Consider the following 225,775-nt stretch of genomic DNA (forward strand, 5'->3'; position numbering starts at 1 on the left):
CGCCTGGGATGCCCCCCGCGCGCTGCCGCGTGTCGGGCTCTACCATCCGCACAAAAGTGACGTGCGCCTGGATGATTGGCGCGCCGAGTGGCAGCCTGACGCGCCGGTGGCGGCGCTATTCTTCTACCGCACCCATGTGCAGGCGGCGAACACCGCCTTCGTCGACACCTTCTGCCAGCGGCTGCAGGCCCAGGGCCTCAATCCATTGCCCATTGCCGTGGCCAGCCTCAAGGAGGCGGCCTGCCTGGCGCAAGTCGAGGATTGGCTGGACGAAGCCGGCGCGAGCATGATCCTCAACACCACCGGTTTCGCCCAATCCAACCCGGAGTCGCCCCAGGCAAGGCCGTTTCGCCGCGATGTGCCGGTGCTGCAGGCGCTTTGCGCGCTGGACAGCGAAGAGCAGTGGCAAGGCAACGCCCAGGGCCTCGGCCCCCGCGATCTGGCCATGCATATCGCGCTGCCGGAGCTGGACGGCCGACTGATCACCCGGCCGATCAGCTTCAAGGGCCTGGCCTGGCGCAGCGAGCGCAGCCAGAGCGATGTGGTCTGCTACCGCGCGCACCTGCCGGGCATGGATTTCGTCGCCGAACTGGCACGGCGCTGGTGCGAGCTGCAGTGCACGCCGGCTGCGGACAAACGCATTGCCCTGGTGTTGGCCAACTACCCGACCCGCGACGGCCGTATCGGCAACGGTGTCGGCCTGGACACCCCGGCGGCGGCGCTGAATATCCTCCAGGCCTTGCAACAGCAGGGTTATCCGGTCGAGGCGTTGCCGCACAGCGGCACCGCGCTGATCCACCAGTTGCTCGGTGGCGTGACCAACGATCTCGACAACCTCGATCTGCGGCCCTGCGCGCAAAGTTTGGCGCTGGACGCCTACCAGCGGTTCTTCGCAGCCCTGCCCGAGGCCAACCGCCAGGCGGTGCTGGCGCGTTGGGGTGCCCCAGAAAACGATCCGATGTTCCGCAGTGGCCGGCTGATGATCGCCGGTCTGCGTTTCGGCCTGACCTTCGTCGGCATCCAGCCGGCGCGGGGTTATCAGGTGGATGCGGCGGCGGTCTATCACGACCCCGACCTGGTGCCACCGCATGGCTACCTGGCCTTCTATTTCTGGATGCGCCATGTGTTCGCCGCCCAGGCGGTGATTCATGTCGGCAAGCACGGCAACCTGGAATGGCTGCCGGGTAAGAGCGTCGGCTTGTCCGAAAACTGCTGGCCAACGGCGATCCTCGGGGCGCTGCCGAACATCTACCCCTTCATCGTCAACGATCCCGGCGAAGGCGCCCAGGCCAAACGCCGTACCCAGGCGGTGATCATCGACCACCTGATGCCACCGCTGACCCGCGCCGAGAGCTACGGCCCGCTGCGGGATCTGGAGCGGCTGGCCGACGAGTACTACGACGCCAGCCAGCTCGACCTGCGCCGCGCCAGTGAGCTGCGCGGCGAGATCCTGCAGAAGGTCCGCGAGGCCAGCCTCGATCGTGAACTGGGTCTGCAGCTCAATGACGACCCCGCCAGCTGGTTGCCGCAACTCGACGCCTACCTGTGCGACCTCAAGGAATCGCAGATCCGCGATGGCCTGCATGTGTTCGGCGAATCGCCGGCCGGTACGTTGCGCCGTGACACTCTGCTGGCCCTGCTGCGCATTCCTCGTGGCGATGGCCAGGGCGGTAATGCCAGCCTGCTGCGTGCCCTGGCCCATGACCTGGCGCTCGACTTCGACCCCCTCGATTGCGACATGGCCGCGCCGTGGGTGGGGCCGCGCCCAGCGATGCTGATTGGCCTCAGCGATGAGCCCTGGCGCAGTGTCGGCGATACCCGTGAGCGCCTGGAGCTGTTGGGACTCAGGTTGATCGATGCACCGGACTGCAAATCCGGTGCATCGAGCGAGGCAGTGCTGCACAGCCTGCGCAGCCGAATTGCACCGTTGCTGGATGCTTGTGGCGATGCCGAGATGCATGGCCTGCTCGATGCCCTCGATGGCCGCTTCGTGCCCTCCGGCCCCAGTGGTGCGCCGAGCCGTGGGCGGCTCGACGTGCTGCCCACCGGGCGCAATTTCTATTCCGTGGACGTGCGCAACCTGCCAACACCCACCGCCTGGCGCCTCGGCGTGCAGGCTGCCGACCGCCTGCTCGAGCGTCACCTGCAGGATGAAGGCGACCATCTGCGTCAGCTGGGCCTGTCCGTGTGGGGCACCGCGACCATGCGCACCGGCGGCGACGATATCGCCCAGGCCATGGCCCTGATGGGGGTGCGCCCGGTGTGGCAGGCGGGTAGCCAGCGGGTCGAGCGCTTCGAGGTGCTCGCTCTCGAGCAGCTCGGCCGCCCACGGGTCGACGTGACCTTGCGGGTCTCCGGGTTCTTCCGTGATGCCTTCGCCAACCTGATCCGCCTGTTCGACGACGCCGTGCAGGCGGTCGCCGATTTGGACGAGTCGGCGGACATGAACCCGTTGTCCGCGCGCGTCTGGCAGGAAGCCTTGGCACTGCAGGATGGTGGGCTGGATGAACTCGAGGCACGGCGTCAGGCCGGCTGGCGGATCTTCGGCGCCAAGCCCGGCGCCTATGGTGCCGGCGTGCAAAACGCCATCGAGGAACGTCTCTGGGAAAGCCGCGCGGATCTTGCCGAGGTGTACCTGAACTGGGGCGGCTATGCCTACGGCAAAGGCAGCGAGGGGACGCCCGCACGGGGCCAGTTCGCCGAGCGCCTGGAGCAACTGCAGGCGGTGCTGCACAACCAGGACAACCGCGAGCACGACATCCTCGACTCCAACGACTATTACCAGTTTCAGGGTGGCATGCTGGCGGCGGTGGAAACCCTGCGTGGCGCCAAGGTGGCCAGCTACCACGGCGACAACAGCCAGCCGGACACCCCGCGTATCCGCAGCCTCAAACAGGAGCTGGCCCGCGTGGTGCGCGCTCGCGCAGCCAACCCCAAGTGGATCGAGGGCATGAAGCGCCACGGCTACAAGGGCGCCTTCGAACTGGCGGCGACCATCGACTACCTATTCGCTTTCGACGCCACCAGCGAGCTGGTCGACGACCACCAGTACGCGCTGCTCACCGACGCCTACCTGATGGACAGAGACACCCGTGACTTCATCCAGCAGCACAACCCCGGTGCCCTGCAGGACATCATCGAGCGCCTGCTCGAAGCCCAGCAGCGCGGCCTCTGGCAGGAGCCGGGCGAGTACCGCGAGGCGCTGGAGAACCTGCTGCTGGACAGCGAAGAGTCGTGACTGCCACGCGAGTCCTGTAGTTGCGCAGCCCGTCCGGTCGCTCTGATCGTTCCCACGCTCCGCGTGGGAATGCCGCTTGTGGCGCTCTGCGCCATGGAATGTCACGTAAGCCTGTATGTCTTGCGGGCGCGGAGCGCCCTCGGATGCATTCCCACGCGGAGCGTGGGAACGATCATTGGGGTCACGTTTGCGTAGGATGGGGCGGGCCGCGCAGGTGGCGCGCAGCGATACCTATCAATGGCCACAGGCATCCGGCGATCTACAGCAGAGTGCGCATCCGTTCAGCCGCATCGCGCAGCATGCGTTCGGTACCATCCCAGCCGATGCAGGCATCGGTGATCGATACGCCGTAGCGCAGCTCGCCGCCGAGGCTCTGAGCGCCGTCGAACAGGTGGCTTTCGATCATCACCGCGCGCAGGGCGCCGTCGCCGGCCAGGCGCTGGTCGAGCACGCTGCGCAGCACCTCGGGTTGGCGTTGCGGGTTCTTGCCGCTGTTGGCGTGGCTGCAGTCGACCATGATCCGCGGGGCAATGCCCTGGCGCTCCAGCTCAGCACGCGCCGTGGCAACGCTGGCGGCGTCGTAGTTCGGCGCGCCATGGCCGCCGCGCAGCACCAGGTGGGTGTCCGGGTTGCCCTGCGTCGCCACGATTGCCGGTCGGCCGTAGTCGTCGACGCCGAAATGCTGATGCGCATGCGCCGCCGAGCGCATGGCGTCGCAGGCGATGCCGAGGCTGCCGTCGGTGCCGTTCTTGAATCCCACCGGCATCTCCAGACCGCTGACCAGTTCGCGATGCACCTGAGATTCACTGGTGCGTGCGCCAATCGCCGCCCAGCCGAGCAGGTCGTCGAAGTAGCCGGCGAGCAGCGGCTGCAGCAACTCGCTGGCCAGTGGCAGGCCCATTTCCAGCAAGTCGAGCATCAGCTGGCGTGACAGGCGCAGGCCTTCGGCCATGTCGCTGCTGCCATCCAGGTGCGGGTCGTAGACCAGGCCTTTCCAGCCCACGGTGGTGCGTGGTTTTTCGACGTAGGCGCGCATCACCAGCAACAGGCTGTCGTCCACGCGGCGGGCCAGTTCGGCCAGGCGTGTGGCGTATTCCAGGACGGCGCGTGGCTCGTGCAGTGAGCACGGGCCGACCACCACCAGCAGGCGTGAGTCGTGACCATCGAGAACATCGCGAATGGCCTGGCGCTGTTGCTGAACCTGACGGGCGAGGGTGGCGGTAAGCGGCAGCTGCTCGCGCAACTGGTCGGCGCTGGGCAGGGCGGTGGTCTGGCGCTGCGGGCGGCTAGGCGCCGGTGGCAGATCGCCGATGAGGGTGACGGGGGCGAGGGCGGTAACGGCTACGGACATGATCGGTTCCTTGGCCGGCGCGAGGGCTGTCGCGCGCGGCGTGCTATCTGGGGCGATGGGGTGTTCGACTGAGCAAGCGGGTGACGGCACTAAATCGCCAGTCGTAGCGGTAATAGGCGTAAGCGGTGGTGTAAGCGTTCATGGTTGATCCTCTGTGCGAGTGGCCCCTGCGGGCCGGAAAAAAACAAAACCCCCGGTCGGGAGGCCGACCGGGGGTTTCGAGAAACTGTCTGGTGGCGACCCTGTGCTGCTAGGGCGCCTGTGGGGTATCAGGCGCGCCTGTGGCTAAACCAATACCCATAAAAATAATCGGCGGCCACGGCCAATACCGCCTGCGCACGCGCCGCGACGCGCAGGGCATCGAGGTGGGTGGTCAGCAGGTGAGGGGTATGGGGCATGGCACGCTCCGATCAGGTTTTGGCACGTTAATTCATCGGCTGCAGGGCTTCAACCGCTAATTTCCCGCGGGCTCAGGTCTCGTCGCGCTGGATCCACTTGGCCACGCTTGGTGGCGTATAGGCGTGGATGGCGGCGAGCAGGCCGTCGATGGTGTCTTCGACGATCAGCATGTCGCGGTACACCGGCTTGACGAAGCCTTCCTCGACCAAGTGATCGAGAAAGCCGATCAGGCGATCGTAATAGCCGTCGGTATTGAGCAGTGCGCAGGGCTTGTGGTGATAGCCCAGCTGGGCCCAGGTCCAGACCTCGAACAGTTCCTCCAGGGTGCCGACACCGCCGGGCAGGGCGATGAAACCGTCGGACAACTCGGCCATCAGCGCTTTGCGCTGGTGCATGGAGTCGACGATGCGCAGGTCGTCGAGGGCGGTGTGCGCCACTTCCTTTTCCCACAGCGAGCGCGGGATCACGCCGATCACTTCGCCTTGTGCCTGCAGCGCCGCATTGGCCACGGCGCCCATCAGACCGACCGATGCGCCGCCGTAGACCAGGCCTATGCCGGCGTTGGCCAGGGCGCGGCCGAGCTGACTGGCAGCCTCGCCGTAGACGGCCTGGCGGCCGGAGCTGGAACCACAGAAAACACACAGACGCATGACGAATCTCCTTTGCGCGCATCGAGGGCGGCGACCTTAGCAGACCCTTCCCGGGCAGGACACACCGCGGCCGTTGCACTTTCGTCGTGGCCGCTGTTCTACAATGCCGCCTTCGTTTTCCGCCGGATGTCGCCATGACCAGCACTGCGCATTTCCCCCTCGCCGCCGTCGTCGCCGCCGACGACCTCAAGCTGGCGCTGTGCCTGGTGGCGGTCGATCCGGCGATTGGCGGCATCCTCATCGAGGGCCCGCGCGGCATGGCCAAGTCGACCCTGGCGCGTGGCGTGGCAGAGCTGCTGCCGAGCGGGCAATTCGTCACCCTGCCGCTGGGCGCCAGCGAGGAGCGCATCGTTGGCACGCTGGATCTGGATGCGGCACTGGGCGAAGGTCGCGCGCAGTTCTCGCCCGGCCTGCTGAGCCGTGCCGATGGCGGGGTGCTCTATGTCGATGAGGTCAATCTGCTGCCCGACCACCTGGTCGACCTGTTGCTGGATGCGGCGGCCAGCGGGGTAAACCATGTCGAGCGCGACGGTATTTCCCATCGGCACAGCGCGCGCTTCGTGCTGATCGGCACCATGAACGGCGAGGAGGGCGAACTGCGCCCGCAACTGCTCGACCGCTTCGGCCTCAACCTGGCGCTCGATGGCCAGCCGCAACCGGCCCTGCGTGCCGAGATCGTGCGCCGCCGTCTGGCCTTCGACGCGGACCCGCAGGCGTTCCTGCAGCAATGGGCCGGTGCCCAGGACGAGCTGCGCAGCCGCTGCCAGGCCGCGCGTGATCTGCTGCCTAGCATCGCCCTGGATGACGCGACGCTGAACGCGATCAGCCAGCGCTGCTTCGACGCCGGCGTCGACGGCCTGCGCGCCGACCTGGTCTGGCTGCGCGCCGCGCGCGCCCATGCCGCCTGGCGCGGCTCGGCGCAGATTGAAAACCTCGACATCGAGGCGGTCGCCGATTTCGTCCTGCGCCATCGCCGCCGTCACGCTTCGCCACCTGCCGCGCAGCCACCTCAGTCGCAGCCGAACCAGGCCGCTCCTGGCGAAACCGTGCAATCGAATCCTGATGGTCAATGGGGCGAGCTGCCGGCGCAACCGCAGGCGGCAGGCGAGCGGCGCGAGCCGCCACGCTGGGCAAAAAAGCCCTGAGCATCCGCCCGCGCCAGCCCCAGGGCGCGGATGCCAGACCTCGACCGGGCAGCCTGATCGGCGGACGCAGTGGCGCCAGCCGCAGCGGCCGGCTGGGCGCCGTCGACTGGCCGGCGAGCCTGCTCAAGGGCCGCCCGCGCAGCGTGCGTGAGCTGCTGCGGCGCCCGCGCAGCGCACAAGCGGATGAACTCTGGCTGGTGATCGTCGACGCCTCGGCCTCGACCCGCCGGCAGGGTGCGCTGAGCCAGGCCAAGGGCCTACTGGCCAGCGTCTTCGACCAGGCCTATCGGCAACGCGTGCGACTGGCCGTGCTGGCGGCCAGCGGTCAGGACGCGACCTGGCGCTGGCAGGGGCAGAAGGCCTCCACTGCGCTGAACGACTGGCTGCAGGATCTGGGTGCCGGTGGCGGCACACCGCTGATCGAAGCGCTACAGCAGGCTTCCGACTGGCTGCTGCGCCGCCAGCGCCTGAAACCCGCCGAAAACCAGCGCCTGCTGGTGCTCACCGATGGCCGCTTGCATGACTGGCCGGCGCTGTTGCCGGCTGCCTGCCCGGCGCTGTTGGTGGACATCGAGTGCGCGCCGATCCGCCTGGGCCGTGCGCAACGCCTGGCTGCCGAGCTGGGGGCCGAATACCAGCATATCGAGGAGATGGCGCTGCAGTCCCGCTGAGCGGGTTCAGCCGCGACGCATGATCAGCTCGGGCACCTCGCGCCCGGCGACGAACTGCTCCTGCACCAGGCGCTGCACATCGGCTTCGCTGGCGATCTGATACCAGGCGCCCGGCGGGTAGACGCTTAGGGTCGGGCCCTGGTCGCAGGGGAATTGGCACTGGGTGCGGGTGATGTGCACGCCACCCGCGCACTCCAGCTTGCCCGCCGCTTTCAATTGTTCGCGTAGCGCCTTCCACAACGGCAGCGCGCCGCGACGGGTGCAGCGCGGGCCGTTGCACAGCAACACGCGGTACTGGTGCTCGGGGATGCAGGACCAGGCGTGGGCATCGGGGAGGACGGGCACGTCGACGCAGCCAAGGTGCTTGTCGCGCTGCTCGATCAGCGCACCGATCGCGTCGAGCGCCTCGCTGTTGCCGCGGGCCACGAACAGTCGATTCGCCTGTTCGCCACCGATGCTCTGCAGTTCGCTGCGCAGCCAGTCCAGGTACGGGCTGCTGCTGTTCGGATCGAGGTCGATCAGCAGCAGCGGCAACTCGCCAGCGGCGACACAGGCGCGTACCTGTTGCCAGAGATCGGCGAAGCCCTCGCTGGTATCGACGATATCCGCCAGGGCTTCGGGGCCACGCAGGGCAATCAGCTGGCGCTGGAACAGGTCGGCGTAGGAGCCACGCTGCAGGTCAGGGCCGACGAGCAGCGTGCGGGCGTAAGGTGAGGCGGGCATGGCGGTTCCGTGTACGGCAAGGAAAGCGGCCGGCAGTTTACCCGAGCCCGCCGGGCAAGGCTTGCAGTGCCTGCCACAGCGCCTCGCCGGTGCTGAATTCGCGCGCCACCGCAGGCAGTGTCGGGCGCGCCAGTATCAGCACCGGCAGGCCGCGCTCGCGAGCCACCTGCAGCTTGGCCTCGGTGGCGCTACCGCCGCTGTTCTTGCTGATCAGCACATCGAAATTTTCCGCGGCGAACAGCGCGCGTTCACGCTCCAGGCTGAATGGGCCGCGGTCGCCGATCACACGTGCTCGGACGTTGCCAGGATGCTCGTCGAGCATGCGTACGGTCCAGAACTGCCCGGCCGGGATCTCGTCGAGGTGCTGCAGCGGTTCGCGGCCGAGGGTGAAGAACGGCCGCTGAAAGAGGCCGAGCGCGGTGCTCAGTTCGGCCCAGTCGGCCACTTCGCGCCAGTCATCCCCGGCGCCAGCCTGCCAGCCGGGGCGGCGCAGCGCCCAGCAGGGGATGCCGGTTTGTTCGGCGGCGCGGGCGGCGTTGGCGCTGATCTGCGCGGCATAGGGATGGGTGACGTCAAGCAGCAGGTCGATGCCCTGTTCGCGGATGAAGGCGGCCAGGCCCGCAGCGCCGCCGAAGCCGCCAACACGCACCTGGCAGGTCAGGTCACTGGGCACTTTGCCCAGCCCGGCGAGGCTGTAGATATGCGGCGGGCCAAGGCGACGGGCGATGGCCAGGGCATCGCCGACGCCACCGAGCAGGAGGAGGCGTGTCATGCCGGCACGGCGCTCGCAGGCTTGTGCAGTTCCAGCAGGGTGATCGGCAGGGCGCTGCGCCAGGTGTCGAAGCCGCCCAGCGGCTGCGCCTGGGCCACGGCGATGCGGGTCAGTTCGCCACCGTGGGTTTCGCGCCAGGCGACCAGCACCGCTTCGCTCTGCAGGGTGACGGCGTTGGCGATCAGCCGGCCACCGGGCTTTAGCTGCTGCCAGCAGTGTTCGAGCACGCCGGCAATGGTCACGCCGCCGCCGATGAAGATCGCCTCGGGGCGTTCGAGGCCGTGCAGTGCCTCGGGTGCGGCGCCGCATACCAGGTGCAGGGCGGGCACGCCAAGGGCGTCGCGGTTGTGCTGGATCAGTTGCTGCCGACTGTTGTCGGCTTCGATGGCGATGGCGCGGCAGCTGGGGTGCGCACGCATCCACTCGATGCCGATGGAGCCGCAGCCGGCGCCGACATCCCACAGCAGCTCGCCGGGCCGAGGCGCCAGGCGGGCGAGGGTGATGGCGCGCACGTCACGCTTGGTCAGCTGGCCATCGTGGCGGTAGGCGTCGTCGGGCAGGCCGCAGGTCAGCGGCAGGTGAGTGGCATCGGCATCGGCCAGGCATTCCACCGCCAGCAGGTTGAGCGCCGCGGCTTCGTTGAGCGCCCAGTCCTGGGCCAGGCCATCGATGCGCCGCTCCAGCGGGCCGCCGAGGTGTTCGAGCACGGTCAGGCGGCTGGGGCCGAAACCGCGTTCGCGCAGCAGCGTGGCAATGGCGGCGGGGCTGCTGCCGTCGTTGCATAGAATCAGCAAGCGCTGGCCCGCGTGGATGTGTGCATGCAACGCTGCCAGCGGGCGGGCCACTACCGAGAGCAGGCTGACCTCCTGCAACGGCCAGCCGAGGCGCGCAGCCGCCAGCGAATAGGAGGAGGGTGCGGGCAGGACCAACAGCTCGTCCGTCGGTATCTGCCGCGCCAGGCTGGCGCCGACGCCGAACAGCATCGGATCGCCGCTGGCCAACACACAGACCGGCGTGCCGCGGTGCTCCAGCACGGGCGCCAGGCTGAACGGGCTGGGCCAGGCCTGGCGTGGTGCGCGAATACAGAGAGGCAACAGGTCGAGCTGGCGCGGTGCGCCGACGATCCTCGCGGCGCCCAGCAGCGCGCGCCGCGCGGCCTTGCCTAGCCCGGCATAGCCGTCTTCACCGATTCCCACCACCGTCAGCCACTGCGCCATGCGCCTTCCTCACTGTAAAACCCGTGCGACGAGCAGGCTTGTCGCTGCGCCGGACAAAGCGGGCATAATAGCGCCTTCGTCGGTGCCTGATGGGTTCGCCCGCAGGCCGAAGAGGGAATACGGAGGAGGCGTCGCTTCCAACCGTGGCTGCCCCCGCAACTGTAAGCAGCGAGTCGTTCCGCGCAGATACCACAGAGAACCCTGTTTCGGATTTCTTGAACTAGAGCCAGGCAAGGCGAAACCAGGCGAAGAAGCGCAATTTACGAGGTGTAAATGAGCATTCTGAGCCTGATTTCAACGCAGCCTGGCCGACGATCAAGGGATTCGAGACGGGTTCTGAGCAATCGGGAAGGTGGTGGAACGATCTTGACCTGCCAGCCAGGAGACCTGCCGACGACGCTGTCGCGAGTGCCAACATCGGGCGGGGTGTACCGATGCCGCAGTACCTGTCTGTTCGGGTGCTGCTGGTCCGGTCGCCGCGCCTTGCTTCTGGTGACCCTTTGAACGAATTGCCCGCCATCGCCGACCTGCCCGTGCCACGCCCTTCGGCGTGCCCCGGGCTGCTGCGCATCGTCGCGGCACTGGACGGCGGCGTCTGCCGGGTCAAGTTGCCCTGCGGCGTGCTCAGCAGCGCCCAGGCCCGCGCTATCGCCAGTGCCGCGCAGGCCTGCGCCAGCGGTGTGCTGGAACTGACCAACCGCAGCAACCTGCAGGTCCGTGGCGTGCGCAGCGACCAGGCGGATCGGCTGATCGCGGCCCTGCTCGACGCCGGCCTCGGCCCGCGCACCCTGGGTGCGGACGATGTGCGCAACCTGCTGGTCAGCCCGGCGGCCGGCCTTGATCCGGCTGCACACCTCGATGTGCGCCCTCTGGCCGAGCAGATCCTCGATCTGCTGCAGGACACGCCGGCGTTCCACGGCCTGTCGCCCAAATTCGCCCTGCAACTCGACGGTGGCGAAGCCCTGAACATGCTCGAACACCCGCATGACCTGTGGCTGAGCGCAGTGCCGGGTGATGACGCCGCACTGGCCTTCGGCCTGGCAGGCAGGCCGCTGGATGCACCATTGGCGCGGGTGCCGCGCGAGCATGCCGTGGCGCTGGTCGAGGCGGTGCTGCAGCTGTTCCTCGATATCGCGAGCGACGAGCAGGTGCGCATGCGTCAGCTGCTGGGCAGCCTCGCGGCCGAGGATTTTCTCGTGCAATTGCAGGCACGGCTGCCATTCGCCTTGCTGCCTGCACAGAGGGTTGCACGCGAGCCGGTGCTGACACGCCTACCGCTCGGCCTTCTCCCCCAGCGCCAAACCGGCCTGCAGATGCTGCTGGCCGCCAGCGACCTCGGGCGCATCGACGCCAGCCAACTGACGGCGCTGGCCGACATCGCCGAGCGTGATGGCGACGGCAGCCTGCGCCTGACGCCGTGGCAGGGCGTGCTGCTGCCGAACATTGCCAGTGACCGTGCGGCCGCCGTGCGTGCTGCCGTGGCCGCGCTGAGGTTGCGCGTGGATGCGGAAGAGCCGCTGACCCAGCTGGTCGCCTGCACGGGCTCCGCCGCCTGCATCAAGGGCCACGCCGATACCAAGGCCGACGCGCTGCGCCTGGCCGAACTGCTGCGCGCTGGTGGTGCACGGCCGCAGGTGCACCTGAGTGGCTGCGCTCGTTCGTGTTCCAGCGCACACACCGCCCCTTTCACCCTGCTGGCGCAGCCCGGTGGCCGCTACCAGCTGTACCAGCGCGCCCCCGGCGTGAGCGGCTTCGGCCGCCTGCTGGCTCCATCTCTCAGTATCGATGACGCTGGCGCCTGGTTCGCCGCGCAGTCCGAACCAGGAAAAACCGCATGATCGAGTACATCCGCGACGGCCAGGAAATCTACCGCCAGTCGTTCGCCACCATCCGCGCCGAGGCCGATCTGTCGGCCATCCCCACCGACCTGGAGAAGCTCGCCGTGCGCCTGATCCACGCCTGCGGCATGGTCGACGTGGTGCAGGACATCCGCTTCTCGCCCGGTGCCGGCGCGGCCGGGCGCAGCGCCCTGGCGGCCGGTGCAGCGATCCTCTGCGATGCGCGGATGGTCGCCGAGGGCATCACCCGCGCGCGCCTGCCGGCCAACAACCCGGTGATCTGCACCCTGCATGACGAACGCGTGCCGGCCCTGGCGCGCGAGCTGGGCAATACCCGTTCCGCCGCCGCGCTGGAGCATTGGCGCGAGCACCTGGAAGGCAGCGTGGTGGTGATCGGCAATGCGCCGACCGCGTTGTTCTACCTGCTGGAAATGCTCGATGCCGGCGCACCGAAGCCGGCATTGATCATCGGCATGCCGGTGGGCTTCATCGGCGCTGCCGAATCCAAGGACATGCTCGCCGCCGACAGCCGCGGCGTGCCCTACGTGATCGTGCGCGGCCGCCGCGGGGGCAGTGCCATGGCCGCCGCGGCAGTCAACGCCCTGGCCACGGAGGTCGAATGATGAGCAACGGCAAGGGGCGTCTGCTCGGCATTGGCGTCGGTCCCGGCGACCCGGAACTGATCACCCTCAAGGCACTGCGTCTGCTGCAAGGCGCGCCGGTGGTGGGCTATTTCGTGGCCAAGGCCAAGGCGAACAAGGGCCAGGGCGGCAACGCTTTCGGCATCATCGAACAGCACCTGACCCCGGCGCAGCAGCGCCTGCCGCTGGTGTATCCGGTGACCACCGAGAAGCTGGAGCCACCGCTGACCTATGAAACGGTGATCAGCGACTTCTACGACACCTGCGCCGTGCAGGTCGCCGCGCATCTGGACGCTGGTCGCGATGTGGCGGTGATCTGCGAGGGCGACCCGTTCTTCTACGGCTCGTACATGTACCTGCATGATCGCCTGTCCGGCGCCTATCACGCCGATGTGGTGCCGGGCGTCTGCTCGATGCTCGGCGGCGCGGCCGTGCTCGGCGTGCCGCTGGTGTACCGCAACCAGAGCCTGTCGGTGCTCTCCGGCGTGTTGCCGGAAGAGGAACTGAAGCAGCGCCTGGCAGTGGCCGACGCGGCGGTGGTGATGAAGCTGGGGCGCAACTTCGACAAGGTGCGTCGCGTACTTGGCGACCTCGGCCTGGCCGGGCGCGCGCTGTATGTGGAGCGCGCGACCATGGACAACCAGCGCATCGTGCCGCTGGACGAAGTCGAGCCGATGGCCTCGCCATATTTCTCGCTGGTGGTGATTCCCGGCGAGAAATGGAGCGGCTGAGTCCTCGAACGCCTGATTCACACGCCCCAGCCTCTTCATTCAAGGTTTTCCATGTCTTCGATTCCCGCCCTGATCATCCTCGGTAACAGTGCGCTGGCCACCGCGCGCCGGTTGCAGACGCTCTACCCGCAGGCGCAGATCCACGGCCTGCGCGGGCGCGTCGAGGGCGTCGAACAGCCCTACGACGATTTCGGCGATACCCTGCGCAGCCTGTATCGCGCCGGTACGCCGATCATCGCCCTGTGCGCGGCCGGTATTGTCATTCGCTGCCTGGCACCGCTGCTGGCCAGCAAAGGCGCCGAGCCGCCGGTGCTGGCTGTAGCCGAAGACGGTAGCGCGGTGGTGCCGTTGCTCGGTGGCCTGGGTGGCGTCAACGTCATGGCCCGTGAGATTGGCGTGCTGCTCGCGGTGCCGGCAGCGATCACCACCAGCGGCGAACTGCGCTTCGGCACCTGCGTGCTCAACCCGCCGCCGGGCTACGTGCTGGCTGATCTGGAGCAGGGCAAGCGCCTGGTCAGCGATTTGCTGGCGGGCGATTCGCTGCGCATCGAGGGCGAGGCGCCCTGGCTGGAACAGGCCAGCTTGCCGCTGGATGAGCAGGGCAGCCGCACGTTGCGTATCAGCCCCCATGTGGGCGGGCAGGGCGATGCGCTGCTGATTCATCCGCGCCTGGTGCTGGCGCGCATCGATGCCCAGGCCGACGCCTCGGCCGATGCCGTGCGCGAGCTGTTGCAGACGGCGGGCCTGGCTTCGGTGTCGCTGGCGGCCTTGCTGGCCGGGCGCGAGCGAATGAGCGATGCGCAGCTGGCAGCCGTGGCCGCTGAATTGGAGGTGCCGCTGCGTTTCATAGGCACTGACGTCGAGTTGCCCGCTGCGCTGATCGAGAGCGCCGGCGTGGCACTGCACCTGGCCGATTCGCCACAGCATGCCGAGACAAATGGCAAGCCACGCGGCCGCCTCAGTGTGGTCGGTCTCGGCCCCGGCGCTGCTGAGCTGATGGCGCCGGCAGTACGCCAGGCGCTGGACGAGGCCGAGGATGTGCTCGGCTACGAAACCTACGTGAACATGGCCGGGCCGTTCCATGCCGGCCAGGTGCTGCATTGCAGCGACAATCGCGAAGAATTGCAGCGCGCTGCCCACGCGTTCGAGTTGGCCACGCAAGGACGCCGTGTGGTGGTGGTGTCGTCCGGCGATCCGGGTGTGTTCGCCATGGCCGCGGCGGTGCTCGAAGCGCTGGAGGCGTCGAGCGAGCCCGCCTGGCGGCAGGTCGAGCTGCAGATGCTGCCGGGCGTGTCTGCCGCGCTGGCCACGGCCGCCAAAGCCGGTGCGCCGCTAGGCCATGACTTCTGCATGCTGTCGCTGTCGGACAACCTCAAGCCTTGGGCGATGATCGAGAAACGCCTGGATCACGCCGCGGCGGCCGACCTGGCGATGGCCTTCTACAACCCGATTTCCAAGTCGCGCCCCTGGCAGCTGGGCCGCGCACTGGAAATCGTCCGTCAGCACCGCACGCCGGACACTGTGGTGGTGCTGGGCCGTGACATCGGCCGCCCGGCCGAATGTTTACGCATCCTCAGCCTGGGTGAGCTGACGGCAGAGCTGGTCGATATGCGCACGCTGGTGATCATCGGCTCGTCGACCACCCGCCGTTTCGCCCGCGATGACGGCAGCGAGTGGGCCTACACGCCGCGCTGGTATCCGCACTAGATATTGCGCCGCATCGTTTTTGCTCAAGTGCTATGAATTAATTGAGCGACCGCTGGATACCTTCGTCACTCAAGAGTTCTTCGAGTTTCGCTTTGAATGCTGCAGGAACAGCTTTTTTTGCGTGCTTTGGTGGATTGAATGCACTGCCGCCAAGATTGTCACGGCCCGAAACTTCACTCTCGCCGATTAAGATCCAGCTAGAGTCGTATACAGAGGCTTTCATGTCATATATGAGAGCCGTATTGTTCATCGTATCGGCTTTCCACTCAGTAATTGTGAACAAAATAATTCGCTTTGCTTTCTCTTCTTTATAGCCCTCAGCTAGAACGCTCTTGTTTACAGATTGAGGGACCGATATTACTGATGCCTTTGCTCCTGCCTTAATAAATGTGCGGACAATAGACTCGGCCATATCATCGGACAATGCCGCACCGCTGAGAGTGTTTATATCGAACGGGTTGCCGAAGCCGCCGCGCTGTACGCCTACAAAGGTGGGCGTTTTACTTCCCGAAAGCACATATGGTCTCTGATCTTGTACGGCAACTGCCACGGCTAGGCCCTTGGTGACTTTTATGTCCGCGAGCGTTTCATGATAAGAGTGCTTATTTCCAACCGCGCAGCCCGAAATCAGGGCAAAGACGAACAAGCCTAAGCACATCTTTACACATCGACTCATTTTCACTCTCCTTTTAAAACGAAGGAGACTAGCAAAAGGTTCGTGTCGAAATCTAGAAAGAGTTTGAAGGCGCATTGGCGAGGGTACTTGGCGCATAGTGATGCCAAGGCTCGCCGTTGGCGATTGAACTTTCGGACGCTCAATTAGTTGGCGAAATACTTACGGCCTGCTGTCTATAATCGGTACGTCCAAGGAGCTGGCATGTCGATCGATCCTACCGTTGTCTCTCATCTGCTCGCTGTCATCTGGTTTGTCGGCTGCTGGTTCGGCTACACCCGTTACGCCAGCTGGAAGGCCCGCGACACGGCGTGCCTGTCCAGCGTGCTGCACCTGTACCGCGAGGACTGGATGCGCCGCCTGCTGCTGCGCGACAACCGCATTGCCGACGCCAGCGTGATTGGCAACCTGGAGCGTAACGCCTCGTTCTTCGCCTCCAGCACGCTGATCATCCTCGCCGGTATCTTCACCGTGCTCGGTGCTTCCGACCGGGCGCTGTCCCTGCTGGCCGATCTGCCGCTGGTGCAGCCGGTCAGCCGCGAGATGGCCGAGTTCAAGCTGTTGTGCCTGGCGCTGGTGTTCGTCTACGCGTTCTTCACCTTCAGCTGGTGCATGCGTCAATACAACTTCTCCGCGGTGCTGATCGGCTCGGCGCCGATGGTGGGCGAGCGCGATGTTTCCGAGCAGGAACGCAAGGCCTTCGCCGTGCGTGCGGCACGGGTGATCTCGATGGCTGCCAACCAGTTCAACCTGGGCCTGCGCGCCTATTATTTCGGCATGGCCACGCTGGCATGGTTCATCAATCCCTGGTTCTTCATGCTGGTCACGGTGGGGGTGGTCGTCGTGTTGTACCGCCGTGAGTTTCACTCCGATGTACTCGATGTGATGGTGTTTACCCCAACTCAGGCAGGCGAACTGCCGAAGGAGAAAAACGAATGAGCATTCCGTTCTGGTGTGTATTTATCGCCGCGCTGCTGATCTACCTCGCCAAGCTGCCCGTGGCCAAGGCCATGGCTGCCGAGTCGGGCGGCTACGACAACCATCATCCACGGGCTCAGCAGGGCCGCCTGACCGGGCTCGGCGCGCGGGCCTATGCGGCGCACCTGAATAGCATCGAGATCTTCCCGCTGTTCGCCGCTGGCGTGCTGATGGCGCACACCACCCAGGTGTTCGGCTGGTGGGTGGACCTGCTGGCGATTCTGTTCATCGTCACCCGCGTGCTCTACCTGGTCTTCTACTGGCGTGACATCGCCACGCCGCGCTCGGCGGTGTGGATCGTCGGCCTGCTCTGCTGCCTGTTGTTGATGCTGGCCCCGGCGATTCGCTGGCTGCTGGTCAGCGTCTGACCTGCTAGCGCACGCAGGCCCGGCCTGCTGCATATGCCACAAACGACAAGGCCCGCATGAGCGGGCCTTGTTGCGTGTGCGCGGTGGCGGTTACTTGCCGTCGACGGCGTCACCGATCTCATCGGCCGCGTCGTCCATGGCATCGCCAGCGTCATCCGCGGCGTCTTCGACCTTCTCGCCGGTGGTGGGTTCGCGGCCCAGGGCCTGGTTGGTCTTGTCACCGATGGCTTCGCCGGTTTCCTCGGTGGCATCGCCGAGCGACTCCATGGCTTCGGACGCGGACTCCTTGGCCGACTCCATCTTGTCTTCAGGGGTCTTTTCGCAGGCGGCCAGACCCAGGGTCACGGCCAGCAGCAGGGCATATGTCAGCGGTTTCTGCACGATTGAATCTCCATTGGCTGCGGATGCGATGAATCATCCGTGCGTCTTGGAGCCGGGGGCGTTGGCGAAGTTCCGGGATGAATTACGGCGACGGCGGGGCGGGGGTAGTGCGCAGGGCAGGGAGGAAAATTGCCTGCGGCAGGGCCGCAGGCAATCCGGGTATTACTGTTGCTGATTGGCCGGCGGCGTGGTTGGCGCCGGAGTGGCCGGAGCAGGCGGAGGCGTCATGGGAGCCGACTCTTCAGCATTCTCCTCGGCACGCTCCTGTGCGGCTTCAGCTTGCTTCTTGGCCGCTTCATTGCTGTGTTCGGCGGCGTCGTTAAGGGATTCCTGTGCTTCCGACTGCGCCTCGCGGGCGTCCTCGGCTTTGTCCTCGGAGGCTTTGTCGCACGCGGCGAGACCGAGGGTGGCAGCTAACATCATTGCGTAGGCGAGTGACTTCTGCATGGTTTGGTTCTCCTTGGAAAAATGGCCAGCACATTTTCGAGGCTGCCTGGGCGTCAGAAGTTCACTGTGTTTGCCGCTGCCGGAGGTGTGACGGCGCCGGGGCGCGGGTATCATGCGCAGCTTCATGCAGTCGCCACGAGGTCCTGACGATGAGCGATAACCCCATTCTAGAGCGCGCCGAGCGCTTTCTTTCGGCCCTGCGCCACTGCCAGGTGCTGGGCCTGCAGGTGCACGAGGCGGTCGCCTCCGGCCTGACCCTGCGCCTGCCGTACAGCACGCAGATCGTCGGCGATCCGCAGAGCGGGGTGATCCACGGTGGCGCGATCACCACTCTGATGGACACCACCTGTGGCATCTCCACCGTGTGCGTGCTGCCGGAATTCGAGATCTGCCCGACGCTCGACCTGCGCATCGACTACATGCGCCCGGCCCAGCCGAACAAGGACGTGTTCGGCTTCGCCGAGTGCTACCGGGTCACCGAGAACATCATCTTCACCCGCGGTTACGCCTACCAGGACAACCCGCAGGAGCCGATCGCCCACGTGGTCGGCGCGTTCATGCGCATGGGCAAGCCGACCGAACTCAAGCGCTCTGCCAAGGGAGTGGCCTGATGACCACGCTGAACCTCAACGAGCTGGTGCGCGAAGCCCACGAGAAGAACGACTACGACACGCTGCTGAGTCTGATTCCCTACGCCAAGCTGATCGGCATCGAATGCCTGCGCCTGGGCGATGACATGGTCTTCCGCCTGCCGGCGAACAAGGACAACATCGGCAACCCGACACTGCCGGCGCTGCACGGCGGAGTGATCGCCGGTTTCATGGAGCACGCCGCGATGCTCCACCTGCTGATGTTCATGGGCATCCCGCATTTGCCGAAAATCATCGACTTCTCGATAGATTACCTGCGCGCCGGCCATTATCGTGACACCTACGCGCAGTGCCAGGTCTGGCGCCAGGGGCGCCGGGTGGCCAATGTGGCGATCACCGCCTGGCAGACCAACCAGACCGAGCCGATTGCCACCGCACGGGCGCATTTCAAAGTCGATGAGCCCTAAGACCCTGTTTACGATCTCTTGCCCGTCGGCCATACCGCGTTAAAAACAGTCTCGGAATGCTCATTTACAGCCCGTAAACTCCGCTTCCTCGACTGTTTTTGCCTTGTCTGGCTCTAGTCCAAAAGTTCGTAAACAGACTCTGCGCCGTTCACGCTCGGGAAATAGAAGAATAAGGACACTCAATGGATGCGTTGCTGATCCTCGGCGGCCTGCTGCTGATTCTTGCCGGGCTGATCTGGCTGGTCATGCTGGCTTTCGGCACCAGCCTGCTGTGGGGCTGGGGCAGCCTGATCCCGCCGATCACCCTGGTCTACGTGCTGCGCCACTGGCGTACCGCGCGCAAGGCGGTGGCGCTGGCTGGGCTCGGCTTCATTCCGCTGGTGGTCGGCCTGACCCTGCTGGCCAGCCATGACCCGGTGCGGCTGGCGGCGATCCTCAGCCTGGACTGGGCGAAACCGGCCTACCAGGCACCGGCCGAACTGGATATCGATCTGCATGGCGAACTCAATGGCCAGGCCTTTGCCCCGCAGCACGCCGAGCTGATCGATGGCGTGCTGAGCCTGCGCGAGGGCCAGGATTTCTTCGCCCGCCGCGAGGTGAAGATCCGTCTGCCGCAGGGCGCGACGAAGGCGCCGATCCGCCTCGACGTGCTGCCCGAGGACAGCGGCAACCTGCCGGAAGTCGAAGTGAGCTGGCTGCTGCCCGAACAGGACCTGCCGGAGGCCCGGCGCCTGAGCAAGGGCTACACCCTGCACCTGGACCTGCAGGCGTTGCCGCCGAACAAGCTCAATGGCGACTTCCACCTGGTGCTGCCCGCGCAGTACGGCACTACCCTCAGCGGCCGCCTGGAGCTGTTCACCGATCGCCTGCGCTACCGCGACGGCCAGCTCGACACCGCGTTCGACTCCCAGGAAACCCTGGTGCATGTGGTCGAGGATCACCTGCAGCGTCGCTTCGCCAGCCGGCTTGTGCAGGTGCAGCCGATCCCGCTGGTGACTTTTCCGACCACCCGCGTACCGCTGACCGTCACGGCCAGGGTCAATGGCCAGGATCAACAGGTGGAACTGGTGCTGCGCAAAGGGCAGAGCGGCTGGCAGGTCGAGGGCGATCACTACCCGCAGCTGGCGCAGTCGACGAGTGCCCCGAGCAAACCGAGCAGCGCCCAGGTGCCGACGCCGCGTGAGCCAAGCCGGCCGACGGTCGACCGTCGCGTGCGCTTCTCGCTGCTGCGTCTGCTGAGCAATCCGCAGCAATACCAGAACCTCAGCATGCGCGTGTTCAAGGTCAGTGGCGGCGCTGCCGAAGGGCGTTTTGCCGGCCTCGACAGCGACGGCAGCATCCGCCTGAGCCAGCAGCACGGCGGTGCCGGGCAGGCCAGTTTCACCCTGCACCCGGACGAAATCAGCCGCGTCGAGCTGCTCGAACCCTGAACGGGTTTTTCGCCAAGCCCTTGAAATTCATTCCGAAGTCCCCATCTGCAGGACATCCCGCCGCGATTGCGGCCTGTCCTGCATGTGGAGTTAGACGACCATGAGTGTGGAAACTCAAAAAGAAACCCTGGGCTTCCAGACCGAGGTGAAGCAACTGCTTCACCTGATGATCCATTCGCTGTACTCGAACAAGGAAATCTTCCTGCGCGAGCTGATCTCCAACGCCTCCGACGCGGTGGACAAGCTGCGCTTCGAAGCGCTGGCCAAGCCCGAGCTGCTCGAGGGCGGCGGCGAGCTGAAGATTCGCCTGAGCTTCGACAAGGACGCCAAGACCGTCACCCTCGAGGACAACGGCATCGGCCTGAGCCGTGAAGAAGCGATCGCCCACCTGGGCACCATCGCCAAGTCCGGCACCGCCGACTTCATGAAGAACCTCACCGGCGACCAGAAGAAGGACTCGCACCTGATCGGTCAGTTCGGCGTGGGCTTCTACAGCGCCTTCATCGTCGCCGACAAGGTCGACGTGTACAGCCGCCGTGCCGGCCTCGCGGCCAGCGAAGGCGTGCACTGGTCGTCGAAGGGCGAGGGCGACTTCGAGGTCGCCACCATCGACAAGGCCGAGCGTGGCACGCGTATCGTCCTGCACCTCAAAAGCGGCGAAGACGAGTTCGCCGATGGCTGGCGCCTGCGCAACATCGTCAAGAAATACTCCGACCACATCGCCTTGCCGATCGAGCTGCCCAAGGACCCCATCTCTTCTCAAGAGCACGGCGAAGAGGCCGACAAGCCGGCTGAAGCCGAGTGGGAGACCGTCAACCGCGCCAGCGCGCTGTGGACCCGCTCGCGCAGCGAGGTGAAGGACGAGGAGTACCAGGAGTTCTACAAACACGTCGCCCACGACTACGAGAACCCGTTGGCCTGGAGCCACAACAAGGTCGAAGGCAAGCTGGAATACACCTCGCTGCTCTACGTACCAGGCCGCGCACCGTTCGACATGTACCAGCGTGAAGCGCCGAAAGGCCTCAAGCTTTACGTGCAGCGCGTGTTCATCATGGACCAGGCCGACGAGTTCCTGCCGCTGTACCTGCGCTTCATCAAGGGCGTGGTCGACTCCAATGACCTGTCGTTGAACATCTCCCGCGAGATCCTGCAGAAAGACCCGATCATCGAGTCGATGAAGTCGGCGCTGACCAAGCGTGTCCTCGACATGCTGGAGAAACTGGCGAAGAACGAGCCTGAGCAGTACAAGGCGTTCTGGAAGGCCTTCGGTCAGGTGCTCAAGGAAGGTCCGGCGGAAGACTTCGCCAACAAGGAGAAGATCGCCGGCCTGCTGCGCTTTGCCTCTACCGCCGGTAATGACGGCGAGCAGAACGTCTCGCTCACCGACTACCTGGCGCGGGTCAAGGAAGGTCAGGACAAGATCTACTACCTGACCGGCGAAACCTACGCGCAGGTGAAGAACAGCCCGCACCTGGAAGTCTTCCGCAAGAAAGGCATCGAAGTGCTGCTGCTCACCGACCGCATCGATGAGTGGCTGATGAGCTACCTGAGCGACTTCGACGGCAAGCAGTTCGTCGACGTGGCCCGTGGCGACCTCGACCTGGGCAAGCTGGACTCGGAAGAAGACAAGAAGGCCCAGGAAGAAATCGCCAAGACCAAGGAAGGCCTGGTCGAGCGCCTGAAAGGTGCGCTGGGTGAGCAGGTGGCCGAGGTGCGTGTCTCGCATCGCCTCACCGACTCGCCAGCCATCCTCGCCATCGGCGAGCAGGACCTGGGTCTGCAGATGCGCCAGATCCTCGAAGCCAGCGGGCAGAAAGTGCCGGATTCCAAGCCGATCTTCGAGATCAACCCGGCGCACCCGCTGATCGAGAAGCTCGATGCCGAGCCGGACGAGGATCGCTTCGTCGACCTCTCGCACATCCTCTTCGACCAGGCTGCCCTGGCCGCCGGCGACAGTCTGAAGGACCCGGCCGCTTATGTGCAGCGTCTGAACAAGCTGCTGGTCGAACTCTCCGCGTAAGCACCACCGCTCCAGGAAAAGGCCCGCTTGCTGCGGGCCTTTTCGTATCCGCTATTTTCTGCCGGACAGCGAATTTTTCGACCGTTTAGTCGAAAAATGATCTTTCTTCTGCCAATGAGCGGATTTTTCTGGCGGACCGGCATGGTGGCTAATTAATATCCAACTCCGTCACCCAGCCGATCTTTCCGCCGTCGGTTCCTGGTCATCAGCTTTTTCGTTGTGCAGTCGATGAGCCCGCCATGAATTACCTCTCCAGCCTGTTCATCGATGCCCGCGATCCGGGCCTGCTGCTGTATGGCAACCACAATCCCTGGCTGGTCGCCCTGTCGATCGGCATCGCCATCTTCGCCTCGGGCATGGCCCTGCAGGTGGCAGGCATGGCGCGCCTGAGCCGCAACACACTGTATCGGCAGATCGCCCTGATCACCGGCTCGCTGGCGCTCGGCGGCGGGGTCTGGGCCATGCACTTCATCGGTATGCTGGCGTTCGAGCTGTGCGCGCGGGTCGACTACCAGCCCGGCCTGACACTGCTGTCGCTGCTGCCGAGCCTCGGCGCGTCCTGGGTCGCCCTGCAGTTTCTCGCGCGTCGACAGATCAGCTGGCCGCAGCTCTGTATCGCCGGCGTGCTGGTCGGCGCCGGCATTGGCGCCATGCACTACACCGGCATGGCAGCCATGCAGATGGCGCCGCTGCTGCGCTACGACCCCTGGTGGTTCGCCCTGTCGATTCTAGTCGCGGTAGTACTGGCAATCCTTGCGCTGTGGGTGCGCTTCGGCCTGCGCGGGCGCCTGTCGTCCGGTCGGGCGATCATGGCCAGTGGCTGCGTCATGGGCCTGGCGATCGCCGGCATGCATTACACCGGCATGGCCGCCGCCCGTTTCATCGGTACGCCGGAGCTGTCCACCAACCAGGGCAACGCCGACAGTGTGTTCATCGCCCTGGCGGTGTCGCTGATCACCGTTTCCCTGACCATCTTCGTTGCGGGGGTCAATGGCCTGCTGCGTTATCGCCTGCTGTACCGGCAGATGCAGAACAACGAGCTGCGGATGCGCGCGATCCTCGATACCGCCGTCGACGGCGTGGTCATCATCGACGACAAGGGCATGATCGAGGGCCTCAATCCCGCTGCCGAGCGCCTGTATGGCTGGCAGAAGCATGAGCTGATCGGGAGGTCCGTCAATACGGTGATTCCGGCGAGCTACCACCTGGGCGACCCGAACTACCTGCCCAACCTGATGCGCCGAGGCGAGAGCGCCATCATCGGCGGCAGTCTTGAAGTGGAAGCGCAGCGCAAGAACGGCAGCCTGCTGCCGATCCGTCTGGCCATCGGTCTGGCTGACCTGCCGGGCAGGCAGTTGTATGTCGGCTTCATCAGCGATATCAGCGAAAACAAGGCGATGGAGCGGGCCTTGCGCGACAGCGAACAGCAGTACCGCTCGTTGATCCGCAACATCCCTGGCGTGTCGTTCCGCTGCCTGCTGGACGAAGACTGGACCATGCTGTTCATCAGCGAGGCGGTGGAACAGCTCACCGGCTGGGAGCCCGCAGCCTTCACCGAGCAACGCCTGGCTTTCAGCCGCCTGATCCACCCGGCTGACCGCGATGTGGTGGCCCAGCAGGTTCTCGATGCCTTCGACGCCGGGCGCAATTACGTGGTCGAGTACCGTCTGCAGCGCCGTGACGGCAGCGAGATCTGGGCTTGGGAAAGCGGCGGGGCGGTGGCCGATCAGTTCGGCCAGACCAAATGGATCGACGGGGTAATCCTCGACGTCACCGAAACCAAGCTGCGCAACGCCGAGTTCGAAGGCACGGTGACGGCCATCAGCCGCGCGCTGGCGGTGATCGAGTTCGACCTGTGCGGGCATATCCTCACCGCCAACCAGAACTTCCTCGATCTCATGGGCTACAGCCTGGAGGACATCCAGGGCCAGCATCACCGCATGTTCTGCGAGCAAACGTACATCGTCAGCCCGGAATACGAGGCGTTCTGGGCGCATTTGGGGCGCGGCGAGATCGACTCTGGCGAGTACCTGCGCCTGGGTAAGGACGGCAAGCAGGTATGGATCCAGGCTAGCTACAACCCGATCTTCAATGCCGAGGGCAAGCCGTTCAAGGTGGTCAAGTTCGCCACCGATATCAGCTTGCGCCGGGCGATGGAGAAAGAGCTGCGCGCCGAACGCGACCGCGCCGAGCAGGCGGCGGCGGCCAAGACCATTTTCCTGGCCAACATGAGCCATGAAATCCGCACGCCGATGAACGCCATCATCGGCTTCACCGATCTGCTTCTGGGCACTGCACTGGACGCCATGCAGCAGCGCCACCTCAACACTGTGCGCCACTCAGCACGCTCGTTACTCGGCCTGCTCAACGACATCCTCGACACCGCCAAGCTGGAAAAGGGCGCGCTGGAGCTGGAGCAGGTCGACTTCTCGCTGCACGAACTCTGCGAGCAGGTCTGTGCATCGCTGCGCCTCGGCGCGCAGAGCAAGGGCCTGAAGCTGAGCCTGGTGTACGACGACAGCCTCGGCGAGTTCTTCAAGGGCGATCCGCTGCGCATTCAGCAGGTGCTGACCAACCTGGTCGGTAACGCGGTCAAGTTCACCGAGCAGGGCTGGGTGCGTCTGGAAGTGACGGGGCACGATGGGCAGGTGGCACTGGCCGTGCGCGACAGCGGTATCGGTATTGCCGCCGACCGCCTGGAGCGTATCTTCGATCCCTTCGCCCAGGCGGATGCCTCCATGAGCCGGCGCTTCGGCGGCACCGGACTGGGCACCACCATTGCCCTGCAACTGGTCAAGCTGATGGGCGGCTCGCTGCAGGTGCAAAGTCAGCTGGGCGAGGGCAGCGTATTCACCGCGACACTGCCGTTGCAGGTCGGCCAGGCGGTTATCGCCGAACTGCAGGGCGTGGCCAGCGGTCTGCCGGCGTTGCGCATCCTGGCGGCGGACGATGTACCGCAGAACATCGAGTTGCTGGCGCTGACCCTCGGCCAGTTCGGCCATGAAGTCACCGTGGCGGCCGATGGCGAAGAAGCGGTGGCGGCTTTCCTCAAGGGCCGCTTCGATGTGGTGCTGATGGATGTGCAGATGCCGCGGGTCGACGGTCTGGAGGCGACCCGACGCATCCGCCGGCATGAGCAGGAGCTGGGCGTGGCGGCGACGCCGATCATCGCACTGACCGCCAGCGTGCTCGATCAGGACCGGCGCGCGGCCCGTGAGGCGGGCATGGATGGCTTTGCCTCCAAGCCGCTGGAAGTCGCCAAGTTGCTCGCCGAAATCGCCCGTGTCACCGGGGTCGCCCCGGAGTTCGTCGAGGCCTTGCAGGCCGAAGCGGCCAACGAGGTCGATGCGGTGATCGACTGGGCGCAAGGGGCGCGCCTGTGGGGCGATGCGCCGGCGCTGACCCTGGCGATCCGGCGCTTCTTGCAGGATAACGTCGGCGCCTTCGATCAGGTCGAACGTCTGCTGGTCCAGGCTGATGTGCCTGCAGCCGTCGAGCTCACGCACAAGGTCCGGGGCGCCGCCGGCAACCTTGCGCTGGTGCAGGTCAACCGGCTTGCCGGGCAACTGGAGCATGCGCTCAAGGCCGGCGCACTGGACGCGGCGGCGGATCTGCTGCCAGATTTATTGCATGCCGTGGCGCGGGTGCACGCCGAATTGCCGGAGAGCGCCGTTATCGCGCCGGCCCGCGACACAGCCGGGCTGGCCCTGGGGGCGCTGCAGCCGCTGGCCGAGCGGGCACGCGTCGCCCTGCAGCGCGGTGAACTGGATGAAGAGGCGTTGCACAGCCTGACCGGCAGCCTGGCGCTGCATGGGCAGGCAGTACGCGCCAGTGCCCTGGAAGGCGCGATCAATGATTTCGACTTCGACCACGCCGACGCGCTCCTCGCTGAGTTACTCGACTGGCTGGAGCAGCACGCCGGGGTTACACCGCAATGATCAAGCCCAACGATGCCCGTCCCACGCTCCTGCTGGTCGACGACGAAGCGACCAACCTGCAGGTGCTGCGGCATATCCTCCAGGACGACTACCGCCTGCTGTTCGCCAAGGATGGTGAGAAGGCACTGGAGCTGGCCTTTCGCGAGCAGCCGGATCTGGTGCTGCTCGACGTGATGATGCCGGGCATGACCGGCTACGAGGTTTGCACCACGCTCAAGCAAACGGCCAGCACGGCCGGTATTCCGGTGATCTTCGTCACCGCGCTGGCCGATACCGCCGACGAGGCCCGGGGCTTCGACGTTGGCGCCGTGGACTACATCACCAAGCCTGTGAGCCCGTTGATCGTCAAGGCCCGCGTGCGCACGCACCTGTCGCTGGTGCGGGTCGACGAGCTCAAGCAGACGCGCCTGCAGATCGTCCAGCGCCTCGGCCTGGCCGCCGAGTACAAGGACAACGAGACCGGCCTGCACGTCATCCGCATGAGCCACTATTCGCGCGTACTGGCCCTGGCCGCAGGCTTCAGTGAAACCGCGGCGGACGACCTGCTCAATGCCGCGCCGATGCACGATGTGGGCAAGATCGGCATTCCCGACGCCATTCTGCAGAAGAACGGCAAGCTCGATGACGCCGAGTGGGACGTGATGCGCAATCACGCCCAGATTGGCGCGGAGATCATTGGCGAGCACGAGTCCGGCCTGTTGCGCATGGCCCGCAGCATCGCCCTGACGCACCACGAGAAGTGGGACGGCAGCGGTTATCCCAACGGCCTGCGCGGTGAGGAAATCCCCCTGGAGGGACGCATCGTCGCGATCGCCGACGTGTTCGATGCGCTGACCAGCGTGCGCCCGTACAAGTCGGCCTGGACGGTGGAAGACACCCTGGCGCTGATCCAGCGCGAAAGCGGGCGGCATTTCGATCCGCAGCTGGTCGAGCTGTTCATCGAGCAGATGCCTGCGATTCTCGAGATCAAGGCGCGCTGGGCGGAGCATTGATAGCCCGCTGGCAGGCTTCCCGTCACTAGGCGCGCGCGCCTGAAGTGCTATCCCGCTCAGCGCGAGAGGTGCGATCGAAAGCCCATGTGCCAGACAGGTATCACAGACTTGTCAGGAACCTTTCCGCTGCGGCAGGGCCAACTACTCATCTTCCGCCGCAAACAGGGGCTTGCATGAGTCAGATCGTCAACCGCGCCGTGCGCTATGAGGTCGAAGGCCGTTCATTCGAGGGACGGCTGCTGTTCGATGGCTCCAGCCAGGGTGCGCGTCCAGGGCTGCTGATGGCGCCGAACTGGATGGGCGTTTCTGCACGCGCCATCGACATGGCCGAGCGCGTGGCCACGCGTGGTTACGTGGTGCTGGTAGCCGACCTGTATGGCGCCGATGTGCGCCCGCAGGATGCGCAGCAGGCGAGCGCCGCGATGATGGCGGTGAAAGACACACCGGCCCTGCGCCAGCGCATGCAGGCGGCGTTGATGACCTTGCGCGAGCAGCGCGATATCCCGCTGGACGCAGCGCGCCTGGCCACTTTCGGCTTCTGCTTTGGCGGTCACTGCACCCTGGAGCTGGCCCGTTCAGGCGCTGAGGTGCAGGCGTCGATATCCTTCCACGGCACATTGAGCACTGCCGACCCGGCCGATGCACTGAACATCAAGGGCGCGGTACTGGTGCTCGATGGCGCCGCCGACCCCCTGGTACCACGTGAGCAGTTGGGCGAGTTCGTCGCCGAGATGCTTCTGGCCGACGTTGACTGGCAGCTGAGCAGCTTCGCCGGGGCCGTGCATTCCTTCACCGACCCGCTCGCCAATACGCCCGGCCGCATGCAGTACGACGCCAGAGCTTCGCAGCGCGCCTTCGCCGCAATGTACGAGCTGCTCGACGAGGTTTTCGCCTAGCTGCGCGTCATGGCCGTCGCGGCAGCTCAATGCGTGCGTCTTCGCCCGGCACGCGTGGCCAGTCGCCATCCGCCCAGCGTTGCCGGGCCTGCTCCAGCACGAGCGGATCACTGGCGATGAAATTCCAGAACATCCGTAGCGGCCCCAGCGGCTCCCCGCCGATCAGTACCAGGTGGCATTCGCTGCAGGCGATCAGGGTCATGGCTTCGCCTTCCGGCAACACTGCCAGCCCGTGCAGGGGCAGGTCGCTGTCTTCCAGCTGGGCGTCACCGTCGATCAGGTACAGTGCCCGTTCGCGGTGTTCCGCCGGAATCAGCAGGCTGGCGCCGGCCTGCAGGTGCAGCTCGGCGTACAGCGTGGGCGAGCGCACGGCCACTGGCGACTGCAGGCAGAAACCGTTGCCGGCGATCAGGCGGATCGTCACGCCCAGGCTGTCGCTGACTGGCAGGCTCGCTGCCGGGTAGTGCGCATAGCTCGGATCGCCTTGTTCGTCGGCCTGGGGCAATGCCAGCCAGACCTGCAAACCATGCAGGGTCGAGCCGCTGGCGCGCAGCGCCGCCGGGGTTCGTTCGACATGCGCCACGGCACGGCCAGCGGTCATCCAGCTGACGTCACCGGGTTGCACCAACTGGTCCGAGCCGAGGCTGTCCTTGTGCTGCAGCGCGCCGTCGAACAGGTAGGTGAGGGTAGACAGGCCGATGTGTGGGTGCGCGTTGATGTTCATCCCACTGCCGGGCGCGTAGGTCTGCTCCAGCATGTGGTCGAAGAACACGAACGGGCCGATGCTGCGGCACTTGGCCGACGGCAGCGGACGCAGGATCGGTTGGCCGGCGATGTCCTCGGCGCGCGGCTGGATCAGCAGCAGGCCACTCATCTCAGGCATCGCTCAGGCGGGTGCTGACGACGACGTCGGTCTCGGTCATCAGCTTGTGCACCGGGCACTTGTCAGCGATGCGCAGCAGCTGTTCGCGCTGGGCGTCGTCGAGTGCGCCATGCAGCTGCAGCGCGACGTTGAGGCGGTAGGTGCCCTTGCGTTCCTCGCTGTCGTCGCGACTGACCTGCACGTCGACGTTGTCCAGGGCGATGCCTTTCTGCCGCGCGTACAGCGCCAGGGTCAGCGCCTTGCAGGCACCGAGGGCGGCGTCGAACAGGTCGTGGGGTTCCGGTGCCGAGGCGGCGCCGCCGAAGGCGACTGGCACGTCGCTGTGCAGAGTGTGTTCGCCGATGGTGATGCGCTGGCGCAGGCCGCTTTCCGTGGTGATCTCGATCATGACAACTCCTGGGCTGGTCGGGAGGCACCAGCCTAGCCCAGGAATCGTCCGCAGCCTACCGCCAACACGCGGGCAACGGCTCTAGACCAGCGCTGAGAGGCGCACGTCAGCACCCAACACACGTTGCAGGCGACCATCCGCCCCGCGGATCGGCACCGATACGGTGAAGCAGAAATCGTCGGTGGCCGAAGAGCGGTAGACCTGGGTGATGTGACTCTGCAGCGAGTCCGCCACGGCGCGGAACCACGGACGCTGGCTCCAGTTGCGGCCGCGGCAGGACGGGCCGTCCTGATGCGCCACGTCGCTGGCGAAGATGTTGTCGGAGAGCTGCACGCCGTTGCCGTCGACCAGGTAGAACAGCTCGAAGCGGGCATCGCGACGCAGGGTGTCGACGAGCAGGCGCTCGGCACCGGCGACATCACCGGCCAGTGGGGCCTGGCTGGCGAGTTGCTCGACGCTGGATTGCACCGCGCGGTGCAGTTCCAGGCGGAAGTCGCCGAGCCCCTGCAGCAGGCGGTCGCCATCTTCGCGCACCGCCTTGCTGTGACGCAGCACCTGACCGGCCTTGCCAAGCAGGTCGCCGGCAACCTGGGCAATTTGCTGTACATCGCCATTGATCGAGCGCACGGCCTGGCCGATCTGCTCGGTGCCGGTGGCGATGTGGCCGACGCGCTCGTCGAGACGGTCCATCACGTCGCGGGTGCTGTCCAGACCATTGCCGACCTGCAGCATACCCAGGCGACCGTCGTCGACGGCCTGGTGCATGCGTTCGCCGGCGCTGCTCAGTTGCTGCATGCCTTCGCGAAAGCGTTCGATGATGGTGCTGACCTGGCCGGTGGCCTCGGTGGTATGGCCGGCCAGGCGACGCACCTCTTCGGCGACCACGGCGAAGCCGCGGCCATGCTCGCCGGCGCGGGCGGCCTCGATGGCGGCGTTGAGCGCGAGCAGGTTGGTCTGCTGGGAAATGCTGGCGATCACGCCAATGACCTTGCTGACTTCCTCCAGCTGCGAGCTGAGGTTGCCGATCACCTGGCCCAGATCGCTTTCGCAGGCGCCAATCACGTCGACCTGGCGCAGTACATCCTGGCCGCTCTGCTGGCACTGGCGCAGGGTGCTGGAGACCTCGCCGGAGAGGCGGGCGACTTCGGCGGCGCCGGGCACCAGTTCGACATCGAGGGTGGTAGTGACCTGTTCGCTGGCGCTGGCGATCAGCTCCGAGGATTGCGCCAGGCTCTGCCCGCTTTCCTGGTTGGCGCTGGCGATGGTCGCCAGTTGCGGGGCGTGCGCGGCGATGCCCACGGCGGCGCCGAGGCTGGTGCGGATGCGCTGGTGCAGGCTGTCGCTGAAGCGGTTGAGGCGGCCCATCCAGGGCTGATTTTCCGGTAGGCGGGTGGTCAGATCATGGCTGTTGAACAGCGCGCTGAGGGCTTCTTCGTCCCGAGTACGCTGCGATGGTTTGCGCAGTAGCTGCAGCATGGCGAATCTCCTGAGGTCTGCAGTCCGCCGTGCAAGCACGGTGCCAGCATCTGTGATGGCTGTCACAAGGCTGGCGTCAGCCCAACGGCGCTTTCGTGCGCCATTTCAAGGCGATTCGCTGACGTGGTGCGCTATTTGGAGGCGGCGCCAACGCCCGATCTAGAGTTTGTGGGGTGGTACCAGAGCTGTTCGCGCAGGAGCGGGATGTTGTCGGGCAGGTCAGGGTTCTGCAATTCGATGATGCGGCGCTTGTCGAGCCCGGCCTGGCGGATGGCGTCGCCATGATGCTGCTGGAACAGGCGCTCGAAACTGCCGTCGGCGATCATCTTTTCCAGGCCGCTCTCGATGGCTTCGGCCAGGTCGGCGCGAGCGCGTGAGGTGAAGAAATAGAACGCGGTGGGGTAGTGCAGGACGATGTGCTCGTCGACCTCCAGGGCCAGGCCTTCCTTGTGCGCTTCGGCCTGTTCGCTCCAGGCCACCACCACCTCACGCGGAAAGACATCGAAGCGCCCGGCATCGAGCATGCGGAACAGGCTGGCGTAGCTCTGGCTGGTCACCACCTGCAGGCCGTTGCTGCGCAGGATCGCGGTGTCTGGCCAGTCGGCGCGCTGGCCGAAGCGCATCGGTCGCAGGTCGGCCAGGCTATCGACCGATTTCAGCCAGTGCTGGTCCTCGCGGCGAACCAGCGCCACGCGCCAGCCGATCAGGCCTTTATAAATCGGGATGCGGATCGGCAGCAGGGTGTTTTCCCGCTCGCGGGTGGTCATGGTCCACATCAGCTGCACGGCGCCGTCGTTGTGCTCCAGCGAGCGCTGCGCGCGACTTTGCGGCATGGCCTGGTCGGAGGCGCGCAGTTGATAGTCGCCGCCACTCTTGGTCAGCGCCTGACGCAGCAGCTCGACCACGTAGGCTTCCGGGTCGGTACCGGTAGAGTGCAGCGGATAGACCAGCGTCTCGCCGGCGAACAACGGCGGGGCGCAGAACAGCAGAAGACCGAGCAGGCGGGCGAATGACATGCAGCGACTCATCGAGGATGGCAACGCACCATGATGGCGCCTCGCGCGGCGTCTTGCCAGTGAACCAGCAGCGCGCTTCGCCGGTCTATCCTTGCCTTGCCCATTCACGGAGGATTGCCCTTGCGTATCTCGCGCCACCTGTTCGCCACGACCCTGGCCCTGCTCGCACTGGATTGCCTGGCGCGCGATTACCACTACAGCGATTCGCACCTGCACTACGTGGATTTCTTCCAGGAAACCGAGGGCATGAGCACGCTGCTGAAGGCGATGGATGCCGGCAAGATCGACCATGCGATGGTCTCCGGCATACCGGTGGCGAAGAAGTGGCACGAGGACGAACCCAAGCGCCCGCGCTACTACGCCGGTGACGACGCCGGTGCCTACTGGTACAGCGCCACCGACGTGTTTGTTGCGGCCGCCGTGAAGAAGCTCTCGCCGGAGCAGCGCAAGCGCGTGCACCCATTCCTCTCCGGCTTCAATCCCACCGACAAGAACGCCGATGCGCACATCCGTCGCATGCTCGAACTCGATCCGGGGCTGTGGCAGGGTCTGGGGGAAGTGTTCACCCGCCATGACGACCTCACCGCGCTGATCTATGGCGATACGCCGCGGGCCAACAACGAGGCGATGGCGCGGGTCTATCACCTTGCTGCCGAGTACGACCTGCCGGTGATGGTGCATTCCAACGTCACCTCCAAGCGCGAGCGCAACCCGTTGTACCTGGCGGAGATCGAAGACCCGCTGCGCAATCATCCGCACGTGCGGTTCATCTGGGCGCATGCCGGCACCAGCCTGGAAATCCACCGTCATCAGGAACACCTGGAGTTTCTCCACGGCACGCTCGAACGCATGCTTGGCGAATACCCGAACCTGTATATCGACCTGTCCTGGAGCGTGTTGCAGCCGTACCTGCTGGATGCCAAGGGCACGCCCGATCCGAAATGGCTGAAGCTGGTGGAGGCTTACCCAGACCGCTTCATGCTCGGCTCCGATGTCGTGGGGCGCTTCGAGGGTTTGGGCGACTACCTCCGGGCGTTCGATCCATTTCTCGACGCGTTGCCGGAGAAGGTCGCGCAGCAGGTCGCGCGGGACAACTTCCTCGCCGTGTTGCCGCGCAAGCGTCAGGCGCAGATCGCCGACTAACTGTCATCAGGCTGTAACGCAGTGGTCATAGCCTCGCGCCATCCCAATCAAGGAGCGCGATATGAAAGTCTTCAGCCTGACTGCCCTGGCGCTGAGCCTGGTCTCGACCATGACCCTGGCCGAGGTCCACGTCGACGGGCCGGTCGAGTACGGTGTGTTCGCCACCCAGTTCAAGGACCCGCAACCCGGCGAGCGCATTCTCAGTCGTTCCAACCAGAAGATCGAGCAGACCGACCAGGTGCCGGCGCGCCTCGGTAGCAAGTTCGGCATGCGTTACAACCTGCGCGGCAAGGTGGCCGGTGATCAGCCGCTGACCCTGTTGTACCTCACGCCGGGCCTGGTCAGTGTCGATGGCAAGCGCCAGGACAAGATCGAGCTGGTCCAGCAACTGGTGCCAGATGCCCCGCAGGACGTGATGGCCTTCGAATTCACCGAGCCGCATGAAGTGGTCGCCGGAGAGTGGACCTTCATGGTGTTCCAGGGAGATCGCCTGCTGGCGCAGCAGCGCTTCCAGGTTCGCTGACCCCGCCGTCGAGAAGAGCCCGGCGCAGCGATGCGCCGGGCTTTTTTGCGTTTGTCGCTAAAGCCGCGGGGTAGACAGGTCGATAGAGGGAGACGGGCAATCGGCTCGCAGAGCTGGCGCAAGACCAGCCACTGCCATTCGGATCTCTTGGAAAGGACGCTGTCATGTCGTTGAGAAATATCAAAGTCGCCACGCGAGCCGCTCTTGGCTTCGCCTTTATGGCCCTGCTGGTGCTGATTCTGGGTGGTTTCGCCCTGGTGCAGATGCAGCGCATGAATGCGCAGTCCAGCGAGGTCGACCAGGTCTGGTTGCCAAGCATCCTCGCCCTCAATGACGTCGGCCAGAACGCGCTGCGCGTGCGCGCCCTGACCCTGCGCCTGCTGGTGATCCGTGACGAGCAGGCCCTGCGTGACAACGAGCAGCGCCTGGAGGCCATCAAGCAGGACCTGCAGGCGGCCCAGAACCGCTACGAAGGCCTGATCAGCACGGACGAAGAACGCGCGCTGTACAACAGCTTCAACTCGGTCAAGGCGCAGTACATGCGCGAGCAGGAGCGAGTGGTCGACTACTCGCGCAAGGACATGATCGACGAGGCCATCGATGTCGCCAGCGGTGAGTTAAACCAGCACGCCGATGCCATGGTCAAGGCGCTCACGGACCTCACTGAACTCAACAAGCAGGGTGCCGGGCAGGCCGCGCAGAAAAACCGTGCGGTGTTCGACAGCGCCACTACTCTGGTCATCCTGCTGATGGTCACCGCCGTGGTGCTGACCATATTCCTGGCCCTGCTGCTGACTCGCAGCATCGTCCGGCCGCTGGCTCAGGCGGTAGGCGTGGCGCAGGTTGTCGCCTCCGGGGATCTGACCCAGGACATTTTTGTCGAGGGTGAGGACGAGCCTGCACAACTGCTGCAGGCTCTGAAAACCATGCAGCGCAGCCTGCGCGATACCATCCAGCGCATCGCCGACTCTTCCAGCCAACTGGCCTCGGCCTCCGAGGAGTTGCATGCGGTGACCGAGGATTCGACCCGCGGTCTGCATCAGCAGAACAACGAAATCGAACAGGCCGCCACCGCGGTCAACCAGATGACCGCGGCCGTCGAGGAAGTGGCACGTAACGCTGTGGACACCTCGGAAGCGTCACGCTCGACCGACCGCACGGCGAAGCAGGGGCAGGAACAGGTGCGCCAGACCGTGGAGTCGATCAGTCACCTGGCCCAGGATGTGACCAGCACCTCCAGCGAAGTCGGTGAGCTGGCCGGCAAGGTGCGCAATATCAGCCAGGTACTCGACGTGATTCGCGCAATCGCCGAACAGACCAACCTGCTGGCCCTCAACGCTGCCATCGAGGCGGCACGTGCCGGTGACGCGGGACGTGGGTTCGCGGTGGTAGCCGACGAGGTGCGCGCGCTGGCCCATCGCACGCAGCAGTCGACCCAGGAAATCGAGCAGATGATCGGCGGCATCCAGCAGGGCGCCGAGAAGGCGGTGAACGCGATGCAGGGCAGCAACTCGCGTGCACACTCGACCCTGGAGCTGGCGCAGGCGGCCGGCCGTGCGTTGGAAGAAATTACCCAGGCCATTGCCTCGATCAATGAGCGCAACCTGGTCATCGCCAGCGCCTCTGAAGAGCAGGCGCAGGTGGCGCGCGAGGTCGACCGAAACCTGGTGAACATCCGTGACCTGTCGCTGCAGTCGTCGGCCGGTGCCAACCAGACCAGTGCTGCCAGCCAGGAACTGTCGCGCCTGGCCGTGGACTTAAACAGCCTGGTGGCGCAGTTCCGTACCTGATCCATTTTCCCTGAGGAATAAAAAAACGGCGCCCTTGGGCGCCGTTTTCATTGCACGCTGATCAGCCTTTGTAGCGTTGCAGGATCAGCGTGGCGTTGGTACCGCCAAAGCCGAAGCTGTTGCTCATCACGGTGTTCAGCGTGGCGTTTTCACGCGTCTCACGCAGGATCGGCAGGTCGGCGACTTCCGGATCCAGCTCATCGATGTTGGCCGAGCCAGCGATGAAGTTGCCTTCCATCATCAACAGGCAGTAGATCGCTTCCTGCACGCCAGCGGCACCCAGGGAGTGACCGGAAAGGCTCTTGGTCGAGCTGATTGGCGGTGCCTTGTCGCCGAACACGGCGCGCACACCCTTGATTTCCGCGACGTCACCGACCGGGGTCGAGGTGCCGTGGGTGTTCAGGTAATCGATCGGTGCGTCGACGGTGGCCAGCGCCTGCTGCATGCAGCGGATCGCGCCTTCGCCGCTCGGGGCGACCATGTCGTAACCGTCGGAGGTGGCGCCGTAGCCGACGACTTCGGCGTAGATTTTCGCGCCACGCTTGAGTGCATGCTCCAGCTCCTCGACCACTACCATGCCGCCACCGCCAGCGATGACGAAACCGTCACGCTTGGCGTCGTAGGCGCGCGAGGCTTTTTCCGGGGTGTCGTTGTACTGGGTGGAGAGGGCGCCCATGGCGTCGAACAGGCAGCTCTGGCTCCAGTGTTCTTCCTCACCGCCGCCGGCGAAGACGATGTCCTGCTTGCCCAGCTGAATCTGCTCCATGGCCTGGCCGATGCAATGTGCGCTGGTGGCGCAGGCCGAGGAGATGGAGAAGTTCACACCCTTGATCTGGAACGGCGTGGCCAGACAGGCCGACACAGTACTGCCCATGGTGCGGGTGACGCGGTATGGGCCGATGCGTTTGACGCCTTTCTCGCGCAGGGTGTCGATGGCTTCCATCTGGTTCAGCGTGGAGGCGCCGCCAGAGCCGGCGATCAGGCCGGTGCGCGGGTTGGATACCTGCTCCGGAGTGAGGCCGGAATCGGCGATGGCTTTTTCCATCGACAGGTAGGCGTAGGCCGCGGCGTCGCCCATGAAGCGGAAGACCTTGCGGTCGATCAGCTCTTCAAGGTTGAGGTCGATTGAGCCGGACACGTGGCTGCGCAGCCCCATTTCAGCGTAAGCCGGGTTGAAACGGATGCCCGCCTTGCCTGTGCGCAGGCTGGCGGAAACGGTGTCTTTGTCATTGCCCAGGCACGAAACGATGCCCAGACCGGTGATCACGACGCGACGCATGCGGATAACCCTTAGAAATTGTCGGTGGAGGTGAACAGGCCGACGCGCAAGCCTTCGGCACTGTAGATTTCGCGGCCATCGACGCTGACGCTGCCATCGGCGATAGCCAGGATCAGCGAGCGGTTGATGGTGCGTTTGATATGGATGTTGTAGGTGACCTTCTTCGCGGTGGGCAGCACCTGGCCGAAGAACTTCACTTCGCCCGAACCCAGCGCACGGCCGCGGCCGGGGTTGCCCTGCCAGCCGAGGTAGAAGCCGACCAGCTGCCACATGGCGTCGAGGCCGAGGCAGCCGGGCATGACCGGGTCGCCTTCGAAGTGGCAGGCGAAGAACCACAGGTCCGGGGTGATATCGAGCTCGGCGACGATTTCGCCCTTGCCGTACTTGCCGCCGGTTTCGCTGATGTGAGCGATGCGGTCGATCATCAGCATGTTGGGGGCGGGCAGTTGCGCATTACCCGGGCCGAACAGCTCGCCGCGGCTACAGCGCAGCAGGTCTTCCCGGGTGAAGGCGTTTTGCTTGGTCATGCGAGCTCCTCAATGGCCCCGCCGCACGGGGCTAAGCGATACATCCTGGTCGCCGCAGGCTCTGGGCGTCTGTCGGCAGCGTAGTCATAGACTGTTGCGTGTTAGTGAAAGTCACAGTTCGTGTGAACACTCGTATACCGATATTGCTGCGGCGGGTGTTTCAGCAGTCCCGGTCTGACTCTAGCACTCCTGATTTACAACTAGTCGGGGCGGTTCAGCCAACGAAGCAACACCCGCTCCAGATCAGCACGTTTGAACGGTTTGGCCAGGTAATCGTTCATTCCTGCCTGCAAGCAGGCCTCCCGATCACCCTGTAGGGCGTTGGCGGTGAGGGCGATGATCGGTGTCGTACTGTAAGGCTTCTGCAGGCGGATTTGGCGCGTGGCTTCGTAACCGTCCATGACCGGCAGACGACAATCCATGAGAATCGCTGCGTAGGTGAACTGGCTGGCGCTGTGCACGGCCTGGACGCCATCGCCGACCAGGCTGACCTGATAACCGAGGCTGCGCAGCATGGCTTCGATCACCGTCTGGTTCACCGGGTTGTCCTCGACCAGCAGCACCTGCTGGCCATCGCCGGATGGTAGCGGCTGGTTGCTCGCCAGCTGCTGCGCGGCGGTGCGCAGGCTGAACGGCAGGGGAATCTCCAGGGTGAAGGTCGAGCCCTGTCCCTCGATACTCTGCGCGTGCAAGGTGCCGCCCATGCGTTCGGCCAGGGTGCGGGCGATCGACAGACCGAGGCCAGTGCCGCCATAGCGCCGGGAAATCGAGGTGTCGGCCTGCTGAAAGGCGTCGAACATGCGCTCAAGACGCTGCTGGGCAATGCCGATACCGCTGTCGTGGACCGCGCAGGTGAACCACAGCACTTCGTCGTCCAGCGATTGCCAGCGGGTCTCGATACGGATGCCGCCTTCCTCTGTGAACTTCAGTGCGTTGCCCAGCAGGTTGACCAGGATCTGGCGGATACGGGTCGGGTCCCCATGCACCTCGAAGGCCTCCAGGCCTGGCTGGTTTTCCAGGCGTAGATAAAGCCCATGCTGCTGTGCGCTGTGCTGGAACACCTGGATCGAGCCCTGCAGCAGTTCCAGCAAACTGAATGGAATGCGCTCCAGTTCCAGCGCGTCGCGTTCGATGCGAGAGAAGTCGAGGATGTCGTTGATCACCTTGAGCAGGTGTTCGGTGGACTCGGTGGCCAGCGCCGCGTACTCGGCCTGCTCCTGGGTCATTTCAGTGGTTTCCAGCAGTTGCAGCATGCCCAGTACGCCATTCATCGGGGTGCGCAACTCATGGCTCATCATCGCCAGAAAGTCGGACTTGGCGCGGTTGGCCTGTTCGGCTTCTTCCCGCGTCTTGATCAGCTGGGTCATGGATTGCTGCTGTTCGCTACTGGCCTTGGCCAGGCTGGCGGCGAGTGTATTGATATGCCGTGCCAAGTCACCGAGCTCGCCTTCGTCGGACTCGACCAGGCGTGTGTGGTAGTTGCCGGCCTGCAACGCATCCAGCGTACGCCCCATGTCGCTGAGCGGCTGAGACAGGCGCCTGGCCAACTGGCGAGCGAGCAGGAAGGTCAGAATCAGGGCGAACAGGCCGAGCACGGTCGCCTTGAGCAGAATCGCCTGCTGCCGGTCGGTAAAGGCTTCGCTGGACATGCCGACGACCACCCGGCCGAGGTAGCCGTCACTCTGCGGCGGGCCATCTGCCTGGCTGCTGAACTCGTCATCGAGGGTGATGCGCTGCAGGTTGATGGGCGCATGGAACACGTCCACGTTGAGATTGCCTGGATTGTCCGGCTGCTCGACGTAGACAAGGATGTTTTCCTCCTGATCGCGCACTTCGAGAAAGCGTACGTGGGGTGTCTTCAAGGTGGCCTGCAGCAGGCCGTCAAGCACATCGATATTGCCGGAGATCACCCCGTATTCGGTGGCAGGGGCCAGCTGGTTGGCGATCAACTGGCCATTGTGGTTGAGCTCCTGGCGCAGATCTTCCAGGCGCGCCTGGGTGAAGAAACCGGTCAGCAGCAAGGTCAACAACAAGGCTGGCCCGACACTGATCAACTGCGTTCGCGTATGAATATCCCATTTACGGCCTAGGATCATGGGCGTGACTCTCCTGCGGCCAGCCGGCGCGCCAGCTCGGCGTCGTCGGGTAGCGTAATGCCAAGTGCGCGGGCGACCTGTCGGTTGCTCTGCACGTTGAAACGGGCGGGATACTGTTCGCGTGGCCATTGCGCGGTCGGCTGGTCGAGCAGCTCGTCGAGGGTGTCCAGCCAGTTGCTCTGGTCGCTGTAAGTGCTGGCCAGGCTACCGGCGCGGACGAAGCTGACGGTGGGGCCGAACAGCGGACGCTGATGGGCATAGCTGCTCAGCAGCAGATTCTTGATGGTTTGGCGGTTATAGATAAGTGGGTCATCCAGGCCGAACAGCAGGTCGCTGTCTTCCAGGACTTGACGCAGTGCCTTGTTGTCGCGGTTGTCACGCCACTGGCGGGCGATCACCTCAAGGTTCAGCGACTGCGCGGTGCGACGCAGCTCATCGAGCAGGCCTGCGCTGGCCGGACTGTACAGGACGCCGATACGCGTGCTTTTCGGCAGCAGTGCGCGCGCGAGGCGCAGTTGCCGATCCAGTGGCGGATCGCTCCATAACAGACTGATGGTGTTGCTCGGCTTCCTCTGCAGCAGTACGTCAGCTTGCAGGCGGGACACCCGTAGCACCAACGCTGGCGTGGTGTTGGCCTGCTCCAGATAGTGCTTCAGTGCTTCGGTACCGAACAGAATCAACCGGGTATCGGCGCCTGGGGCAGTGCTCGGCAGTTCTTTGGAGAGGGCGAAGCGGATCTGGTCGTGCGGGCGGCGCTTTTGCAACGCCTCGGTGAATGCTTCCAGGGCTGGGCTTTGCTCGGGCGCACTCAGTAGCACCGACGCAGCCCAAGAGGGGCTGATCAATAGCGTGCAACAGAGCATCAGCAGCAGGCGCATCCTTGGCCCTCGAAGTGGCTGCATCCATGAGCGGGCTGTCAGCATCCTAGAATTCTAGCTCCGCACTGAGGTAGAGCAGGCGTCGCTCGTCGTAGAGATTTTCCTTCCAGGTCAGCGGTTCGTCATCCAGACGCTGCTGCATAACGCCGGCCAGCTGTAGATCCGTCGATCCCAAGCGAATCCGCTTGGCCAGGCGCAGGTCGAGGCGCTCGAAACGGTACTGGTTGAGCATGTCGGCGCCGTAGTAGAACACCGAACTTGACCAGCCGTGGCCCCAATCACGCAGCCAGCCGGCCGAGCCGCTGTTACGAGCAGTTAGGCGGTCATCCTGGCGGCTGGTGGCGACGAAGTCGACATAGGCATAGGTCAGACGCAAACGGTCAGCAGAGCCCAGGCGCCAGTCGAGCTGGGTTTCCGCGCCTTTGAAGCGGGTCATATCGTCGTTGCTGGGCTCGAAATTGTCCGCCTGCAGCGGTGCGCTGATCATGCGGTGAATTTCGTCGTAGAACAGCTTTACATCGACGGCCAGCCCGAGATCGGTAAACAGTCCGTTATAGCCAAGCTCGCGCGAGCGCATTATTTCCTGATCAAGATCGCCAGGACCGCGTGCGTGGGTGAAGAAGTAGGCGCTGCTGTTTCCATTGATAGTGGGAGTCAGGTTCGTGATTCGGTAGCGCCAATCGACATTGTTCTCATACATGTCCGCCGAGCGCACTGCTTCGGAGTACACCGCGCGCAAACCATGCTGCGGGGTAATCAAATAGTTGACTGCCAGGCGCGGGGTCAGCGAAGAGTCGGTCAATTCGTCGTCTTCGAACATTGCACCACCTTGCAGTACCCAATGCTCTCCCAGCGTCCATTCAACGTGGCCGAAGGCGCGCCAGAGCTGATTACTCAACTTGCCGTTGAAGAAAGTATCTGACGATGCCTGGTCATAGCGATAACTGAGGCCGCTGACCAGGCGCAGGTTGTCGGACAGGCTGTAGGTGTCTTGCAGCTCCAGGTCGTAACGGGTTTCACGCAAGTGCTTGTTGACGTTGCCGCAGGTAGGTTGATTGCCGCCACCGAGTATCTGGCCAAAGACCTGAGTGGCAAGGGCCTGCTGCTGGGGCGTGCCGCTGGAGATGCTTGCTGGGCGTTTGAGGACTTCATAGAAGTAGTCTGAGCCGAGTTGAAACAGCTCGGCCAACTGCGGGCTAAACGCGATAGCCCCCTCGCAGGCACGCCATTCCTGTTTGCGCTCCCAGTGCTGCACATTGCTTTGCACATAGAGGCTGTGCTGCGGGTTGAGGTCGAGGTTCCAGCGCAGCGAGCCGGCGTAGTCGCGGGCGACTACGTCGGAGTCGCTGTCTCCGGGCGGCAGGTCAAGGAAGATGCTTTCGTAATCGTAAGGCTCCTGATTGCTGCCTTCCTTGGCCGCCAGTTGCCAGTCGATCGACTGCTTCTCGTCCAGGGTATGGGTTGCCGACAGGTTGAAGCGGGTCAGGCGCCGACTGTCACGGTAATCGTCGCCACGGTGGTCGTGGTCGAAGCCGTCGTCTTCTTTACCTGAAAGCGACAGGCGCATGGCTCCCGAGCCCAGTTCAAAGCCCTGGCTCGCATAGAAGTCGCGGATGCCGCGCTGGCCCTGGGTGTATTTCAGGCGCGTGCCGCTGCTGTCCGCCGGATTGCGGGTGAGGATGTTGATCACCCCCATCAGGGCGTTGGCGCCATAGCTCACGCTGTTGGGGCCGCGGAACACTTCGATGCGCTCGATATCCTCGATGGCCACCGGAATGTCGGTCCAGTCCACGGTGGCGAGGCCGGGGCGATACACCGAGCGGCCGTCGATCAACACCTGCATGCGCCGCGCTTCGGTGACGTTGGTGCCGTGGTAGTTGACAGTGGACTCGTGGCCGCTGAGGTAGCCGACCATCATCCCCGGCACCAGGCGCATCAGCTCGGGGATGTCACGCGCGCCGGTGGCCTCGATCAGGGCCCGGTCGAGCACGGTCATACTGCCGGGTACGGCCGCTGGCGCCTGCTTCAGGCGAGTGGCGGTGAGTACCTCGGGCACGGCGTCATCGATGAACAGGTCGTCGGCCACGAGCGGTGTCGTGGTGACCAGAGCCAGCAGGGACAGCAGATGAGGTGTGCGCACGAAACGACCTTGGTTCGGGGGCAGAGTGCCAGCATGTTAACCGACATGCGAACGTTTGCCAGCGCATCGAATGCATCTATTGGTCGCAGGGCTGGCCGCCCGCTCGAGGCTCCGTAATAATGCCGCGACCCGCCATGTAGATGGCCTCGTATGGACGCATCATGACCGAGCAACAACCTGTCGCAGTGTTAGGGGGCGGCAGCTTCGGCACTGCCATTGCCAATCTGCTCGCCGAGAACGGCCAGCGCGTGCGCCAGTGGATGCGCGATCCGCAGCAGGCCGAGGCTATGCGCAGCAACCGCGAGAACCCGCGCTACCTCAAGGGTGTGAAGCTGCACGCGGGGGTCGAGCCGGTCACCGATCTGGCGCAGACCCTGCAGGATTGCGAGCTGGTGTTCGTCGCCTTGCCCTCATCGGCGCTGCGTCAGGCCTTGCAGCCGGTGGCCGAGCTGCTGCGCGGCAAGCTGCTGGTCAGCCTGACCAAGGGTATCGAGGCGCAGAGCTTCAAGCTGATGAGCGAAATTCTCGAGGAAGTTGCACCGGAGGCACGCATCGGGGTGATCTCCGGCCCCAACCTGGCCCGTGAGATCGCCGAGCAGGCACTGACCGCCACGGTCATCGCCAGCGACGACGAGGCGCTGTGCAAGCGCGTGCAGCAGGCACTGCACGGTCGCACCTTCCGCGTTTACGCCAGCAGCGACCGCTTCGGCGTCGAGTTGGGTGGCGCGTTGAAGAACGTCTACGCGATCATCGCCGGCATGGCGGTGGCCCTGGGCATGGGCGAGAACACCAAGAGCATGCTGATTACCCGGGCGCTGGCGGAGATGACCCGGTTCGCCGTCAAGCTCGGTGCCAACCCCATGACCTTCCTCGGCCTGGCCGGCGTGGGCGACCTGATCGTCACCTGCTCTTCGCCGAAAAGCCGCAACTATCAGGTCGGTTTCGCCCTCGGCGAAGGCCTCAGCCTGGAAGACGCAGTGGCACGCCTGGGTGAAGTGGCGGAAGGCGTGAATACCCTCAAGGTGCTGAAGAACAAAGCCGAAGAGCTGCAGGTCTACATGCCGTTGGTCGCGGGTTTGCATGCGATTCTTTTCGAGGGACGCACGCTGACCCAGGTCATCGAAGCGCTGATGCGCGGCGAGCCGAAGACCGACGTCGATTTCATCTCGATCAGCGGCTTCTGATTCCACCAGTCATTGATCCACCACCGCCGTAACGGAGAAACACATGAGCGAACCGAACAAGGAACTGGAGCGCGAGTCGATTGTGCTGCGCATTCTGTGGATGGTCATCTTCGCCATCGTCTGGCAGCTGGCGGAAATCGTCCTCGCCGGTGTGGTGCTGCTGCAGCTGGGCTACCGATTGATCTACGGTGCGCCGAATGCGGGTCTGCAGGGCCTGGGTGACAGCCTCAGCCAGTACCTGCGGCAGATCGGCCGTTTCGGCACCTTCAATACGGAAGAAAAGCCCTGGCCGTTCGCCGATTGGCCGACTCCAGTGGCGCCCGAGCACAATGATCCGCACGTGATCCCGCCTGCGCCACACCCCGTGCGCGATGAAGAACCCAAGTTGTGAGGCTGTGGCTGCTGCGCCACGGAGAAGCCGCGGCGTATGCGCGCAGTGATGCCGAACGCCCGCTGACCGCACGGGGCCGTGATGAAGTCCGTTGCAGCGCCGAACACCTGCGGGGCCAGGCGCTGCAGCGGATTCTGGTCAGCCCCTACCTGCGGGCGCAGCAGACCGCCGAACTGGTGCGCAGCACGCTGAACCTCGACTTGCCCCTGACCACGCTCGACTGGCTGACACCCGACGACGATCCCCGCGAGGTGGCCCGCCACCTCGACCCGTTCGAGGGCGGCGACGTACTGGTGGTCAGCCACAATCCGCTGCTTGGCGAACTGGTGGGATTCCTCGTTCATGGCCATCTGCAGCTGCCTGCGGCGATGCGCACGGCGAGCCTGGCGGCCCTCGATGGTGACCTGATCATGCCTGGCGCCATGCAGCTTTCTGCCCTGCATCACCCGTAATAGAGCCTGTCAGTCTTCGGATACATTTCTCTACTTGCGCCTCCTTGTTGCTCATGGAATATTCAACCAAGCAAGTGCTTGGTTGCTCCCTGTGAACAATAAAAACAACAAGGAGGCCCTGTGGCCAGTGCAGTCCTGTCACCCCTCGACGTGTTCTTCGAGCGAGAAGCGCGTCATCCGCGTAAGCGTTACCTGGTTCAGCCCCTGGGCGATGGCCAGCTGCTGGAGCTGAGTTGGGCCGATGTCGGCGAACAGGCACGCCGCGCCGCCAGCTGGCTGCGCAGCCTGGAACTGGCGCCGGGCAGCCGTATCGGTATCGTCTCGAAGAACTGTGCGCACTGGATCATCACCGACCTGGCGATCTGGATGGCCGGCCATGTGTCCGTGCCGCTGTACCCAAACCTGACGGCGGAAACCGTACGCCAGGTGCTGGAGCACGCCGAGGTCCGAGTGGTGTTCGTCGGCAAGCTGGACGACTGGCCTGGCATGGTCGGTGGCATACCCGAAGGCGTGCAGACCGTGGCCTTGCCGCTGCACCCGCAGGGCAGCTTCGACCGCCAGTGGGCGGACCTGCAGGCCTGCGCGCCGATCCAGGACACCCCGCGCCCGGCCCCCGACCAGCTCGCCACCATCGTCTACACCTCCGGGACCACCGGCATGCCCAAGGGCGTGATGCACAACTTCTCCAATTTCTCCTTCGCCGCCGGCAATGCCATCCAGCTGTTCGGCGTCGGTGAGAACGACCGCGTGCTGTCCTACCTGCCGCTGTGCCATGTGGCCGAGCGCATGTTCGTCGAGCTGTCGTCGCTGTACAGCGGGATGACGGTGTTCTTCGCCGAGAGCCTGGATACCTTCCTCGCCGACCTGCGCCGCGCGCGGCCTACGGTGTTCTTCGGCGTACCGCGGATCTGGACCAAATTCCAGATGGGGGTCTACGCCAAGATGCCCGCCAAGAAGCTGGATTTCCTCCTCGGCCTGCCGCTGCTCGGTCGCCTGTTTGGGCGCAAGGTGCTCAAGGGCCTGGGCCTGGACGCCGTGCGCTTCGGCCTGTCCGGCGCCGCACCGGTCCCGGAAACCCTGCTCAACTGGTACCGCCGCCTGGGCCTGGAGTTGCAGGAGGTCTACGGCATGACGGAGAACTGCGGTTACTCCCATGTCTGCCGTCCCGGCCTGTACAAGTCCGGCTGGATCGGCCAGCCGAACACCAACGTCGAGGTGCGCATCGCAGAGGATGGCGAAGTACAGGTGCGCAGCGGCGCGACCATGCAGGGTTACTACAAGGAGCCGGAGAAGACCGCCGAGACCATCACCGCCGACGGCTTCCTGCGCACCGGTGACAAGGGCGAGCAGGATGGCGACGGCAACCTGCGCCTGACCGGGCGGATCAAGGAAATCTTCAAGACCAGCAAGGGCAAGTACGTGGCCCCGGCGCCGATCGAGAATCGCCTGGCCGTGCACTCGCACATCGAGCAGGTGTGTGTGGTCGGTGATGGCCTGCCGCAGCCGCTGGCGCTGTGCGTACTATCGGAGGCGGGGCGCAAGGAGCCGCGCGAGCAGCTGGAAAGCAGCCTGCGCACCTTGCTGCAGGACATCAACCAGCAGCTCGACAAACCCGAGCGCCTCAGCGGCATGGTGCTGGTGGCCGAGATGTGGGCGGTCGACAACGGCTTCCTCACGCCGACCCTGAAGATCAAACGCAGCGTGGTCGAGAATGCCTACGGCAAGCACTTCCCGGCCTGGGGTGAAGCGGGCGAGGTGCTCTGGCAGGAATAGGGAGCCGGCGCTGTATCGTAGGGTGCGCCGTGCGCACCAGATGATTCCGCGGGGGCCGGTGCGCATGGCGCACCCTACGGGGAAACCTGGGCATCACGCGACACTGCGCATAAAAAAGCCCGGCCAAACGGCCGGGCCAAGGTTGCTCCGCAGGAGCGAAGGGGATCAGGCTGTCTCTGCCAGGGCATTGATCTGCTGTTGCGCGGCGACCTCGCCGATTACCAGGATCGCCGGGCTTTTCAGCTGGAAGTCGTGGGCCGCCTGCTGCATGGCGGCCAGGGTGCTGCGGCACTCGCGTTGATGGGGCAGGGAGGCGTTCTCGATCATCGCCACCGGCATGTCGTCGCGCATGCCACCGGCGAGCAGACTTTCGCGAATCTCCGGCAATTTGGCCACGCCCATGTACACCACCAGGGTGGTGCCGCTCTGCGCCAGTGCTGGCCAGTTCAGGCTGCTGTCGTCCTGGGTGTGGGCGGTGACCAGGGTCACGCCACGGGCCACGCCGCGCAGGGTCAGGGGAATCCCGCAGTTGGTGGCACCGGCGAGACCTGCGGTAATGCCGTTGACCATTTCCACCTCGATGCCGTGCTCGGCCAGCCAGTCGGCTTCCTCGCTGCCACGGCCGAAGATGCACGGGTCGCCGCCTTTCAGGCGCACCACGCATTTGCCCTGGCGGGCGTAACGCAGCATCAGCCGATGGATGAAGGCCTGCGGGGTGGAACGGCAGCCGCCGCGCTTGCCGACCGGCACGATGCGGGCCGAGGGGCAGTGCTCCAGCACGGCCGGGTTGACCAGGTCATCGATCATCACGATCTCGGCCTGATTCAGGGCTTTGACTGCCTTGAGGGTCAGCAACTCCGGGTCACCGGGGCCGGCACCGACCAGCCAGACTTTTGCGCTCATGTTCGAATCCTCATTCAGTTCCTACGGTTCCCATGCATCAGCGTGGAAAACCGAAATCAGGTGGCGCTGCGCATCCCTTGAGACGCGGAGCGTCTCGGGCTGCGTACCCACGCAGAGCGTGGGCACGATCAATAATCAGGTCAGGCGGTTACTGCCACTGGCTGCGTGGCCAGCAGTCGTTTGATTTCCGGAACGCAAGAGCCGCAGCTTGTGCCGCACTTGAGCTCGCGTTTCAAGCCGTTCAGGTCAAGCCCGCGCAAGATTCCTGCACAAACAGCGTCTTCGCTGACGTTCAGGCAGTTGCACAGGGTCCTGGTTTTCTTCGTGCCGGCCGCGCCAGGAGGTGTCGACAACGGCGCGAGCAGCCAGCGGCGCAGGCTGGCGTCGGCCTTGCCGTCGCTCCACAGCGCCTTGAGCCAGTGGCGCGCGGCCGTTTCACCGGCCAGGCGGATGGCGGTGATGCGCCCGTCCTCGATGCGCACGCGCTTGCCCACGGCGCGGCGCGGGTCGTCATAGGCCAGCACCGGGCCCTGGTCGATGCCGAGCAGGGCGTCGATCTGGGCGAGCAGGGCGGAATCCGGGGCCTCCGGGCTGGCGGCGCGAATCTGCAGAGCCGGGCGCTCGCGACCGGTCAGCGTCAGGCTGGCGAAGGCGAAGGGCTCGAACAGGGGGCGCAGGGCGCTGAAACGCTGCTGCACATCGCCCTCGACCAGGGCGAAGAACTGCCAGGGCAGGCGCGCATCGCTGACTTCGATGGCCGCCTGCTTCAGCTCCGGCTGCTTGGACAGCGGGTCGAATGCCGGCTGGGTCAGCACGTTGGTGCCCAGGCCCTTGAGGAAGCGGTCGCCCCAGTGCATCGGCAGATAGGCCTGGCCAACGCGCACGGCCTCGTCAGCCTCCACCGGGACGACCAGGCTGCCGCGGCGGCTGTCGATCTTCACCAGGTCGCCGTTGAGCAGGTGGCGGGCGCGCAGCTCGTCCGGGTGCAGGCCGAGCACGGCTTCCTCGACATGGCCGAACAGGCGGGCAGCGGTACCGGTGCGACTCATGCCGTGCCACTGGTCGCGCAGGCGGCCGGTGTTGAGGGTCAGCGGGAAGTGCACCTCGCGCTGCTCCTGCGCCGCCATATACGGCTCGGCGAGAAACTTCGCACGGCCATTGGCGGTGGCGAAGTGGCCGTCGGCGTACAGGCGCGGTGTGCCCGGGCTGGTGCTGTGCGGGAACGGCCATTGCTGCGGGCCGCGTTCGTCGAGAATGGCGTAGCTCAGGCCGCTATAGTCGAGGTCGCGGCCACGGGTGAGCTGCTTGTACTCGTCGAACAGCTGCTGGTTATCGGTGAAGTCGAACAGGCTCGGCTGGCCCGGACGCAACAGGGTTTCCAGACGGCGGGCGAAGTCGCTGGTGATGGCCCAGTCCGGGCGCGCCTCGCCGGGGGCCGGCACGGCGCTACGCACATGACTGATGCGCCGTTCCGAGTTGGTCACCGTGCCCTGTTTCTCGCCCCAGCTGGCGGCGGGCAGCAGCAGGTCGGCGTAGGCGCAGGTTTCGGTGGTGAAGAAGGCTTCCTGCACTACCACGAACGGGCAGGCACGCAGCGCTTCATGCACCTTGCTCTGGTTCGGCAGCGACTGCGCCGGGTTGGTACAGGCGATCCACAGCGCCTTGATGGTACCGGCGTGCACCGCGTCGAACAGCTCGATGGCGGTCAGCCCGGTGGTCTGTGGCAAGGCCTCGACGCCCCAGTAGGCGGCGACATCGGCGCGGTGCTCGGCATTGCCCGCTTCGCGGTGGCCGGGCAACAGGTTGCTCAGGCTACCGGTCTCGCGGCCGCCCATGGCGTTGGGCTGACCAGTGAGGGAGAACGGCCCGGCGCCGACCTTGCCGATCTGCCCGGTGGCCAGGTGCAGATTGATCAGCGCGCTGTTCTTCGCGCTGCCGGCCGTGGACTGGTTGAGGCCCATGCACCACAACGAGAGAAAGCTGCGCGTGGTGCCGATCAGTTCGGCGGCTTGCTGCAGGTCCGCCACGCTGATGCCGCAGATATCGGCGACCAGCTCCGGACTGTAGTCGCGTACCAGGCTTTTCAGCGCATCGAAGCCTTCGGTGTGGGCGTCGATGTAGTCGCGGTCGATCCAGCCTTCCCACATGAGGATGTGCAGGATGCCGTGGAACAGTGCCACGTCGGTGCCCGGCAGGATCGCCAGGTGCAGGTCGGCCAGGTCGCAGGTGTCGGTACGGCGCGGGTCGACGACGATGATCTTCATCTCCGGCCGCGCGGCTTTTGCTGCTTCCAGGCGACGGAACAGGATCGGGTGGGCATAGGCCATGTTGCTGCCGGCGATCAGCAGGCAATCGCTCTGCTCGATGTCTTCATAGCTGCACGGCGGCGCGTCGGCGCCCAGGCTGCGCTTGTAGCCGACCACGGCCGAGGACATGCACAGGCGCGAATTGCTGTCGATGTTGTTGGTGCCGACCACCGCGCGGGCCAGCTTGTTGAAGGCGTAGTAGTCCTCGGTCAGCAACTGGCCGGAAATATAGAAAGCCACGCTGTCCGGGCCATGCTCGCGGATGGTTTCGGCGAACACGTGGGCGGCGTGGTCCAGCGCGCTGTCCCAGTCGCTGCGGCTGCGCGCCAAGCCCTTGCCCAGGCGTAGCTCGGGGTACAGGCCGCGGGCGTCGAGGTCGCCGGTCAGGTGCAGGGTCGAGCCCTTGCTGCACAATTTGCCGAAGTTCGCCGGGTGCGTCGGGTCGCCCTGCACGCCGAGGATCTTCTCGTCGTCGTGTTCGATCAGCACGCCGCAGCCCACGCCGCAGTAGCAGCAGGTCGAGGCGGTGGTGCGGATGGGGTTGGGCATGTGCGTGGTATCCGTCATCTGTGCTCGGCTCAGGCGCACTGCGCCGCATCGTCGAGACCGGCCGCGCCGACGCAGCTGGCGCCGAACATCAGGTGATCGCGGATCTCGCTGATGTTGGCGTGCTCGCGCACCTGGTTGAAGTACCAGCCGCCGTCGACGGTGTCGCCATACAGGCAGGCGCCGACCAGCACGTCGTCCTTGACCACCAGCTTCTTGTACACGCCGTCCAACGGGTCGGTGAGGGTGATGGTCTCGGTGCCGTCGGCGCCCATGAAGTCGCCGGCGGAGAACAGGTCGATGCCGGTCACCTTCAACTTGGTCGAGGTCACCGAACCCTGGTAACGGGCAAAGCCGAGCTGGGCCAGGTGGTTGGCGCAGACCTTGGCCTGCTCGAACAGCGGCGCGACCAGGCCATAGGCGATGCCGCGGTGGTTGGCACATTCGCCAACCGAGTAGATGCGCGGGTCGAAGGTCTGCAGCGTGTCGTTGACCAGGATGCCGCGGTTGCACGGCAGGCCGGCTTTTTCCGCCAGCTCGGTATTGGGGCGGATACCGGCGGCCATCACCACCAGGTCGGCGGGGATGGCGTCGCCGCTCTTGAAGGTCACCGCGCAGACGCGGTTATCGCCGTTGTCCATCAGCTCGGCGGTCTGTTCATTGAGGCGAAAATGAATGCCGCGGGCCTCCAGTGCGCGTTGCAACAGCACGCCGGCGGTCTTGTCGAGTTGGCGTTCGAGCAGCCATTCGGAGAGGTGCACCACGGTCACGTCCATGCCGCGCTGGCGCAGACCGTTGGCCGCTTCCAGGCCGAGCAGACCGCCGCCGATGACCACGGCATGGCTGTGGGTCTTGGCGGTGTCGATCATCGCCTGGGTGTCGGCGACGTCGCGGTAGGCGATCACTCCGCGCAGCTTGTTGCCGGGAATCGGCAGCATGAACGGGTTGGAGCCGGTGGCGATGACCAGGCGATCGTATTCGGCCTGGCTGCCGTCGTCGGCGATCACCAGACGCTTCTTGCGGTCGATTCGCACGACCTTGCGGTTGAGCATCAGGGTGATGCCGTTGGCGGCGTACCAATCGAGGTCGTTGAGCACGATGTCGGCGAAGCTCTGTTCGCCGGCCAGCACCGGCGACAGCAGGATGCGGTTGTAGTTGGGGTGCGGCTCGGCGCCGAACACGGTGATGTCGTAGAGGTCCGGGGCGAGCTTGAGCAGCTCCTCCAGCGTCCGCACGCCGGCCATACCGTTGCCAACCATTACCAGCTTGAGTTTTTTCATGCCGGTCATCTCCTGGGTAAAAATCGTGAGCAACAAAAAAGGCGTCCCGCTAGTTGCCTAGCGAGGACGCCTTTGTCCTGTCCCGATCTGCCGGGAAGCAGAGCCGCTCTACGTTGAGGGCCGTGCCTTATGTCTGTCGTTTTCTCTAAAGCAGGTGGCGTGCCAACTGTTTGGATACCGCGGTTTGCTGCAATGACGGCGCCATCGGATGGTTTTCGACGAGTTTTCTGCACCCGTTTAAGGCAAGACGCGCCGTGCTGGTGCGGTCAGCGCAGCAAAGCGATGAGCAGCACCAGGTTGAGCAGCAGAGAGCCCAATGCCACGCCGCGCCAGACCAGCAGAGGTTCGCGGTCCAGCAGCGGGCGCGGGCGTACGCTGAGTGCCTGGCGCTCGCCCTGTTCCAGGCTCAGCAGCCATTCCTCGGCGGTCTCGAAGCGTTCAGCGGGGTTGCTGGCGACGGCGCGTAGCAGGCAGTCGTCGAGCCAGGCCGGCAGGTCCGGGCGATAGCGGCTGGGCGCGGTCGGTTTGCCGAAACGCGGGTGTTGGAACGCCTCGATCTCGCCGTAGGGATAGTGCCCGGTGAGCAGGTGGTAGAGCGTCACGCCGGCGGCGTAGAGGTCTTGCTGCGGGCTGGGTTTGCCGCCAGAAAAGGCTTCCGGGGCAATGTAGCTGGGGGTGCCGGGCAATGAGTGGCTTTCGTCGCGGGACAGACCAGGGCAATAGGCCAGGCCGAAATCGAGCACGCGCAGCTCGCCGTCGTCGCACCAGAGCAGGTTTTCCGGCTTGATGTCGCGGTGCAGGATATTGCGCCGATGCAGCATGCCCAGGGCCTTGAGCAGGCGCGGCGCCAGTTCCAGCCATTCCGGCAGGGCCAGTTGCCCGGACAGGCGCAGGTGCTCGGCCAGGGTCTGCCCCGAATGCTCACGCTGCACGTAATAAAGATGCTGGCGCTGCGGCAGCGGATGCGCCTCGGCGAAGTGACGCCCGGCCACGCGGCGCAGGAACCATTCCTCGAGCAACAGCGCGGGGCCGGCCTGGGGTTCGTCATGGCGGCTGGCCGGTAGGGTTTTCAGCAGCCAGCGGCGCGACTGGTTGTCTCGCACGCGGTAGACCAGCGACTGACGCGACTCGGCGAGCAGACGTTCGACCTGCCAGCCCTCGAACGACTGGCCCTCACGCAGCACTGGCGGCAGCGGCCAGTGCTCGAGCTGGGCGAGGGTGTCGGCGAGGTCGTTCTCCGGCAGCTCCTGAACCTGTACCAGTACCGCGCTGGCGTTGTCCTGGCTGCCGGCCAGGTGTGCGGCGGCGACCAGCGCCTTGCACGCGGTGCCAGGGTCGGTTTCGTCGGCGAGCATGTTGTGGATGCCACGGTCGCCGAGGGTCGACCAGACGCCGTCGCTGACCAGCAGGAAGGCTTCGCCTTCGCGCAGTTCGCCTTCCAGGTAATCGACCACCAGGTGCTGGTCCAGGCCCATGGCGCGCTTGAGCACGTGCTGCATGCCCGGTTGTTCCCATACATGGTCTTCGCTGATCCGCTCTAGCGTGCCGTCATGCCAGCGGTAGGCGCGGCAATCGCCGACATGCGCGAGGGTGAAGCGCCGCCCGCGCAGGACCAGGGCGGTGAGCGTGGTGAGTAGTGGCTGGCCGCCACCATTGGCCTGCAGCCAGCGGTTGTGGGCGACTAGCAGACGATCCAGCGATTGCGTGACGGCCCAGGTTTCCGGCGTGGCGTAGTAGTCCAGGGCGAGGGCCTGCAAGGTGGCGCGGGCGGCCAGGCCGCCATCGGCGCATTGGCTCACGCCATCGGCGAGGGCGAACAGCAGGCCTTTGCTCGCGGCCAGGGCCGGCGCGGGGGTGACCACGCGGATGGCGTCCTGGTTTTCCGCACGCGGGCCGGTGGCGCTGGCTTCGCCGAATGTCAGTTGCAGGGCCATCTGCTGCTCTCGTGAGTGGGGGGACAGCAAGTCGGTTGCGGCAAAGGCGAAGCCTGTCCGGCTTCCTTGGAGCGCCGCCGTTGCCGGCGGTTTTCCACCTTTCCTGACCAGTGCGTGAAGGCTGAACGGGCTTCGCCTTTGTCGCAACCGACCTGAGTGATCAATCGGAAGAGTCTGTCTTGAGGATGGACCAAGGCAGGCTCTCAGAACCGGCTTACGATCTTTTGAGACCGTAGGGCGGGTTGAACGCAGCGATATCCATCAGTGCCGCGATGGGTATCGCTGCCCGCCCATCCTGCGCTTTAAACGCGGGCGACGGTCATTGCCGCGCTGCCCCAGGTGGTGCGCCAGCGCTGCTTGACGCCATACAGGCCGAACCAGGCCAGTACCCCGAGGCTGGCGAACAGCCAGAGGCCGAGCTGGTAGGAACCGGTGGACTGCTTGATCGCGCCGAGCCCGGCGGTCAGACAGAAGCCGCCGATACCGCCGGCCATGCCGATCAGGCCGGTCATCACGCCGATTTCCTTGCGAAAGCGCTGCGGCACCAACTGGAACACCGCGCCGTTGCCGGCACCGAGGCTGAGCATGGCGACCACGAACAGGGCCAGGGCGGCGAACGAGCTGGGCAGGTTGAAGCCGACCGCAACGATGCAGATCGAGGTGCAGGTGTACACCACCAGCAGCGTACGGATGCCGCCGATACGGTCGGCCAGGGCGCCGCCGAGCGGGCGCATCAGGCTGCCGGCGAACACGCAGGCGGCGGTGTAATAGCCGGCCTTGACCGGGTCGAAGCCGTACTGGTCGTGGAAGTAGCCGGGCAGGGTGCTGGCCAGGCCGAGGAAACCGCCGAAGGTCACGCTGTAGAACAGCATGAACCACCAGCTGTCGCGGTCACCGAGGGCCTTGAGGTAGTCGGCCATGGATTTCACCGGCGGCCGCTCCGGGGCGTTGCGCGCCACGCTGGCGAAGATGATCAGCACCAGGATCAGCGGGATCAGCGCCAGGCCGAACACGTTGCTCCAGCCGAACATCCCGGCCAGCAACGGGGCGAAGAGGGCGGCGAACACCGTGCCAGAGTTACCCGCGCCGGCGATGCCCATGGCCTTGCCCTGGTGTTGCGGCGGATACCACTGCGAGGCCAGCGGCAGGGCGACGGCGAAGGACGCACCGGCGAAGCCGAGGAACAGGCCGAGGAGCAGGGCCTGCTCGTAGGTTTTCACCCCGTGCACCCAGGCTACGGCCAAGGCGGCGATGACGATCACCTGGCCGACCAGACCGGCGCTTTTCGGTGAGGTGCGGTCGGCCAGCAGGCCCATGAGAAAACGCAGCACGGCACCGGCGAGGATCGGCGTGGCGACCATCATTGCCCGTTGCTGGGTGGTCAGGCCGAGGTCGGCGGCGATCTGCACACCGAGCGGGCCGAGCACGTACCAGACCATGAAACTCAGGTCGAAATAGAGAAAGGCGGCGAACAGGGTCGGAGCATGGCCGGCTTTCCAGAAACTTGTATTCATCCAACACCTCGTCAGCAGAATGGGGTCCCGGTTGGTGGCAACGCGCGATGATCGTGGGCATCGCGTGCCGCCACCGGCCGGGTCGGGCGGCTGCTTGTGGCATCCGCCCCTGAGGCCGAAGCCACAGCAGTTGGGAGAGCATTGCCGGCCGATGTCCGGATCGCGGTCCGTCGGCCCGCCCCATCGCTGGGGCCGAAACGCAAAAGGCGTCGCACCACCTGGCCGCTTGGGAGCGGGAGTGATGCGACGCCTTTGTCGTGATTCTGGGCAACCGCCGTTGGATGCCTGGTGATGTGCCTACAGCAAGAGCCGGGCCAAGGCCGCGAAGGCCCTGAAACGCCGCTTTACAGCCACGGCCATGAGCATTCCCCGGCTCAATACGGTGCGGTGAGGCGGTGCTCGCACCGTATTGAGGCGATGTTCAGGGCGCAGGAGGCGCGGGGAACTGCACCACCGGAGTCAGCGCGGCCTGGCCGGGCGGCAGCGCAGTCGGTGCAGGGTTGCCCGCCGGGCCAAGGGCGACGACGAAGCGGTAGATGCTGCGCAGGTCGTCTTCCTCCATCAGGTGCAGGGATTGGTTGGGCATCGGCGGGCGGTAGTTGGCCTTGCGCGCCAGTGCTAGCCACTGCGCTTCGCCGAGGCGTGGCAGCAGCAGGCGCAGGTTACTGGCGTAGGTGGTGCCCCAGGGGCCGCTCCAGCCCAGCGAGTCGCCCTGCAGCCAGGTGCGTTCCGGCACCTGGTAAGGCGCCATGGAGTAGCCAGCGGTGTGGCAGTCGTTGCAGCCGGATACCTGCACCAGGTAGCGGCCGCGCTCGATGGAGGGTTCGCCCTGGGCCAGGGCGCAGAACCCGGCCAGGCAGGTGGCGAGGGTGAGACGGAAGAGGGAGTGGGTGACGGTCATGCGGGTCGTTCCTGTGTGCCGCGTTGAAGTGACGGGCACCTTGTAACAACCGATCGTTCACCAATGGTTCACGGCCGCGGGTGAGGCCGAGCAAGGCTCAGTCCAGCCAGTTGACCTCGGGGAACAGCGCGCGGAAGGCGTCGGGCATGGTGGTGACCTTGCCGTGGCGGTAGTCGAAGAACACGAAGCCGGACTTCGCCAGGGCGATCAGCGTGCCGTCGGCCGGGCGGCTGATGCGGAATATGATATCGCCGCCGTAGCGGTTGAAGTCCATCACGCCGATCTCGAAGAGCAGTTGGTCGCGGGCGTGGGATTCGGCGCGGTACATGGTCGCCAGGTCGGTGACGATGATGCCGTCGGCCTCGGCCGCTTCCTTGATGCCGAAGTCGAAGAGAAAGCGGGCCCGCGCTTCGGAAATCATCGAGATCATCGAATCGTTGCCCAGGTGGTTGCTGGCGTTGATGTCGGTGCTGCGCACGGTCATGTGGGTGCTGTAGCAGAACTGCCGGGTGGAGAAATCGAGGGTGATGCGCGCCATGACAACTGCCTGAACGGGGGGAGAGGTGCGTAGTCTACCCGTGGCAGGCGTGTGCGGAAGCATTGCCGGAGTGAATGGGCCGCGGCTAGTCTGCGTGCAGAAAAGGGAGACGACATGGACAGTGCAACCATCCTGGCCGCCGGCCTGTGGGGCCTGCTGGCGGCGAGCAGCCTGCTGGTCGGCGCGGCCATCGGCGTGTTCTGCGCGCTGCCGCGCAAGGTGGTGGCGTCGATCATGGCCTACGGCAGTGGCGTGCTGATCGCCGCCATCTGCTTCGAGCAGATTCCCGAGGCGCGCCGTCTGGGCGGCGACCTGCCGACGCTGATCGGCATGTGTGCCGGTGGCGTGGTGTTCGTGCTCGCCAGTCAATGGCTGGAACACCTGCAGCAGCACCGGCGAAACACGGTGGGCAAGGGCTCGATCCTCGGCCTGCTGATCGCCGCCGGGGCTTTTCTCGACGGCATTCCGGAATCCCTCGGCCTGGGCCTCGGGCTGCTCGATGGTGGCTCGGTAAGCAGCATGCTGCTGGTGGCGATCTTCCTCTCCAACCTGCCCGAGGGCCTGGCCAGCGCCAGCGGGTTGCGTGAGGAAGGCCACAGCCGGCGCTGGATCTTCCTGTTGTGGGGCGCCATCGTGCTGCTCTCCGGGCTGGCGGCGATGTCCGGCCCGGCCCTGTTCGCCGACCTGCCGCCGCACTGGCTGGCAGTGGCGCTGGGGTTCTCCGCGGGGGCGGTGCTGTGCATGCTGGTCGATACGCTGATCCCCGAAGCCTTTGCCGAGACCCATGCGCTCACCGGTTTGATCACCCTGGCCGGGTTCATGACCGCACTGGCCATCGGCGGTTAGTCGGGCGAGCCGTCGCCGCTCTGACGGCGGCGGCGGGTTTCGCTACAATGCGCGGCGTTTTCGACCCGCCTGTGAGCCCGCCATGTCCTGCCAGACCCCGATCATCGTTGCCCTCGACTTTCCTTCCCGTGACGCAGCCCTGGCGCTGGCCGATCAGCTCGACCCGAAATTGTGCCGGGTCAAGGTGGGCAAGGAGCTGTTCACCAGCTGCGCGTCGGAGATCGTCGGTACCCTGCGCGAGCGCGGCTTCGAGGTGTTCCTCGATCTGAAATTCCATGACATCCCCAACACCACGGCGATGGCGGTCAAGGCTGCCGCCGAGATGGGCGTGTGGATGGTCAACGTGCACTGCTCCGGCGGCCTGCGCATGATGGCGGCCTGCCGCGAGACCCTCGATGCCTTCAACGGCCCGAAACCGCTGCTGATCGGCGTGACCGTGCTGACCAGCATGGAACGCGAGGACCTGGCCGGTATCGGTCTGGACATCGAACCGCAGGAGCAGGTGCTGCGCCTCGCCGCGCTGGCCCAGCGTGCCGGCATGGACGGCCTGGTCTGTTCTGCCCAGGAAGCACCGGCGCTGAAAGCCGCGCACCCGGCACTGCAACTGGTCACCCCCGGCATTCGCCCGGCCGGCAGCGCGCAGGACGACCAGCGCCGTATCCTTACCCCGGCACAGGCGCTGCAGGCCGGTTCGGATTACCTGGTTATCGGTCGCCCGATCAGCCAGGCAGCCGATCCCGCCAAGGCGCTGGCGGACATCGTCGCCGAGCTGGCTTGATACTTCTTTATAAGGGTTTTCCGGGCTGAGATGCCGGGGCCGGCATGTCGCTCGGCGTAGGGCGGGTTAGCTAAAGGCGTAGCCCGCGAGCGCAGTAGATACAGCTCGACGTTTGGCCGTGCAGGTGGGTTACGCCGCTACGCGGCTAACCCACCTGACGACAGCCTGCAGCTTTAGCCTCAGCGAACCTTGAGTACCAGCTTGCCGAAGTTCTCGCCGCTGAACAGCTTGCCCAGGGTTTCCGGGAAGGTTTCCAGCCCTTCGACGATGTCTTCCTTGCTCTTCAGCTTGCCGGCTGCCATCCAGCCGCCCATTTCCTTGGCGGCATCGGCGAACTGCGCGGCGTAGTCCATCACCACGAAGCCCTCCATGCGTGCGCGGTTGACCAGCAGCGACAGGTAGTTGGCCGGGCCTTTGACGTTTTCCTTGTTGTTGTACTGGCTGATCGCACCGCAGATGACGATGCGCGCCTTCGGCGCGATGCGGGTCAGTACGGCGTCGAGGATCTCGCCGCCGACGTTGTCGAAGTACACGTCCACGCCTTTCGGGCACTCGCGCTTGAGGCCGGCGTGCAGGTCTTCATTCTTGTAGTCGATCACGCCGTCGAAGCCGAGCTCGTCGGTCAGCAGCTTGCACTTCTCGGCCCCGCCGGCGATGCCGATCACGCGGCAGCCCTTGATCTTGGCGATCTGCCCGACCACGCTGCCGACCGCACCGGCGGCGCCGGAAATCACCACGGTGTCGCCTTCTTTCGGCTGGCCAACGTCGAGGAAGGCGAAGTAGGCGGTCATGCCGGTCATACCCAGCGCGGAGAGGTACAGCGGCAGCGGCGCGCGGTTCGGGTCGACCTTGTAGAAGCCGCGCGGCTCGCCGAGGAAATAGTCCTGCACGCCGAGCGCGCCGTTCACGTGGTCCCCCACGGCGAAGTCCGGGTGCTGCGAGGCGATCACCTTGCCGACGCCGAGTGCACGCATTACCTCGCCGATGCCGACCGGAGGAATGTACGACTTGGCGTCGTTCATCCAACCGCGCATGGCCGGGTCCAGCGACAGGTAGAGGTTTTCCACCAGAATCTGTTTCGGACCCGGTTCGCCGACCGGGTTTTCCACGTAGGAGAAGGTGTCGCGTGTGGCAGCGCCGACCGGGCGGTTGGCGAGCAGGAACTGGCGATTGATCTGGGACATGGCAGTGACTCCGAAAGAGAAGCAGTGGTGATAGCGCTCGAGGCATCAATGGGCAAGTTTTGTCGCTCTACCGAATGCCTGAGTATGATTTTTGATGATTGCTCACGCGGCTCTCTATCATTCGTTTGGATGAAGCGCTCACCGCAGCCCTGATAGTGCTGCCGCCGGCGTTTCGCGCTGGCTAGACTTCGCTCACTTCAACGCCCTGCGAGGACGCAGCAATGAGCATGAGTTTTTCCGGCAAAGTCGCCCAGGTCACTGGCGCCGCGGCAGGTATCGGTCGCGCTACCGCCCAGGCATTCGCTGCCCAGGGCCTGCAGGTCGTGGTCTCCGACGTGGACGTGGCTGGCGGTGAAGGCACCGTTCAACTGATCCGCGACGCCGGTGGCGATGCCGTGTTCGTGCGCTGCGACGTGACCCGCGAAGCCGAGGTCAAGGTGCTCATGGAGCGCACCCTGGCCGCCTATGGCCGCCTGGACTATGCCTTCAACAACGCCGGCATCGAGATCGAAAAGGGCAAAATCGCCGAAGGCAGCGAGGAAGAGTACGACGCGATCATGGGCGTCAACGTCAAGGGCGTGTGGCTGTGCATGAAGCACCAGATCCCGCTGATGCTGGCCCAGGGCGGCGGCGCCATCGTCAACACCGCATCGGTTGCCGGTGTGATGGCCGCGCCGAAGATGAGCATCTACGCCGCTTCCAAGCACGCAGTGATCGGCCTGACCAAGTCGGCCGCAGTGGAATACGCGAAGAAGAAAATCCGCGTCAACGCCGTGTGCCCGGCGGTGATCGATACCGACATGTTCCGCCGCGCCTACGAGGCCGATCCGCGCAAGGCCGAGTTCGCCGCTGCCATGCACCCGGTCGGACGTATCGGCAAGGTCGAGGAAATCGCCACTGGCGTGCTTTATCTCTGCTGCGACGGTGCCGGGTTCACCACTGGGCACTCGCTGCTCCTCGATGGCGGCGCAACCATCATCTGATTCAGCCGAAAGGGCGCCGCAAGGCGCCTTTTTTGCATTCTGTTACAGCGCTGGCCGCCCCTTGGCGCGTAAAGACAGTTACAAGAGGGGCCGTCTTCATAAAGAATCGGAACCCCGTTTCGATTTCGGAGAACAATAAGAATGACCGCTAGTCCCCTGCTGACCGCTTTCCTACCCATCGCTCTGGGCATCATCATGCTTGGGCTGGGTCTGTCGCTGACCCTGGCGGACTTTGCCCGGGTGGCGAAATTCCCCAAACCCGTGCTCATCGGTCTGGCCTGCCAGATCATCCTGTTACCGCTGCTGTGCTTCTTCATCGCCAAGGGCTTCGGTCTGGCGCCGGCCCTGGCGGTCGGCCTGATGCTGCTGGCGGCCTCGCCGGGCGGCACCTCGGCCAACCTCTACAGCCACCTGGCGCACGGTGACGTGGCGCTGAACATCACCCTGACCGCGGTCAACTCGGTGATCGCGGTGCTGACCATGCCCTTCATCGTCAACCTGTCGCTGCAGTACTTCATGACGGCCGATCAGGCGCTGCCGCTGCAGTTCACCAAGGTCATCCAGGTGTTCGCCATCGTGCTCGGCCCGGTGGTGATCGGCATGCTCATCCGCAGCCGCTTCCCCGGTTTTGCCGCGCGCATGGACAAGCCGGTGAAGATCGGTTCGGCGCTGTTCCTGGTGCTGGTAATCGTGCTGGCCTTCGTCAAGGACTGGCAGACCGTGGTCGAGTACGCCCCGGTGGTCGGTGCTGCGGCGCTGGTGTTCAACGTGGTCAGCCTCGGCGTCGGCTACTTCGTGCCACGCCTGCTCAAGCTGCCGCTGCGTCAGGCGGTGGCTATCGGCATGGAAATCGGCATTCACAACGGCACCCTGGCCATCGCCCTGGCGCTCAGCCCGATGCTGCTGAACAACCCGACCATGGGCATTCCGGCGGCGATCTACAGCTTCATCATGTTCTTCACCGCCGCGGCGTTCGGCTGGTGGGTCAACTTCGCCCACGGCAAGCAGCTGGCGGCAGAAGCGGCACGCGCGGAGTGAGTTTGCGCTAGAGACGAAAAAGCCCGGCAATGCCGGGCTTTTTTGTGGTCGTTTGCAGGCTGGTGCGCGGAACGCCCCTACGGTCGATACCGCATGGGCTCAGCGCTTGCGCGCATTGAGGATCAGCAGGGTCAGGCCGCCGGCGATCAGGCCCCAGAAGGCTGAACCGATACCCACCAGGGTCATGCCCGAAGCGGTGACCATGAAGGTGATCAGCGCGGCGTCGCGTTCGCCGGGTTCGTTCATCGCCTGGGCCAGGCCATTGCCGATCGAGCCCAGCAGCGCCAGGGCGGCGATGGACAGCACAAGAGCAGCGGGCAGGGCGGCGAAGAGTGCGGCCAGGGTGGCGGCGAATACGCCGGCGATGCAGTTGAACACGCCACACCAGACCGCGGCGGTGTAGCGCTTCTGCGGATTCTCATGGGCTTCCTTGCCGGTGCAGATCGCCGCGCTGATCGCCGCCAGGTTGATCCCGTGGGAGCCGAATGGCGCCAGCAGCACCGAGGCCAGACCGGTGGTGGCAATCAGCGGCGACGGTGGAATGTGGTAGCCATCGGCGCGTAGCACGGCAATGCCGGGTATGTTCTGCGAGGCCATGGCGACCACGAACAGCGGCAGGCCGATGCTGATCGCCGCGCTCAGGGAAAAACTCGGCGTGGTCCATACCGGCATCGCCACCTGCAGTTTGAAGTGGCTGAAATCGAGCAGGCCGAGGATGCCTGCCAACGCGCCGCCGACCAACAGCGCAGCGAGGATCGCATAGCGCGGCAGCAGGCGCTTGCCGAACAGGAAGGTGAAGAACATCGCCAGTACCAGCGCGGTGCTGTGCTGCGCGGCGACGAAGATCTCGCTGCCGATGCGAAACAGAATGCCGGCCAGCAGTGCCGCAGCCAGCGAGGCTGGCAGATGACGCATGACCCGCTCGAAGGCACCGGACAGGCCGAGCAGGGCGAGCAACACCGCGCAGACCACGAAGGCGCCGATGGCCTCGGGGTAGGTCACGCCCGGCAGGCTGGTGATCAGCAGCGCCGCGCCCGGCGTCGACCAGGCCACCACGATGGGTGAGCGATAGCGCAGCGACAGGCCGATGGTGCAAAGACCCATGCCGATCGACAGCGCCCACAGCCAGGAGGAAATCTGCTCGGTGCTCAGGCCCGCGGCCTGGCCAGCCTGGAACATCAGCACCAGCGAGCTGGTGTAGCCGGTGAGCATGGCGACGAAGCCGGCGACTACCGCCGACGGCGAGGAGTCGGCGAAGGGGCGAAGGCGAACGACTTCTGCGGATTTCATCAGTGCTTCCTAGACGTTGAACAGGATCGGGTAGAGCGAGGCGACCAGCAGGAAAGCCATGCCGTAATTGAACGCACGCAGTATCGCCGGGCGCTCCAGCCAATGCCGCAGCAGGCTGCCGGCAACCGTCCAGAGGCCGACGCTGGGGCAGTTGACCAGGGCGAAGAGCGCGGCGATCACCAGCACGTTGAACAGAAAGCCTTCTTGCGGCGTGTAGGTGGTGATTGCCCCAATGGCCATGATCCAGGCCTTTGGGTTGACCCACTGGAACGCAGCGGCCTGGAGGAAGGTGAACGGCTTGCCGCGTTCTTTGCCACTGGCGTCCGGCGCCCCGGAGCCGGCGATCTTCCACGCCAGGTAGATCAGATAGGCCGCACCGGCATAACGCAGGATCAGGTACAGCGGCGGAAACTGTTCGAACAGCTGACCGAGGCCGAAACCGACGGCCATCACCAGCACCATGAAACCCAGGCTGATACCGAGCATGTGCGGCACGCTGCGGCGCACGCCGAAGTTCACCCCGGAGGCGAGCAGCATCATGTTGTTCGGGCCGGGCGTCACCGACGTGACGAAGGCGAAGGCGACAAAGGCGAGCAGCAGTTCCAGCGTCATGGCAGTTCTCCGAAAGAGCTGGCAGCCTATGCCCAGACGTCGCCAGCGTCGCGGTACAGCCACGGCGGCAATCAGGGGTACAGTTTTGCTGATGCCGCAGTTAGGTTGTGACTGTTCTTGTTTCACTCACGCACAGGATGGCCCATGGAAGAACAACAAAACCCCTACGCAGCGCCGCAGGTGGCACTGGTCGACGAACCGGCACCGAACCTGCCGGGCTGGAGCGCAGAACAGTTGCGCCTGCTTGGCTGGCTGTCACTGGTATCGCTGCTCGGTACGGTGACCGGCTTGGTGCTGGCGTTTTTCGTTGGTGAAGACCGCACCTCGAGCCTGGCGCGCAGCACCGATGCCCTGGGGATCGCCACTATTCTGCTGGGCTGCTACCTGTCACTGCGCGTGAAAGCATTCGCCGAGCAGCGTTTCGGCTCCCAGGGGCTGACGATTCCGACCTGGCTGATCGTGGTGGTGAGCATTCTGCTGCAGGGGATCGACGTAATCTGGGGTGACAGCCTGTTCAGCAGCATCGGCCCAGCGACGATCGTTTATGGCGTGCTGATCGTGATCGTCGGCGCTGCCACTCTGTGGCTGGGTACTCGTCTGTTGAAGACGCAGAACGTCTATCCGGTATTCCGGGTGATGGCCTGGCTGCACATCGTCGGCGGTGCGCTGGTGGCATCGGTGATTCTGATGGTGATCGGCGTGTTGCCGTTGCTGGCTGCCGCGGCGGCGCTGGCGCTGGTGTTCTTCCGCGCCGCCCGGGAGCAGGCCAGGGGGGACTAGTCGTCGCTCGCCGGCTGGTGGGCGTTGCCCAGTGCCTGGTTGACCGCCAGCCAGTTGCGCACGGCCATCTCGCCGGACTCCTTGAACACGCGGTCGAGCAGCTTGACCTGCTCGCGCCGTAGCGCCTGTTCCAGCTTTGCGCCGTCGCCGGTCAGGCCGAGCAGGCGTTTGCGCTTGTCGTTGTCTGCCGCCACGCTTTCCACCAGGTGCATTTCCAGCAACTGCCGCAGTGGCGTGTTCAGCGCCTGCTTGCTGACGCCTAGGTAACCCAGCAACTGTTTCACGCTCAGGCCCGGGTAGCGGGCGATGAAGAACAGGATGCGGTGGTGCACCCGTGACAGACCGCGACGCGCGAGAATTTCATCGGGCTTGGCGGTAAAGGCCTGGTAGCCAAAGAAGAACGCTTCCATGGCGGCCTGCTGACTGGTGGTCTTTTTCAGGTCAAGCATATTGACGTATCTGTCCAAGGCGTCGTAGTTTCGGTCAATCAGTTTGACCCAGTTTGTTCTGCCTTTGCTACCGGTGATTGTTATGGCCTTCTCTGAACGTGTTGCCCGCCTGAAAAGCTCTCTGATCCGTGAAATCCTCGCTGCCGCGCAGCGTCCCGAGGTGATGTCGTTCGCCGGTGGCCTGCCTGCCGAACCGATGCTGCCCAAGGTCGACTGGAGCGAGATGCCGGCCAGCATCGGCCAGTACGGCATGAGCGAAGGCGAGCCGGCCCTGCGCGAAGCCATCGCCGCCGAAGCCCGCGCCCTCGGCGTGCCGTGCGACGCCAGCCAGGTGTTGATCGTCTCCGGTTCCCAGCAGACCCTCGACCTGGCGAGCAAGCTGTTCATTGATCCGGGTACCGAAATCCTCGTCGAGGCGCCGACCTACCTGGCCGCGCTGCAGTCGTTCCAGCTATTCGGTGCCGACTGCCTGAGCGTGCCGCAAGAAGCCGACGGCCCTGAGCTGGAAGCACTGCGCAGCCGTCTGCAGCAGAGCAAGCCGGCCTTCGCCTACCTGATCCCGACCTTCCAGAACCCGTCCGCAGTGCGCTACAGCGAGGCCAAGCGCGACGCCGTGGCCGCGCTGCTCGACGAGTTCGGCGTGACCCTGATCGAAGACGAGCCGTACCGCGAACTGGTGTTCGATGCCGGCAGCGCCAAGCCAATCGTCAGCCGCCTGCAGCGGGCCAGCTGGATCTACACCGGCACCGTGTCCAAGACCCTGCTGCCGGGCCTGCGCGTTGGCTACCTGATTGCCACTCCGGACCTGTTCCCGCACCTGCTGCGTCTGAAGCAGTCCGCCGATCTGCACACCAACCGCATCGGCCAGTGGCAGGCGTTGCAGTGGCTGGGTAGCGAGCGCTACCGTGAGCACCTCGCCGAGCTGCGTGACTTCTATCGCCAGCGCCGCGACGCGATGCAGGCGGTGCTGGAAGAGCACTTCAGCGACCTGGCCGACTGGCAGGTGCCGCAAGGCGGGCTGTTCTTCTGGCTGACCCTGAAGCAGCCGCTGGACACCCGCACCTTGCTGGCGCCGGCGCTGGCGCGCAATGTCGCGTTCATGCCGGGCGAGCCGTTCTTCATCGACCCGGAGCAGAACCCCGGTCATCTGCGCCTGAATTTCAGCCACGTCGCCCCCGAGCGCCTGGACGAAGGCCTCAAGCGCCTGGCCGAAGTGATTCGCGAAGCCCTGGCTGCCCAAGCCGCCTGAGGAGAACCCCATGTACAAGGTTTACGGTGATGTGATTTCCGGCAATTGCTACAAGGTCAAACTGGCCCTGCACTTGCTCGACAAACCCTACGAGTGGCTGCCGATCGACATCCTCAAGGGCGAGACCCAGAGCGAGGAATTCCTGGCCAAGAACCCGAATGGCAAGATCCCGGTGCTTGAGCTCGAAGACGGCACCACATTGTGGGAGTCCAATGCCATCCTCAATTACCTCGCCGACGGCAGCGACCTGCTGCTGAGCGAGCCACGCCTGCGCACCCAGGTGTTGCAGTGGCAGTTCTTCGAGCAGTACAGCCACGAGCCTTACGTCGCCGTGGCGCGCTTCATCAAGCTGTACCAGGGCATGCCTGCCGAGCGTCAGGAAGAGTTCGAGCTGTGCCAGGTGCGCGGCCACAAGGCGTTCAAGGTCATGGAGCAGCAGCTCAAGCGCACGCCGTACCTGGTCGGCGACCAGTACTCGATTGCCGACATCGCCCTGTATGCCTACACCCACGTGGCGGATGAAGGCGGTTTCGACATCAGCGGCTACCCCGCCATCAACGAGTGGTTGGCGCGGGTCGCCAGCCATCCGCGCCATGTGACCATGCGTGGCTGAGTGCTCCAGCGTTATCGAAAAAGCCGGCTGCGTGCCGGCTTTTTTGCGCCTGTGCCGAGGAACTTCGCGGGGCGCCGATCACTCCACAAGGCAGGCATTCTGATAACCCGTGAGGTTTGCAGTGAAGAAAGGATGGGTTCTGGCCGGCATGCTGCTGGTCGTTTCAGGTACCGCCCAGGCGTCGTCTTCGGCTGCCTGGAAGGCACATGACAAGCAGGTCACCAGCGCCTGTCTGAAGGCTAGCCAGCTGAAGCAGGCCAAGGCCTTGGGCGGATTGATCGAATACCCGGACCAGTTGGGCGTGAGCGCACTGCTGATCGAAGGGCGTTACCCGCAGCCGCACATGAAGAACCAGCATGGGCAGGAACTGTGCCTGTACGACAAGAAGACCGCCAAGGCCTTCGTCACCGAAGCGGATGCGCTCGGCAAGCGCTGAATGAACGTCATAAAAAAAACCGGCTCATGGCCGGTTTTTTTTGGCGAATCGCCTTAGCTGATCAGGCTGAGGAACTCGCTGCGGGTGGCGGCGTTGTCGCGGAACTCGCCGAGCATCACCGAGGTGACCATCGAGGAATTCTGCTTCTCCACGCCGCGCATCATCATGCACATGTGCTGGGCCTCGATGACCACGGCAACGCCCAGGGCGCCGGTGACCTGCTGGATGGCCTCGGCGATCTGCCGGCTGAGGTTTTCCTGGATCTGCAGGCGACGTGCGTACATGTCGACTATGCGGGCGACCTTGGACAGGCCAAGCACCTTGCCGCTGGGGATGTAGGCCACGTGGGCCTTGCCGATGAAAGGCAGCAGGTGGTGTTCGCACAGCGAGTACAGCTCGATGTTCTTCACCAGCACCATTTCGCTGTTGTCGGAACTGAACAGGGCGCCGTTGGTGACTTCCTCGAGCGTCTGCTGGTAGCCACGGCAGAGGTACTGCATGGCTTTGGCGGCACGTTTCGGGGTGTCGAGCAGGCCTTCGCGGGACACGTCCTCGCCGAGCTGGCCGAGGATCGCGGTGTATTGCTGTTCCAGGGACATGGGTCTTCCTGTGGGGATCGGAAATGCACAGGCGCGCAGGGTAGGGCGATGCGCCCTGGCTGGCAAGGGCGCCGTGCGCCAGCGGCAGTCACTTTTCCGGCGTGATCGGCAGGCCCGTCGCCCGGTGTTGTCCGCATGCGGCGGGCGCGGTCTGAGCCGATCGGCTTCGCCGCGCCGCATCCCTGCAACGCACGATCAGTCGTCGTCGCGCCCGTCGAGCATGGTCCGTTTGAGCAGCACGTAGAGCGCACCGGTACCGCCGTGGCGCGGCAGGCAGGAGGTGAAGCCGAGTACCTGTGGGTGCTGGCGCAGCCAGGTGTTGACGTGGCTCTTGATCAGCGGGCGCTTGCCGTCCGTGCGTGCGGCCTTGCCGTGGGTCACGCGCACGCAGCGGATCTCCAGCTTTGCGGCCTCGCCAAAGAATTCCCACAAGGTGTCGCGCGCCTTTTCCACGGACATGCCGTGCAGGTCGATGCTGCCTTCGAAGGGAATCTGCCCGGCCTTGAGCTTGCGCAGTTGGCCGTCCTGCACGCCGTCGCGGGCCCAGTACAGTTCTTCCTCGGCGGCCACGTCGATGACGAACTGGTCGGAGAGGCCGTCGACGCGGATGTCGTCGGTCTTGATCGTTGCGGCCTGGCGCAGGGTGCTGATGCGCTGCCGGTCGGCGCGCGGCTTGCCGGTGTCGGCGCGATCATGGCTGATCGGCTTGACGCCGTGCACGGCGGATTTGAACAGGGAAAAGTCGTCGTCTTGCATGAAGCCTCCGCGAAGCAGGCCGTGTGCTGCCGCTGCTGTTCGGTTGCGGCGCTGAGCACGCCTGGCAACCATCACCCGCGGGCTCACACGATCTGGAAGGCCGTCAGTTTACCGGGATCAGCCGCGTTTTTTCAGCAGGCCTGGCGACATGCTCAGGTCGTCCGGGCGACGCAGGCGTCGGCGGCAACGCCGCCAGATGTAGACCCCGGCCCAGAGCAGCAGGATGCCGGCGACCAGAATCGAGAGGGCCGCGCCGATGCTGTCGTTCAGCGGGCCCAGTGCGGAGGGCCGACCGAGCAGGGTGGCGGCACCGGCCATCAGCAACAGAATGCCCAGGCCGGCGAACACTGCGCCGCAGCCGGCGAAGAACCGCCAGCGCCAGGTGGCGGACCCACGAGGGCGTAGACGTCGTGCATCGAAACCTTCGGACTTCATCCCGATTTCCTCTGAGATATCGGCGGTATGACCGGCTGGGGGATCGAGGGTTCAGCCGGGTGGCCTGCGGATGTGAACGCCGTCCGCAGGAATCAGAGCAGGGCGCGAGCCTGGGGTACCAGGATCGCGTAGTTGTCCGCCAGCGCGGCCATCTCCGCATCGTGCAGCACGCGGGCGTCGATCAGACCGCTGGCGTGGGGCAGGCTGCGGGTGGCACAGGCCGTGTCGACCAGAGTGCAACGGTAGCCGTAATCCTTGGCGGCACGCACGGTGGTGCTGACGCTGGAGTGGGTCATGAAGCCGCAGACGATCAGGTCCAGGTGCCCCAGCTGCTGCAGACGTTCGTGCAGCTCGGTGCCGGCGAAGGCATTGGGCAGGCGCTTCTCCACCACCGGCTCTTCCGGCAGCGGTTCCAGGCCGCTGATGAAGTGGCCGCGCGGACCCTGCGGATCGAGCAGGCCGCCGGGAATACCCAGGTGACGCACATGCAGGATCGGCGTGCCGAGTTTGCGTGCGGCGGCGAGCAGTGTGGCGATTTCCTCGACGGCGGCATCCACGTCAGGCAGTTGCAGCGCCCCGCTGCGGTACTCCTCCTGCGCGTCGATGATCAGCAGCGTGGCCTTGCTCAGCGTGGCTGGCGCATAACCGCGGCCCGTCAGCTGGAACAGGGTTTTGGGATCGGACATGGTGCGGGCTCCAAATGCGGCGATGCGTCTATTCTCTGCCGCCTGGCCGCGTCTGTGAACCTTTTACGTGATTTGCGGCGTATCGCTTTGCATACACGGCCGGCAAAAGGCAACGGTTGCGGCTAGAATCGCGCACCCGTTCAGGAGGTTTGTCCCGTGTCCCAATCCCGCCTGCGCACCGTGCGCGACCATATTCGCTGGGCTGTCAGCCGCTTTCATGGCGAGCAGCTGTTCTTCGGCCATGGCACCGACAACGCCTGGGACGAGGCGCGACAATTGGTCCTGGGTGCGCTGCACCTGCCGTGGGAAATCGCCGACAGTTATCTCGACTGCCGCCTCGAGGACGACGAGCAGGCGCACCTGCAGGCACTGCTCAAACGCCGCATCGAAGAGCGCGTGCCGACGGCCTATCTGCTCGGTGAGGCTTGGTTCTGCGATCTGCCGTTCATCGTCGATGAGCGCGTGTTGGTGCCGCGCTCGCCCATCGCCGAGCTGATCGGCCAGCACTTCCAGCCCTGGCTGAGCGGCGAGCCGGCGCGAATCCTCGACCTGTGCACCGGCTCGGGCTGCATCGGCATCGCCTGCGCCTATGCCTTCGAGCAGGCGGAAGTGGTACTCGCCGACCTGTCCTTCGATGCCCTCGAAGTGGCCAACCAGAACATTGAGCGGCATGAACTGGATGCGCGGGTCTATACCGTGCAGGGCGACGGTTTCGCCGGGCTGCCGGGCCAGCGTTTCGACCTGATCGTGTCCAACCCACCCTACGTCGATGCCGAGGACTTCGCCGACATGCCGGCCGAGTACCAGCACGAGCCCGAGCTGGGCCTGGCCTGTGGCGACGATGGTCTGGATCTGGTGCGGCGCATGCTCGCCGAAGCCGCGGACCACCTCAACGAGCGCGGCGTGCTGATCGTCGAGGTCGGCAACAGCCAGGTGCATGTCGAGGCGTTGTACCCGGAGGTGGATTTCACCTGGCTGGAATTCAACCAGGGCGGCCATGGCGTGTTCCTGCTGACCGCTGCGCAGTGCCGTGCGCACCAGGCGCTGTTCCAGGCAAGAGTTAGCGCCTGAAGTCAGCGCGGGCTCAGTGCGTGGCGATCCAGATCAGCAGTCCGGCCTGGAACACGGCGAACGTCACCAGGCAGGCGATGGTGAAGCGCAGGCTGCTGTCCTCGCGCTTGAACTGATTGACGCGTTGCTCCAGCTTGGCCAGCTTCACGTCCTGTTCGCGCAGGCTCTGGTCGGCCTGTTGCAGCATCGCGGCGGCGTCCAGCAGCTCGATCACCTGCACCTTGTCGCCATTCCATTCCCCTTTCAGGGCGCTGACGCTGGCCGCGCTGTAGTTGGCCTTCAGCTGCAGCAGGTCCTGGTAGTCGACATCGAAGCCGTGGACGCGCAGGAAGTGATCACGGCGCAGGCGCGCCTCTTCGTTGACCACGTCCTTTACCGCCAGGGCGCCACCTTCGACCTGATAGTGGCTCCAGCGCTGGCGTGCCCAGATGATGCCCTGGGCCATCAGGTAGCGGCCGATGCCGCGGTTCGCCGGCTCGATCTGCAGGCCCTTGTCGGCACCGAAACGAACTTCCTGGCTGCGATGGTCGACCCACACCTCCAGCGCGTTCTGCTCCTGGCGCACGCGCTGGCCAGGCAGGTCGATGCTCAGGCGCAGCAGGCTCTGCTCGCTGCTGTGCCGCTCGACACGGCCCGCCTGGACAAAACGCAGCGGCCGCGCGCCGGTCGTGCGGTCGGTCGGCAGCGGCGCCAGGCGCAACAAACGGAACTGCTCGGCGGGAAGGTCCTGCCAAGGATGCGGTTTCGGCGCAGCCTCTTCGGTGTCCGGCTGGGGTTCGGCTTGAGTGTCCATGGGCGCTGTCCTCCTGAATGCAGCATGCCAGCGGCAGAGCCGTCGGCAAACCCTTATCGGCCGCTTTTCCCGGCGCTGGAGGCTGGCACTTTGCCAATGAATGCCAGCAGGGCCGGGGCCAGCTCGCTGGCCAGCGGCCGTTCGGGGTCGGCGTAGGAGGCCAGCTGCTGCTCGGTGTCGTCCGGGACGATACGCAGCACATGGTTCATGCCCTCGATCAGCAGCAGCTCGGCGTCGGGCTTGGCGGCCTTCAGGCGCTGCGCATCGACACGACTGATCTGGATGTCGGTGCTGCCCTGAACGATCAGAGCCGGCACCTGTACCCGTGCGATGGCCTTGGCCGGCTCCTGGCGGAACAGCGACATCATGTACGGCTGCACGCTGGGGCGGAACAGCACCTGCAGCGGGTCGCTGACCTGTGCCTGCGGCTGCTGCGCCTTGAGCGAGGCGGTCAGGGCCAGGGCTTCGAGTAACAGTTCGGCAGGCAGGCGGCTGTGCAGTTGCTCCTGCAGCACCTCGTCCACCGGACGGCCGCTGCCGGCGATGCTGATCAGTGCGTCGGCACCGGCTTCGGGGGCCGCGAGGCTGGCGATCAGCGCTCCCTCGCTGTGGCCGATGAGGATCAGACGGGAGAAACGCGGATCGGCCTTCAGCTGTTTGCCCCATGCCGCGGCATCCGCGGCGTAGCCTTCGACGCTGAGCAGGCGTTCGTCGGGGCCGGCCGCGTAGCTGGCGGCGATGCCGCGCTTGTCGTAGCGCACGCTGGCCACGCCACCTTGGGCCAACGCCTGGGCCAGGCGGCGCAGGCTGTCGTTGCGACCTTGCGGGTTGTTGCCGTTGCGGTCGGTGGGGCCCGAGCCGGCGATCAGCAGGGCGACCGGCACCGCGCCATCGCTCTCCGGCAACAGCAGGCTGCCATACAGGGTGCCGCTCGGGGTGTGCAGTTCGGCGGGGCGGTGCAAGGTGGTCTGGGCGTGGAGCAGGGGGGCCAGGGCGAGCAGGCAGAGCATCAACAATGGGCGCATCGGTGTGATTCTGGGGGAATGTCGCTGTTGGAGCCGCGAGTGGCCGGGAAGGTTTCGGCGATCATGACACGCTGAAGCTCAGGTATACTCGCCGCCTTTCGTTCGAGGCTGATTCGCGGAGCGCCCTGCATGTCCGGCAATACCTACGGCAAGCTGTTCACCGTCACCACTGCTGGCGAAAGCCACGGCCCGGCGCTGGTCGCCATCGTTGACGGGTGCCCGCCAGGCATCGAACTGTCCCTGGACGACCTGCAGCGCGACCTCGACCGCCGCAAACCGGGCACCAGCCGCCACACCACTCAGCGCCAGGAAGCCGACAAAGTCGAAATCCTCTCCGGCGTGTTCGAAGGCAAGACCACCGGTTGCGCCATCGGCCTGCTGATCCGCAACACCGACCAGAAGTCCAAGGACTACTCGGCGATCAAGGATCTGTTCCGCCCGGCCCACGCCGACTACACCTACCACCACAAGTACGGCATCCGCGACTACCGCGGCGGCGGCCGCAGCTCGGCGCGCGAGACCGCCATGCGCGTCGCCGCCGGCGCCATCGCCAAGAAGGTGCTGGCCGGCCTCGGTATCCAGGTGCGTGGCTACATGAGCCAGCTTGGGCCCATCGAGATTCCGTTCAAGACCTGGGACAGCGTCGAGCAGAACGCCTTCTTCAGCCCCGACCCGGACAAGGTGCCGGAGCTGGAGGCCTACATGGACCAGTTGCGTCGTGACCAGGACTCGGTTGGCGCGAAGATCACCGTGGTCGCCGAGGGCGTGATGCCGGGCCTCGGCGAGCCGATCTTCGACCGCCTGGACGCCGATCTGGCCCATGCGCTGATGAGCATCAACGCGGTCAAGGGCGTGGAGATCGGTGCCGGTTTCGCCAGCGTCGCCCAGCGCGGCACCGAGCACCGCGACGAGCTGACACCGGAAGGCTTCCTGTCCAACAACGCTGGCGGCATTCTCGGTGGTATTTCCTCGGGCCAGCCGATCGTGGCTCACCTGGCGCTCAAGCCGACCTCCAGCATCACCACGCCGGGGCGCTCGATCGATGTCGACGGCAACCCGGTCGAGCTGATCACCAAGGGCCGCCACGACCCGTGCGTGGGCATCCGCGCCACGCCGATCGCCGAGGCGATGATGGCCATCGTGCTGCTCGACCATCTGCTGCGTCATCGCGGGCAGAATGCCGGAGTGCGGGTCGCCACGCCGGTGCTCGGTCAGCTCTGATCGCCAGGCGGTCGTTCGTCATGCCGCCATGGATGTTGGGCCGCCAATGAACGCCACGTTCCCTTATTGGCGGCTGTCCGGCTTCTACCTGTTCTACTTCGCTCTGCTCGGCGCTACGGCGCCGTTTCTCGGCCTGTACTTCGCCCACCTGGGTTTTTCGCCGGCACGCATCGGCGAGCTGGTGGCCATACCCATGCTCATGCGCTGCCTGGCGCCGAGCCTGTGGGGCTGGCTCGGCGACTACACGGGTCGGCGCCTGCTGATCGTGCGTATCGGCGCCATCTGCACCTTGCTCAGCCTCAGCCTGATCTTCGTCAGCCAGAGTTATGCCTGGCTGGCGCTGGTGATGGCGCTGCACGCGTTCTTCTGGCACGCGGTGCTGCCGCAGTTCGAGGTGATCACCCTGGCGCACCTGCGCGAGCAGTCGGCGCGCTACGCGCAGATCCGCCTGTGGGGCTCGATCGGCTTCATCCTCGCGGTGGTCGGCCTGGGCAAGCTGTTCGAGTTGTTCAGCCTGGCCGCATACCCCTGGGCGCTGATCGTGATCATCGCCGGTATCGCCCTGAGCAGCTTCTGGGTGCCGGATGCGCAGCCGCTGGTGAGTGCCCGGCCGCAGCAGGCCGGCGGTTTTCTCGCCCAGCTTTGCCAACCGGGGGTGCTGGCGTTTTATGGTTGTGTCGGGCTGATGCAGCTGTCCCACGGGCCGTACTACACCTTTCTCAGCATTCACCTGGAAAACCTCGGCTATGCGCGCGGCGTGATCGGCATGCTCTGGGCCCTGGGCGTGGTCGCCGAGGTGCTGGTGTTCCTGGTCATGGTGCGCCTGCTGCAGCGTTTCAGCCTGCGCCAGGTGCTGGTGGCCAGCTTTCTCATTGCTGCCGTGCGCTGGTTGCTGCTGGGCTTTCAGGCCGAGCACCTGGGCGTGCTGCTGTTCGCCCAGGTGCTGCATGCGGCGACCTTCGGCAGCTTCCACGCCGCGGCGATCCATTTCGTCCAGCGTAGTTTCGGCGCCCAGCAGCAGGGCCAGGGCCAGGCGCTGTACGCCTCGCTTGCCGGTGTCGGCGGCGCGCTGGGTGCGCTGTATGCCGGCTACAGCTGGAAGACGCTGGGCCCGGAATGGACTTTTGCCCTGGCCAGCCTGGCAGCATTCGCCGCAGCCGTTATCATGGCCACCCACGCGCAACCCCAACCGCAACAGGAGCGGCCATGAACCGCGAACATCTGGCCCGGCAGATCGTCGACGCCGGCCGTTTTCTCTACGACCGCGGCTGGTCGCCCGCCACCAGCAGCAACTATTCGCTGCGCCTGGGCGCCGACCAGGCGCTGCTTACCGTGTCCGGCAAGCACAAGGGCCAGCTCGAACTGGACGACGTGTTGGCCACTGATCTCGATGGACACAGCCTGGAGCCAGGCAAGAAGCCCTCGGCGGAAACCCTGCTGCACACCCAGCTGTACCGCTGGAAACCCGAGATTGGCGCGGTGCTGCACACCCATTCGGTGAACGCCACGGTGCTCTCGCGCCTGAGCCTGAGCGATTCGCTGGTGTTCGCCGACTACGAGCTGCAGAAAGCCTTCACGGGTATCAGCAGCCACGAGTCGCAGGTCGAGGTGCCGATCTTCGACAATGACCAGGATATCGCCCGCCTGGCTGCACGCATCCAACCCTGGCTGGATACCCACCCCGATTGTGTCGGCTACCTGATTCGCGGCCATGGCCTGTACACCTGGGGCGCGCAGATGAGCGACGCCCTGCGCCAGATCGAGGCCTTCGAGTTTCTTTTCGAGTGCGAACTGAAGGTGCGTGCGTTGCAACGCTGAGGTGGAGCGCCCAGCAATCCGACTGCCACCAATCAATCCATAAGAATCCAGCTACAGCACGAGCTGAGCGACCCAACCGCGAGGACGCCGCCGATGAGCAGCCTGACCGTCTACCACCAGTCCAGCCCGGACGTACCGAACAAGATGCTGACCCATGTCGAGGACATTGCCTCGACCCTGGCCGAGGTCGGCGTGCGCTTCGAGCGCTGGCAGGCCGCTGCGCCGATCCAGCCCGGCGCCAGCGCGGAGGAGGTGATCGCCGCCTACCGCCCGCAGATCGACACGCTGATGAACGAGCGCGGCTACGTCACCGTCGACGTGGTCAGCTTGGACAAGAGCCATCCGCAAAAGGACGAGCTACGCGCCAAGTTCCTCGACGAACACCGCCACGCCGAGGACGAAGTGCGTTTCTTCGTCGCCGGCCGGGGGCTGTTCACCCTGCACATCGACGACTACGTGTATGCGGTGCTGTGCGAGAAGAACGACCTGATCTCGGTACCGGCCGGCATCCGCCACTGGTTCGACATGGGCGAGTTTCCGCACTTCGTGGCCATTCGCCTGTTCAACAACCCCGAGGGCTGGGTGGCCAACTTCACCGGTGACGATATCGCCGGGCGCTTCCCGCGCCTCGAAGACTGAATGTTCAATCCTTCTCCCACCGGGAGAAGGTGTCCCATAGGGGCGGATGAGGGCTGTCTCCCTCACCGGTACGCCGGTCGCCTCAGCCCTCTCCCGAAGAAAGAGGGGATGTGAATACCTGGAGTCTCTATGCCGATCAACGCCATCCTCACCGATATCGAAGGCACCACCAGCGCGGTGAGCTTCGTCTTCGACGTGCTGTTTCCCTATGCCGCCGAGCACCTGCCGCAGTTCGTCCGTGACCACGCCGAGCAGCCCGAGGTCGCGCAACAGCTGGCGGCGGTACGCGCGCAGAGTAGCGAGGCCGACGCCGACGTGGAGCGGGTGATCGAAATCCTGCTGGGCTGGATCGCCGAGGACCGCAAGGCCACGCCGCTGAAGGCGCTGCAGGGCATGGTCTGGGCGCAGGGCTACCGGGCTGGCCAGCTCAAGGGGCATGTCTACCCGGATGCCGTGGAGGCCTTGAAGCGCTGGAAGGACGAGGGCTACGCGCTGTACGTCTATTCATCCGGTTCGATCCAGGCGCAGCAGCTGATCTTCGGTTGTTCGCAGGCGGGCGACCTGTCAGCGCTGTTCTCCGGCTACTTCGATACCACCAGTGGCCCCAAGCGCGAGGTGCAGTCCTACCGCACCATCACCGAGGCCATCGGTGTGCCGGCGCAGGACATCCTGTTTCTGTCGGACATCGTCGAAGAGCTGGACGCCGCGCAGCAGGCTGGCCTGCAGACCGTGGGCCTGGCTCGCGAGGGCGGTGTGCTGGCCGGGCATGACACCGTGGCCAGCTTCGCGGTGATCGACCTGACGCGTTTCTGATTCGAGCCGTTCGCCACAGTGCGTGGCGCTGGCAGATAACTCCGCAGGGTGGATCGCTGAGAGGCCATCCACCCTGCGCCCTCAGTACTCCCAGCGCAGGGTCGCACTCAGGCTGCGCGGTTCGCCATACAGGTCGCTGTAGACGCTGGTACTGGCGTAGTACGCCTTGTCGAACAGGTTGTTGACGTTGACCGTGCCGGTGAAGTGCTCGTCGAAGCGGTAGCGCGCCAGCAGGTCGACGAGGGCGTAGCTGCCTTGCGTCGCTTCCAGCGTGGTGCCGGGGATGACCTCGCTGTTGCCGTAGCTGGTTGCGCTTTCCCAGCGCACACCACCGCCCAGGGTCAGGCGGTTCAGCTCGCCCTGCAGGTTGTAGGTGCTGAACAGCTTCACGCTGTTGCGCGGGAAACCGACGTTGACGTCCACACCCTGCGGGTAATAGGTGTTCACGTGGCTGTAACCGGCCTGCACCTGCCAGCCCGGCAGCAGTTCGCCGGCCACTTCCAGCTCGACGCCGCGCACCTTGAGGTCGGCGGCCTGTACCGCTTCCTCGCCATTGTCGAAGTAGAAACCGGTGCCGACCGGGTAGTTGCTGACCTTGGACTCGAACAGTGCGCCGGTGATGTTGAGGCGGCCGTCGTAGTACTCGCCCTTGGCGCCGACTTCATAGCTGTCGCCTTCGGTCGGGTCGAGGAAGGCACCCTCCGGGGTCTTGCTCGACTGCGGTTTGAAGATGCTGGTGTAGCTGGCGTAGACCGAGTGGTGCTGGTCGAGGTCGTAGACCAGACCGGCGTATGGCGTGAATTCGCCATTCTCCTGCTTCTTGCCGTCACCCGGCGCATAGTCAGTCGGGTCGCCGTAGTAGAGCTGCGACTGCTCGACCTTGTAGTAGCTGGCGCGCGCGCCGAGGATCAGCGACAGGTCGTCGGTCGGCTTGAAGCGGGCAGAGGTGTAGCCGGCGTACTGGCGCTGGGCGTATTCGATATCGCCCAAACGGTCCAGCGGCGGCTTCTCGATGTCGCCATGCCAGTCGTGAACGTTGGGAATCGCCGGGTCCCAGCTGCTGCCGCTGTAGTCGTACCACAGCGGGTAGGCGCCGGTGTTGCTGCGGTATTTGCTGGCGCTGACGCCGACCACCAGTTCGTGCTCGCGACCGAACAGGCTGAACGGGCCGGTGGCGTAGGCATCGATTGAATTCTGCTCGGGCTTGCTCGGCCACTTGGCCATGAACAGGTTGGTGCCTGCGCCGGTCTGCTGGTCGGGGTAGCCGTAGCTGCTGAACCAGCCGTATTCGACATCGTTGTCGTCGCGCATGTTGGTGTAGGCCACCTTGGCCAGCCAGTCGTTGTCGAAGCGGTGTTCGTAGGTGGCGAAGATCGAGGTGCGTTGACGGTCGGCATAGCTCCAGTCCGCCGCCGAGTTGAAGGAGCGCTTGAAGTCGGTGCGCTCACCGTTGCTATAGAAGGCCGGGAAGCCGAAGTAGGCGCAGGCATCGCAGTTGCGCACTTGGTAGTCGATGCCGAGGCTGACGGTGTCGCGCTCGGTCAGGTCGGCCTCGATCACCCCGTAGGCGACCTGGCGCTCGGTGCTGAGACGATCGATGAACGAGTTGGCGGTCTGGTATGCGCCGACCAGGCGGCCGCGCACATTGCCGGTTTCGGTCAGCGGGCCGGACACGTCGAACTCGGTGCGGTAGTTGTCCCACGAGCCCGCGGTGCCCTGGATCGAGGCCTGGAATTCGCGGGTCGGGCGCTTGCGCACCATGTTGATGGTGGCCGACGGGTTGCCTGTACCGCTGAGCAGGCCGGTGGAGCCGCGCACGATCTCGACCCGGTCGTAGACCGCCATGTCGTTGGACTGGTTGCTCATCGACGGCTCGAAGATGGTCGGGATGCCATCGACCTGGAACGTCTCGATCTTCATGCCGCGGGAGAAGATGCCGACTTCCTCGTCGGAGGAGGTGCTCTTTTTCTTGTAGAGGACGCCCGGCGCCTGGGCCAGTACGTCTTCGAGGCTGTTCATGTGCTGGTCGCGAATGCGCTGGCTGGTGATCACGCTGACCGACTGCGGGGTTTCGCGAATCGACAGCGGCAGCTTGGTAGCGGTCGCGGTCGCCGCCGTGGTGTAGGAGCCGGTACCTTCGGTGGTGCTGCCCAGGCCGCTACCAGTGACGGCGGTGGGGCCGAGTTCCACTGCGCTGGCATCCTTGGCCACCGGCAGCAGGACATAGCCATTACCGCTCTGCTGGGCGGTAAAGCCGCTGCCACGCAGCAGCACGGCGAAACCCTCTGCCACCGTGTAGCTGCCGTTCAGTCCGGTGCTGCTTTTACCGGCGAGACCCTGGGCTTCGAAGATGATCGCCACGCCCGACTGCTGGGCGAAACGGTTCAGGCTCGCGCCCAGCGGGCCGGCAGCGATGCTGTAGTGCTGGCTGCTGGCGGCGTTGTTCTCGGCCAGGGCCAGGCCGGGTACGGCAACCCCGAGCGCGGCGGTGCAGGCCAGGTGAACGGCGAGGGCGATGGGCGCCAGGGCAGGGCGCGGAGACTTCATGTGCATGGCGGGGACAGTTCCTGTTGTCGTATTGGCTTCTTCCTTGACGGGCAGCGTTGCCAAAGCGGAACCACAGATTCGAAATTAGTTGCTGGCGCCCATGCTCCAGCGTGGGAGCAGATCCGGGGACGCTCTGCGTCCCGCAGACGCAGAGCGTCTGTAAGCGCATTCCCACGCGGAGCGTGGGAACGATCAATATTTGACGCCTCGACGTGGGAACGATCAACGCGGACGGTTCGACACCTCGACGTGGGAGCGATCAACAATCATTTTGTGCGGTGCCTCAGCGCCGGCTGACTCGCACCAGCCAGGGGGTGATGCGCTGCACATCGACCGGCAGCGCATCGGCGATCAGCTGCAACGCACGGTCGCTGTCATCCAGCGGCAACACAGCCGACACGCGCAGTTCGGCAAGGGCCGCGCGGTCGAAGTGCACGTAGCCAGCGCGTTGCTGCGCCAGTTCATCGAGCACGGCGGTCAGCGGCTGGTCCTGCACCACCAACTGGCGCTGCTGCCAGGCATCGGCAACGCTGGCGGTGTCCACCGTACCAAGCGTCTGCACCTGGTCCGGCGAAATGCGGGCCTGCTCGCCTGCCGCCACTTCGGTCGTCGCGCTGGAGCGCACGCCATGTGCCGCGACTCGTGACTCGAGCATGGTCAGCAGGGTGCTGCCATCCTCGCGCTTGACCAGGAAGCGCGTGCCCAGCGCACGGATCTCACCCTGTTCGGTGGCGACGATGAACGGGCGCTGAGCGTCGTGGGCGACGTCGACGAGGATCTCGCCGCGCAGCAGTTCGACGCGCCGCTGCTGGTCGTCGAAGTGCAGGTCCACCGCGCTGTTGCCGGCAAGGCTGATCTGCGATTGATCGGCCAGCGTGCGGGTTTGCCACTGCGCCGGGGCGGTGCGCAGGTCCGCCAGCCAATAGACCGCAGCCTGGCTGCGTACCAGCAACCCGAGAGGCAGGGCCAGGGCAATTACCAGCAAAAGGGCGCTGATGCTGCGTTTGCCACGTGGCGTGCGTCGGCGCCCGACGCTCAATGCAGCGCGAACCGGGGCTTTCTGCAGGCGCAGTGCCTGCATCTGCGCGACGAAGTTCTGCATGCGCTCGAGGGCGGCAGTGTGTTGGCTATCGGCGTGCTTCCAGGCGTCGAAGCGCGCCAGTTCATCTGCCTCGAGGCTGCCTTCATGCAGGCGCAGCAGCCAGTCGGCCGCCTGTTCGTTGATGTCTGCGCTGCTGCTCATCTCAGATATCCAGCGCGTGGTTGCAGTGCAGCAGGGACTGGGTCAGATATTTGCGCACCATGCGCTCGGAAATGCCCTGCTGCTGAGCAATTTCGGCCTGGCTGCAGCCATCGAGGAAGTAGGCGAGGAAGACCTGATGGGCCTTCTCGCTCAGGCCGTCGAGGACGAAAGCGATCTGCTCCAGCGCTTCGAGCGTGGTGAGGATCTGCTCCGGCGACTGGAAACCGGCGGCGGACAGCGCATCGGCGGTCAGCGCCAGTTCACGCAGGTAGGCATCCTCGATCTGCTGACGGCGCCCGCGGTCGATGAGCAGGCGGCGGGCGGTGGTGGTCAGGTAGGCGCGTGGCTCACGCATGCCGGCCAGCGCATCACGCGAGGCGAGGATGCGCATGAAGGTGTCCTGCGCCAGATCCGCGGCGTTGTGCGAGCAGCCGAGTTTTTTTCGCAGCCAGCCGAACAGCCAGCCGTGGTGGTCGCTGTACAGGTCATGGATGGCTTGCTGGAACGGCGGCGCGTCTGCGGACATGGCGACTGCATCGGTCAGCAAGGGGGTGCTGACTGTAGATAAGAATTATTCGCAGATTAACCAAAGTGCCGCGGCAGACGCAAGCGGGCGGGTTGAACCTTGGCTGGCGGCCAGGCCCTAACAGGAAATACCTGCGGAGGTCCGTCATGCCTGCATCCAGCGTAATGAGCCTGCCCGACTGGCTGTTCTACGGCGTGCCGGCGGCGATCTACCTGCTGCTCACGCTGTGGGCGCTGTTCAACGTATTCGGCAGCGCCAGCCGGCCAGGGCAGAAGGTGCTGTGGACGGCACTGCTGGTGTTGTTTCCGCTGCTCGGCCTGTTCAACTGGCTGTGGATCGGCCCGCGCCGCGTCATCGCCAGTTCTCACTGAACCCGCTAGTTGCTGCCCTGGGGCACGCCGTTGCGCTGGTGCCGGTAGACGCTGACCGCCTCGTACACCGCCTTGCGCAGGCGGTTTATACCGCCGATGGGGCGGTGCGCGGGCAGGGCATGCCAGGGGTTGAAGGACAGGTTGTCGCAGAACAGGTTCTGCTCACGGCTATCGAAATCCTGTGCCGGCACCTTGATGCTGGCGACCGTCTCGAATGGCGCGATCTCCTCGTTCCACTCCACGCTGGTGTCCTCGATGGGCATGTAGTAGTCCGGGTTCTGCCGCTGCACCTGCAGGGCGAAGCAGGCCGGCGTGCGATCCAGCGACAGCTGCTGGTACAACGCACTGCGCAGGAAGTTCGGCAACGCCTGGTTCTGCTGCGGCAGCTCGTAGGGCGGGCAGCTCTGCGGGTCGGGGATCACCCGGTACTTGATGTTGTGCCGGCCGAACTTGAACGGCGCCACCGAGCTGTAGGTGGTGGCCACCGGGCTTTCCGGCGCCGGAGCGAGGGTCCTCAGCGCCGTCACCAGATGGCGGATTTCCCAGCGCCGCGGGTCCCAGCTGGGGAAGAAGGCCAGGACCTTCTGCCCGCTGGCCTGGGCGGCGAAGTTCTGCTTGTACTCGGCGACATCACGAACGAAGAACACCGGGTGGTTGAACATGACGAAGTCCTGGTCACCCGCGCCGGTCGGTGTGCTGAGCAGTTTGTCGCCGGGCACGTCGAGCAGCTTGATCGCCATGCCACGGGCATCTCGAGCGCGGTCGAACTGCGGGTAGGCGTTGCCGTTGGACAGGCGCATCCAGGCCTGCCAGGTCTTGCCCGGTTCGCTGAACACGCCCTGGCGCAGATCCGCGTCGAGATCGCCCAGCACGCTGACTTCGGCCTTCACGCAGCCGTGCGCCTTGGCGTGGGCATCGCGCATCACTCGGGTGTTATCGCGGTGTTGTTCGACAATACGAATGGCGTCTTCGATGATGCCCTGGGTCAGCGCGGCCTCATCGGCGGGGATGCTTTCCTCGGCGGCAACCGGGCCGGAGAACTTCCAGGCGTAGTACGCCTCGCCAATGCCCCAGCCAAGCAGACCGACGACCAGAAGAAACCCCAGCACCTTGCCGAGAAGACGGCCAAGCCACAGCCAGAAACGTTTGAGCATGGGACGAATCCTTGTTCGAGTTGTTGTAGGAGTCAGCCCTGGCAGTTCGGGCCAGGCGCCCAGGCCTTGGCCTCGACCGCTTGCAGCTGTTTTTCCAGGGCGGGATTGCCCATCACCTTGAGGTATTCGATCAGCGCCCAGCGCTCTTCCGGCGCCAGGGCGCGGCCGATCACGCCGTCCTGGCGGCAGCCCTCGCGAAACTCATGGCCACGGTTGCTGTTGCCGGTCACCGAGGTATTGAACAGGAAGCCGCCGTCGAACTTGTCGCTGACGAAGCCGGCGTGCTTCGGGTCGTACTCGAAGTTGCCGACCCAGAACTGCGTATCGCGCTCGGAAACCGGTGAGAGCAACTGGAACAGGTTGGGGATTGAGCCGTTGTGCAGGAATGGCGGCGTGGCCCAGATGCCGTTGAGCGGGCGCGCCTTGTAGCCGCGTTTTTCCTGCACGCCGATGGCCAGGCCGTAGCCGTCCATGCGTGCGCGTTCATCCGGCTGGATGCCGGCATCGCGGTAGGCCCGGTCTTCGACGAAGGCGGTGACGTAGGCCAGGCCCTTGGCGCTGGAGATACTGGCGAAGTCCACCTCGTCCAGGTCGCTGCCGAACAGGGTGACATCGAGCTTGGCCAGCTCGGCCTTGCTCCAGCCCAGCTTGCGGATATCGAAGCGGTGGTCGGCGATGTTGTTGGCAGTGGTCGGGTCGGTGCCGACGAGGCGGGTCGGCACGATGCGCATGCGCCACTCGGGATCGCGCGTCGGAGCCAGGCGTTCGTCACGCGGTTTCGGATCCGGTGCGTGGCAGTAGGCGCAGTTTTCGCTGAACAGTGCGCGGCCCTGGCTGGCCAGGGCGATGTCGACCTTGCCGAAGACGTCTTCGGGCCAGGTGGGTGGCTGCAGCTTTTTCAGGGTTTCTTCCAGCACGTACAGGTCGTGCAGGCGCACGCTGGACGGGTAACGCTCGGCGGCCGGCAGGGTCGCGCCGTGTTCGTCGAACAGCTGCAACGTGGCGCCGACGCCAAGGGCCTCGCCGATGTTGCGCGCCATCGGCTGCATGGCCGAGCCATTCCACTGTACCCAGTCGAATTTCCAGATATCCCACAATTGCGGATAACTCACCGGCGCATTGGCCACACGGTAGTTGCTGGCGTCGATGGCATCGCCGAACACGCTGTTGGCGATGCGGCCGAAGGCGTCGGTGCGGCCGAAACCTTCCTCGGTGGGGTAGAGGCCGCGGTGCCAGTCGTTGAAGGCGGTGCCGAGCAGGCGGTCGAGCACCGTTTTGAAGTCGTCGCGCAGCTGCGCGCGGTCACGCTCGTAGTTGTCGTCCAGTACCGCCTTGGCGAAACGCGTGAACTTGATCGGGTTGTAGTAGGTGAGGGCCATGCTCATGCCGAGCGCCTGGCCGAAGCTGCCGCCCTTGAGCGTCGGTACCGTGGACGCCAGCGAATGCAGGGCCGCGCCACCGTCGATGCGCACGGCCTGGCCCTGGTAACGCAGCTCGCCGGTGTGGCAGGCGGCGCAGCTGATATCGAGAAATGCTGCGCCGCTCTTGGCGTCCTCATGGCGGGCAAAACCGACCGGGAGGTTGCCGGGGTTCTGCGTGCTGGCGTGTTGTTGAGGATCGGTGAGGAAACCGAAACGCGCCAAGTGATCCGGCGCGGCGAACTTGTCTCGTGAGAACGGCAGCTCCAGGGCGGTGAACCAGTCGTAGCGCAGGCCTTTCACCTGGGTGCCCTGCGGGGTGTAGTAGTAGGTCTGCCGGGACTGCTCGTCCCATTGCTGCAGGTAGTGCAGCTGGGTGGGCCGGGTGAACGTAGGGAGGTTGGGATTGGCGATGTAGTAGAGCACCACGCCGAGCGCGATCAGTGCCAGCAATACGACCAGGAGCAAAGCACGGCGCAGGATCCGCATATGACATTAACATCCGTGTGGTGATTTATAGGTATGCGGTGGTTTATGCCAAGGCGCTGGGGCAATGGCAAGTGGGGCAGCGGATTCTTTACGGGCCGCGAAACGCGCGGGCAAAACCGCTACATATTCCGATTCGCTGGAACGGCTATAGAGAAATGATCCTAGCGGGCGTCAGGTTATTGCTACGGTTACAGCTGTTAGCGCCAACTCGTTGTTTTTATTGATTTTACAAAATATTGGCGCCAAGGATGGAGCATGTTGGAAGCAGTCTCCGCTTCACCCGGTCACCTGTTGTTCATCGCCCCCTGCGCGGAATGCCAGCACCTGATACCGCGTCTGCGCGCGAGCGGCTGGCAGGTCGACAGCTGCGACCTGGCCGATGCCGGCGATTACCGCGTGGACGTTGCCCTGGTCTGTGTCGGCAAGGAGGCCAGCGCCGAGCTGCTGCAGCTGCCACAGCGTATGCGCAGTAGCGCCAACCAGTGGCTGGCACTGGTGCAGGCAGGCGGCGCACCGCCGCTTTTCGAGGCGAGCGGATTTGCCGATGCCTGGTACTTCCAGCGCCTGCTGCAGCCGCTCGACCCGCAGGCGCTGCAACTCAGCCTGACTGCCGCCTGCCAGGCGGCGCGCAGCCAGGTCAGCAGCGCCGGTGCGCAGCTGCTCGGTCACAGCAAGAGCATTCGCGACCTGCGCAAGCGCCTCGATACGCTGTCCGGCAGCCTGCGACCGCTGTTGATCGAAGGGGAAATCGGTGCGGGCAAGGGTTTTCTGGTGAAACTGCTGCATCAGCGCACGCGCGGGACGGCCGCACTGCGTGCACTGACGCCTGAGCACCTGGCGGAAAACCCCTGCGAAGGGCTGCGCGGCGGCAGCCTCTGCCTGCAGCAGGCCGAGCGATTGGCGCCGGCCACCTTCGACCAGGTGCTCAAGGCCGCCGGCAGGGTCAATGTGCGTGTACTGGCGACCACCACCTCGACGGATTCGTTGGCGCACCTGCGAGAGGTGTGCGAGACGGTGCAATTGCTGCCCTTACGGCAGCGCCAGGGCGACATCGTGCTGCTTGCCGAACACTTCGCTCAGCTGTACAGCAGCCCACTGGGCGCCAGCCGTGCGTTCAGCGAATCGGCCCTGAGTGCCATGCTCCAGCACGACTGGCCGGGCAATGTGCGCGAGCTGGCGATGCGTGTGCGGCGGGCGTTGGCAATGGGCAGTGCCGCGCAGGTGGAGGCGAGCGACCTCGGCCTGCACGGCGGCTTCGATGCAGGTCCGGGCGCCACCCTGGAGGACTACAAGCGGCGCGCCGAATACCAGGCGCTCTGCGATGCCCTGGCCCGGCACAGCAGCAATCTGAGTCTGGCGGCGAAGACCCTGGGCATCTCCCGGCCGACCTTCTATCGCCTGCTGCACAAGCACCAGTTGCTGTGAACCTCAGCAGCCGAGGCTGTCGGCCTGGCGGTACAGGGTCATCAGCTTGCGCGTGATGGTCTGCTGGATATCGTCGCGCTCAAAGGTCGATAGACGCTCGAGCTTCTGCACCTGCAAACGGTGCAGGTGCAGGTAGGGCGTCTGCTGGTCGAACTCGCGCAGGTCACCCTTCATCAGGATCGGCAGGAACACGTCGCCGATCTTCTTCTGATTACTGATGATCTGCGCCAGCGCGGCCTTGAACGGCATGGTCTTCGGCGCGGGGCCGCCGTTCTTCATCTGCGTGGTCAGCAGTAGACCGGGCTTGCCCAGGACCACACCCGGCAGCACGCACAGGCCGGTCTGGCGCACAGCGAACACCTCGATGCCGTGCAGGGTGTCGTGGAAGGCGTAGGGGTTGGGCAGCACCACCATCTTGCGCCCCAGGTCGCTGGGGAAGTGCAGGTCATAGTTGGTATAGAGCTGGCGCGTCGACTCGGAGTACACGCACAGACGGTTCTCGAACAACTTGATGAAGCGCTCGGCGAGTTCGCGCCGGGCGATGCTGTCCAGGTCCCAGATCAGGTCCTGGTTCTGCGGGCGACTGAGGTCGACTTCCTGATGTTCCATGCTGCTCATGCGGTTCTCACACCCGGAATTGACCCAGTAGACGATTCAGTTGCCCGGCCAGCTGCCCCAGCTGCTGGCTGGCCTCACTGGATTGATCGGCGGCCAGGGCGTTTTCATGAGCCAGCGAGGCGGCCTGGGTGACGTTCTGGTTGATGTCGTCGACCACGTGCGACTGCTGCAGCGTGGCGCTGGCGATGGAGGCGTTGAGGCCGGTGAGGTTGCGCAGCGAACTGGTGATCTGATTCAGGCTCTCGCCGGCCTGGCGCGCCTGCTCGACGGTCTGCTGCGAGGCCACGCTGCTGGCGTTGATGACCTTGACCGCCGCCTCGGAATTACCCTGCAGGCGTTCGATCATGCCGTGGATTTCTGCGGTGGATTGCTGGGTGCGTTGGGCCAGCAGGCGCACCTCGTCGGCGACCACGGCGAAGCCGCGGCCCTGTTCACCGGCGCGGGCGGCTTCGATGGCGGCGTTGAGGGCGAGCAGGTTGGTCTGCTCGGCGATGGCGCGGATCACCTCCAGCACACTGCCGATCTGCGTGCTCTCCTCGGCCAGGGTGCGAATCACCTCCACGGCCTGGTCGATGGTGCCGGACAGCTGGCCGATCTGGCGCAGGCTGGCGTCGATGTTCTGCTGGCCCTGCAGCGCTTGTTCCTCGGCCTGGCGCACTTCGTTGGAGGCGTGCTCGGCGTTCTTCGCCACGTCCTGCACGGCGTAGGACACTTCGTTGATCGCCGTGGCGACCAGCTCCATCTGCTGCGACTGCTGCTGGCTGTGCTGTTGCCCGGCGCTGGCGATGCGCCCCAGCGAGGCCGAGGACTGGTCCAGCGTGCCGGCGACCTGCAGGGACTGGCCGATGACGCTGCGCAGCTTGTCGGTGAAGCCGTTGAAATGGCGGGCAAGGGCGGTCAGCTCGTCCTGGCCGGCGCTGTCCAGGCTGCGGGTGAGATCCGCTTCACCGCTGGCGATGTTGGCCATGGCGTTGACCGCCTCATCCAGCGGGCGGGAGATGCTGCGGGCGATGAGGATGATCAGCACGGCCAGGGCCAGGGAAATCAGCAGCAGGATGCCGGCGGCGCGCATGGCCTGGGTGCGGAACTCGGCCTGCATGTCTTCGATGTAGATGCCCGAGCCGATGATCCAGCCCCAGGGCTCGAACAGCTCGACATAGGACACCTTCGGCAGCGGCTCGGCAGCGCCCGGCTTCGGCCAGCGGTAGTCGACCAGGCCGGCGCCGTCCTTCTTGGCGATGGTCACCATTTCGTTGAACAGGAACTTGCCGTCCGGATCCTTGATACCCGACAGGTTCTGCCCTTCGAGCTTGGGGTTGGTCGGGTGCATGACCATCACCGGCGTCAGGTCGTTGATCCAGAAGTAGTCGTCGCGGTCGTAGCGCAAGTCGCGGACGATCTGCATGGCCTGTTTCTGCGCGTCTTCGCGGCTCAGGCTGCCGGCGCTTTCCAGGCTGTGGAAATGGCGCAGGATGCTCGCCGCGCTTTCCACCACGTGTTGCGTCTTCAGCGACTTGGCGGCGTACAGGTCGTTATGGATCTGCTTGAGCATGAGCCCGGCGAGGGCCAGCAGCATGAGGATGGAACACAGCAAAATCAGCCAGAGACGACGATTTATCGGCAAGCTGCGCAGACTGTTCATGCTCGGAATCTCCGAATTTTATTGTTGTAATGGCGTTGTGCTTTCACTGCTAGCCAGTCTAGATGCTTTGCGCCCGTCTGTAGCGCGGTCGGCGAGGGCGATGGCTTCTGCTAGCATGCGCTGGTTTTGCGCGTTTTGAACCCTGCTACGAGAGGTTTTTTATGGATATGTGGGCAGCTGTCCAGGCACTGATTCTGGGCATCGTGGAAGGGTTGACCGAGTTCCTGCCGATTTCCAGTACCGGCCACCAGATCATCGTCGCGGACCTAATCGGTTTCGGCGGAGACCGGGCGATGGCATTCAACATCATCATCCAGCTGGGCGCCATTCTCGCGGTGGTCTGGGAATTCCGGCGCAAGATCCTCGAAGTGGTATTCAACGTACCCAAACAGGCTGCCGCACAGCGTTTCACCCTCAACCTGCTGATCGCCTTCATCCCTGCGGTGATTCTCGGCGTCGCTTTCGCCGATCAGATCCATCATTACCTGTTCAACCCGATCACCGTGGCCACGGCGCTGGTGGTTGGCGGGGTGATCATCCTCTGGGCCGAGCAGCGCCCGCATGAGGTGACGGTGGAAGAGGTCGACGACATGACCTGGAAGGAAGCCCTGAAGATCGGTTGTGCGCAGTGCCTGGCGATGATTCCCGGCACCTCGCGCTCGGCCTCGACGATCATCGGCGGCCTGCTGTTCGGCCTGTCGCGCCGCGCGGCCACCGAATTCTCCTTCTACCTGGCGATGCCGACCATGGTCGGTGCGGCGGTGTACTCGGGCTACAAGTACCGTGACCTGTTCCAGCCCGGCGACCTGCCGGTGTTCGCCATCGGTTTTATCGTGTCGTTCATCTTCGCCATGATCGCGGTGCGTGCGCTGCTCAAGTTCATCGCCAACCACAGCTACGCGGTGTTTGCCTGGTATCGCATCGTCTTCGGCCTGCTGATCCTGGCTACCTGGCAGTTCAATCTGATCGACTGGAGCACAGCCCAGGGCTGATCGAGCGGAACCGACCGACATGGAACTACGCGGCACGTTGCGCAGCTGGAACGACGACAAGGGCTTCGGCTTCATCCGCCCGGAGCAGGGCGGTGGCGACGTGTTCGTGCACATCTCGGCGATGCGCGGCGACCAGCGCCCGGAGGTCGGCCAGACCGTGCTCTATCTGGCTGGCAAGGATGGGCAGGGCCGCCTGCGCGCCGAGCACATGCGCAGCGAAGGGCTGAGCCTGGATCGTCCGGCGATTCGCCGCAAGCCGCGGGCTAGCGAACCGCGCAAGGCCGTGCCGAGTGCGGCGCGTTCGGCACCGCACAAGCCTGCGCGGCGCCAGCCCGGCCCGTCGATCCAGTCTTTGCCGCTCAAGCTGGTGATCTTCGTCGGTCTCTGTGCCTTGCCGTTCGCCGGTTCGCTGCATGCTCTGATGGTGTTGCAGATGCCCTGGCTGCTGCTGGCGTATCCGCTGCTCAGCGCGGTCAGCTTCCTGCAGTACTGGGCGGACAAGAACAGCGCCCAGAGCGGTCGCTGGCGCACCCCGGAAAACACCCTGCACATCACCGAACTGCTCGGCGGCTGGCCGGGCGCGCTGCTGGCGCAACAGGTGTTCCGCCACAAGACGCGCAAAGTGTCGTTCCAGGCTGTGTTCTGGCTGATCGTCCTGCTGCACCAGGCGTTCTGGGTCGATCAGTTGCTGCTGGCCGGGCGCTTCCTCGGCCATCTGTTGCCCTATTGATCGAGCAGCAGGCCAACCTGGCGAATCTTCGGCAGGCGCTGTACCACCAGTTGATGAGAGCGCTGCAGGCATTCGCGCATTTCGGTCTCACCGAGCGGGAAGGGCGGCGTCATGCTGATCCAGTGCGCACGGGCCAGATAGGGCGCGGGGTGAATGCCCGGCCGGTCGACATAGCCGAGGAACAGCTCCGGCTCGACCTTGAACGCCAATCGCGCGCCCATGAAGTCGAGGATGGCGAACATTTTGTTGCCGGCTATTGAGAACACCCGGTTGCTGCCCCATTTAAGGTCTTCGCGGGTGCCGGGCAGGCTCAGGCAAAACGCCGCGATCTGTTCGTTGGTCATCAGGCTCCATCTCCCAGGCTGGTCGGCGGCTACCCTAGCAGAGTCGTACCGCCTCTTTCTCAACAGGAATCACGTCGATGTCGCTTTCCCTGTACCAGGCTTCCATCCCGGTTTTCGTGCGCATGTTCGGCAACCTTTCGACCATCCTCGACAAGGCTGCGGCCCACGCCGAGGCGAAGAAGATCGACCCAGCCGTGCTGGTCAACGCGCGCCTGGCGCCGGACATGCACCCGCTGGTGCGACAGATCCAGATCGCCAGCGACGCGGTGAAAGGCTGCGCCGCGCGGCTGGCCGGTGCCGATGTGCCGAGCTTTGCCGACACTGAAACCAGCATCCCTGAACTGCAGGCGCGCATTCGCAAGACGCTGGCGTTCATCCAGGGGTTCTCCGCCGAGCAGATCGAGGCGGGTGCCGAGCGCGAAATCGTCCTGCGCTTTCCGGGCGCCGAGCTGAAGTTCAGCGGTCAGGATTACCTGCTGCACTTCGTGCTGCCCAACTTCTACTTCCACGTCACCACGGCTTACGCGATCCTGCGTCACAACGGCCTGGAGATCGGCAAGATGGATTATCTCGGTCGGCCCTGAGATCCACGCCCATGAAAAAGCCCCGCAATTGCGGGGCTTTTTCATGGCAGGTCAGGCGATCAGACGATCACGCCCTGGCTGCGCAGGTAGTCGTCGTAGGTGCCGCTGAAGTCGGTCACGCCGTTGTCCGACAGCTCGATGATGCGCGTGGCCAGGGAGCCGACAAACTCGCGGTCATGGCTGACGAAGATCAGCGTGCCTGGGTAGTTCTCCAGCGCCAGGTTGAGCGCCTCGATGGATTCCATGTCCAGGTGGTTGGTCGGTTCGTCCATCACCAGCACGTTGGGCTTTTGCAGGATCAGCTTGCCGAACAGCATGCGGCCCTGTTCACCACCGGAGATGACCTTGACCGACTTCTGGATCTCGTCATTGGAGAACAGCATACGGCCGAGGGTGCCGCGAATCGCCTGCTCGCCCTGGGTCCACTGGCCCATCCAGTCGAACAGGGTCACGTCGTCTTCGAAGTCATGGGCGTGGTCCTGGGCGTAGTAACCCAGCTCGGCGCTCTCGGTCCATTTCACCGCACCGGCATCCGGGGCCAGCTCGCCGACCAGGGTACGCAGCAGGGTGGTCTTGCCGATGCCGTTGGGGCCGATGATGGCCACGCGCTCGCCGGCTTCGACAACGAAGCTGAAGTTCTTGAACAGCACCTTGTCGTCGAAGGCCTTGGACACTTTCTCGATGGTCACGGCCTGGCGGTGCAGCTTCTTGGTCTGCTCGAAGCGGATGAACGGGCTGACGCGGCTGGACGGCTTGACCTCGGCCAGCTGGATCTTGTCGATCTGCTTGGCACGGCTGGTGGCCTGCTTGGCTTTCGAGGCGTTGGCCGAGAAGCGGCTGACGAAGCTTTGCAGCTCGGAAATCTGTGCCTTCTTCTTGGCGTTGTCCGAAAGCAGCTGCTCGCGCGACTGGGTCGCGGCGATCATGTACTCGTCGTAGTTGCCCGGGAACAGGCGCAGCTCGCCGTAGTCCAGGTCGGCCATGTGGGTGCAGACCGAGTTGAGGAAGTGACGGTCGTGGGAAATGATGATCATGGTGCTGTTACGCGCCGTGAGGATGTTTTCCAGCCAGCGGATGGTGTTGATATCCAGGTGGTTGGTTGGCTCATCGAGCAGCAGCACTTCCGGATCGGAGAACAGCGCCTGGGCCAGCAGTACGCGCAGCTTCCAGCCCGGGGCGACTTCGCTCATCGGGCCGAAGTGCTGTTCCAGCGGAATGCCCAGACCCAGCAGCAGCTCGCCGGCACGGGACTCGGCGGTGTAGCCATCCATTTCGGCAAACTCGGTTTCCAGCTCGGCCACGGCCATGCCGTCTTCTTCGCTCATTTCCGGCAGCGAATAGATGCGATCACGCTCGGCCTTGACCTTCCACAGCTCCTCGTGGCCCATGATCACGGTGTCGATCACGTTGAATTCTTCGTAGGCGAACTGATCCTGGCGCAGCTTGCCCAGGCGCACGTTCGGCTCAAGCATCACCTGGCCGCCGGAAGGCTCCAGATCGCCGCCGAGGATTTTCATGAACGTCGACTTGCCACAGCCGTTGGCACCGATCAGGCCGTAGCGGTTGCCGTTGCCGAACTTGACGGAAACGTTCTCGAACAGCGGCTTGGCGCCGAACTGCATAGTGATGTTGGCGGTGGAGATCAAAGGGCTTACCTATCAATAACTTAGCTGTGGTCTGGAGAGCCTGATACCAATTCGATACCAATTTTCAGCTTTTCCAGTTTGCTCCAGTCGGAGCTTGAGTTGATCCAGCGGGCATACGTAGGGAGCAGCATCTGCACGCTATGGCCGAGCTGCTGGGATATGAATGCGGGGTTCATGCCAGACATTAAGCATATTGTCGCATAGGTATGACGACAGTTGTACGGCGGCCGATAACGGACGCCTAGCGCCTTTAAAACTGGCCGCCACTGGTGGTGCAACCACGGAATAGGCCGATAATTTCCGATCACGAACGACAGCCAGTGGCGACTCCGCACTTTGTAAACGAGCGCCATCGGTGACGAAGAGCTTTTGCTGTTTCAGCTCCAAAATCGCCGAGACCTCAAATTGGCCGAACTCGGGTTATCCCCTAGGCAAACCTGGGGCAGGATTTCTCCAGGGCAAACAGTCGCTTGCTCTTCGGAGAAGGGAGTCCTACGCAATGAAAGAAAAAACCAGCCCGGTTGGTCGGAAAATGGAAGCAATCGTGCCGTACATCATCGAACTCCTTGAACGGGCGGGGGTTGATACCCGTGAGTTCAGTGTCCAGTACAGCCCGGAGAGTAAGGATAGCCAGGAGGGTATCGAGTGGATGCATCTACGTGATGATGGTGATAGCGACTGCTATGTCAGTTTCACCGAAAACGGTGCTTCAGTAATCGAGCACAAGATCGAGGACCCCAGCAACCTTTGGCCTGATGGCGCGCGAGTTTTTATGAAGCGCGAACCGCAGTTGGCCTTGCTGCTCCAGCTATTGAACACCCAGAATCAGGTGCTGAAGCTGGCGACCCGAGCATTTAACTTGCCCCGTACGCAATGCGGCAGCGCCCCCTAATTGTATGGTCTGTGGCCGGGGGATGCGGCATCGAGAATTCGAAAGAGCCCGAGCAGGGCTTTGGACTGAAACTTTCGTTGTCCCAGCCCAGTCCATGGGTGGCTCTTTACAGTACTTGACTGCTCCTCTTCGTTTTACAGATTGAACCAAGGTATCCAAACGATGATTGCTCGCTGGCGCTGGGCCCTGGCACAACTGACAAAGCGGCTATGGTTCCGGGCGAGCCTTTTTTCTCTATTGGGTATAGCCACTGCTTTAGCTGCGATTTTTTTCAAGGACTTCGTTCCCGAGTCCATAGCAACTAGGATCGGAGCCGACGCCGTCGATAAAATTTTGGGGATCATTGCTTCCAGCATGCTCGCCGTTACAACCTTTTCATTGACTACGATGGTGTCTGCCTACAGTGCCGCTAGCAGTGGCGTGACACCGCGTGCCACAACGCTGGTGATGGAAGACAGTACGACACAAAATGCGCTTGCAACCTTTATAGGCTCGTTTTTATTCAGCTTAGTTGGGATCATTGCGTTGAGCACCGGGGCCTACGGTGCTCAAGGTCGAACTGTTTTATTTACTGTCACGATCGTAGTTGTAATCTTGATCGTTTATACCCTTCTAAGCTGGATTGATCATTTGTCCAAACTTGGCCGTGTCGGCGAGACCATTGACCGAGTTGAGCGGGCCACACTCGAAGCTATGAATAGTCGTGCCAAGTGGCCTTTTCTTGGTGCGTCGCAATACCCTATAGAGCTCGAGCTACTAAATTCGACGCCGGCAGTGAACAGTAACCAAACTGGCTACGTACAGCACATTGACGTTCAAGCGCTTGGAAATGTGGCTCAGCAGTGTGGCGCCCTGATTTATGTAGAGGTACTGCCTGGCGCCTTTGTGCATCAAGGAATGGTTTTAGCCAGGGTTGTTATTTCAAACCGTGAGCGCGGTGGGGATATCAATACCATCGATGATCGGATCCTGGCTGCTATCACGATTGGCGTGCGTCGTACCTTCGAGCATGACCCTCGATTTGGGCTTTCCGTGCTTTCAGAGATCGCTTCTCGGGCATTGTCTCCGGCGGTGAATGACCCAGGTACGGCAATTGATATTGTCGGTCGTGGCGTCCGGTGCTTTACGCAATGGGCCAATCAAGCCCACTTGGCCGAGGAGGTCGGTTCTAACTGTTTGCAGGTGCATCTGCGCGGGCTTGAAGTGGATGACCTTTTCGACGATTTTTTTGCACCGATAGGCCGGGACGGCGCCAGCGTTTTGGAGGTGAATATTCGAATGATGAAGGCACTCGTCAGCCTGTCCGAAATTGATCCTCATCGGTACGAAAGGGTATGCCGCGAGCAAGCACTATGTTTAATAAAGAGAGCTAACATCGCTCTAGTGTTAGATGAAGAGAAGACTAAGCTTGGCGAAGTGGCCTTGAAATTTATGATCTAAGAAACTGTCCGGATAAAATTCGAAAGTGGATGCTCTCTGAACCACGTACTTTCGATAGCTAAAATCGCCAGGGGGGTTAATGGAATAAGCTAAAAGCAGACTTCCGCGGCCAAGATACAACCCGCATGGAATTCGTTCAGAGGGGGCATCGCTTGCGTGGCGTGGCGATATGAAATGCCTAGTTCAAAAATGGTCTAAAGCACGTATTTACCTTGCAAGCCTTGGCGTCTATACCTAGGAATCAGCCTCTTTCGATGACCATCTGACCATTGATTTGGAGAGTGGTATGGCGCTATTCACCAGTCTTTCTTCCCTAGAGCTACGAAGAATTCTTGAGTCCGCATTTCTGCCAGATCGTTGCGTGTGCACGATCCCAGATGGTCGCCATATGACGGTAGTGATTTCTGACCCTGAGACCCGGGCGGTAAAATTGACGGTGTTGGGTATCTCAGCGGATCGGCTGGTGAACAGTCGGAGTATTTCTGAGCTCGTTGCCCAGTTGCGCTACGAACTCAAGGTTGCCAATGAGGCCGCAGGGAAGTCGACAGCCATATCGTGACACCCATGAGGCGATTGCAGCTATCTCTCGGCTGAAGACTGGCGACTTCGCGGGAACTCAACTGGAAAATTGCCTGAAAGAGGTGTCGGCGGACTGGCTGGGTAAGGTCCCCAGCTCACCTATTTGCTGATCAACTCCCGGACACGCGCCGCTAGCGTCTCCATGGCGAAGGGCTTAGTCAGTACTTCCATTCCCGGCTCGAGGCGGCCATGCCAGAAGGCTGCATGCTCTGCGTAGCCGGTAATAAACAGGGTTTTCAGCTCAGGGCGAAGCTCTCGTCCCGTGTCCGCCATCTGTCGGCCGTTCATGCCACCAGGCAGGCCGACATCGGTTATGAGCAGGTCGATGTGTACGTCCGAGCGCAGCACTTTCAGCCCGGCCAGGCTGTCGGCGGCCTCGATCAGGCTGTACCCGCGATCGTGCAGCACTTCGGTGAGGAGCGCGCGAACCGTCGGCTCATCGTCCACGATCAGTATCGTTTCGCCGGCCTCGGTCAGTGTTGTCGGTGAGCTGCTGGCGCTGGTTTCTTCCTGAGGCGTTTCACCCAGGTAGCGCGGCAGGTTGATGCAGATGGAAGCGCCCTGGCCAACTTCCGAGCGGATGCGGACTTGCCCGCCAGACTGTTTGGCAAAGCCGTAAATCATCGAAAGCCCCAGCCCGGTTCCCTGGCCGATAGGCTTGGTGGTGAAGAACGGATCGAATGCCTTGGCGATAATCTCTGGCGACATGCCGATGCCAGTATCCGTGACGGACAGCGAAAGGTATTCGCCCGCGGCTATGTCGAGGGTGACGGCAGACGCCTGATTGATAACCCGGTTCGCCGTCTCGATCTTGATGTGGCCACCGTGGGGCATCGCATCGCGCGCGTTGATGCACAGATTTAGCAACGAATTTTCCAGTTGACTCGCATCCACTAGGGCCGGCCAGAGGTCGCGAATGCCGGCCGTCTCCACCTGGATTGCAGGGCCAACCGTCCGCTGGATCAGATCGGTCATCCCCGCGATCAGCATGTTCACATCGGTCGGTCGTGGGTCGAGTGTCTGGCGCCGGGAGAAGGCGAGTAGCCGATGGGTCAGCGCCGCCGCGCGCTTGGCCGAGGTCTGGGCTGTGCCGATGTATCTTTCAATTTCGTGCCCGCGGCCCTGGGCAATTCGCACGCTCATCAACTCCAGGGCGCCTGATATACCTGCCAGCAGGTTGTTGAAGTCGTGCGCCAAGCCGCCGGTGAGCTGTCCAACGGCTTCCATCTTCTGCGACTGACGCAGTTTTTCTTCCGCTTGCATCAGCTCCGCCGACCGTTCGACGACACGCTGCTCCAAGGTGTCGTTGAGTGCACGCAGTGCGGTGATCGCGCGGTCCCGTTCCGCCTCGACGGTACGGCGTCCTTCGACGTCAATGAGTACGCCGGGGAAACTAAGGGGTGTGCCGTCCTCGGCCAGCTCGACTCGCCCGTTTGCCTCAATCCAGTAGTATTTTCCATCCGTACGGCGGACGCGGTACTGGTAGGCATACGCCCCTCCACGTGCAACGACCTCTTCAATCGCTGCTTTGAGCCCCTCGCAATCTTCCGGGTGAACGGTGGCAATGATTTGCTCAAGGCTGAGGCCTTCGCGTCCCAGTGCAGGGTCAAGGCCAAAGGCATGTGCAAACGCCTGGTCGACCGTGAATCGGTCGGTGGGCAGGTGCCAGTGCCAGGTTCCGATAATCGCCCCGGCGGCCAGTGCCAGCTGCACGCGCTCGCCATTTTTTCGAGCCGCGGCTTCACTGACCCGCAGGCGCTCCTGCGCATCACGCCTTTCGGTGACGTCGCTGAAGATGATCGCTATCTGCCGTTCGTGAGGCTCACCAATGCGCAGGGCTCGCACATCGAACCAGCGCTCGAATCCCTTGGCGTAGTTTTCGAAGTTGGCAGGCTCGCCAGTCTTGGCGACGTGGCCGTATGTCTCGAACCAGAAGCGCTCCAGGTCGGGCACGAACTCGGTGACCCATTTGCCTTTGAGGTCTACCCCAGCCTGGCGCTCGAACGCGGGGTTGGCCTCGACGAAGCGGTAGTCCACCGGCCGGTCGTCGTCATCGAACTTGACCTGGACGATGGCAAACGCATGCTCGGTGGTTTCCAGAATCGTTCTGAAACGCTCCTCGCTCTGGCGCAGGGCGGCCTCCGTGGTGCGCACTTTGGTCAGGTCCAGCATTGCACCGATCATGCGGACAGCACGGCCATCGGCATTACGTATCACGTGCCCCCGGTCGAGCACCTCGGCGTACGAACCGTCCAGGCGCTGAAATCGATACTCGTCGGACCAGGCACTGCTATCGCCATCAATCACCGCATGGATCGAGGTGTCGATGCGGGCACGATCATCAGGATGAATGTGAGCGATCCACCAGTTCCCGGTGGCCTCGATGGTAGCGACCGGGTGGCCATACGCTTGCTCCAGCGCCTCGTTCCACAGCACGTGGTTGGCGTTGAGGTCCCAGTCCCAGATGGCATCGTTGGTCGCTTTGGCTGCCAGTCGATAACGCTCCTGGGCTTCTTCGAGTGCGCGCGCGGTTGGGTGTTGTGACGCGCTCCCGGTATTTTCCAGGGCGGCACGGAGGCGGGTGACCTCTGCCTCAAGCTCGCTGCGGGATAAGTCTTTCAGAGCGGGTTACTCACGTGTCGGAGAGGATCGGTGGTTGCGGCGCACCCAATCAAATCAGAGCCATCGAGTTTTGCCCATAGGGCCGCGAAGGCCGTTGATCAATCAGTACAGTCCAGCCGCTGCTTCACGCATGAATATTTCCACGGTCTTGGGCCCGATGCCTTCGAATGCCAACAGGTGGTGTTCAAAAACGGCTCGATCCGGGCTGCGCTGGCGCATGGTGCTGAGTTTGCCGTCGTATTCATCGATGAGTGTGCGGCACAGTTTCAACAGGCGTTCGGCCGTTGAGTGGTCGTAGCGCACGTAATGCGCCTGGCCCAGCATGCGCACCAGTTGCCCCTTGCTGGAGGTGCCCAGTTTGCGTGGCGTATCTAGCTGCTGTTGCTCGACGATCACCCGGTAGGCCTGCTCGGCGATGCGCTGCTGGATCGGCTTGCCGAACAGGAAACTCGCAATCAGCCATTTGAACAGCGCGTCGTCATCCGCTTCCGCGAGCCCTTTATCCAGCCCCAGTTGCTGGGCGGTGACGTGCCTGACTACCATCGCGAATGCCTCGTGTGGCGCGCTTATTCGAGCATGCCCGGATCGTTGCGGCCATCACCTCCGGCGCCGCCAGGATTTTTCGGATTGTCGGAGTCGCCGTGCTGGCCCTCCGGGGTGTTGTCGCCATCGAGGGTATCCACGGCGGCATCGTCTTTGCCCTTGCTGTCTTCCCTGACCTTGTGGTGCTTATCGGACAGTGGCTCGTTCGCCGAGTGGTCATGGGGCGTATTGGCAGGCGGCTGTGCAGCGTCGTCAGTCGGTGTCTGCGCCTGGATGGCGGCGCTGAGCAGCAGGGCAGCCGCGAGGGTGGCAGCGGGCAAGGTTTTCATGGCGTGTCTCTCTGGGCGGGCGGATACAGGATTCGGCCCGTGGTGCCCCGTTAGGTTCGTGCGCCAAGACCGGCGGTCGCAGTCGGCCAGCGGGCCACTCATCCTCATACCTGAACTTACCGACACAGCACCTCCTCGGACGTTAGGAGCCTTACCGGCCCTCATTCCCTGGAGAACAACATGCGCGCACTGACTTACCATGGCAGCCACGACGTCCGAGTCGACACCGTCCCGGACCCGGTCATCCAGGAACCGGACGACATCATCCTGCGCGTCACCGCCACGGCTATCTGTGGGTCGGACCTGCACCTGTACCGCGGTAAGATTCCCCAAGTGAAACATGGCGACGTGTTCGGCCACGAGTTCATGGGCGTGGTAGAGGAGGTCGGCAGTGCCGTGACCGCCGTCCGCAAGGGCGATCGGGTCATCGTGCCGTTCGTGATTGCCTGTGGCAGTTGTTTCTTTTGCGAGATGAACCTGCAGGCCGCCTGCGAAACCACCAACCCCGGGCGCGGCGCGATTCTCAATAAGAAACAGATCCCCTCAGGGGCCGCGCTGTTCGGCTACAGCCACCTGTATGGCGGCCTGCCGGGCGGCCAGGCGGAATTGGTGCGTGTGCCCAAGGCCAACGTCGGGCCGTTCAAGGTGCCCGATGAACTCAACGATGAGCAGGTACTGTTTCTCACCGATATTCTGCCGACTGGCTACCAGGCGGTGATCAATGCCGGCATCGGGCGCGGCAGCACCGTGGCCATCTACGGCGCCGGTCCGGTCGGACTGATGGCGGCAGCCTGCGCACGGATGCTCGGTGCGGAGCAGATCTTCATGGTCGATCACCATCCCTATCGCCTGGCCTACGCGCAGTCGGCGTATGGCGTGATTCCCATCGACTTCGACAAGGTCGACGACCCGGCCGAAGCGATCATCGAGCAGACTGCGGGGCACCGTGGGGTCGATGCGGCCATTGATGCGGTTGGCTTCGAGGCGAAGGGCAGCACCACGGAGACCGTGCTGACCTCGCTAAAACTCGAAGGCAGTAGTGGCAAGGCGCTGCGCCAGTGCATCGCGGCTGTGCGCCGAGGCGGCACGGTGAGCGTGCCGGGTGTCTATGCCGGCTTCATTCATGGCTTCCTGTTCGGCGACGCCTTTGACAAGGGGCTGACGTTCAAGATGGGCCAGACCCATGTGCATGGTCTATTGCCGGAGCTGCTGGAGCGTATCCAGCAGGGGGCGCTGAACCCGGAGATCATCATCAGTCATCGCATGACTCTGGCGGAGGCCGCCGAGGGTTATCGCATCTTCGACAAGAAGGAAGAGGATTGCCGCAAGGTGATCCTGCGGCCCTGAGGCCTACTCGCTATAACCCTGCTCCAGCGGGCTGGCCTGCGTCATGCGTCGCGTGCGGTTTCTTCGACCAGGCTACTCACTACGCGCACCAGCGCTTCGCTGGGGGCCGTGTGGGAGTCCAGCGCCTGATTGAAGATCGCCAGTTGCCGGTCGGCGCTGCTGCCGTTGCTCAGGATCTGTCGTGCGCGGGCAAAGATCCACGGCTCGGCCAGCGCCTCACCGAGCAGGCTTTCGGCGTGGTCCAGCCAGCTATCGAGGTTTCGCAGCGCTGCGCCTTCAACGTCGATAAATGCCGCTTGCACGCCGAAGCGCCGGGCGCGCCAGTAGTTCTCGGCGGTCAGTAGCCGCTGGGCATGGCCGTCGGCAATGTCGTCATCCTGTTGCAGGGCGTGAGCAACCAGGGCGCGAAACAACCCGACGATGCACAACACGTCCTCCACAAGTGGGCAAGCATCGGCGATGCGCAGCTCCAGCGTCGGGTAGCGCGCAGAGGGGCGGATGGCCCACCAGACATCGTTGGCTTTACGGATGGCCCCCGCGCGCACCAGCATCTGCGCGTAAGCGTTGAATGCCGGTTCATCGGCGAAGTGTTCGGGCATGCCCATGCGCGGCCACTCGCCGCACAGTGCCTGGCGATAACTCTTCAGCCCGGTGTTGCGCCCGCCCCAGAACGGCGATGAGCTGCTTAATGCCAGCAGCAGCGGCAGCCACGGTAAAACACGGTTCATCACCCGGATGCGATCGTGGCCTGCGGGAATGCCGACGTGTACGTGCAGGCCGGAGAGCAGGCTGCGCTGCGCCACCATCTGGTGATCGGCGAACAGCTGCGGGTAACTGCCTGCTTCACTCGCCCGTTGCTCGCGCCAGTCCGCGAACGGGTGCGCGCCGACGCAGATCACGTCCAGATCGAACCGCTCAGCTACCGCGATCAGCCGTTGCCGTCCCTGCAGCAGGTGCTCACGGGCGTCGTCGAGGTGATGCAGGATCGGCGTCACCAGTTCGATCTGGCTCTGGAACATTTCAGCGCATAGCAGCTCGCCGAACTCATCACGGCAGGCTGCGATGAAGCCATCGGGTGGGGCGGGCGGCATGTCTCGGGTCAGGGGATCGACGAGGAAATACTCCTCCTCGATGCCGAAACTGGGACTCTTGGATGAGCGGTTGGAGTCGTGCATGAGGCGCTCGCGTGGGCTGGTTCCTATGCAAGGGATGCCGCCATGGTGGGCGAGTTCAGGGCAAACGTTGTTGGGGGGGGTTGCCGCTGATCTTATAGGTGGAATCTTTCCCCGCGTGGCCCACTCCTTATTCCATACAGCCAGTGGCGATTGCAGTTTTCGCTCACCGGTATAAGCGGCTTTTCGCATCGGATCAACGCCTTTTGATTCGCTGTACCAGACCGTCCTTGGCAACACGTTGTACTGCCCACGCAAGGCTCGACCATGACGACATTGACCCCGATCTTTACCGCCTCTCGCTACGACGCCAGTCTCGGCCGTTCCGGCCCCGTGCGGAGGTTGTACGAGGCATTGCTGCAGACCACGCTGAGCGATAGCGCCCGCGCCGACGCCAAGAGTTATCTCGATGCCCAGCTGGAGCAGGCAGCCCAGCTCTCCTGCGACATGCCTGCCCATCCAGAAGAGTTGCTGCAATGGGTGCGCGAGGGCGCCCAGCGCACCACGCAGGCCTACGCCGACTATCTGGACGAGCGACGCCAGGGGCAACCGCGGCGTTACTTTGCCAACCGTGCGCAGGCGCTGTATTTCCTGCGTCGCGTCGCACCGACCAAGTTGGTCGATGGTGCCTGGCTGTACGGCCTGCTGCCGCATTGGCAGGAACTGCGCCTGCGTCCGTTGATTCGTACCTACCTGGAAGAGCTGGGCGACGGCGTTCCGGCCCAGAACCATGTGCTGCTGTACAAGGAGCTGCTCTCCAACCATGGCTGCGATGAACTGGCCGAGCTGGATGAAGAACACTTCATCCAGGGTGCCCAGCAATTGGCGCTCGGTCATCTGGCCGACGAGTACCTGCCTGAGGTGCTGGGCTACAACCTGGGCTACGAGCAGTTGCCGTTGCATCTGCTCATCACCAGCTACGAACTGACCGAGCTGGGCATCGACCCCTACTACTTCCAACTGCACGTAACCATCGACAACGCCAGCAGCGGCCACGCGCAGAAAGCCGTGCAGGCCGTGCTGGAGAATCTGCCACTGGTGGGTGACCGCGAGGCGTTCTATCGCCGTGTAGCCCTGGGCTATCGGCTGAATGACCTCGGCCTCGGCTCCAAGGCGGTGATCGCGTCCTTTGACCTCGAAGAAGAGTTGCTCGGCATGTTCGAGCGCAAGCGCGAAGTGGCCGGCATGGTCCATTCCGATTACTGCCGCATCGAGGGCCGCACGGTGAACCAGTGGCTGAGCGAGTCCGGACAGATGCCGGGCTTCCTCGCCGCACTCGAGGCGCGTGGCTGGATTCGTCGCAATGAAGACCCGCAGCACAGCCGCTTCTGGACACTGGTGCAGGGCGAGGGCGCAGCGATGTTCGGTGTGTTCAGCCCCTACGAACAGCAGTTGCTGCACGACTGGATTGCCGGCGACTGGACGCCTGCAAAACCCAGTGCACGCAGCCGACGGCGGCAGGTCCCGACGCTGGCCCAATGCGATGCGCTCAACGATGACGCGCAAGCGCTACACGACCAGCTGCGAGCGCTTCCGGCGGCGCAACGGCCTGCGCGGTTGATCGAGCTGATCTCGCCCGCCAGCCATTTCACCCCGGCGGGTCTGTTGGCCACACGGCTGTTCAACGCCTACCTCGACTGACTCACGCGGAGACGCCATGAGCCCGAAACATTTCTCGCCGCAGCAGCAGGCCCTGCTGCAATTGGGTTGCGCCCTGCAGGCACGCGACTATCGCTTCATCACGGGCACTCCACTGACTCACAGCCACGTCAACGCGCGACCGCAGAATGCTCTGGCTCGCGACCTCGCTGGCGTGTTTGGCTGGAGCCGAGCTTTTTCTCCCCAACTGCTCGACGCCGAGCTGATCGAACTGATGCGCGCTGCCGGGGTACTGATCGAGGAGGGCGAGCAGTGGCGCAGCGCGGTGCGTTGGTCGAGCCTCGGCGGGCAGTTGTTCGTGCATTCGCAGTACCCTACCCAGCAGGCCGACGCTGTGTTTTTTGGCCCTGACACCTACCGCTTCGTGCGAGCCATCGATGCTTTTCTCAGTGCGCCGTCGACGCCGCCGATCCAGCGTGCCGTCGATATTGGCTGCGGCGCCGGGCCAGGCGCGCTGCGCATCGCCCTGGCGCGGCCTGCTGCTCAGGTGCATGCGCTGGATATCAATCCCCGTGCGCTCGAACTCACCGAGGTCAACGCCGCCCTGGCCGGTGCGCAGAATTTGCAGGCCATGCACAGCAATTTGCTCGACGAGGCACCAGGGGCGTTTGACCTGATCGTCGCCAACCCGCCGTACATGCTCGACAGCGAGCGCCGTGCCTACCGGGATGGCGGCGGCGAGTTGGGCGCCGGGTTGTCCGTGGCCATCCTCGACGCGGCATTGTCACGCCTGGCACCGGGCGGCAGCCTGCTGCTCTACACCGGTGTGGCGATGACCGCTGCCGGTGATCCGTTTCTCGAGCATGTTCGCCATGCCGTGGCCGGGCGGGAACTGGCGTGGCGCTATGAGGAGGTCGACCCTGATGTATTTGGCGAGGAACTGCTAAAGCCTGGCTATGAACAGGTCGAACGCATCGCTGCGGTGGTGCTTACCGTAACGCGCACGCGGTGAATGAGGGGCGCGCGTTCTCCATCCTGTGATGGGCTATTTACCACCGTCCGTTCGACGTGCAGTGCGTGGCGATGCAGTTGCTCCACGCACTGCGTTCTCCGCCAGTGCGAATCTTGAAAAACAAGGAGGACGACCCATGTCACCTAATCCGGTTTTGCTAATGGGCGGTTCTGGCGCCATAGGCCAGCGCACCATTGAGGCGCTTCGCGCTGCCCACCCCGACATACCGCTGCTGATCGGTGGCCGCGATTTGGCCAAGGCCCAACGGGTTGCGGAAAACGTCGGCGGCGCGCAAGGCGTAGTGATAGATCCATCGGCCAACGATCTGGGGCTCGGTGATCGTTCGGTCAGCGCGGTCGTGGTCTTTTACATGGATCATGCGCTCGCCGGATTGCGTTTCGCCCAGGCCCGCGGCGTGCCTCACCTCAGTATTTCCTCCGGCGTTTTTGAAATCGCGCCGGAAATCGCTTTCTACATGCACAAGCCAGACAGCGCGCCGATTGTTCTCGGCTATGAGTGGCTGGTGGGCGCGACGACAGTCTCGACGCTGAGCGCTGCCAAGGCGTTCGGCCGAGTACACGACATCTGCATCAGCGCACTGGTCGATGAGCAGGATACTGGCGGCCCGACCGTCGCAGCCGATTTCGAACACCTGAACAATATGCTGCCCGCCGCGCTGACCCGGCGCGATGGCGTGTTTGTTTGGCGTGAGGGAGATGATGCAAAGGTTCGGTTCCGCGCAGTGGACGGGACGCAGATCGACGCATCCGGATTTTCGTCCATCGATGTCGTCGGCCTGGCAGCCGCCACGGGCGCGTCCAATATTCAGTTCAACATGGCCACCGCCGTGAGCTCGACGCGACGCCAGGAACTGCCGATGTCGACCGAAATCATCATCGAACTTGCTGGCGAGGGCTTGAAGGGCGAACCGCTGCGAACACGTCACGCGGTTATCCACCCGGCCGGCGCAGCTCCGCTGACCGGCCTCAGCGTGTCGATGATTCTTGAGCGGCTGCTCGGGCTGGACGGCCAGCCGGCGACCCCGCCCGGACTCTACTTTCCCTATCAGTTGTTGAGCGCCGACGCCTATCTGAAACGCCTGCTGCAAGAGGGTGGAGAGTGGCGCTGCCTGGAAGTGGAGCCTTACAACTAGCGCTAACGGTGTACCGAGCATGCGAGGCCATGTCCCAAGGCTTCGCGTTTTTTATCAACGTTGTTGAGCCGCTGACTTCCTATTTGGAAGCGGCCGAATTGCAGGGCCGATGAGCTCTGCGCCATTCCATGGCGGCGCTATTGGAGGAGAAGGTCATGCAAGACGTAAATCCACTCGTATGGATAGCCTTGTGCAGCATCTTGATCGCCCTTGATATCTGGGCAATCGTCAGCGTTTTTCGTAGTGATAAGACGGTTGGCGTGAAATCAGCCTGGGCGATCGGCATCACCGTCGTCCCGTTACTAGGGCTGGTGTATTGGGGTATCGCCGGGCCGCGCGGGTTGGGCAGCGGGCCTTCTTCGCCGGAGCACAGCAAGTAGGCAGGGAGTCATCTGACTAGACCGCGCCGGTCGTCACTGCTTGCGAAATTCATCCGAGATCTGACGGATCAGGCCTTTGGCAATGACGAAATCCTCATCGCTGAGCTGAGAGTTGCTGTAGGCCTGGATGATCTCGTTCTGGATTTCGATCAACTTGCGCGTTTTCTCGGGACTGTGGCTGGCAGTATCGGTCACGCCTGCCTGCAGGGCCATCAGCATTTGTTCGCAGCGCGTTATCACTTCAGACCGTTTCATGAGGTAGGCACTGTCACTGTGTCGACAAGGAGGGCGTGGGGCTGGAGATCCACCATCAGCGGCCAGCGGTCACGAAACCTCTGGAACTCTACTGGCGGTGTTGTTGTGATGATGTAAGCGCGTCGCTCGGCGCCCAGACCCACTACCAGGCATTCGACGACCTGACCACGCGGCACCAGAACCCACTGGGAAAGGCGCCGGCCTGGGGTGCCCGAGCTGCCTTCCTTCTGCAAGAAACGTTCGATCAAGGCGTAGCCCCGTTGCGGTTGCATCATTTCCCAGTCCCCGGCTTGCACAGTACTGATCCGAGCCCAGCCGCCTTGTGGGCCGGAGCCCTTTTCCTTCTTGCGTCGCCCCCAGCAAATCCATTCGACCTCGGCGCTATTGGCAATCAGCACGGGCAGCCTGGGGCGCACACCGATGAAAAGGGATTTGCTGATCTTGTCCCCGTTGCGCGTCTCTACACCGCTACACATGGCCATCTCCGAACGCTGGTTCAGAGTGGACCGTCGGGGTGGATATTCGTCGCAGGCATTTATGGGGTGCCCACCGCGCGGTGGGGGCGGTTGCGGCGCTGCAGAGTGACATCGATCAGCTCGATGCCGCACTCGCGCATCCACTGTTCGAGCGGCATGCCATCCAGTGGTACGGGAGGCGCTTCGTTATAGGCCGTCATGACGGTCTTGAAGGCGATTGCCTTGAGACTGGGAATGTTCTGCGAGCGCATCGTCAGTGCGTGATTGTCGCCCGCGAAGCGATAGGTGACGAGCCAATGCATGGTCAGTCTCCCCCCATAATGCCTGGCACTGTAGCGCGCTTGTCATCAGCCTACTCGTGGCGCCGGTTGGCTCAGTCGTCCTTGAGCACGGTCCAGAATACGTCGACGCTGCCATCGTCACGATGGGCGACGGTAACGTTGTCTTCTTCTGCCAGACCGTCCATCACGCGTTGCCAGTCTCCGTCACTGTCTTCAGGCAGCCTCGGCAAGCATGCGTGCTTGGCGCGTTGGGCCGTGGGGGAGTTGATGATGCGCAGCAGTCGGCTGGCAAGGGCCTCATAAGCGGAGGGTGTCGCGGGAAGGACGCGTTTTGCCATGGTGGGAAATCCAATTTACTGTATCTATATACAGTAAATTAAAGCCTGTCTTGCTGTCACCTTTCATTCGTAGGCGTAGCGAACAGCCGCGGCATCCTGCCCCCTTGGCCATGTGAAATCCATGGTGAAGTTACTTACAGCATCGGGTCGCTGATTTCTTCAATTAGCTCAGGACCTTGGTTGCTTGGGTGTGCGATCGCCTTGCCGACCGGAAACCATTCGAAGTCGGCCGCCTGTAGCACCCGATGCTCCACGATAGACAATGCGTCCTCGGGCGCTGTTGCCTCGCTGAGCCAGGTGCGGGCGAGGTCGGCCGGTAACAGCAAGGGTTTACGTGCGTGAGCGTCGACGAAGCCCTTGTCGGCTGCGCCCGTGAGCATGGCGAATCCTCGATTCGGCGGATCGATGCCGTCTGGCAGTTCGCCGATGGCGGCAACCAGCATCGGTGCGCCAGACTTGAGGCGTATGTAGTAGGGCTGCGTGATCGTTTCGATGTCTGGATGCTTCTTCCACTCGTACCAGCCATCAATCCCCACAATGGCTCGACCTGACGGCCAAATGGGCTTCCAGAACGGCGTGCTGGCGACGCTCTCCATGCGAGCATTGATGGCCTTCACGTCGGTGCGCATCGGCCCCCATCCCCATGGCACCTCAACGTCATGGAGCAACCCGTGCGTGATGTGCATGACATGCGCGTGTGCGCCGGAGGCAATGTTGTAGCGCTCCTTGGCGTGGGCTGCATGTAGCAGGACGAGCTGGTCTGCACTCAGGCCGATCTCCTGGGCGTAGCGCTGTGGGGGACGGTACTGGGTGAATCGTCCGCACATAGTTGACTCCCTTGGTGTATGTGGAAGACAGCAAGGGAGGGGGAACGATCAATCTAACTAACCGAGCGCGGGGCCGGCAGGCTACCGAGTGTCTGGTTACGTTCGCTAGGGCACTGCGTCATTACATGCCGGCGAGCGATTGGAGCGCGGCAATCACTCCACTTCATCGCGCCACTTCCTGATTAGGCTGATGTAAGAGACGGCATGAGATAACCTTGTGCCACGGATTAAATAGAAGCTGCGAACTGAAGTATGGGTTTTGAACAATTAGCTGAGTTACGTGACCGCCTGCGAGCGGAAAAAGAACAGGCCAAGACAGATCGCACGAAGCAGCGTAAACGACAGCCTTCGCAGCAAGAGAAACCTCGAGAGAAAGACCCTGCGGTGGACGCGATCTGGCGATTGCAGAAGCACTTTCCATTGGCCTTTCCGGTCAATCCGGCCCCCAAAGTTCCGCTCAAGGAGGGCATCCTCAAAGATGCCGAGCAGCATTTGGAGCTGCTTGGCGTGTCAAGCGAACAGCTTAAGCTGGGTATCGCTACCTGGTGCCGAGGAGGCCGCTACTGGGCCAGCATGACGGAGAATGCACCGCGCCTGGATTTGAGCGGCCAGGCAGTTGGCATAGTGACGGCGGCTCAGGCGTTACATGCCAAGCAGCAGGCTCAGCGGCAGCGCAGGCAAGCGCGACGCGATCAGTCAGCACCGAAGGCGCCAACCGAAGCCGGCCCTGTCGATACCGCTGCGGAGTAAATCGCTAGTTGAATCACTGAAGCTCTGCATCGAGTCGCCAAGTCCATCCAGCCGCTGGCGCTGTACGTGAGTGATTGCTGTCCAGCGCCATCAATGCTGCGTGAAGTAATGGGGAGTGATTTGAACGGTTGCTATTGGCTGACTCTGTTGAAAACTGCCTCGCCGATTTCCTTCGCCGAAAGTGCGTGACTGAGGCTGAAGTCTAAATCGTTGCGGTGGTCGAACCTGCGGTAGATTTCGCGTAGCAACGCCTGATTTAGACGTTTTTCAGGCTACGAGCAAGCGGCTCTGTCGCACATCTAGTTTTTCAACAGCATCGGCCAGAAGCGGACACGGTCGTCCGCCTCTGTCATTGCTCTCAAACCAAAGCCAACTCGCTACTCTTGATGTTGGCAATTGGCCCCAAGATCGAAGAATCAAACTCATCTAGAGCTTCATTGCCGGCTAGTCGTCGAGGCATATCGGGGTTCGCAAGCGCGGCCTTTCCGATTGCAATGATGTCGGCACCTTCCTCCATCACGGATAAAGCATGTTCTGGCGTATGCAAGCCGCCATTTGCAATCAACGCCACCTGTGGTGCGTAGCGACGTGAGAGGGACACAAGGCTGGTGTTGCCGGCGGGGAATGCTGGCTTCCAAGCTTCGAATTCCGTGACGTGAATGAAGTCGACGCCAGCGTCGCTGAGTGAGCCGAAGATCACCTCCGCAGCTTGCTCTCCCTCGGCCCACTTGTGCTCGTAGTCATTGACCTTGCTCTGCGAGATTCGTACGCCCACAGGCACCGCACCTATCGCCTTCCTTACCGCTTTGACGACTTCCAGGGTCAGGTACATTCGAGCCTGTACGGAGCCACCCCAACGGTCTTCGCGCCGATTTGTGTATTCCGTGAGGAACTGATCAAGCAGGTAGCCGTTCGCGCCGTGGATTTCGATGCCATCAAATTTTGCGGATCTAATTGACCGAATTGCGGCCTGGGAAAATCCCTCGATGGCGTCGGCAATATCTTCTTCGGTCATCGCTCGGGGCAGGGGGTACTGACCCGATCCGTAGTAAAACTTCATCTGTTCTCCCTTGGGGCGCAGCGCTGAGGGAGCTGCCGGAAAGTCGACGAAGCGGTTGCCTTGGCTAAGGGCTCCTGCGTGCATGAGTTGGGCAAAGACTGCGCCCTGATGAGCGTGGATAGTGTTCGTAACCATTTGCCAAGCCTGGGCCTGCTGTTCATCGGTGATGCCAGGTTGGAAGGGGTAACCCTGCGAGTGCTTTTGGTCGGTATAGATGCCTTCAGTGATGACTAGGCCAAAGCCTCCTTGGGAAAAGCGCTCGTAGTACCGCGCCATCTCCTGAGTGGCGTGCCCCGTTTCGGTGGCGCTAACGCGTGTCATTGGAGCTACCGCCAGTCGGTTCCTCAGTGAGCGGCCAGCAATATCGTATGGGGTTAGAATTTGTGGATTGAGCATTATCGGTGTCCTCTCTGTGCTTTCTGCCGTGCAAGGCAATGCGCAAAGGCTAGACATCAATGGTGGCGAAGAGAATCAGGCAAAATGGATAAAGCGCTTTAACCAAAAGAGATATAAAGATGCAGATTTCGGACGTCGAGGTGTTCGCAGCCATTGCTGAAAGCGGCAGCCTCTCCGGGGCTGCTCGGCGACTAGGACTGTCACCCATGACAGTGTCACGTCGGCTCGCTTCTCTTGAGCATGAGCTGGACGTTCGATTGGTGCATCGCACCACGCGTGCGGTTTCGCTCACGCCCGAAGGGGAGGTTTTCCTCCCATTTTCCAAAACGCTTCTTGGAGCGAGCGAGGCAGCAAAAGTCACCTTGAAGGCGAACGCTGGAGCGGCCAGCGGTGTATTGAAGGTGACGGCTCCAACAGTGTTCGGTCAGGCCGTCATCATGCCGCTCATCCCACAGTTGCTGGCCGATCATCCTGCTCTGCAAGTTGACCTCCACCTTTCGGACAGCATCGTAGACATCGTCAGCCTGGGCATCGACGTGGCGATCCGTATTGCGACCCTGCGCGACTCCGCTTTGGTTGCTCGCTCACTAGCCTCCAATCCCCGAGTGCTGTGCGCAAGCCCCACATACCTGGCGCAGCATGGCGTGCCTGCTACTCTCGATGACCTTCGTCGTCATCGCTGCATCGCGCTTCACGGTATGCCGCATTGGCCCTTCGTGCGGGAGGGGGAAGCAGTTGGCTTCAAAGGTGAAAGTGTATTTTCTGCGAATAGTGTCGAAGCAGTGCGAACAGCGAGCAAACAAGGGTTGGGGCTAGCAATGCTCACCTACTGGGATGTACGTGACGATTTGGAGGAGAACAGCTTGCGACTGGTGGAGCTCGGGGACGCAACACCCGAACAACTCTTCATCACCGCTGTGCTTCCAACCCGCCAGCAAGTACCTCATCGCGTTCGGGTCTTTCTCGACCGGCTAGAGGCATCTCTGAGCAATCAGAAGTGACCGCTAATGGCCGTTTTAAGCCTGTTGCATCAGGCAAGGACCGGCCAGAGGCGGACGTTCGCTTGTGCTCGATTTTGAGATTCGGAGGCGTCTACGAAAATTAGAACGACTCAGTGCGTAGTCGAGCTGGAAGGGATGGCCGTGCTCGTCGCAGGCGCGCAACTGGCTTTCGGCCTGCAGCGGCGCCAGGTCGAGATGCTCCCAGGAGGGATGCCGCGCGTCCCACAGGCCACGCCAGATCAGCGTTTTCATCGGTCACTCCTTGGGTGCCAGCCGAGGCCACCGGGTGGTATTGTGCGCGCCTAACAGCGTGGCGCGCGACTATGTGCCACACCCCTGCACATGCGTTGCTGGATGCGGCGCTAGGAAAGCACATGAAACGCGAAGCCCCCGAGCTGTTTCGCCCAGGAATGCCCATGGACAAGAGCGCCCTCGAGGAAGCGGGGCAGCGCACGCTCATGCGCGTCATTCTGGCCTCCACCGGCGTGACGTTGTGCGGGTTCAGCGTCCTGCAGATGCTGGCCGGCAACCATCTGCTGGCAACCTTCGAAATCCTGGTCGGGTTGGTCATGCTGTGGGGCGCCTGGCGCATCGTGCGGGTACGCAACCTGACGCCGTGGATCTACCTGTACCTGATCCCGACCTACTGCTTTCTCGTCTACATCATGATCATGCCCAAGGCCTCGCCAACGGCCTTTGTCTGGGTCTACATGATCCCGCTGCTGTCCTACCTGCTGCTCGGGCGCAACCGCGGCTTCGGCCTGTCACTACCGTTCGGCCTGATCGCCATCGTCCTCTACATGGACCGTTATCCCAGCGCGCTGACCCCGGAAGGGCTGATCGACCTGGGCAATGCCGTGCTCTGCGGCCTGATGATCATGTTCTTCGTCCACCTCTACGAAACCCGCCGCGCCGCTGCGTTCATGTACCAGACCTACCTGGCACAGACTGACGCGCTCACCGGTGCCGCCAGCCGGCGCAGCTTCCAGCAGGCGCTGGAGCGCAGCATCCAGGAGGCGACGCGCAGCAACAGCCATCTGGTACTGGTGATCCTCGACATCGATCACTTCAAGGAGGTGAACGACCGTTGGGGTCACGAGGCGGGCGATCGCGCGTTGCAGCACATCTGCGACTGCCTGCAGCGGCGCCTGCGCGTCACCGACTACCTCGGGCGCCTGGGTGGCGAAGAGTTCGGCCTGCTGCTGCGTGATACCGACCGGATCGGTGCCGATCCGATGGTCGAGGAATTGCGGCACCAGATCGCCAGCAACGCGCTGCACTATGACGACCAGGTCATTCCGCTCTCGGCAACCTTCGGCCTGGCCGAGTGGCCGGTGGACGGCGCCAGTGCCGACGAGCTTTACCGCTGCGCCGACCGGCGCCTGTACTGGGGCAAGGAGCGCGGGCGCAACCAGCTGGTGAGCTTCGACGCGGTGGTTGGCACTCAGCCCTGGTCGTAACGGCACGCCTCAGTCGCGGTAGAACACCTGCACCAGGTGATAGCCGAACTGGCTCTTGATCGGGCCGTGCACGGTGCGCAGCTCCTTCTTGAAAATGACCTGGTCGATGGCACGCACCATCTGCCCGGGACGGACCTCACCCAGATCGCCACCTTTCTTGCCCGACGGGCAGGTCGAGTGCTTGCGTGCCAGCACATCTAAGGCCTCGCCGGCGGCGATGCGCTTCTTCAGCGCAGCAGCTTCCGCTTCGGTCTTGACCAGAATGTGGCGGGCCATTGCTTTTGCCATGACGGCCTCCTCAAATTTTCGGGGGCGCTATTGTGCCAGCAATTGATGCGCCATCAGAATGACGCCAATTTACAGACTTTTTGCGGCCGGACGTGCGCGTCATCCTGGCCTACCTTATTAACTCCCTTGTGATGGAAGCGTTGCTCATGGACCTCTCCGCCATGCTGAAAATCCTGGCCAGCCAGGATGGCTCCGACCTGTATCTCTCCACCGGGGCACCGCCCTGCGCCAAGTTCAACGGCGTCCTCAAGCCGCTCAGCGCCGAACCATTGAAACCGGGTGACGTGGCCGCCATCGCCGCCAGCGTGATGGATGCCGAGCAACGTGCCGACTTCGAGCGCGAACTGGAGATGAACCTGGCGATCTCGCTGCCCAACATCGGCCGTTTCCGCATCAACATCTTCAAGCAGCGCAACGAGGTGTCCATCGTTGCGCGCAACATCAAGATGGAAATCCCCAAGTTCGAGGACCTCAAGCTGCCCGAGGTGCTGCTCAAGACCGTGATGGAGAAGCGCGGCCTGGTGCTGTTCGTCGGCGGTACCGGCTCGGGCAAGTCGACCTCGCTGGCGGCGCTTATCGACTACCGCAACCGCAACAGCGGCGGGCACATCATCACCATCGAGGATCCGGTGGAGTACGTGCACCGGCACAAGAAGTCGATCATCAACCAGCGCGAAGTCGGCGTGGACACTCGTAGCTTCCACGCCGCGTTGAAGAACACCCTGCGCCAGGCGCCGGACGTGATCCTGATCGGCGAGATCCGCGACCGCGAGACCATGGAGCACGCTCTGGCCTTCGCCGATACCGGCCACTTGGCGATTTCTACCCTGCACGCCAACAACGCCAATCAGGCGCTGGACCGCATCATCAACTTCTTCCCGGAAGAGCGTCGTCCGCAGCTGCTCAACGACCTGGGCAACAACCTCAAGGCGTTCGTGTCCCAACGCCTGGTCAAGACCGTCGACGGCAAGCGCCGCGCCGCGGTGGAGGTGCTGCTGGGCACGCCGACCATCCGTGACCTGATCAAGCGCAACGAGTTTTCCGAGATCAAGGAGATCATGGAGAAGTCGAAGAACCTCGGCATGCAGACCTTCGATCAGGCGTTGATCGACCTGGTCAACGATGGCTCCATCGACGAAGAGGAAGCGGTGAAGAACGCCGACTCGGCGAACAACGTGCGTCTCAAGCTCAAGCTCTACCGCGATACGCCGAGCACGCCGCAACCGACGGCGGCCGCAGCGCCGAGCCCGGCGCCTGTCGCCGCTGCAGCGCCTGAACCGGCCAGCTGGAGCATGGAGCTGAAACTGGAGGAGATCGAAACCGAAGCGCCGCCACCGGAAGACCCGGGGCGCCACGGCATCTGAGTACGTTAGAACGAAGAGGGCGAATCGGTGGATTCGCCCTCTGTGCATTCAGGCCTCAGTAGTTGCAGTTCTGCCGGTATTCGGAGATGGCCAGGTCGGCCTGATGGTTCGGGCCGCAGAGGAACTGGCTGTAGCGCTTGTCGAAGTCGATGAAGCGCTTCATCCAGGAAATCCCGTACATGCCTAGCAGGTCCTGGTTGGGGTAGCCGGAGTTGGCGCAGAAGTGCGAGCCGCCGTAGATCTCCAGAAACGCCTTGGGCGTGGTGTTGGGGATCTTGTTGTAGAACGGCGATGCATGCGCGGCTACGGGGGCTACGGCGTCCACGCCGCAGGCGAGGATCAGTGTCGGCGTCTTGATCGTGTTGAAGCTGTTGCTCCCGGCGTAGTACGGCGCCTGTGGGATGATGGCGTTGAGCGAGCGCTGCGTGGACAGCTTCAGCGAACCCCCACCGCCCATCGACCAGCCGATAGCGCCCAGGCGGGTGCTGTCGACCTTGCCGGCAATCGGGCTGGAGCTGGAGTTGCTCTGGGCGATCACATAGTCGAGCGCCTTGCTCAGCTGGGTGGCGCGGCTGTCAGGCTGATCATAGATGGTGTTGGTGTTCATGGTGATGACCACGAAACCGTGGGACGCCAGGCGCGGGCCCCACCACTCGATGCTGCTCTCATAGGACAGATAGCCGGGAATCACCGCAATCGCGCCCATCTTCCCGGTGGTGTTGGTCGGGTAATACACGGTGCTGTCGCCAAAGCCCTTGAGGTAGCCGGACACGGAGAACTTGGCGGTGCTGAACGGCCCGGAGTTGCTCTTCAACGCAGCAACGGTGGGGTTTGGCCCGCGGGTGCAGTTGGTGCAGGGGCTGGAAGGGCCCGTGGCAGAAAACGCATACGCGCTAAGCAGCAAGGTGGCGCAGAACAATGCGGCCTTTGCCAGTAAAGCCTTGTGGGTCATGTCACTTACCTCGTTGTTATTTTTATCGCGAGAATGATGGTGGGGTCAGTCCGGCTATAACGTGCGACGGGCTGGCGAGTGAAAATAACAACGAGGGGAAAGGTGCAACAATCTGCAATCACTCTCAGTTCATACAACAACGCACAGAGCGTGCGCGGCTTGTCAGCATGTCGCGATAGCCAATAAAACGAGGGTGACACCACATGCCCATGGGCAGTTACCAAACGCCTCAGCAGCAACAGGCGCAAGGCCTGGAAGCCGTAGCGCGCAGAACACAGCCGTTGCGGCCCCGAAAGTATGAGTTGAACCCGAACGCTGTACTTATCTGCTTGTTTGTTATCGCCTAATAAAATTCGCGCAGTAACGGCGTTGTTTTCCTGTTACTGAGGGAGTGCTTCATTGGTATGAGTAGTGAAGTTAATCCTCCAGTTTGCGCTGCTCATACTTAGTTCTGTTTTTACAGGCCGGTTTCGCAGGCATGCCAATCCGGCTGTATTGTCTGGATTAATCACGTGAACACGCAGGTGCGACGGACTCGGCGTGTTATCGAGTCATAAGACTGCGCCAATCAAACAATAATAATTATATGAAGACAGTTATCGCCGAAGACGACGGTCTTCCGGCCCTGGTCTACGTCTCCAACAAGCGCTACCTGTACCTGGGGCGTACGCAGTTGCGCATCCGCGATCTGCACTCGGCTGCCGCCTCATTGCTGGTTTGCCTCGACGGCACGGTGAAGTTCCGCGCGAGCAGTGCGCAGCTGTGGAACAGCGCGAAGAGCCTGCTGATTCCGGCTGGCAGCAGGATCAGCATCGACAACCAGGGCGCGGTATTGGCCGCCTGCTACCTGGATGCGGCAAAAGCCGATTTCCTGCTGTTGAAGAGGAAGATGGAGTCGGTCAGCGACGGGGTCTATTTCAACCTGCCGGGCGAACGTCAGCTGGCGGACAGCCTTATTCGCCTGCGTGATGACGCACCTGGCTTTGCCGAAGCCCAGCAGCGCATGGAGAGTCTCCTTCAGCAGTGCGCCGGCAGCGCGATGGCCAGCGGCGATAGCCGGGTTGCCCATGTCGTCGACCGGCTGCGCCATACCGCCTCGCTGAACATTTCGGTCAAGCAGCTGGCGGCAGAGGTGGGCTTGTCCGAATCCGGGCTGATCCGCCTGTTCAGCCTGCATGTCGGTGCGCCGCTGCGTCGGCATCGCCTGTGGTACCGGCTGATCGACTTCGTCGAGCTGACGCTGGCGGGTGTTCCGGTTGCCGCGGCGATCAAGGCATCCGGCTTCACCGACGCCGCGCATCTGTCGCGCTGCTACAGCGCCTTCTTCGGCGTCCATTTCTCCTACGCCTTCTCCCGGCGAACCAACGCCCGCTACGTGGTCGACGCGTGCCCCGCAGGAAGCGCGCGTGACACGGCGCCGATCAGCCGTCAGCAGTAAGCGTTCAGTCCTGCAGCGCTGCCAGGTCGCGATACAGCTCCAGCGCCTGCGGGTTGGCCAGGGCGTCGGTGTTCTTCACCGGCTTGCCGTGCACCACGTTGCGCACTGCCAGTTCGACGATCTTGCCGCTGATGGTGCGCGGAATGTCGGCGACGGCGATGACCTTCGCCGGCACGTGACGCGGCGTGGTATTGGCACGGATAACCTGGCGGATGCGGGCTTGCAGCGCCTCGTCGAGCAGCACGCCGTCGCGCAGGCGCACGAACAGCACCACGCGCACATCGCCGTCCCATTCCTGGCCGATGGCGATGGACTCCAGCACTTCCTCGACCTTTTCCACCTGGCGGTAGATCTCGGCGGTACCGATGCGCACGCCGCCGGGGTTGAGCACCGCATCCGAGCGGCCGTGGATGATCAGGCCGCCGTGTTCGGTTTCCTCGGCGTAGTCGCCGTGGGCCCAGATGCCGGGGAAGGTGTCGAAGTAGGCACTGTGGAACTTCTCGCCATCGGCGTCGTTCCAGAAGCCGACCGGCATCGAGGTGAAATGCTGTGCGCAAACCAGCTCGCCTTTCTCGCCGACCACCGCCTTGCCGGTGTCGTCCCACACCTGCACGTCCATGCCCAGGCCCTTGCACTGCAGCTCGCCGCGACGCACCGGCAGCACCGGGTTGCCCAGGGCAAAACAGGACACGATGTCGGTGCCGCCGGAAATCGACGACAGGCAGACATCGTTTTTGATGTCGCGGTAGACGTAGTCGAAGCTCTCGTGCGCCAGCGGCGAGCCGGTCGAGAGAATGGCCTTCAGGCGGTCCAGCTTGTGCGTCTCGCGCGGGTTGGCGCCGGCCTTTTCCAGGGCGGCGATGAACTTGGCGCTGGTGCCGAAGATGCTGATGTTCTCGGCATCGATCAGGTCGATCAGGCGCTCGGCCCCCGGATGGAACGGCGAGCCGTCGAACAGCACCAGGGTGGCGCCCAGGGCCAGGCCCGAGACCAGCCAGTTCCACATCATCCAGCCGCAGGTGGTGTAGTAGAACAGCGTGTCGTCGGCGTGCAGGTCGCTGTTCAGGCCGAGTTCCTTGACGTGCTGTAGCAGCGTACCGCCGACACCGTGGACGATGCACTTGGGCACACCGGTGGTGCCGCTGGAGTAGAGGATGTACAGCGGGTGCGCGAAGGGTACGGCGGTGAACTGCGGTTCGCCGCCCGGCTGATAGAAGTCCTGCCAGAGCGTGGTTCGAGCAACCGACGTGTAATCAGTCGGTTGCGCCTCGGTGCGCGAATAGGGCACCACCACCAGCTGCTTCAAGGTCGGCAGATGGCCGAGGATCTCGTTGAGCTTGGCGGTCAGGTCGAGGTTCTTGCCGGCGTAGCGGTAGCCAGCACAGGCGATCAGCACGGTCGGCTCGATCTGGCCGAATCGGTCGATCACGCCCTGGGTGCCGAAGTCCGGCGAGCAGCTCGACCAGGTGGCGCCGAGGCTGGCGGTGGCGAGCATGCCGACCAGGGTCTGCCAGGTGTTGGGCATGAAGGCGGCCACTCGGTCGCCGACACCCACGCCCGCGTCCCGCAGGCTGCGTTGCAGGCCGGCGACATGGGCGGCCAGTTCGGCGTAGCTGAGCTGCTCACGCGAGCCGTCCTCGGCGATGGCGACCAGGGCAGGGTGGTCGTCACGACGACGCAGCAGGTGTTCGGCGAAGTTCAGCGTGGCACCGGGAAACCACTGCGCGCTGGGCATGGCCGCGCCTTCGCGCAGTACCGCTTCGGGCTGGGCGCTGAAGCGGATCTCGAAGAAGTCGACGATGGCCTGCCAGAAGGCTTCGCGGCGGGCCACGCTCCAGGCGTGCAGCGCCGGGTAGTCGGCCAGTTGCAGGGCATGGCGCTGGTTGACGTAACGGCGGAAGGCATCCATCCGCGTGGCGGCGATTCGGTCGGCAGAGGGTGTCCAGAGGGCTTGCGACATAACGGATTCCGGTTGTCCTGATTCGTGTGCGTTGGCTGGATGTCGTTCTTCACACCCACCGGCGGTTGTTTGGGCGGCCATCAGCCGATGGGTTCGTGGCGTTGCTCGCTACTGCGCGAGCCAGCCGCCATCCATGTTCCAGGCCGCGCCGCGGACCTGCACGGCGGCGTCGCTGCAAAGAAAAACCGCCAGCTCGCCGAGCTGACGCGGGGTGACGAAATCCAGTGACGGCTGCTTTTCCGCCAGCAGCTCGTGACGGGCACGGGCAATGTCGCCATCGGCCGCGGCGCGGGCGTCGATCTGCTGCTGCACCAGCGGCGTGAGCACCCAGCCGGGGCAGATGGCGTTGCAGGTGACGCCGGTGGTGGCGGTTTCCAGCGCCACGCTCTTGGTCAGGCCGATCAGCCCGTGCTTGGCCGCCACGTAGGCGCTCTTGCCGGCCGATGCGGCCAGGCCGTGGGCCGAGGCGATGTTGATGATCCGTCCCCAGTTGCGTGCGCGCATGCCCGGCAGCGCCAGGCGCATGGTGTGGAAGGCCGAGCTGAGGTTGATGGCGATGATCGTGTCCCAGCGCTCGACGGGGAACTCCTCGACCGCGGCGACATGCTGGATGCCGGCGTTGTTGACCAGGATGTCGAGGCTGCCGAACTCGGCCTCGGTGGCGTGAATCAGAGCCTCGACCTCCGTCGGCTTGCTCATGTCCGCCGGGTGGTAGGCAACGTTACCACCGAGGGCGCGCACGGCCGCCAGAGCCGCCTCGCTGTCGCCGAAGCCGTTAAGCATCAGGTTGGCGCCGGCTTCGGCCAGCGCCAGGGCGATACCCAGTCCGATACCACTGGTAGAACCGGTGACCAGCGCGGTTTTGCCGTGCAAGCTCATGCGTGTCTCCTTGTTGCCGATTTACCCGCTGGCAGGCTGCAGCGTCGTTGTAGGAGCCAGCATCCTGCACCGAGTCGATCGCCAGCAAGCTGGCCCCTAAAGGGTCAGCGGCTGGCCAGGCGCGCGCGGGCCACCCGTGAGCCATTGGCCTTGCCGAGCACCTCGCAGATGCGCTGGCCGGCGTCGATCAGGCGGTCCATGTCGATACCGGTATGAATGCCCAGGCCTTCGAGCAGGTAGAGCACGTCTTCGCTGGCGACGTTGCCGGTGGCGCCCTTGGCGTACGGGCAGCCGCCGAGGCCGGCGACCGAGCTGTCGAACACGCTGATGCCTTCCTGCAGGCTGGCGTAGACATTGGCCAGGGCCTGGCCGTAGGTGTCGTGGAAATGCCCGCCGAGTTTGTCGCGCGGGACCTGGGCGGCGGCCAGCTCGAACAGGCGGCGGGTAGCGCCGGCAGTGCCGGTGCCGATGGTGTCGCCCAGCGAGACCTCGTAGCAGCCCATGGCGAACAGCTCACCGGCCACGCTGGCCACGCGTTCCGGCGCCACGGCGCCTTCGTACGGGCAGCCGAGCACGCAGGAGACGTAGCCGCGCACGCTGATGCCGTGGGCACGGGCGGCGTCCATGATCGGCACGAAGCGCGCCAGGCTCTCGCTGATCGAGCAGTTGATGTTCTTCTGCGAGAAGGCTTCGCTGGCGGCGGCGAACACTGCGACTTCCCTGACCCCGGCTTCGACGGCGGCCTCGAAACCTTTCATGTTCGGCGTCAGCGCGCCGTAGACCACGCCGGCCTGGCGCTGGATCTGCGCGAACACCTCGGCGCTGCCGGCCATCTGCGGCACCCACTTGGGCGAGACGAAGCTACCCACCTCGATATAACCGAGGCCGGCGGCGCTGAGGTCATCGACCAGGCGCACTTTGTCGGCGACGCTGATCGGTTGTTTCTCGTTCTGCAGGCCGTCACGGGGGCCGACTTCGACCAGGCGGACTTTCTTGGGAATCGTCATCGCGTCATCTCTCAACATTATCGGCGCCACGGCCTGATGGGTTTCGCGCTGCTCTACCCATCCTACGGACTTATGGCCTTGTCCACCCTACGGGGCCGTGCTCTATCAGGCCCCCTCCAACTCCACCAGCGAGGTGCCCTCGGCGACCAGCTCGCCCTCGGCGCAATACAGCGCCTTGACCGTTCCGGCATGGGGCGCGCGGATGCTGTGCTCCATCTTCATCGCCTCCAGCACCACCAGCGCGGTGCCGGCTTCGACTGCCTGACCGGCCTCCACCAGGATGCGCACGATACTGCCGTTCATGGGCGCCGTCAGCCCTCCGTGCGTGGTGTGGCTGGCCTGCGCCGCGGCTATAGGGTCGACGCGGGTGAGGGCGTGCAGTTCACCGTTCCACTGCAGGTACAGGGTTTCGTCACGGCGAAACGCCTGCAGGCGGAAAGCTTTTGTAGGAGCCAGCTTGCTGGCGATGGTGGATTCGGCAACAGCCTGATCGCCAGCAAGCTGGCTCCTACAGACAAGTGTTTCGCCAATCAGCTGCGCGGTTCCACTTGGCTGTACACGACGCTGCTCGCTCCCGCATGCCAGGTGCAGTGTGGTTTCCGAAACCAGGCCAGCGCGCCAGCCGCTGCGCTCGCTCCAGGGCGAGTGCGGGTCATCGCTGCGCACAGCGGGCGCTTCACTCTGCACGAAGGCATCGGCGGCGGCCTGCCAGAAGGCGTCCGGCAACTCGCCAGGTGCGGGCAGCAACTCGGCCTGGTGGCGCGGGATGAAGCCGGTGTCCAGCTCCGCCGCGGCAAAGGCCGGGTGGGCGAGGATGCGGCGCAGGAAGGCCAGATTGGTCTTCAATCCACCGACCGCGGTTTCATCGAGCATGGCCAGCAGGCGCAGGCGGGCTTCCTCGCGGTTGTCGCCCCAGGCGATCAGCTTGCCGAGCATCGGGTCGTAGAACGGCGACACCTCGTCACCTTCGCTGACCCCGCTGTCGACGCGCCGTCCCGGCCCCGCAGCCGGCTCGCGGTACAGGGCGAGGGTGCCGGCGGCGGGGAGAAAGTCGCCGTCCGGGTCCTCGGCATACAGCCGCACTTCGATGGCGTGGCCGAGCAGCGGCACCTGATCCTGGCTGATCGGCAGCGCCTCGCCACGGGCCACGCGAATCTGCCAGGCCACCAGGTCGAGGCCGGTGATGGCTTCGGTGACCGGGTGCTCGACCTGCAGGCGGGTGTTCATTTCCATGAAGAAGAACTGCCCGCGCGCATCGAGCAGAAACTCCACGGTGCCGGCCCCCACATAGCCGATGGCCTGCGCGGCCTTGACCGCGGCCTCGCCCATGGCGCGGCGCAGCTCGGCGGACAGCCCTGGCGCCGGTGCTTCCTCGACTACCTTCTGGTGGCGGCGCTGGATTGAGCAGTCACGCTCGTTGAGGTACAGGCAGTTGCCGTGCTGGTCGGCGAACACCTGGATCTCCACATGGCGTGGCTTGAGCACGTACTTCTCGACCAGCATGCGCGAGTCGCCAAAGGCCGACTGCGCCTCACGCTGGGCGGACTGCAGCGCTTCGGCGAGATCGGCTTCGCGCTCGACCACTTTCATGCCCTTGCCGCCACCACCGGCGGCGGCCTTGAGCAGCACCGGGTAGCCGATCTGCGCGGCGGCCTCGCGGAAGGTCTGCACGTCCTGCGCTTCGCCGTGGTAACCGGGCACCAGGGGTACCCCGGCGGCTTCCATCAGCGCCTTGGCGGCCGACTTGCTGCCCATGGCGTCGATGGCGCTGGCCGGCGGGCCGAGGAACACCAGGCCGGCGGCTTCGATGGCGCGGGCGAAACCGGCGTTCTCGGACAGGAAGCCGTAGCCCGGGTGGATCGCCTGGGCGCCGCTGGCCTGAGCGGCGGCAATGAGCTTGTCGATCAGCAGGTAGCTGTCCGCCGGTTTGGCGCCACCGAGATCGACGGCCACGTCCGCTTCGCACACATGCCGCGCGTCACGGTCGATAGCGCTGTGCACGGCGACGGTATTCAGGCCCATGGCTTTGGCCGTGCGCATCACCCGGCAGGCGATCTCGCCGCGGTTGGCCACCAGCAGCGTGGTGATGCGCTGCGCCGAGGGGCTCATTCCGTTCTGCGCGGTCATGCTTGCTGCTCCTGCCAGGCCGGCGTGCGTTTCTCGAGGAAGGCATTGAGGCCTTCCTGGCCCTCGGCGCTGACGCGAATCCGGGCGATGGCATTCTCGGTAAAGCGCCGCAGCGGCGGGCTGAGCACGCCACTGGCGACCTCGCGCAGCAACTCCTTGCTCACCTGCATGGCCTGCGGGCTGTTCAGCAGCAGGTTGGCGACCCACTCATCCAGGTGGGCTTCCAGTTCATCCGCCGGGTAGCGCTCGGCGAGCAGGCCCAGTTCGCGGGCGCGCTGGCCGTCGAAGCGCTCGGCGGTGAGCGCGTAGCGGCGGGCGGCACGTTCGCCGATGGCCTGCACGACGAAGGGGCTGATCACCGCGGGCGCCAGGCCGATGCGCACCTCGGACAGGCTGAACTGCGCATCGAGCGCGCCGATGGCCATGTCGCAGCAGCTGACCAGGCCCACGGCACCGCCGAATGCGGCGCCCTGAACCACGGCCAGGGTCGGGATCGGCAAGGCCTGCAGGCTGTACATCAGCTCGGCCAGCTCGCGCGAGTCGGCCAGGTTGGCGTTGTAGTCGAGAGTCGCCGAGTGCTGCATCCAGGCCAGGTCAGCACCGGCGCAAAAGTGCCGGCCGCGGCCGCGCAGGACGAGAAAGCGCAGGCTCTTGTCGGCCTGCACGGCGCCGAGGGCGAGGATCAGCTCGCGGATCATCTCGGCATTGAAGGCGTTGTTCTTCTGCGGGCGATTCAGCCACAGGGTGGCGAAACCGCGCGGATCGGTTTCGAGCTGTACGGTGGTGAAGTCGGTCATGGCGGCTCCAGGCTTTGTGCTTTTGCTCCCTCTCCCTCAGGAGAGGGGCGTTACATGCGGAATACGCCGAAGGTGCTCGGCTCGATAGGCGCGTTGAGGCTGGCGGACAGCGCCAGGCCGAGCACGTCGCGGGTTTGCGCCGGGTCGATGACACCGTCGTCCCACAGCCGGGCGCTGGAGTAGTAGGGGTGGCCCTGACGTTCGTACTGTTCGAGGATCGGCTGCTTGATCTGCGCCTCTTCTTCGCTGGAAAACGCCTGGCCGCTGCGTTCGCTCTGCTCGCGCTTGACCTGTACCAGCACGCCGGCGGCCTGCTCGGCGCCCATCACGCCGATCCGCGCGTTGGGCCACATCCACAGGAAGCGCGGGTCGTAGGCGCGGCCGCACATGCCGTAGTTACCGGCACCGAAGCTGCCGCCGATGATCACGGTGAACTTCGGAACCTTGGCGCAGGCCACGGCGTTGACCAGCTTGGCGCCGTGCTTGGCGATGCCGCCGGCCTCGTATTTTTGCCCGACCATGAAGCCGGTGATGTTCTGCAGAAACAGCAGCGGGATGCCGCGCTGGCAGGCCAGCTCGATGAAGTGCGCGCCTTTCTGCGCCGACTCGGCGAAGAGAATGCCGTTGTTTGCCAGGATCGCCACCGGGTAACCGTGCAGGTGGGCGAAACCGCAGACCAGGGTGGCGCCGAACAGCGCCTTGAACTCGTCGAAGGCCGAATCGTCGACCAGACGGGCGATCACTTCGCGCACATCGAACGGCTGCTTGGCGTCCGCCGGGATCACCCCGTACAGCTCCTCGGCGGCGTAGCGCGGGGCGATCGGCGCACGGCTGTTGATCTCGCCCTGCTTGCGCCAGTTGAGGTTGGCGATGCAGCGCCGGGCCAGAGCCAGGGCGTGTTCGTCGTTCTCGGCGTAGTGATCGGCGACGCCGGAGGTCTTGCAGTGCACATCGGCGCCGCCCAGCTCCTCAGCGCTGACCACTTCGCCGGTGGCGGCCTTCACCAGCGGCGGGCCGGCGAGGAAGATGGTCGCCTGATTGCGCACCATGATGGCCTCGTCAGCCATCGCCGGCACGTAGGCGCCGCCGGCGGTGCACGAGCCCATGACCACGGCGATCTGCGGGATGCCCATGGCGCTCATGTTGGCTTGGTTGAAGAAGATCCGCCCGAAGTGCTCGCGGTCCGGGAACACCTCGTCCTGGCGCGGCAGGTTGGCGCCGCCGGAGTCGACCAGGTAGATGCACGGCAGGCGGTTCTGCTGGGCGATGGTCTGCGCGCGCAGGTGCTTCTTCACGGTCAGCGGGTAGTAGCTACCGCCTTTCACCGTGGCGTCGTTGGCGACGATCATGCACTCCACGCCCTCGACGCGGCCGATGCCGGCGACCACGCCCGCGGCCGGCACGTCTTCGCCGTAGACCTCATGGGCGGCCAGCTGGCCGATCTCGAGAAACGGCGAGCCGAGGTCGAGCAGCTGATTGATCCGTTCGCGTGGCAGCAGCTTGCCGCGCGAGGTATGCCGCTCCTGCGCCCTGGCACCGCCGCCTTCGTGGACGCGGGCGAGCAGGGCGCGCAGCTCGTTGACCTGGCCGAGCAGTGCGGCGCTATTGGCGGCGAACTCCGGCGAACGTGGGTTGATCTGGGTGTGCAGGGTGGCCATCTGGCGCGCTCCATTGTGTTCTGATCGCTCCCACGCTCTGCGTGGGAGTGGAGCCTTGGATGCTCCGCGTCATCTGCCCGGACGCAGAGCGTCCGACTCTTCCCACGCGCGAGCGTGGGAACCATCAATCACGCCTTACTTGGTCTCGTTGAACAACTCACGCCCAATCAGCATGCGGCGGATCTCGCTGGTGCCGGCGCCGATCTCGTAGAGCTTGGCGTCGCGCAGCAGGCGGCCGGTGGGGAATTCGTTGATGTAGCCGTTGCCACCGAGGATCTGGATCGCGTCCAGGGCCATCTGCGTGGCGCGCTCGGCGGTGTAGAGAATCACCCCGGCGGCGTCCTTGCGCGTGGTCTCGCCGCGGTCGCAGGCCTGGGCCACGGCGTAGAGGTAGGCGCGGCTGGCATTGAGCTGGGTGTACATGTCGGCGACCTTGCCCTGGATCAGCTGGAATTCGCCGATGCTCTGACCGAACTGCTTGCGGTCGTGGATGTACGGCACGATCACGTCCATGCAGGCCTGCATGATCCCGGTCGGGCCGCCGGAGAGCACCACACGTTCGTAGTCGAGGCCGCTCATCAGCACGCGCACGCCGCCATTGAGCTGGCCGAGGACGTTTTCTTCCGGCACTTCGACGTCATCGAAGAACAGTTCGCAGGTGTTGGAGCCACGCATGCCGAGCTTGTCGAACTTGCTGCCACGGGAAAATCCCTTCCAGTCGCGCTCGACGATGAACGCGCTGATGCCGTGCGGGCCCTTGTCCAGGTCGGTCTTGGCGTAGATCACGTAGGTGTTGGCATCCGGGCCGTTGGTGATCCAGGTCTTGCTGCCGTTGAGCACGTAGCGATCGCCACGCTTGTCGGCGCGCAGCTTCATGCTGACGACGTCGGAGCCGGCGTTGGGCTCGCTCATGGCCAGGGCGCCGATGTGCTCGCCGCTAACCAGCTTTGGCAGGTAGCGGGCCTTCTGTTCAGCCGTGCCGTTGCGCTTGATCTGGTTGACGCACAGGTTGGAGTGAGCACCGTAGGAGAGGGCGACCGAAGCCGAGCCCCGGCTGATCTCTTCCATGGCGATCACATGGGCCAGGTAGCCAAGGCCCGAACCGCCGTATTCCTCTTCCACGGTGATGCCGAGCAGGCCCATGTCGCCGAACTTGCGCCACAGGTCCATGGGGAACTGGTTGTCGCTGTCGACTGCGGCGGCACGCGGCGCCAGTTCGCTGGCGACGAAGGCCTGGGTCTGTTCGCGGAGCATGTCGATGGTTTCGCCGAGGGCGAAGTTCAGAGACGGGTAGCTCATGGTTCCACCTGTAATTATTTGAATTAGGTTCAGGAAGTAACGCTTTGATTCGTAATGGTTTCAGCTAGCGCGGCCTGGCAGCGCTCCTCGGCAGTATCGAGCTCCAACTGCATCTGCTGGATGTCCAGCAATTGCTGTTCGAGCTGGGCGCGGCGTTCGGTGATCTTGTCCATGAAGGTTTCCAGCTGCTTGCGGTTGCCGCTGGCAGGGTCGTACAGCTCGATCAGTTCCTTGCACTCGGCCAGGGAGAAGCCGATGCGCTTGCCGCGCAGGATCAGCTTGAGCGTGACCTTGTCCTTCGCCGCGTAGATGCGCTCCTGGCCGCGGCGCTCGGGAACGAGCATGCCTTGCTCCTCGTAGAAGCGGATGGCGCGGGTGGTGATGTCCAGCTCGCGGGCCAGGTCGGAAATGCTGTAAGTCGCCATACGGGAAAGCACTCGCTTGTTTACCTTTACGTTAACGTAAAGATGAAAAGCCATGCGGTCAACGCCCAACGCAAAAGCGCGCTCCTGGGAGCGCGCTTTCTTGGATTGCATATTTATATAAAACAGCTAGATATGGCTATCAGGTAATGTATCAGTTGAAGGTGTATTCCAGGCCTGCCCCGACGTACCAGGCACGCTCCGGGCCGGGTTCGTAGTAGCGACCGTTGCCGTCGCCGACGATCACCGAGCCGATGTAGTCGCGGTCCAGCAGGTTGTCGATGCGCAAGGTCTGGCTGAGGGTCAGGGCGTCGAGCTTCTGCTCGAAGCGCGCCTGCCAGTTGAACAGGGCGTAAGCCGGCGCCGCCTTGGCGGTGTTGCTGTCTTCCACGTAGAGCTTACTGCGGTAAATGCCTTCGACGCCGGTGCTGAAGCCCTCGACCGGTGTCCAGTTCAACTCGCCGTAGAGCGTGTTGGCGGGCACGCCGGGAATGTGTCGGCCGGATTCGATCCGGTTGCCGCCGGCGGTGAAGCCCTTGCTGTAGGTGGCACTGATGCGGGTGTAGGCCAGGTGCGCCTGCACGGTCTCGCTGAGCTGGCTGTCGAACGACAGCTCCAGGCCCTGGCGCAGGGTCTCGGCGGCATTCTGGTAGCTGGTGCGGCCACCCAGCGCGCTGGCCACCACCAGTTCGTCTTCGGTGGTGATGCGGAACAGCGCCAGGTTCAGCCGGCTGCGTTCACCCAGGTGGCTCTTCAGGCCGACTTCGAGCTGCTCGCTGCTGGCCGGGTCGAGGCTGAAGCCGAAGCTGCCGCCAGGGCCGGAATACGACAGCTCGTTCAGGGTCGGTGTCTCCAGGCCCTTTCCCCAGCTGGCGTAGACATTGACCTGCGGCGTCAGTGCGTAGCTGGCGCCGAGGCTGGGCGTGGCTTCGCGGTAGGTGACGCGACCGCCATCGTCACCGTTGGCCAGGTACTTGTCGTCGACGTCAAACTCCACCTCGTTGTAGCGCAGGCCGGCCTGCAGCTGCAGCTTGTCCAGTTGCCAGCCCAGCTGCACGTAGGGCGCCAGGCTGGTGACGTCATCGCGCTCATCGCGGCGAAGGTTGCCTTTGACGCCCAGGGTGGTGCCGACGAAGTTCTCGTAGCCCTGGCGGTCGTCGCTGGAAAAGTCGTAGTCGAGGCCCGCGGTCAGGGTCAGCAAGCTGGCGCCCAGTTCGAACGGCTGGATCCAGCGACTGCTGCCGCCGTAGAACGTGCGCTCGAAGTCGATCACGCCGCCCGAATGACGCGGGTTGGCCTGCGGCCCCGTGGGAATCGACTGGTACTGGATGACCCGGCGCTCGCCGCCATACAGCGTCGCCTGCCAGGTGCCTCTGCCGATATGGCGCTCGTAGTTCAGACCGAGCTGGCGGTGGTCGATGGTCTTGCGCGTGTCGTACTGCAGGGCGCTGGCTGCAGCGGCGTCGCGGTCCTGCTTGTAGGCGCCCCAGCTCAGCCCTTGCGGATCGTCGGTGCCGTTCTGGTTGAGGTCGCTGAAAGTCAGCGCCAGCTTGCTGACATCGTCGGGGTAGAGCGTTAGCTTGGCGAAGGTCTTGTCGATGGTGGCGCTGCTGTGGTCGCGGTAGCCATCGGTCTCGAAGTGCGACTGGTTGACGATGAAGCCGGCCTTGTCGTTGCCGCCCTCGGCGCCGATCTGATTGCGCCGGGAGCCCCAGGCGCCTTGCGAGGTTTTCGCACTGACCTTCGGCGCGCCTTCGCCATCGCGGGAAAACACCTGGATCACGCCGCCGGCATTGCTGCCGTAGGTAGTGGCGAAGGGGCCGCGCAGCACTTCGATATGGTCGAGGGTGTCGAGGTCGAAGGTGCCGGCCTGGCCCTGGCCATCGGGGCTGGAGGCGGGGGTGCCGTCGGCCAGCAGCTTGATGCCGCGTATGCCGAAGGCGGCACGGGCGCCGAAGCCACGGGAGGAAACCTGTAAATCCTGGGCGTAGTTGTTGCGATCCTGCACCACCAGTCCGGGCACCCGGGCCAATGCTTCGGCCAGGCTGACACCGGGCTTGCCTGCGGTGGCCTGTTCGGCACTGATGTGATCGACGGAAAACGGCAGGCTGAAACCGCTGGTTTCGTAGCGGCTGCCGGTGATGACCTGGGGATCGAGATCGAGCGTATCGGCCGTGCTCGCCAGGGGCGCAAACAGCGCGGCCAGGCAGGTGGACAGTCGCGTCTTGTGCATCTCGGCTCTCTTGTTCTGGATGGGTTGCCCGAGCGCTTGGACCTGGCCAGCCGCTCTACGTCGCGGCTCAGTCTGCCGTTGCGACGACGCGCGTCGCAACCATCCCTTAGTCTCTAGCCCTTGGTCGTAGATATCCGCGACCTAAGCGTCGATGGCTCCCGTAGGGTGCGCGCGGGCTTGGTGGTACTACGCAAGCCCGCCGGTTGATCAGGAGGCCTGTTCGGCCTTCTTCTCCTGGGCGCTGACCTGCTGGCAGATTTCGATGATCTGCTCGCGCATCCAGCGGTTGGCGGGGTCCTGGTCGGTGCTTTCGTGCCAGTACAGATGGGTTTCCAGAGAAGGCACATCGTTCACCGGCAGTTGCACGAAATGCAGACCGTGGCGGCGGGCGAAGCGCTCGGGCACGGTCATCGCCATGTCGGTGTTCTGCAGCACGGTGGAGGCCATCAGGTAATGCTGCGAACGCAGCGCCACCTTGCGTTGCAGGCCCATCTTGCCGAGCGACAGGTCGACGTAGCCGAGGCCACTGCGGCGGCTGGAGATCTGGATGTGGGTCAGGCCGAGGTATTCGTCGAGGCTGATCTTGTCCTTGGCCAACGGGTGACCGGTGCGCATGGCGCAGACATAGCGGTCTTCCATCAGCTTGACGTGGCGCACCTGCGGGTCGGTGTTGAGCGGCGCGTCGACGGCGAAGTCCAGGCGCCCGGCGGCCAGCTCCTTGGTGGTCTCGCGGCGTTTGGAGAGAAAGCTCTCGATCTGCACCGCCGGCGCCATGCGCCGCAGACGCTGGAACAGCGGCGGCAGGATCACCGTCTCGGTAAGGTCGGTCATGCTGATGCGGTAGGTCTTGTTCGCCTGCAGCGGGTTGAAGCTGCGGCTTTCCTGCACCGACACGCGCAGCAGCTGCAAGGCGTTGCGCACCGGGCCGATGATGTTCTGCGCCATGGGCGTCGGCACCATGCCTTGAGCGGTGCGCACGAAGAGCGGGTCGTTGAAGGTTTCACGCAGGCGCGAGAGGGCGTTGGATACCGCAGGCTGGGTAATGCCGACGATCTGCCCGGCGCGGGTCAGGTTGGCTTCGGTGTAGATCGCATCGAAGACGATGAAGAGATTGAGGTCAACCTTGCTCAGATTCATGCGGGGCTCTCGTCTGTGACGATTGGTCACGCCGATTATATATCGGTGATGAATGTTAATAAGCTACGAAAATAGGTTAGATAAATCCAGGTCGCTGTTCTAGCATCATTTTCAGTTTCGAACCACATCCTCTCCACGTGCTGTCAAAAGGTAGCTGCCCATGGATTTCGCCTACTCCCCCAAAGTCCAGGAACTGCGTGAACGCGTTACCGCATTCATGGATACCCATGTCTATCCGGCCGAAGCGGTGTTCGAGCAGCAGGTCAACGAAGGCGATCGCTGGCAGCCGACCGCGATCATGGAAGAGCTGAAGAACAAGGCCAAAGCCGAAGGCCTGTGGAACCTGTTCCTGCCGGAATCCGAGTACGGCGCCGGCCTGACCAACATGGAATACGCGCCGCTGGCCGAAATCATGGGCCGCTCGCTGATGGGCTCCGAGCCGTTCAACTGCTCCGCACCGGACACCGGCAACATGGAGACCCTGGTGCGCTACGCCAGCGAAGCGCAGAAGAAGCAATGGCTGGAGCCGCTGCTCAGCGGTGAAATCCGCTCCGCCTTCGCCATGACCGAGCCGGGCGTGGCATCAAGCGACGCCACCAACATGCAGGCCAACGCCGTGCGTGACGGTGACGAGTGGGTGATCAACGGCCGCAAGTGGTGGACCTCCGGCGCCTGCGACCCGCGCTGCAAGATCATGATCTTCATGGGCCTGACCAACCCGGATGCGCCGCGTCACCAGCAGCACTCGATGATTCTGGTGCCGACCGACGCCCCCGGCGTGACCATTCTGCGTCCGCTGCCAGTGTTCGGTTACGACGATGCGCCGCACGGCCACGCCGAAGTGCTGTTCGAGAACGTGCGCGTACCTTACGAAAACGTGCTGCTGGGTGAGGGCCGCGGTTTCGAGATCGCCCAGGGTCGCCTCGGCCCAGGCCGTATCCACCACTGCATGCGCTCCATCGGCATGGCCGAGCGCGCCCTGGAACTGATGTGCAAGCGTGCCGCCAGCCGTACCGCGTTCGGCAAGCCGCTGGCCCGTCTGGGCGGCAACATCGACCACATCGCCAACTCGCGCATCGAGATCAACCAGGCGCGCCTGCTGACCCTCAACGCCGCGTACATGATGGACACCGTGGGCAACAAGGTGGCGCAGAGCGAGATCGCGCAGATCAAGGTGGTCGCCCCGAACGTCGCGCTCAACGTCATCGACCGCGCCATCCAGATCCACGGCGGCGCCGGTGTTTCCAACGACACCCCGCTGGCCTACTTCTGGGCGATGCAGCGCACCCTGCGCCTGGCCGACGGCCCGGACGAAGTGCACCGCATGGCGATCGGCAAGTTCGAGATCGGCAAGTACGTACCACGTGACGCGATGAAAGCCAGCCGCTGAGTCTGGCGCGCTGTAAAGACAAGGCCCGCTGATGCGGGCCTTGTCGTTTCTGCTTGAACGGGGCGGTACAGTCTTGCGGACGCTTCCCGTAGAGCGCGCCGGTCCGCTACTGAAGGTTGTCGACGTTCTCGTCCTGCGTGGCTTGCTCACGCAACCAGCTCAGGCGCGTATGCAGTTGCGCGGCGAAGGTTCGGGCGGCCAGTTCCTCACGGAAGCTCAGCGCGCGGCGGCCGATACGTACCAGCCACTCCAGCCGGCCCTCACGCTCGCGCGTCTCTATCTGTACATCCTGCATCGCCTGCATCCCGAATCATGGCTGTTGCCCTGGGTCCTGCGTGGGCTCGTTGCGCGTTTTCAACAACGACAGCAACACACCGCCCACCAGCAGGCCGAAGGTTACGCCAAGGGAAAGCAGCGCGGGAATCTTGCCGATGAAACCATGCAGGAAAATCTTGCCGCCGATGAAGATCAGCACCAGGGCCAGGGCGTACTTGAGGTAGACGAAGCGGTGCATCATCGCCGCCAGGGCGAAGTACAGCGAACGCAGGCCGAGGATGGCGAAGATGTTCGAGGTGTAGACGATGAACGGGTCCTGGGTGATGGAGAACACCGCCGGCACGCTGTCCACGGCGAACACCAGATCGGCCAGCTCGATCAGCACCAGCGCCAGGAACAACGGCGTGGCATACAGCAGCACCTTGCCCGACGACGACTCCTTGCGCACGAAGAACTGGCCGCCATGCAGCTCGTCGGTCATGCGGATGTGCCGTCGCAAAAACAACAGCACGCGGTTCTGCGCCAGGTCTGTATGGGCGTCCGGGCTGCTGAACATCATCTTCACCCCGGTGAGCAGGAGGAAGGCGCCGAACACGTAGAGGATCCAGTCGAACTGCTGCACCAGGGCCGTGCCCAGGCCGATCATGATCGCGCGCAGCACGATCACCCCGATGATGCCCCAGAACAGCACGCGGTGCTGGTAGCGCCGGGGGATGGAAAAGAAACCGAAGATCATCGCCATGACAAACACGTTGTCCATCGACAGCGACTGCTCGACCAGGAAGCCGGTGTAGAACTCCAGTGCGCTCTGCGCGCCCAGTTCGAACCAGACCCACACGCCGAACAACAGGCCGACGCTGAAGTAGCCGCTGTACAGCAGCAGGCTCTCGCGCATGCCGATTTCATGCTGGTCGCGGTGCAGTACGCCGAGGTCGAACACCAGCAGGGCGACGACCACGGCAAGGAAACTCAGCCACAGCCAGGTGGCGGTGCCGAGCAGGGGGGACGTGAGAAATTCGAGCAATTCGTGCATGGCTCCTCCGGACTGTCGATAAAGACAGTGACTCCGACATCACGGTGATTGCTCACCGCCAGAGGGGCCCGGCGTCACTCAAGGGAAAGGCTAGTGCTGGATGCGACGGGCGGCAACTGCCGAGCGTTGCGAGATTTTACGCCAGGTTCTGGCGAGGCCCTGCGCAGCCCGAAAACACGGGCTGCGCAGACGGTTTCATGCGGCGATATGCCGCTCGATCAGCGCGCCTCCCATCCATCATGTGTTCAGACGATGGTTGGTTTGGCGCGCCGCGTCACTCGGCGAAACGGCGGTTCACTTCCTTCCAGTTGACCACCGTCCACCAGGCCTTGATGTAGTCCGGGCGTTTGTTCTGGTACTTCAGGTAGTAGGCGTGTTCCCAGGTATCCAGGCCCAGCAGCGGGGTGCCGCGGGTCTTCTCGGTATCCATCAGCGGGTTGTCCTGATTCGCGGTGGCGACGATGGCCAGCGAGCCATCGCTGCGCTTGATCAGCCAGGTCCAACCAGAGCCGAAGTTGGTGCTCGCGGCCTTGGTGAACTGTTCGGTGAAGGCGCTGTGCGAGCCGAAGTCCTTCTTGATCTGCGCGGCCAGCTTGGCGTCCGGTTCACCCCCTTTGCCGACTGGCGCCAGGGTGGTCCAGAACAGGCTGTGGTTGTAGTGGCCGCCAGCGTTGTTGCGCACCGCGGTGTCGTACTGGGTGATGGAGGCGAGGATCTTCTCGATCGGTTGTTTGCCCAATTCGGGGAATTCGGCGACCTTGGCGTTGACGTTGTCGACGTACGCCTTGTGGTGCTTGTCGTGGTGGATTTCCATGGTCTGCGCGTCGATTGCCGGCTCCAGTGCATCGTTCGCGTAGGGCAATGGCGGCAGGCTGAAGGGCGCAGCGAAGGCAGTGCCGGAGAGCAGGGCGGTGAGGGTGGCGGCCATGGCCAGGCGTGGGGCGGTACGGTGCATGTCGAACATTGAAAGCTCCTTGTGAGCGGCTGAACCAATCCAGGTCGTGCCTGGGGTTCGAGCCGCGGAAGCGATAAATGGTTCTCGTGCATTTCGCCCGGCAGGGTGCCGGACTGTAACGCCGCGTTTCCTCAACGCCGGGTTACATAGATCGGCGAGGCTCAGGGGGGCACCGCGCGCACCGGCAAGATCGACGGTGATCTCCGGTGCGCATGGCGCACCCTAATCAATGGCTCAGTAGACCCACACTTCGACCCGGCGATTCTTCATCCGTCCTTCATCGGCGGAGTTGGCGGCGACCGGCAACTGCTCGCCGAGCCCGGTGATGTCGCGGAAGATCACCCCGGCCTTGGACAGCTCGCGGCGCACGGCCATGGCGCGCAGTTTCGACAGCAGGGCCGCGCGGGCCGGGTCGTTCTTCACATCACCGAAGCCGACCAGCACCACCTTGTGCTGCAGCTTGTCGTGGCTCTTCAGGTAGTCGCTGACCCGCTCGATATCGCGCAGCGCCTTGTTGTCCAGCGTGGCGCTGTTTTCCTGGAAGCGGAAGTTCACCGACAGGCGCTGCGCCTGTTCGCTCAGCTCGCGGTAGTTGCTCGGCATCTGCGTGTTGGCCGAGACCTTGGTCGCCTGCACGGTCTGGGCGATGAAGCCGGAGCTCTCGACGATGGCCTGGCCGCGCGGGCTGTGGGCGAAATCGATCAGCGCCTTGGTCCAGCTGTTGTTGCTGGTCTGCTGCGGCGCGTTGTAGAGGAACAGGCGGCGCGACAGCGGATAGTCTTCGGTGGCGATCAGCGTGGTGCTCGGGTACATCGGTTGCGACTGGCCGTCGGCGATGGCCACGGCCTTGCTCTGGCGCACATAGGGCAGGCCGATGAAGCCGATGCCGCTAGGGTCCTGGCTGACGCCGTCGGAGAGCTGGTCGCTGGACTCGAAACGCTTGGCGCCGGCGGCCAGGCTCTTGCCGTGGCTGGCCAGTACCAGTTCCTTGAAGGTGTCATAGGTGCCGGACTTGTCGTCGCGGGCATACAGGGTGATGGCGCCGCCCTTGCCGCCGATCGACTCCCAGGTCTTGATCTCGCCGGCGAAGATCGCTGCCAGCTGTTCGGTGCTGAGGGCATCGAGCGGGTTGTTCGGGTTGAGGATGATCGCCAGGCCGTCGATGGCGATGACCTGCTCGGCGGCCTGGCCGCGCATGTCGCCAAGGCTGCTCAGCGCCTGCACTTCGCCATCCTTGATCGGCCGCGAGGAGGCGGCGAGTTCGGCGCTGCCATCCTGCAGCGCGGTGAAACCGGTGCCCGAACCATGCGCGGCCACGGCCACGCGAATCAGCTGACCGTCGGCGTTCTCGGCCAGTACCTGCTGCTCGTTCTCCACGCCGCTTTTCTCGATACGGATGTCGCGCATCCCCTGAGCCTCGAACAGGCCCTTGACCAGCGCCGGGCCGAGTTTTGCGCCGATGGTGTTGGAGCCCTGGATGCGCAGTACATCCACCGGTTGGGCGGCGAATACCGACCAGGGCAAGGCGTAGCAGATGAAGCCGAGGACGAGCCATGCGTAGGCATGACCCCAGGTTTGCCGATCGTTAACAGGCAGGGCGCGCGACATGCGGCGTGGACCTTCTCTAGGGAGTGGAAAGTGCGCGCAGCGTAAGACGGTAAGGTTTCAGGCAGATGACAGACACAGAGGCAAAAAGGCCGCTCTAGAGCGGCCCGGTACTCAGGTTGAGCGGCTGGATCGATCAGCTCAGCTCAAGCCAGATCGGCGCGTGGTCGGAAGGCTTTTCCATGCCGCGCAGGTCATAGTCGATGCCGGTGTCCTTGATCCGGCTCTGCAGCGGTGCGCTGGCCAGGATCACGTCGATGCGCAGGCCGCGCTTGGGCTCGTCCTCGAAGCCGCGGCTGCGGTAGTCGAACCAGCTGAAGCGGTCGTTGATCGTCGGATTGTGCAGACGGAAGGTGTCGACCAGGCCCCAGCTCTTCAGCGTGGCCAGCCACTCGCGCTCTTCCGGCAGGAAGCTGCACTTGCCGGTTTTCAGCCAGCGCAGGCGATTGGGTTCGCCGATGCCGATGTCACAGTCTTCCGGGGAGATATTGATGTCGCCCATCACCACCAGTGGCTGGTCGGGCCGGAAGCGGGTGGTCAGCAGGGTCTGCAGGTCGGCATAGAAACGCTGCTTGGCCGGGAACTTGACGGGGTGGTCGCGGCTTTCGCCCTGGGGGAAATAGCCGTTCATCACGGTTACCGGGTTGCCGTGCTCGTCGGCGTAGGTGCCATAGATGAAGCGACGCTGGGATTCCTCGGTGTCACCGGGAAAACCCTTGTGCAGCTCCAGCGGCGCCTGGCGCGAAAGCAGGGCGACGCCGTAGTGGCCTTTCTGCCCGTGGTAGTGCACGTGATAGCCAAGCTGGCGGATTTCCGCTTCCGGGAACTGCTCGTCGGAGACTTTGGTTTCCTGCAGGCCGATCACGTCCGGCTGGTGCTTTTCGATCAGTGCCGCGAGCTGATGAAGACGGGCGCGCAGGCCGTTGATGTTGAAGGAAACGATCTTCATGAGCAGCTACCGGCGAAGGAAAACCGCGATGCTAGCTCAGCCACCCCATGACGGCCAGCGTCTGGCGGGGCTGGGAATGCGGTGCTAACGTGGGGCCTGACCCGCAAAACCTATAACAAATGAGGTCGCCTGATGCCCAATCGTCCCGCCGAAGTGCGCCTGCTCGATCACGGCTACAGCCGTGAGGCGCGTTCCCTGCTGTACCACGCCTACCGCCACGACCCGACCTTCGCCTACCTGTTCGAGAGTGAACGGCCCGGCTTCGACCAGCGTGTGCGCGCCACCGTGCGCGAGTTGGTTCACCAGCATTTTCTCGAAGACCTGCCGGCCATCGGCCTGCTGATCGACGAGCGCCTGGTCGGCATCGCCCTGATCGCACCGCCACAGCGGCGCCTGGGCATCACCGAGAGCTGGGGCTGGCGCCTGCGCATGCTGATGACCACCGGCTTCCGCTGCACCAAGCGCTACCTCGAATACCACGACGCCGTGCTCGCCTGCCTGCCGCCGGGGCCTTACCACGTGTTGCCACTGATCGGCGTGCACCCGAAGTTCCAGGGCCAGCGCCTCGGCGAACAGCTGCTCGGCGCACTGCACGACTGGTGCGCCGAGGACGCCGGTTCGCAGGGCGTGGTGCTCGACACCGGCAACCCGCATTACCTGGAATTCTACAAACGCCAGGGCTACGAGGAGGTCGGCGAAGTGGCCCTCGGCAGCGTTGTCGAGCACGTGTTCTTCCATCCCAATCCGCAGGCGACGGTGCGCGACAGCGCCTGACAACACCCACCTGTCGCGGCTGCCGCTCGCCCTGGCGACGGCACCGCACACGCGGCGGCGCTGGCCCTGCCGCGCGAGCGTGTTAGCATCCCGGCATGAATTTTCGCTATGGATTGCGCGGGCTCCTGTTCCTGAGCCTGCTTAGCCTGAGTGTCGTCGTTCAGGCGAAAGCCTTGCTGGTGGTCAAGGTCGAACCGGGCAATGCGGCCCTCAAAGCCAACATCGAGGCCTACATCGGTGAGCTCGGCGAGCGTGATGAAAATGCCTTGCGCAACTTCCGCCGCAGCGCCGAAGAACAGGCCGCCAAGGCCGCCCAGGCCCTGGGCTACTACCACGCCGAAATAGACAGCCGTGTCGACCTGGGCCGCGAGCGTCAGCCACGCCTGACTTTGCAGGTACGCCCTGGCGAGCCGGTGCACCTGCGTCAGGTCAGCGTGCGTATCGAAGGTGAAGCGGCCAGCCTCGCCGTCTTCAAGGTGCCGCAGAGCAGCCTGTTGCGCAGCGGCGCACAGCTCAATCACGGCGCCTACGAAGACGCCAAGAAACTCATCGAGAACCAGGCGTTGCGCTACGGCTTCTTCGCCGGGCGCTTCCAGCGTCAGACCCTGCAGATCGACCCGCAAGCCGGCCTGGCCGACATCGAGCTGGTGTACGCCAGCGGCCCGCGCTATCGCTTCGGCGCCGTGACATTTCAGGGCGATACGCCGTTCGACGATGAGCTGCTCGAGCGTTTCGTGCCGTTTCGCAGTGGTGCGCCGTACGACGCCGACCTAGTCGCCAAGCTCAACGAAAACCTGCAGCGCAGTGGCTACTTCGACCTGGTGCGGGTCGATGCCCAGCCGCTGCCCGAGCAGGCCGAGGTGATTCCCGTCAGCGTCGAACTGGCGGCGGTGAAACCGCGCAGCTTTGGCCTCGGCCTGGGCTATTCCACCGACGTTGGCCCGCGCGCGCGGGGCAACTGGACGCGGCCCTGGGTCAACGCCCACGGCCACAGCCTGGGCGTGGAAACCGAGGTGTCGACGGTGCGGCAGAACGTCGGCGCCTGGTACCAGATTCCGCTCGACCCACCGCTCACCGACAGCCTGCGGTTCAGCAGCGCCTACCAGCAGGAGCACCTGGTCGATGTCGAAAGCGAGCGCCTGAGCCTCGGCGCGCTATGGCAGAGCCAGCTGGCCAACGACTGGCAGCGCGTGGTGTCGCTGCGCTGGGAGCAGGAGGTCTACGACTACGGCGATGACAGCCCGGACGGGCGCAGCAGCTTCCTCATGCCCGGGCTGAGCTACAACCTGTTGCGTAGCGACTCAACCCTCGACCCCAGCCGTGGCTACCGCCTGCAGGGCGAGGTCAGCGCGGCCAAGCAGGGCTTGCTGTCCGACGCTGACATGGCGCGTTTCAATGCCCAGGCCAAGGGCCTGTACACCTTGCCCGGCGGCCATCGCTTCCTTGGCCGGGTGCAGGTCGGCGGTATCGCCACCAACGACTACGACGCCATCCCGCCGTCGCTGCGTTTCTTCGCCGGTGGCGACCAGAGCGTGCGCGGCTACGACTACCAGAGCCTGTCGCCGGAAGACGACCAGGGCAACAAGGTCGGCGGTCGCTACCTGATGGTCGCCAGCGCCGAGTACCAGTACCCGGTCGCCGAGCGCTGGCGCGTGGCCGCCTTCGTCGACCGCGGCAATGCCCTGGATTCGCCCAACGATGCCAGCAAGACCGGTGTCGGCCTGGGCCTGCGCTGGGTCTCGCCGGTGGGGCCGATTCGCCTCGACCTGGCCCATGCGCTGGATGACGACGGCGGCGTGCGCCTGCACTTCTCCATGGGGCCGGAACTGTGAGGCGCGGACTGCGCTACGGACTCGGCGGCCTGTTCGGGCTGTTGCTGCTCATCCTGCTTGTCTGCGCAGTGCTGCTCGGCAGCCAGGCCGGCAGCCGCTGGTTGCTGGGGCAGGTACCCGGTCTCAACGTCAGCGCCTTCGAGGGGCGTCTCGCCGGGCGCTGGCAGGCCGAGCGCCTGAGCTGGGAACAGGACGGCACGCGCCTGGAGCTGCAGCAACCCGTGCTGGTCTGGTCGCCGTCGTGCCTATTGCGCGGCACGCTGTGCATCGACGAGCTGAGCAGCACGCGCATCGAGCTGCAGCTGGCGCAAACCGACACGCCGAGCGACGAGCCATTCAGCCTGCCAACGCTGCAACTGCCACTGGCGATTCGCCTGGGCGACGTGCATGTCGGCGCGTTCGTCCTCGATGGCAACGAGCAACTGCAAGAGCTGCAACTGCTGGCGACCTGGCAGGCCGATGGCATCCACATCGAACGACTCGGCGCGCAGCTCGATGGCCTCGCACTGACCCTACAAGGCAGCGTCCTGCCTGAAGGTGACTGGCCACTGCAGGCCACGGCCAGCGCACAGTTGCCGGCACCGGACGGGCAGCCCTGGCAGCTCGATGTCAGCGCCTCGGGCGAACTGCTCCAGCGTGTGCAGCTCAAGGGTGAAAGCCAGGGGTATCTCGCCGCCACCCTCACAGGCGAACTGCAGCCGCTGGCCGAGCACCTGCCCGCCAGCCTGCGCATCCACGCCAAAACGTTCCGCGCCGACAGCGAACTGCCTGAGCCCCTGACCCTGCAACAGGTCGAGCTGCAGGCCAGTGGCGACCTGCAGCAAGGTTATGCGGTACACGGCGTGGCGCAGCTGCCGGGTGAGGGTGGAGCGGTGGCGCTGAACCTGGCTGGACGGGTCAACGCGGCCGGTGCCGAGATCAAGCGGCTGCAACTGAGCGCTGGCCCGGAGCAGCTGGTAACACTCACCGGCCAACTTGATTGGCAGGACGCCTTCAGCGCGAGCAGCCAGCTCGACTGGCAGGATTTCCCCTGGCAACGGCTGTTGCCGCAGGAGCAGGCGCCGCCGGTGGCGTTGCGCCACTTGCAGGCCGATCTCAGTTACGCCAGCGAACACTACGCCGGCAACCTGCAGGCCCAGCTGGACGGCCCGGCCGGCGCCTTCAGCCTGGCCAGCCGCCTGACCGGCGACCTGAGCCAGCTGCGCCTGGATGACCTCAAGCTGCAGGCCGGGCAGGGCAGTGCCCAGGGCCATGTGCAGCTGGCCTTCGCCGACGGCATCGGTTGGGACGCGGCACTGCAGGTGGCCGACCTCGATCCGGCCTACTGGCTGGCGGAGCTGCCCGGCAACCTCGGCGGCGCACTGGTCAGCCAGGGCAGCCTGAAGAGTGAACGGCTCGAACTGAACGCCAACCTCGACCTGCAAGGCCGCCTGCGCGGTCAGCGCGCGCAGTTGCAGGCCAATGCAGCTGGGGCAGGTGAGCGCTGGAGCCTGGAGCGCCTCGATCTGCAGGTCGGCAACAACCGCATCAGCGGCCAGGGCCGGCTCGACCGTGAGCTCAGCGGCCAGCTCGACCTGGCACTGGAACAGCTCGGCCAACTCTGGCCACGACTGGCCGGGCGCGCCACAGGCCGACTCGACCTGGCCGGCAGCCTGCAGGCGCCGCAAGGCACGCTGCAGCTGAGCGGTAATGGCCTGGCCTTCGCCGACAACCGCGCCCAGGCGCTGACACTCAATGCCCGGCTTGACGCCGCCCAGCGCGGCAGCGTACAGATCGAGGCGCAGCGCCTGGCCAGTGGTGACACGCGGATCGGCAACCTGCAACTCAACGGCAGCGGCACCCGGCAACGCCAGCAACTCGACCTGGCCCTCGACGGCGGCCCGGCAGAGCTAAAGTTGGCCCTGGCCGGCGACTGGAATGGCAGCGCCTGGCGCGGTCGCCTGGCCAGCGGCAAGGTACAGGGTGGCGGGCAGACCTGGCAGCTGGAGAAACCGGCGCGCCTGGATTACCTGGCCGACGGCCGTCTGGAGTTCGGCGCACACTGTTGGCGCTCTGGCGAGGCGAGCCTGTGTGGCGGCGAGCAGCGCCTGCTGCCGGAGCCGCGCATCGACTACAAGCTGCGCGACTTCCCGCTCGCCAGCCTGGCCCCCTGGCTGCCCGAAGACTTCGCCTGGCAGGGCGTACTGAACGCCGACATCGACCTGCGCCTGCCCGCCGGTGGCCCCAGCGGGCGCGTGCTGATCGACGCCGGCAACGGCGTGCTGCGCATCCGCGAGGAGCAGCGCTGGGTCGAGCTGCCGTACCAACGCCTGCAACTGGACAGTACCCTGCGCCCGCAGCGCATCGACAGCCGACTGGAGTTCGCCGGGCAGGGCCTCGGCCAGTTGCAGCTGGATGCGCAGCTCGACCCGCGGCCGCAGCTCAAACCACTCAGCGGCCAGTTCCGCATCGACGGCGTCGACCTCTCCGTAGCACGGCCCTTCGTCGCCGCGGTGGAAACCCTGGAAGGCCAGTTGCAGGGCGCCGGCACGCTCGGCGGCACCCTGCAGGCGCCCCGGGTGAGCGGTACGCTGAAGCTGAGCGACGGCAAGCTGGCCGGCGGCGACCTGCCAACCGTGATCGAGCAGTTGCAGGTGCAGGCGCGCATCGAGGGTGAGCGCATGGCGCTTGCCGGCGACTGGCGCAGTGGTGAGCAGGGGCAGGGCAGCCTCAGCGGCGACCTGGCCTGGGGCGATGCCACCGAGGTCGACCTGCGTCTGCGTGGCAGCCGCCTGCCGGTGGTGGTCGAGCCCTATGCCAACCTGGAAGCCGACCCCGACCTGCGTATCGCCCTGGCTGCCGGACGCCTGGCCGTCAGCGGCAAGGTGGCGGTGCCGCGCGGCACCATCAGGATTCGCGAGCTGCCACCGCAGACGGTCAAGGTCTCGCCCGATGCACGCGTGGTCGGTGAGCAGACACCGGAAGCCTCGCCGCTGCAGCTGGGCATGGACGTGCAGGTGGATGTCGGCGCCGACCGCCTGCGCTTCATCGGCTTCGGCCTGACGGCGGACCTCAAGGGTCGTCTGCAGGTCGGCGACAACCTGGCCACCCGTGGCGAGCTGGTTCTGAGTAACGGCCGCTACCGCGCCTACGGCCAGCGCCTCGACCTGCGCCGCGCGCGCCTGCTGTTCGCCGGGCCACTGGATCAGCCGTATCTGGACGTGGAAGCCATCCGCAAGGTCGGCGACGTCACCGCCGGTGTACGCCTCAACGGCCGCGCCGACGCACCGCGCAGCGAAGTGTTCTCGACCCCGGCGATGAGCCAGGAACAGGCGCTGTCGTATCTGGTGCTGGGCCGGCCGATGAACAGCGGCGGCGATGGCAACGCCCTCGGCCAGGCGGCACTGGCCATGGGCCTGTCGGGCAGCGCGCCGGTGACCGGGGCACTGGCCGAACGCCTCGGCATCAAGGATTTCCAGCTCGACGACGACGGCGCCAGCGGGCGCCTGTCCGAGCGCCTGAGCATCCGCTACGGCCTCGGTGTGCTGGAGCCGTCGAGCGTGGTGGCGTTACGTTACGAGCTGAGCAAGCGTCTGTACCTGGAAGCCGCCAGCGGCCTGGCCAGTTCGCTCGACCTGTTCTACCGGCGCGACTTCTGATGCCGCCTCTTGCCGTAGGGCCTGCCGTGCACACCAGAGGGGGCAGACGATGCACCTACGGTTTGCCGATCAGCCAGTCAGCCGTTGCTGGATTTCCCCATTCGTCTGGAGGACACTCCAGGCGGTCAACCTGCCGACGACCTTGCGTGTCAGTCGGCGCTTTCTATCTATAAGGACTTTTCACATGGCTCAAGTAACCCTGCGTGGCAACCCGATCCAGGTCGACGGCCAATTGCCGCAAACCGGTGAGCAGGCCCCGGCGTTCAGCCTGGTCGGCAAGGATCTGGCTGACGTCAGCCTGACCAGCCTGGCCGGCAAGCGCAAAGTGCTGAACATCTTCCCGAGCGTCGACACGCCGACCTGCGCCACCTCCGTGCGCAAGTTCAACGCCGAAGCCAGCAAGCTCGACAACACTCTGGTGCTCTGCGTCTCGGCCGACCTGCCGTTCGCCCAGTCGCGCTTCTGCGGTGCCGAAGGCCTGGACAACGTGATCAACCTGTCGACCATGCGCGGCGCCGACTTCCTCAAGAGCTACGGCGTAGTCATCGCCAACGGCCCGCTGGCTGGCGTTGCGGCCCGCGCGGTGGTGGTGCTGGACGAGAACGACAAGGTGCTGCACAGCGAGCTGGTCGCCGAGATCGGCAGCGAGCCGGACTACGACGCGGCCCTGGCCGTGCTCAAGTAACTGGTTTACCCCGCGCTACATCTCGAAACGGCCTGCCCAGCAGGCCGTTTTCTTTTTTGCCTCAGACACTTGGTGCAGCAATACAAAGGGTAAATGGGCGGTAAAGACCCTTTGCACCACAGCTAAGAATCCTTATCGTTCATCCTCCCAAGGAAAGTGACCCCCGGCTCATGTCTGATTCTCGTCCCGCCTCGCGTTTTTCCCGTAAATGGTTGTTCGTCGCGCTGCTGATCGTCGCCGTGGTGCTGCTCTGGTGGCTGTGGCCGAGCAAACCGGTAGGCGGCCCACCGATGGGCGGCGCGCCAGGCCCGTGGGGCGGCCCGGTGCCGGTGCGGGTCACCAGCGTCAGCCAGGGCGACTTCGAGGTCGAGCTCAAGGCGCTGGGCACCGTCACCGCGCTGAACACGGTGAACGTGCGCAGCCGGGTGGACGGCGAGCTGGTCAAGCTGATGTTCGAGGAAGGCCAGCTGGTCAAGGCTGGCGATCTGCTCGCACAGATCGATCCGCGCCCGTATCAGGTCGCCCTGCAGCAGGCCGAAGGCACCCTTGGGCAGAACCAGGCGCAGTTGAAGAACGCCGAGATCGACCTGGCGCGCTACAAGGGCCTGTTCGCCGAAGATTCCATCGCCAAGCAGACCCTGGATACCCAGGAAGCCCTGGTCGGCCAGTACCGCGGCACGGTCAAGAGCAACCAGGCCGCAGTCGCCGAAGCGCGCCTGAACCTGGATTTCACCCGTATCCGCGCGCCCATCGCCGGCCGCCTCGGCCTGCGCCAGGTGGACGTGGGCAACCTGATCACCGCCGGCGACACCACGCCGCTGGTGGTGATCACCCAGGTGCAGCCGATCTCGGTCAGCTTCACCCTGGCCGAGAACGAGCTGGCGCCGGTACTGGCCCGTGTACGTGCCAACGAGAAGCTGCAGGTGCAGGCCCGCGACCGCAGCGAACAGGCGGTGCTCGCCGAAGGCGTGCTGCACAGCCTGGACAACCAGATCGACATCGCCACCGGCACGGTCAAGCTCAAGGCGCGTTTCGAGAACACCGACGAGAGCCTGTTCCCCAACCAGTTCGTCAACGTGCGCCTGCGCGTGGAAACCCGCCATGACGCCACGCTGATTCCCTCGGCGGCGCTGCAGTACGGTTCGCGTGGCACCTTCGTGTTCCTTCTCGATGCCGACGACAAGGTCGTGGTGCGTGCGGTGTCCGTCGGCGCCAGTGATGGCGCCACGACCCTGATCAGCGATGGCCTGAAGGTCGGCGAACGCCTGGTGCTGGAAGGCACCGACAAGCTCAAGGACGGCAGCGCGGTGGAAATCATCGGCGACCCCAACGCCACCCAGACCACTCCGCAGGCTCCGGCGAAGACCGGCGCATGAACGTTTCCCGCCTGTTCGTCCTGCGGCCGGTCGCCACCACGCTGATCATGGTGGCGATCTTCCTCAGCGGCCTGATCGCCTACCGCATGCTGCCGGTGTCGGCGCTGCCCGAGGTGGATTACCCGACCATCCGCGTGCTGACCCTGTATCCCGGTGCCAGCCCCGAAGTGATGACCAGTGCGGTGACCGCGCCGCTGGAGCGCCAGTTCGGCAAAATGCCGGGCCTGCAGCAGATGTCCTCGACCAGTTCCGGCGGCGCCTCGGTGATCACCCTGCGTTTCACCCTGGACGTGAACCTGGATGTCGCCGAGCAGGAAGTGCAGGCCTCGATCAACGCGGCGACCAACCTGCTGCCCGATGACCTGCCCGCGCCGCCGGTGTACAACAAGGTCAACCCGGCCGACACGCCAGTGCTGACCCTGGCCATCACCTCGGCGACCATGCCGCTGACCGAGGTGCACGACCTGGTCGACACGCGCATGGCTCAGAAGATCGCGCAGATCAGCGGCGTCGGCCTGGTCAGCCTGGCCGGCGGCCAGCGCAAGGCCGTGCGCATCCAGGTCAACCCGCAGGCGCTGGCCAGCCACGGCCTCAACCTGTCCAACGTGCGCACGCTGATCAACGCCTCCAACGTCAACCAGCCCAAGGGCAACTTCGACGGCCCGACCCGCGTATCCCAGCTCGACGCCAACGACCAGCTGGAATCGGCAGAGGCCTACCTCGACCTGATCCTCAAGTACGAGAACGGCGCGCCGCTGCGCCTGCGCGATGTCTCGACGATCATCGACGGCGCCGAGAACGAGCGCTTAGCGGCCTGGGCCGATCGCACCCAGACGGTGCTGCTGAGCATCCAGCGCCAGCCCGGCGCCAACGTCATCGAGGTGGTCGAGCGCATCCAGTCGCTGCTGCCGCAGATCACCGCGTCGATGCCGGCGAGCATCGAGGTCAGGCTGCTCACCGACCGCACCCAGACCATCCGCGCGGCGGTCACGGATGTGCAGTTCGAACTGGTGCTGGCCATCGGCCTGGTGGTGCTGGTGACTTTCCTGTTCCTGCGCAAGTTCTCGGCCACCATCATCCCGTCGATCGCCGTGCCGCTGTCGCTGATCGGCACCTTCGGCGTGATGTACCTGGCCGGCTTCTCGATCAACAACCTGACGCTGATGGCGCTGACCATCGCCACCGGGTTCGTGGTCGACGACGCCATCGTCATGCTGGAGAACATCGCCCGCCATCTGGAGGAGGGCGAGACTCCACTCAACGCCGCGCTCAAGGGCGCCCGGCAGATCGGTTTTACCCTGATCTCGCTGACCTTCTCGCTGATTGCCGTGCTGATCCCGCTGCTGTTCATGGCCGACGTGGTCGGCCGCCTGTTCCGCGAGTTCGCCATCACCCTGGCAGTGGCCATCCTGATTTCCCTGGTGGTCTCGCTGACGCTCACGCCGATGATGTGCGCACGCCTGCTCAAGCAGGAGAAAGACGAGGACCAGAGCCGCTTCTACCGTGCCAGCGGGGCCTTCATCGACAACCTGATCGCCCGCTACGCCGTGGGCCTGCAGTGGGTCCTGCGCCACCAGCCGCTGACCTTGCTGGTCGCCCTCGGCACCCTGGCGCTGACCGTGGTGCTCTATCTGGCCGTGCCCAAGGGCTTCTTCCCGGTGCAGGACACCGGGGTGATCCAGGGTATTTCCGAGGCGCCGCAGAGCATTTCGTTCGGCGCCATGAGCGAACGCCAGCAGCACCTGGCCGAGGTCATCCTGCGCGATCCGGCGGTCTCCAGCCTGTCGTCCTACATTGGTGTCGACGGCGACAATGCCACGCTGAACAGCGGCCGCCTGCTGATCAACCTCAAGCCCCACGGCGAGCGTGACGGCACCGCCAGCGAGGTGATCGAACGCCTGCGTCCGGAGCTGGCGCGCATCTCCGGCATCCAGCTGTTCCTCCAGCCGGTGCAGGACCTGACCATCGAGGACCGGGTCAGCCGTACGCAGTTCCAGTTCAGCCTGGAGTCACCGGATGCCGCGTTGCTGGAAGAGTGGACGCCGAAGCTGACCGACGCGCTGAGCCAGCAGCCGGAACTGATCGACGTGGCCAACGACCTGCAGAACCAGGGCCTGCAGGTGTACCTGACGATCGACCGCGATGCGGCTTCGCGCCTCGGCGTGAGCGTCAGCGCCATCGACGACGCGCTGTACGACGCCTTCGGCCAGCGGCAGATTTCCACCATCTACACCCAAGCCAGCCAGTATCGCGTGGTGCTGGAAAGCCAGGACGGCGGCCGCACCGGCCCGCAGGCGCTGCAGCAGCTCCATGTCGCCACCGCCGATGGCCAGCAGGTGCCACTGGTCTCCCTGGCGCGGGTCGAGGAGCGTGCCGCGGCGCTGGTGGTCAACCACATCGGCCAGTTTCCGGCGGTGACCATGTCCTTCAACCTGCGCAGCGGCGTGTCGCTGGGCGAGGCGGTGGCGGTGATCGAGCGGGTGCAGCAGGAAATCGGCATGCCGGCCGGCATCCAGAGCCAGTTCCAGGGCGCCGCCGAGGCCTTCCGCGCCTCGCTGTCGAGCACGCTGCTGCTGATCCTGGCGGCCATCGTCACCATGTACATCGTGCTCGGCGTGCTCTACGAGAGTTACATCCACCCGATCACCATCCTCTCGACGCTGCCCTCGGCGGGTGTCGGCGCCTTGCTCGCGCTGCTGCTGACCGGCAACGACCTGGGCCTGATCGCGATCATCGGCATCATCCTGCTGATCGGCATCGTCAAGAAGAACGCGATCATGATGATCGACTTCGCTCTGGAGGCCGAGCGCCACCAGGGCATGAGCCCGCAGGAGGCGATCTACCAGGCCGCGCTGCTGCGCTTTCGGCCGATCCTGATGACCACCCTGGCCGCGCTGTTCGGCGCCGTGCCGCTGATGCTCGCCACTGGCTCCGGCGCCGAGCTGCGCCAGCCGCTGGGCCTGGTGATGGTCGGCGGCCTGCTGCTGAGCCAGGTGCTGACGCTGTTCACCACGCCGGTGATCTACCTGTGGTTCGATCGCCTGGCCCGGCGTTTCTCGGGCCGTGGTACCGCGGGGGTTCCTGCGTGACAGCCATGCGTAGGAGCGAGCTTGCTCGCGATGCTCTTGTGTCGCCGATGATCGTCGGTGTGCTGAACCGCAACGAGTTGGCTCCTACAGGGGCCGCGGTATGAACCTCTCCGCCCCCTTCATCGCCCGCCCGGTGGCCACGCTGCTACTGAGCCTGGCGATCATCCTGCTCGGCGCCGTCAGCTTCGGCCTGCTCTCGGTGGCACCGCTGCCGAAGATGGATTTCCCGGCCATCGTGGTCGATGCCAACCTGCCTGGCGCCAGTCCGCAGATCATGGCGTCGAGCGTGGCCACACCGCTGGAGCGATCCCTCGGCAGCATTGCCGGGATCAGCGAGATGACCAGCCGCAGCAGCCAGGGCAACACGCGGATCATCATCCTCTTCGACCTTGGCCGTGATGTGGACGCCGCCGCGCGCGAGGTGCAGGCGGCGATCAACGCCTCGCGCAACCTGCTGCCCAGTGGCATGCGCAGCATGCCGACCTACCGCAAGTTCAATCCCTCACAGGCGCCGATCATGGTGCTCTCGCTGACCTCCGACGTCCTCAGCAAGAGCCAGCTGTACGACGTGGCCTCCACGGTGCTGGCGCAGAAGCTGTCACAGGTCACCGGGGTCGGCGAGGTACAGATCGGCGGCAGCTCGCTGCCAGCGGTGCGCGTGGCGCTGGAACCGCGCCTGCTCGACCAGTACGGCATTGCCCTGGACGAGGTGCGCAACGCCATCGTCCAGGCCAGCGTCGACCGTCCCAAGGGCGCGCTGGAGGATGGGCAGCGGCACTGGCAGATCCAGGCCAACGACCAGCTGGACAAGGCCATCGACTACCGCCCGCTGGTGATCCGCTACCAGAACAACGCGCCGGTGCGCCTGGGTGACGTCGCCGAGGTCAAGGACGGTGTCGAGGACCGCTACAACAGTGGTTTCTACAACGACAACGACTCGGTGCTGATGGTGATCAACCGCCAGCCCGGCGCCAACATCATCGAAACCATCGAGGACATCCGCGCCGAGCTGCCGGGACTGCAGGCGGTGATTCCGCCCAGCGTGCAACTGGAAGTGGCGATGGACCGCTCGCCGGTGATCCGCGCCACCCTGCACGAAGCCGAGCGCACGCTGCTGATCGCCGTCGGCCTGGTGATCCTCGTGGTGTTCGCCTTCCTTGGTCGCTGGCGCGCCGCGTTGATCCCCGCGCTGGCGGTGCCGGTGTCGCTGGTCGGCACCTTCGCGGTGATGTACCTGCTGGATTTCTCCCTCAACAACCTGTCGCTGATGGCGCTGATCATCGCCACCGGCCTGGTGGTGGACGACGCCATCGTCGTGCTGGAGAACATTTCGCGGCACATCGAGGCCGGCGAGAAACCACTGGCGGCGGCCTACAAGGGCTCGCAGGAGGTCGGCTTCACGCTGCTGTCGATGAACCTGTCGCTGGTCGCGGTGTTTCTCTCGATCCTGTTCATGGGCGGCATCGTCGGCAACCTGTTCCGCGAATTCTCCATCACCCTGACGGCGGCGATCATCGTCTCGCTGTTGGTGTCGCTGACGCTGACACCGATGCTCTGCGCCCGCTGGCTGCGCCCGGAAGACACCGAGCACCGCCCCAGCCGCATGCAGCAGCTCGGCGGGCGGGTGCAGGAGCGGGTCATGGCGGCCTACGGGCGCAGCCTGGACTGGGCCCTGCGCCATTCACGGCTGACCCTGTTCAGCCTGCTGCTGACCATCGGCTTCAACGTCTACCTGTTCGTCGAAGTGCCGAAGACGTTCATGCCGCAGCAGGACACTGGCCAGTTGCTCGGTTTCATCCGCGGCGACGACGGCCTGTCGTTCCAGGTCATGCAGCCGAAGATGGAAATCTATCGCCGCGCGCTGCTCAAGGACCCGGCGATTCACAGCGTGGCCGGCTTCATCGGCGGCTCCGGCGGGATCAACAACGCCACCCTGATCATCCGTCTCAAACCGATCAACGAGCGCGGCGCCTCATCCCAGGAGGTCATCGACCGCCTGCGCGAGACCATGCCCAAGGTGCCTGGCGGGCGGCTGATGCTGATGTCCGACCAGGACCTGCAGTTCGGCGGGCGCCAGGGACGCAGCACGGAGAACGAATACGTGCTGCTGGCCAGTGACCTGGGCGACCTGAATGTCTGGCTGCCCAAGGTGCGCGATGCGCTGGCGGCGCTGCCGGAGCTGACCGACATCGACGCCAACGAAGGCGAGGGCGCGCAGCAGATCAGCCTGGAAATCGACCGCGCCACCGCGCAGCGCCTGGGCGTGGACATGGCCATGGTCACCGCAGTGCTGAACAACGCCTTCAGCCAGCGGCAGATCTCCACCATCTACGACACGCTCAACCAGTACAGCGTGGTGATGGAGATCAATCCGAAATACGCCCAGTACCCGGAGGCGCTGGACCAGATCCAGTTGATCACCGCCGATGGCGCACGCGTGCCGCTCTCGACCTTCGCCCACTGGAAGCGCAGCCTGGAAGAAGATCGGGTCAACCACCAGGGCCAGTTCGCCGCCGAGAGCATCGGCTACTCGCTGGCCAAGGACGTCACAGCGGACCAGGCCAACCGCGCCATTGCCCGCGCCGTGGCCGAGGTCAACCTGCCCACCGAAGTGCAGGGGCAGATGGGTGGCACCGGCGGCGCCTTCGAAACCGCGGCCAAGGGCCAGCCGCTGATGATCCTCAGCGCGTTGCTGCTGGTCTACGTGGTGCTCGGCATCCTCTACGAAAGCTACATCCACCCGCTGACCATCCTCTCCACGCTGCCCTCGGCGGGTGTCGGCGCGCTGCTGGCGATCCTCCTGACCGGCGGCGAATTCAGCCTGATCTCGTTGCTTGGTCTGTTCCTGTTGATCGGCGTGGTGAAGAAGAACGCGATCCTGATGATCGACCTGGCGCTGCAGCTGGAACGCCAGGACAAGCTGAGCCCGACCGAGTCGATCCGCCAGGCCTGCCTGCTGCGTTTCCGCCCGATCATGATGACCACCCTGGCCGCCATGCTCGGCGCTCTGCCGCTGCTGCTGGGCATGAGCGAGGGCGCCGAGATGCGCCAGCCGCTGGGCCTGACCATCGTCGGCGGGCTGATCCTCAGCCAGGTGCTGACGCTCTACACCACCCCGGTGGTCTACCTCTATCTCGACCGCGCGCGCCACCGGGTCAACCGCTGGCGCGGCGTGCGCACCGATGCTGCTCTGGATACCCCCGTATGACGCCATCACCGCTTCGCCCGCTGTTCATCGTCATCACCACGCTGGCCCTGGGCGCCTGTGCCATCGGCCCGGACTACCAGCGCCCGGCGTCGGCGCCCTCGGCGCAGTTCAAGCAGGCCGCGGGCTGGAAGGCGGCTGCGCCGGCAGACACCGCGCTGCGCGGCAACTGGTGGGAGCTGTACGGCGACGCGGAACTGAACCAGCTGATCGAGCGCCTGAACAGCAACAACCAGAGCCTGGCCAGCGCCGAGGCGCAGTTCCGCCAGGCACGCGCCCTGGCCCGCGGCGCACGGGCGGCGTTCTTTCCTTCGCTGAACCTCAACACCGGCGTGACACGCGCCGGGCAGGGCGGTGGCGACAGCACCATCAGCACCAGCGATGGCGTTGCCGTCAGCGGCTCGAATGCCTCGCGCGTGTCGAAAACCTACGACGCCAGCCTCGGCGTGAGCTGGGAGCTGGACGTGTGGGGCAAGCTGCGGCGCCAGCTGGAGGCCGACAACGCCAGCCTGCAGGCCAGCGCCGCCGACCTCGCCGCGGTGCGCCTGAGCCAGCAGTCGGAACTGGTGCAGAGCTACCTGCAGTTGCGTGTGCTCGATGAACAAAAACGTCTGCTCGATGAAACCGTGGTGGCCTACCAGCGCGCGTTCAAGATCGCCGAGAACCAATACCGCGCCGGCATCGTGCCGCGCTCCGACGTGACCCAGGCGCTGACCCAGCTGCGCGGCACCGAGGCCGAAGCGGTCGACCTGGAATACCAGCGCGCGCAACTCGAACACGCGCTAGCCGTGCTGGTCGGCGTGGCGCCGTCGGAGTTCGACCTGGCGGCGCGCGCGGCCTACATCCCGAGCCTGCCGGCGGTGCCGCTGAGCCTGCCGTCGAGCCTGCTCGAACGGCGCCCGGACATCGCCGCCGCCGAGCGCCGGGTGATGTCCGCCAACGCCTCCATCGGCGTGGCCAAGGCGGCCTATTACCCGGACCTGACCCTCAGCGCCACCGGCGGCTACCGCAGCGGCAGCTTCAACGACTGGATCAGCACGCCGAACCGCTTCTGGTCGATCGGCCCGCAGTTCGCCATGACCCTGTTCGACGCCGGCCTGATCAGCTCCCAGGTCGAACAGGCCGAGGCCAGCTACGACCAGACCGTCGCCGACTACCGGCAGACCGTGCTCGAAGGCTTCCGCGAGGTCGAGGATTACCTGGTGCAGCTCTCGGTGTTCGAGCGCGAGGCGGTGGTGCAGCAGCAGGCGCTGGATGCGGCGCGTGAATCGCTGCGCCTGATCCTCAACCAGTACAAGGCCGGCACCGTGGAGTTCACCGATGTGGTCAGCGTGCAGACCAGCGCGCTGTCCAACGAGCGCACCAACCTGACCCTGCAGGGCAATCGCCTGACGGCCAGCGTGCAGCTGATAGCCGCCATGGGCGGCGGTTGGCAGGCGCCAGCCGAAGAATGAGCGAGGGCCCGCCGCCGCGGGCCTGAATCAGGGCTGGATGACCACTTCAACCAGGGTGATCTTCGGTTCCCCATCGACCAGACGCAGGCTGGCGGTCTCCTGGGAGCGCGATTGCTGTGTCTGTCCCTGGAGCTGATAGCGTTCTTCGGTCAGGCCGCTGAGCGTGGCGCTCTGGCCATCGGTGGCGATCTCGACATGCTGGATCGCCACCGTTACCTGATAGCCGTCCAGTGTGCTCCAGCCCCGGCGCAGCAGCTCGCGGTACTGCTTCATGTCCAGGTTCATGTCACCCCCGGCAGCGGCGGCCTTGATATGCACCCGCGCATCCTCGCTCATGTGCCCGAGCACGCCGTCGATGTCCCTGGCCTGCGCGGCGGCGGTGAGCTGGTTGTAGAAGGCGCGAACGCTGTCCTCGGTCAGCCGATCGGCAGCGTAGGCCTGGGGCAGGGCGAGCAGCAACAGGGACAAGATCAGTGCTTTCATGGGTAATCCTTGGGGCAGGGAAGGAACGGGTTCAGCTTAGCTGCTGCAGCATGTCGGCCAACACGCCGTGACGGATCTGCCGCAGCAGGCGCAGTTCGCCGGCGCCGAGGCCCAGCTCCAGGGCGATCTGCAGTTGCCGGTCGGTCGCGGGCGGCAGGGCAGCGAGCAGCACATCCAGCAGGCGCTCGCTGACCTTTCCCGGCAGGCCGAGCACCTCGCCAAAAGCCAGCACGTCGGCACGGCGCAGTTCACCGAAACGCCGCGCCTGGCCCATCGGCCAGGACAGTTCGGCATTGCCCCAGCCATTGTCACGGGCGTACACGCTGGTACTGAGCAGGTCGTAGTGCGGCGTCAGCTCCACACCCTGGGCACCGACGAAGAACGACAGGTTCTTCAGGTGCGCGTCGTTGTTGCCCAGCAGCGCGTTGAACAGCGCCCAGCGGAACAACGATTGGCGGCTCAAGGCCTTGCTGCGGCACAGCGCGACCAGTTGCTGCAGGGTATCCAGGGTCGCCATGCGGTATTTGTAGACGCGGTCGATGGACAGCAACTGGCAGGCGTCCAGCACATGCCGGCGGCGCAGTTGCTCACCTGCTGGCTCGCGGTCGAAGCGCTGGATCAGGTACACCGACTGCGGCACACGACGCAGCTCCACCGCCGGCACCGGCAGTTTCACCGCCGCCGCTGCGCTCATCACGAACCACTCGTTGGCGGCGCTGTGCGGGTAGTTGTCGATGTCCGGGTGATCGGGTTTGAGGATATGCGTCGACGGCGTCTGCCCGACCGGTTCGAGCAGATTGCCGTCGCGCAACACCACGGCCAGCTTGTGCTGAGCCCCCGCGAGCGACATGCGCTTGGGCGCGGCCTGGCCCAGGGATACCCGCGGCAATGCATCGATTCGCTGGGCCAACTCGTGTTCCGGCAGCACCTGCAGGCCGCCGGGTGGCAGCGGTTGCTCTGGCAGCAGCAGGGTCAGCGCGCCGGCCGACTCGGCGCCGTAGTGCGCGAGCAGGGCGAAGGCGTCCGCCACGTCGACCTTGGCATCCTGGGCGAGCAGGGTGCGCGCCTGCTCCTCGGGCAGCAGGTTGTCGAAGAACCACTGCACTGGGCGCTGGCTGGCACCGTCACGAATTTCTCCGCTGGCCCGCGGCAGCTGCGGCGACAGGTCGAAGCTCGCCGCATCCTGCTGCCAGGCAGATTCGTAGCGGAACAGCCACAGGTTGTCCTGCTCGGCGAGCAGGCCAACGCAGCGCTCATTGAGCCAGACCTGCAGCTGCCTCACGACTCGTCTCCATCCGGCACCTGCAGCAGCAGACGCACGCCGAGTTCGTCGAGCAGGCGCAGGACCTTGCCCAGTTGCACGGTTTCCTTGCCCAGCTCCACGTCACGCAGGAACACATGGCTGGCACCGATGATCGCGGCGAGGTCGTCCTGACGAATGCCCTGTTGGCGCCGCAGGCTGCGGGCGAGGGCGCCGAGGTCGGCGGTGTTGTCGATGGGAATGAGCGGCATGCGAAGCACCTAAATCTAAGCTGTGGTTTAGATTAGTGCGGTTTTAGGCGTGCATTCAAGTAAATCTAAGCTGTGGCTTAGATTTATAGGTGTCAGCGCCCGTGGCGGGCGTTATCTAAGCTGTAGCTTAGATTTTTACGCCGGCACTTTCGGCACGCAGCCAGTCGAGAAAGGCCTGCAGTGCCGGTTGGCGTTCCCGCCCAGGTACACAAACTGCCAGGTAGCGGGCTCCGGCCAGGCGGATCTGCGGGCGGTAGGGCACGAGCAGGCCGCTGGCCAGGCTGTCGGAGGCGAGTACCGAACTGGCCAGCACCAGTCCCTGACCGGAAATCGCAGCCTGCAGCGCATAGTGCTCGTCCGGGTAATCACGGCGCACGCTGTGCTGCAACCAGTCCTCGCCAACTGCAGCGCTCCAGTGCTGCCAGTCCGGGAGGCCCGGTTGCGGTGTGGCCCAGGCCACGCCGATCAGCTCCGTCGCACAGTCCGGCAGGCGCTCGACCAGCGCGGGCGTGCCGTAGGCGCTGAAGCACTCCTCCATCAGCGGGATTTCCAACAGCTGCGGGTATTCGCCGAAACCGCAGCGAATGGCGAGGTCGAGGCTGGCGTCGCGCTGCAGGTCGGCCAGGGTGTTGCTGGTTTCGATGCGCACGCGGATGCCCGGGTGGCGCTGGTAGAAACGTCCCAGCCGCGGGATCAGCCAGAGCGCGGCGAACGCCGGCGTGGTGCTCAGACTGAGGCTGTCAGCGTGCTGCACAGGACGCAGCGCCTCGACGCCGCGGCTGATCTCCAGCAATGCCCCATGCATGTTTTGCTGCAAGCGCTCGCCGCCTTCGCTGAGGCGCACGCCACGGCCCAAACGCTCGAACAGCGGCGCGCCGAGCCAGTCTTCGAGGCTGCGGATCTGGTGCGATACCGCGGTGGGGGTGACGTTCATTTCCTCTGCCGCCGTCTTGAAGCTGCCCAAGCGAGCGGCGGATTCGAAGGTGCGCAGGGCAGTCAGTGGCAGGCAGGCGAACATGATGACTCCAAGGATGAAATTTACTCACCTGGCTGCACTATACGTCATTTGTTTCAGCGCTCCAGGCTGCCTAGATTGCCGCCCATGAACACGCCTCGACCGAGGTGTGGCAGAGGGACAACGACAATGCAGGGTTCACGTCGCAAGGTGGTTCAGGCACTGCTCTACGAACTCGTGGCAATCGCCTTCGTCTCGCCACTGATCGCCTGGGCGTTCGATGAAAGCATGGCCCATTCGGGTGCCCTGGCGCTGCTGCTGTCGCTGATCGCGATGGCCTGGAACATGCTGTTCAACGCCTTGTTCGAGCGCTGGGAAACGCGTCAGGCATGCCGCACTCGCAACCTCACGAGGCGCCTGTTGCACGCCGGCGGATTCGAGGGTGGCCTGGCGATCATCCTGATTCCGGTGATGGCCTGGTGGCTGGAGATCAGCGCCCTGACGGCGCTGCTCGCGGACCTCGGCCTGCTGGTGTTTTTCTTCTTCTACGCCTTCGTCTTCCAGTGGGCGTTCGACCTGCTGTTCGGCGTACCGGACTCGGCCAGGGACATCGCCACTACACAGGAAGCAGACTGCCTAGGATGAGTCTGGCTCAGCCGTCGACAGGCTTGCTGGCGGCGTGTTTGGCGGCGATCCACTGTGACATGTACTGCGTGCTCTTGTGCTGGTGATGACGCAGCATGCTGCCGACGAAGTTGGCCCGGCGCTCGGTCTGCAGGTTGTCACGCAGGCGCTGCAGACGCTCGATCAACTGCTGGCCAGCGGCCTGACGATCGAAACGCTCGGCGAGGATGCGCTGGCCGCGTTGCTGCGCTTCGCTCCACTGCTGCGCGTGCTCATGCAATGCTACGGCGGCATCGGCGAAGGCATCGGCGCTATCGACCACTGCGCCGGCCCAGGGCAGCTCGCCGCACATGCCTTCACTGCCGATTGGCGTGGTCACGCTGGGCGTGCCGCAACTCATGGCATCGGCCAGCTTGCCCTTGATTCCCGCCCCGAAGCGCAGCGGCGCCAGGCAGACCCGCGCCTGGCTCATCACCACATGGGCATCGGCGGCCCAGCCGAGCACGTTGAAGCCCTGCTTGGGGTTGTGCAGCGCCGTGGCCTTCGGCGGCGGGTAGGAGCCATAAACCTGCAGCTGCGCCTGTGGCAGGCGCTGGCGAATCAGCGGCCAGAGCTGATGCTTGAGCCACAGCACCGCATCCCAGTTGGGGGCATGGCGGAAGTTGCCGATGCTGATGAAGTCGCGACGCTCGGAAAAGCCCGGCGCGGCGATCTGCGACGGGATCAGCATCAGCGTGCAGTGCTGCAGCAAGGCGGCCGGCACGCCGAACTGTTCCTGCAGCAGGGCCTGTTCGAAGTCGGAAATCAGCAAGGTCAGGTCGCAGCGGTAGATCGCCGCAACCTCGCGCTGGGCCAGGTCGTCCTCGGCCATCGCGGCGAACAGCTGCAGGGCGTCGGCTTGCACGGCGCCTTGCCGATGCCGTTCCTGCTCGCTGCAGGCGTTGCGCTGAGCCTCCTTGAGCAGGCGCTGACGGGCGTCGCGCAGGCTGTGCAGGTCGCTGGTTTCGAGCACGCGAATGGCGTGCGGGCAACAGCGCTCGACACGCCAGCCGAACTGTTCCTCGCTGAAGAAGCGGTCGAACAGCACCAGGTCCGGCTGCAGTTCGCTGACGAAGGCGTCGAAGCTGTCGCAATTGAGGGTAATGGCCACTTCCGGCACGTCATAGACCGCCAGGTCGGCGCGGTGCTCGGACAGCGCCGCAGCGCTGGCGAAGGTCACCCGCCAGCCCTGGGCACGGAACAGCTCGATCAGTTCGATCATGCGGCTGCCGGCGGCCGACGAGCGCGGCTCGGGCCAGACGTAGCCGACGATGAGGACGTTGTACATGGGGCAAGGCTCGGGTGCGGGGCGGCGATTATAAGCCGCGGCCGGCTCGATGGCGCCGTGGCCACCGAGCAGTCGTGCGCCTTACCTGGCGCGGCGGATGCTGCGCCACAGGGTGACGAGGATCAGCATGAACAGTGCGGTGACGGCGGCCAGGGTCCAGCCGGTGAACGGGATGCCGAAAATGAAGTAATCGTTCTGCCCGCAGATGCCGCCGCTCATGAACACGTCCGGCCAGTATTCGTGCAGTGGCAGGTAGTCGGAGTAGAAGGGGAAGGGCGAGCAGCTGAAGCTGTCCATCAGGCCGGTCTCGATCAGCACCACGTGGGCGTTGTCGAACACCGCCATGCCGCCGGCCGCGAGTAGCACCGGCCAAAGTAGTACGGCCAGCCAGGCCTGCTTCGTCGCCCCGGCCAGGGCCAGCAGCAGCGCAGCGGCAGCGGCGATGCTCAGCCACAGGCGGATCTGCACGCACAGGGTGCAAGGCTCCCAACCCAGCCAGAATTGCGTGAGCAGCGCACCACCGAGCATCGCGGCACAGAGCAGGGCGATGAGCAGCGGCAGGGCGACGGGAAGGGAACGACGGGTCATTGCGATCTCCGGAATGTGGCGGATGAAAACTGCCCGCCGCTTGTACCAGTTGGTCCGCGTCGGGGCAATCTGCAGTCGCATCGGTGTGCGCCTGGACAGGCCGAACGGCAAGCGCCGATGCCTGTATCGCCCTGGATTCTCCAGGCAAAAAAATCCCCACGGTCTGGAACGGGACCGTGGGGAGCGCAATGGCCGACAAGGGGGAGCGTCAGCCCAGGAGGAACAGTTTCGCGTCAGAACCCGTTAATGGGTTCTTAGGCCTGTGGTTGCCAGCCACCGCCCAGCGCCTTGTAGATGGAGACGATGCCGCGGTACAGCTCGACCTCGGCCAACGCCTGCGCGTCCTCGGCAGCCAGGCGTTCGCGTTCGGCGTCGAGCAGCACGAGGAAGTCCACGGTGCCTTCGCGGTAGCGCACGGCGGCCTGTTGCGCGGCGGCGCGGCTGGCTTCGGACTGGCGCACCAGGGAGACCAGGCGCTGCTGGCGTTTGGCGTAATCGCTGAAGGCGTTTTCCGACTCTTCCAAGGCCAGCAGCACCTGCTGCTCGTAGCTGGCCAGGGCACCATCGGCTTCGGCCTTGGCACCGCGCAGGCGAGCCCGCACGCTGCCCAGGTCGAACGCCGCCCAGGTGATGCTCGGCGCCACGCCCCAGGCTCGCGCATCGGCAGCACCCAGCTGCGAACCACGCCCGGCGGTGAAGCCGAGGAAGCCGCTGAGGCTGACCCGCGGGAACAGGTCGGCGGTGGCCACACCGATATTGGCGGTAGAGGCAGCCAGTTGGCGTTCGGCGGCGCGGATGTCCGGACGGCGACGCAGCAGCTCGGCCGGATCGCCGATCGGCAGCGCCTTGGCGATCACCGGCAGCGGCTGCGGCGACAGGTCTACCGACAGCTGCTCCGGCCGCTGACCGAGCAGGGTGGCGATGCGATTGCGCGCCCGCGCCCCTTCGGCCTGCAGTTGCGGCAGGCTGGCTTCGGTGGCGGCCAGGCGCGCATCTGCACGCAGCACGTCCAGTTCGTTGCCGACGCCGGCGTCGCGCAGCTGCTCGGTGAGGCCACGCGACTCCTGCTGGTTCTTCAGGTTCTCGCGGGCGATGCGTTCCCGCAGTTGCGCACCGCGCAGGTCGCCATAGGCATCCACCAGCTCGGCGATCAGGCTGACCTGCAGCTGGTACAGCTCGGCTTCGGCCACGTCGATCTGCGCTTCGCTGCTTTCGATCTGGCGCTGAATGCGGCCGAACAGGTCGAGTTCCCAGGCCATGTCCAGGCCCAGGTCATAACGTTCCTGACGCACGCGCTCCTCGCTGGTCGGCGGCTGCTGGGCCTTGCCGAACTCGCCACTGGCGCGACTGGTCACGGTCGGCAGCTGGTCGTTGGCCACGTCGTCGCGGATCGAGCGGGCGGCGCGCAGGCGGGCGAACGCCACGCGCAGTTCGCGGTTTTCCTTGAGCGACTGCTGCACCAGCTGGTTCAGGGTCGGGTCGTCGAACTGCTGCCACCAGGTGGTTTCGAAGCGGCTGCGGTCAAGCTCCATCGCCTCGGCGCTGGCCACCGTGGCCGGCTCGGTAGCCGGCGCCTGGTAGTCGGGGCCTACGGCACAGGCGGCCAGGGCCAGGTACAGCGGCGCCAGGACGAGGAGGTCAGAGACTGGGTGTTTCATGCGTGCACCTCATTCAATGGCTTGGCCTTCTTGGCCTCGCGTTTCTCCACGAAACCGCGGATCAGCACGTAGAACACCGGGGTCAGCAGCAGGCCGAAGAAGGTCACGCCGATCATCCCGCTGAACACCGCGACGCCCATGGCGTGGCGCATTTCGGCGCCGGCACCGCTGGAAAGCACCAGGGGCACCACGCCCATGATGAAGGCGATGGAAGTCATCAGGATCGGGCGCAGACGCAGGCGACAGGCTTCCAGTACCGCGGCGACGCGGTCCATGCCTTCTTCCTGTTTCTCCTTGGCGAACTCGACGATGAGGATGGCGTTCTTGCACGCCAGGCCCACCAGTACGATCAAGCCGATCTGGGTGAACACGTTGTTGTCGCCACCGGCCAGGATCACCCCGACGATGGCGGAGAACAGCACGGTCGGCACGATCAGGATCACCGCCAGCGGCAGGCTCCAGCTTTCGTACTGGGCCGCCAGTACCAGGAAGGCCAGCAGCACGCAGAGCGGGAAGATGAAGATCGCGGTGTTACCGGCAAGGATCTGCTGGTAGGTCAGCTCGGTCCACTCGTAGGTCATGCCATTGGGCAGTTCCTCCTTGAGCAGCTTGGCAATCGCCGCCTCGGCCTGGCCGGAGCTGTAGCCTGGGGCTGCCGCGCCGTTGATCTCGGCGGTGAGGAAGCCGTTGTAGTGCATCACCCGATCCGGCCCCGCGCTGTTGTCCACCTTGACGAAGGTCGACAGCGGGATCATCTCGCCACGGTTGTTGCGCACCTTGAGCTGGCCGATCTGCTCGGGCTCCAGGCGGAACTGCTGGTCGGCCTGGACGTTGACCTGGTAGGTGCGGCCGAAGCGGTTGAAGTCGTTGGCGTACAGAGAACCCAGGTACACCTGCATGGTGTCGAAGATGTCGCTGATGGCCACGCCGTGGGTCTTGGCCTTCTCGCGGTCGATATTGGCTTCCACCTGCGGCACGTTGACCTGGTAGCTGGTGAACACCGACATCGGGTCCAGCTCGGGCAGTGCGCGCGCCTTGGCGATGATGTTCTGAGTCTGCGTGTAGAGTTCCTCGTAGCCCAGGCTGCCGCGGTCCTCCACCTGCAGGCGGAAGCCGCCGATGGTGCCGAGACCCTGCACGGGCGGCGGCGGGAAGATCGCGATGTAGGCGTCCTGGATGTCGGCGAACTGGGCATTCAGCTCGGCGGCGATGGCACTGGCGGACATCGATGGATCACGGCGCTCGTCGAACGGCTTGAGCGGGGTGAAGACGATGCCGCTGTTCGGGCTGTTGGTGAAACCGTTGATCGACAGGCCGGGGAAGGCCACGGTGTTTTCCACGCCCGGGTGCTTGCCGGCGATTTCCGACATGCGCTTGATCACGTCCTCGGTACGGTCGAGGGTGGCGGCATCCGGCAGCTGGGCGAAAGCGACCAGGTACTGCTTGTCCTGTTGCGGCACGAAACCGCTCGGCGTGCTGGAAAACCCGAGGTAGCCGAGGACCAGCAGGCCACCGTAAACCACCAGGGCAATCGAGCTGCCGCGCAGTACGCGCTTCACGGTGCCGACGTAACCATGGCTGGCGCGGTCGAAGAAGCGGTTGAACGGGTTGAACAGCCAGCCGCCAAAAACCTTGTCGAGCACGCGGGAGAAGCGGTCCTTCGGCGCGTGGTGATCCTTCAGCAGCACGGCGGCCAAGGCTGGCGACAGGGTCAGCGAGTTGATCGCCGAGATCACCGTGGAGATGGCGATGGTCAGCGCGAACTGCTGGTAGAACTGCCCGGTGAGGCCGGAGATGAACGCGGTCGGCACGAACACGGCGCACAGCACCAGGGCGGTGGCGACGATGGGACCGGTCACTTCCTTCATGGCCTGGCGCGTGGCGTCCACCGGCGACTTGCCGAGGCCGATGTTACGTTCGACGTTCTCCACCACGACGATGGCGTCGTCCACCACGATGCCGATGGCCAGCACCAGGCCGAACAGCGACAGGGCGTTGAGCGAGAAACCGAACATGTGCATCACGGCGAAGGTACCGATCAGCGATACCGGCACGGCGGCCAGCGGGATGATCGAGGCGCGCCAGGTCTGCAGGAACAGGATCACCACCAGCACCACCAGCACGATGGCTTCGAGCAGGGTGTGAACCACCGCCTCGATGGAGCCACGCACGAAGATGGTCGGGTCATAGACGATCTCGTAGTCCATGCCTTGAGGGAAACTCTTCTTCAGCTCGGCCATGCGCTCACGCACCGAGTCGGAGATCTCGATGGCGTTGGAGCCAGGGCGCTGGAATACCGGGATGGCCACCGCCGGCTGGTTGTTCAGCAGCGAACGCAGGGCGTACTGACTGGAGCCCAGCTCGATACGGGCGATGTCCTTCAGGCGAGTGATTTCGCCATCGTCACCGGCACGGATGATGATGTTCTCGAACTCTTCCTCGCTGACCAGGCGGCCCTGGGTGTTGATCGACAGCTGGAAGCTGTTGCCGGCATCCGAGGGCGGCGCGCCAAGGGCACCGGCCGCGACCTGGCGGTTCTGTTCGCGGATGGCGTTGACCACATCGGTGGCGGTGAGGTTGCGCGAGGCGACCTTGTTCGGGTCGAGCCACACGCGCAGCGAGTAGTTGCCCATGCCGAACAGCTGCACGTCGCCGACGCCGTCCAGGCGCGCCAGCTCGTCTTTCACGTTGAGCGCGGCGTAGTTGGACAGATACAGCATGTCGTAGCGCTGATCCGGCGAAGTCAGGTGCACCACCATGGTCAGGTCCGGGGAGGCCTTGTCCACGGTCACACCGAGCCGCTGCACCTCGGTGGGCAGGGTCGGCATGGTCCGCGTCACGCGGTTTTGCACCTGCACCTGGGCGTTGTCCAGGTCAGTGCCCAGGGCAAAGGTGATGGTCAGGGTCAGCTTGCCGTCGTTGGTCGACTGCGAGGACATGTAGAGCATGCCTTCCACGCCGACGATGGCCTGCTCCAGCGGCGAGGCGACGGTTTCACCGATCACCTTGGGGTTGGCGCCGGGGAAGTTGGCGCGTACCACCACGGTGGGCGGCACCACTTCCGGGTATTCACTGATCGGCAGCTGGAACAGCGAGATCGCACCGGCGATCAGGATCAGCAGCGACAGCACCGCGGCGAAAATCGGCCGCTTGATGAAGAACTGGGAGAAATTCATGGGTAATCCTCGGGCTCCGGCGCGCACGACGGCGCACCCTACGGTCATTCAGGGGTAGGGTGCGCGGCGCGCACCAGGGCGCTATCTGTCAGCCGCGTGGGGTGTCGGCGCTGTTCTTTTCTGCTACGCGGGGAGCGTCGCGACCGTCGACGGCCTGGCGCAAGCGCGCCAGGGCTGCTTCGGTGTCCTTGTCGGCCATCGGCACGGCCTGTGGGTCGACGGTGGAGCCCGGCATGGCGCGCTGCAGGCCGTTGACCACGATCTTCTCGCCCTTGGCCAAGCCGCTACGCACGATGCGCAGGCCTTCGACCTTTGGCCCGAGCTCGATCGAGCGGTAGCTGACGGTGTTGTCGGCGCCGAGGACCAGGACGAACTTCTTGCCCAGGTCGGTACCGACGGCGACATCCTGGATCAGAGTGGCGTCGTAGGTGCCGCTGCCGACCAGTTTCAGGCGGGCATACAGACCGGGGGTGAAGCCGCCGTCACGGTTGTCGAACACCGCGCGGCCACGGATGGTGCCGGTACGCGGATTGACCTGGTTGTCGAGAAAGTCGAGCTGCCCCAGGTGCGGGTTGCCGTCCTCGCTGGACAGGCCGAGGTACACCGGGCTCTTGCCGCGGGCATCACCACCGGCCTTGCGCGCCAGCTCCACGTACTTGAGGAACACGCGCTCGTCGGCATCGAAGTAGGCGTAGACCTTGTCGGTGGAAACCAGCGAGGTGAGCAGCGATTGGCCGGCGTTGACCAGGTTGCCTTCGGTGATTTCCGCGCGGCTGACGCGGCCATCGATTGGCGAGGTGACGCGGGTGAAACTGAGGTTGAGCTTGGCGTTGTCCAGTTCGGCCTGGATCGCAGCGACTGCAGCCTGGGCTTCCTGAGCGGCGCTGTCACGGGCATCGGCGAGTTCGGCGGAGATCGCGTTGCTCTGGCGCAGACGCTCGCCACGGCGGGCTTCATTGTTGGCGCGGGTCTGACCGGCGCGAGCCTGTTGCAACTGGGCCTGCAGACGTTTGACTTCGGCCTCGAACGGGCGCGGGTCGATCTGGAACAGCAGGTCACCTTTCTTCACCAGGGTGCCTTCGTCGAAGGCCACACGGTCGATGTAGCCGGACACCCGTGGGCGGACCTCAACCGACTCCGGGGCTTCGAGGCGGCCGGTGAGCTCGTCCCATTCATTGATCGGTTGCTGGATCACTTCGGCGACGCTGACCTTGGCGGCCGGCATCTGCTGGCTGGTTTCCTCGGACTTGCCGCACGCGCTCAACACCAGAACGGCCGCCAGGGCCAAGGGGAAGTGCCAGATTGTTTTCTTTGACTGTTCCATGTGGGACTCCGCCATCGGATTTGGGAATGGGCGGAGTCTGCTGCGCACTCTTACATACGACGAATCGAATAATGCGAAGTTAATTATCAGCAGGAATGATGGGCAGCTACTTGCCAGGCTGATCGCCCATGCTGACGGAATGCCCGCAGCAGACGCTGCGGCAGGCGATTACTCGAGGCTGTCCGGGTCGCCGCAGAACATCTGGATACGCGAACGCAGCCAGCGTTCGGCCGGATCGTTGTCCTGGGCGCCGCGCCAGGCCATGTGCAGCTCGAACGAACGAATCGGGATCGGCAGGTCTTCGGCACGTACACCACCGGCAGCGGTCAGCGCCGCGGCGGTGTAATCCGGCACGGTGGCCACGATGTCGGTGCCGGAGAGGAGGGTGCCCAGGCCGTTGAACTGCGGCACGGCGAGGACCACGCGACGTTTCTGGCCAACCTTCTCCAGCTCTTCATCAATGAAGCCGCTGAGGTCACCGGCGAACGACACCAGCGCGTGCGGGCGGGCGCAGAAGTCTTCAAGGCTGAGGTTGCCGGGAATCGTGTCGGCACGCAGCAGCTTGGGTTTGCTGCGGCGCAGCACCTTGCGCTTGGCGTTGGCCGGCAAGTCTTCGGTGTAGCCGACACCGACGGAGATCTCGCCGGAGGCCAGCAGGCCCGGCATCAAGAGATAGTTGGTGCGGCGAATCACCAGCACCACGCCGGGCGCTTCCGCGCGCAGGCGCTTGATCAGCGGCGGCAGCAGGCCGAACTCGACGTCATCCGAGAGGCCGATACGGAACACCGCATTGCTGGTGGCTGGGGTGAATTCGGCGGCGCGGCTGACAGCGGTGGAAATGGAGTCGAGGGCGGGAGAGAGCAGGGCGAAGATCTCGACCGCGCGAGCCGAAGGCTCCATGCTGCGCCCCGTGCGCACGAACAGCGGGTCGTCGAACAATGAACGCAGACGTGCCAGTGCGGCGCTGATCGCCGGCTGACCGAGGAACAATTTCTCGGCGGCACGCGTTACGCTGCGCTCATGCATCAGCGTTTCGAAAACGATCAGCAGATTGAGATCGACGCGGCGGAGATCGTTGCGGTTCATCCGGTGTCCACTGTGCAAGGAACTGCGTGAAGTGCAGCGCGAGTCAGGCTAATGCGGATGCGTACCCGCAGGCAAGCTACCTGCCGCGTGAAACGTGGTTGATAACGGCAGAATCATCGCCAGGCATGGTCACTATCAGTACCGCCGGGTGGTATTGCCCCCAAAGCCCGGATAAAGTCCGTGGCCATAAGGGGTTAACCGACGAGGTTTGAGATGTCCCGCATCATTCGTTTTCATCAGTTCGGCGAGGCAGATGTCCTCAAGATAGAAGAGCGCCCGTGTCCGTCGCCTGGTGCTGGCGAGGTGCTGGTGCGAACCGAAGCGATCGGCGTGAGCTGGATCGACGTGCTCTGGCGGCAGAACCTGGCCAGCACACCGGCGCAGCTTCCGGCCGGGCTCGGCCACGAAATCGCCGGCGTCGTCACGGCTGTTGGCGAAGGCGTTGATGACCTGGCCGTGGGCGACAAGGTTGCCAGTTTCCCTGGGCACAGTGTCAACCGCTATCCCGGTTATGCCGAAGACGTGGTGCTGCCGCGTGCATCGCTGACCCGTTATCCCGACGTGCTCACGCCGCAACAGGCTGCCGTGCACTACCTGCCGTCGATGGTTGGCTGGTTCGGTTTTACCGACCTGGCGCGCCTGAAAGCGGGTGAAAGCGTCTTGGTCACCGCGGCCAGCCAATGCTGGGGCCCGTACATCGTGCAGATGGGCAAAGCCCTCGGCGCGCACGTGATCGCCGCAACGAGCAACCCCGACGACAAGGACTACCTGCGCGAGCTGGGTGCCGATCAGGTCATCCTCACCGAGGAGCAGGACCTGGTCAGCCGGGTGAACAAACTCACCGACGGCCGCGGCGTGGACATCGTCATGGACGCCCTGGGTGGTCCGCAAATGTGCCTGCTCGGTGACGTGCTGGCGCCTCGTGGTCGCCTCGTGTTGTTCGGCCTGCAGGGCGGCAACGAAACGCCGTTCCCGGCGTGCGCAGCGTTCCAGAAGAACATCCAGTTCTTCGTGCACTGCATCGGCAACTTCACCGGCAAGGAAGAACTGTCCATTCCCCAGGACAAGGAAGCCGTCGCCAAAGCCTTGCTGGCGATCAACCAGTTGACCGGTGATGGTCTGCTGAAAGCACAGATCGATCAGGTGTTCGCTTTCGACAAAGTCGTCGACGCTCATCGCCGCATGGAAACCTGCCCGAGCCACGGCCGCGTGGTGATCGAAGTCTGATCGCAGGCAGAGCCTCAGCCTGACCCGTGCAGGCTGAGGTAAACAGCGCTCCATCCATTCAAAGCAAAACCCATTCAATGGTCCCTGGCCGTTGCATCCCGTTTAATCCAATCAAATCCGTGACTCTACGTACATAACGCATCATACATAACTGCGCATAATGTATATTATGTTAAATTACGAATATTATACGGATGCAGCTCCAGATTCCGCTGTGCAGCGTTCACCCTCTGCTTTTCAGTTGCTCGAAGGCCTCGTCGATTAGCCGCTGCTCCGTTGGCCGTACCAGTCGAGCCACTTCCTGTCCTTCGTGCAGGAAGATCAATGTCGGCCAGAGCTTCACGCGGAATGAACGGCCCAATGGTCTGCGGCTGCCATCTTCGATCTTGATATGCCGCACCTGCGCATTTGCCGCGAACGTCTGCGTCAGAATCGGCTGCAGCGCTTTGCAGTGGCCACACCACGGCGCCCCGAACTCGATCAGGGTTACGCCGGGCAAACTGTCGATCTCGGCCCGACTCGGTTCACGCTCCGCATAGATTGCAGTCATCGCCATCGCTCATTATCTCCAGATGCTCTACCCAGGTAGCGTCGAAAGCAGTTTGCGGATTGCATCTCCTGCTGTCTTCAGGTTGATCCTCTGCACCTGCACACAAACGACTCGGACCGCCGTCCGGAAGTTGACCACCGGACTGGCTAAACGGATAACTCGTGCTAGCCTTCAGAAAGCTTCTATCTCGCCTGAAAGGTGCGTTCTAGAGCCTTCGAAAGGGAGTAAAAGGATGTCATTGCGCCACTATCCAAGCCCCCTCAGATCGGTCGAAAGAGCACAGGAAGGCCTCTTTTGACTCCCGCCATGCCTTCCGCTTGATCCAGGGCAACCGCCCCGCTCCACGATTCGTGTTTTGTGTCTTCTCACACATGAATAAGTAAATATCGCGTTGTCGCAGTACCTGATTACGTCAAGCGCCGGCGTTTGCTCGCGCTTTCTATTGTGGAGGGAGTGCTGAAATGGCAGAAGCCAAAAAAATGAGCGTCGGTCAACTGACCATGCTGACCGCGGTGAACATGCTCGGCTCGGGCATCGTTCTGTTGCCGACCAAACTGGCCGAAATCGGTGCGATCTCGATTCTTTCCTGGCTGGTGACGGCCACCGGCTCACTGGCCCTGGCCTATGCCTTCGCCCGCTGCGGCATGCTCAGCCGCAAGACCGGCGGCATGGGCGGCTACGCCGAGTACACCTTCGGCAAGGCCGGTAACTACCTGACCAACTACACCTACGGCAGTTCCCTGTTGATCGCCAACGTCGCCATCAGCATCACGGCAGTGGGCTACATCCAGGTGCTGTTCGGCTGGCAGCTGAGCCCGCTGAATGTCGGCCTGATGACCATCGCCCTCCTCTGGATCACCACCTTCGCCAATTTCGGCGGTGCCAGCATCACCGGCAAGATCGGTTCGGTCACCGTCTGGGGCGTGATCGCGCCCGTCGTGGCCGTGTCGACCATTGGCTGGTTCTGGTTCGACTCGTCGATCTATGCCGAAGGCTGGAACCCTCATGGCAAATCCTACCTGGAGGCCGCCGGCGCCTCGGTAGCGATCACCCTCTGGGCGTTCCTCGGCCTGGAGTCCGCCTGCGCCAACACCGACGCGGTGGAAAACCCCGAGCGCAACGTCCCGATCGCCGTACTCGGCGGCACCATCGGTGCAGCAGTTATTTATATCGTCTCGACCAACGTCATCGCCGGCATCGTTGCCAACCCGGAGCTGGTCAGCTCGACCGCACCGTTCGGCCTGGTCTTCGCCAAGATGTTCAACCCCATGGTCGGCAGCATCGTCATGGGCATGATGGTGCTGGCCTGCATCGGCTCGCTGCTCGGCTGGCAGTTCACCATCGCCCAGGTGTTCAAGAGTTCGGCCGACACCGGCTACTTCGTGCCGGTCTTTGCCATCGTCAACAAGGCTGGCACCCCCATCGTCGGCATGCTGATCCTGCTGGCGGCGCAAACGGCGCTGGCACTGCTGACCATCAGCCCGGACCTGACCAAGCAGTTCGACACCCTGGTCAACCTCGCGGTGGTCACCAATATCATCCCGTACATCCTCTCGATGGCTGCGCTGGCGACGATCCAGAAGGTCTCCAACGTGCCGCCCAAGCAGGCGCTCATCACCAACATCGTGGCCGCGGTCGCTGCCGCGTACAGCTACCTGGCGCTATACAGCTCCGGGGCCGAGGCGCTGATGCTCGGCGGCGTAGCGACCATCGCCGGCTACACGCTGTTCGGTTACGTCAATACCCGTCTGATGCGTCTCGAAGCCGAACAGAAGGCCGTTGACCACATGACCCCGGCTCCGCAGATCGAAGCGGCCAAACACAACCCATAAGGAATGAGGGAGCATCTGTCATGAGTCAGAACAGGCATACCCTGGGCATGCTGGCGCTGGTCGTCAGCAACCCACCAGACAACCGCACCGTCTTCGGCCGCTCACTGGGCCAATTGGTCTCCGACATGGAGGAGCGCTCGATCAGCGTGCTGGTCGCCGAATCCTTCAGTGACGCCTCCACCATCGTCCGCTCCGATCCGGCCATCCAGTGCCTGCTGCTGAACTGGGACATGGACAAGAGCGAAGGCCAGAGCGCCTGCATTTCTCTGCTCACCGACCTGCGTGCGCGCAATACGCGGGTGCCGGTGTTCCTGATCAGCGACCGCGCCGCAGTATCGACCATTCCCCTGCTGGTCATGCAGCACGCCGATGACTTCATCTGGTTGCCCGAAGACACCAGCGTGTTCATCAGCGGACGGATTCTCGCCGCCATCGAGCGCTATCGGCAGGCCGTGCTGCCGCCGATGTTCGGCGCGCTGCTGAAGTTCTCGCGCACCTACGAATACTCCTGGCACACGCCGGGCCATGCCGGTGGCACCGCCTTCCTCAAGAGCACCGCCGGGCGTGCTTTCTACGAATTCTTCGGGGAAAACCTGCTGCGTTCGGACCTGTCCATCTCGGTCGGTGAACTGGGTTCGCTGCTCGACCACAGCGGCCCGATCGGCCAGGGCGAGCGTTACGCCGCCAAGGTGTTCGGCTCGCACCGCACCTACTACGTCACCAACGGCTCGTCGACCTCCAACCGCGTCATCCTGATGGCCAGCGTCACCCGCAACCAGATTGCCCTGTGCGACCGCAATTGCCACAAGTCCGCCGAGCACTCGATGACCTTGTCCGGCGCGATCCCGACCTACCTGGTGCCAACGCGTAACCGCTACGGCATCATCGGTCCGATCCTGCCGCAGACCCTCAGCGCCGAGGCGGTGAAACAGGCCATTGCCGACAACCCGTTGGTCAAGGACGGCATCGACACCACACCGCAGCACGCCATCATCACCAACTCGACCTACGACGGCCTCTGCTACAACGTCACGCGCGTGGAGCAATTGCTCGGCGACAGCGTCGACCGTCTGCACTTCGACGAAGCCTGGTATGGCTATGCGCGCTTCAACCCGATCTACCGTGAACGCTTTGCCATGCATGGCAACCCGGAAGACCACGACCCGAACGGGCCAACCGTGTTCGCCACCCAGTCGACCCACAAGCTGCTCGCCGCCCTGTCGCAGGCCTCGATGATCCACGTGCGTGACGGGCGCCGGGCGATCTCGCATGGGCGCTTCAACGAGTCGTTCATGATGCACGCCTCGACCTCGCCCAACTACGCGATCATGGCCTCGTGCGATGTCAGCTCGGCGATGATGGAAGCACCCAGCGGGCTGATCCTCACCAGCGAGTCGATCGACGAAGCCGTGTCGTTCCGCCAGGTGCTGTCACGCATGCACAGCGACATGGGGGCGAAGGACGACTGGTTCTTCACCTGCTGGCAGCCGCCGACCTTGCAGGTCGATGGCATGGAGCTGCCATTCCACGAAGTCGATCCAGCCTTCCTGAAAAGCGAGCCGTACTGCTGGGTGCTGCACCCGAACGAAACCTGGCACGGTTTCGGCGACATCGAAGACGGCTACTGCATGCTCGACCCGATCAAGGTCTCGGTGCTCACTCCGGGCATGGGCGACGACGGCAACCTGCTGCCCAGCGGCATTCCGGCCTGCGTGCTGACCGCCTACCTGGGCCGCCAGGGCATCGTGGTGGAGAAAACCACCGACTTCACCATCCTCTTCCTCTTCTCCATCGGCATCACCAAGGGCAAGTGGGGCACGCTGGTCAACGCCCTCCTCGACTTCAAGCGCGACTACGACGACAACCTGGAACTGGAGATGTGCCTGCCGGACCTGGTGCAGAGCCATCCGCAGCGCTACAAGGGCATGGGAATCAGGGACCTGGCCGAGCAGATCTTCACCGCCATGGGCGAAACCCGCACCACCGCCAACATGGCGGCGGCGTTCGGCATGCTGCCGCAAGCCGAACTCAGCCCGGTGGAAGCCTACGAAAAACTGGTCAAGGACGAGATCGAGCTGGTCACCCTGGAGCAGGCCGCGGGACGCGTCGTCGCCACCGGCATCGTGCCCTACCCGCCAGGCATTCCGTTGCTGATGCCCGGCGAGAGTGCCGGCCCGGCCGATGGCCCGCTGCTCAGCTACCTCAAGGCGCTGGAGAGCTTCGACCGCTCCTTCCCGGGGCTCACCCACGACACCCACGGCATCGAAGCCGAGGAAGGCGTCTATCACCTCTACTGCCTGAAATAGGCTGCAAGCAGGGTCGATCACCGGCGTGATCGGCCCCCAACCCTCCGCGCACGCACATCCGATGAAACCCGAGCCGCCTCGCTGGGTCACTAACAGGTGATCCTTGCGAGAGCGTGCCGATGCCTGCCGACTGGTTGACCTTTTTGCCCCTGCCCGAACTCAAGACCCTGCTGATCGCCGCCATCGTGGTGCTGGTCCTCAGCGTGCTCGCGCGTGTGGTGCTGCACGGCATGCAGCGTCTGGCCAGACCGTTCCTGTTTCCCCGTGAGCTACTGCAGCGCACCCGTGCGCCGCTGCACCTGCTGATCCCCCTGCTCGGCCTGCAGACCGTATGCAGCACGGCGCCGGACGACCTGATGTGGATCGGTGGCATCCGCCACATCACCTCGCTGGTGATCATTGGCGTGTTCACCTGGCTCGGCCTGCGTGCGGTGGATGCGATTCAGCAGATCATCCTGCTGCACAATCCGGTGAACATGATCGACAACCTGCGCGCACGGCAGATCCAGACCCAGACCCGTGTGCTGGTGCGCATCCTCAGCTTCCTGGTCCTGCTGTTCGGCGTTTCGGCAATGCTGATCACCTTCCCCACCGCTCGCCAGTTCGGCACCAGCCTGCTCGCCTCCGCCGGCCTTGCCGGTCTGGCCGTGGGTTTCGCAGCCAAACCGGTACTGGGCAACCTGATCGCCGGCTTGCAGATCGCCCTCACCCAGCCGATTCGCCTGGATGACGTGGTGATCGTCGAAAACGAGTGGGGGCGGATCGAGGAAATCACCGGCAGCTACGTGGTCGTGCGTATCTGGGACGACCGCCGGCTGATCGTGCCGCTGCAGTGGTTCATCGAGAACCCGTTCCAGAACTGGACGCGGACCAGCTCGTCGCTGACCGGCGCGGTGGTGTTCTGGGTCGACTATTCGACACCGCTCGAGCCGCTGCGCCGCGAGATGGACCGCCTGCTTCAGGAGGTGCCGCAACTCTGGGACGGTCGCGTCAGCGTGCTGCAGGTCACCGACTGCACCGAGCGCAGCATCCAGGTGCGCGTGCTGGCCAGTTCTGGCGACTCGTCACGCGGCTGGGACCTGCGCTGCTACCTGCGCGAGAACCTGATCACCTTCATCAACCGCGAATACCCACACAGCCTGCCGCAGCTGCGTGCGGTGCTGCAGGCCGCTGACAAGGGCGATGAATACAGTGCGCAGCGGCCGCTCAAGGGCGAGATCAGCGAGCCGGAGCGGCAGCCACCGGTGTAGGCGTCAGATCGAGCGCAGGCGCTCGTAGTAGTACGGCAGTTGCATCAGTGCGTATTGCGCGGCGGCGGCACGGACTTCGTTACGCTCGCCATCGAACTTGACCGTCTCGCTGACCACGCCCTCATGGTCGTTGACGCTCATGGCGCAGGCGAAGCATTGCACGCCGTTCATCGCGCCGTCGGCCTCGGCCAGGCCGGTGTTGGCCAGGACGATGGCGGCCTTGCTCAGCTTGAGCGCGCCAACTGCCATTTCCCGTGCCACCTCTTCGCTGGTCAGGCCATAGGTCTGCATGGTCTGGAAGCTGACCCCGAGAAGCGAATTCTTCGATTCCGGCGAGTAGACGATGAAGCCGGACTCCAGCACCTGGCCGCTGCCCTGCACGTCGGCAACCATCGAGGCCATCAGCCCGGCGGTGCAGGATTCGGCGGTGGTCAGACGCAGCTGGTACTTCTCGAGAAAGCTGATGACCTGCTCGACGTTTTGCATGGCGTTCGACCTTCTCTGCGCGGGGAATCAATGGCTATGGGAAGCCCCCTGGCAGCGCAAGTTCAAAAAATCCCCCGCGCGCGTTCCTACAGGAAAAAAAGTCGAAACTTTCTCCGTGACGCCTCAGTCATCAAAAGGGTGGGGTTCAAAAGGTCGCTCTTAGCAGCGTGCTTCCCGGCAGGTCATCGATGCCTGACGGGCATGACCCTGCGCACGGGATGAGGCAGCCGTTGCCCACCAGGGATTCGAGTGACCGGAGGACTTATGGGAAATGCTGCTGTGACTGCTCGCTTTGATGAAGTTGCCCCGCTCGCTGTTCGACAGCAGCCTTCGCTCCATGTCGAAAGCCAGCATGGCCAGAAGAAGAAAATTCTATTCGTTACGTCCGAGTTCGCCGACCTGGTCAAGGTCGGTGGTCTTGGCGATGTCTCAGCTGCCCTGCCCCGCGCGCTCTCGCCCCGCCACGATGTTCGTGTGCTGATTCCCGGCTACAAGACCATCGTCGACAGCGGCCATCCGATCCGCATCATCGGCGAGGTCGGCGGCCATGCCGCGTTGCCGCCGTGCAAGATCGGTCGCATGGACCTGGACGACGGCCTGATCGTCTACATCGTCCTCTGCCCCGAGCTCTACGAGCGCGAAGGCAACCCCTATGGCGACGCCAACGGCAGGGACTGGCCGGATAACCATATCCGCTTCGCCCGCCTGGGCCTCGCCGCGGCGGACATCGCCGCCGGCACCGCCTGCATCAGCTGGTGTCCGGAGCTGGTGCATGCCAACGACTGGCCCGCCGGTCTGGCACCGGCCTACATGGCCTGGCGCGGGCAGGCCACGCCCTCGGTGTTCACCATTCACAACCTGGCGTACCAGGGGCTGTGCGCACCGGAATGCAGCCCGGAGTTGGGCCTGCCGGACGAGGCGTTCGACCCGGAGAGCATGGAGTTCTACGGCAAGCTGTCGTTTCTCAAGGCCGGCCTCACCTACGCCAACCACATCACCACGGTGAGCCAGACCTACGCCCGCGAAATCACCACCGCCGACTTCGGCTACGGCCTGGAAGGCATGCTCAAGCTCAAGGCCGACGCCGGGCTGCTCAGCGGCATCGCCAATGGTATCGATGAAAGCTGGCAGCCGATGACCGACCCACATCTGGTCGCCGGCTTCTCCGCGCGCCACTGGCAGGGCAAGCGTGCCAACGCCCAGTATGTGGAGCAAACCTTCGGCCTGGATGCCGATGGCGGCCCGCTGTTCGCCGTGGTCTCGCGCCTGGTACAGCAGAAAGGCATCGACCTCACCCTGGACGTCGCCGAACGCATCGTCACCGGTGGCGGCCGCATCGCCATCATCGGCCGCGGCGAGCCAGACCTGGAAGCCGCAGTGGCCGAGCTGGGCAAGCGCTATCCAGGGCGGATCGGGGTGAATGTCGGCTTCAACGAAACCGACGCCCGCCGCATGTTCGCCGGCAGCGACTTCCTGCTCATGCCCTCGCGTTTCGAGCCCTGCGGCCTGAGCCAGATGTACGCCCAGCGCTTCGGCTCCCTGCCAATCGCCCGCCGCACCGGTGGCCTGGCTGACACCATCGAGGATGGCGTCACCGGCTTCCTGTTCCGTGAACCGACGGCCGATGCCTACTTCGAGGCCATCGAGCGCGCCCTCAACGTGTTCAAACACCCCGAGCTGCTCAACGCCATGCGCTGCAAGGCCATGGCCGCGCCGCTGTACTGGGAGCAATCGGTGGCACCCTACGACCGGCTCTACACCGAATTGGTCGAAGAACTGGAGGCGAATGCCGCGCGGCAACAGGTTGGGAGATCGCTCTGATGCCTCCCCTGGCGCGTACCCATGGCGCCCAGGTGCAAGAGGATGGAACCACCCGCTTCGCGCTATGGGCTCCCGACTGTCGGGAGGTCACCGTCGAGCTCGTCAGCAATGCCCTGCATCCACTGCAGGCGCAGGCTGACGGCTGGTTCGTCGGCACCTGTGAATGCCCGGCGGGCACCGGCTACCGTTTCGTCATCGACGGACACCTGCGCGTGCCGGACCCGGCCTCCCAGGCCCAGCTCGACGATGTGCACGGTTTCAGTCAGGTGGTCGACCACCGCGCCTACCCCTGGCGGCATGCCGAGTGGCAGGGCCGTCCCTGGCACGAGAGCGTGCTTTATGAGCTGCATGTCGGTCTGTTCGGTGGCTATGCCGGCGTGGAGCAGCACCTGCCACTGCTGGCGGGCCTCGGCATCACCGCCATCGAGCTGATGCCTCTGGCCGAGTTTCCCGGCAGCCGCAACTGGGGCTACGACGGCGTCCTGCCGTTCGCCCCCGAATCGTCCTATGGCACGCCGGAGCAGCTGAAAAGCCTGATCGACAGCGCCCACGGCCTGGGCCTGATGGTGTTCGTCGACGTGGTCTACAACCACTTCGGCCCGGACGGCAATTACCTGGGCAACTACAGCCGCGACTTCTTCCGCAGCGATGTGCAGACGCCCTGGGGCGCTGCCATCGACTTCCGTCGGCGTCAGGTGCGGGACTACTTCTGCGAAAACGCCCTGATGTGGCTGCTCGACTACCGCGTCGATGGCCTGCGCCTGGACGCGGTGCACGCCATCGGTGAGCCGGATTTTCTCGTCGAACTGGCCAGCCGTGTGCATGCGGCGGTCGAGCCCGGTCGCCACGTGCACCTGGTACTGGAGAACGAGGACAACAACGCCCGGTTGCTGCAGCAGGGTTTCACCGCGCAGTGGAACGACGACGGCCATAACGTTCTGCACGCCTTGCTCACTGGCGAACGCGAAGGCTATTACGGCGACTTCGCCGATGACGCCACGGCCAAGCTCGCCCGCTGCCTGGGTGAAGGTTTCATTTACCAGGGACAAAATAGTCGCCACGGCTGCGCCCGCGGTGAGCCGAGCGCACACCTGCCGCCGACCGCGTTCGTGCTGTTTCTGCAGAACCACGACCAGGTCGGCAACCGTGCCTTCGGTGAGCGCCTGATCGAGCTGGCCGACGAGGACGCCCTCAGGGCCGCCACGGCACTGCTGCTGCTCTCGCCCATGGTGCCGCTGCTGTTCATGGGCGAGGAATGGGGCGCGCGCCAGCCGTTCCTGTTCTTCACCGACCATCATGCCGAGCTTGCCGACCTGGTGCGCATAGGCCGACGCAACGAGTTCGCCGACTTCGCCCTGTATGCCGATGCCGAGGTGCGCGAGACCATTCCCGACCCGAACGCGCCGGCTACCTTCGCCCGTTCGCAGCTGCCGGAAAATCTCAGCAGCCAGGTCGAGCACCAGAACTGGCATGCGCTGTACCAGCAGCTGCTGGACCTGCGCCACCGCCTGATCATTCCGCGGCTGCCCGGCGCCAGGGCGCTGAAGAGCGAGGTGCTCGCCGAAGGCGCGGTGAGTGCGCAGTGGACGCTGGGGGACCGCAGCCTGCTGCGCATCGACCTCAACCTCAGCGCCAGCAACGTCTGGGTCAGCCCGCCGCCGACCAGCGCCGCGGTGATCTTCGTCTGGGGCGTGGACAGCGCCGGCTACCAACTCGGCACCCTGCCCGCGCGCAGCGTTGCAGTCAGCCTGGAGGCCGCGCCATGAGCGACGAGCGCCTGGCCCAGCTGGCCGAAGCCGCGGGCCTGAGTCTGCACTGGGTCGATGCCAATGGCCGGCCGCAGTACGTGGCGCCGGATGCCCAGCGCGCGCTGCTCGACGCCCTCGGTTTTCCCGCGCAATCGCCACAGCAGGTCGATGCCAGCCTGGCGGCCCTGCACGCGCAGCAACAGGGCTCGAGCCTGCCACCGCTGCTCACCGCCGAGCAGAGTCAGGTGTTGCCGCTCAATGGGCACTTCGCCGCGCACAGCGCATTTCAGGTGATTCTCGAAGACGGTAGCCGTGTCGATGGTCGCCTCGATGGCGAGGGCAATCTGCCGGCCCTGGCCGAATGCGGTTATCAGCAACTGCGCATCGCCGATCAGCAGGTCGCCCTGGCCGTGGCGCCGCCGGCCTGCCGCAGCGTGCTGGAGCTGACCGGCCGCGCGCGCAGTTGGGGCATCACCGCGCAGCTGTATTCCCTGCGGCGCGCCAACGATGCCGGCCTGGGCGACACCCAGGCGCTGGAGGCACTGGCCCGCCTGGCCGCGGAGAAAGGTGCCGATGCCCTGGCGATCAGCCCGGTGCACGCGATGTTCGCCGCCAATCACGCTCAGTACAGCCCCTACTCGCCCTCCAGCCGGCTGTTCTTCAACGTCCTGCATGCTGCGCCCGGAGCGATTCTTGGCGATGCGGCAATGCACGCGGCGGTGGCCAACGCCGGCCTGCTGGCCGAACTGCAACGCCTCGAAGCCCTGCCGCTGATCGAGTGGCCGGCGGTGGCCTGTAGCCGCCAGCGCATCCTTCACCAGCTCTACGAAGACTTCGCCGGCAGCGCCACGCCGGAGCTGCGCGAGGACTTCGCACGCTTCCAGCGCGAAGGTGGCGACGCCCTGACCCAACACTGCCGCTTCGAGGCACTGCACGGCTACATGGTCAGCAACGCCCTGCCCTGGGACTGGCGGCAGTGGCCCGAGCATTACCGCGACCCGCAAAGCGCCCAGGTGCAGCACTTCGCCAGCCAGCATCACCACGAGGTGACCTTCCATGCCTTCGGCCAATGGCTGATCGCCCGCGGCTTGCAGCGTGCCCAGCGAGCAGCCCGGGATGCCGGCATGGGCGTGGGCATCATCGCCGACCTCGCCGTCGGCACCGATGCGTCCGGCAGCCAGGCCTGGTCGCGCCAGGCCGAATTGCTGCAGGCAGTCACCGTCGGCGCGCCACCGGATGTGCTCAACCGTTCGGGGCAGAACTGGGGCGTTTCGGCGTTCTCGCCCACCGGCCTGCAGCAGCATGGCTTTCGCGCCTTCATCGAGATGCTTCAGGCCAACCTGGCCCACGCCGGGGGTATTCGCATCGACCACGTGATGGGCCTCAAGCGCCTGTGGGTGATCCCTCAGGGCGCATCGTCCGATGCCGGCGCCTACCTCAACTACCCGCTCACCGATCTGCTGCGCCTGCTTGCTCTGGAGTCCTGGCGTCACCGCGCCCTGGTCATCGGCGAAGACCTCGGCACCGTACCCGAAGGCCTGCGCGAAGAACTGGCGCGGCGCAACATCCTCGGCATGCGCGTGCTGTTGTTCGAACAGCAGCACGGGCGCTTCATCCCCGCGCAGCACTGGCCGCGCGACGCCCTGGCGATCAGCACCACCCACGACCTGCCAAGCATCAGCGGCTGGTTGCAGGGCAAGGACATCGACTGGCGCCTGCAGGCCGGTCACAGCAGCGCAGAGCAGGCGGCCAGTGACCGCCCGGAGCGCGACCGCGAGCGCGCGGCCCTGGTCGATACCCTGGTGGAAAGCGGCCAACTGCACAGCCACCACAGTAGCGACGAAGAACGCCTCGAAGCCAGCATCGGCTTCCTCGGCAGCACCCCGGCGCCGCTGGTGCTGCTGCCGCTCGAAGACCTTACCGCGGAGCTGGAGCAGCCCAACCTGCCCGGCCCCGGCGACATCCACCCCAACTGGCGCCGCCGCCAGCACCACCCGGTAGACACGCTGCTCGACCAACCAGGCGCCGCGCGCCGCCTGGCCCGGTTGTGCGCGACTCGGCAAGAGGCTAGTCATGACTGATCTGCGCGCCACCCTGCGTCTGCAATTCCACCAGGGCTTCACCCTGGACGATGCCGTGCCCCTGGTGCAGTACTTCTCGCGGCTGGGCATCAGCCACATCTATGCCTCGCCGCTGCTCACCGCACGGCCCGGTTCGATGCATGGCTACGACGTGATCGACCCGACCCGGATCAACCCCGAACTGGGCGGTGAGCCGGCCTTGCTGCGCCTGGTCGAAGCCCTGCGCGCGCAGCGCATCGGCCTGATCCTCGACATCGTGTCCAACCACATGGCGGTCGGCGGCGACGGCAATCCCTGGTGGCTGGACGTACTCGAGTGGGGCGTCAGCAGCCCCTACGCGCAGTTCTTCGACATCCAGTGGCAGTCCCACGACCCGGCCATGTACGGCCAGCTGCTCGTGCCGTTCCTGCGCTGCGACTACGGTGAGGCCCTGGCCGCGGGCGACATCGTCCTGCATTTCGACTGCACCACCGGCGCGTTCTACGCCCAGCACTTCGAACACCGCCTGCCGATCAGCCCGCCGAGTTACGGCGACATTCTGCGCAACAGCGACGACACTACCCTCAGCGCCCTGGCACGCCGTTTCGATACCCTCAGCGGCGACCCGCAGGCCTGGCACAGCGCCCAGGCGTTACGTGCCGAGCTGCGGGAGCTGGGGTGCCCGGCCGACGCCATCGCGCCGACCATCCAGCGTGCCCTGGCGCAGTACCGGCCTGATAGCGAAGCCGGCTTGCAGCGCCTGCATGCTCTGCTCGAACGCCAGCACTACCGGGTCGCCAACTGGCGTACCGCGGCGGATGACATCAACTGGCGGCGCTTCTTCGACATTACCGAGCTGGGTGGCCTGCGCGTGGAGCAGGCCGTGGTGTTCGAGGCCACCCACGCGAAGATCTTCGAGTTGATCGAGCGCGGCCTGGTCGACGGCCTGCGCATCGACCACGTCGACGGCCTGGCCAACCCGCGTGCCTATTGCCGGCGCCTGCGCCGTCGCGTCGACAGCCTGCTCGACAAGCGCCCACCGTTGCTACACGGCCAGCCGTTCCCGATCTACGTGGAGAAGATCCTCGGCCACGGCGAGCAATTGCCGGACGACTGGGGCGTCAACGGCACCACCGGCTATGAATTCATGAACCAGCTGTCGCTGCTGCAGCACGACCCGCGTGGCGAAGCGCCGCTGAGCGCATTGTGGAGCACGGTCAGCGGGCGCAGCGCCGATTTCATGGAGGAAGCGCGCAGCGCGCGTTACCTGGTGCTGACCAGCTCCCTGGCCGGTGATGTCGAGGAAGTCGCCCAGGGCCTGCTGCAGATCGCCCGGCATGACCTCTACACCCGTGACCTGACCCTGGGCGCGATCCGTCGCGCGCTGATCGAGCTGATCGTGCACTTCCCGGTGTACCGCACCTACGCCGGTGCTGGTGGCCGGTCGGCGCAGGACCAGGCGTTCTTCGCCCAGGCCCTGGAAGGCGCGCGCAGCACCCTGGCCGAAGCCGACTGGCCGCTGCTCGATCACCTCGATCGCTGGCTCGGCGCACAGCCACTGCGCGAATTGTCGCCCGGCCCGGCCCGGCAGCTGCGTGAAAAGGTGCTGATCCGCTTCCAGCAACTGACCTCGCCCGCTGCGGCCAAGGCCGTCGAGGACACTGCCTGTTACCGCTCCGGCGTACTGCTGTCGCGCTACGACGTCGGCTTCGATCCGCAGCACTTCAGCGCGCCGCTGGCTGACTTCCACGCGCAATGTCGGCAACGCGCGGCACGCTTTCCCGAGAACCTGCTGGCCACCGCCACCCACGACCACAAGCGTGGCGAGGACAGCCGCGCGCGCCTGGCCGTGCTCAGCGAACGTGCCGAGTGGTTCGCCGAACGCAGCGCACACTGGCGCACCCTGAGCGCCGCGCTGCACGACGCGGGCGAGGAGCCGGCACCGAATGCGGCAGATGAAGCGTTGCTGTTCCAGGCCCTGCTCGGCAGCTGGCCGCTGACGCTGCGCGTGGATGACGAGGACGGCCTGCGCGAGTACTTCGAGCGGCTGGTGCGCTGGCAGGAAAAGGCCCTGCGCGAAGCCAAACTGGCCAGCAGCTGGAGCGCGCCGAATGCCGATTACGAAGCCGGCTGCCGGGGTTTTCTCGAACGCCTGCTGACCGGCGACGAAGGCCTTGAGCTGCGCACTCAGATCGCTGCCGGCGCAGCGCAGATCGCCCCGGCGGGCGCCCTCAACAGCCTGGCCCAGTGCCTGCTGCGCCTGAGCACGCCAGGCGTGCCAGACCTGTATCAGGGCGCCGAGTTCTGGGATTTCAGCCTGGTCGACCCGGACAACCGCCGCGAAGTCGACTTTGCCGCACGCATCGCCGCCCTCACCCAGTTGCCGGCCCTCGCCGAGTTACTGGCCAACTGGCAGAACGGCCATATCAAGCAGTGGCTGATCAGCAATGTGCTGGCCATCCGCTACGCTCGCCCGGAGCTGTTCCGCGACGGCGATTACCAGGCGCTGACTGTAGAGGGGCCGGCCGCCGAGCAGGTCCTGGCGTTCTCCCGCAGCCTGGGCGACAGCCACCTGCTGGTCGTGGTACCGCGTCTGGCCAGTGCGCTGCTGGGTAATGCCGAAACCCCGCACATCCCCGCTGCGCGCTGGGGCGATACCCGCGTGATCCTGCCCGCGACGCTGGTCGACGGCAGCCTGAGCAGCCTCTTCAGCACCCGCGCCATTCATCCGCAACAGGGCAGCCTGGCCCTGGGCGAGGTGTTGGCGGACTTCCCCGTCAACCTGCTCCTTCTCAAGCCCACCACTCAGGAGTCATCGCCATGAGCATTGATGATCGCATCCGTGAATTCGCCTACCAGATCTGGGAATCCGAAGGCCGCCCCGAGGGCCAGCAGGCCCGCCATTGGGAAATGGCGCGCAAGCTCGCCGAAGCCGAAGCGGTCAGCGAGCCGCAAGCAGTGCCGCGCCGGCGCATCAGCAAGCCCAAGGCGGTGACCCTGGCCGAAGCGGAAGCCGAAGCGGACAAGCCCGAACTGCTGAAAAAGCCACGCCCACGCAGCAGCGCTGCACCAGCGGTGGCGAAAGAACCGAAAGCGGCCAAGGCGCCCAAAGCACCGAAGCCCCCGAAAGCCTGATGGATGGGCCCCCGCGCCCGATTAAGGACCGACCATGAGCAAGCGGCACGCCCCCAGCACCTCCCCAGCCACGCCCACCGAGCACGCCGTGGCCAGGCAGACGTCTCGCATCACCGAGGGTCACCCGTTCCCGCTCGGCGCCACCTGGGACGGCCTCGGCGTCAATTTCGCACTGTTTTCCGCGCACGCCACCAAGGTTGAGCTGTGCCTGTTCGACAGCACCGGCGAGCATGAGCTCGAACGCATCGAGCTGCCCGAGTACACCGACGAAATCTGGCACGGCTACCTGCCCGACGCCCATCCGGGCCAGGTCTACGGCTACCGCGTGCATGGTCCCTACGAGCCCAAGGCCGGGCATCGCTTCAACCCCAACAAGCTGCTGATCGACCCCTACGCCAAGCAGTTGGTCGGCGCGCTGAAGTGGTCGGAATCGCTGTTCGGCTACACCATCGGCCACCCCGACGGCGACCTCAGTTTCGACGAGCGCGACAGTGCGCCCTTCGTGCCCAAGTGCAAGGTCATCGACCCGGCCTACACCTGGGGCACGCACCAGTCCGCACGCGTGCCGTGGGACAAGACCGTGCTCTACGAAGCGCACCTGCGCGGCCTGACCATGCGCCATCCGGCGGTGCCGGAAGACAAGCGCGGCACCTTCGCCGGGCTGATGAACAGCGAGGTGATCAAGCACATCCGCAAGCTGGGCGTGTCTTCCGTCGAACTGCTGCCCGTGCATGCCTTCGTCAATGACCAGCACCTGCTGGAAAAAGGCATGAACAACTACTGGGGCTACAACAGCATCGGTTTCTTCGCGCCCCACCCGCGCTACCTGGCCAGCGGTCATATCAACGAGTTCAAGGAGATGGCCGCGCACCTGCACGACGCCGGCCTGGAGCTGATCCTCGACGTGGTCTACAACCACACCGCCGAGGGCAACGAGCTGGGCCCGACGCTGTCCATGCGCGGCATCGACAACGCCAGCTACTACCGCCTGATGCCCGACGACAAGCGCTTCTACATCAACGATTCCGGCACCGGCAACACCCTCGACCTGAGCCACCCCTGCGTGCTGCAGATGGTCACCGACTCGCTGCGCTACTGGGCCACGGAGATGGGCGTGGACGGCTTCCGTTTCGACCTGGCGACCATCCTCGCCCGCGCCCACGACGGTTACGACGAGCGTCACAGCTTCCTCGTCGCCTGCCGCCAGGACCCGGTTTTGAGCAAGGTCAAGCTGATCGCCGAGCCTTGGGACTGCGGCCCTGGCGGCTATCAGGTCGGCGGCTTCCCGCCGGGCTGGGCGGAGTGGAACGACAAGTTCCGCGACAACGTGCGTGGCTTCTGGAAAGGCGACGAAGGCCAGCTGGCCGAACTGGCCAGCCGCCTCACCGCCTCCGGCGACCTCTACAACCAGCGCGGGCGACGGCCATTCACCTCGGTCAACTTCATCACCGCCCACGATGGCTTCACCCTCAACGACCTGGTCTCGTACAACGACAAGCACAACGAGGACAACGACGAGAACAACCAGGACGGCAGCAACAACAACCTGTCGTGGAACCACGGCGTCGAAGGCCCCACCGATGACCCGCAGATCATCGAGCTGCGCTTTCGCCAGATGCGCAACTTCTTCGCCACCCTGCTGCTGGCCCAGGGCACGCCGATGCTGGTGGCCGGCGACGAGTTCGCCCGCACCCAGCACGGCAACAACAACGCCTACTGCCAGGACAGCGAGATCGGCTGGATCAACTGGGACCTGGGCGAGGAAGGCAAGGCCCTGCTCGGCTTCGTCACCCGCCTGATCAAGCTGCGCATGAGCTACCCGATCCTGCGCCGCGGGCGGTTCTTCGTCGGCGCCTACAACGAGGAACTCGGCGTCAAGGACGTGACCTGGGTGTCGCCCTGCGGCGCGGAAATGAACGAGGAACAGTGGCACGATCCCAACGCGCGCTGCCTGGGCATGCTCCTCGACGGCCGTGCGCAACCCACCGGCATCCGCCGCAGTGGCGCCGACGCGACCCTGCTGCTGGTGGTCAACGCGCACCACGACATGGTCAATTTCCGCCTGCCGGAAGTGGCGCTGGGCATGGGTTGGAGCTGCCTGCTCGACACCAACCGGCCGGACGACGACAGCCGCGAGCAGCACGCCTTCGGCAGCGAGTTCGCGGTCACCAGTCGCTCGCTGCTGCTGTTCGAGCTGCAACGGGAGCCGGGCCATGCCTGAGCTCGCGGATCGGCTCGCGCGGTTCCTCGAGGATCGCCGCCAGGTGCCCGCGGATACCGCGGCGCTCGGCGCCTGCCTGGATGAGCTGATCGCCGCCGGCCTCGACCAGTTGCCGCTGCCCGGCAGCGGACGAACCCTGCAACGCTGGCAGGCGCTGGCGCAGGTAGCGGCGTATGACCTGAGCCTGTGCAAGCTCTACGAGGGCCATACTGACGCCCTCGCCATCCTCCAGGAGTGCGGCGCCGAACGCCCGGCGGCGACCTGCAGCCTGGGCACCTGGGCCGCCGAACCTGCGCAGGCGCGGGTGCATATCAACGCCCGCGACTCGCGCCAGGATGTACGCCTGGACGGGCGCAAGGCCTGGTGTTCCGGCGCGGCGGTACTCAGCCATGCCCTCCTCACCGGCTGGGACGAGGAAGGCAAACAGCAACTGGTGACCGTGGCACTCGACCAGCCCGGCGTGAACGTGACCGACGCCGGCTGGAAGGCCGTGGGCATGGCCGCCACCCAGAGTGTCGAGGTGCTGTTCGAGCAGGCGCGCGGGCATTGCGTCGGCCAGGCCGATGGCTATCTGCAGCGCCCTGGCTTCTGGCAGGGCGGCGCCGGCATCGCGGCCTGTTGGTACGGCGCCGCGCAGGGCATCGCCGAGGCGTTGCGCAGCCACTGTGCCCGGCATGACGACGCACACGCCCTGGCCCACCTCGGCGCGGTGGACGCGGCGCTCTACGCCGCCGCGGCAAGCCTGCGCAGCTGCGCTGCGTGGATCGACGCCAACCCCACCGCGACGGCCGAGTTGCCGGTGCGCCGGGTACGCGCAATCTGCGAGCACACCGCCGATAGCGTACTGCGCCACACCGGCCGCGCCCTTGGCGCCGCACCGTACTGCCGTGAAGAACACCTGGCCCGGCGCCTCGCCGACCTGCCGGTGTACCTGCGTCAGAGCCACGCCGAGCGCGACCTCGGCGAACAGGGCCGACAGGCCGCCAACGAACCCGCAGGGAGCTGGGTGCTATGAAACTCGAAACCCGCCACAACACCGGTACCTCGCTACACGCCTGGAACACCTCGCTGAGCCTGGCCAAGGTGCATGCCATCACCTGCGAGGAACTGGTTCCGGCGCAGGCGCGGGTGGTGGTCATCGCGCCGCACCCGGACGACGAGGTCCTCGGCTGCGGTGGCCTGCTGCAACTGGTGGCACGCCTGCAGCGGCCGATCCTGCTGATTTCGGTGACCGCCGGCGGCGCCAGCCATCCGGGCTCGGCGCGCTGGTCCGAACACCGCCTGAGCATCGTGCGCCCGCAGGAAAGCGCCGAGGCCCTGCGCCGCCTGGGCCTGCCGCTCAACGAGCTGAAATGGCTGCACGCCGGCCTGCCGGATTCGGCGGTGGCGGCGCACGAGGACGCGCTGCAGCAGCTCCTGCTTGCCCATCTGCGCCCGAGCGACGAGGTCTTCACCACCTGGCGCGACGACGGCCATTGCGACCACGAGGCCGTGGCCCGAGCCTCGCTGGCCGCTGCCGCACAGGTCGGCGCCCGCGTCCACGAAGTGCCGATCTGGGCATGGCACTGGGCAACCCCGGAAGACCCGCGCATCCCCTGGGAGCGGGCGCGCAAGCTGCACCTCGACCGCTGGACGCAGGCCCGCAAGCGCCACGCGATCCAGGCCTTCGCCAGCCAGATCCACCCCGACGCCGAGTCCGGTCTGGCACCGGTGCTCGCCCCGCAAACCCTGGAACGCCTGCAGCAGGCCTTCGAAGTGGTGTTCGTATGAGCGTCGCCGATGCCTATTTCGATGATCTGTTCAGCCACAGCAGTGACCCCTGGGCCATGCGTCAGCGCTGGTACGAACAGCGCAAGCGCGACCTGACCCTCGCCGCCCTGCCGCAGCAGCGTTACGGCCTCGGCTTCGAGGCCGGCTGCGCCAATGGCGAACTGAGCCTGCGCCTGGCCGAGCGCTGCGATGACCTGTTGTGCTGCGACACCTCGGCCGCCGCCGTCGGCCTGGCCCGCCAGCGCCTGCAGGCGATGCCCCATGCCCGCGTGCAGCAGGCGCGTCTGCCGGGGCAATGGCCGCGCGGCGAATTCGACCTGATCGTGATCAGCGAACTCGGCTATTACCTCGACCCGCGCGATCTGCGCCTGTTGATCGGCAAGGCACGTGCCGCGCTGGCGGTCGATGGCACCCTGCTCGCCTGCCACTGGCGCCACCCGATTGCCGAATGCCCGCAGAGTGGCGACCAGGTGCACACCTGCCTGCAGGAGCGCCTGCACCTGGAACACCTGCTGCACCATGAGGAAGCCGACTTCCTGCTGGATGTGTGGGGCACGGCGGCCACCTCGGTCGCCGAACGCGAGGGCCTGCTCGGGAGTTCGGCATGATCGGTGTGGTGGTGCCTGCGCACAACGAGGAGGCCCTGCTGGCGGCCTGCATCCAGGCCATTCGCCAGGCGGCCGCGCACCCGGGCCTGAATGGCGAAGCCGTGCAGATCGTTCTGGTGCTCGACAGCTGTGACGACGGCAGCGCCTCCATCGCCGCAGACGCCGGCATCGAATGCCTGAGCGTGAACGCACGCAACGTCGGCTACGCACGGGCCATGGGCGTCGAGCACCTGGTCGCCCTCGGCGCGCGCTGGATCGCCTGCACCGATGCCGACAGCCAGGTCGCCGAGGACTGGCTGGTCGCACAGCTGTCACTGGGCGCGGAAATGGTCTGCGGCACCGTGCAGGTGCGCGACTGGGGCGACATCCAGTTGCCCACGCAGCAGCGCTACGCCGAGGCCTACACCCAGGCCGACGGTCATCGCCACATCCACGGCGCCAACCTGGGTTTCTGCACGGCGGCCTACCTGCGCGCCGGCGGTTTCCAGCACCTATCGGTGAACGAGGACGTGAACCTGGTGCGCGCCTTCGAGCGCGACGGCGCCTGCATTTCCTGGAGCTGCATGCCCCAGGTGATCACCAGCGCGCGCCTGCAGGGCCGCGCCAGCGGCGGCTTTGCCGATTACCTGCGCGGCCTGTTGCCCGGCACCCTGGCCGAAGAAGGCTGAGCCACGGCGCCCACACGTCTGGCGCGCCATCGCACGCCTAAAAAACCTGAACCGCCCCGTGCCCTTCCAGTCCGAATAGTAGGTGCCGCCCGCCCGGCACCCCTTCATTCACTGCACCCGGGAACAGCATGCAGACCCATCCCTCCAGGCTTCGCCAGCTCGTATCTGCGCCGCCTGATCAGCCTGCATTCGCGCAGTGCGCGTCCGCCTGCTACTCCCGTGAGGACGCGTTATGAAAGCCGTTGTTTTCCATGCCGTCGGAGACATCCGCCTCGACGAGGTCGCCGAACCCACACTGATCGAGCCAACCGACGCCATCATTCGCCTGACCGCCTCGGCCATCTGCGGCACCGACCTGCACTTCGTGCGGGGCACCGTCAGCCCGATGAAGCCCGGCACCATTCTCGGCCACGAAGGCGTGGGCATCGTCGAACAGCTCGGCAGCGACGTGCGCAACCTGCAGATCGGCGACCGCGTGGTGGTGCCCTCGACCATCGCCTGCGGCAACTGCGCCTATTGCCGCGCCGGCTACTACGCCCAGTGCGACGAGGCCAACCCCAACGGCAAGGAGGCCGGCACCGCCTTCTTCGGCGGCCCGGAGCCCAGTGGCCCGTTCCACGGCCTGCAGGCGGAAAAGGCGCGCATCCCCTATGCCAACATCGGCCTGATCAAGCTGCCCAGCGAGATCAGCGATGACCAGGCGATCCTGCTTTCCGACATTTTCCCCACCGGCTATTTCGGTGCGGAAATGGCCGAGATCACCGCCGGCGATACCGTGGCGGTGTTCGGCTGCGGCCCGGTGGGACAGTTCGCCATCGCCAGCGCCAAGCTGCTCGGCGCGGCCCGGGTGTTCGCCATCGACCACCTCGACGACCGCCTGCAGATGGCCCGCCAGCAAGGTGCCGAGACCATCAACTTCGATCAGGAGGACCCGGTTGAGACGCTCAAGCGTCTCACCGCCGGGATCGGCGTGGACCGTGCCATCGATGCGGTCGGGGTCGACGCCGAGCATTCGTGTCATGCCGACGAGCATCAGGTTGCCAGCTTCCGCAAGGAGATGGCCGAGGTCACCCCGCAAACCCATCCGGACGGCGCCAACTGGCACCCCGGCGACGCACCGAGCCAGGCCCTGCAATGGGCGGTCGAGGCGCTGGCCAAGGCTGGCACGCTGTCGATCATCGGCGTCTATCCGCAGCAGGCGCGCAACTTTCCCATCGGTACGGCGATGAACAAGAACCTGACCATCAACATGGGTAATTGCCACCACCGCAAGTACATCCCTCTGCTCATTGACCTGGTGCTTAACAAGCGCATCGACCCGGCGAAGATCCTCACCCAGGTCAAGCCGATGAACGACGCCATCGAGGCCTTCAAGGCCTTCGACCGCCGCGAGAGTGGCTGGATCAAGGTCGAGCTGCACCCGCAGCAGCTGAACCTGTCCGGCACTGGCAGCGAGGAAACGCTGGTCGGCGAAGCGCAGCTGGACGAGGCCATCCAGGGCTCGACCGGCAGCCCTTCGCGCCCCGCATGAGCAGGCAGGAAGCCGTCCATGAGCAGTGATATCCGCATCGGTATTTCAGGTTGGCGCTACGCGCCATGGCGCGGGGACTTCTACCCCAAGGGCCTCACGCACAAGCGCGAGCTGGCATTCGCCTCGCGGGCGGTCAACAGCATCGAGATCAACGGCTCGTTCTACGCTCTGCAGACCCCGCAACGCTACGCCGGCTGGTATGCGGACGTGCCCGACGACTTCGTTTTCAGCATCAAGGCGCCGCGCTACATCACCCATATCAGGCGTCTGCACGCGATCGAGGAGCCATTGGCCAACTTCTTCGCCTCGGGCCTGTTCCAGCTCAAGCATAAGTTGGGGCCGATCCTCTGGCAGTTCCCGCCCAGCTTCGCCTTCGACGAGACGCTGTTCGACGAATTCCTCCAGCAGCTGCCCGCTGACGGCGCCGCCGCCAAGCGCTGCGCGCGGCACTGCGACGCACGCATGGCGACAGATGATTACCTGGCCATTCCCGGCGAGCAGCGCCTGCGTCACGCCGTGGAAATTCGCAACGACAGCTTCCTCACGCCCATCTTCGTCGAACAGCTACGCCGGCACAAAGTGGCGCTGGTCGTGGCCGATACCGCTGGCAAATGGCCGTATATCGAGGACCTCACCGCCGACTTCGTCTACCTGCGGCTGCATGGCGACAAGAAGCTCTACAGCAGCGGTTATTCGGAGACCGCGCTGCAACGCTGGTGTGAACGCATTGACCTGTGGCGCCAGGGCCGGCAGCCGGACGACGCCCACCTGATCAAGGAACGCGGCGGCAAGGGCCGCAATGCTCGCGACATCTACTGCTACTTCGACAACGATGTGAAGGTGCGTGCGCCCTACGATGCGCGGCGCCTGCTGGAGAAACTCGGCCTGGCGGACACGCTCGACGCGGTGCCTGGCCAACTGCAGGGAGCCGCCTGATGCAAACCTCACCCATGCTCCACCTGGTCGGCAAGAACCAGGCGGTGAATACGCTCAAGGTGTTGACGGTGAATACCCACAAGGGCTTCACCTTCTTCAACCGTCGTTTCATCCTGCCCGAACTGCGCGAGGCGGTGCGCACCACCGGCGCCGACGTTGTCTTTTTGCAGGAAGTGCTCGGCGCTCACCAGCGCCACGCCAAACGCTTCGACAACTGGCCGCAGACGCCGCACTACGAATTCCTCGCCGACAGCATGTGGACCGAGTTCGCCTACGGCCGCAACGCCGTGTACCCCGATGGCGACCACGGCAACGCGCTGCTGTCGAAATTCCCCATCCTGCGCCACGAGAACCTCGACGTGTCCATCAGTGGCAACGAAGAGGAACGCGGCCTGCTGCACTCGGTGCTCGACGTGCCCGGCCATGAAGTGCATGCCATCTGCGTGCACCTGGGCCTGCGCGAGTCGCACCGCCAGCAGCAGCTGCAACTGCTCTGCGATGTGGTCGCCGGCCTGCCGGCGGATGCTCCGGTGATCGTCGCCGGGGACTTCAATGACTGGCGCCTGCGCGCCGATGCCGTGCTCGCCCGCCAGGGCCTCAAGGAAGTTTTCGTCAGCCAGCACGGTGCACCGGCCAGGAGCTTTCCGGCGCGCTGGCCGCTGCTGTGCCTGGACCGCATCTACGTGCGCAACGTGCAAACCCGCAACCCGATCGTGCTTTCAACCCGTCCATGGTCGCACCTCTCCGACCATGCGCCGCTCGCTGTGGAGATACACCTATGAGTTACGAATGGCGCGACGGCAACCAGGTCGAGCTGCTGATCAACGGCGAGGAGTTCTACCCTCGCGTGTTCGAGGCAATCCGCACTGCGCGCAAGGAAGTGCTGCTGGAAACCTTCATCATCTTCGAGGACAAGGTCGGTGCCGAGCTGCAACAGGCGCTGATCCAGGCCGCCGGCAATGGCGCCCGCGTGGAGATCACCGTGGACGGCTACGGCACCGCGGACCTCAGCGCGCCGTTCCTCGCCGAGATGATCGAAGCCGGGGTCAAGATCCACATGTTCGACCCCAGCCCGCGGGTGCTTGGCATGCGCACCAACCTGTTTCGCCGCCTGCACCGCAAGGTCGTGGTGGTCGACGCCGAACTGGCGTTCATCGGCGGCATCAACTATTCCGCCGACCACCTCGGCGATTTCGGGCCGATGGCCAAGCAGGATTACGCCGTGGCGGTGCGCGGGCCGATTGTCGCTGACATCCACCGCGATACCCTGCAGATGCTCAGCCCGGCCGAGCGTGACAGCAGCAAGCTGACGCCGGTGACGCGCCACGCCGGCGACTCGCGGATTCGCCTGTCGGTGCGCGACAACGACGAGCGCAACGACGACATCGAAAAGCAGTACCTGGATGCCATGCGCAACGCCCAGCACCGCATGGTGATCGCCAACGCGTATTTCTTTCCCGGCTACCGGCTGATCCGCGAAATGCGCAACGCCTCGCGCCGCGGGGTCAAGGTCACCCTGATCCTCCAGGGCCAGCCAGACATGCCCTGGGCCCGTGGTTTCTCGCGCCTGCTGTACAACTACCTGCTGCGCGAAGGCATCACCATTTACGAGTACTGCCAGCGCCCGCTGCACGGCAAGGTCGCGCTGATCGACCGCGAGTGGTCGACCGTGGGTTCGAGCAACCTCGACCCGCTGAGCCTGTCGCTGAACCTGGAAGCCAACCTGATCATCCGTGATCCCGCATTCAACCAGCGCCTGTACGACCACCTGATCAACCTGGCCTCCGAACACTGCAAGCCGATCAGCCTGGAGCGGATTCTGCGTGGCTACTGGTGGCGCGCGCCGATCATCTTCCTCAGCTTCCACTTCCTGCGCCATTTCCCGGCCATTGCCGGCTGGCTACCGGCGCATACGCCAAAGCTGAAATCGCTGAAGACCGTGGCCATCAATGATGGCACCAGCGAAGTGTGTTTCGAACAGGAGAAGGTGTCATGAGCACGGATGCGCAAGAAGACGCCAAGCAGAACCCGAAAAGCAGCCGCCGGGCCACGCAGATCCGCTGGGCCAAGCGCGCGCTGAACCTGCTGTTCTTCATCCTGGTGCCGGTGTTGCTGTTCATGCTGGTGAAGAATCTGGAATGGAACGAGGTCAAGGATGCGATCCAGGGCTACAGCGCACCGATCCTGCTGGCATGCGTGGCGATCACCGCGCTCAGCTTTACCATCTTCAGCAGCTACGACCTGCTGGGTCGGGTCTATGTGAAGCACACCCTGCCCGCGCGGCAGATCATGCCGGTGGGCTTCGTCGCCTACGCCTTCAACCTCAATCTCAGCTCCTGGGTCGGTGCCATCGCCCTGCGCTACCGGCTCTATTCGCGCCTGGGCCTGGACGTGCCGACCATCACCAAGGTGCTGACCTTCAGCCTGGTGACCAACTGGCTGGGCTACATGATCATGGCCGGCGGCGTATTCGCCCTGCGCCTGGTCGACTTGCCGGAGGGCTGGGCAATCGGCGTCACCGGCCTGCAGCTGATCGGCTTCGCCCTGCTGGCCGTGTCCGCCACCTACCTGCTGGCCTGCCGCTTTGCCAAGCGCCGCGCCTGGAGTTTTCGCGACCACGAACTGACCCTGCCATCACTGCGCCTGGCCCTTAGCCAGGCCGGGCTGGCCATGCTCAACTGGTCGCTGTCCTCGCTGCTGGTGTTCCTCCTGCTGCCCGAGGGCGTCACCTACCCCACCGTGCTCGGCATCATGCTGATCAGCAGCATCGCTGGCGTTATCACCCACATTCCCGCCGGCCTCGGTGTGCTGGAAGCAGTGTTCATCGCCATGCTCCAGCATCAGGTGTCAAAAGGGGCGGTACTTGCCGCGCTGATCGGCTACCGGGCGATCTACCTGCTGCTGCCGCTGGCGGTGGCCGTCGGTGTCTACCTGGTCCTGGAAAAGCGCGCGAAGAAACTGCGCGCGCAGCAGGATTCGAGCAAAGCAGGCGGGAAGCCTGATAACCAGGACAGCAAGGCCAACGCGGTGGAAGCCTGAGCTGGTTCTCGAATGATGTGTCCAGATGCAGCGAGGCTGGGGGGGCTGAAGCCCACCCTACTCACAGAAGCTCGCACCAACTGATCGTTCCCACGCTCCGCGTGGGAGCGCCACACGCTGCCGGACGTTACGGACGCAGAGCGTCCTCGTCCTCGGATGCATTCCCACGCGGAGCGCGGGAACGATCAAGCTGCAGCACCATCCCTAGCGCTCAACCGGGCGCAGGATCAATGCACCCAGCGGCGGCAGATCGAGCACCAGCGAGTGGTTCTCGCCGTGGCTGATCAGCTCCTCGGCCTGCACCTCGCCCTGGGTGCCGGCGTTGGAACCGCTGTACTGCTCGGCATCACTGTTCAGTGCCACCGCCCAGGTGCCGCCCAGCGGCACGCCGATGCGATAACCCGGCCGCGGCTCCGGAGTGAAGTTGTGCACCACCAGCAGCGGTGAGCCGTCCTGGCCCAGGCGCAGCCAGGCGTAGACACTGTTGCTCTGGTCGTCGCCAATCAGCCAGCGGAAGCCTTCGGCGCGGCCGTCCTGCTGGTACAGCGCCGGCTCGTGGCGCAGCAGGTAGTTGAGATCGCGTAGCAGGCCCTGTACGCCCTGATGCTCGGAATAGCGCAGCAGGTACCAGTCGAGCTGGGCATCGTGGTTCCACTCGCGCCACTGGCCGAATTCGCAGCCCATGAACAGCAGCTTCTTGCCGGGATGGCTCCACATGAAGCTGAAGTACAGGCGCAGGTTGGCGAATTTCTGCCAGCGGTCGCCGGGCATCTTGTCCAGCAGCGAGCGCTTGCCGTGCACCACTTCGTCATGGGAGATCGGCAGGATGAACTGCTCGGAGAAGGCGTAGAGCAGGCCGAACGTCAGTTGGTGGTGATGATGGCTGCGATGCAGCGGGTCTTCGCTGGCGTACTTGAGGCTGTCGTGCATCCAGCCCATGTTCCACTTGTAGGCGAAGCCGAGGCCACCTTCACGGGTCGGGCTGCTTACGCCGGGCCAGGCGGTGGACTCCTCGGCGATCACCAAGGCGCCCGGCACCTCGGTGGCGACCACGTCGTTGAGGTGGCGGATGAAGTCGATGGCTTCGAGGTTCTCGCGACCGCCGTGGCGGTTGGGGATCCACTCGCCGGCCTTGCGCGAGTAGTCGCGGTAGAGCATCGAGGCCACCGCATCCACGCGCAGCCCGTCGATGTGATAGGCGCGCAGCCAGTGCAGCGCCGAGGCCAGCATGAAGCCATGCACCTCGTTGCGGCCGAGGTTGTAGATGTAGGTGTCCCAGTCCTGGTGGAAGCCCTCGAACGGGTTTTCGTATTCGTACAGCGCGGTGCCATCGAAGCGGCCGAGGCCGTGGCCGTCGGTGGGGAAATGCGCCGGCACCCAGTCGAGAATCACGCCGATGCCGGCCTGGTGGCACTCGTCGATGAAGGCAGCGAAATCCTGCGGGCTGCCGTAGCGCGACGTCGGCGCGAACTGCGACAGCGGCTGGTAGCCCCAGGAACCACCGAACGGGTGTTCCATGATCGGCAACAGCTCGATGTGGGTGAAGCCCATGTCCAGCACATAGGGAATCAGCTGCTCGCCCAGTTCGTGCCAGCTCAGTGGGCGGGCACTTTCGTCTTCGCCGGCGTGGCGCCAGGAGCCGGCGTGCACCTCGTAGATCGACAGCGGCCGGTCGTGGCCCTGGCGCTCGCGGCGGCTGTCCATCCATTCGCTGTCATGCCAGTCGAACGCCAGCGGCGCCGACACCACCGAGCCGGTGGCCGGTGGCAGTTCGGTGGCCAGGGCGACCGGGTCGGCCTTGTGCGGCAGCAGCCCGCCATGCCCGAGGATTTCGTACTTGTACACCTCGCCTGCACCCAGGCGCGGCACGAACAGTTCCCAGACGCCACTTGGGTAGCGCTGGCGCATGACATGGCGGCGACCGTCCCAGCCATTGAAGTGGCCGACCACCGAGACGCGCCTCGCGTTCGGCGCCCACACGGCGAAACGCACGCCGTCGATGCCCTCGTGGGTGGCGAGCTGCGCGCCGAAGCTCTTGCCCAGCTCGCGGTGGTTGCCCTCGGCGAACAGGTACAGGTCCATTTCGCCGAGCAGCGGGCCGAAGGCATAGGGGTCTTCGGTTTCCTGGGTGCCTTCGCCCCAGTGGATGCGGTAGCGATACGGCTGCTGATGGTCCAGGCGCAGGGTGAACAGGCCCGGCGTCTCGCTCTGGGTCATTTCGCCGATCACCGCGCCGCTACCGGCACTGAGCAACTCGATGCGCAAAGCGCCCGGCTGGTAGGTGCGCACCAGCAGTCCCTGGCCATCCTCGTGCGGGCCGAGGAAGGCGAAGGGATCGCGGTGCTCGCCGCGCACCAGCGCCTCGATGTCCGCGCGCTGGCTGTCGTCATGACTCATGTAGTGCTCCCCAGAAGATGCGTGCTCAGTTCCATCAGCCCGGCCAGTGGCACTTCCAGCCAGTCGGGGCGATAGCGAGCTTCATACAGAATTTCGTAGGCGGCCTTCTCGATGCACAGCAGCGCCAGGGCCATGCCCTCGCCTTCGCGCTCGTGCCAGGCGTGCGGCAGGTTGGCGGCCGCCAGGCGGTAGCTGTCGTAGAAAGCGGTGCGTGCCTGGTGCAGGTAGGTACTGGCAATGGCGGTGCGCGCCTGTTCGGCTGCACTGGATGCATCCGCGCCCTGGCTGGTACGTCGGGCCATCGCCGCGGCGTAGTCGAACGAGCGCAGCATGCCGGCAACGTCCTTCAGCGGGCTGTAGCGCGCACGGCGCTGTTCCAGGCTGCGTGCGGGTTCGCCTTCGAAGTCGATCAGGTAGGCGTCACCCTGCACGATCAGCACCTGACCCAGGTGCAGGTCGCCGTGCACGCGCATGCTCACGCCGCCACCGGCACGGGCTGCCAGGCGCTTGACCAGATTGAGCAGCTCGGCGCGGCGCTGCAGCAGCCAGTCAGCCTGCTCGGCAGCCTCGCCGGCCAGCGAAGCGCGCACTGCGGCGACGGCATCCAGCGCGTCCTCGACCTGGGCGGCAATCGCCGTGCCCCAGGCTTCGCTGTCGGCGCGGCTGGTTTCGTGCCAGCCGAAGTCGGGGTTGTCTGACTCCTGCGCCAGCACCCCGTGCATTTCGCCAAGGCGACGGCCGAGCATATGGGCGAACTGCTCCAGCTCGCGTAGCGCCAGGTACTGGTTCTCCACGGAGGACAGGCCACCGGCCAGCTCATCGCGGATCGCCCGCTCCAGGGTGTTCTGCGTCCAGGTCCAGGCATCGCCCTGATTGCTCAGGTAGGCCTGCAGGATCATCAGCGTGTGCGGCACGCCATCGGCATCCACCCGGCGCACTTCACCGAGCAGCGGCGCGATATTGGCGAAGCCCTTGGCCGTGAGGTAACCACCCACTTCGGCTTCCGGATGCACGCCGGGGAACACCCGGCGCACCAGTTTGAGCACCATGCGCCCGCCAATCACCGCCGAACTGTTGGATTGCTCGGCCGAGATCAGGCGAACTTCTTCGCCGGGCACCGCCTCCATCTCGCTGAAACGCTCGGTCGGCAGGAACTGTACCTCGCTGCCCTCCCACTCCAGCATTTGGCGGCTGGACAGGTGGTTGAGCACCGCGTAGGTGAATTCCGGCAGGGTGAAGGCGTCGGTCAACAGGCCGACCTGACGCCCACGGCGCAGGCGTGCCAGGGCCATCTGCTGCGGCAACGGGCTGCCGGGCTGGTGTTCGTCGACATAGGCCAGCGGGATCTGGTAGTGGTCATCGCCCACCGCCACCTCGCTGAGTACGCACAGGTCGCCGAACGGCACACTGCTGACCAGGCGCGGTTGCGGCGTTTGGCCGGCAGCGGAGAACCAGCGGCGCTTGGGCAGGTAGGCCTGCAGCGACTCGCGCTCGAGAATCTGGTTGTTCGGTGCCTGCCGCAGCTCCTGCAGGTCGCGCTTGATCACCAGGGTGGTCAGCTCCGGCAGGCGCTCGATGGGCGGAACGTGCCAACTGGGCATCTGCGCCTCGTCGGCGAGCAGGAACCAGTAGAAGCCGTACGGTGGCAGCGTCAGCAGGTAGTTGAGCTGGCCAATCGGCGGGAACGAGGTACCGCCGACCATTTCCACCGGCACCTTGCCCTCGAAAGCCGCCAGCTCCAGTTCGGCAGCCTGGGCCGTGCGCGAGACGTTGGCCACGCAGAGGATCAGCTCGTGCTTGCCGTCGACCCCGGTGAACTCGCGGATATAGGCCAGAATGCGGCGGTTGCTCGGCGCCAGCATCTTTAGGGTGCCGCGGCCGAAAGCCTTCTGCTGCTTGCGGATCGACAGCATGCGCCGTGTCCAGTTGAGCAGCGAGTGCGGGTCGCGCGCCTGAGCCTCGACGTTGACCGTCTGGAAGCCGTACAGCGGGTCCATGATCGGCGGCAGCACCAAGCTGGCCGGGTCGGCGCGGGAGAAGCCGCCGTTGCGGTCGATCGACCACTGCATCGGCGTACGAACGCCGTCGCGGTCGCCGAGGAAGATGTTGTCGCCCATGCCGATCTCGTCGCCGTAGTACAGCGTCGGCGTACCCGGCATCGACAGCAGCAGGCTGTTGAGCAGCTCGATGCGCCGGCGATCACGCTCGACCAGCGGCGCCAGGCGCCGGCGAATGCCCAGGTTGATTCGCGCACGGCGGTCGGCGGCGTAGTAGTTCCACAGGTAATCGCGCTCGTGGTCGCTGACCATTTCCAGGGTCAGTTCATCGTGGTTGCGCAGAAAGATCGCCCACTGGCAGTTTTCCGGGATGTCCGGGGTCTGGCGCAGGATATCGGTGATCGGGAAGCGGTCTTCCTGGGCGATGGCCATGTACATGCGCGGCATCAGCGGAAAATGGAACGCCATGTGGCATTCGTCGCCCGGCCCGCCGTTCTCGCCGCCGAAATACAGCTGGGTGTCTTCCGGCCACTGGTTGGCCTCGGCCAGCAGCATGCGGTCCGGGTACTTGGCGTCCAGCTCTGCCCGGATCTGCTTCAAGACGGTATGGGTCTCAGGCAGGTTCTCGTTGTTGGTGCCGTCACGCTCGATCAGGTACGGGATGGCGTCCAGGCGCAGGCCGTCGACACCCAGGTCGAGCCAGAAGCGCATCACGCTGAGCACTTCCTTCATCACCTGCGGGTTGTCGAAGTTGAGGTCCGGCTGATGCGAATAGAAGCGGTGCCAGAAGTACTGGCCGGCGACCGGGTCCCAGGTCCAGTTGGACTTCTCGGTGTCGAGGAAGATGATCCGCGTGCCCTGGTACTTCTGGTCGGTGTCGGACCAGACGTAGAAATCCCGCGCCTTGGAGCCCTTCTTCGCCTCGCGGGCACGCTTGAACCAGGGGTGCTGGTCCGAGGTGTGGTTGATCACCAGCTCGGTGATGATGCGCAGGCCGCGCTTGTGCGCCTCGGCGATGAAGCGCTTGGCATCGGCCATGCCGCCGTAATCCGGATGGATGCCGCGGTATTCGGCGATGTCGTAACCGTCGTCGCGGCGTGGCGAGGGGTAGAACGGCAGCAGCCAGATGGTGTTAACGCCCAGGTCGGCGATGTAGTCGAGCTTGTCGATCAGCCCGGGGAAATCGCCGATTCCATCGTTGTTGGAGTCGTAGTAGGACTTCACGTGGACCTGGTAGATGACTGCGTCCTTGTACCAGAACGGGTCATTGATGAAGGCGGCCGGTCTGCTTTTCTTCGCCATGCGTTGCTCCCTCGTTTCGTGTGGCTCAGCCAGCGGCGCGAATGCGCCAGATGCCGAATGGCAGGTGCCAGGGTTCGATGCGCATCCACTGGGTCTTGCCGTGCCAGGTCCAGGTGTGGCCGTTCATCAGATCCTCGCCGTGGGTCACGGCGTCCTCGGGCAGGCCCAGCTCCCACAGCGGCAGCTCGAAGTGCGCTTCCTGGGCGTTGACCGGGTCGAGGCTGATGGCGACCAGGATGAAATTGCTGCGGTCCTCGGTGCGTTTACCGAAGTAGAGGATGTTGTCGTTCCACGCCGTGTAGGCCTGGAAGCCAAGGTGGGTCTGCAGCGCCGGGTTCTGCCGGCGGATGCGGTTGAGCTGGGCGATCTCGCCGATGATGTTGCCGGGCGCGTGGTAGTCGCGCGGGCGGATCTCGTACTTCTCGGAGTTGAAGTACTCCTCCTTGCCCGGCACCGGCTCGGCTTCGCACAGCTCGAAGCCCGAATACATGCCCCACAGCCCGGAGCCCATGGTCGCCAGCGCGGCGCGAATGAGAAAACCCGGGCGCCCGCTGGTGTGCAGGAAGAACGGGTTGATGTCCGGCGTATTGACGAAGAAGTTCGGCCGGTAGCAATCACGCCATGGCGGCTGGTTGAGTTCGGTGAAGTAGCTTTCCAGCTCCTTCTTGGTGTTGCGCCAGGTGAAGTAGGTGTAGCTCTGGCTGAAGCCGAGCTTGCCCAGGCGCGCCATCATCGCCGGACGGGTGAAGGCCTCGGCGAGGAACATGACCTTGGGGTGATGGGCACGCACATCGGCGATCAGCCATTCCCAGAACGGCAGCGGCTTGGTGTGCGGGTTGTCGACGCGGAACAGGCTGACGCCCTGCTCCACCCAGCCGACCACCACATCACGCAGGGCCAGCCACAGGTCGGGAATCGAGTCTTCGGCATAGAAGTCGACGTTGACGATGTCCTCGTACTTCTTCGGCGGGTTCTCGGCGTGGCGGATGGTGCCGTCCGGGCGCCAGGTGAACCAGCCCGGATGCTCCTGCAGCCAGGGGTGATCCGGCGAGCATTGGATGGCGAAGTCGAGGGCGATCTCCAGGCCCTGGGAGCGCGCGGCGTCCACCAGTTCGCGAAAATCCTCCATGCTGCCGAGCTGCGGGTGCACCGCCTCGTGGCCGCCGTCGGCGCTGCCGATGGCGTACGGACTGCCGGGGTCGTCCGGCCCGGCCTTTAGCGAATTGTTCGGGCCCTTGCGGTGGGCACGGCCGATGGGGTGGATCGGCGGGAAATACAGCACGTCGAAGCCCATGGCGTTGATGTCGGGCAGGCGCTTGATCACATCGCGAAAGGTGCCGTGGCGCGTGGGATCGTCGGTTTCCGAGCGCGGGAACAGCTCGTACCAGCTGGCGAACTGTGCCAGCGGCCGCTCCACCTCGACCGGAAACAGCCGGCTGCGGGTCAGGTGCGGGCGGGCATCGGTGCGGGCCATCAGCTCCACGCTGGATTCGGCCAACAGCAGCTTGACGCTGTCCTCGACCGACGCGCTCTCGTCCAGTTGCACCTTCAGGCTCTGCAACTCGTCTGCCTGCTCGCCGCTGGAAGTGCGGGCAATCGCCTTGTCCAGCAGCAGTGCGCCTTCCTGCAGCTCCAGCTTGACCGGCACGCCGGCGGAGAACTTCTTCATCAGTTCGTAGGCGTAAGTGGCGTACTCGTCCCACCAGGCCTCGATGACGTAGACCACGCGGCCCACCTGGGTCGGCACGAAGCGGCCCTGCCAGCGGTCGTTGCCGAGGTTTTCCAGTGGTACCGCGTTCCAGTGCTCCTGGGACACCAGGCGCCAGAGCAGGCGCGCCGCCAGCTTGTCGTGGCCGTCGGCGAAGATCACCGCGTTGACTTGGACCTCGCCCCCGACCACGCCCTTGGCGGCGAAACGCCCGCCTTCGACCGCCGGCTCCACGGCCTCGATGGCGATGCGCGGCAGCGCGACGGCCTCTTCCAGCTGCACTTCGCCAACGAGATGGCCGGTGGGCTTGCTGAGGTTGTCTGGCTGCATCGGATCTGACTCCTCACGTCCTTGGACGCACATGTGAGCAGGGCCCGAGCGACACGAAGCCACCCGGGCAATCTGGAGAGGTGCGGGAAGGAAATTCCGCGCCCGCCGTTCCGGCCGGGCTACTAGTTCCGAACCTTTTTCGCGGGCAAAAGTTCAGGCCGATTTGCCGTCTGCGCCGCGGCCTGGCGCTTAGCCGTTGACCACCGCGCCACCGTTCACATGCAGCACCTGGCCGCTGACGTAGGACGAGTCGGAGCAACCCAGGTAGACGAACGCCGGTGCCACTTCGGCCGGCTGGCCAGGGCGCTGCATGGGGGTTTCCGCACCGAAGCTGGCGACCTTGTCGGCATCGAAGGTCGAGGGAATCAGCGGCGTCCAGATCGGCCCTGGCGCCACCGCGTTGACGCGGATATTGCGCGGCGCCAGGTTCTGCGCCAGCGAGCGGGTGAAGGAGACGATCGAGCCCTTGGTCGAGGAGTAGTCGAGCAGCGTGGCATTGCCCTTGTAGGCGGTGATCGAGGCGGTATTGATGATCGCCGAACCGGCCTGCATGTGCGGCAGCGCTGCCTTGGTCAGCTGGAACATGGCGAACATATTGGTGCGGAAGGTCTGTTCCCACTGGTCTTCGCTGATGTCTTCGAGGCGCTCCTGCGGGTGCTGCTCGGCGGCATTGTTGACCACCAGGTCGAGGTGCCCCCAGCGCGCCATGGTTTCCTCCACCACCTTGCGGCAGAAGCCCTCGCTGGCCGCGTCCCCCGAATACAGCACCGCCTCGCGGCCGCATGCATTAACCGCGTCACGGGTGATCTCGGCGTCCTCATGCTCGTTGAGGTAGACGATCACCACGTCCGCCCCCTCGCGGGCGTAGTGCACCGCCACGGCCCGGCCGATGCCGCTGTCGCCACCGGTGATGATCGCCACCTTGCCCTCCAGCTTTCCCGCTGCGCGGTAGTCGTCGCTGATGTACACCGGCTGCGGGTGCATGGCGCTTTCCAGGCCCGGCTGACGGTCCTGGTGCTGGGCTGGCAGGGTCTGCTTGTCGCTCATCTCGTTCTCCTCGGTCAGGTTAAGTCTCACGGTCTGGTAGGGTCGTCGGACGGCAAGCTCATTGCTGCGCGCGGCGTACCGATTGGCTGATCAATGCATCCCGGGATGCTCCGCGTCCGCTTGCGCCGCGCCTGGGCCCATGACGCGGAGCGTCAATCCCTCAGTCGCTTCGCAGGGAAGCCCTCCAGGCGCGCGCTCAAACCGGCTCGGCCCCCAGGCGTTCCCACAGGGCCTTGGTGATGCGCTGGCGATTGCTGTACCCGGCCCAGGGATCACCCTTGAGCGCGCTCAGGCGCTTCTGCAGGTTGCCGACGTGCCACTGGTTCGAGGCGCGCAGGCCATCCAGCTCATCACGGGCAATCGGCACCGACACCGGTAGCCCAGGCCGCGCGCGCACCGAGTAGGCGGCCACGGTGCTGGCGCCGCGGCCGTTGCGCAGGTAGTCGACGAAGATCTTGCCGACCCGGTTCTTCGGCCCCGAGGTGGCGGTGAAGCGCTCCGGCAATTGCGTGGCGAGAAACTGGGCGATGGCCTTGGCGAACGCCTTCACCGTGTCCCAGCCGGCATGCCGCGCCAGCGGCACGATGATGTGCATGCCCTTGCCGCCGCTGGTCTTCAGGTACGCATCCAGGCCCAGCTCGTCGAGCACGCTGAGGGTCAGGCGCGTAGCTTCGAGCATGCTGCGCCAGGGCAGCGCGGCGTCCGGGTCGAGATCCAAAACGAAATGGTCCGGCTTCTCGATGCTCGAACTGGTGGCGCCCCAGGTGTGCAACTCGATCGTGCCCATCTGCACCGCACCGACCAGCGCCGGCACCGAGTCGATCTCCATCAGCCGGTCATGGCCGGGATCGAGAATCGGATCGAGGTGCTTGATGTGCGGGATGGCCAGGCGTTCGGCGTGTTTCTGGAAGAACAGCTCACCGCCGACGCCATCCGGCGCGCGGACGATGGACACTGGGCGGTTGTCGAGGAACGGCAGCAACCACTCGGCGATCTCGCTGTAGAAGCGCGCCAGGTCGACCTTACGCATGCCACTCTGGCTGTCGATCACCCGCTCGGGATGGCTGATCGGCACCCCGGCGACGTTTTCGCGGCCCTTGCCGCCTGAGCGCGACGCGGTTTTATCGACCTTGGCCGTCTTGGCCGCTTTGCCGGGTTTGTCTGCCGACTGGTCTGCCGCACGCGAGCCCTGCCCCGGCGTGCGCGGCAACTCACGGACGATCTCGCCAGCCGGCTTGTCGCTGCGCAGGGCGATGAATGCGGCCTGGCGCACGATGCCTTCACGGGTCCATTCGGCGAACTCCACTTCGCCGACCAGGCTCGGTTCGATCCATTGCACCGCACGCGCCTGGGCACCGCGGAGTGCAGTCGCGAGCGGCGTATCGGCACGTTCCAGCTCGCGCATGCGGCCGTGCAGCTGGGTCAGCGTCGCTTCATTGAAACCGGTGCCGACACGCCCGGCGTAGACCAGGCCGTCGCCCTCGTTGACCGCCAGCAGCAAGGCGCCAAAGCCGCTGCGACTGCCCTGCGGGGCGGTGTAGCCGACGATGACGAACTCCTGGCGCAGACGGCACTTGAGCTTGATCCAGTCGTCGCTGCGGCGCGATACGTAGCGGCTGCCGGCGCGTTTGCCGATCACCCCTTCCAGCGACATGGCGCAGGCACTTGCGACGATGTCGCCGTGCTGCACGGCAAACGCCTCGGAGAACCGCAACGGACCACTGCGCCGCCGGCCGAGCAGTTTCTTCAGCTCGGCGCGGCGCTGCTCCAGCGGCTGCTCGCGCAGGTCGTGACCATCGTGGAACGGCAGGTCGAAGACGAAGTACAGGATGTCGTTGCTGAGCCCCGCATCAAAGGCGTTCTGCAGCGCCTGGAAGTCCGGCAGGCCGTCGTCGTTGAGCACCACCACCTCGCCGTCGAGCCAGCCGTCCTGCAAGCCCAGCGCCTCTATCGCCCGGGCCTGTTGCGGCAGTTTGGCGGTCCAGTCATGGCCGTTGCGGGTGAACAGCCGCACCTCGTTGTCCAGCACGCGGGCGAGGATGCGGTAACCGTCGAACTTGATCTCGTACAGCCAGTCGCCTTCCGGTGGGCGCTCGGCGAGGGTCGCCAGCTGCGGCGAGAGGCTCTGCGGAATCGCCACGCGAGCCTGGTTGGCCGCGGCCTTCTGCGGTTTTGCAAGAGGCTTGCCGGCCGCCTTGCTCGCAGCCTTGGCCTTGCCCGCGCGGGGCGGCTTTTCGGCAAGCAGCGCGCCGGTGATCACGCTTTGCGGCAGCGCGTCGACGACGTTGTAGTCGGCGGCCTCGCGGGCGGTTTCATCGCGTTCCTTGATCAGCAGCCACTGCTCCTTGTCGCCACTGCCGCGCAGGTGGGTGCGCACCAGGTTCCAGTCGCCCGCGAGCTTCTCGCCGATCAGGGTGAACTTGAGCTTGCCGGCCTTGTACGCGGCCGCCGGGTCGCTCAGCGGCTGCCAGACGCCGTGATCCCAGACGATCACATCGCCGGCGCCATACTGGCCCTTGGGAATCGTGCCCTCGAAGCTGGCGTAGCCCAGCGGGTGGTCTTCCACGTGCACCGCCAGGCGCTTGTCCTTGGGATCGAGGCTCGGGCCTTTGGGAATCGCCCAGCTCTTCAGCGTGCCGTCGAGTTCCAGGCGAAAGTCGTAGTGCAGGTGGCTGGCGTCGTGTTTCTGGATCACGAAGCGCAGTGCGCCAGCCTTGCGCTTGCCGCTGCGCCTGGCCTCGGCCGGCTCCGAGGTGATGTCGAAGTTGCGCTTGCGGCTGTATTCACTCTGGGGCTTGGCCATCGATCACCTCGGCGCGCCCGCTATTTGCGCGCGGCTGTCTTCTTGGTTGCGGGCTTGGCCGGGGCTTTCTTGGCGGGCGCCTTGGCCGCTGCGGGCTTCTTTTCCCGGGTCTTGCCACCGAGACTGCGCTTGAGCAGTTCGGTGAGGTCGATGACATCGGCGCTGCGCCGTCCCTCCTCCTCGGCCACGCCTTGCACCTCGGCGATCTTGCCTTCGCTGGCCTTCTGCTCGACCAGTTGCATGATCTTTTCCTCGAAGGTGTCGTGGTACTCATCGGGCTGCCAGCTGCCGCTCATGTCCTTGACCAGGCGCTTGGCCATGTCCAGTTCGCGCTTGTCCAGCTTCGGCGATGTCACCGCGCTGGGCAGTTCCAGGTGCTCGACGCTGCGCACCTCGGACGGCCAGCGCAGCATCACCAGCGCCAGGGCGGCATCCATCGGCAGGAGCACGGCCAGGTGCTGCTTGGTGTGCAGGATGACGTTGGCCAAGGCGACCTTGCCGGTGCTGATCAGGGTTTCACGCAGCAGCGCATAGACCTTCTCGCCGCGCTTGTCGGGGGCGAGGAAATACGGCGTGTCGATGTGCTGCAGCGGCACCTCGGCACTGTCGACGAAGGAGAAGATGTCGATGGTCTGGGTCGAGGTCGGGTGCGCCGAGCGGATTTCCTCCTCGCTGAGCACCACGTAGCGGCCTTTCTCGTACTGCACGCCCTTGGCGATGTGCTCCTTGCTGACTTCCTTGCCGGTAACCTTGTTCACACGCTTGTAGCCGACCGGCTCCATGCTGCGCTCGTCCAGCCAGTCGAAGTCCACGCCCTGGCGGGTGGTGGCGGAGACCAGGGCCACGGGAATGTGCACCAGGCCAAAACTGATCGCCCCTTTCCAGATTGCTCGTGCCATGGCGGCGCGTCCTCTCGGTTAACGGCCGGCCCTGGCTACAGCGCCACGTCGTCGCAGTAAATGACCCGGCCTTCGGCGGTGATGTCGCGGATCTGTTGCAGCAGGTTGTCGGCGGCGGTTTCCGCCTCGCTCTCGCAGACGCAGTCCAGGCCCACGACCCAGAGCACCTGCACATCGGCACCGGGCTGCTTGGGCTGGTATTCGATCAGCCCGACATAGCGGCGACCGTCGTTCATGGCGTCGGTCCAGGCGATGTGGTGTTGAAAGTTCTTGAACATGCCAGGCTCCCGTTCGATCGATGCGCTTATCAGCTGGCTGCATGGTTTCTGAGCCACGCAGCGCGCAAAGAGTTTCAGTCTTCTTGCTTTGCCTGACGCTCGAAGCGTTCGACCAGATGCGGGATGAGATTGAGGATGACCAGCGCCAGCACCGTGCAGAACACCGCCGTGCCTTCGCGGCCCAGGCCGCAGGCCACGCCGATAGCGGTGGTCAGCCAGATGCCGGCTGCCGTGGTCAGCCCCTTGACCTTGGTCAGGTCGTCGTTCTTCAGGATGGTACCGGCGCAGAGAAAGCCGATACCCGCCGCCACGCCCTGGATGACCCGGCTCAGGGCGTCCGGCTCGGCGCCGCGCTCGGCCAGGGCCAATACGAACAGCGCCGCGCCGACCGCGACCAGCATGTGGGTCCGGATACCGGCCGCCTTGCCCTGCTGCTCGCGCTCGAAACCGAGAATCGCACCGAGCACGGCGGCCAGCGTCAAGCGCAGGACCACCCGGGTGGTGGTCTCGACTTCGCGCAGATCGGAAAACTCATCGACTATCGTCGCCCAGATGATTTCCAGGGTACTCACGATGCCTTGCCAACCTTACCTTCCAGCACGTTGCCCGGCAGATAGCGGCTGGCGCCGCAGCGGCTGCAGGACTGGCACAGCAGATCTTCGTTGCCAAAATGCACCTGCATGGCATGGGCCCAGATACAACCGTTGATCAAACAAAGAAAAGTCATGACACCCTCCTCGGCATGCGCCGTGAGCACAGGTTTCATGAGTTTCGAGCGGCGTTTCAGGGTAAAGGTTTGAACAAATTCATCGGTGCAAAGAAAGCTGAACCAATTGCCGGGTCGCCAGGGTCTACAGCTAACGACCTCGCCCGCTGGGCGAGACCAGTTACAGGGGACCATCATGGCCAAGACCTACCGCTACCTGGTCAGCTACATCGCTGCCAACCAGCCGTGCTCGCGGGAAATCGAGAGTGAACAGGCCGGCCTCACGCCGCAGCAGGCCGAAGCGATCCTGTATGAGCTGCAGGACGCCAACGATCCCGGCGCGATCACCGATGTCCAGGTAACCGGCCTGTATGACGCCAAGCATGGCGGCAGCGAGCCCGGTCACTACCAGCAGCCCTGAACCGGTAGCGGCCATGAAGAATCTCGAAACCCCCGCCCGCAAACTGGCCCTCTACGGTGCCACCGGCAGTGTTGGCAGCGCGCTGCTGGTCGAGGCCCTGAGCCGTCAGTATGAAACTACGGCAATCCTCAGCGACCTCAACGCGATCCAGTCGCGCCCCGGCATTCGTGCCAAGCGCGGCGACCTGTTCGACCCGATCAGCGTCAGCCAGAGCGTGGCGGGCATGGATGCGGTGATCTGCGTGCTGTCCAGCACCCACCTCAGCGCCGGCAACACGGAAGCCGATACCCATACCTTCAGCCAGCTGTTCAAGGCGGTGAACGCCTTGCTCGAAGGGCTGACCCTGGCCGAGGTCCGCCGTCTGCTGCTGATCGGCGATTTCGCCTGGATGGAAGACGACGCCTTGAGCGACACGCCAGCCCAGCATCTGCAGGACCGGCTGACCGAAAGCCCGATCGTCTGGACGCTGGTGGATGCACCGTCCGTCGGTGACGACGCAGTGAATTTCGAGCAACTGGCCGCCGCCAGTGGCGTCAAGGCCCCCAGCCCGCTCATCGCCGAGCTGCAACGCTTCGCCGCAGGCGCGCTGGATGAGCTTGAATTAAACCTGCACGTGCATTGCCGCCTGCAGTTGATCGACCAGCAGCGCACAGCGCCTAAACCTTAGGTGCGCACTGATGGTCACAACCAAGGGCGGTAACCACCGCTCTGAAGATAACGTCGAGGAGGCCTCTCGATGAGCCCTGAAAGCGTGATTCTGTTGATGATTTCCGGTTGGCTGCTGGTTGCCGCCTCCATGCTCTGGGGCATGCTGCGCCTGGCGCGGCGCCATCAGACGATGGCCATGCTGGCCCAGTCGGAACAAAGCCAACGCCAGGAGCAGACCCTGGAGCAACTCAAGGTGGTGCCCGCGCGCCGCGCGCACAAGCCACCGAAGCCGCGCAAACACCGGCACATGACCGGTCACGGGCGCTTGCACCCGGTCTGACTCATCCCTTCCTTTTGCTTGATTGCGGCCTGTGGGCCTAGAACGCCGGACTGGAGTCATCCAGCCCGGCGTTTTTCTGTCAGGCCGGCACGCGCTTGGCCTTGTCCTCCCGCGCCCACACCCGATGCTGGGCTATTGCCGCAACGAATGCAGGGATTACCTGGGCGGCCTTGGCGCCGCTGAGCAGCCCCTCGTCCGCTTCCAGGTAGAGCTGGCTGGCCAGGTCGCCGGCTTCCCCGCACAGCGCGATGGCTTTCAGGTGCTTGTACGCTTCGAGCAGGTAGTGCAGGGCCGCACCGTCAGTGCCGAAGGTCTTCGCCGCCTGGGCGCCACCGGGTACGAAGACGGCGTCGAAGGCAATCGACGGCAGGCCGAGCATGCTGTCATCGGGCGTCAGTGCCTTGCCTTCTGCCGTCTTCACCGCGGCCGAGCTGGGGGCCAGCAGCTTGGCACTGGCGCCCTGCTTCTTCAGCGCATCGAGCAGCTGTTTGACGTCGGCATCACGCACGCCATCGGCGATCAGCACCGCCACCTTGCGCGACTTGATGTTGCCAGCCAGCAGATTGAGCTGGCTCAACGCCGGCGACTGTTTCAGCTGGGTCTTGCGCGGCGTGACCGTCGGCGCCTTGGGAGCTGGCAAGCCCAGGTTCTCGGCCACCCGTTTGGCCAGCGTCAGGTCGATGTTGGCGAGAATTTCATTGACCTGGCGCTCGCGGATGAAGGTTCGCTCGACCTTGCCCAGCTCGAAACTGTAGGCGCCGATGATGTGCTCCTTCTCCACCGCGCTCATGCTGTTCCAGAACAGCGTGGCCTGGGAAAAGTGATCACCGAAGGACTCGGCACGTTTGCGCAGTTTGACCCCGGAGATTGCCTGCGGGTACGACTCGAAGCCCCCACCGCTGGCCGCCGGCGGGGTTTCCTTGGGCCAGCCGCTGTCGATGGAATTGGGCTCGTACGGCGCCCGTCCCTTGTTGATGGTCTGCCGGTGCATGGCGTCGCGCTGGTTGTTATGGAACGGACACACAGGGCGGTTGATCGGGATCTCGTTGAAGTTCGGCCCGCCCAGGCGCGATAGCTGCGTGTCGGTATAGGAAAACAGCCGGCCCTGCATCAGCGGGTCGTTGCTGAAGTCGATGCCAGGAACGATATGACCGACGTGGAACGCGGCCTGCTCGGTCTCGGCAAAGAAGTTGTCCGGGTTGCGGTTGAGCACCATCTTGCCGAGCTTGCGCACCGGCACCAGTTCTTCTGGCACCAGCTTGGTCGGGTCGAGCAGGTCGAAATCGAACTTGTCCTCGTCCTCCTCGGCGATCACCTGCACACCCAGTTCCCACTCCGGGTAATCACCGTTCTCGATATCGTTCCACAGCTGGCGCCGGTGGAAGTCCGGGTCCTTGCCGGCGAGTTTCTGCGCTTCGTCCCAGACCAGGGAAAACACCCCGGAGACCGGTTTCCAGTGGAATTTGACGAACACGCTGCGCCCCTCGGCGTTGATCAGGCGGAAGGTGTGTACACCGAAGCCCTGCATGGCGCGGTAAGTGACCGGGATCGCGCGGTCAGACATGGTCCACAGCACCATGTGCGCGGACTCCGGCTGCAGCGAAACGAAGTCCCAGAAGGTGTCGTGCGCCGAACCACCGGTTGGCATTTCGTTGTGCGCCTCGGGCTTCACCGCGTGGACGAAGTCGGGAAACTTGATCGCATCCTGAATGAAGAACACCGGCATGTTGTTGCCGACCAGGTCGAAGTTGCCCTCATCGGTGTAGAACTTCACCGCGAAGCCACGCACATCACGCACGGTGTCGGCCGAGCCGCGCGGGCCCTGCACGGTGGAGAAGCGCACGAACACAGGGGTCTGCTTGTCCGGGTGGTTGAGGAAATCGGCCTTGGTCAGGTCAGTGGCCGCCTCATAGGCCTGGAAATAGCCATGCGCCCCGGCGCCACGGGCATGCACCACCCGCTCGGGGATGCGCTCGTGGTCGAAGTGGGTGATCTTCTCGCGCATGATGAAGTCTTCCAGCAAGGAAGGCCCCCGCTCCCCCGCTTTCAGGCTGTTCTTGTTATCGGCGATCCGGGTCCCGGTATTGGTAGTCAGGGCCTGGCCGCTGGCGTCTTCACGAAAGTCCTGCAGTTGCGCGAGCTTGGCATTGCGGTTGCGGCGGTCCGTCGTATCGGTTCCAGCCAGTTCGCTGGCAGCTTCGGCGGATGCGGGTTTCTTTGGCGCGGGCATCGGTATCTCCTTGGATCAGGCGGGAGCGATCGGCTGCAGGCTGGCCTGCATGTCGCTTCTGTTCTGCGGTGACGGCACCGTACGGCGGCGCCCCGGCGGTCACGCGGGGATGCGGACCTGATGTTGTGAGCCGGCTGGGGCCATGAGGTTCTATATTTCGGACCAATGAGCCGTGCGCAACCACAGGCTGCTGGCGCCGGGCCGATAAGGCCCATGCGACAAGGCCTGCGTGGAGTTGACGGCGCGATTCACCGATTGATAAAAACAATCACCGGCAACCACACGCCCCTGAGGTTGGGCTCAGCTTCGGAGACAGGCAGCGGATGGATCGACCATGAGCAGAGTTCCTCTCAGAGCCCGCGAAATCGAGCAGGCGTTGCAGGCCTGCATGCACCCGGTGCAGGTTCGCTGCGTACGCGAAGAGGACGGCACGCTGACCGTTCACCTGGAGTTGAGTGGCCAGCAGCTGGTCGTGATCGGGGTGAAAAAGGACGACCTTTACGACGAGGCGTCGGTCCACATATTGGGTCAGGCCCTGCTCGCCGAAGTCAGGGCCGTGTTTTCCATGAACAGCCCGGGGTTGAACCGATGACCAGCCAACACGCCCGCACCGCCGACGCCGCCTTTCAGCACGCCTTCGAACAGCGCCTGCGCGGCCCGGTTCTCGCCCGTTTCGAGGAAGCCAGCCGCTACGCAGTCACCCACGGCCAGCACGTCAGCCTGGAGTCGCTGGCGGACAACCGGCTGGCGCAGCTGGAACTGACGTTGCTCGACCCGCAAGGTGCCCGCAGCCTCTACCGCATCAGCGGCGACCTGCCCGGCCAGCACATCGTGCTCGAACAGCAGTACGCCAACGGCGACAGCCACCGCCAGGAAATAGCCCTGGCGGCGCTCAACGATACGGTGATCGACACCGAACTGGCGGCCTTCTTCAGCAAGGCCGCCGGGCTGAAACTCGACTACCTCGCCGAGCGTCACCCCGCCGGTTTCTGGTGATCCCCGGTCTGGGCGATGCCCCAGATGTCATTGGCGTATTCACGGATGGTCCGGTCCGAAGAGAACCAGCCAGTGCGTGCAGTGTTCAACACCGCCGAGCGCCACCACTTGGTCGGCGTCTGCCACAGGGCATCGACCCGCCGTTGCGCGGCCCAGTAGGCGTCGAAGTCGGCGCAGACCATGAAACGGTCGTGGTTGAGCAAGCCATCGATCAGCTCGACGTAGCGGCTGGGATCGTCCGGCGAGAACACGCCGTTGCGGATCGCCTCCAGGGCGCTGCCCAGGCGCTCTGAGCCCGCCGCCAGGGCATGACTGTCCATTTCCCCGGCACGCCGGCGCATCTCCACTTCCTGCACGGTCATGCCGAAGATGAACATGTGCTCGGTGCCGATCTGCTCGCTCATCTCGACGTTGGCGCCGTCCAGGGTGCCAATGGTCAGCGCGCCGTTGAGGGCGAACTTCATGTTGCTGGTGCCGGAGGCTTCCAGGCCGGCGGTGGAGATCTGCTCGGAGAGGTCTGCCGCCGGAATGATCACCTCGGCCAGACTGACGTTGTAGTTGGGCAGGAACACCACCTTGAGCAGGCCACGCACGGTCGGGTCATCGTTGATCGTGCGGCTGATGTCGTTGGCCAGCTTCACGATCATTTTTGCCTGGTGGTAACTGGCGGCCGCCTTGCCGGCGAAGATCTTCACCCGCGGCACCCAGTCGGTGGCCGGGTCGTTGCGAATCGCCTGGTACAGCGCCACGGTATGCAGCAGGTTGAGCAGCTGGCGCTTGTACTCGTGGATGCGTTTGACCTGCACGTCGAAGATCGCCTCGGTTTTCAGGCTGATGCCCAGGCGCTCGTGCACCAGCTTGGCCAGCACCTCCTTGTTGTGCTGGCGACGCGCGGCGAAGTGCTTGCGGAAGGTGGCTTTCTCGGCGAACGGCTCGATGGCGCGCAGGGCGGTTTCCGGCGAGTCCAGCAGCTCAGGGCCCGCCGCTTCGACCAGCAGCTCGGTGAGCTGTGGGTTGATCTGAAACAGCCAGCGGCGGAACGTCACGCCGTTGGTCTTGTTGTTGATCCGCTCCGGGTACAGACCGTGCAAGTCGCTGAACACGGTTTCGCGCATCAGCTCGGTGTGCAACGCCGACACGCCATTGACGCTATGCGAGCCGAGGAACGCCAGGTTACCCATGCGCACGCGGCGGCCGTGGTCTTCCTCGATCAGCGACACGCCGCGCAGCAGGTCGAAGTCGTGGATGTCGCGCGCGCGCAGCGAGTCGATGTGGTAGGCGTTGATCAGGTAGATGATCTGCATGTGCCGCGGCAGCAGGCGCTCCATCAGCGACACCGGCCAGGACTCCAGCGCCTCCGGCAGCAACGTGTGGTTGGTGTAGGCCAGGGTGCCGACGGTCAGCTCCCAGGCATCGAACCAGCTCAGGTGGTGCTCGTCGACCAGCAGGCGCATCAGCTCGGCGACGGCGATCGAGGGGTGCGTGTCGTTGAGCTGGATCGCCACTTCACGCGGCAGCAGGCGGATATCACCGCGCAGGTCCATGTGCCGCTTGAGCAGGTCCTGCAGCGAGGCGGAAACGAAGAAGAACTCCTGGCGCAGGCGCAGCTCCTGGCCGGCCTCGGTGCTGTCGGCCGGGTACAGCACGCGCGAAATGCTCTCGGCGCGCACCACATCCGCCACCGCACCAAAGTGGTCGCCGGCATTGAAGCGCTCCAGCTGCAGGTCTTCCTCGGCCCGCGCACGCCACAGACGCAGGGTGTTGACGCTGGAGCGACGCCAGCCGACCACCGGGGTGTCGTAGGCGATGGCGCGGATCGTCTCGGTGGGCATCCACGCCTGTCGCGGCAGGTTGTCGTCACCGACATGGCTGGCGACGCTGCCGCCGAAGCCGATGCTGTAGCTGACTTCCGGGCGCTCGAACTCCCAGGGGTTGCCGAAATCCAGCCAGGTTTCCGTGTGCTCCTGCTGCCAGCCATCGGCGATCACCTGGCGAAACAGGCCGTGCTCGTAGCGGATGCCGTAGCCGTGGGCGGCCAGGTTGAGCGTGGCCATGCTCTCCATGAAACAGGCGGCTAGGCGCCCGAGCCCGCCATTGCCCAGCGCCGCATCCGGTTCCCAGCCGCGGATTTCCTCGAAATCCACCCCCAGTTCGCCGAGCGCCTGGCGCGCTACGTCGAGCAGGCCGAGGTTGCTCAGGTTATCCACCAGCAGGCGGCCGATGAGGAACTCCAGAGACAGGTAGTAGACGCGCTTGCGCTTCTTGCCCTTGACGTGGGCCGAGGCCTCTTCCCATTCGTCGATGACGTGGTCGCGCGCGGCCAGGGCGACGGCTTCGAACCAGTCATGGCCGAAGGCGTTCTGCGGGTCCTTGCCGACGGCGTACTTGAGCTTGGCCAGGATGCTGGCCTTGAAAGCGGCGACCGGATCGACCGCCGGAGCTGTATCACTGGGCATGCGCTATCCCCTTGCTGTGGATGGCTGGGTGAGCGGGCTCAGCCAGTTATAGCGGGCACGACCTTGAGCGCCGCGCCGCGCTGCTGCACGACCAGCTCGAACCGCTGCGGATGGGTCAAGGCGTCATAGGACACCGCACCGAGCTGATGCTGCAGCTGGGCCTTGCGCGTCACCCAGATTTCACCGTCGCGGATGATGTCGAGCAGATCGTGCCCCGCGAGCGTGAGGCTCTTGGCAATGACTACCGGCTCGCCGTTCCACTTGTGATCGGCCCACTCGATCAGGCCGGCCTGGCCCATCAGGTGGATGTGGTAGGTCACTTCATCGGCACTGTGGCCGTCGAATTCGTGCGGGGTGAACTGCTGACCGATGCCCAGGCTTTCAATCTTCACCAGTAGCGCCCGGATAAGGTCCCAATCGCGTTTCATCTGTACTCCCTCCGTCCATTTGCTTGCACGTGATAACGCCACGGAGAAACCGCGCTCCACGACGACGTGCCATCCCATGAATGACGGGTGCCGCGCAAACATCCCGCCGAGACGCGCGCGTGCCCCTTGAGGATCAGTCTGCGATTCCCCGCAGAGGTTCCAACTTTTCCCCGCCGCCGTTTATCAGAAAGGCCGAACTCCCCGCCAACCGCCTCCTTCCAACGTGAAAGCCACCGCCATCGGCGGACTCAGTGGAGGATTGCTCATGCCCCGCGGCAGCAAAGACACATACACCGAAAAGCAGAAGCGCAAAGCCGAGCACATCGAGGCCGGCTACGAAGCAAAAGGCGTGGCCAAGGGCGAAGCCGAGGCGCGCGCCTGGGCCACGGTCAACAAACAGTCCGGCGGCGGTGAACATGTCGGTGGTTCTGGACGCACCACCAGCGCCGAGCGCAAGCGCCAGGCGCGCGAGGACTCGGCCAAGCGGGCGGTAGCCACGAAGCACGGTGTGCCGCGCTCGCAGTCACTCGCCGAGGAAAGCAAGGCATCCCTGATGCAGAAGGCACGGGCGAAGAACATTCCCGGGCGTTCAAGCATGCGCAAGCAGGAACTCGTCGAGGCCCTGCGCAAGGCATCCTGAAGCCCGTACGGGCACGGAGACAACGAAATGGACGGCAAATACCTGCTACTGCTCAGCTGTGTGCTCGCCTCACCGGGCGTATTCGCCGAGGCCTGCCACGTACACAGCCAGTCTTCCAGCGCCCAGGTGTCCACGGTGGCTACCGAGAGCTGCTACGAATACCGAGGCATGCCGGTTGGCGCCATCGACTGGTCGTGCAGCAACGAGAGCAAGGAAATGCTCGCCAGCGAAAAAAGCAACGTGGCCAACTGCAAGGCCGGCTACTTCGGCCAATGCACCGCCAAACTGACCCAGGAAGCGCTTGCCAACCACAGCTCCACCAGTGAGAACCAGGGCGAAAATTCCGTCGCCGTGCCGGACGACGCCCAAGTCATCACTTACTACTACACCGCCACCGACCGGCCGCAGACCAAGATCGACTGCGAGAACGGCGGCGGCAAATGGTCGGACAAATAGCCTGCTGGCTGGGCGCCGTCCATGAGTGTGGCTGACGTCTCGACCTGGCAGCGCGATGGCGTGGTGCTGCTGCCAGGGAGCGAGCCGACTTCGCTACATGAACGCAGCGTGCATGAGGCGCTTGGCGCGACCCTGGCGAGCATGCTCGGTTGCCGCTTTCTCGGCGACTACGCTCCCCAACGTCACGTCGGGGGCCGCTACTACTTCATCCCCGCGCACACGCTGCTCGGTCGGGCTCGCCACGAATCGCTGGGCATAGGCTGCACCGCGGATTTCTTCGGCGGGCGCGTGGAACAGCCATTCATGGCGACCAAGGCAATTACCCATGCCCTGCCCGGCTTCGCTCGCCACGTCCCGCGGGGATGGTGCCGCGAGTTTGCCCGGCGGGCTGCCGACGCCATTCTTGTTGGCTACACCGTATTCGATTTGGAAGAAGGTCGTCGCGCCGGCGAAGAGCTGCTTGAGCGTGGCCCGGTGAGGATCAAACCGGTGCTGGGCAAGGCCGGCCGCGGGCAACGGGTGGTGAGCGAAGCCACTGCACTTGCCGAGGCCATCGCCGCCCAGGACGCCGCGCAAGTCGCCACCTGGGGCCTGGTACTGGAGGAAGATCTGGTCGATGAGGTGGTCACCTACAGCGTCGGCCAGGTCCAGGTTGCCGGAATCACTGCCAGCTATTACGGCACCCAGGCACTCACGGAGGACAACAGCGGCGAGCGCGTGTACGGCGGCTCGGAATTGCTGGTGGTAAGGGGCGGCTACGCTGAACTGCTCGCTCTGCCGCTGGAAGCTGCTGCGCTTACGGCCATCAACCAGGCGCGCACCTATGAAGATGCCGCCATCGCCGGCTTCCCGGGCTTTCTCGCTTCACGCCGCAACTATGACGTGGCGCAGGGCCGCAATGCTCGCGGTGAAACCTGCTCGGGCGTGCTCGAACAATCCTGGCGTATTGGCGGTGCCAGTGCCGCTGAAGTGCATGCGCTGGCAGCGTTGGCCACTGACCCGTCACTGCGCTGCATCCGTGCTGCGACCATTGAACGCTATGGCGCGGCGAACCCACCGGCGGACGCCATCGTGCTGTTCCAGGGCGAGGACCCCGAGGTCGGCCGCATCAGCAAATCCGTAAGGTTGGAGCCCTATGAGTACCAGCAGTGAATCCATCGACATCCGTGTGGAAAACGACGACATCGCCGGCACCATTCTCGCCCCCGGCACCCAGGTTCCCGGCGTGCTCTTCGTGCACGGCTGGGGCGGTAGCCAGCAACGCGACCTGGCGCGCGCCAAGGGCATCGCTGGCCTGGGCTGCGTGTGCCTGACCTTCGATCTGCGCGGACATGAAAAGACCCTGGTGCAGAAGAAGACGGTCACCCGCGAACACAACCTGGCGGATATCGTCGCCGCCTATGACCGCCTGGCCAGCCACCCGAACATCGACCCTGCGGCCATCGCCGTGATTGGCAGCAGCTACGGCGGTTATCTGTCGACCATCCTCACCACGTTGCGCCCGGTACGCTGGCTGGCGCTGCGCGTACCGGCGCTGTACTGGGACGACGAATGGGCCACACCGAAGCAGGAACTGGACCGCGAGCGCCTGGCCCTCTATCGGCGCACGGTATGGGCGCCGAAGGACAACCGTGCGCTGGCTTCTTGCGCCTCGTTCAGTGGCGACGTGTTGCTGGTGGAGTCCGAACACGACGACTTCGTCCCGCACAGCACCCTGATGAGCTACCGCGCGGCCTTCGAGAAGGCCCATTCGCTGACCCACCGCATCGTCGACGACGCCGATCATGCGCTGTCCAGTGATGCAGCGCAGAAAGCCTACACCTCGCTGCTTACCGCCTGGATCAGCGAAATGGTCATCGGCGCTCGCCTGGCCGATTATCCCCATCACTCCGCAACGTACTCGTAGCCGCCAGGGCTTCCTGGCGGCGCGACACCGCGGCTTCGTACCATCCCAGCAAGGTCTGCGTACTGAGGCCGTGGCAGAGGATGCTCAGCGCCACCACCGTGAGGACGATGGACACTACCTCGTGCGCCGCGCCAGGGTCCAGCCCGCGGTTCACCGAGACGCTGAGGTAATACAGGCTACCGATGCCGCGGATACCGAACCAGCCAACCAGCGCTCGCTGCACCCGATGCTCGCGAAACGGCGGCAACAGCAGCGCGCAGCACAGGGGTCGGATCAGGAAGAACAGCGCCAGCGCGATCCACACCCCGCGCCAATCCCAATGCGTGTAGAGCAACGCGCCGAGAATCGTTACCAGCAGTACTTCCAATGAGCGCTCCAGCAGGTTGCCGAATGACAGGATGTCGACAATCAGCGTGCCTGCGGCGACCTTGGAGTGCTGACTGCGGTCCTGGCCGAACTCCACGCTCAGCGGCTGACCATCGTCAGAGAGCCCGGCAGTGAGCACCGTTTCCTCCTCGGCAGGCGTCGACGACTCGCCCGAGGTACGGATTTCCGCATGGCGCAGGCCCACCCCGGCGGCGAACGCAGCGAGAAAGCCCCAGCCGTGGATCAGCTCTGCGCCGACGTAAGACAGCGCCACCAGCGCCATGCCGAGAAACACGTTGGCCGACACCGCGGTATCGGCGTGCAATACGCGAATACGGATGGCCGCCATGCCAACCAGTTTGCCCATGAAGAAGCCCAGCAACAGCGCCGCCGGCACGGCCCAGACGATCGAACCGAGGAACCAGCTGCCGGCACTGCCCTCCTGCACCTCGAACAGGATCAGCGCGCCGGTGACGAACGCAAAGGCGATGCCGTCGTTCATCCCCGCCTCGCCGGACAGACCAAAGCGCACCTGGTCGGCATCGCGCGCATGGCTGACCTGAACCAGGCTGGCCAACACCGGATCGGTCGGCGAGAGAATGGCGCTGATCAGCAACGCAGTCGCCAGGCCCAGACCCAGCAACCCGCTGCAGAACAGCGTGGAGACACCAATGGTCAGGATCAGCACCGGACCGGCGAGCACGCAGGCGGTCTTCCAGGCCGGATGGCTGAACGGCAGACGCAGCTTGAGGCCACCGATGAACAGCGAGATCAGCACCGCTATTTCGGTGAGGTGTTCCAGCCAGGCGGTGATGTCGCTGAAACTCTGCTCCCACAGCCCCAGCCCCAGCGGGCCGATGCCGAGGCCGAAGCACAGGTAAACCAGCGATGTGGTCACCGGCAGCCAGCGCAGGTACGCGGAAGCCAGCGCCAGCAACAGTAGCAGGCAGCCCAAGACGGCCATCCAAAGCAGAAAGCTCATGCGTTCGTCCCGGTGGATGCGTCCGCAGGCGCAGGTAAAGAGGCCAGGCGACTGCCGCCTCTATAGCACTAGGCAACGCCGGGCTGGCGGTGGTTCAAGGATTTCTACGCGGCTACAGCCATCGGCTGCGGCGGGACGACCCTCAGGGCTGCTCGGAGCTCAGCGTGCGGGGCGGCAGCTCGGCCTCGCTGTCTTCGTCCGCGTCGGCATCGCTGAGGTTGTCCCAGATCAGGCGCGGATCGAAGGTCACGGCGGCGAGCATGGTCAGGATCACCACGCAGCAGAAGGCAGCCGCGCCAAGGTCGGCGGAAATGCTCGCAAGATTGCCGAAGTTGACCAGCGCCACGAGGATGGCGATGACGAAGATGTCGAGCATCGACCAGCGTCCGATCCACTCGATGAACCGGTACATGAGGATGCGCTGGCGCGCCGACATCGGCTGGTGACGCTGCACCGAGTACAACAGGGTGGCGATGCCGATCAACTTGAACGTCGGCACCAGGATGCTGGCGACGAACACCACCAGGGCGATGGGCAGCATGTCCGCCTGAATCAACTCGAGCACCCCGGCCATGATGGTCGACGGCTCACCGCTGCCAAGAAAATTGACCGTCATGATCGGCAGCACGTTGGCCGGGATGTAGAAAATCGCCGCGGTGATGAGCAGCGCCCAGGTGCGCACCACGCTGTCCGGGCGCCGCGCGTGCAGGCGCGAACCGCAGCGGCTGCAATGCTGCACCTGGCCTTCCTCGAGGTACTCGAGCTTGTGGCATTCGCCGCAGACCAGAATGCCGGCATCAAGTGCGCGCATGGCCATCCTCCTTCTCGCTCAAGGCGTCCCAGACCTGGTGCGGCGACATGGTCACCTCCAGCCAGACCTGCGTCAGCATCAGCCCCACGAAACAGACGATGCCGAAGCCCAGGTGCACTTCAGCCATGTCCATCAGCTTGACCATCGACACCAGGATGCCGAACAGATACACCTCGAGCATGCCCCACTCGCGCAGGTGGTGGTACGCGCGGTAGATCTGGATGCCCAGCGGGCGCAGCGTCTGCACCGGCAGGCTGAGCAGCACGAGGAACTGGCAGAGGAGCTTGAGCAGCGGCACCAGCATGCTGCAGAAGAACACCACCAGTGCTACGCCCTCCATGCCTGAGTGATAGAGCCCGACCACTCCGCTCCACACCGTGTCGACGGAACTCTGACCGAGCAGGTTGAGGCTCATGATCGGCATGAAGTTGGCCGGCACGAACAGCATCAATGCGGTAAGCACCAGGGCCATCGAACGGCGGCGCATGTGCGAGCGATGCACAAGCATCTCGTAGCCGCAGCGCGGGCAACAGGCCTTCTGCTCGTCGCCCACATGCGGATGGCGCATCAGCAGGTCGCACTCGTGGCAGGCGATCAGGTCATACAGGGGCGGCAGGTCCCGCCGCGCATCCACCGGCTGGCCGGTGCGGTCTTGCGTATCCATTTCAAGCGTTCCCCAGGTGATGCTTGCCAGCACGATGGCTGGCTGCGGCCACGGAGTTGCCGCGGTCGCACTCGGCTGTGGGTAGATAGTAATCGGCTGCCGGCGCGGCGTCCCGCATCTTCCGTCGTTGCGTGCGGCAGCGCTGCATCGGCACGTTCGCGGGTGCGTGCTATGGTGCGTTCCTTGCCCCCGCGTGGAGACACCGACCTATGCTGCCCCGCCTGTTTGCCAGCGCCTTGCTGTCCCTGCTGTGCGTTACCGCCAGCGCTCACGAGTACACGCTCGCCGACCTGCATATCGACCACCCCTGGTCGCGTGCGTTACCACCCAACGTGCCGAACGGCGTTGCCTATTTCATCGTGCACAACAACGGCAAGGACGGCGACCGCCTGCTCGCGGTCAGCACCCCGCTGGCGGAGAAGGCCGAGCTGCACGCCCATGTGCACATCGGCGAGGTGATGCGCATGCAGCAGATCAACTCCGTGGGCATTCCCGCCGGTGGCGAGGCGCGCTTCGAGCCGAACGGCAATCACGTCATGCTGTTCGGCCTGAAGAAGCCACTGGTAGCGGGCGAGCGTTTCCCGCTGACCCTGCAATTCGAAAAGGCCGGCAAGGTCGAGGTGGACGTCGCCGTTCAGGCCGATGCCCCTGTCGCCGGCAGCGAACCACAGCACCACTGAGGGCTGGGCTAGTCGCGATCCAGCAGGTGAAACTGCGGTAATCCCAGGTGCCAGCGGATCGCGGCCAGGCGAATCAGCAATACCGCCAGCATGGCTACGCCGGTATCCAGCCAGTGCGGCGTACCCAGCTCACGCATGCCGATGAAGATCAGCGACCCGCAGATGCAGGCGGTGGCGTAGATTTCCTTCTGGAAGATCATCGGGATCTCGTTGCAGATCACGTCGCGCATCACCCCGCCGGCTACGCCCGTCATCACGCCCATGATCACCGCCGTGCTGTACGGCACGTTGTGCTGCAACGCCACTTCGGTACCGATCACGGTGAACACCGCGAGGCCGAAGGCGTCGGCGATCAGCAGGCCGCGCTCGTGGATCGGCTGCGTCATGCGCACCCAGAGCACGGTGCCGACCGCCGCCAGCGAGGCGACGAGGATGTAGGTGTCGTTGCGAATCCAGCTCACCGGATGGTTGTCGAGGATCACGTCACGCAGGGTGCCGCCGCCGAGTGCGGTGATGATCGCGATCACCAGCACGCCGAACAGGTCCATGGACTTGCGCCCGGCCATCAGCGCGCCGGTGATGGCGAATACCGCGACACCAAACAGGTCGGCGAGATAGAACAGCTGGGCCATGTGCTCCTCAGGCCGTGACGGGAGTGCGCATGGTGACGAACTCCTCGGCAGCCGTCGGGTGGATGCCCAGGGTGTCGTCGAACACGCGCTTGGTGGCACCGGCCTTGAGCGCCACCGCCAGGCCCTGGATGATTTCGCCCGCCTCCGGCCCGACCATGTGGCAGCCCAGAACGCGGTCGGTCTTGGCATCCACCACCAGCTTCATCAGCGTCCGCTCCTGGCTGTCGGTCAGGGTCAGCTTCATCGCCCGGAAGCGGCTCTCGAAGACCTGCACCGCGTAGCCCTGGCTACGCGCGTCCTCCTCGGTCAGTCCGACGGTGCCGATGTTCGGCAGGCTGAACACGGCAGTGGGAATCGTCGCGTAATCCACCGGCCGATATTCCTCAGGTTTGAACAGGCGCCGCGCCACGGCCATGCCTTCGGACAGTGCTACCGGGGTCAGCTGCACGCGGCCGATCACATCGCCGATCGCCAGGATCGACGGCTCACTGGTCTGGTAGTTGTCGTCGACCTTGATGAAGCCTTTGTCGGTGAGTTCGACCCCGGTGTTCTCCAGGCCGAGATTCTCCAGCATCGGCTGGCGCCCGGTGGCGTAGAACACGCAATCAGCCTGCAACTGGCGTCCATCCTTGAGCGTGGCCAGTAGACCGTCTTCATGGCGGTCGATGCGCGCGATGTCGCTGTTGAATTGCAGATCGAGGCCCTTCTTCTCCAGCTCGGCCTTCAGGTGCTGGCGCACCGCGCCATCGAAGCCGCGCATGAACAGTTCGCCGCGATAGAGCAGCGACGTCTGTGTACCCAGGCCATGGAAGATCGAGGCGAACTCGACGGCGATGTAACCGCCGCCCACCACCAGCACGCGCTTGGGCAACTCCTTGAGGAAGAACGCTTCATTGGAGCTGATCGCCAGGTCCTTGCCGGGAATATCCGGGATCTGCGGCCAGCCGCCGGTGGCGACGAGAATAGTCGCGGCGCTGAAGCGCTGGCCGTCGACCTCGACGGTGTGTGCGTCGACGATACGCGCATGGCTTTCCAGCAGGGTCACGCCGCTGTTCACCAGCAGATTGCGGTAGATGCCGTTGAGGCGCAGGATCTCACGGTTCTTGTTGGCGATCAGTGTTGCCCAGTCGAATGTCGCCTCGCCCAGTGACCAACCGAAGCCTTCAGCCTGCTCGAAGTCATCGGCGAAATGCGCGCCGTACACCAGCAGCTTCTTCGGCACGCAGCCGACATTTACGCAGGTGCCGCCCAGGTAGCGGCTTTCCGCCACCGCCACGCGTGCGCCATAGCCCGCGGCAAAGCGTGCCGCGCGGACGCCGCCGGAACCGGCGCCAATCACAAACAGGTCGAAATCGTAGGGCATGAACAGTCTCCCGAATCAGGCCTTCAGCATACCCGAAGAACCGCCGCCAGCCAGCCGCGGTCTACTCTGCAGACGCTGCCGCAGGAGGATTCGCGCATGACCCCGACCTTGACGCACCTGGCCCTGCACGTGCCGGACCTGGATGCCTGCGTACGGTTCTACGAGACCTTTTGCGGCATGCGCGTGATTCACCAGCGTGAAGGCAAGGGCTCGCGCATCGTCTGGATGGCCGAGCCCGGCAAGGAACACCGCTTCATCTTCGTGATCATGCCCGGCGGTACGGATCGCCAGCTGGCAGAAAACGACTACAGTCACTTCGGCTTCGCCCTGCAGAGCCGCGAGCAGGTGGATGCCATCGCCGAGACCGCACGCGCCGCCGGCTGCCTGGTCTGGGCACCGCGCGACGAGCCCTACCCGGTCGGGTACTACTGCGGCCTGCGCGATCCTGCCGGCAACTACGTCGAATTCAGCTACGGCCAGCCACTGGGGCCTGGCGCGGAGCACATGCCGATCCCCTGAAAACACAAAAGCCACCCGCAGGTGGCTTTTGCTCACAGCGCCCGCGAATCAGTATGCGCGGCCGGTCTTGTACAGGTTCTCGAAGCAGAAGTTGGTCGCCTCGATGTAACCCTCGGCACCACCGCAGTCGAAGCGCTTGCCCTTGAACTTGTAGGCAATCACGCAGCCATCCTGGGCCTGCTTCATCAGCGCGTCGGTGATCTGGATTTCACCGCCCTTGCCCGGCTCGGTATTGGCGATCAGATCGAAGATGTCCGGCGTCAGGATGTAACGGCCGATGATCGCCAGGTTCGACGGTGCGTCTTCCGGCTGCGGCTTCTCGACCATGGTGTTCACCCGGTAGATGTCGTCGCGAATCATCTCGCCGGCAATCACGCCGTACTTGGAGGTCTCCTCCGGCGGCACTTCCTGAATGGCGACGATGGAGCAGCGGAACTGGTTGTACAGCTTGACCATTTGCTGCAGCACGCCGTCACCTTCGAGGTTCAGGCAGAGGTCGTCCGCCAGCACCACCGCGAACGGCTCGTCGCCGATCAGGGGACGGCCGCTGAGGATGGCGTGGCCCAGGCCCTTCATTTCGACCTGGCGGGTGTAGGAGAAGCTGCACTCGTCAATCAGGCGACGGATACCGACCAGGTACTTCTCCTTGTCGGTGCCCTTGATCTGGTGCTCCAGCTCGTAGCTGATGTCGAAATGGTCTTCCAGCGCGCGCTTGCCACGGCCGGTAACGATGGAAATTTCGCTCAGACCGGCCTCGAGGGCCTCTTCGACGCCGTACTGGATCAGTGGTTTGTTGACCACTGGCAGCATTTCCTTGGGCATGGCTTTGGTGGCCGGCAGAAAGCGAGTGCCATAACCGGCGGCCGGAAACAGACATTTCTTGATCATGGGGGTCCTTGGGCGCTGCTGCAGTAAATTGTCGCGCAGTCTAATCAGGCGGCATGGGCCTTACAATGCCCCATCGCTGGCCTGCCGACTCCACGATAGATATAGCCCATGGCTGCAAGTTCAACCGAGTTGTAGATATTCCGCCCATCGAATACCACCGGCATGCGCATACTACTGCGGATGCGCAGCCAATCGGGCTGGCGAAACTGTTTCCACTCGGTGACCAGGACCAGCGCGTCAGCACCTTCAACCGCTCCATAAGGTGACTCGCCCAACTGCAGCTGCCCATTCTGCAACGCCTGTTCGTAGCGGCTGGCTACAGCGTTGCAGGCAACCGGATCGCACGCTTTGACCTGAACACCAGCGGCCAGCAGCGCATCCAGCAGCACCAGGCTCGGCGCTTCGCGCAGGTCGTCTGTCCCCGGTTTGAACGCCAGCCCCCAGATGGCCACCACGCGCCCCTGCAGATGACCGGCGAAATGCTCGCGCACGGCCTGGAACAGCAACGTCTTCTGCAAGGCATTGCGCGCCTCGACGGCACGCAGGATGCTCGGCTCGACACCTTCCTGCTCCGCCGTGCGAATCAGCGCGCGCACATCCTTGGGGAAGCACGAGCCCCCGTAACCACAGCCGGCATAGATGAAGTGCGTACCGATACGTCGATCACTGCCAATACCGCGACGGACCTCCTCGACATCCACACCAAGGCGCGCACAGAGCCCGGCCATTTCATTCATGAATGAGATTTTGGTCGCCAGAAAGGCGTTGGCCGCGTACTTGGTGAACTCGGCAGCACGAATGCCCATGCTCAATACGCGCTCGTGATTACGCAGGAACGGCGCGTAAAGACGGCGCAGCAATTCATCGGTCGCCGGCTCATCGCAACCCAGCACGACGCGATCCGGTCGCATGAAATCCTCGACCGCAGAACCTTCCTTGAGGAATTCGGGGTTGCTCGCCACTCGCACGGTGAGGCTCACGCCACGCGCAGCAAGCCCTTGAGCGATATGCTGCCTGACCCGCTCACCGGTGCCCACCGGGACCGTCGACTTGTTCACAACCACGGCCGAATGCCGGAGCACACGCCCCAGCTCATCGGCAACCGCGAGCACATGGCTGAGATCGGCCGAACCGTCCTCGCCGGAGGGCGTACCGACGGCGATGAAGATGATTCCCGCATCGAGCCCATCGGCGAGCTGTGCACTGAAGCTCAGTTGGCCGCTGGCCAGATGGGCCTTGAGCATGGCTTCGAGACCGGGCTCGTAGATCGGCACCGTGCCTGCCAGCAGCAAATCGAGACGCTTCGGATCGCGCTCGATACAGATGACCTGGTTGCCCATCTCGGCAAAGCAGCATGCCGTCACCAGCCCCACGTAGCCCGCACCGATCACACATAGCCGCATCGTTCAGCCCTCGCCTGCTTTTGCTGCGATTTGAGCCGATGGCAGTGGCAGACCGATGACGAACCCGCGTCGATTTGATTACAGCACCAGTGCCTGCGGATTATTGCGGGCATAAAAAAGCCCGGCCTAAGCCGGGCTTTTCTAAAGCTTCGACCAATTACTTGGCTTGAGCTTCCACTTCAGCTTCTACGCGACGGTTAACAGCGCGACCGGCGTCGGTTGCGTTGTCAGCTACCGGGCGGGATTCGCCGTAGCCTACCGAGTTGACGCGCTCGCCGCCTACACCGTACTGGTTGACCAGAACGTCACGAACAGCGTTGGCACGACGCTCGGACAGCTTCTGGTTGTAAGCGTCAGTACCGACGGAGTCAGTGTGACCTTCAACAGTAGTAGCGGTTTGCGGGTACTGGTTCATGAAGTCGGCCAGGTTTTTGATGTCTCCGTAGCTTTCTTCTTTGACCTTGGACTTGTCGAAGTCGAATTTCACGTCCAGTTCAACGCGGACGACTTCGGCAACAGCCGGGCAACCGTCAGCATCGACAGTGGTGTTGGCCGGGGTGTCCGGGCACTTGTCGACGTTGTCGCAAACGCCATCGTTGTCGCTGTCGGCGCAGACTTCTGCAACCGGCTCAGCAGCAGGCTCAGCAGCAGGCTTGGAGCCGCCACCGAAGTTCAGACCGATACCGATGCTCGGCGCCCACTCGGTGTCGCCTTGGTCGATGTTGTACTGAGCTTCAACGCCGGCACGGGCGTAGAAGTTCTCGGTGAAGTACAGTTTTGCACCGCCGCCCAGGTTAGCGAAGGTGGAACCGTTACGACCGCTGCGGCCGTTCTGACCGATGCTCTGGTCGGAGAAGCCAGCCGACACGTACGGACGCAGGGTGTCGCCCGGAGCGTTGAAGTGGTACAGGGCGTCCAGTGCAGTGTTGGAGCCTTTGATGTTACGACCGTCGTCGCTACGTGCGTTGTGCACTTCGTCGTAGCCCAGGCGCAGCTCTACGTCGTCGGTCAGGAAGTAACCGATGGAGCCACCGAACAGGTTCCCGTCGTTCTTGAAGTCACGAGCGCTATCGAACTGCTGTTTCTTGGCGAAGCCTTCCAGCTCGACTGCACCTTGGCCTTGGGCCAGTGCGTTCAGCGAAGACGCAGCAATCAGAGAACCGATTACAACGCCCAAGGTGTTTTTCAATTTCATCCGTAAATCCCCATCGTGTTATGACTGTGAGTTGCCCTACGGTCATGTGGAACAACTTGGCGGCAATTCTACCAGAAGTTCGTACCGTCCAGGCCTTCAGATAGTGCTAACCAGATTAAGTTTCACCAATTTTGACGAAATTTTCACGCAGCTTGTCCAAGGCACGCTTGTACCTCATTTTGGTAGCGCTGAGGCCCATGTGCATGATGTCGGCGATCTCCTGAAACTCCAGTTCGGCCACGAATCTCAGCACCAGAATTTCCCTGTCGATCGGATTCACATGAATCAGCCAACGATCCAGACCGCCCTTCTCTTCAGGCTTCGGCGCTTTTTCTTCGGACGCCTCTTCAAGAGGATCGAGGCTCAGGGCGTCGAGCAGACGGCGCTTCCGCCGTTCTTTGCGATATTGGGTAATACACTCGTTATACGTAATGCTATATAGCCAGGTCTTGAACTTGGACTTGCCTTCGAAGTTCTTCAGGCCGTAAAGCACTTTGAGCATGACTTCCTGACAAACATCGTCGGCGTCACGGTCATTACCGAGATAGCGGGCGCAGACGTTGAACAATGTGCGCTGATAGCGGCGCATGAGCTCTTCGTAGGCACGCGTGATATGAAAGAGTTCGACATGCGCACGCTGAACCAGCTCTTCATCCGAGAGC

Annotated in this window: 198 protein-coding genes, 3 pseudogenes and 1 riboswitch (2 of these 202 cut by a window edge); of the genes and pseudogenes, 95 read left to right on the plus strand and 106 right to left on the minus strand. The window is 64.7% G+C overall.

All coding sequences use genetic code 11. From position 1 onward, the window contains the following. Positions 1-3,238, plus strand: partial view of a cobaltochelatase subunit CobN gene (gene cobN / locus IB229_RS13190; protein ID WP_192329639.1) — the 3' portion only. The gene continues 494 nt to the left of window position 1, outside the view; the window shows 3,238 of its 3,732 coding nt (coding positions 495-3,732); its start codon lies off the left edge, out of view; the stop codon is at positions 3,236-3,238. A gap of 259 nt (positions 3,239-3,497) precedes the next feature. On the opposite strand, the gene IB229_RS13195 is transcribed toward cobN, so the two are convergent. The 3 genes from IB229_RS13195 to IB229_RS13200 all read right to left on the minus strand — a co-directional run bounded on the left by IB229_RS13195 (position 3,498) and on the right by IB229_RS13200 (position 5,638). Further along, the gene (locus IB229_RS13195) at positions 3,498-4,589 is read right to left on the minus strand and encodes a 3-deoxy-7-phosphoheptulonate synthase (protein WP_192329641.1); all 1,092 of its coding nucleotides are present in this window, start codon (positions 4,587-4,589) and stop codon (positions 3,498-3,500) included. A gap of 269 nt (positions 4,590-4,858) precedes the next feature. Further along, positions 4,859-4,987 (minus strand): hypothetical protein, encoded by a 129-nt coding sequence (locus IB229_RS22045; protein ID WP_263864166.1) that lies wholly within the window; start codon positions 4,985-4,987, stop codon positions 4,859-4,861. A gap of 72 nt (positions 4,988-5,059) precedes the next feature. Continuing rightward, positions 5,060-5,638: a TIGR00730 family Rossman fold protein gene (locus IB229_RS13200; protein WP_192329643.1), complete on the minus strand. Its 579-nt coding sequence runs from the start codon at positions 5,636-5,638 to the stop codon at positions 5,060-5,062. A 134-nt stretch (positions 5,639-5,772) separates the two neighbouring features. Between IB229_RS13200 and IB229_RS13205 the strand changes: the two genes are divergently transcribed. Both IB229_RS13205 and IB229_RS13210 read left to right on the plus strand, forming a co-directional pair. After that, entirely contained in the window at positions 5,773-6,783 is a 1,011-nt protein-coding gene (locus IB229_RS13205) for an ATP-binding protein (protein ID WP_192329645.1), read from the plus strand. Next, positions 6,708-7,454 (plus strand): vWA domain-containing protein, encoded by a 747-nt coding sequence (locus tag IB229_RS13210; protein WP_192329647.1) that lies wholly within the window; start codon positions 6,708-6,710, stop codon positions 7,452-7,454. The genes IB229_RS13205 and IB229_RS13210 overlap by 76 nt, the downstream gene beginning before the upstream one ends. A gap of 6 nt (positions 7,455-7,460) precedes the next feature. Here the strand turns inward: IB229_RS13210 and IB229_RS13215 are convergent, their stop codons facing one another. The 3 genes from IB229_RS13215 to cbiE are packed head-to-tail and all read right to left on the minus strand — an operon-like array spanning position 7,461 to position 10,166. Beyond that, the gene (locus IB229_RS13215; RefSeq protein ID WP_192329649.1) at positions 7,461-8,177 is read right to left on the minus strand and encodes a (2Fe-2S) ferredoxin domain-containing protein; all 717 of its coding nucleotides are present in this window, start codon (positions 8,175-8,177) and stop codon (positions 7,461-7,463) included. A gap of 37 nt (positions 8,178-8,214) precedes the next feature. Next, a complete protein-coding gene (locus IB229_RS13220) occupies positions 8,215-8,949 on the minus strand; it encodes a cobalt-precorrin-6A reductase (RefSeq protein WP_192329651.1) in 735 nt (244 codons plus the stop codon). Next, entirely contained in the window at positions 8,946-10,166 is a 1,221-nt protein-coding gene (gene cbiE, locus IB229_RS13225; RefSeq protein WP_192329653.1) for a precorrin-6y C5,15-methyltransferase (decarboxylating) subunit CbiE, read from the minus strand. Before cbiE ends, IB229_RS13220 begins: the two co-directional genes overlap by 4 nt. 63 nt (positions 10,167-10,229) lie before the next feature. After that, a riboswitch (cobalamin riboswitch) is annotated at positions 10,230-10,576 on the plus strand. A 90-nt stretch (positions 10,577-10,666) separates the two neighbouring features. Between cbiE and cobG the strand changes: the two genes are divergently transcribed. From cobG to cobJ, 4 genes are read left to right on the plus strand one after another with little or no spacing between them, the layout of a single operon-like run. Next, positions 10,667-12,004, plus strand: coding sequence for a precorrin-3B synthase (cobG, locus tag IB229_RS13230; protein WP_318652110.1), 1,338 nt, complete (start codon positions 10,667-10,669; stop codon positions 12,002-12,004). Further along, entirely contained in the window at positions 12,001-12,627 is a 627-nt protein-coding gene (locus IB229_RS13235; protein WP_192329657.1) for a precorrin-8X methylmutase, read from the plus strand. Before cobG ends, IB229_RS13235 begins: the two co-directional genes overlap by 4 nt. Next, a complete protein-coding gene (locus tag IB229_RS13240; protein ID WP_192329659.1) occupies positions 12,624-13,376 on the plus strand; it encodes a precorrin-2 C(20)-methyltransferase in 753 nt (250 codons plus the stop codon). The genes IB229_RS13235 and IB229_RS13240 overlap by 4 nt, the downstream gene beginning before the upstream one ends. A 51-nt stretch (positions 13,377-13,427) precedes the next feature. After that, positions 13,428-15,083: a precorrin-3B C(17)-methyltransferase gene (gene cobJ, locus IB229_RS13245; protein ID WP_192329661.1), complete on the plus strand. Its 1,656-nt coding sequence runs from the start codon at positions 13,428-13,430 to the stop codon at positions 15,081-15,083. 37 nt (positions 15,084-15,120) lie between these two features. Here cobJ and IB229_RS13250 read toward each other — a convergent pair whose 3' ends face one another. Next, positions 15,121-15,759: a hypothetical protein gene (locus IB229_RS13250; protein WP_192329663.1), complete on the minus strand. Its 639-nt coding sequence runs from the start codon at positions 15,757-15,759 to the stop codon at positions 15,121-15,123. Positions 15,760-15,960: 201 nt separating this feature from the next. Between IB229_RS13250 and IB229_RS13255 the strand changes: the two genes are divergently transcribed. Next, positions 15,961-16,695, plus strand: coding sequence for a DUF599 domain-containing protein (locus IB229_RS13255; protein WP_192329665.1), 735 nt, complete (start codon positions 15,961-15,963; stop codon positions 16,693-16,695). After that, the gene (locus tag IB229_RS13260) at positions 16,692-17,102 is read left to right on the plus strand and encodes an MAPEG family protein (protein WP_192329668.1); all 411 of its coding nucleotides are present in this window, start codon (positions 16,692-16,694) and stop codon (positions 17,100-17,102) included. Before IB229_RS13255 ends, IB229_RS13260 begins: the two co-directional genes overlap by 4 nt. A 90-nt stretch (positions 17,103-17,192) precedes the next feature. Here IB229_RS13260 and IB229_RS13265 read toward each other — a convergent pair whose 3' ends face one another. Further along, positions 17,193-17,483, minus strand: a complete 291-nt coding sequence (locus IB229_RS13265; RefSeq protein WP_192329669.1) for a hypothetical protein — start codon at positions 17,481-17,483, stop codon at positions 17,193-17,195. A gap of 162 nt (positions 17,484-17,645) precedes the next feature. Beyond that, the gene (locus IB229_RS13270) at positions 17,646-17,930 is read right to left on the minus strand and encodes a hypothetical protein (protein WP_192329670.1); all 285 of its coding nucleotides are present in this window, start codon (positions 17,928-17,930) and stop codon (positions 17,646-17,648) included. A gap of 149 nt (positions 17,931-18,079) precedes the next feature. On the opposite strand from IB229_RS13270, the gene IB229_RS13275 reads away from it, so the two are divergent. The 7 genes from IB229_RS13275 to IB229_RS13305 all read left to right on the plus strand — a co-directional run bounded on the left by IB229_RS13275 (position 18,080) and on the right by IB229_RS13305 (position 28,263). Further along, the gene (locus tag IB229_RS13275) at positions 18,080-18,541 is read left to right on the plus strand and encodes a PaaI family thioesterase (protein ID WP_192329671.1); all 462 of its coding nucleotides are present in this window, start codon (positions 18,080-18,082) and stop codon (positions 18,539-18,541) included. Next, on the plus strand, positions 18,541-18,987 hold the full coding sequence (locus IB229_RS13280; RefSeq protein WP_192329673.1) for a PaaI family thioesterase: 447 nt from the start codon (positions 18,541-18,543) through the stop codon (positions 18,985-18,987). Before IB229_RS13275 ends, IB229_RS13280 begins: the two co-directional genes overlap by 1 nt. 182 nt (positions 18,988-19,169) lie before the next feature. Continuing rightward, positions 19,170-20,417, plus strand: a complete 1,248-nt coding sequence (locus IB229_RS13285) for an MFS transporter (RefSeq protein WP_192329675.1) — start codon at positions 19,170-19,172, stop codon at positions 20,415-20,417. A gap of 100 nt (positions 20,418-20,517) precedes the next feature. Next, positions 20,518-22,437, plus strand: a complete 1,920-nt coding sequence (gene htpG / locus IB229_RS13290) for a molecular chaperone HtpG (RefSeq protein WP_192329677.1) — start codon at positions 20,518-20,520, stop codon at positions 22,435-22,437. 239 nt (positions 22,438-22,676) lie between these two features. Next, complete coding sequence (locus IB229_RS13295) at positions 22,677-26,375, plus strand: PAS domain S-box protein (RefSeq protein WP_192329679.1); 3,699 nt, start codon at positions 22,677-22,679, stop codon at positions 26,373-26,375. Continuing rightward, positions 26,372-27,367 (plus strand): two-component system response regulator, encoded by a 996-nt coding sequence (locus IB229_RS13300; protein WP_192329681.1) that lies wholly within the window; start codon positions 26,372-26,374, stop codon positions 27,365-27,367. Before IB229_RS13295 ends, IB229_RS13300 begins: the two co-directional genes overlap by 4 nt. A gap of 173 nt (positions 27,368-27,540) precedes the next feature. Next, the gene (locus tag IB229_RS13305; RefSeq protein ID WP_192329683.1) at positions 27,541-28,263 is read left to right on the plus strand and encodes a dienelactone hydrolase family protein; all 723 of its coding nucleotides are present in this window, start codon (positions 27,541-27,543) and stop codon (positions 28,261-28,263) included. Between the two features lie 7 nt (positions 28,264-28,270). Here IB229_RS13305 and IB229_RS13310 read toward each other — a convergent pair whose 3' ends face one another. The 4 genes and pseudogenes from IB229_RS13310 to IB229_RS13325 all read right to left on the minus strand — a co-directional run bounded on the left by IB229_RS13310 (position 28,271) and on the right by IB229_RS13325 (position 32,026). Next, positions 28,271-29,137, minus strand: coding sequence for a pirin family protein (locus tag IB229_RS13310; protein ID WP_192329685.1), 867 nt, complete (start codon positions 29,135-29,137; stop codon positions 28,271-28,273). A 1-nt stretch (position 29,138) separates the two neighbouring features. Further along, the gene (locus IB229_RS13315; protein WP_192329687.1) at positions 29,139-29,534 is read right to left on the minus strand and encodes an OsmC family protein; all 396 of its coding nucleotides are present in this window, start codon (positions 29,532-29,534) and stop codon (positions 29,139-29,141) included. A gap of 81 nt (positions 29,535-29,615) precedes the next feature. Next, positions 29,616-30,503, minus strand: a pseudogene (locus tag IB229_RS22300) (methyl-accepting chemotaxis protein); the annotation flags it as partial. Positions 30,504-31,141: 638 nt separating this feature from the next. Further along, positions 31,142-32,026, minus strand: a complete 885-nt coding sequence (locus tag IB229_RS13325; RefSeq protein WP_192329691.1) for a substrate-binding periplasmic protein — start codon at positions 32,024-32,026, stop codon at positions 31,142-31,144. A 120-nt stretch (positions 32,027-32,146) separates the two neighbouring features. Between IB229_RS13325 and IB229_RS13330 the strand changes: the two genes are divergently transcribed. The 3 genes from IB229_RS13330 to IB229_RS13340 all read left to right on the plus strand — a co-directional run bounded on the left by IB229_RS13330 (position 32,147) and on the right by IB229_RS13340 (position 35,482). Beyond that, entirely contained in the window at positions 32,147-33,169 is a 1,023-nt protein-coding gene (locus tag IB229_RS13330) for an amidohydrolase family protein (RefSeq protein ID WP_225579147.1), read from the plus strand. Positions 33,170-33,230: 61 nt separating this feature from the next. Next, on the plus strand, positions 33,231-33,692 hold the full coding sequence (locus IB229_RS13335; RefSeq protein WP_192329695.1) for a DUF3859 domain-containing protein: 462 nt from the start codon (positions 33,231-33,233) through the stop codon (positions 33,690-33,692). A 164-nt stretch (positions 33,693-33,856) separates the two neighbouring features. After that, the gene (locus tag IB229_RS13340) at positions 33,857-35,482 is read left to right on the plus strand and encodes a methyl-accepting chemotaxis protein (protein WP_192329697.1); all 1,626 of its coding nucleotides are present in this window, start codon (positions 33,857-33,859) and stop codon (positions 35,480-35,482) included. Positions 35,483-35,543: 61 nt separating this feature from the next. Here IB229_RS13340 and fabB read toward each other — a convergent pair whose 3' ends face one another. From fabB to IB229_RS13365, 5 genes are all read right to left on the minus strand, one after another. Next, positions 35,544-36,761, minus strand: coding sequence for a beta-ketoacyl-ACP synthase I (fabB, locus tag IB229_RS13345; RefSeq protein WP_192329699.1), 1,218 nt, complete (start codon positions 36,759-36,761; stop codon positions 35,544-35,546). An 11-nt stretch (positions 36,762-36,772) separates the two neighbouring features. Further along, complete coding sequence (fabA, locus tag IB229_RS13350) at positions 36,773-37,288, minus strand: 3-hydroxyacyl-[acyl-carrier-protein] dehydratase FabA (RefSeq protein ID WP_192329701.1); 516 nt, start codon at positions 37,286-37,288, stop codon at positions 36,773-36,775. 200 nt (positions 37,289-37,488) lie between these two features. Next, complete coding sequence (locus IB229_RS13355) at positions 37,489-39,384, minus strand: ATP-binding protein (RefSeq protein WP_192329704.1); 1,896 nt, start codon at positions 39,382-39,384, stop codon at positions 37,489-37,491. Then, complete coding sequence (locus tag IB229_RS13360; RefSeq protein WP_225579148.1) at positions 39,381-40,262, minus strand: ABC transporter substrate-binding protein; 882 nt, start codon at positions 40,260-40,262, stop codon at positions 39,381-39,383. The genes IB229_RS13355 and IB229_RS13360 overlap by 4 nt, the downstream gene beginning before the upstream one ends. Positions 40,263-40,308: 46 nt before the next feature. Next, positions 40,309-42,402, minus strand: coding sequence for a TonB-dependent receptor (locus tag IB229_RS13365; RefSeq protein ID WP_318652111.1), 2,094 nt, complete (start codon positions 42,400-42,402; stop codon positions 40,309-40,311). A gap of 161 nt (positions 42,403-42,563) precedes the next feature. Between IB229_RS13365 and IB229_RS13370 the strand changes: the two genes are divergently transcribed. From IB229_RS13370 to IB229_RS13385, 4 genes are all read left to right on the plus strand, one after another. Next, entirely contained in the window at positions 42,564-43,586 is a 1,023-nt protein-coding gene (locus IB229_RS13370) for an NAD(P)H-dependent glycerol-3-phosphate dehydrogenase (RefSeq protein WP_192329708.1), read from the plus strand. Positions 43,587-43,629: 43 nt separating this feature from the next. Further along, positions 43,630-43,977, plus strand: a complete 348-nt coding sequence (locus tag IB229_RS13375; protein WP_192329710.1) for a DUF4389 domain-containing protein — start codon at positions 43,630-43,632, stop codon at positions 43,975-43,977. Continuing rightward, a complete protein-coding gene (gene sixA, locus IB229_RS13380) occupies positions 43,974-44,429 on the plus strand; it encodes a phosphohistidine phosphatase SixA (RefSeq protein ID WP_192329712.1) in 456 nt (151 codons plus the stop codon). The genes IB229_RS13375 and sixA overlap by 4 nt, the downstream gene beginning before the upstream one ends. Before the next feature lie 120 nt (positions 44,430-44,549). Further along, the gene (locus IB229_RS13385) at positions 44,550-46,202 is read left to right on the plus strand and encodes an AMP-binding protein (RefSeq protein WP_192329714.1); all 1,653 of its coding nucleotides are present in this window, start codon (positions 44,550-44,552) and stop codon (positions 46,200-46,202) included. A gap of 165 nt (positions 46,203-46,367) precedes the next feature. Here the strand turns inward: IB229_RS13385 and cobA are convergent, their stop codons facing one another. From cobA to IB229_RS13420, 7 genes and pseudogenes are all read right to left on the minus strand, one after another. Next, entirely contained in the window at positions 46,368-47,105 is a 738-nt protein-coding gene (gene cobA, locus IB229_RS13390) for a uroporphyrinogen-III C-methyltransferase (protein ID WP_192329716.1), read from the minus strand. 140 nt (positions 47,106-47,245) lie between these two features. Beyond that, complete coding sequence (locus IB229_RS13395) at positions 47,246-49,960, minus strand: nitrate reductase (RefSeq protein ID WP_192329719.1); 2,715 nt, start codon at positions 49,958-49,960, stop codon at positions 47,246-47,248. 56 nt (positions 49,961-50,016) lie between these two features. Continuing rightward, positions 50,017-51,237, minus strand: a pseudogene (locus IB229_RS13400) (NAD(P)/FAD-dependent oxidoreductase); the annotation flags it as partial. Positions 51,238-51,503: 266 nt separating this feature from the next. Further along, complete coding sequence (locus tag IB229_RS13405; RefSeq protein WP_192329721.1) at positions 51,504-53,171, minus strand: bifunctional protein-serine/threonine kinase/phosphatase; 1,668 nt, start codon at positions 53,169-53,171, stop codon at positions 51,504-51,506. 302 nt (positions 53,172-53,473) lie between these two features. Further along, on the minus strand, positions 53,474-54,685 hold the full coding sequence (locus IB229_RS13410) for a nitrate/nitrite transporter (protein ID WP_192329723.1): 1,212 nt from the start codon (positions 54,683-54,685) through the stop codon (positions 53,474-53,476). A 421-nt stretch (positions 54,686-55,106) separates the two neighbouring features. After that, entirely contained in the window at positions 55,107-55,586 is a 480-nt protein-coding gene (locus tag IB229_RS13415) for a cytochrome C (protein ID WP_192329725.1), read from the minus strand. Positions 55,587-55,683: 97 nt separating this feature from the next. Continuing rightward, positions 55,684-56,124 (minus strand): thioesterase family protein, encoded by a 441-nt coding sequence (locus tag IB229_RS13420; RefSeq protein ID WP_192329727.1) that lies wholly within the window; start codon positions 56,122-56,124, stop codon positions 55,684-55,686. Between the two features lie 114 nt (positions 56,125-56,238). On the opposite strand from IB229_RS13420, the gene IB229_RS13425 reads away from it, so the two are divergent. Then, on the plus strand, positions 56,239-56,970 hold the full coding sequence (locus tag IB229_RS13425; protein WP_192329728.1) for a ZIP family metal transporter: 732 nt from the start codon (positions 56,239-56,241) through the stop codon (positions 56,968-56,970). Positions 56,971-57,052: 82 nt separating this feature from the next. After that, complete coding sequence (gene pyrF, locus IB229_RS13430) at positions 57,053-57,748, plus strand: orotidine-5'-phosphate decarboxylase (protein ID WP_192329730.1); 696 nt, start codon at positions 57,053-57,055, stop codon at positions 57,746-57,748. Between the two features lie 179 nt (positions 57,749-57,927). On the opposite strand, the gene IB229_RS13435 is transcribed toward pyrF, so the two are convergent. Next, entirely contained in the window at positions 57,928-58,932 is a 1,005-nt protein-coding gene (locus IB229_RS13435) for an NADP-dependent oxidoreductase (protein ID WP_192329732.1), read from the minus strand. A 221-nt stretch (positions 58,933-59,153) separates the two neighbouring features. On the opposite strand from IB229_RS13435, the gene IB229_RS13440 reads away from it, so the two are divergent. Further along, the gene (locus IB229_RS13440) at positions 59,154-59,915 is read left to right on the plus strand and encodes an SDR family oxidoreductase (protein WP_192329734.1); all 762 of its coding nucleotides are present in this window, start codon (positions 59,154-59,156) and stop codon (positions 59,913-59,915) included. A gap of 141 nt (positions 59,916-60,056) precedes the next feature. After that, positions 60,057-60,953, plus strand: a complete 897-nt coding sequence (locus IB229_RS13445) for a bile acid:sodium symporter family protein (RefSeq protein ID WP_192329736.1) — start codon at positions 60,057-60,059, stop codon at positions 60,951-60,953. Positions 60,954-61,052: 99 nt separating this feature from the next. Here IB229_RS13445 and IB229_RS13450 read toward each other — a convergent pair whose 3' ends face one another. Next, positions 61,053-62,243, minus strand: a complete 1,191-nt coding sequence (locus IB229_RS13450) for a benzoate/H(+) symporter BenE family transporter (RefSeq protein WP_192329738.1) — start codon at positions 62,241-62,243, stop codon at positions 61,053-61,055. Between the two features lie 9 nt (positions 62,244-62,252). Next, entirely contained in the window at positions 62,253-62,855 is a 603-nt protein-coding gene (locus IB229_RS13455; RefSeq protein WP_192329740.1) for a LysE family translocator, read from the minus strand. 144 nt (positions 62,856-62,999) lie between these two features. On the opposite strand from IB229_RS13455, the gene IB229_RS13460 reads away from it, so the two are divergent. Further along, positions 63,000-63,635: a hypothetical protein gene (locus IB229_RS13460; protein WP_192329742.1), complete on the plus strand. Its 636-nt coding sequence runs from the start codon at positions 63,000-63,002 to the stop codon at positions 63,633-63,635. Here the strand turns inward: IB229_RS13460 and IB229_RS13465 are convergent. Next, positions 63,632-64,084: a MarR family transcriptional regulator gene (locus IB229_RS13465; RefSeq protein ID WP_192329744.1), complete on the minus strand. Its 453-nt coding sequence runs from the start codon at positions 64,082-64,084 to the stop codon at positions 63,632-63,634. The genes IB229_RS13460 and IB229_RS13465 overlap by 4 nt on opposite strands. A gap of 82 nt (positions 64,085-64,166) precedes the next feature. On the opposite strand from IB229_RS13465, the gene IB229_RS13470 reads away from it, so the two are divergent. The 3 genes from IB229_RS13470 to IB229_RS13480 all read left to right on the plus strand — a co-directional run bounded on the left by IB229_RS13470 (position 64,167) and on the right by IB229_RS13480 (position 66,382). Then, entirely contained in the window at positions 64,167-65,333 is a 1,167-nt protein-coding gene (locus IB229_RS13470; RefSeq protein ID WP_192329746.1) for a PLP-dependent aminotransferase family protein, read from the plus strand. 10 nt (positions 65,334-65,343) lie between these two features. Continuing rightward, on the plus strand, positions 65,344-65,946 hold the full coding sequence (locus tag IB229_RS13475; protein ID WP_192329748.1) for a glutathione S-transferase family protein: 603 nt from the start codon (positions 65,344-65,346) through the stop codon (positions 65,944-65,946). A 148-nt stretch (positions 65,947-66,094) separates the two neighbouring features. Next, positions 66,095-66,382: a hypothetical protein gene (locus IB229_RS13480; RefSeq protein ID WP_192331573.1), complete on the plus strand. Its 288-nt coding sequence runs from the start codon at positions 66,095-66,097 to the stop codon at positions 66,380-66,382. Positions 66,383-66,435: 53 nt separating this feature from the next. Here IB229_RS13480 and folE read toward each other — a convergent pair whose 3' ends face one another. The 4 genes from folE to IB229_RS13500 form a co-directional block, all read right to left on the minus strand. After that, positions 66,436-66,981, minus strand: a complete 546-nt coding sequence (gene folE, locus IB229_RS13485) for a GTP cyclohydrolase I FolE (RefSeq protein WP_192329750.1) — start codon at positions 66,979-66,981, stop codon at positions 66,436-66,438. Between the two features lie 195 nt (positions 66,982-67,176). Further along, positions 67,177-67,737, minus strand: a complete 561-nt coding sequence (locus tag IB229_RS13490) for a Smr/MutS family protein (RefSeq protein WP_192329752.1) — start codon at positions 67,735-67,737, stop codon at positions 67,177-67,179. A 117-nt stretch (positions 67,738-67,854) separates the two neighbouring features. Next, complete coding sequence (locus IB229_RS13495) at positions 67,855-68,172, minus strand: hypothetical protein (protein WP_192329754.1); 318 nt, start codon at positions 68,170-68,172, stop codon at positions 67,855-67,857. A gap of 92 nt (positions 68,173-68,264) precedes the next feature. Beyond that, positions 68,265-68,858 carry a cysteine hydrolase family protein gene (locus IB229_RS13500; protein ID WP_192329756.1) on the minus strand — a complete coding sequence of 198 codons (594 nt, stop codon included), beginning with the start codon at positions 68,856-68,858 and terminating at the stop codon, positions 68,265-68,267. A 156-nt stretch (positions 68,859-69,014) separates the two neighbouring features. On the opposite strand from IB229_RS13500, the gene prmB reads away from it, so the two are divergent. Continuing rightward, positions 69,015-69,929: a 50S ribosomal protein L3 N(5)-glutamine methyltransferase gene (gene prmB / locus IB229_RS13505; protein ID WP_192329757.1), complete on the plus strand. Its 915-nt coding sequence runs from the start codon at positions 69,015-69,017 to the stop codon at positions 69,927-69,929. Between the two features lie 13 nt (positions 69,930-69,942). On the opposite strand, the gene IB229_RS13510 is transcribed toward prmB, so the two are convergent. Both IB229_RS13510 and IB229_RS13515 read right to left on the minus strand, forming a co-directional pair. After that, positions 69,943-70,722: a hypothetical protein gene (locus IB229_RS13510; RefSeq protein WP_192329759.1), complete on the minus strand. Its 780-nt coding sequence runs from the start codon at positions 70,720-70,722 to the stop codon at positions 69,943-69,945. A gap of 53 nt (positions 70,723-70,775) precedes the next feature. Beyond that, positions 70,776-71,747, minus strand: a complete 972-nt coding sequence (locus IB229_RS13515; protein ID WP_192329761.1) for an alpha/beta hydrolase — start codon at positions 71,745-71,747, stop codon at positions 70,776-70,778. A 129-nt stretch (positions 71,748-71,876) separates the two neighbouring features. On the opposite strand from IB229_RS13515, the gene aroC reads away from it, so the two are divergent. From aroC to mtnC, 5 genes are all read left to right on the plus strand, one after another. Further along, positions 71,877-72,968, plus strand: a complete 1,092-nt coding sequence (aroC, locus tag IB229_RS13520; RefSeq protein ID WP_192329769.1) for a chorismate synthase — start codon at positions 71,877-71,879, stop codon at positions 72,966-72,968. Between the two features lie 46 nt (positions 72,969-73,014). Further along, entirely contained in the window at positions 73,015-74,178 is a 1,164-nt protein-coding gene (locus tag IB229_RS13525; RefSeq protein WP_192329771.1) for an MFS transporter, read from the plus strand. Then, entirely contained in the window at positions 74,175-74,786 is a 612-nt protein-coding gene (locus IB229_RS13530; protein WP_192329773.1) for a methylthioribulose 1-phosphate dehydratase, read from the plus strand. Before IB229_RS13525 ends, IB229_RS13530 begins: the two co-directional genes overlap by 4 nt. A gap of 93 nt (positions 74,787-74,879) precedes the next feature. Next, positions 74,880-75,425, plus strand: a complete 546-nt coding sequence (locus tag IB229_RS13535; RefSeq protein ID WP_192329775.1) for a 1,2-dihydroxy-3-keto-5-methylthiopentene dioxygenase — start codon at positions 74,880-74,882, stop codon at positions 75,423-75,425. A 129-nt stretch (positions 75,426-75,554) separates the two neighbouring features. Next, on the plus strand, positions 75,555-76,238 hold the full coding sequence (mtnC, locus tag IB229_RS13540; RefSeq protein WP_192329777.1) for an acireductone synthase: 684 nt from the start codon (positions 75,555-75,557) through the stop codon (positions 76,236-76,238). 81 nt (positions 76,239-76,319) lie between these two features. Here mtnC and IB229_RS13545 read toward each other — a convergent pair whose 3' ends face one another. The 3 genes from IB229_RS13545 to IB229_RS13555 all read right to left on the minus strand — a co-directional run bounded on the left by IB229_RS13545 (position 76,320) and on the right by IB229_RS13555 (position 80,554). Next, positions 76,320-78,791 (minus strand): TonB-dependent siderophore receptor, encoded by a 2,472-nt coding sequence (locus tag IB229_RS13545; protein ID WP_192329779.1) that lies wholly within the window; start codon positions 78,789-78,791, stop codon positions 76,320-76,322. A gap of 277 nt (positions 78,792-79,068) precedes the next feature. After that, the gene (locus tag IB229_RS13550) at positions 79,069-80,028 is read right to left on the minus strand and encodes a FecR family protein (RefSeq protein ID WP_192329781.1); all 960 of its coding nucleotides are present in this window, start codon (positions 80,026-80,028) and stop codon (positions 79,069-79,071) included. A 1-nt stretch (position 80,029) separates the two neighbouring features. Further along, positions 80,030-80,554 carry a sigma-70 family RNA polymerase sigma factor gene (locus IB229_RS13555; RefSeq protein ID WP_192329783.1) on the minus strand — a complete coding sequence of 175 codons (525 nt, stop codon included), beginning with the start codon at positions 80,552-80,554 and terminating at the stop codon, positions 80,030-80,032. A gap of 146 nt (positions 80,555-80,700) precedes the next feature. Between IB229_RS13555 and IB229_RS13560 the strand changes: the two genes are divergently transcribed. Further along, positions 80,701-80,925: a PLDc N-terminal domain-containing protein gene (locus IB229_RS13560; protein WP_225579149.1), complete on the plus strand. Its 225-nt coding sequence runs from the start codon at positions 80,701-80,703 to the stop codon at positions 80,923-80,925. A gap of 5 nt (positions 80,926-80,930) precedes the next feature. On the opposite strand, the gene IB229_RS13565 is transcribed toward IB229_RS13560, so the two are convergent. Beyond that, positions 80,931-82,079 carry a catalase family protein gene (locus IB229_RS13565; RefSeq protein ID WP_192329785.1) on the minus strand — a complete coding sequence of 383 codons (1,149 nt, stop codon included), beginning with the start codon at positions 82,077-82,079 and terminating at the stop codon, positions 80,931-80,933. Between the two features lie 32 nt (positions 82,080-82,111). Next, positions 82,112-83,986, minus strand: coding sequence for a di-heme-cytochrome C peroxidase (locus IB229_RS13570; protein WP_192329787.1), 1,875 nt, complete (start codon positions 83,984-83,986; stop codon positions 82,112-82,114). A 255-nt stretch (positions 83,987-84,241) separates the two neighbouring features. Between IB229_RS13570 and IB229_RS21920 the strand changes: the two genes are divergently transcribed. Then, positions 84,242-85,411: a helix-turn-helix domain-containing protein gene (locus tag IB229_RS21920; protein ID WP_225579150.1), complete on the plus strand. Its 1,170-nt coding sequence runs from the start codon at positions 84,242-84,244 to the stop codon at positions 85,409-85,411. 3 nt (positions 85,412-85,414) lie between these two features. Here the strand turns inward: IB229_RS21920 and IB229_RS13580 are convergent, their stop codons facing one another. Together IB229_RS13580 and IB229_RS13585 are read right to left on the minus strand one after the other, a co-directional pair. Then, positions 85,415-86,029: a hypothetical protein gene (locus IB229_RS13580; protein WP_192329789.1), complete on the minus strand. Its 615-nt coding sequence runs from the start codon at positions 86,027-86,029 to the stop codon at positions 85,415-85,417. Positions 86,030-86,036: 7 nt separating this feature from the next. Then, complete coding sequence (locus IB229_RS13585; protein WP_192329791.1) at positions 86,037-87,671, minus strand: methyl-accepting chemotaxis protein; 1,635 nt, start codon at positions 87,669-87,671, stop codon at positions 86,037-86,039. Between the two features lie 161 nt (positions 87,672-87,832). Between IB229_RS13585 and IB229_RS13590 the strand changes: the two genes are divergently transcribed. After that, positions 87,833-88,663: an undecaprenyl-diphosphate phosphatase gene (locus tag IB229_RS13590; protein ID WP_192329793.1), complete on the plus strand. Its 831-nt coding sequence runs from the start codon at positions 87,833-87,835 to the stop codon at positions 88,661-88,663. Between the two features lie 19 nt (positions 88,664-88,682). Then, positions 88,683-89,393 carry a DUF1294 domain-containing protein gene (locus IB229_RS13595; RefSeq protein ID WP_192329795.1) on the plus strand — a complete coding sequence of 237 codons (711 nt, stop codon included), beginning with the start codon at positions 88,683-88,685 and terminating at the stop codon, positions 89,391-89,393. Here IB229_RS13595 and IB229_RS13600 read toward each other — a convergent pair. Next, on the minus strand, positions 89,387-89,737 hold the full coding sequence (locus tag IB229_RS13600; RefSeq protein ID WP_192329797.1) for an MmcQ/YjbR family DNA-binding protein: 351 nt from the start codon (positions 89,735-89,737) through the stop codon (positions 89,387-89,389). The genes IB229_RS13595 and IB229_RS13600 overlap by 7 nt on opposite strands. A 77-nt stretch (positions 89,738-89,814) precedes the next feature. On the opposite strand from IB229_RS13600, the gene IB229_RS13605 reads away from it, so the two are divergent. Continuing rightward, positions 89,815-90,321 (plus strand): DUF1993 family protein, encoded by a 507-nt coding sequence (locus IB229_RS13605; protein WP_192329799.1) that lies wholly within the window; start codon positions 89,815-89,817, stop codon positions 90,319-90,321. Positions 90,322-90,380: 59 nt separating this feature from the next. On the opposite strand, the gene IB229_RS13610 is transcribed toward IB229_RS13605, so the two are convergent. Both IB229_RS13610 and IB229_RS21925 read right to left on the minus strand, forming a co-directional pair. Continuing rightward, a complete protein-coding gene (locus tag IB229_RS13610) occupies positions 90,381-91,967 on the minus strand; it encodes an ABC-F family ATPase (RefSeq protein ID WP_192329801.1) in 1,587 nt (528 codons plus the stop codon). A 20-nt stretch (positions 91,968-91,987) separates the two neighbouring features. Further along, positions 91,988-92,245 (minus strand): annotated as a pseudogene (locus tag IB229_RS21925) (site-specific integrase); the annotation flags it as partial. Positions 92,246-92,466: 221 nt separating this feature from the next. Here IB229_RS21925 and IB229_RS13615 point away from each other — a divergent pair. The 3 genes from IB229_RS13615 to IB229_RS13625 all read left to right on the plus strand — a co-directional run bounded on the left by IB229_RS13615 (position 92,467) and on the right by IB229_RS13625 (position 94,858). Further along, positions 92,467-92,859 (plus strand): hypothetical protein, encoded by a 393-nt coding sequence (locus tag IB229_RS13615; RefSeq protein ID WP_192329803.1) that lies wholly within the window; start codon positions 92,467-92,469, stop codon positions 92,857-92,859. Positions 92,860-93,021: 162 nt separating this feature from the next. After that, positions 93,022-94,299: a DUF2254 domain-containing protein gene (locus IB229_RS13620; RefSeq protein ID WP_192329805.1), complete on the plus strand. Its 1,278-nt coding sequence runs from the start codon at positions 93,022-93,024 to the stop codon at positions 94,297-94,299. A gap of 286 nt (positions 94,300-94,585) precedes the next feature. After that, complete coding sequence (locus tag IB229_RS13625; protein WP_192329807.1) at positions 94,586-94,858, plus strand: DUF1652 domain-containing protein; 273 nt, start codon at positions 94,586-94,588, stop codon at positions 94,856-94,858. A gap of 119 nt (positions 94,859-94,977) precedes the next feature. On the opposite strand, the gene IB229_RS13630 is transcribed toward IB229_RS13625, so the two are convergent. From IB229_RS13630 to IB229_RS13640, 3 genes are all read right to left on the minus strand, one after another. Further along, complete coding sequence (locus IB229_RS13630; RefSeq protein ID WP_192331576.1) at positions 94,978-97,500, minus strand: PAS domain-containing protein; 2,523 nt, start codon at positions 97,498-97,500, stop codon at positions 94,978-94,980. A 102-nt stretch (positions 97,501-97,602) separates the two neighbouring features. Continuing rightward, a complete protein-coding gene (locus IB229_RS13635) occupies positions 97,603-98,043 on the minus strand; it encodes a DNA methylase (protein ID WP_192329809.1) in 441 nt (146 codons plus the stop codon). A gap of 23 nt (positions 98,044-98,066) precedes the next feature. Beyond that, positions 98,067-98,372: a hypothetical protein gene (locus tag IB229_RS13640; RefSeq protein WP_192329811.1), complete on the minus strand. Its 306-nt coding sequence runs from the start codon at positions 98,370-98,372 to the stop codon at positions 98,067-98,069. 180 nt (positions 98,373-98,552) lie between these two features. On the opposite strand from IB229_RS13640, the gene IB229_RS13645 reads away from it, so the two are divergent. Next, a complete protein-coding gene (locus IB229_RS13645; protein WP_192329813.1) occupies positions 98,553-99,719 on the plus strand; it encodes a zinc-dependent alcohol dehydrogenase in 1,167 nt (388 codons plus the stop codon). A 41-nt stretch (positions 99,720-99,760) separates the two neighbouring features. Here IB229_RS13645 and IB229_RS13650 read toward each other — a convergent pair whose 3' ends face one another. Next, the gene (locus IB229_RS13650; protein ID WP_225579151.1) at positions 99,761-101,149 is read right to left on the minus strand and encodes a carboxylate-amine ligase; all 1,389 of its coding nucleotides are present in this window, start codon (positions 101,147-101,149) and stop codon (positions 99,761-99,763) included. Positions 101,150-101,158: 9 nt separating this feature from the next. On the opposite strand from IB229_RS13650, the gene IB229_RS13655 reads away from it, so the two are divergent. From IB229_RS13655 to IB229_RS13670, 4 genes are all read left to right on the plus strand, one after another. Beyond that, on the plus strand, positions 101,159-102,532 hold the full coding sequence (locus IB229_RS13655; RefSeq protein ID WP_192329816.1) for an iron-containing redox enzyme family protein: 1,374 nt from the start codon (positions 101,159-101,161) through the stop codon (positions 102,530-102,532). A 16-nt stretch (positions 102,533-102,548) separates the two neighbouring features. Then, positions 102,549-103,502 carry a methyltransferase gene (locus IB229_RS13660; RefSeq protein WP_192329818.1) on the plus strand — a complete coding sequence of 318 codons (954 nt, stop codon included), beginning with the start codon at positions 102,549-102,551 and terminating at the stop codon, positions 103,500-103,502. Between the two features lie 136 nt (positions 103,503-103,638). After that, complete coding sequence (locus IB229_RS13665; protein WP_192329819.1) at positions 103,639-104,655, plus strand: NAD(P)-dependent oxidoreductase; 1,017 nt, start codon at positions 103,639-103,641, stop codon at positions 104,653-104,655. Positions 104,656-104,810: 155 nt separating this feature from the next. Further along, positions 104,811-105,035 carry a PLD nuclease N-terminal domain-containing protein gene (locus IB229_RS13670; protein WP_192329821.1) on the plus strand — a complete coding sequence of 75 codons (225 nt, stop codon included), beginning with the start codon at positions 104,811-104,813 and terminating at the stop codon, positions 105,033-105,035. Between the two features lie 33 nt (positions 105,036-105,068). Here IB229_RS13670 and IB229_RS13675 read toward each other — a convergent pair whose 3' ends face one another. From IB229_RS13675 to IB229_RS13695, 5 genes are all read right to left on the minus strand, one after another. Then, positions 105,069-105,254, minus strand: a complete 186-nt coding sequence (locus tag IB229_RS13675; RefSeq protein WP_192329823.1) for a hypothetical protein — start codon at positions 105,252-105,254, stop codon at positions 105,069-105,071. A 32-nt stretch (positions 105,255-105,286) separates the two neighbouring features. Next, entirely contained in the window at positions 105,287-105,766 is a 480-nt protein-coding gene (locus IB229_RS13680; RefSeq protein ID WP_192329825.1) for a hypothetical protein, read from the minus strand. A gap of 59 nt (positions 105,767-105,825) precedes the next feature. After that, positions 105,826-106,068, minus strand: a complete 243-nt coding sequence (locus IB229_RS13685; RefSeq protein WP_192329827.1) for a hypothetical protein — start codon at positions 106,066-106,068, stop codon at positions 105,826-105,828. A gap of 71 nt (positions 106,069-106,139) precedes the next feature. Then, positions 106,140-106,385, minus strand: coding sequence for a DUF1654 domain-containing protein (locus IB229_RS13690; protein WP_192329829.1), 246 nt, complete (start codon positions 106,383-106,385; stop codon positions 106,140-106,142). A gap of 134 nt (positions 106,386-106,519) precedes the next feature. Beyond that, positions 106,520-107,212, minus strand: coding sequence for an SOS response-associated peptidase (locus IB229_RS13695; RefSeq protein WP_192329831.1), 693 nt, complete (start codon positions 107,210-107,212; stop codon positions 106,520-106,522). A gap of 252 nt (positions 107,213-107,464) precedes the next feature. On the opposite strand from IB229_RS13695, the gene IB229_RS13700 reads away from it, so the two are divergent. Then, positions 107,465-107,962, plus strand: coding sequence for a ProQ/FinO family protein (locus IB229_RS13700; RefSeq protein WP_192329833.1), 498 nt, complete (start codon positions 107,465-107,467; stop codon positions 107,960-107,962). Between the two features lie 358 nt (positions 107,963-108,320). Here the strand turns inward: IB229_RS13700 and IB229_RS13705 are convergent, their stop codons facing one another. Beyond that, on the minus strand, positions 108,321-109,418 hold the full coding sequence (locus tag IB229_RS13705) for a tRNA-dihydrouridine synthase (RefSeq protein ID WP_192329835.1): 1,098 nt from the start codon (positions 109,416-109,418) through the stop codon (positions 108,321-108,323). Between the two features lie 119 nt (positions 109,419-109,537). Here IB229_RS13705 and IB229_RS13710 point away from each other — a divergent pair, with 119 nt between their 5' ends. After that, the gene (locus tag IB229_RS13710; protein WP_192329837.1) at positions 109,538-110,419 is read left to right on the plus strand and encodes a LysR family transcriptional regulator; all 882 of its coding nucleotides are present in this window, start codon (positions 109,538-109,540) and stop codon (positions 110,417-110,419) included. Between the two features lie 15 nt (positions 110,420-110,434). Here the strand turns inward: IB229_RS13710 and IB229_RS13715 are convergent, their stop codons facing one another. Next, positions 110,435-110,671, minus strand: coding sequence for a hypothetical protein (locus tag IB229_RS13715; RefSeq protein ID WP_192329839.1), 237 nt, complete (start codon positions 110,669-110,671; stop codon positions 110,435-110,437). Positions 110,672-110,793: 122 nt separating this feature from the next. Here IB229_RS13715 and IB229_RS13720 point away from each other — a divergent pair, with 122 nt between their 5' ends. Continuing rightward, a complete protein-coding gene (locus tag IB229_RS13720) occupies positions 110,794-111,879 on the plus strand; it encodes a GGDEF domain-containing protein (protein ID WP_192329841.1) in 1,086 nt (361 codons plus the stop codon). Positions 111,880-111,888: 9 nt separating this feature from the next. Here the strand turns inward: IB229_RS13720 and IB229_RS13725 are convergent, their stop codons facing one another. Continuing rightward, a complete protein-coding gene (locus IB229_RS13725; protein WP_192329843.1) occupies positions 111,889-112,167 on the minus strand; it encodes a peptidylprolyl isomerase in 279 nt (92 codons plus the stop codon). Positions 112,168-112,313: 146 nt separating this feature from the next. On the opposite strand from IB229_RS13725, the gene IB229_RS13730 reads away from it, so the two are divergent. Further along, positions 112,314-113,531, plus strand: coding sequence for a PilT/PilU family type 4a pilus ATPase (locus IB229_RS13730; protein WP_192329844.1), 1,218 nt, complete (start codon positions 112,314-112,316; stop codon positions 113,529-113,531). 55 nt (positions 113,532-113,586) lie between these two features. Here the strand turns inward: IB229_RS13730 and IB229_RS13735 are convergent, their stop codons facing one another. Further along, positions 113,587-114,483, minus strand: a complete 897-nt coding sequence (locus tag IB229_RS13735; protein ID WP_192329846.1) for an alpha/beta hydrolase family protein — start codon at positions 114,481-114,483, stop codon at positions 113,587-113,589. 586 nt (positions 114,484-115,069) lie between these two features. On the opposite strand from IB229_RS13735, the gene IB229_RS13740 reads away from it, so the two are divergent. Next, entirely contained in the window at positions 115,070-115,921 is an 852-nt protein-coding gene (locus IB229_RS13740) for a helix-turn-helix domain-containing protein (protein WP_192329848.1), read from the plus strand. A 4-nt stretch (positions 115,922-115,925) separates the two neighbouring features. On the opposite strand, the gene IB229_RS13745 is transcribed toward IB229_RS13740, so the two are convergent. From IB229_RS13745 to IB229_RS13790, 10 genes are all read right to left on the minus strand, one after another. Next, positions 115,926-117,881, minus strand: a complete 1,956-nt coding sequence (locus tag IB229_RS13745; RefSeq protein WP_192329850.1) for an acetoacetate--CoA ligase — start codon at positions 117,879-117,881, stop codon at positions 115,926-115,928. A gap of 108 nt (positions 117,882-117,989) precedes the next feature. After that, positions 117,990-118,760: a 3-hydroxybutyrate dehydrogenase gene (locus tag IB229_RS13750; RefSeq protein ID WP_192329852.1), complete on the minus strand. Its 771-nt coding sequence runs from the start codon at positions 118,758-118,760 to the stop codon at positions 117,990-117,992. Positions 118,761-118,864: 104 nt separating this feature from the next. Further along, entirely contained in the window at positions 118,865-119,767 is a 903-nt protein-coding gene (locus tag IB229_RS13755; protein ID WP_192331578.1) for a hydroxymethylglutaryl-CoA lyase, read from the minus strand. Between the two features lie 105 nt (positions 119,768-119,872). Beyond that, on the minus strand, positions 119,873-121,876 hold the full coding sequence (locus tag IB229_RS13760; RefSeq protein WP_192331579.1) for an acetyl/propionyl/methylcrotonyl-CoA carboxylase subunit alpha: 2,004 nt from the start codon (positions 121,874-121,876) through the stop codon (positions 119,873-119,875). A gap of 14 nt (positions 121,877-121,890) precedes the next feature. Next, on the minus strand, positions 121,891-122,691 hold the full coding sequence (locus IB229_RS13765) for a gamma-carboxygeranoyl-CoA hydratase (RefSeq protein ID WP_192329854.1): 801 nt from the start codon (positions 122,689-122,691) through the stop codon (positions 121,891-121,893). A gap of 50 nt (positions 122,692-122,741) precedes the next feature. Further along, positions 122,742-124,349, minus strand: coding sequence for a carboxyl transferase domain-containing protein (locus IB229_RS13770; RefSeq protein WP_192329856.1), 1,608 nt, complete (start codon positions 124,347-124,349; stop codon positions 122,742-122,744). A 135-nt stretch (positions 124,350-124,484) separates the two neighbouring features. Beyond that, a complete protein-coding gene (locus IB229_RS13775) occupies positions 124,485-125,648 on the minus strand; it encodes an isovaleryl-CoA dehydrogenase (protein WP_192329858.1) in 1,164 nt (387 codons plus the stop codon). A gap of 29 nt (positions 125,649-125,677) precedes the next feature. Next, positions 125,678-126,073, minus strand: a complete 396-nt coding sequence (locus tag IB229_RS13780; RefSeq protein WP_192329860.1) for a MerR family transcriptional regulator — start codon at positions 126,071-126,073, stop codon at positions 125,678-125,680. A gap of 151 nt (positions 126,074-126,224) precedes the next feature. Further along, a complete protein-coding gene (locus IB229_RS13785) occupies positions 126,225-128,303 on the minus strand; it encodes a TonB-dependent receptor family protein (RefSeq protein WP_192329862.1) in 2,079 nt (692 codons plus the stop codon). A gap of 207 nt (positions 128,304-128,510) precedes the next feature. After that, positions 128,511-129,440 carry a LysR family transcriptional regulator gene (locus tag IB229_RS13790; RefSeq protein ID WP_192329864.1) on the minus strand — a complete coding sequence of 310 codons (930 nt, stop codon included), beginning with the start codon at positions 129,438-129,440 and terminating at the stop codon, positions 128,511-128,513. 160 nt (positions 129,441-129,600) lie between these two features. Here IB229_RS13790 and IB229_RS13795 point away from each other — a divergent pair, with 160 nt between their 5' ends. Beyond that, on the plus strand, positions 129,601-130,830 hold the full coding sequence (locus tag IB229_RS13795) for an acyl-CoA dehydrogenase (protein ID WP_192329866.1): 1,230 nt from the start codon (positions 129,601-129,603) through the stop codon (positions 130,828-130,830). A 106-nt stretch (positions 130,831-130,936) separates the two neighbouring features. On the opposite strand, the gene IB229_RS13800 is transcribed toward IB229_RS13795, so the two are convergent. From IB229_RS13800 to xthA, 5 genes are all read right to left on the minus strand, one after another. Then, complete coding sequence (locus IB229_RS13800) at positions 130,937-131,125, minus strand: hypothetical protein (protein ID WP_192329868.1); 189 nt, start codon at positions 131,123-131,125, stop codon at positions 130,937-130,939. A gap of 15 nt (positions 131,126-131,140) precedes the next feature. Beyond that, positions 131,141-132,139 carry a TerC family protein gene (locus tag IB229_RS13805; protein WP_192329870.1) on the minus strand — a complete coding sequence of 333 codons (999 nt, stop codon included), beginning with the start codon at positions 132,137-132,139 and terminating at the stop codon, positions 131,141-131,143. Between the two features lie 274 nt (positions 132,140-132,413). Next, complete coding sequence (locus IB229_RS13810) at positions 132,414-133,067, minus strand: superoxide dismutase (protein WP_225579195.1); 654 nt, start codon at positions 133,065-133,067, stop codon at positions 132,414-132,416. A 261-nt stretch (positions 133,068-133,328) separates the two neighbouring features. Then, the gene (locus IB229_RS13815) at positions 133,329-134,702 is read right to left on the minus strand and encodes a substrate-binding domain-containing protein (RefSeq protein ID WP_192329872.1); all 1,374 of its coding nucleotides are present in this window, start codon (positions 134,700-134,702) and stop codon (positions 133,329-133,331) included. A 133-nt stretch (positions 134,703-134,835) separates the two neighbouring features. Next, the gene (gene xthA, locus IB229_RS13820; protein ID WP_192329874.1) at positions 134,836-135,648 is read right to left on the minus strand and encodes an exodeoxyribonuclease III; all 813 of its coding nucleotides are present in this window, start codon (positions 135,646-135,648) and stop codon (positions 134,836-134,838) included. Between the two features lie 132 nt (positions 135,649-135,780). Here xthA and IB229_RS13825 point away from each other — a divergent pair, with 132 nt between their 5' ends. The 8 genes from IB229_RS13825 (at position 135,781) to IB229_RS13860 (ending at position 151,701) form a co-directional block, all read left to right on the plus strand. Next, positions 135,781-136,422: a GNAT family N-acetyltransferase gene (locus IB229_RS13825; RefSeq protein ID WP_192329876.1), complete on the plus strand. Its 642-nt coding sequence runs from the start codon at positions 135,781-135,783 to the stop codon at positions 136,420-136,422. A gap of 95 nt (positions 136,423-136,517) precedes the next feature. Beyond that, positions 136,518-138,254 carry an autotransporter assembly complex protein TamA gene (locus IB229_RS13830; RefSeq protein WP_192329878.1) on the plus strand — a complete coding sequence of 579 codons (1,737 nt, stop codon included), beginning with the start codon at positions 136,518-136,520 and terminating at the stop codon, positions 138,252-138,254. After that, on the plus strand, positions 138,251-141,892 hold the full coding sequence (locus tag IB229_RS13835) for a translocation/assembly module TamB domain-containing protein (protein WP_192329879.1): 3,642 nt from the start codon (positions 138,251-138,253) through the stop codon (positions 141,890-141,892). The genes IB229_RS13830 and IB229_RS13835 overlap by 4 nt, the downstream gene beginning before the upstream one ends. Positions 141,893-142,076: 184 nt before the next feature. Next, complete coding sequence (tpx, locus tag IB229_RS13840; protein WP_192329881.1) at positions 142,077-142,577, plus strand: thiol peroxidase; 501 nt, start codon at positions 142,077-142,079, stop codon at positions 142,575-142,577. 170 nt (positions 142,578-142,747) lie between these two features. Continuing rightward, on the plus strand, positions 142,748-143,953 hold the full coding sequence (locus IB229_RS13845; RefSeq protein WP_192329883.1) for an MdtA/MuxA family multidrug efflux RND transporter periplasmic adaptor subunit: 1,206 nt from the start codon (positions 142,748-142,750) through the stop codon (positions 143,951-143,953). Beyond that, complete coding sequence (locus tag IB229_RS13850; protein ID WP_192329885.1) at positions 143,950-147,042, plus strand: MdtB/MuxB family multidrug efflux RND transporter permease subunit; 3,093 nt, start codon at positions 143,950-143,952, stop codon at positions 147,040-147,042. Before IB229_RS13845 ends, IB229_RS13850 begins: the two co-directional genes overlap by 4 nt. 100 nt (positions 147,043-147,142) lie before the next feature. Further along, positions 147,143-150,250, plus strand: coding sequence for an efflux RND transporter permease subunit (locus IB229_RS13855; protein WP_192329887.1), 3,108 nt, complete (start codon positions 147,143-147,145; stop codon positions 150,248-150,250). Next, positions 150,247-151,701, plus strand: a complete 1,455-nt coding sequence (locus IB229_RS13860; protein WP_192329889.1) for an efflux transporter outer membrane subunit — start codon at positions 150,247-150,249, stop codon at positions 151,699-151,701. Before IB229_RS13855 ends, IB229_RS13860 begins: the two co-directional genes overlap by 4 nt. A 27-nt stretch (positions 151,702-151,728) precedes the next feature. On the opposite strand, the gene IB229_RS13865 is transcribed toward IB229_RS13860, so the two are convergent. From IB229_RS13865 to IB229_RS13880, 4 genes are all read right to left on the minus strand, one after another. Beyond that, positions 151,729-152,184 carry a nuclear transport factor 2 family protein gene (locus tag IB229_RS13865; protein ID WP_192329891.1) on the minus strand — a complete coding sequence of 152 codons (456 nt, stop codon included), beginning with the start codon at positions 152,182-152,184 and terminating at the stop codon, positions 151,729-151,731. A 31-nt stretch (positions 152,185-152,215) separates the two neighbouring features. Further along, a complete protein-coding gene (locus tag IB229_RS13870; RefSeq protein WP_192329893.1) occupies positions 152,216-153,466 on the minus strand; it encodes a HipA domain-containing protein in 1,251 nt (416 codons plus the stop codon). Further along, positions 153,463-153,696, minus strand: coding sequence for a helix-turn-helix domain-containing protein (locus IB229_RS13875; protein ID WP_192329895.1), 234 nt, complete (start codon positions 153,694-153,696; stop codon positions 153,463-153,465). The genes IB229_RS13870 and IB229_RS13875 overlap by 4 nt, the downstream gene beginning before the upstream one ends. 127 nt (positions 153,697-153,823) lie before the next feature. Further along, positions 153,824-154,714, minus strand: a complete 891-nt coding sequence (locus IB229_RS13880) for a LysR substrate-binding domain-containing protein (RefSeq protein ID WP_192329897.1) — start codon at positions 154,712-154,714, stop codon at positions 153,824-153,826. Positions 154,715-154,840: 126 nt separating this feature from the next. Between IB229_RS13880 and IB229_RS13885 the strand changes: the two genes are divergently transcribed. Continuing rightward, on the plus strand, positions 154,841-155,296 hold the full coding sequence (locus IB229_RS13885; RefSeq protein WP_192329899.1) for a PACE efflux transporter: 456 nt from the start codon (positions 154,841-154,843) through the stop codon (positions 155,294-155,296). A 7-nt stretch (positions 155,297-155,303) separates the two neighbouring features. Here the strand turns inward: IB229_RS13885 and IB229_RS13890 are convergent, their stop codons facing one another. The 6 genes from IB229_RS13890 to IB229_RS13915 all read right to left on the minus strand — a co-directional run bounded on the left by IB229_RS13890 (position 155,304) and on the right by IB229_RS13915 (position 164,434). After that, complete coding sequence (locus IB229_RS13890) at positions 155,304-156,602, minus strand: glycosyltransferase (RefSeq protein WP_192329901.1); 1,299 nt, start codon at positions 156,600-156,602, stop codon at positions 155,304-155,306. Positions 156,603-156,683: 81 nt separating this feature from the next. Then, positions 156,684-157,190 carry a disulfide bond formation protein B gene (locus tag IB229_RS13895; protein ID WP_192329903.1) on the minus strand — a complete coding sequence of 169 codons (507 nt, stop codon included), beginning with the start codon at positions 157,188-157,190 and terminating at the stop codon, positions 156,684-156,686. A gap of 254 nt (positions 157,191-157,444) precedes the next feature. Next, a complete protein-coding gene (locus tag IB229_RS13900) occupies positions 157,445-158,848 on the minus strand; it encodes an efflux transporter outer membrane subunit (protein ID WP_192329905.1) in 1,404 nt (467 codons plus the stop codon). Beyond that, a complete protein-coding gene (locus IB229_RS13905) occupies positions 158,845-162,024 on the minus strand; it encodes an efflux RND transporter permease subunit (RefSeq protein WP_192329907.1) in 3,180 nt (1,059 codons plus the stop codon). Before IB229_RS13905 ends, IB229_RS13900 begins: the two co-directional genes overlap by 4 nt. Before the next feature lie 88 nt (positions 162,025-162,112). Then, entirely contained in the window at positions 162,113-163,348 is a 1,236-nt protein-coding gene (gene mexE / locus IB229_RS13910) for a multidrug efflux RND transporter periplasmic adaptor subunit MexE (protein ID WP_192329909.1), read from the minus strand. 168 nt (positions 163,349-163,516) lie between these two features. Beyond that, the gene (locus IB229_RS13915; RefSeq protein ID WP_225579152.1) at positions 163,517-164,434 is read right to left on the minus strand and encodes a LysR family transcriptional regulator; all 918 of its coding nucleotides are present in this window, start codon (positions 164,432-164,434) and stop codon (positions 163,517-163,519) included. A gap of 213 nt (positions 164,435-164,647) precedes the next feature. Between IB229_RS13915 and IB229_RS13920 the strand changes: the two genes are divergently transcribed. Beyond that, a complete protein-coding gene (locus IB229_RS13920; RefSeq protein ID WP_192329911.1) occupies positions 164,648-165,661 on the plus strand; it encodes a zinc-dependent alcohol dehydrogenase family protein in 1,014 nt (337 codons plus the stop codon). A gap of 223 nt (positions 165,662-165,884) precedes the next feature. Here IB229_RS13920 and IB229_RS13925 read toward each other — a convergent pair whose 3' ends face one another. Continuing rightward, the gene (locus IB229_RS13925; RefSeq protein WP_192329913.1) at positions 165,885-166,217 is read right to left on the minus strand and encodes a thioredoxin family protein; all 333 of its coding nucleotides are present in this window, start codon (positions 166,215-166,217) and stop codon (positions 165,885-165,887) included. A gap of 455 nt (positions 166,218-166,672) precedes the next feature. Here IB229_RS13925 and potE point away from each other — a divergent pair, with 455 nt between their 5' ends. The 3 genes from potE to IB229_RS13940 all read left to right on the plus strand — a co-directional run bounded on the left by potE (position 166,673) and on the right by IB229_RS13940 (position 171,599). Next, complete coding sequence (gene potE / locus IB229_RS13930; protein ID WP_192329915.1) at positions 166,673-168,043, plus strand: putrescine-ornithine antiporter; 1,371 nt, start codon at positions 166,673-166,675, stop codon at positions 168,041-168,043. 20 nt (positions 168,044-168,063) lie between these two features. Continuing rightward, positions 168,064-170,349, plus strand: a complete 2,286-nt coding sequence (locus tag IB229_RS13935) for an Orn/Lys/Arg decarboxylase N-terminal domain-containing protein (RefSeq protein WP_192329916.1) — start codon at positions 168,064-168,066, stop codon at positions 170,347-170,349. 119 nt (positions 170,350-170,468) lie between these two features. Next, on the plus strand, positions 170,469-171,599 hold the full coding sequence (locus IB229_RS13940; protein ID WP_192329918.1) for a mechanosensitive ion channel family protein: 1,131 nt from the start codon (positions 170,469-170,471) through the stop codon (positions 171,597-171,599). 3 nt (positions 171,600-171,602) lie between these two features. On the opposite strand, the gene IB229_RS13945 is transcribed toward IB229_RS13940, so the two are convergent. After that, entirely contained in the window at positions 171,603-172,085 is a 483-nt protein-coding gene (locus IB229_RS13945; protein WP_192329920.1) for a CinA family protein, read from the minus strand. A 264-nt stretch (positions 172,086-172,349) separates the two neighbouring features. Here IB229_RS13945 and glgA point away from each other — a divergent pair, with 264 nt between their 5' ends. The 15 genes from glgA (at position 172,350) to IB229_RS14020 (ending at position 191,622) form a co-directional block, all read left to right on the plus strand. Further along, a complete protein-coding gene (gene glgA, locus IB229_RS13950; protein WP_192329922.1) occupies positions 172,350-173,906 on the plus strand; it encodes a glycogen synthase GlgA in 1,557 nt (518 codons plus the stop codon). Then, positions 173,906-175,672: a malto-oligosyltrehalose trehalohydrolase gene (treZ, locus tag IB229_RS13955; protein ID WP_192329924.1), complete on the plus strand. Its 1,767-nt coding sequence runs from the start codon at positions 173,906-173,908 to the stop codon at positions 175,670-175,672. The genes glgA and treZ overlap by 1 nt, the downstream gene beginning before the upstream one ends. Beyond that, positions 175,669-177,735 (plus strand): 4-alpha-glucanotransferase, encoded by a 2,067-nt coding sequence (gene malQ / locus IB229_RS13960; RefSeq protein WP_192329926.1) that lies wholly within the window; start codon positions 175,669-175,671, stop codon positions 177,733-177,735. The genes treZ and malQ overlap by 4 nt, the downstream gene beginning before the upstream one ends. Further along, the gene (locus IB229_RS13965; RefSeq protein ID WP_192329928.1) at positions 177,728-180,538 is read left to right on the plus strand and encodes a malto-oligosyltrehalose synthase; all 2,811 of its coding nucleotides are present in this window, start codon (positions 177,728-177,730) and stop codon (positions 180,536-180,538) included. The genes malQ and IB229_RS13965 overlap by 8 nt, the downstream gene beginning before the upstream one ends. Continuing rightward, complete coding sequence (locus tag IB229_RS13970) at positions 180,535-180,849, plus strand: DUF2934 domain-containing protein (protein ID WP_192329930.1); 315 nt, start codon at positions 180,535-180,537, stop codon at positions 180,847-180,849. Before IB229_RS13965 ends, IB229_RS13970 begins: the two co-directional genes overlap by 4 nt. 34 nt (positions 180,850-180,883) lie before the next feature. Next, the gene (gene glgX / locus IB229_RS13975; protein ID WP_192329932.1) at positions 180,884-183,070 is read left to right on the plus strand and encodes a glycogen debranching protein GlgX; all 2,187 of its coding nucleotides are present in this window, start codon (positions 180,884-180,886) and stop codon (positions 183,068-183,070) included. After that, positions 183,063-184,085: an acyl-CoA dehydrogenase gene (locus tag IB229_RS13980; protein WP_192329934.1), complete on the plus strand. Its 1,023-nt coding sequence runs from the start codon at positions 183,063-183,065 to the stop codon at positions 184,083-184,085. Before glgX ends, IB229_RS13980 begins: the two co-directional genes overlap by 8 nt. After that, complete coding sequence (locus tag IB229_RS13985) at positions 184,082-184,840, plus strand: PIG-L deacetylase family protein (RefSeq protein ID WP_192329936.1); 759 nt, start codon at positions 184,082-184,084, stop codon at positions 184,838-184,840. Before IB229_RS13980 ends, IB229_RS13985 begins: the two co-directional genes overlap by 4 nt. Continuing rightward, positions 184,837-185,448: a class I SAM-dependent methyltransferase gene (locus IB229_RS13990; RefSeq protein ID WP_192329938.1), complete on the plus strand. Its 612-nt coding sequence runs from the start codon at positions 184,837-184,839 to the stop codon at positions 185,446-185,448. The genes IB229_RS13985 and IB229_RS13990 overlap by 4 nt, the downstream gene beginning before the upstream one ends. Then, positions 185,445-186,116, plus strand: coding sequence for a glycosyltransferase (locus IB229_RS13995; protein ID WP_192329940.1), 672 nt, complete (start codon positions 185,445-185,447; stop codon positions 186,114-186,116). Before IB229_RS13990 ends, IB229_RS13995 begins: the two co-directional genes overlap by 4 nt. A gap of 232 nt (positions 186,117-186,348) precedes the next feature. Continuing rightward, positions 186,349-187,647, plus strand: a complete 1,299-nt coding sequence (locus IB229_RS14000) for a zinc-dependent alcohol dehydrogenase (protein ID WP_192329942.1) — start codon at positions 186,349-186,351, stop codon at positions 187,645-187,647. Between the two features lie 18 nt (positions 187,648-187,665). After that, positions 187,666-188,583, plus strand: coding sequence for a DUF72 domain-containing protein (locus IB229_RS14005; protein WP_192329944.1), 918 nt, complete (start codon positions 187,666-187,668; stop codon positions 188,581-188,583). Beyond that, on the plus strand, positions 188,583-189,365 hold the full coding sequence (locus tag IB229_RS14010; protein ID WP_192329946.1) for an endonuclease/exonuclease/phosphatase family protein: 783 nt from the start codon (positions 188,583-188,585) through the stop codon (positions 189,363-189,365). Before IB229_RS14005 ends, IB229_RS14010 begins: the two co-directional genes overlap by 1 nt. Then, positions 189,362-190,579: a cardiolipin synthase ClsB gene (gene clsB, locus IB229_RS14015; protein WP_192329948.1), complete on the plus strand. Its 1,218-nt coding sequence runs from the start codon at positions 189,362-189,364 to the stop codon at positions 190,577-190,579. Before IB229_RS14010 ends, clsB begins: the two co-directional genes overlap by 4 nt. After that, a complete protein-coding gene (locus IB229_RS14020; protein WP_192329950.1) occupies positions 190,576-191,622 on the plus strand; it encodes a lysylphosphatidylglycerol synthase domain-containing protein in 1,047 nt (348 codons plus the stop codon). The genes clsB and IB229_RS14020 overlap by 4 nt, the downstream gene beginning before the upstream one ends. A gap of 204 nt (positions 191,623-191,826) precedes the next feature. Here the strand turns inward: IB229_RS14020 and glgB are convergent, their stop codons facing one another. The 9 genes from glgB to IB229_RS14065 form a co-directional block, all read right to left on the minus strand. After that, the gene (glgB, locus tag IB229_RS14025; protein ID WP_192329952.1) at positions 191,827-194,019 is read right to left on the minus strand and encodes a 1,4-alpha-glucan branching protein GlgB; all 2,193 of its coding nucleotides are present in this window, start codon (positions 194,017-194,019) and stop codon (positions 191,827-191,829) included. Beyond that, entirely contained in the window at positions 194,016-197,318 is a 3,303-nt protein-coding gene (gene treS / locus IB229_RS14030; protein WP_192329954.1) for a maltose alpha-D-glucosyltransferase, read from the minus strand. Before treS ends, glgB begins: the two co-directional genes overlap by 4 nt. Before the next feature lie 25 nt (positions 197,319-197,343). Beyond that, complete coding sequence (locus tag IB229_RS14035; RefSeq protein ID WP_192329956.1) at positions 197,344-199,356, minus strand: alpha-1,4-glucan--maltose-1-phosphate maltosyltransferase; 2,013 nt, start codon at positions 199,354-199,356, stop codon at positions 197,344-197,346. Positions 199,357-199,545: 189 nt separating this feature from the next. Then, positions 199,546-200,403: an SDR family oxidoreductase gene (locus IB229_RS14040; RefSeq protein ID WP_192329959.1), complete on the minus strand. Its 858-nt coding sequence runs from the start codon at positions 200,401-200,403 to the stop codon at positions 199,546-199,548. 196 nt (positions 200,404-200,599) lie between these two features. Beyond that, the gene (ligD, locus tag IB229_RS14045) at positions 200,600-203,206 is read right to left on the minus strand and encodes a DNA ligase D (protein ID WP_192329961.1); all 2,607 of its coding nucleotides are present in this window, start codon (positions 203,204-203,206) and stop codon (positions 200,600-200,602) included. 20 nt (positions 203,207-203,226) lie between these two features. Beyond that, positions 203,227-204,105, minus strand: a complete 879-nt coding sequence (locus IB229_RS14050; protein ID WP_192329963.1) for a Ku protein — start codon at positions 204,103-204,105, stop codon at positions 203,227-203,229. Between the two features lie 35 nt (positions 204,106-204,140). Beyond that, positions 204,141-204,383 (minus strand): hypothetical protein, encoded by a 243-nt coding sequence (locus tag IB229_RS14055; RefSeq protein WP_192329965.1) that lies wholly within the window; start codon positions 204,381-204,383, stop codon positions 204,141-204,143. A 74-nt stretch (positions 204,384-204,457) separates the two neighbouring features. After that, positions 204,458-204,955, minus strand: a complete 498-nt coding sequence (locus IB229_RS14060) for an MgtC/SapB family protein (RefSeq protein ID WP_192329967.1) — start codon at positions 204,953-204,955, stop codon at positions 204,458-204,460. Next, positions 204,952-205,149 (minus strand): PSPA7_2676 family Cys-rich small protein, encoded by a 198-nt coding sequence (locus IB229_RS14065; protein WP_192329969.1) that lies wholly within the window; start codon positions 205,147-205,149, stop codon positions 204,952-204,954. The genes IB229_RS14060 and IB229_RS14065 overlap by 4 nt, the downstream gene beginning before the upstream one ends. 136 nt (positions 205,150-205,285) lie before the next feature. Between IB229_RS14065 and IB229_RS14070 the strand changes: the two genes are divergently transcribed. From IB229_RS14070 to IB229_RS14080, 3 genes are all read left to right on the plus strand, one after another. After that, a complete protein-coding gene (locus IB229_RS14070; RefSeq protein ID WP_192329971.1) occupies positions 205,286-205,510 on the plus strand; it encodes a hypothetical protein in 225 nt (74 codons plus the stop codon). Between the two features lie 13 nt (positions 205,511-205,523). After that, a complete protein-coding gene (locus IB229_RS14075; protein ID WP_192329973.1) occupies positions 205,524-206,177 on the plus strand; it encodes an NAD(P)-dependent oxidoreductase in 654 nt (217 codons plus the stop codon). A 69-nt stretch (positions 206,178-206,246) separates the two neighbouring features. Beyond that, positions 206,247-206,498: a hypothetical protein gene (locus IB229_RS14080; protein WP_192331633.1), complete on the plus strand. Its 252-nt coding sequence runs from the start codon at positions 206,247-206,249 to the stop codon at positions 206,496-206,498. 79 nt (positions 206,499-206,577) lie between these two features. Here IB229_RS14080 and katE read toward each other — a convergent pair whose 3' ends face one another. Then, positions 206,578-208,728: a catalase HPII gene (katE, locus tag IB229_RS14085; RefSeq protein WP_192329975.1), complete on the minus strand. Its 2,151-nt coding sequence runs from the start codon at positions 208,726-208,728 to the stop codon at positions 206,578-206,580. 334 nt (positions 208,729-209,062) lie between these two features. Between katE and IB229_RS14090 the strand changes: the two genes are divergently transcribed. Together IB229_RS14090 and IB229_RS14095 are read left to right on the plus strand one after the other, a co-directional pair. Next, positions 209,063-209,320: a hypothetical protein gene (locus tag IB229_RS14090; RefSeq protein ID WP_192329977.1), complete on the plus strand. Its 258-nt coding sequence runs from the start codon at positions 209,063-209,065 to the stop codon at positions 209,318-209,320. Next, complete coding sequence (locus IB229_RS14095; RefSeq protein WP_192329979.1) at positions 209,317-209,724, plus strand: hypothetical protein; 408 nt, start codon at positions 209,317-209,319, stop codon at positions 209,722-209,724. Before IB229_RS14090 ends, IB229_RS14095 begins: the two co-directional genes overlap by 4 nt. On the opposite strand, the gene IB229_RS14100 is transcribed toward IB229_RS14095, so the two are convergent. Both IB229_RS14100 and IB229_RS14105 read right to left on the minus strand, forming a co-directional pair. Further along, positions 209,703-212,180: a glycogen/starch/alpha-glucan phosphorylase gene (locus tag IB229_RS14100; protein WP_192329981.1), complete on the minus strand. Its 2,478-nt coding sequence runs from the start codon at positions 212,178-212,180 to the stop codon at positions 209,703-209,705. The genes IB229_RS14095 and IB229_RS14100 overlap by 22 nt on opposite strands. 38 nt (positions 212,181-212,218) lie before the next feature. After that, positions 212,219-212,608 (minus strand): DUF2513 domain-containing protein, encoded by a 390-nt coding sequence (locus IB229_RS14105; protein ID WP_192329983.1) that lies wholly within the window; start codon positions 212,606-212,608, stop codon positions 212,219-212,221. A 265-nt stretch (positions 212,609-212,873) separates the two neighbouring features. Between IB229_RS14105 and IB229_RS14110 the strand changes: the two genes are divergently transcribed. The 4 genes from IB229_RS14110 to IB229_RS14125 are packed head-to-tail and all read left to right on the plus strand — an operon-like array spanning position 212,874 to position 215,610. Then, positions 212,874-213,248: a Rho termination factor N-terminal domain-containing protein gene (locus tag IB229_RS14110; protein ID WP_192329985.1), complete on the plus strand. Its 375-nt coding sequence runs from the start codon at positions 212,874-212,876 to the stop codon at positions 213,246-213,248. Positions 213,249-213,275: 27 nt separating this feature from the next. Beyond that, the gene (locus IB229_RS14115; protein WP_192329987.1) at positions 213,276-213,704 is read left to right on the plus strand and encodes a hypothetical protein; all 429 of its coding nucleotides are present in this window, start codon (positions 213,276-213,278) and stop codon (positions 213,702-213,704) included. A gap of 21 nt (positions 213,705-213,725) precedes the next feature. Continuing rightward, on the plus strand, positions 213,726-214,856 hold the full coding sequence (locus tag IB229_RS14120; RefSeq protein WP_192329989.1) for a DUF3182 family protein: 1,131 nt from the start codon (positions 213,726-213,728) through the stop codon (positions 214,854-214,856). After that, a complete protein-coding gene (locus IB229_RS14125; protein WP_192329992.1) occupies positions 214,840-215,610 on the plus strand; it encodes an alpha/beta hydrolase family protein in 771 nt (256 codons plus the stop codon). The genes IB229_RS14120 and IB229_RS14125 overlap by 17 nt, the downstream gene beginning before the upstream one ends. Here IB229_RS14125 and IB229_RS14130 read toward each other — a convergent pair. The 3 genes from IB229_RS14130 to IB229_RS14140 all read right to left on the minus strand — a co-directional run bounded on the left by IB229_RS14130 (position 215,558) and on the right by IB229_RS14140 (position 218,433). Continuing rightward, positions 215,558-216,958, minus strand: coding sequence for a cation:proton antiporter (locus tag IB229_RS14130; RefSeq protein WP_192329994.1), 1,401 nt, complete (start codon positions 216,956-216,958; stop codon positions 215,558-215,560). The genes IB229_RS14125 and IB229_RS14130 overlap by 53 nt on opposite strands. A 142-nt stretch (positions 216,959-217,100) precedes the next feature. Then, a complete protein-coding gene (locus IB229_RS14135; protein WP_192329996.1) occupies positions 217,101-217,769 on the minus strand; it encodes a paraquat-inducible protein A in 669 nt (222 codons plus the stop codon). Then, entirely contained in the window at positions 217,756-218,433 is a 678-nt protein-coding gene (locus IB229_RS14140) for a paraquat-inducible protein A (protein ID WP_192329998.1), read from the minus strand. Before IB229_RS14140 ends, IB229_RS14135 begins: the two co-directional genes overlap by 14 nt. A 209-nt stretch (positions 218,434-218,642) precedes the next feature. On the opposite strand from IB229_RS14140, the gene IB229_RS14145 reads away from it, so the two are divergent. Then, positions 218,643-219,113, plus strand: coding sequence for a copper chaperone PCu(A)C (locus IB229_RS14145; protein ID WP_192330000.1), 471 nt, complete (start codon positions 218,643-218,645; stop codon positions 219,111-219,113). 8 nt (positions 219,114-219,121) lie between these two features. Here IB229_RS14145 and IB229_RS14150 read toward each other — a convergent pair whose 3' ends face one another. Next, the gene (locus IB229_RS14150) at positions 219,122-219,745 is read right to left on the minus strand and encodes a trimeric intracellular cation channel family protein (protein WP_192330002.1); all 624 of its coding nucleotides are present in this window, start codon (positions 219,743-219,745) and stop codon (positions 219,122-219,124) included. 7 nt (positions 219,746-219,752) lie between these two features. After that, positions 219,753-221,108, minus strand: coding sequence for a glutathione-disulfide reductase (gene gorA, locus IB229_RS14155; protein WP_192330004.1), 1,356 nt, complete (start codon positions 221,106-221,108; stop codon positions 219,753-219,755). 96 nt (positions 221,109-221,204) lie between these two features. Between gorA and IB229_RS14160 the strand changes: the two genes are divergently transcribed. Continuing rightward, positions 221,205-221,627: a VOC family protein gene (locus IB229_RS14160; RefSeq protein ID WP_192330006.1), complete on the plus strand. Its 423-nt coding sequence runs from the start codon at positions 221,205-221,207 to the stop codon at positions 221,625-221,627. A gap of 48 nt (positions 221,628-221,675) precedes the next feature. Here the strand turns inward: IB229_RS14160 and galU are convergent, their stop codons facing one another. From galU to sigX, 4 genes are all read right to left on the minus strand, one after another. After that, on the minus strand, positions 221,676-222,515 hold the full coding sequence (gene galU / locus IB229_RS14165; protein WP_192330008.1) for a UTP--glucose-1-phosphate uridylyltransferase GalU: 840 nt from the start codon (positions 222,513-222,515) through the stop codon (positions 221,676-221,678). Positions 222,516-222,559: 44 nt separating this feature from the next. Beyond that, positions 222,560-223,918: a UDP-glucose dehydrogenase family protein gene (locus IB229_RS14170; protein WP_192330010.1), complete on the minus strand. Its 1,359-nt coding sequence runs from the start codon at positions 223,916-223,918 to the stop codon at positions 222,560-222,562. A 157-nt stretch (positions 223,919-224,075) separates the two neighbouring features. After that, entirely contained in the window at positions 224,076-225,113 is a 1,038-nt protein-coding gene (locus IB229_RS14175) for an OmpA family protein (RefSeq protein WP_192330012.1), read from the minus strand. 115 nt (positions 225,114-225,228) lie between these two features. Continuing rightward, a protein-coding gene (gene sigX / locus IB229_RS14180) for an RNA polymerase sigma factor SigX (RefSeq protein WP_192330013.1) crosses the window boundary here: on the minus strand, positions 225,229-225,775 show its 3' portion. The gene runs 44 nt beyond the window's last position; 547 of the gene's 591 nt are visible here — the last part of the coding sequence; its start codon lies beyond the right edge, outside the window; its stop codon occupies positions 225,229-225,231.

The organism is Pseudomonas sp. PDM14, assembly GCF_014851905.1.
Taxonomy (GTDB): Bacteria; Pseudomonadota; Gammaproteobacteria; order Pseudomonadales; family Pseudomonadaceae; genus Aquipseudomonas.

Excerpts from the sequence above, each read along its gene's own strand:
- IB229_RS13195 (WP_192329641.1), bottom strand. The coding sequence starts at position 4,589 with ATGTCCGTAGCCGTTACCGCCCTCGCCCCCGTCACCCTCATCGGCGAT.
- IB229_RS22045 (WP_263864166.1), bottom strand. The coding sequence starts at position 4,987 with ATGCCCCATACCCCTCACCTGCTGACCACCCACCTCGATGCCCTGCGC.
- IB229_RS13200 (WP_192329643.1), bottom strand. The coding sequence starts at position 5,638 with ATGCGTCTGTGTGTTTTCTGTGGTTCCAGCTCCGGCCGCCAGGCCGTC.
- IB229_RS13205 (WP_192329645.1), top strand. The coding sequence starts at position 5,773 with ATGACCAGCACTGCGCATTTCCCCCTCGCCGCCGTCGTCGCCGCCGAC.
- IB229_RS13210 (WP_192329647.1), top strand. The coding sequence starts at position 6,708 with ATGGGGCGAGCTGCCGGCGCAACCGCAGGCGGCAGGCGAGCGGCGCGA.
- IB229_RS13215 (WP_192329649.1), bottom strand. The coding sequence starts at position 8,177 with ATGCCCGCCTCACCTTACGCCCGCACGCTGCTCGTCGGCCCTGACCTG.
- IB229_RS13220 (WP_192329651.1), bottom strand. The coding sequence starts at position 8,949 with ATGACACGCCTCCTCCTGCTCGGTGGCGTCGGCGATGCCCTGGCCATC.
- cbiE (WP_192329653.1), bottom strand. The coding sequence starts at position 10,166 with ATGGCGCAGTGGCTGACGGTGGTGGGAATCGGTGAAGACGGCTATGCC.
- IB229_RS13235 (WP_192329657.1), top strand. The coding sequence starts at position 12,001 with ATGATCGAGTACATCCGCGACGGCCAGGAAATCTACCGCCAGTCGTTC.
- IB229_RS13240 (WP_192329659.1), top strand. The coding sequence starts at position 12,624 with ATGATGAGCAACGGCAAGGGGCGTCTGCTCGGCATTGGCGTCGGTCCC.
- cobJ (WP_192329661.1), top strand. The coding sequence starts at position 13,428 with ATGTCTTCGATTCCCGCCCTGATCATCCTCGGTAACAGTGCGCTGGCC.
- IB229_RS13250 (WP_192329663.1), bottom strand. The coding sequence starts at position 15,759 with ATGAGTCGATGTGTAAAGATGTGCTTAGGCTTGTTCGTCTTTGCCCTG.
- IB229_RS13255 (WP_192329665.1), top strand. The coding sequence starts at position 15,961 with ATGTCGATCGATCCTACCGTTGTCTCTCATCTGCTCGCTGTCATCTGG.
- IB229_RS13260 (WP_192329668.1), top strand. The coding sequence starts at position 16,692 with ATGAGCATTCCGTTCTGGTGTGTATTTATCGCCGCGCTGCTGATCTAC.
- IB229_RS13270 (WP_192329670.1), bottom strand. The coding sequence starts at position 17,930 with ATGCAGAAGTCACTCGCCTACGCAATGATGTTAGCTGCCACCCTCGGT.
- IB229_RS13275 (WP_192329671.1), top strand. The coding sequence starts at position 18,080 with ATGAGCGATAACCCCATTCTAGAGCGCGCCGAGCGCTTTCTTTCGGCC.
- IB229_RS13280 (WP_192329673.1), top strand. The coding sequence starts at position 18,541 with ATGACCACGCTGAACCTCAACGAGCTGGTGCGCGAAGCCCACGAGAAG.
- IB229_RS13285 (WP_192329675.1), top strand. The coding sequence starts at position 19,170 with ATGGATGCGTTGCTGATCCTCGGCGGCCTGCTGCTGATTCTTGCCGGG.
- htpG (WP_192329677.1), top strand. The coding sequence starts at position 20,518 with ATGAGTGTGGAAACTCAAAAAGAAACCCTGGGCTTCCAGACCGAGGTG.
- IB229_RS13295 (WP_192329679.1), top strand. The coding sequence starts at position 22,677 with ATGAATTACCTCTCCAGCCTGTTCATCGATGCCCGCGATCCGGGCCTG.
- IB229_RS13300 (WP_192329681.1), top strand. The coding sequence starts at position 26,372 with ATGATCAAGCCCAACGATGCCCGTCCCACGCTCCTGCTGGTCGACGAC.
- IB229_RS13305 (WP_192329683.1), top strand. The coding sequence starts at position 27,541 with ATGAGTCAGATCGTCAACCGCGCCGTGCGCTATGAGGTCGAAGGCCGT.
- IB229_RS13310 (WP_192329685.1), bottom strand. The coding sequence starts at position 29,137 with ATGAGTGGCCTGCTGCTGATCCAGCCGCGCGCCGAGGACATCGCCGGC.
- IB229_RS13315 (WP_192329687.1), bottom strand. The coding sequence starts at position 29,534 with ATGATCGAGATCACCACGGAAAGCGGCCTGCGCCAGCGCATCACCATC.
- IB229_RS13325 (WP_192329691.1), bottom strand. The coding sequence starts at position 32,026 with ATGTCATTCGCCCGCCTGCTCGGTCTTCTGCTGTTCTGCGCCCCGCCG.
- IB229_RS13335 (WP_192329695.1), top strand. The coding sequence starts at position 33,231 with ATGAAAGTCTTCAGCCTGACTGCCCTGGCGCTGAGCCTGGTCTCGACC.
- IB229_RS13340 (WP_192329697.1), top strand. The coding sequence starts at position 33,857 with ATGTCGTTGAGAAATATCAAAGTCGCCACGCGAGCCGCTCTTGGCTTC.
- fabB (WP_192329699.1), bottom strand. The coding sequence starts at position 36,761 with ATGCGTCGCGTCGTGATCACCGGTCTGGGCATCGTTTCGTGCCTGGGC.
- fabA (WP_192329701.1), bottom strand. The coding sequence starts at position 37,288 with ATGACCAAGCAAAACGCCTTCACCCGGGAAGACCTGCTGCGCTGTAGC.
- IB229_RS13355 (WP_192329704.1), bottom strand. The coding sequence starts at position 39,384 with ATGATCCTAGGCCGTAAATGGGATATTCATACGCGAACGCAGTTGATC.
- IB229_RS13360 (WP_225579148.1), bottom strand. The coding sequence starts at position 40,262 with ATGCGCCTGCTGCTGATGCTCTGTTGCACGCTATTGATCAGCCCCTCT.
- IB229_RS13370 (WP_192329708.1), top strand. The coding sequence starts at position 42,564 with ATGACCGAGCAACAACCTGTCGCAGTGTTAGGGGGCGGCAGCTTCGGC.
- IB229_RS13375 (WP_192329710.1), top strand. The coding sequence starts at position 43,630 with ATGAGCGAACCGAACAAGGAACTGGAGCGCGAGTCGATTGTGCTGCGC.
- cobA (WP_192329716.1), bottom strand. The coding sequence starts at position 47,105 with ATGAGCGCAAAAGTCTGGCTGGTCGGTGCCGGCCCCGGTGACCCGGAG.
- IB229_RS13395 (WP_192329719.1), bottom strand. The coding sequence starts at position 49,960 with ATGCCCAACCCCATCCGCACCACCGCCTCGACCTGCTGCTACTGCGGC.
- IB229_RS13405 (WP_192329721.1), bottom strand. The coding sequence starts at position 53,171 with ATGGCCCTGCAACTGACATTCGGCGAAGCCAGCGCCACCGGCCCGCGT.
- IB229_RS13410 (WP_192329723.1), bottom strand. The coding sequence starts at position 54,685 with ATGAATACAAGTTTCTGGAAAGCCGGCCATGCTCCGACCCTGTTCGCC.
- IB229_RS13415 (WP_192329725.1), bottom strand. The coding sequence starts at position 55,586 with ATGACCGTCACCCACTCCCTCTTCCGTCTCACCCTCGCCACCTGCCTG.
- IB229_RS13420 (WP_192329727.1), bottom strand. The coding sequence starts at position 56,124 with ATGGCGCGCATCACCCTCGATTTCTCCACCCGGCAGTTCTGCTACAGC.
- IB229_RS13425 (WP_192329728.1), top strand. The coding sequence starts at position 56,239 with ATGGACAGTGCAACCATCCTGGCCGCCGGCCTGTGGGGCCTGCTGGCG.
- pyrF (WP_192329730.1), top strand. The coding sequence starts at position 57,053 with ATGTCCTGCCAGACCCCGATCATCGTTGCCCTCGACTTTCCTTCCCGT.
- IB229_RS13435 (WP_192329732.1), bottom strand. The coding sequence starts at position 58,932 with ATGTCCCAGATCAATCGCCAGTTCCTGCTCGCCAACCGCCCGGTCGGC.
- IB229_RS13440 (WP_192329734.1), top strand. The coding sequence starts at position 59,154 with ATGAGCATGAGTTTTTCCGGCAAAGTCGCCCAGGTCACTGGCGCCGCG.
- IB229_RS13445 (WP_192329736.1), top strand. The coding sequence starts at position 60,057 with ATGACCGCTAGTCCCCTGCTGACCGCTTTCCTACCCATCGCTCTGGGC.
- IB229_RS13450 (WP_192329738.1), bottom strand. The coding sequence starts at position 62,243 with ATGAAATCCGCAGAAGTCGTTCGCCTTCGCCCCTTCGCCGACTCCTCG.
- IB229_RS13455 (WP_192329740.1), bottom strand. The coding sequence starts at position 62,855 with ATGACGCTGGAACTGCTGCTCGCCTTTGTCGCCTTCGCCTTCGTCACG.
- IB229_RS13460 (WP_192329742.1), top strand. The coding sequence starts at position 63,000 with ATGGAAGAACAACAAAACCCCTACGCAGCGCCGCAGGTGGCACTGGTC.
- IB229_RS13465 (WP_192329744.1), bottom strand. The coding sequence starts at position 64,084 with ATGCTTGACCTGAAAAAGACCACCAGTCAGCAGGCCGCCATGGAAGCG.
- IB229_RS13470 (WP_192329746.1), top strand. The coding sequence starts at position 64,167 with ATGGCCTTCTCTGAACGTGTTGCCCGCCTGAAAAGCTCTCTGATCCGT.
- IB229_RS13475 (WP_192329748.1), top strand. The coding sequence starts at position 65,344 with ATGTACAAGGTTTACGGTGATGTGATTTCCGGCAATTGCTACAAGGTC.
- IB229_RS13480 (WP_192331573.1), top strand. The coding sequence starts at position 66,095 with ATGCTGCTGGTCGTTTCAGGTACCGCCCAGGCGTCGTCTTCGGCTGCC.
- folE (WP_192329750.1), bottom strand. The coding sequence starts at position 66,981 with ATGTCCCTGGAACAGCAATACACCGCGATCCTCGGCCAGCTCGGCGAG.
- IB229_RS13490 (WP_192329752.1), bottom strand. The coding sequence starts at position 67,737 with ATGCAAGACGACGACTTTTCCCTGTTCAAATCCGCCGTGCACGGCGTC.
- IB229_RS13495 (WP_192329754.1), bottom strand. The coding sequence starts at position 68,172 with ATGAAGTCCGAAGGTTTCGATGCACGACGTCTACGCCCTCGTGGGTCC.
- IB229_RS13500 (WP_192329756.1), bottom strand. The coding sequence starts at position 68,858 with ATGTCCGATCCCAAAACCCTGTTCCAGCTGACGGGCCGCGGTTATGCG.
- IB229_RS13510 (WP_192329759.1), bottom strand. The coding sequence starts at position 70,722 with ATGGACACTCAAGCCGAACCCCAGCCGGACACCGAAGAGGCTGCGCCG.
- IB229_RS13515 (WP_192329761.1), bottom strand. The coding sequence starts at position 71,747 with ATGCGCCCATTGTTGATGCTCTGCCTGCTCGCCCTGGCCCCCCTGCTC.
- aroC (WP_192329769.1), top strand. The coding sequence starts at position 71,877 with ATGTCCGGCAATACCTACGGCAAGCTGTTCACCGTCACCACTGCTGGC.
- IB229_RS13525 (WP_192329771.1), top strand. The coding sequence starts at position 73,015 with ATGAACGCCACGTTCCCTTATTGGCGGCTGTCCGGCTTCTACCTGTTC.
- IB229_RS13530 (WP_192329773.1), top strand. The coding sequence starts at position 74,175 with ATGAACCGCGAACATCTGGCCCGGCAGATCGTCGACGCCGGCCGTTTT.
- IB229_RS13535 (WP_192329775.1), top strand. The coding sequence starts at position 74,880 with ATGAGCAGCCTGACCGTCTACCACCAGTCCAGCCCGGACGTACCGAAC.
- mtnC (WP_192329777.1), top strand. The coding sequence starts at position 75,555 with ATGCCGATCAACGCCATCCTCACCGATATCGAAGGCACCACCAGCGCG.
- IB229_RS13545 (WP_192329779.1), bottom strand. The coding sequence starts at position 78,791 with ATGCACATGAAGTCTCCGCGCCCTGCCCTGGCGCCCATCGCCCTCGCC.
- IB229_RS13550 (WP_192329781.1), bottom strand. The coding sequence starts at position 80,028 with ATGAGCAGCAGCGCAGACATCAACGAACAGGCGGCCGACTGGCTGCTG.
- IB229_RS13555 (WP_192329783.1), bottom strand. The coding sequence starts at position 80,554 with ATGTCCGCAGACGCGCCGCCGTTCCAGCAAGCCATCCATGACCTGTAC.
- IB229_RS13560 (WP_225579149.1), top strand. The coding sequence starts at position 80,701 with ATGCCTGCATCCAGCGTAATGAGCCTGCCCGACTGGCTGTTCTACGGC.
- IB229_RS13565 (WP_192329785.1), bottom strand. The coding sequence starts at position 82,079 with ATGCTCAAACGTTTCTGGCTGTGGCTTGGCCGTCTTCTCGGCAAGGTG.
- IB229_RS13570 (WP_192329787.1), bottom strand. The coding sequence starts at position 83,986 with ATGCGGATCCTGCGCCGTGCTTTGCTCCTGGTCGTATTGCTGGCACTG.
- IB229_RS21920 (WP_225579150.1), top strand. The coding sequence starts at position 84,242 with ATGTTGGAAGCAGTCTCCGCTTCACCCGGTCACCTGTTGTTCATCGCC.
- IB229_RS13580 (WP_192329789.1), bottom strand. The coding sequence starts at position 86,029 with ATGAGCAGCATGGAACATCAGGAAGTCGACCTCAGTCGCCCGCAGAAC.
- IB229_RS13585 (WP_192329791.1), bottom strand. The coding sequence starts at position 87,671 with ATGAACAGTCTGCGCAGCTTGCCGATAAATCGTCGTCTCTGGCTGATT.
- IB229_RS13590 (WP_192329793.1), top strand. The coding sequence starts at position 87,833 with ATGGATATGTGGGCAGCTGTCCAGGCACTGATTCTGGGCATCGTGGAA.
- IB229_RS13595 (WP_192329795.1), top strand. The coding sequence starts at position 88,683 with ATGGAACTACGCGGCACGTTGCGCAGCTGGAACGACGACAAGGGCTTC.
- IB229_RS13600 (WP_192329797.1), bottom strand. The coding sequence starts at position 89,737 with ATGACCAACGAACAGATCGCGGCGTTTTGCCTGAGCCTGCCCGGCACC.
- IB229_RS13605 (WP_192329799.1), top strand. The coding sequence starts at position 89,815 with ATGTCGCTTTCCCTGTACCAGGCTTCCATCCCGGTTTTCGTGCGCATG.
- IB229_RS13615 (WP_192329803.1), top strand. The coding sequence starts at position 92,467 with ATGAAAGAAAAAACCAGCCCGGTTGGTCGGAAAATGGAAGCAATCGTG.
- IB229_RS13620 (WP_192329805.1), top strand. The coding sequence starts at position 93,022 with ATGATTGCTCGCTGGCGCTGGGCCCTGGCACAACTGACAAAGCGGCTA.
- IB229_RS13625 (WP_192329807.1), top strand. The coding sequence starts at position 94,586 with ATGGCGCTATTCACCAGTCTTTCTTCCCTAGAGCTACGAAGAATTCTT.
- IB229_RS13635 (WP_192329809.1), bottom strand. The coding sequence starts at position 98,043 with ATGGTAGTCAGGCACGTCACCGCCCAGCAACTGGGGCTGGATAAAGGG.
- IB229_RS13640 (WP_192329811.1), bottom strand. The coding sequence starts at position 98,372 with ATGAAAACCTTGCCCGCTGCCACCCTCGCGGCTGCCCTGCTGCTCAGC.
- IB229_RS13645 (WP_192329813.1), top strand. The coding sequence starts at position 98,553 with ATGCGCGCACTGACTTACCATGGCAGCCACGACGTCCGAGTCGACACC.
- IB229_RS13655 (WP_192329816.1), top strand. The coding sequence starts at position 101,159 with ATGACGACATTGACCCCGATCTTTACCGCCTCTCGCTACGACGCCAGT.
- IB229_RS13660 (WP_192329818.1), top strand. The coding sequence starts at position 102,549 with ATGAGCCCGAAACATTTCTCGCCGCAGCAGCAGGCCCTGCTGCAATTG.
- IB229_RS13665 (WP_192329819.1), top strand. The coding sequence starts at position 103,639 with ATGTCACCTAATCCGGTTTTGCTAATGGGCGGTTCTGGCGCCATAGGC.
- IB229_RS13670 (WP_192329821.1), top strand. The coding sequence starts at position 104,811 with ATGCAAGACGTAAATCCACTCGTATGGATAGCCTTGTGCAGCATCTTG.
- IB229_RS13675 (WP_192329823.1), bottom strand. The coding sequence starts at position 105,254 with ATGCTGATGGCCCTGCAGGCAGGCGTGACCGATACTGCCAGCCACAGT.
- IB229_RS13680 (WP_192329825.1), bottom strand. The coding sequence starts at position 105,766 with ATGTGTAGCGGTGTAGAGACGCGCAACGGGGACAAGATCAGCAAATCC.
- IB229_RS13685 (WP_192329827.1), bottom strand. The coding sequence starts at position 106,068 with ATGCATTGGCTCGTCACCTATCGCTTCGCGGGCGACAATCACGCACTG.
- IB229_RS13690 (WP_192329829.1), bottom strand. The coding sequence starts at position 106,385 with ATGGCAAAACGCGTCCTTCCCGCGACACCCTCCGCTTATGAGGCCCTT.
- IB229_RS13695 (WP_192329831.1), bottom strand. The coding sequence starts at position 107,212 with ATGTGCGGACGATTCACCCAGTACCGTCCCCCACAGCGCTACGCCCAG.
- IB229_RS13700 (WP_192329833.1), top strand. The coding sequence starts at position 107,465 with ATGGGTTTTGAACAATTAGCTGAGTTACGTGACCGCCTGCGAGCGGAA.
- IB229_RS13705 (WP_192329835.1), bottom strand. The coding sequence starts at position 109,418 with ATGCTCAATCCACAAATTCTAACCCCATACGATATTGCTGGCCGCTCA.
- IB229_RS13710 (WP_192329837.1), top strand. The coding sequence starts at position 109,538 with ATGCAGATTTCGGACGTCGAGGTGTTCGCAGCCATTGCTGAAAGCGGC.
- IB229_RS13715 (WP_192329839.1), bottom strand. The coding sequence starts at position 110,671 with ATGAAAACGCTGATCTGGCGTGGCCTGTGGGACGCGCGGCATCCCTCC.
- IB229_RS13720 (WP_192329841.1), top strand. The coding sequence starts at position 110,794 with ATGAAACGCGAAGCCCCCGAGCTGTTTCGCCCAGGAATGCCCATGGAC.
- IB229_RS13725 (WP_192329843.1), bottom strand. The coding sequence starts at position 112,167 with ATGGCAAAAGCAATGGCCCGCCACATTCTGGTCAAGACCGAAGCGGAA.
- IB229_RS13730 (WP_192329844.1), top strand. The coding sequence starts at position 112,314 with ATGGACCTCTCCGCCATGCTGAAAATCCTGGCCAGCCAGGATGGCTCC.
- IB229_RS13735 (WP_192329846.1), bottom strand. The coding sequence starts at position 114,483 with ATGACCCACAAGGCTTTACTGGCAAAGGCCGCATTGTTCTGCGCCACC.
- IB229_RS13740 (WP_192329848.1), top strand. The coding sequence starts at position 115,070 with ATGAAGACAGTTATCGCCGAAGACGACGGTCTTCCGGCCCTGGTCTAC.
- IB229_RS13745 (WP_192329850.1), bottom strand. The coding sequence starts at position 117,881 with ATGTCGCAAGCCCTCTGGACACCCTCTGCCGACCGAATCGCCGCCACG.
- IB229_RS13750 (WP_192329852.1), bottom strand. The coding sequence starts at position 118,760 with ATGAGCTTGCACGGCAAAACCGCGCTGGTCACCGGTTCTACCAGTGGT.
- IB229_RS13755 (WP_192331578.1), bottom strand. The coding sequence starts at position 119,767 with ATGACGATTCCCAAGAAAGTCCGCCTGGTCGAAGTCGGCCCCCGTGAC.
- IB229_RS13760 (WP_192331579.1), bottom strand. The coding sequence starts at position 121,876 with ATGAGCCCCTCGGCGCAGCGCATCACCACGCTGCTGGTGGCCAACCGC.
- IB229_RS13765 (WP_192329854.1), bottom strand. The coding sequence starts at position 122,691 with ATGACCGACTTCACCACCGTACAGCTCGAAACCGATCCGCGCGGTTTC.
- IB229_RS13770 (WP_192329856.1), bottom strand. The coding sequence starts at position 124,349 with ATGGCCACCCTGCACACCCAGATCAACCCACGTTCGCCGGAGTTCGCC.
- IB229_RS13775 (WP_192329858.1), bottom strand. The coding sequence starts at position 125,648 with ATGAGCTACCCGTCTCTGAACTTCGCCCTCGGCGAAACCATCGACATG.
- IB229_RS13780 (WP_192329860.1), bottom strand. The coding sequence starts at position 126,073 with ATGGCGACTTACAGCATTTCCGACCTGGCCCGCGAGCTGGACATCACC.
- IB229_RS13785 (WP_192329862.1), bottom strand. The coding sequence starts at position 128,303 with ATGCACAAGACGCGACTGTCCACCTGCCTGGCCGCGCTGTTTGCGCCC.
- IB229_RS13790 (WP_192329864.1), bottom strand. The coding sequence starts at position 129,440 with ATGAATCTGAGCAAGGTTGACCTCAATCTCTTCATCGTCTTCGATGCG.
- IB229_RS13795 (WP_192329866.1), top strand. The coding sequence starts at position 129,601 with ATGGATTTCGCCTACTCCCCCAAAGTCCAGGAACTGCGTGAACGCGTT.
- IB229_RS13800 (WP_192329868.1), bottom strand. The coding sequence starts at position 131,125 with ATGCAGGATGTACAGATAGAGACGCGCGAGCGTGAGGGCCGGCTGGAG.
- IB229_RS13805 (WP_192329870.1), bottom strand. The coding sequence starts at position 132,139 with ATGCACGAATTGCTCGAATTTCTCACGTCCCCCCTGCTCGGCACCGCC.
- IB229_RS13810 (WP_225579195.1), bottom strand. The coding sequence starts at position 133,067 with ATGGCCGCCACCCTCACCGCCCTGCTCTCCGGCACTGCCTTCGCTGCG.
- IB229_RS13815 (WP_192329872.1), bottom strand. The coding sequence starts at position 134,702 with ATGTCGCGCGCCCTGCCTGTTAACGATCGGCAAACCTGGGGTCATGCC.
- xthA (WP_192329874.1), bottom strand. The coding sequence starts at position 135,648 with ATGAAGATCGTTTCCTTCAACATCAACGGCCTGCGCGCCCGTCTTCAT.
- IB229_RS13825 (WP_192329876.1), top strand. The coding sequence starts at position 135,781 with ATGCCCAATCGTCCCGCCGAAGTGCGCCTGCTCGATCACGGCTACAGC.
- IB229_RS13830 (WP_192329878.1), top strand. The coding sequence starts at position 136,518 with ATGAATTTTCGCTATGGATTGCGCGGGCTCCTGTTCCTGAGCCTGCTT.
- tpx (WP_192329881.1), top strand. The coding sequence starts at position 142,077 with ATGGCTCAAGTAACCCTGCGTGGCAACCCGATCCAGGTCGACGGCCAA.
- IB229_RS13845 (WP_192329883.1), top strand. The coding sequence starts at position 142,748 with ATGTCTGATTCTCGTCCCGCCTCGCGTTTTTCCCGTAAATGGTTGTTC.
- IB229_RS13850 (WP_192329885.1), top strand. The coding sequence starts at position 143,950 with ATGAACGTTTCCCGCCTGTTCGTCCTGCGGCCGGTCGCCACCACGCTG.
- IB229_RS13855 (WP_192329887.1), top strand. The coding sequence starts at position 147,143 with ATGAACCTCTCCGCCCCCTTCATCGCCCGCCCGGTGGCCACGCTGCTA.
- IB229_RS13860 (WP_192329889.1), top strand. The coding sequence starts at position 150,247 with ATGACGCCATCACCGCTTCGCCCGCTGTTCATCGTCATCACCACGCTG.
- IB229_RS13865 (WP_192329891.1), bottom strand. The coding sequence starts at position 152,184 with ATGAAAGCACTGATCTTGTCCCTGTTGCTGCTCGCCCTGCCCCAGGCC.
- IB229_RS13875 (WP_192329895.1), bottom strand. The coding sequence starts at position 153,696 with ATGCCGCTCATTCCCATCGACAACACCGCCGACCTCGGCGCCCTCGCC.
- IB229_RS13880 (WP_192329897.1), bottom strand. The coding sequence starts at position 154,714 with ATGTTCGCCTGCCTGCCACTGACTGCCCTGCGCACCTTCGAATCCGCC.
- IB229_RS13885 (WP_192329899.1), top strand. The coding sequence starts at position 154,841 with ATGCAGGGTTCACGTCGCAAGGTGGTTCAGGCACTGCTCTACGAACTC.
- IB229_RS13890 (WP_192329901.1), bottom strand. The coding sequence starts at position 156,602 with ATGTACAACGTCCTCATCGTCGGCTACGTCTGGCCCGAGCCGCGCTCG.
- IB229_RS13895 (WP_192329903.1), bottom strand. The coding sequence starts at position 157,190 with ATGACCCGTCGTTCCCTTCCCGTCGCCCTGCCGCTGCTCATCGCCCTG.
- IB229_RS13900 (WP_192329905.1), bottom strand. The coding sequence starts at position 158,848 with ATGAAACACCCAGTCTCTGACCTCCTCGTCCTGGCGCCGCTGTACCTG.
- IB229_RS13905 (WP_192329907.1), bottom strand. The coding sequence starts at position 162,024 with ATGAATTTCTCCCAGTTCTTCATCAAGCGGCCGATTTTCGCCGCGGTG.
- mexE (WP_192329909.1), bottom strand. The coding sequence starts at position 163,348 with ATGGAACAGTCAAAGAAAACAATCTGGCACTTCCCCTTGGCCCTGGCG.
- IB229_RS13915 (WP_225579152.1), bottom strand. The coding sequence starts at position 164,434 with ATGAACCGCAACGATCTCCGCCGCGTCGATCTCAATCTGCTGATCGTT.
- IB229_RS13920 (WP_192329911.1), top strand. The coding sequence starts at position 164,648 with ATGTCCCGCATCATTCGTTTTCATCAGTTCGGCGAGGCAGATGTCCTC.
- IB229_RS13925 (WP_192329913.1), bottom strand. The coding sequence starts at position 166,217 with ATGGCGATGACTGCAATCTATGCGGAGCGTGAACCGAGTCGGGCCGAG.
- potE (WP_192329915.1), top strand. The coding sequence starts at position 166,673 with ATGGCAGAAGCCAAAAAAATGAGCGTCGGTCAACTGACCATGCTGACC.
- IB229_RS13935 (WP_192329916.1), top strand. The coding sequence starts at position 168,064 with ATGAGTCAGAACAGGCATACCCTGGGCATGCTGGCGCTGGTCGTCAGC.
- IB229_RS13940 (WP_192329918.1), top strand. The coding sequence starts at position 170,469 with ATGCCTGCCGACTGGTTGACCTTTTTGCCCCTGCCCGAACTCAAGACC.
- IB229_RS13945 (WP_192329920.1), bottom strand. The coding sequence starts at position 172,085 with ATGCAAAACGTCGAGCAGGTCATCAGCTTTCTCGAGAAGTACCAGCTG.
- glgA (WP_192329922.1), top strand. The coding sequence starts at position 172,350 with ATGGGAAATGCTGCTGTGACTGCTCGCTTTGATGAAGTTGCCCCGCTC.
- treZ (WP_192329924.1), top strand. The coding sequence starts at position 173,906 with ATGCCTCCCCTGGCGCGTACCCATGGCGCCCAGGTGCAAGAGGATGGA.
- malQ (WP_192329926.1), top strand. The coding sequence starts at position 175,669 with ATGAGCGACGAGCGCCTGGCCCAGCTGGCCGAAGCCGCGGGCCTGAGT.
- IB229_RS13965 (WP_192329928.1), top strand. The coding sequence starts at position 177,728 with ATGACTGATCTGCGCGCCACCCTGCGTCTGCAATTCCACCAGGGCTTC.
- IB229_RS13970 (WP_192329930.1), top strand. The coding sequence starts at position 180,535 with ATGAGCATTGATGATCGCATCCGTGAATTCGCCTACCAGATCTGGGAA.
- glgX (WP_192329932.1), top strand. The coding sequence starts at position 180,884 with ATGAGCAAGCGGCACGCCCCCAGCACCTCCCCAGCCACGCCCACCGAG.
- IB229_RS13980 (WP_192329934.1), top strand. The coding sequence starts at position 183,063 with ATGCCTGAGCTCGCGGATCGGCTCGCGCGGTTCCTCGAGGATCGCCGC.
- IB229_RS13985 (WP_192329936.1), top strand. The coding sequence starts at position 184,082 with ATGAAACTCGAAACCCGCCACAACACCGGTACCTCGCTACACGCCTGG.
- IB229_RS13990 (WP_192329938.1), top strand. The coding sequence starts at position 184,837 with ATGAGCGTCGCCGATGCCTATTTCGATGATCTGTTCAGCCACAGCAGT.
- IB229_RS13995 (WP_192329940.1), top strand. The coding sequence starts at position 185,445 with ATGATCGGTGTGGTGGTGCCTGCGCACAACGAGGAGGCCCTGCTGGCG.
- IB229_RS14000 (WP_192329942.1), top strand. The coding sequence starts at position 186,349 with ATGAAAGCCGTTGTTTTCCATGCCGTCGGAGACATCCGCCTCGACGAG.
- IB229_RS14005 (WP_192329944.1), top strand. The coding sequence starts at position 187,666 with ATGAGCAGTGATATCCGCATCGGTATTTCAGGTTGGCGCTACGCGCCA.
- IB229_RS14010 (WP_192329946.1), top strand. The coding sequence starts at position 188,583 with ATGCAAACCTCACCCATGCTCCACCTGGTCGGCAAGAACCAGGCGGTG.
- clsB (WP_192329948.1), top strand. The coding sequence starts at position 189,362 with ATGAGTTACGAATGGCGCGACGGCAACCAGGTCGAGCTGCTGATCAAC.
- IB229_RS14020 (WP_192329950.1), top strand. The coding sequence starts at position 190,576 with ATGAGCACGGATGCGCAAGAAGACGCCAAGCAGAACCCGAAAAGCAGC.
- glgB (WP_192329952.1), bottom strand. The coding sequence starts at position 194,019 with ATGAGTCATGACGACAGCCAGCGCGCGGACATCGAGGCGCTGGTGCGC.
- treS (WP_192329954.1), bottom strand. The coding sequence starts at position 197,318 with ATGGCGAAGAAAAGCAGACCGGCCGCCTTCATCAATGACCCGTTCTGG.
- IB229_RS14035 (WP_192329956.1), bottom strand. The coding sequence starts at position 199,356 with ATGCAGCCAGACAACCTCAGCAAGCCCACCGGCCATCTCGTTGGCGAA.
- IB229_RS14040 (WP_192329959.1), bottom strand. The coding sequence starts at position 200,403 with ATGAGCGACAAGCAGACCCTGCCAGCCCAGCACCAGGACCGTCAGCCG.
- ligD (WP_192329961.1), bottom strand. The coding sequence starts at position 203,206 with ATGGCCAAGCCCCAGAGTGAATACAGCCGCAAGCGCAACTTCGACATC.
- IB229_RS14050 (WP_192329963.1), bottom strand. The coding sequence starts at position 204,105 with ATGGCACGAGCAATCTGGAAAGGGGCGATCAGTTTTGGCCTGGTGCAC.
- IB229_RS14055 (WP_192329965.1), bottom strand. The coding sequence starts at position 204,383 with ATGTTCAAGAACTTTCAACACCACATCGCCTGGACCGACGCCATGAAC.
- IB229_RS14065 (WP_192329969.1), bottom strand. The coding sequence starts at position 205,149 with ATGAAACCTGTGCTCACGGCGCATGCCGAGGAGGGTGTCATGACTTTT.
- IB229_RS14070 (WP_192329971.1), top strand. The coding sequence starts at position 205,286 with ATGGCCAAGACCTACCGCTACCTGGTCAGCTACATCGCTGCCAACCAG.
- IB229_RS14075 (WP_192329973.1), top strand. The coding sequence starts at position 205,524 with ATGAAGAATCTCGAAACCCCCGCCCGCAAACTGGCCCTCTACGGTGCC.
- IB229_RS14080 (WP_192331633.1), top strand. The coding sequence starts at position 206,247 with ATGAGCCCTGAAAGCGTGATTCTGTTGATGATTTCCGGTTGGCTGCTG.
- katE (WP_192329975.1), bottom strand. The coding sequence starts at position 208,728 with ATGCCCGCGCCAAAGAAACCCGCATCCGCCGAAGCTGCCAGCGAACTG.
- IB229_RS14090 (WP_192329977.1), top strand. The coding sequence starts at position 209,063 with ATGAGCAGAGTTCCTCTCAGAGCCCGCGAAATCGAGCAGGCGTTGCAG.
- IB229_RS14095 (WP_192329979.1), top strand. The coding sequence starts at position 209,317 with ATGACCAGCCAACACGCCCGCACCGCCGACGCCGCCTTTCAGCACGCC.
- IB229_RS14100 (WP_192329981.1), bottom strand. The coding sequence starts at position 212,180 with ATGCCCAGTGATACAGCTCCGGCGGTCGATCCGGTCGCCGCTTTCAAG.
- IB229_RS14105 (WP_192329983.1), bottom strand. The coding sequence starts at position 212,608 with ATGAAACGCGATTGGGACCTTATCCGGGCGCTACTGGTGAAGATTGAA.
- IB229_RS14110 (WP_192329985.1), top strand. The coding sequence starts at position 212,874 with ATGCCCCGCGGCAGCAAAGACACATACACCGAAAAGCAGAAGCGCAAA.
- IB229_RS14115 (WP_192329987.1), top strand. The coding sequence starts at position 213,276 with ATGGACGGCAAATACCTGCTACTGCTCAGCTGTGTGCTCGCCTCACCG.
- IB229_RS14120 (WP_192329989.1), top strand. The coding sequence starts at position 213,726 with ATGAGTGTGGCTGACGTCTCGACCTGGCAGCGCGATGGCGTGGTGCTG.
- IB229_RS14125 (WP_192329992.1), top strand. The coding sequence starts at position 214,840 with ATGAGTACCAGCAGTGAATCCATCGACATCCGTGTGGAAAACGACGAC.
- IB229_RS14130 (WP_192329994.1), bottom strand. The coding sequence starts at position 216,958 with ATGAGCTTTCTGCTTTGGATGGCCGTCTTGGGCTGCCTGCTACTGTTG.
- IB229_RS14135 (WP_192329996.1), bottom strand. The coding sequence starts at position 217,769 with ATGCGCGCACTTGATGCCGGCATTCTGGTCTGCGGCGAATGCCACAAG.
- IB229_RS14140 (WP_192329998.1), bottom strand. The coding sequence starts at position 218,433 with ATGGATACGCAAGACCGCACCGGCCAGCCGGTGGATGCGCGGCGGGAC.
- IB229_RS14145 (WP_192330000.1), top strand. The coding sequence starts at position 218,643 with ATGCTGCCCCGCCTGTTTGCCAGCGCCTTGCTGTCCCTGCTGTGCGTT.
- IB229_RS14150 (WP_192330002.1), bottom strand. The coding sequence starts at position 219,745 with ATGGCCCAGCTGTTCTATCTCGCCGACCTGTTTGGTGTCGCGGTATTC.
- gorA (WP_192330004.1), bottom strand. The coding sequence starts at position 221,108 with ATGCCCTACGATTTCGACCTGTTTGTGATTGGCGCCGGTTCCGGCGGC.
- IB229_RS14160 (WP_192330006.1), top strand. The coding sequence starts at position 221,205 with ATGACCCCGACCTTGACGCACCTGGCCCTGCACGTGCCGGACCTGGAT.
- galU (WP_192330008.1), bottom strand. The coding sequence starts at position 222,515 with ATGATCAAGAAATGTCTGTTTCCGGCCGCCGGTTATGGCACTCGCTTT.
- IB229_RS14170 (WP_192330010.1), bottom strand. The coding sequence starts at position 223,918 with ATGCGGCTATGTGTGATCGGTGCGGGCTACGTGGGGCTGGTGACGGCA.
- IB229_RS14175 (WP_192330012.1), bottom strand. The coding sequence starts at position 225,113 with ATGAAATTGAAAAACACCTTGGGCGTTGTAATCGGTTCTCTGATTGCT.